The organism is Rhizobium sp. LCM 4573 (assembly GCF_001854865.1).
Taxonomy (GTDB): Bacteria; Pseudomonadota; Alphaproteobacteria; order Rhizobiales; family Rhizobiaceae; genus Neorhizobium.
The window spans coordinates 1-226588 of the sequence record NZ_MDDW01000002.1; the positions used below are offsets into that span (position 1 = coordinate 1).

Below are 226588 nucleotides of genomic sequence, written 5' to 3' on the forward strand. Positions count from 1 at the left end.
CGTATATGTGTAGTCAAGTTTGCGGCTATTGCCCTGGCTATCGTAGGCCACGAGCGACGTGGACTTCGACCAGCCCGTCGCTTCGTTCGACGGAACGTTGACCTTCAATGTTCCTGTCGCGGAAGGCGTTGCGGAAAGACCGCCGGCCGAAAGGTTGATCTCGGTCAGCCCCTCGAACCCGTTGATGACGATCGTCGGGTCTTCCGTGGAGGAATATTCGTAGCCCATCAGCTTGAAGCCGGCAGAATTGAGCAGCGTGCCGTCGTCCATCTTCACGAAGGAGCCCGCGCGGGTGAGGTACTCGACACCATCCGAACCCTGCACGATGAAGAAGCCTTGGCCGTTGATCGCAAGATCGGTCGGGGAGGTCGTGTAGCTGAACGTGCCCTGATCGGAGATCGAGTAGCGCACCGTGGTGTTGACGCCGCCGGAATTGTAGGCGCCTTGCGAGGACGGCAGGACGAGGGAGGAAAACTGGGTAGACGCGCGCTTGTAGCCGGCCGTGCTCGCGTTTGCGATATTGTCGCCGACCGTGCTCAGGCGGTTGGCCTGCGCGTTCATGCCGGAGACACCGGTTCTCATCGTTCCGTAAAGGCTCATGTCCAAATCCTCGTTATGCCCATGTTCAGGAGGGTATGCGGCGGGCCTTGCGTGAGGCTGTCTGATTTCCGCTTCCTTCGGAGGAACCCGAAGAAAAATGCCCTGCTGAAAATCAGCTCCAGTCGATGCAGTAGCCAAGGAAGCGCTTGGAATCGACCGGGTCGAAACCGAGCTTCTTGCGCAGCTTCTTGCGCAGCTTGCTGATATGGCTTTCGACGACGTTCTCTTCGACTTCCTCGTCGAAGATGCCGTAGATCGCATTGAAGATCTGTGACTTGGAAACGCGGCGGCCGCGGTTGGCGACCAGATATTCCAGGATGCGGCGCTCGCGGCGCGGCAAGGGGAAGACATCGCCGTTGATTTCCGGATCGCGGCCGTCGGAGAAGACCCGGACGGGACCGATGTCGGTGTAGTTGGAAATCGCCTTGATGCGCCGGCGGATCGCAGCGGCGCGGGCGAGAATCTCGCGCGGATGGACCGGCTTGCGGACCACGTCGTCCACGCCGCTGTCGAAGAAAGCGAGCGTGGCTTCCAGCGAAGGCTGATCGCTGACGGCGATCACCGGCGCCGTGGAACGGTCGCGGATCGCCCGCGGCAAATCAAGTGACCGATCGCCCTGGCCGATCAGGAACGCTTCGACAGCGGCTATATCCGTATCGGCCGCCGTGTTCACCCATTCGCCGAAATCCTTTGGATCGAAACCCGTCGAGGGAATGCCCTCGCGTCCGAAAAGAGAAGTATATCCGTCTTTAACAAGCTCGCGCTCATCAACCACTACGATCATTCGCCCGCCTCCGAATCACTTGTGGTGCCTTGGTGAGCTATGGGTACGAATCGGAGGAATCCCAGACAAGCTGTGGGAAGTTAACTAAACAAATTAATAGTTGATTAACCATTTGGAAGCGATTTGCACTAGATGTAGTATGCCCTTCCAAAATGGACACAATTATTTCGTGGAAAAATTAATAATCCGCGCAAAAGGGCTTGCGCATCCGAATCTTGCCCCAAACTTGCCTCAATGCCGCATCGCGAGTCTTATGCGCTTCTTCTTCAATTTAAAGTTGCTTAACTGTTACAGAAATGYGACGCGTTCGGCGTCCACTTTCCGTAGCCGGTCGCGACCAGATTGCTGATCACCCGGCACACATATTTCTTCTGGGCGGGGTCATTGTTCGGTCCGGCGTGGTAGCGCGYCACGGCCATGGTCCAGGTTTCATGCCTGTCATGTAGGTTGCGAAGGAACTTCGCCGCATATTCCACATTGCRTCTCGGGTCGAACATCTCCGCGGCGGAAGCGAAATTTTCGCCATGGAAATGGTGGTTGATCTGCATGCAGCCTATGTCGATGAGCTTCCTGCCATCGCGCCGCGCCGTCTCGAACGTCGCCATGGCCTCCTGCCGCGAGGGCGGGAAATAGGCCTTGCCCTCCACGTTCATCGCGAAAGGCGAAAGGCTCCCCTTTCGGCCGGTCTCGGTGAGGCCGACGGAATAGAGAATGCCTTCCGGCACTCCGTATTTCGCCGCAGCGGCCTGGATCTCGCGCTCGCAAGCCCCCGGCGCTGCCAAGGCTTCAGAGGTAAAGCTGGCCAGGGCGAGTGCTGCCAGGGATACCAGCCGCCGCATTCTCCGAGACCATTTCATTCCCATTCCCCGTCGCTTCGCGTGCGCCGCGCTCGTTTGCCGGGCTTTGCCCCCTGCCCTGCGCATCCTGCTGGCGTTCGCCGTTTGCCGTCATCGGCTGGCCCGACTGCCCGCCGCTCTGCTGTCCCTTGTTCGCATCCGTGTCGGCGGTGGACGCTACGCTGACCGTCACCTGGTCGACGGCAAAGCCCTGGGCGCGCAGGGCATCCACGATGCCGCCGCTGTCTTCGCTGAGCTGGCGATAGGCGGCGCGCGTCTCCACCGTCAGATGCACGCTCAGCTCGTCTCCCGCCAGCCGCAGGGTGGCCGTGACAGACCCCAGCTCGTGCGGGTTCATCTGCAGCTTGAGTGTATTCACCACGCCGCCGGTGCTGCCGGCCCCCGTCACGTCGGAGAGGCCCGAACTCGGCTGCATGGCGCTTACCCATTCCGGATTGCCGGAGATGGCCGAGGTCAGCAGCGCACTGTTGGAATTCGGCGCAAGCCCAAGAAAGCGGCGGGAATCGAGAACGGTGATGTTTTCGGCGGAAGCCCCGGTCGAGTTCTTGAATTCTATCGCAGCCTTTTCGCCTCGCCCGCCCGCTACCGACATATCAACGCTCTGCCCGCCGCGCGTATTCGAGAAGCGGAACAGCCGGTCGCGATCGACGCTGGCTCCATCTGAAGGGGGCATGGAAATCAGCTCGGAATCCTMGACCTCATCCTTCGCCCGGCGCGGGCCCACACCACCGGCGGCTCCATCCTCCATAGCAATCGAACCGCGCCGCGTCGCGGTCGCATTCGCCGTTCCACTCGGCTTGGACATGCCGAGGCCCGCTGCTTCGGCCGCCATGGAATGTTCCCCGCCCGCAAGCAGCGAAAGCATGTCGGCGAGAACCGTCGCTGGCCGCAGATCGGCCTGGGGCGCTTCCGGTGCTGCTGTTTCAGCTTCCGCAGTTTCGGCCGCCTCCGCCTTATGCCGCAGCGTCCTGGCGTTCTGCTCTCCTTTGACGCCCGCGGGTAGAGAGAAGCGATTGCCTGCCGATTTCCCGGCGGCTCCGCCCTCTTCGGCACCTTCGCCCGAATTGCCGCGCATCGTATTCTCGCCGGCTGCCGATTGCCGCCGCAGCGTCTCCGGGCCCAGGTCGATCAGCGGCCTCATCCTGCCATCCTCCCCTTGCCGGGCCGCGCCCAACCGCTCCTCGACGGAAACGGGCCTGCCCTCGCCTGTTCCGGCATCGCCCCGTTGCTGCGGGTCCTTGCGCTCGAGATTGGAAAGGGTGAGCGAGAAATCGGAGCCGCCCTCCGTGTTGCGGCCACCCTTTTCAGGCTTCGTACCCGAGGCGGCGTCGAGGGGGCTCGTCCGGCCCGCATTGTCCGTAATCATGGGTCCTCCTCCTTCAGCAAGTCGTCGATAGCGCTCAATTTCGAGCGGCCGCTGTCGACGAATGTCTGAAATTCCGGATCGATTTCTACAGCGCGGCCATCCGGAGAAATCTCTCCTGAGGCGGCGGGCCCGGCCACTTCATCTCCGGGCAGCGCGGCTGGTGTTCCCGCATCATCTGTGCCGTTCAGTTTGACCGGAATGGCTTGCCCGAGGCTTGCCTGCGCGGGCGGGTTCAGCACCTGCTCGGCAATCGCCTGCGCGGCCTCGCGCAATGCCCTGTCGCGCGGCGACAGGGCGTCCTGCGGAATGTCGGTGATGGCACGCATGGCTTCCGCGACATCGCCCGTCGGGATATTCGCCAAGCCGCCGTAAAGACGCGCCAGGGCCTCCGGTCCGCCGGTGGGGGCACCGGCGAGTGCCTCCGCCCTCTCCGAAGCAAGGCGCGCAAGATCGCTTCTGGCCGCAATCGCGGCGGCGCGCGCGATCCGCAGGAAGACCTCGCGGCGGCGATCGGCATCCATGAAGGCAACCGTCGCATCCAGATCCTCCTCATGGATCTGCCCGTAATGCTTGACGACGAGATCGACAAACAGATCGACGAATTGGCTGGCATAAGGCGAATGCACAAAGCGCCGGGCGTATTTCCTGGAATAGGCCACGCCCTGATCGACCAGGCCGGCATCCAGAGAGATCGCCACCGAGCGCCTGAGTGCCGCCTCTTCGACAATAGTTCCGGGCGCTGTCAGCCGCGCCCAGTCATAGAAGGCCAGGGCTTCCTTAGGGTCATGCGCGACCGAGACATTACCGCTGACGAGCGCCAGATAGGGACCGATCTTCTGATCCCGGTATTCCGTGGCCATGGCGCCAATGCTCTTGGCGACGAGGGTTCCCTTGCCGCCCAGATATTTCCTCAGGGCATCCGCCACGCGGCTGTCGAAATTTCCGGCGACGTCGCGCGAGGCGAGATATTCCAGCGTGGCGGGGTTTCCGCCGCTCATGGCATAGATCAGGGCGGCATCCACATTGCGCGGGTCATCAAAGACGGAAGGATCGGCCGTCCTCAGCCGCTCGTCCATCTTGGCCAGCAGGAACCGCTGCATCTCGCCCGCCGAATGATCGCCGAGCACGACGGAATCCTGCACGAACTGCAGCGACCGCAATATCGAATGCGGCGCGAGGTCGCCACGGTCCTGGGCGGGTACCTGGCGTGTCAGAGCCGTGCCCAGAAGCAGGGTCGCGATAGCCAGGACGCGAAGCGGTGATGATGCCATCATCACCCCTCGCCTGCCTGTATGAGTATCTCGATACGCCGGTTGGCGGCGGCAAGCGGATCATCCGTAACCTGCAGCCGCCTGTCGGCAAAGCCGGAGACCTGCTTGACGCGGTCTTCCGTGAGCCCGCCGTTCACGAGCATATAATAGGCGCTGTGGGCGCGCGCCATGGAAAGGCGCCAGTTGTCGTTTTCCGTCCCCTTGAACTGCCGCCCGTCGGTGTGACCACGGACGACGATATCACCCGGGCGGTCCTTCAGGATCTGCCCGATCCTCTCCATCGCCAGCACCATTTCCCTGCGGGGCACCGCCGAGCCGATGTTGAACATGGGCGCATCCGTCTGCTCCGAAATGGAAACCAGAAGGCCGCCCTCGGCCGGCGTCACGATCAGGCTTTCGGCAAGCTTGCCTGCAACGCCGGAAATCTGCCGCTCGATTTCTTCGCGCAATTGGTCGGCCTGCTTTTCCGGGGCTTCGCTTTGCGCCTGATCGCGTTCATCCGGCTTGCGAGCTTCGGCATCCGCCACATTCCGCTTCTCTTCCGCACCTGGCTGCCGTTCCGAGACCTCCGCATCGATACGGACGCCGTCCGGCTGGGCCTGAGGAGCGGCAAAGGCCGTTTGCATTTCGGTGGGTGTCGGCTGCTCGGTCTGCGGAAAAGTCTCCGATTGTTCCGGCCCGGTGGCGCGCGTCACCTGCACCTGCCTTGTCCAGAAGTCCGGATCGAATGGATCGCGATAGGCTTCGCCGCCTTCCGCACCCGTCGCGGGACCGGAATCGGCGGCCCCGCCTTCGCCCTTGGCGCTGACATTTGCCTGCTGGCCGACTTCCTGGGCAATTTCGGCAAGAACCGAATAGGGATTCTCGAAGAAATCCGCCTCCGAATAGTTGGGCTCGTCACCCGAGGTGGATGTCATGTCCTCGCCGGTCGCCGCCGCCGAACCGATGACATCTCCATCGTCCTTGATCCGCGAGCGTTCGTCCGTCTCGCGGCCTTCCGCCCGGTCCACCGGCTTTTCCAACCCCTTTTCGGCGGGCGTTTCATCGGAAAGCTTGATCGGATTGAAATAGCTCGCCATCGAGGCCTTGGTTTCCTCGTTGGCGGCATTGACCAGCCACATGACGAGGAAGAAAGCCATCATGGCGGTCATGAAATCGGCATAGGCGATCTTCCAGGCGCCGCCATGATGCCCCTCGTCACCGCCTTTCTGGCGTTTGACGATGATGACTGCGTTCTTGCCGTGGTGGTGATTTTCGCCTTCGCTCATCCCAGCACTTTCCTCAAGCTCGCTGCCCAGGCCGACATCCGGGTCACGAGAACCGTTTCGCCGATATCGACCGCGATATCGAGATCGGGCGCTTCGACATGGCGCAGGAGCGGCGTTTCGCCGCCGAGCGCCGATTGCAGTTTTTCGTACATGTGCGTCGGTCCCCTGACAGTCAGGGTGCCGACATCGCCTTCGAGAACGGCCGCACGAATAAGGTCCGCCATATCGGCGATCGCCTTGCCGGCCAGCGTCTCCTCGAGAAGCGGCGCCAGGATCTTCGCGGTCTGGTCGCTGACGGCCTCGGCGGTCGCAGCGGCGATCTCTTGGAACCTGGCCTCGATCATCGCGGCAGCCTGAACCTCGTACTGCTCCCGGAGCGCATCCAGTTCCGCGGCATGGCTGGCGAGAAGCTCTCCGCGCTCGTCGGCCCATTGCCGCTGCAATTCCTCCGATGCCGCCGCATGCCCCTTGGCGTAGGCTTCCGTCCGTTCGGCCTCGATATCCATCGGCTCATTGAGCGCCGCCGGAAAGTCTTCGATACCGCCCTGAAAGCCGGCGCCGAAATCGTCGACGAGGACCGGCGGGACGACCGGCTGCGGCTCGCCGAAATCCTTCAAGTAGCGCGCTATCGAAGCCGTCATCGCAAATTCCCTGCCTGCCTCATCCGTCTTGCAGAACTCATTACTGGCCGCCGGAACAATCGGCGGACAGTACCAGACCCTAGGCAGTCAAACTTGTGCGAGGATGATGGAAGCCAGCGCCGGACCGTCAGCTCGCCTGCGACCTTTACTGGCGGAAGAGCTGGAGAATGTTCTCTGCATTGGTATTGGCGATCGAGAGCGACTGGATGCCGAGCTGCTGCTGCGTCTGCAACGCCTTGAGCCTCGTCGATTCCTCGTTCATGTCTGCATCCACAAGACGCCCCACGCCCTTGTCGATAACGTCGATCAGCGAGGCGATGAAGTCTTCCTGCAGGTCGATGCGGCTCTGGATGGAGCCGAGGCTGGAGGCGGCGCTGGTCATTGCAAGGAGCTGACGATCGACAAAGCGCRCCATCATGTCGAGCACGGCTTCGTCGGTCGGCGCGGAACCGGCCTCTATGCCGTTCATCGTCGCCGCGACAGCCGAGAGTTTGGTAATGTCGAGGGTGGAAACGGAGAAGCCCAGACTAGCGGCAGGGCCGGGCGGCGTCGTCGGCGCGAGCGTGGCTTCCTTGTCGAGAATACCGAGCTTCCCGCCGCTCAAATCAAAGAGAACCGTTTTGCTATCCAGGGAGTAATCGACCGTCTGAACCGTGACCTCACCCGATGCCGTCCGCGTAAAAGAGGCGACGACCTGCTTGACCACCGGCGTCTCGACGGGCGGCGTGGCGCCGTTGCCGATTCTATCCTGCAGCCAGTTCTCGCCGGAGAAAGTCGCGGATTCCGCGATGCTCTTCAGCTGCTCCTGGAGCTGTGCGATCTCTTCCTGGATTTTTCCGCGGTTTGCGCCGACGCCATAGGCGGCGACGAGCTTCGTCTTGATCTCGGTGACCGTCTCGATCGCGCTTTCCATCGCGGCATAGGCGGTATCGACCTTGGCTGCGCCTAGGCCCAGCGCATCCTGCACCGTCGAAAGCGCCGAGTTGTCGGACCGCATGGTGGTCGCGATCGACCAATAGGCGGCGTTGTCGGCCGCCGTTTCCACCCGAAGGCCGGAGGAAACCCGCGCCTGGGTGGTTTCCATGTTGCGGTCGATGGAACGCAGCGTCTGCAACGCGGCCATGGCCGCGGCATTGGTAAGGATACTCGTCATGGCAGTCGCCCCTGGTCGGAAACTCGATGAAATCCGGAGTCGGTCACCGGCAACGACGAGGGGCATCATGCTTACCGGCCCTCCCCTCAAGCGGTCGGGCGGCCTGTCGTTCTTAACAAATCGTTAAGAGCGCAGTTAACAAAGGGTAACCGCCAATTGCAAGATGCCAATCGACGGACCGCCACGCCCCCGCAGGTTTCGCGCAAGCCTCGCCGAAACGGAAAAACCGCGCCTCCTGCGAGACGCGGTCTTCTTTCGGGAAAATTCATGTCGTTGCCGAAGCGGGACGAAATCGCCCTAGGCCAAGCCAGCCCTAGCTTTGGACGCCGCTTACTGACGGAAGAGCGACAGAATATTTTCCGAATTGGTATTGGCGATCGAAAGCGACTGGATCGCAAGCTGCTGCTGGGTCTGCAGGGCCTTCAGGCGGGTGGACTCCTCGTTCATGTCCGCATCCACGAGGCGGCCGATGCCGCTGTCGATGGAGTCGGTGAGCTTGGAGACAAAATCCTCCTGCAGGCCGATGCGCATGGCGATGGAGCCGAGCGCGGATGCGGCGCTGCTGAGCGACTGGAATGCGGTTTCCACGTCCGTCAGGAGAGTGGCGGTGGTGACTGGCGGCGTGGCGGTGTCATCGAGTGCATTCAGATCGATTTCATAGATGGAGATGCCCGATGCCACACCATTGCTGCCGATAACGCCCGTCGTGGTGTCGATCGCTCCTGTAGCGTCCAAGCCGAAAAGAACATTGGCAGGCTCAGCCCCAGCCGTGTCCCTAAGCGTATAGGTCGTTTGGGTGACCGAGACGCCGCTTGCAGTCCTGGTAAATCCGGACACGACCGTTTTGTCGCCCTCTCCGAGAAGCCAATTCTCGCCGCTGAAGGAAGCACCTTCAGCGATGCTCTTCAGCTGTTCCTTGAGTTGGTCGATTTCTTCCTGAATCTTGGCCTTATCAACGCCTTCCTCTGTCGCAGCTACGATCTTCGCCTTGATTTCCTTGACGACTTCGATGGAGCTTTCCATCGCCGAATAGGCGACGTCGATCTTTGCGGCGCCTAGGCCGAGGGCATCTTCGACGGCCGAGAGAGCCWGATTGTCGGAACGCATGGTGGTGGCGATCGACCAATAGGCGGCGTTGTCGGACGCCGTGCCGACGCGAAGGCCGGAGGATACCCGGGACTGCGTCTCTTCCATCTTGGAATCGATCGCGCGGAGAGTCTGGAGGGCAGCCATGGCTGCGGTATTCGTCAGGATGCTGGTCATCACGTGCCCCTAGCTTGGCTGGACTGAGGAGGGACATTCCGGAATTCGCCGGAGAGGATGGCGCGGCCTGATACCTGTTAACCTTTGCTTCGTCTTGGTTAACCCATCCTTTCGATGACCCCTTCTAGGATAGGGATGGTTAACAAAGGTTAAACGGCGGTTTACGGAAATTAACAGTGGGTGAACATTTCTCTCGCCTCGCGGAGCCGCATCGGAAACGCAAAAACCGCGCCCGAGGGCGCGGTTCGATTTTCTCCAGAAAAGCTGTTCCGATTAACGGAAGAGCGTGAGAATGCTTTCCGAATTGGAGTTGGCGATCGAGAGAGCCTGGATACCGAGCTGCTGCTGCGTCTGCAGGGCCTTGAGGCGGGTGGACTCCTCGTTCATGTCGGCGTCGACGAGACGGCCGATGCCGCTGTCGATCGAGTCGGAGAGCTTGGAAGCAAAGTCTTCCTGCAGACCGATGCGCATGGAAAGCGAACCGAGTTCCGCGGCAGCGCTCGTCATTGCGGTCAGCGCGTTCTCAACCATTTGCAACGCATCTGCCATCTGGTCGGTGTCGAATGCGTCATCAGCAGTGGTGTCACCATCGCTGTCCATGATGTTCAGGGTGTAGACGGACTGCGTTGCGGCGGTCGTACCGTCTGCATGCGTAAGCGCGCTCGTCGTTCCCAGAATACCGTCGTCAGAAGGAACGCCAGCCGTAATGCTCGCGAACAGCACGTTGCCGGTACCAGCAGTATCGAGTGCATACTTGGTCGTCGTTACGGTAACGCTGCCGCCAGCGCCCCGAACAAAGCCCGATACGACACTCTTGTCCGGAGCCGTACCAGCCGGAGTAGCGCCGACGGTCGCCGCTCCGACCAACCAGTTTTCGCCGTAGAAGGATGCGCCCTGCGCGATCGAAACGAGCTGCTCCTGCAGCTGATCGATTTCTTCCTGGACCTTCTTCTTATCGACACCCTCTTCCGTCGCCGTAACAAGCTTTGCCTTGATTTCCTTGACGACTTCGATGGCGCTTTCCATACCGGCATAGGCGGTATCAACCTTGGCGGCGCCAAGGCCGAGCGCGTCCTGTACGGCGGAGATCGCCATGTTGTCGGAACGCATGGTGGTTGCGATCGACCAGTAGGCGGCGTTGTCGGAGGCTTCGCCTACGCGAAGGCCGGAGGAGACGCGGCCCTGGGTCTGTTCCATGCTCTGGCCGATGCCACGGAGCGTCTGGAGTGCGGACTGCGCTGCGATGTTGGTGAGAATGCTCGTCATGGTAGATTTGCCCCTTAGTGGCTGATTAAGAAGGGACATTCCGGTATTCACCGGCGAACGGCGGTCAGCGTCATGCTTGCCAACCCATTAATAAACAAGGTTAACTCGCCGTTTCGATGGGCTTTACGTAACCTTGTCTTGGTTAATGAAGAGCTAAACGGAACTGAAAATCGGCACACCCCTGAATTTTATTTWGCAGCCATCGCGTGCACGCGCGCGTAACCGAAAAAGCTTAAGAAATGACAAAGCCGCACCCGTTTCCGGATGCGGCTCGATATGTTGAGAAAACGGTTCGCAATCCGTAAGGCCGCGAACCGAGCTTCCTATTAACGGAAGAGCGACAGGATGTTCTGCGAGTCGCTGTTGGCGATCGACAGAGCCTGGATGGCGAGCTGCTGCTGGGTCTGCAGAGCCTTGAGCTTGGTCGACTCTTCGTTCATGTCGGCATCGACGAGACGGCCAACACCCCTTTCGAGGGAGTCGGAGAGCTTCGAGGCGAAATCATCCTGAAGGGAGATGCGCTTGGAGATCGATCCCATCTGCGAAGCCGAAGTCTGCATGGTCTTCAGAGCGGTTTCAACCGTCGTCAGGGCAGCAGCCAGAGCATCGGCGTCAGCGCCATCGGCCCCATTGAGATCAAGGGCAACAACAGCGCCCAGAATGCCACCGGTGCCTACGCCAGTCGCGGCATCCACAGTCGTGAACAGGGGATTGGTGGTGAACGTTGCCGTCGTGGTCTTAACGCCCGTAGCATCGCGCACGAAACCGGAAACCACCGTCTTGTCTTCGGCCGCGCCAACCAGCCAGTTTTCGCCGTTGAAGGATGCACCCTTGGCAACGCTTGCGAGCTGCAGATTGAGCTGGTCCAGTTCTTCCTGAACCTTGGCCTTGTCAACGCCTTCTTCGCTGGCGGTGACCAGCTTGGCCTTGATTTCGTTGACGACCRCAATCGCCGACTCCATGCCTGCATAGGCGGTATCCACTTTGGCGGCGCCGAGGCCGAGAGCGTCCTGAGCGGCGCCGAGCGCCTGGTTGTCCGAACGCATGGTGGTCGCGATCGACCAGTATGCGGCATTGTCCGACGCGGAACCAACGCGCAGGCCGGTGGAGATGCGGTCCTGGGTGGTCGTCATGTCGTTGGAAATGGAGCGCAGCGTCTGGAGTGCTGCCATAGAAGCGGCATTGGTGAGAATGCTTGCCATGATTTTGTTGTCCCTTTGAACGAGATACTGGATGGGGACATACCGGACTGAGAAAAACTTACCGGCACGACAGCCCGGCTTCATGCCATTCGGTGCCGCATCTTTGGCTACCAACCCCGTCGTGTGAGGGAGAAACTGGCAGCCAATTCTTGCCAACTTCTTTAAATCCGAGCGAGGCTCAGGTGATGGCTCTAGCTATGGTGAACGCCCGGTAAGCAGGCATGGTTAACGATCAGCTGAACGACCGCACGAGACTGCCGACGAGCAGGTTCCAGCCGTCGATGAGCACGAAGAAGAGTATCTTGAAGGGAAGCGAAATCGAGGTCGGCGGCAGCATCATCATGCCCATGGCCATGGTGATGGCGGCGACGATCAGATCGATGACGAGAAAGGGCAGGATGATGAGAAAACCTATCTCGAAGCCGCGCCGGATTTCCGAGAGCATGAAGGCCGGAACCAGCACGCGGTAATCGACGGCTTCAGGCGTTCCGACGCTTTGGCCGCGCTCGCGGGCGAGTTCCACGAAGAGCGCGAGATCCTTGTCGCGCGTGTTGGCGCTCATGAAGGCGCGGAAGGGTTCGGCAATCCGCTGCACGGCCTCCGCTTCCTGGATCTGGTTCTGCAGCAGCGGCTGCACGCCTTCGTCCCAGGCCCGATCGAAGGTCGGCGCCATGACGTAGAAGGTCATGAACAGCGCCATCGAGATCAGGATCATGTTGGAAGGGGCGCTCGCCAGCCCCATTCCCGTGCGCAGGATCGAAAAGGCGATCACGAAGCGCGGGAAGCTCGTCACCATCACCAGAATGCCGGGCGCGACGGAAAGCACCGTGAGCAACCCGAAGGTACGGATGATCCAGGCCGCGGCGGACCCGTCGATCGGCAAATTGAGGAGGTCGGCCGGCGATTGCTGCRCAAACGCGAACCCGGGGACCGCCAAAAGGGCGGCAATCAGAGAAATCAGCCGAATCATGCCGTCACGAAGGTCCTGGACACCCTTCCTCGATAGACACCGCCGGGAAGCGCGGTCAACCGAATAAGACCCTCGCACGGAGGTCTTGAACAGGAAGATGCCGGCCTTCTGCCTGCGGTTGAGTGCGAGCCGGTCACTCTATTACGAAGGTCCGGAAAAGAACCTTCGTGATCTTGCCCTGCGAGCGCAGATCGACCCGCTCCTGAATGTCGTCCTTGAGATACTGGAAGCCCCGTGGCCCCTCGATCTGCTGCAGGGAAACGGTTCGGAGATAGGCCAGGATATCCTGGTGAATGACATCGGCGAGTGCGGCGTCCGGCGGCCCCTTGAAGGCCAGCGCCACCTCGAGCCTGATCCAGTTTTCGGAAGGATAGGCCAGGTTGGTGGTGACCGGATCGAGCGCGACGATTCCGTTCGCCTCGGTCGATATCCGCGGAATTCCGGCATTGCCATCGGCAGCCTGCCCGCCGGCTGCGGTCTGGGGAGACGGTGCCGCAGCTTCCGGCAGCGCCGGCGCGATCAGGCCCCCGACCAGCCAGCCGCCGCCCGCGCCGACAAGGGTCAGGACCGCCAGGCCGGCAATCATCATGACGAGCGGGTTCCTGCCCCTCTCGTTCGAACCGCCGGATATCGCTTCTTCCGCCATGGCCTTCAACCTTCAAACCGCTGCGATGCGTCTTCGCTCAGAATGGCGAGAACAGGTCGACGACCTGCTGGCCGACCGGCGGCTGCTGGATCTCCGTCAGACGTCCGCGGCCGCCATAGGAGATGCGGGCCTCGGCGATCTTGTCGTAGGAGATCATGTTGTCCGCATTGACATCCTGCGGCCGCACGATGCCGGCCACATTGAGAATGCGGATTTCGTGGTTGACGCGCACTTCCTGCGAGCCACTGATGAGCAGGTTGCCGTTCTCCAGGATGCCGGTGACGACGGCCGCGACCAGAAGCTTCAGCCGCTCGGAGCGTTCGGTCGAACCCTTGCCGTGGGAATCCGAGCTGGAGTCGGTGCCGAGATCACCCGTCGTACCGGCTTCCGGCGTCCAGCCGAACAGGTTGCTGACATTCGCGCCCCAGCCGAGGCTGGTGGCGTTGGTCCGCTTGCGCTCCGTTTCGTTGTCGAAAGATGCGCGGTCGTTGATCTGGATATCCACCGTCAGAATGTCGCCGACATTCAGCGCGCGGGCATCCTTGAAGAGCGCCGCCTGGCTGTCGCTCCAGAGCGAATAGCCACTCGCGAGCTGACGCGGCTGCTTCGGGTAGGACGCCATCTGCGGCGTCTGGGCATATTGCAGACCACTGCCGATCGGGCTCATCGCGGGAGCATTGCCGATCTCCCGCATGGTCTGGCTCTGGCAGCCGGCAAGCAGGAGGACGGCCATAAGGGCGGGAACGCGCTTCGTCATGAGGGTTCTTTCGAGGTATTGGGGTCTGAAGCGCTGGAGATGATCGTCGCGATCATGCCAGCCTTGTGCGGGTCCATTTCGCTGAGGACGAGCCCGGACTGGCGCGCGGGAAGTTTCATGATGATCGCCGCGGCGACCTCGAGGTTCATCTGCTCCAGCTGCGGCGCTGCGGCGTCGRCCTTCATCGTCTTGTAGATCTCGACAAGACCGGCTTCCGCCTGTTTCAGGAAATCGTTGCGCCGCTTCAGCCAATCCTCGTATTCCGTACGCCGGTTCTCGAGTGTGGCTATGCGGGTGTCGACGTCGGCCTGCAGCTTTTCCAGCTCCTGCTTCTGCATCAAATAGCGTTGATCGCGCGCGGCATCCGCAATGTTGGTACAGAATTTCTGGATCTCGTCGGCGGTCGATAGTTCAGAGACGACCGTAGGCTGCTGCGCGCTGACCTGCGGCACCAGCATCAGCACCGCGCCGAGAAGAAGGAAGCGCTGCGCGGTTTTCCTGGAAACGGAAATGCTCAAGAAAGGCGCGTCGGTCATTGCAGCACGAGCTCCGCATGAAGGGCGCCGGCGGACTTGATGCCTTGCAGGATGGCGATGATGCCGTCCGGCTTGACGCCGATATTGTTGAGGCCGGAGACCAGCGTTCTGAGATCGGGCCCTTCCAGGATCGCGACCTGTCCGCCGTCCTTCATCGCCATGATATCCGTCTGCGGCTGCATGGCCGTCTGCCCGCGCGAGAAGGGCTCAGGCTGGATCACCTGCGGCGTCTCGGTCACCTGAACTGTCAGCGTGCCGTAGCTGACGGCGACGCGGGCGACGCGAACGTCCGCTCCGATGACGATGGTGCCGGTGCGCTCGTTGATGACCACCCTGGCCGGGCTGTCGGTCTCGACCACGAGGTTTTCGATCTCCGCCATCAACCGCGTCAGATCGGCGGTCTTCGGCTTCTGCACGATCACTTCCTGATTGTCGCGCGGCTCGGCAATCGGCCCGCCATAGCGGCGGCCGGCAAAGGCATTGACGGTATCGGCCACCCGAACGGCGGTCGAGAAATCCGGATTGCGGAGCTGCAGGACGAGATTGACCGAATCCTTGAAGCTCGACGGCAGCTCGCGCTCGATAATGGCGCCGTTGGGAACGCGGCCGGCAGTGGTGATCCYTTCCGTCAGCGTCGCGGCATCCCCTTGCGCGGTAAAGCCGGAGACGATGACCGCCCCTTGCGCGACCGCGTAGATCAGCCCGTCCGCGCCGGAAAGAGAGGTCATGATAAGCGTGCCGCCGCGCAGCGACGTGGCATCGCCAAGCGAGCTTACCGTCACGTCGATGCGGCTGCCGGGGCTGGCGAACGGCGGAAGGTTCGCGGTCACCATGACGGCCGCGGTGTTCTTGGCGTTCGATTGGCCGCCCTGGGTGGAGATGCCGAGGTTCTGCAGCATCGCCCGCATGGACTGTTCGGTGAACGGCGAGGACCGCAGGCTATCGCCGGATCCCTGCAGGCCGACGACCAGGCCGTAGCCGATCAACTGATTGTCACGGCCGGACTGCAGCGAAGCAATATCCTTGATGCGAGCCGATTGTGCCTGCACGGGCTCCGCCTGGACGCCGAGAAGCGCTCCCAGAATGACGAGTGCGGCAAGGAAGCGGAAAGATCTCATTTCGCCATCACCTGTATCGTGCCGTCGGCCATTACCGTGCCGCTTACCGTGATGCCGGAATCGGTGTTACGCACCCGGATCACGTCTCCGACCGCGCCATCCTCCAGCGGCGAACCGCCGGCGGAAATCGCGAGATTGCCAATCGCGAAGGTCAGCCGCACGGCGGAGCCGCGGGTTACCGCATAGGGCGCGCGCAGAGCCGAGACGAGGACGATACGGCCGGGCAGCAGCGTACGCTTGCTCACCATGCCTACGACTTCGCCGGTGGAGCGGGCATAATCGCCGGTGAGATTGGGATTGGTGACCTCGACTTCCTCGACCCGCGCGGCGGAGATCACCTCGCCGGGATAGATGGTCTGCGTCGGCACGACCGCGAAACCCATGTCGGCAAGCGCCGGCCGACCGGCGAGAACGAGCAAGGCGGCCAAGAGCGGCAGGGCGAGCCTGCCTCCAATCCTGTTCTTCCGGCGAAACATCATGTCTGCCCGTCTCCTGCTTACTTCAGGTTCTTGCTGACGATCTGCGCCATCTCATCGGCGGTGGTGATGACCTTGGAGTTCATCTCATAGGCGCGCTGGGCCGAGATCAGGTCGGTGATCTCCTTGACCGCATCGACGTTCGAAGCTTCGAGATAACCCTGCTTGACATAACCGAAGCCGGGGTCTTCCGGCACGGCGACGATCGGTTCGCCGGATGCGGCCGTCTGCGCGAAGAGGTTGTCGCCGAGCGGCTGCAGACCGGCTTCGTTGACGAAGTTGGCAATCGTCAGCTGACCGATCTCCTGGAACTCGGTCTCGTTGCCGACACGCACGCTCACCTGCCCGGTGCGGCTGATGACCGTCTCGCTGACATCCGCCGGAAAGACGATGTTGGGGACGACGGTATAGCCATCGATCGTCACGAGCTGGCCGTCGGCGTTCTGGTTGAAGGCGCCGGCGCGGGTATAGACGGTATTGCCGTCGGGCGTCTGGATCTGGAACCAGCCGCGGCCGACGAGCGCGAGGTCGAGGCTGTTTTCCGTATGGGTCAGCTCGCCTTGCGTATGGATGTTGCGCACGGCGGCGGTCTGCACGCCGAGGCCGATATTGGCGCCTTCCGGAACGATCGCCTGGTTGGCGCGGTTGGGTACGCCCTGGGCACGCTCGGTCTGATAGAGCAGATCGGCGAATTCGGCACGGGCGCGCTTGTAGCCGGTCGTGTTGATGTTGGCGATGTTGTTGGCGATGACCTCGAGATTGGTCTGCTGGGCATCCATGCCCGTCGCCGCGACGGAAAGCGCTCTCATGTCTTCGTCCTCAATGCGTTAGATCGGCATCTTCGTGATTTCGAGATAGGCGGAGACGATCTTGTCGCGAAGCGCGATCGCCGTCTGGAGGGACTGCTGCGCTTCCAAAACCGCATCGACCACCTCGCGGGTGTTCGCCTTGCCTTCTATCGCCTTGAACGACATGGCCTCCGCGCCTTTCAGGCTGTTCATGGCGTCCGTCGCCACATTGCCGAGAACGCTTGCGAAGTTGAGACCCGTGTTTTGACCGGGAACCTGCGCGGCGCCGCCGAGACTGGATGTGGTTTCGCTCGCGGCCTCTTCGAGGCCTCGGGTCAGCGAAAGGGAACTGACTTTTTGGATATTGTCGATCATTGTCCGCTCTTCAGAAGGTCGATGGTGGAGGCGACGAGTTCGCGCGTCTGCTTGATCACCTGGAGATTGGCGTCATAGGAGCGGTTGGCTTCCCGCATATCCGCCATCTCGATCAGGAGGTTGACGTTCGGCGTCTTGACCATGCCGCGCTCATCGGCCGCCGGATGGTTGGGATCGAACTCCTCGTGGAATTCCGAATTGTCCACGCCGAGCTTCTTGACGCCAACCAGATCCACCTGCCGGCTGGCATCCATCACCTCGCCGAAAGTGATCGTCTTGCGCCGATAGGGATCGGCTCCGGGCGTATCTCCGGTCGTGYGGGCGTTGGCGATATTTTCGGAGACGATGCGGAGGCGCGTGGACTGCGCCTCAAGTCCCGAGCCGGCAATCTTGGACGCGGCTGAAAGAGGATCCATGATCTTACCTTCTTACAGTCATCAACATCATGTTGTGGAACGACTTCACGAGGCTGGTGCTGAGCTCGTACTGCCGCTTGATCTCGCCGGTCTTCGTCATTTCCTGCGACAGCGAGACCGTGTTGCCGGATTCCTGCATGCCGATCTCGTTATTGAGTTCGCTGTCTTCGATCCGGATGTCGTCGCTCAACGTGCTTTCGGCGAGATGCCCCGCATGCGTGCGCGCCATCGGCACATAGGTCCGGTTCAGCACCGCCTCGAAGGGAGTGACGTCCTTGGCCGTGTATTTCGGGGTGTTGGCGTTGGCGATATTGCCGGCAACAACTTCCTGCCGCACGGAAAGCCATTCGGCCTGGCGCGATGCGAGGGCAAACAGTTGAATCGGTTGCATAGGCTTCTCTCCATCTTTGCGTCGAAGCCTAGGCCGGTAAACTTGCGTCAGACTTACGGGCTTTCCGGCTCCTGAACCATTTCGCCGGCGGAAGTGATGATGGCCCAGCGCCCTTCGCGCTGCTCGAGCTTCGCAAGCTTGCTTTCGTCGGGCAGAGTGGAGCCCACGCGGACCATGTACATGCCCGAACCGTCCTCTATGAGGGCGCGGCCATTGGCGACATGGAGAAGGCGGAAACTGCCCTTGCCGGGAAACGGCTGCTCCTCGTGCAGCGGTTTGGCCTGCCGCTCCTCGCCGATCGAGGAGACGGTGGCCGTGGTCAGCGCATCCAGGGGCTCGCGCGGAGCCGGCAGCGCCTCGTCCGGCGTATTGTCCACCATGGCGAGGGGCGAAACGCTGAAGACGTCGCGGGGAGCCATCGGCGGCAGATCGCGGGTGCGGTCCAGATCGCTCGCGTTGATGCCGAACTTGTCCTGATTGAAGAAGACATACCATGGGAAAAGCGCCGATGCCGTGGCAAGCGCCAGGCCTGTGGCGACCAGCACGCGGTCGCTCAGACGCGACGCTTTCCGGGGGAACTGGGCCGAAGCCATGGGCTCTTCTTTCTGCTTCACGATCTGCTACCTCTGTCTGGCAGGCGGTGCCGGCGGCTGGCCCGCTCCGGCTCGGAGTGCCGACGCGAGATCGGCATAGGCATCGGGCGCGGGCTTTTCTCCCGGCGTCTGTTTCAGTACCTCATAGATCACCGGTACCTGCTTGATCGCCATGTCGAGATCGGGATCGCTGCCGGTGCGATAGCCGCCGATGAGCCGCAGATCGCGCGTCTCCTCATAGCGATGGATGAGCGATTTCAGCCGCGAGACCAGTTTTTCCTGATCCGGTGTCCAGGCCTTCCGGGCGAGACGGGAAATGGACGCCAGCGGATTGATGGGCGGATAGCGCCCTTCTTCCGCGAGGCTGCGGTCGAGCACGATATGGCCGTCGAGAATGCCGCGGGTGGAATCGGCGATCGGATCGTTGTGGTTGTCGCCATCGACGAGAATCGAGATGATCGCCGTCACCGTGCCCGCGCCCTCAATGCCCGGCCCTGCGCGTTCGAGAAGACGCGGAAGCTCAGTGAAGACGGATGCCGGATAGCCGCGCGCCACCGGCGGCTCGCCGGAGGCGACCGCCACTTCGCGGATGGCATGCGCAAAGCGCGTGACGCTGTCGACGATGAAGAGGACGTTCTCGCCCCGGTCGCGGAAATGCTCGGCGATGGTGATGGCGACCAGCGGCGCCATCTTGCGCAGCATCGGGCTTTCGTCGCTCGTCGCGACGACCGCGATCGATTTCGCCATATGCTCGCCGAGCGTATCCTCGATGAATTCGCGCACCTCGCGACCGCGCTCGCCCACCAGCGCGATCACCACCCTGTCGAAAGCCTCGGCGCGCGCCAGCATCGAAAGCAGCGTCGATTTGCCGACGCCCGAGCCCGCGAAAATCCCGAGACGCTGGCCGAGGCAGAGCGGCGAGAAGATGTCGATCGCGCGCACCCCGGTGCGAAAGCCCGTCTCGACGCGGCTGCGCGTCATGGACGGCGGCGCGGTGCTGGAAATCGAGCGCGGATCGAGGCCTTTCGAGAGCGGTCCCTTGCCGTCTATGGGCTCGCAAAGAGCATTGATGGTGCGGCCGCTCCAGCTATGGTCCGGCGCGACGCGGAAGGCGCCCTTGCGGATGACGGTATCGCCGATGCCGATCGGCTCGCCGGGCTCGATCGGGCAGACATAGACGATGTCGGGCTCCACTCGTACCACTTCGCCAAGATGGATGCCGGTGGCGCTGCGATGCGCCACGAACTCGCCGAGCCGCACATGCCGCGAAAGCCCGGCAACGGTATAGTGCCCGGCGGCGATGGTGCGTACATGCCCGCCCGGCGCAACCGAAAATGCCGGATCGGCATAGCGCGCGGTAAGCCCGGCGAGCTGCGCCAGCCTTCCGCCATTCGCCGTTTCGAATACCGCTGCCTGAATGCTCATGATCCGCCGTCTTTCTCAGCCTTAGCGGGCGCCGCCGAGGGTCCTGATCGCCTCGGCGAAGGACGATTCGGAATCCCGCATAAGCGCGGAAATGCTCTCGAAGGCGCGATTGACCTGGATGAGCTCGGTCATCTCGCCGAGACCGTTGACGTTCGACTGCTCGATATAGCCCTGGACCACGCCGTATTCGAAATTGTTGACCACCGGCTGCGGCGCCTGAACGGGGATCACGCCGCTGTTGTCGTAGCGCAGGTAACCCTTCGAGACATCCGCGGTGAAGAGACCGAGATTGGCGACCGGCCGGCCATCCTGCATGATGATGCCGTCGGCGCCGACGCTCGGCGGGCCGCCGTCGCGGTTCAGCTGGATCGGCGCGCCGCCGGCGCCGAGAACGGAAAAGCCGCGGATCGAGCGGAGCTGGCCGGTTTCGTCCATCGTGAAGCGGCCGTCACGGGTCAGCACCTGGCCGGCGGGCGTATCGAGCGCGAACCAGGCATCGCCCTTGACGGCGAAGTCGAGCGGATTTCCGGTCTGCTGCAACTGCCCGGTGCGCGTGGCAAGATAGTCGTTGCCCTGCGTCACGAATGCGATCTTGGCGTTCTGCTCGTTGCGCGTCTTGCTCAGAACCTCGTCGAACTTGATCTCGGTGGCCCGGAACCCGACAGTGTTCATGTTTGCCATGTTGTCGGCGATCGTGTTCAGGCGACGCTCCAGCGCGATCTGCGAAGAAATGCCGACATAAAGTCCGGACTGCATATCATTTGCCTCCGAGTTTCAGGTTATTGATGGAAAGGAGGAGATCGGGTGAAATCCCCTGCGAGGCGGGCGCAAAGAGCGCTGCTGCACTCGTTCCGCTATCCGAGGGATTTTGCAGCTCCCACATGGCCGAGAAGCGTTCCAGGAACTTGTTGACCTTCGTCGTGTCCTGGAAATCTTCGATATTCAGGGCTTCCTCGATGAAGACCGCCTGACGGTCGACATCGAGCGACGCCATCTCGCCGGGCATCTGGAGGACGGTGCGAACAACTTCGGTCAGCGCTTCGTCAGCAAGGATTTCCATGCCCGACTTGATGGAAGGAGCCATGCGCGCGAAATAAAGGGCAAGGCGCACGCCGGGATTTTCCTCGCCCGCCTCCTCTTCCAGGGTCTGGCGCTGGAATTTGTCGACCACGCCCTTCTGCGCCCGTTCGAAGGATGTCGCCGCCGCGCCCTGAGCCTCGAAGTTCAGCGATTCGACCAGTGATGAATAGCGGCTGTCGGCCAGTTGGCGGGCGAAGGCCTTCTCGTCGCGATTACCCTCGGTCAGCACCTTGCGCATGAAGGCCTTGGCATAGGCCATATCCTCCAGGCCATGCGCCTTCAGCGCATAGTTATAGAGGCGGCTGTCAGCCATGAATTCGTCAACGGATTTGATGCTGCCGATCTTGGAAAGATAATATTCCGTCTCGCGCGCCACGTCCGGCTTCTCGGCGACGCGGGCCAGCGACTTCGGAAGGTCGCGGCTGATCAGGGTATAGCTGGCATAGGTGGTGATCATCTTCTTCGCCCAAATTCGCGCAAGCAGGAGAAAATCGCTCGACGGCCGGCAATCCGGTCCGATCCTGCTCAAGCTATGCGCAAAGACTTGTGCGAAACTGTTCCGCTTCCCGATGGCGAAAACGCCTGGCCAATCAGCCTCACGCAAGCCAGACGCCTTATCCCGAGAGCATTGGACAACGACCAAGCGCAGGTATGGGATGAACATTATCATCGGTTTCGTCATCACCTTCGGCTGCATCATCGGCGGCTACATGGCGATGGGCGGCCACATCGACGTACTCGTCCAGCCGTTCGAGCTGGTGATCATCGGCGGTGCGGGCCTCGGCGGCTTCATCATGGCGAACCCGATGAAGGTGGTGAAGGATTCCGGCAAGGCGCTGGGCGAAGCCTTCAGGAATATCGTGCCCAAGGAGCGGGATTATCTCGACGTTCTCGGCGTGCTCTATTCGCTGATGCGCGACCTGCGCACCAAGTCGCGCAATGAGATCGAGGCCCATATCGACAATCCGGAAGAATCCTCGATCTTCCAGTCCGCTCCATCCGTGCTGAAGAACAAGGAACTGACCGCGTTCATCTGCGATTACGTGCGCCTCATCATCATCGGCAATGCTCGCAGCCACGAGATCGAGGCGCTGATGGACGAGGAAATCGAGACCATGCACCACGACAAGATGAAGCCGTATCACGCGATCACCGCGATGGGAGACAGYTTCCCGGCCATCGGCATCGTCGCGGCCGTGCTCGGCGTCATCAAGGCGATGGGCAAGATCAACGAATCGCCGGAAGTTCTCGGCGGCCTGGTCGGCGCGGCCCTCGTCGGCACCATGCTCGGCATCGTGCTTTCCTACTCGGTCTGCAATCCGCTCGCCTCGCAGATCAAGATCGTGCGCAACAAGCAGCACCGCCTCTACATCATCGTCAAGCAGACCCTGCTCGCCTACATGAACGGCTCGGTGCCGCAGGTCGCGCTGGAATACGGCCGCAAGACCATTTCCAACAAGGAGCGCCCGTCGATCGACTCCGTCGAGCAGGAAATGATGAATCCGGGCGGTGAAAAGGCGGCATGACGATGAGCCAGGCGATGCGAAGCACACCACCAGCCATGAACCACGCCCTTCTCGCGAAGCTGACGGGAGGGCTCGGCGACAGGGCTACGGTTGAGAAGATCGGCGGCGAGTTCGCGCAGCTCTACACCGAATTCTTCCCCGACGTGTTCCAGAGCGAAACCGGCATCGATATCGCCGTCTCCTATCAGGGCTGCACATCCGGCCTGATGCCGGATCTCATCGCCGATCTAGGGGACACCTTCGCTCTCGCCGACGGCGCCTTGCGCAACTGGTGTCCGAATTTCGTGTTCGCCTGCGGCAACAGCTTCGTGATCGCGCTGATGGAGCTGATGCTGGGCGCCGGTCCCCATACCGTCGAACAGCCGATCGAGCGGCCGCTTTCCGATATCGAACTCGACCTTGCCTCCATGGTATTCGACCGCATGGCGAATGTGTTGCGCTCCGGCGTCAACGCGCCCGGCGGTTTCGAGGCAAGCCTCGAACGGCCCCACAATGCCGAAGATCGGCCGCGGCCGGACGAGGCCGCTCCGCTTGAATACGGCGTCRCCATCCGCATGGGACTGGAGCTCGGCCCGGTCGTTTCGGAATTCGCTCTCGTCATTCCCCAACGCGCCTTTCTCAAGACCAAGGTGGTAGCGCCGAGATCGAAGGGGCAGGATTCGAAGAGCAGGCAGGAATGGACCGAGCGGATGGAAGAGCAGGTCCGCCGATCCCAGGTGACGCTCGAGGCGACGATCCGCCTGCAGGCTCTGACGCTCGGTACGATTTCCCGCCTCGCGGTGGGTGACGTCATCGCCTTCAAGGATCAGGGAGACGTRCAGGTTCGGGTGAGCGCCAACGGCAAGGACATGTATTCGTGCGAGTTCGGGCGTTCGGGCGAGCGTTATACGGTCCGCGTGAAGGACAATATCAGCAGCGATGACGAGATCCTGAAGCACCTCATGGGATGAGCCTCGCAAGCCGAGCGCATGTCTCATACGCCAAGGGCAGGCTGACGCAAGTTTCAATGGGAATAATGATTGCATGGCTACGAAGAAAACACCTCTCACCGAAGACGACGCATTGATGCCAGTCGGCAATGAAGTCGAACTGGATCAGGCCATCGACGATCTGCGCGGCGTGCTGAAGGCCGATGCCGACGTGCCGGCCACCGATTTCGACATCGGCGGCGGCGATTTTTCCTCCACCGAGGCCCCGGCCTTCGGCGGCGGCTTCGACATGAACGATGCAGGCTTCGGCGGCCAGGATTTCTCCGCTTCCGCGGAGACCATGCCGCAGCCCGGCAGCGCGCTCAACGCCAATCTCGACCTCATCATGGACATTCCGATCGACGTCGAGATCGTGCTGGGCTCCAGCCGCATGCAGGTCTCCGGCCTGATGAACCTCGAGGAAGGCGCGACCATCGCCCTCGACAAGAGGATCGGCGAGCCCGTGGAAATCACCGTCAACGGGCGCCGGATCGGCAAGGGCGAAATCACCGTGCTGGAACATGACGATACGCGCTTCGGCGTGAAGCTGACGGAAGTGCTGAGCACGAGAAGAACCTGATCCCTGTGGGGACAGAGAGGAAAGGCCATGATGGACTTTGACGATTTCGGTGGCGGTGCAGTCGCCGAGAAACCGTTGTCCCAGACTGAAAAGGCGGCGGCTGTTCTCCTCGCTATGGGCAAGGGTGTCGCCGGCAAGCTTCTCAAATATTTCACCCAGAACGAGCTGCAGCGGATCATCGCGTCGGCGCAGACGCTCCGGGCGATTCCACCGGACGAACTTGCCCAGCTCGTCAACGAATTCGAGGACCTCTTCACCGAAGGCACGGGCCTCATGGACAATGCCACGGCGATCGAGGCGATTCTGGAGGAAGGCCTGACGCCGGAAGAGGTCGACGGACTGCTCGGCCGCCGCACCGCCTTCCAGCCCTATGAAGCCTCCATCTGGGATCAGCTGCAGGAAGCCGAGCCGGAATTCGTGGCGAAGTTCGTCTCGCGCGAACACCCGCAGACGATCGCCTACATCCTTTCGATGATGCCCTCCTCCTTCGGCGCCAAGGTTCTGCTCAAGCTTCCCGAAAGCCGTCGCGCCGATGTCATGAACCGTACGGTGAACATGAAGGAAGTGAGCCCGAAGGCCGCGCAGATCATCGAGAACCGGGTGGTCGAACTTACCAAGGCGATCGAGGCGGAACGCAACTCGAACGGCACGAACAAGGTTGCCGAGCTGATGAACGAGCTCGAAAAACCGCAGGTCGATACGCTTCTCACCTCGCTGGAATCGATCAGCAAGGAAGCCGCGACCAAGGTGCGCCCGAAGATCTTCCTTTTCGAGGATCTGCTGTACATGCCGCAGCGCAGCCGCGTTCTTCTGCTCAACGACGTGGCTTCCGACGTGCTGACCATGGCGCTGCGCGGCGCGACGGTCGAGATGAAGGAATGCGTCCTTTCGGCGATCAGCCCCCGCCAGCGCCGCATGATCGAATCCGATCTGGAAGTTCTCGGCGCGCCGCTCAACCCGCGCGAGATCGCGATCGCCCGCCGCGCCATCGCCCAGGAGGCGATCCGGCTTTCCAATTCCGGCCAGATCCTGCTCAAGGAAAAGACCGAGGACGAGAAGGCCGCGGAAGCCGCCTGAGCTGAGTATCATTAGATGGGAGGGTGGAGCCGCCATGCCGGCTCCGCCCTTGTCGTTTCGGCGCTCTCATACACAGGCTTTTTGCCGTCCCGAATGGGATTTGGCCGGCGATGAGATAACGTGAAGCGAGGCAAGGAGCCGATTCGCGTGCAGGGATGAGCCTTGTCGGACGATAAAGACAGCAAAACAGAAAACCCGACAGCCAAGAAGCTGACCGAGGCGGCCGAGAAAGGCAATGTGCCCTTTTCCCGCGAGGTGACGATATTCGCCTCGACGCTCGCCTTCTATCTCTTTCTCGTCTTCTTCCTCCCCTCCAGCGTCTCGCAACTCGGAGAAACGCTGAAGGACCTTTTCGAGCAGCCGGACCAATGGCGCCTGGAGAATACGCAGGACCTCATTTCGCTCGGCGTGCATCTCGCCTGGGCGGCCGCCGCCGTGCTGGCGCCCGCCATGCTGCTCTTCATCGTATTCGGCGTCGTGTCCTCGATCTCGCAGAATATGCCCTCGCTGGTACTCGAGCGAATCAGGCCGCAAGCCTCGCGGCTTTCGCCGGCCAAGGGCTTCAAGCGCATCTACAGCCTGCCGGGGCTCATCGAGTTCGGCAAATCGGTATTCAAGATCGTGATCGTCTCGGTCATCATGTATTTCGCGCTGCGCGGCGAATTCTTCGCCTCGCTGGATGCGATGTTTTCCGATCCGCAGGTGATTCTCGTCAAACTCGATGCGATCACGCGCAAGATGGTCATCGTCATCCTGTTGTCGACCGCCATGCTTTCGGTCATCGATTTTCTCTGGACGCGCCATCACTGGTTCACCGAACTGAAGATGACGAAGCAGGAGGTGAAGGACGAACACAAGCAGTCGCAGGGCGATCCGCTGGTCAAATCCCGTCAGAGGTCCGTGGCGCGCGATCGCGCCCGCCGGCGCATGATCAATAATGTTCCCCGCGCCACGCTGGTGATCGCCAACCCGACCCACTATGCCGTGGCGCTCCGCTATGTGCGGGAAGAAAACGATGCGCCGGTGGTCGTCGCCAAGGGCCAGGATCTCATCGCACTCAAAATCCGCGAGATCGCGGAGGCCAATTCCATCCCGGTCTTCGAGGACCCGCCGCTTGCGCGCTCCATGTTTGCGCAAGTCTCGGTAGATAGTGTCATACCACCAGCCTTCTACAAGGCAGTGGCAGAACTCGTGCACCGGGTCTACGCAACCCGGTCGCTCAAGCAACGGACACGCTAGGCGTCATGAAGAAATGCTCCCATTCCACAGAACGTGAAAAGATCCTCGCCCGTGCGCTCAGCCCCGTGGCGACGGAATTGCGACTTCTCGACGCCGCAGACCTCATTTCCCTGCTGCGCTTCGAATGCTACGGCAATCTCTCCGACCTGGTCGCCTCGGCCGCGGAGCTTTATTTCCACCCCGGAACCGTCAATTTYGGCGCCGGCGGCGAATACAGGCTGGAATGGAGCGGTCCCGCGGAAGTCATCCTCGACCTGGAGATCAAGCCGCCGGGCATAACCGTCTACGCGCGCCTGACGCTCACCGACGCTCAGGCGGGGATCGAAATCGATCATATCGCCTTCGCCGATCCCTCGGAAAGCCCGGAGGAGAACACCATCTTTCTGGAGCGGAGCCTTGCGGAAGCGCAATTCACACGGAGCGAATCCTCCGCGGCGGTATTTTAGCTATCTTCAAATCAATACGAACTGACGTGAGCGGCCAGCCTGCGTCAGTTGATGTAGCCGAGCCGGATGGCCTTGGCGATCGCCTGGATACGGTTGACCGAATCCAGCTTGATGGTCGCCGAGCCGAGATAGGCATTGACGGTGTGGACCGAAAGCCCAAGGATTTCGGCAATCTCCTCGCTGATCCTGCCGTCTCCGGCAAGCTGCAGACAGGCGATCTCGCGCTCGCTGAGCGATTCTGCGGGCACGCTTCGCTTCTCGTCGAGGGCCAGCAGGTCCATCATCACCTGAGAGCTTCGGATGTGCTGCTCGATGATGGCATCACTTCCCAGATCCATCGAATTGCCGAGGAATACGACATAGCCGTTGCCGAGAGCTCCGAGCCRCACCGGAAAGGCGATGCCGGAAACCGGCACGACATCCGGATCGAGCCGGCGGACAAGGGGAGAAATTTCATCTGGATCGATCGGAGCACCGGCTTCCGCGCCGCGCCAGGCCAGCGGCAATAGCGAGAGTTCCATGTGCTCCAGGAAAATCTCGCCATAGGCGTCGATCAGAGCCTTGCCGTTTTCGCCACCGCCGACGCCCCAATTCTCCAGCTCGCAAATCAGCTTGCGCTTGTTCGGCAGACCGGCGCCGGCAATCCGGAAGACCGCGAAATTGCGGGCCTTCAGGTTCGTCTGCATGGCGACCATTTTCGGGAAGATATCCGATCGGCTGGAGGCGCGCTGGAGGCGCAGATACTGGATGCCCCCCTGGCCTTCTGAACTGCCGCGTGTATACGCCATATGCCCGCCTAAACCAGATTGTTCCGCACCGCATAGGCAATCGCCTCGGAGCGGGTTTTCGTCGCCGTCTTGCGCATCACGCTGGTGATGTAGTTGTTGATGGTGTTGCGCGAGATACCGAGAATGACGGCAATCTCGTCGCTGGTCTTACCCTCCGCGATCCAGAACAGGCATTCGAGCTCGCGTTCCGTCAGCTCGAAATCCCGCTCCGAGCGGACATCCCTGCTTTCCGCGAAGCTCGCTCCGTAAGCGGCCAGCAATCCGATCTCGCGCAGGCGCTCCTGGGACAGAATGGCCCCTTCGAGGAACAGCAGTATCAGGGAAAAGCGCGTGCGCCCGACGCAGAAAGTAAGCGAACAGCATCGCTTGCCGAGTTCATCGGGAACCTGCGCATCTTCCGGCAGCATCGAGAAGACCGGCGTCAACAGGGAAAGGCATTTTTCCAGCTCGGTCGAGCGGGAATAACCGCTCGCAAGCTCCGATCCCAGCCTGCGGACGAGATCGAAGGGCCAGTTGGAGGTGACGATGAAATCGAGACCCTGCTCCTGAATGAGGTCGTATCTGGYGAGCAGGAAGTGCGAGGCTCCGACGTAATCGGCCAGGATGCGCATGACGGCCTGGATGCTGTTGGCGCGCCCAGCAACAGTGATCCGCCGGGCCAACTGTTCGCGCGACAAGGCCTTGGTTTCCGTGGGCTCCAAATGTCGCCCTTCCGATGCCGTGTCTGCCCCCAACAATCCCATTCCTATCCGTGTCGCCTTGCCGGTTCGACACCGGCAAGTTCACCTCCAAAAAAATACTCGCTGCCGCATTCCCGCAGGCTCACCATCATGGTTCTGCGCATCTCATCGAATCGAGAGCATTGTAGGAAACGTCCGGGGAATAGCCATGCGAGCTTCCGCCGTTTCCTGTGGCCTGGACGACTGCGTCTACTGATACGCCTGTCCTGGACCGAATGTACACACCCAATAAATGACATGGGCCGGATTTTGTCCGGCCCATGCTGATCATTTTTTTGTGAAGGCTGCTCAGGCCGCTTCGTCGACCGCCCATTTGCGGAGAATCTTGGCGGCACGCTCCTCGCTGATCTCCACCATGCGGGAGAGACGCCGTTCCGGACCTTCCTTGAGGCGGCGGTTGAAGCCGCCCTCGTCGCCTCCGCCCAGAAGGTCGTCGGAGCTGTCGAAGCCGAAGTCCGCGCCGAACCCCTCCATGAGCGACGGGTTGCCGCCGGCCGGAGAGAAGTCGGGCAGTTCCAGGCCGGCTGCATCCGCCGTCGTCTCCGCCGCCACTCCGGTGCCGGTGACGCTGCGCACCAGCGGACGGATGCCGAGCCAGACCACGAGGAAGGCGACCGCGACGAAGGCAAGCGAGTTGACGATGGTGCCGAGATTGCGGCTGAGCGATTCCATGACGCCGGGACCACCCGCGGCCTCATCAAGAAGCTGGGTCTCCAGGAAGTCCATGGCCGTCAGCGTGACCACATCGCCGCGCTCCGTGTTCAAGCCGGAGGCCGAGGTCACGATCTTCTGCATCTCTGCGAGATAGGCATCAATCTTGGCCTGATCGGCGGGCTCGCCGACCATCTTGGCTATCCGGCCGCGGTTGACCACCACCGCCACCGAGAGCTTCTCGATCTGGTAGCTGTTGCGCGTGGTCGCGACCGTCTTCGAGTTGATCTCGTAATTGGTCTGCTCTTCGCGCTTGTTCGACTGGTCGGAGGATTGCGGGCCGGCGGCTCCGCCCGGCTCGGGCGCGGCCTGGGGCACGTTCTGCTCGACGGTCGTGGCGGAATCGTTCTGGGACTGCTGCGAGCGCTGCTCTTCGCGGGTGACGCGCACCGAGCGCTCCACGCGTGATTCCGGATCGAAAACCGTTTCCTGGATCTGCTGGCTGTCGGTGTTGAGCTGCGCCGTAACGCTGGAGCGGAAGTTGTCCATTCCGAGGAAAGGGGCGAGCGCCTTGTCGATGTTCGATTCGACTTCCTGCTGGACGGTCTGGACTATGTTCAGGGAGCGATTGAGTTCGTTGTTGCCGTATTCATCGCCGGCTGCGAGCAGCTGACCGGTGGAATCGAGAATAGTGACGTCATCGACATCGAGGCCCGGCACGGCGGAAGCCACCAGATGCCGGATCGCGGCCGCGGCCTTCCGGCCGGCCGACGTGCTCGCACGGATCATAACGGAGGCGGTCGGCTTCTGCTCCCCGCGTCGGAAGTTGCCGACGTCCGGCATGACGATGTGGACGCGGGCGGCGGACACGCCGTTGATCTGCTGCACGGAGCGGCCGATCTCCCCTTCGAGGGCCCGCACGCGGGTAACTTCCTGCATGAAGGAGGTGAGGCCGAGCGAGCCGACATTGTCGAAGAGTTCGTAACCGGCATTGGCGCTGTTCGGCAGGCCGCGTTCGGCGAGCAGAAGCCGCGCCTTGCTCGTACTGCCCACGGGCACGCGTATGCTGGYTCCGTCTTGACCCACCTCGAAGGGCAGGTTGGCTTCGGCGAGCGCCATGCTCACTTGGTTCAGGTCGGCGGTTTCCAACCCCACATACAAGGTCTCATAGGCGGGTTTGTTCACGAAAATCGCCGCCGCGAGCACGATCGCGATCGAGAGCACGCCGACACCGGCCAACGCAATGAGCCGTGTCTGGCCGAGACCCGCCAGATTCTTGAAAACAGGTGAAAATTGAGCCAACAGATTCATTCTGTCCCACATCGCAAACAAGGAAATAGAGCCTTTTCCAGGCTCACCCTAGGAAGCGAAGCTTGTGCGAGCGTTTCGAACGCGTGCGCTCGACGCTCATGAGACGGTGAAAAGTGGCGGGTGATTTATCGCCGGCCGCGCAGGACGGCCCCGCGATCAGAAGAAATCGAAATCGCCGGCCGCCTTGCCGAGCGGCTGGGAATGCCCGTGACGAAGCCCGTTCGCCAGCGCCTTGCGCATATCGGCAAGCTTGACGAGGCTGAGCGCCGTGGAAACGTCCACGGTCCACTGGTCCGGAATGGTGGCGGTAATGGTGTCGATGAACTCGGCGAGCCCCCGCGTCTTCTGGACGGCGAGGTCGATGCCCTGCAGCACCTTGATGCTCTCCGGCGACTGGAGGATGGCGGTTCCCCCAAGCTCCAGCAGCTGCGGCTCGACGCGCTCGATGAGATAGGCGACATCGTGCAGTTCGGAAACCAGCCGCATCAGGACCTCTGGAAGGGACTCCTCGGTGGAGGCGGCGTGTGTCACGACTTCGTTCATGGTTTCCTCGCCGGAAAAGGCGTTGCTTAAAAGAATTCGATGGAGCTTTCGGCGGGCTTGGGCGCGCGCACCGGGCGCTGCTCCATGTCCACGGTCTTCTGCGTTTCGGCGCCGGTGAGCGGATACTGGCGCGCCCGGCCGCTGACCGGCCAGTATTCGAGCTTGCGGCCGTGCTCGCCCCCGGTGGACGAGCTGACCACCGGAATGCCCTCATCCTTGAGGAACTGCATGGCGAAGGCCGCGTTCTGCTCGCCGACATTCGAAAAGCTCGCAATGGTCTTCGCGCCGCCGAATWTCTTCGCCTCCAGCCGGTCGCGCCGGGCTCCCCGCTTCAGGAGACCGTTGATCAGCAGCTCCATCAGATGCACGCCGTAGCGCGTCGCATCCCCGCCGGAGGCTGCCGCACTTCCGGAACCGGGAAGCAGGAAATGGTTCATGCCGCCGACACCGGCGACCGGATCGCGAAGACAGGCAGCCACGCACGAGCCCAATATCGTCGCGAGGACGACGTTCGGGTCGTTTTCGACCTTGTACTCGCCCTGGATGATATGGACACGCCTGGCCGCGGCGGCGTCTGTCATTTCAGCGCTCCGAACACCGCCTCGATGGCTGCCTTCATCTTCTCGATGGTGAATGGCTTGGCGAGAACGTTGTTGGCGCCGAGCTGGGCGGCCTTCTGCACGAGCGCGCGGTCACCCTGGGCGGTCAGGATGATGAACGCCGCCTTCTTCGTGTTCGGATTGCTGCGGACTGCCTGCAGGAAGCCGATGCCGTCCATCTTCGGCATGTTGAAATCCGAGATGACCAGATGATGCGGTTGCTCGGCCATGATCTTCATGCCCTGCTCGCCATCGCCGGCGGCGGTGATCTGCTTGAAGCCGAGCTGCGTCAAAGCATCGCTGAGCAGCAGGCGGCTGGTCACCTGATCATCGACGATCAGGACTTTGATTTTTTCCGCGAGAGACATTTATTCGGTACCTTCCTTCCGGGCGGCAGTTAATTTCAAAACTTCTTCTCCGATGGAGCCCAGCGGCAATTGGTGCTCGACGGCTCCCATCTCGTAGGCAACCCTCGGCATGCCGTAGACCACACAGGTTTTCTCGTTCTGCCCGATGGTGCGCGCGCCTGCGCTGCGCATCCTCAGCAGTCCGGCCGCTCCATCGCGGCCCATGCCCGTCAAGATCACTCCGACGGCGTTACGGCCGGCGAGTTCCGCGACCGAATCGAACATGACATCCACGGACGGCCTATGGCCGTTGACCGGTTCCCGCTCGACGAGACGGCAGCTCGGCGCAGACGGATTGACCACCTGAAGATGCCGTTCACCACCGGGCGCAATATAGACCTTGCCGATCTCCAGCCGCGCGCCATCGGTCGCTTCCTGCACCACGGGAGCGCAGATACGATTAAGCCGTTCGGCAAAACTTTTGGTAAATGTCGGCGGCATATGTTGAGTGATCATGGTGGGCGGGCAGTTCTTCGGGAACTTCTGCAGCACCGTGATCAGCGCTTCCACGCCCCCGGTCGAAGAGCCGATCGCCACGACCTTGCGACCGACCCTGTAGTCGGCGGCGGGCGTGACTGCGGGAGCGGAAACCGGACTGCGGCCGCGGCGCTGCGAGCGGGCAGCCGCCTTCACCTTCTCGGCGAGATCGATGAACGGCCTGACATCGCCTGGAACCGGCTTGCCGACGCAATCGAAGGCGCCGATCTCGAGGGCAGCGAGCGTCGCGTCCGCACCCCTATGGGTCAGCGTCGAAACCATGATGACCGGCATGGGACGCAGCCGCATGATCTTTTCGAGGAAATCGAGGCCGTTCATGTTCGGCATCTCGATATCCAGCGTCACCACGTCGGGATCGAGCCGCTTGATCGCTTCGCGCGCTTCGAGCGCATCGCCCGCCTGGCCGATCACGTTCACTTCCGGGTCGGAATTCAAGACGGCCGTGATCAGCCCGCGCATGGTGGGGCTGTCGTCGACGACGAGGACGCGTGCAGGCGCGCTCATGCCTTCCTCCCCGCGGCCTTGCCGATATGGCGGTAGGTGGTGATCCCGGTATTGTCGAAGAGATGCTTGGCATCTCCCGAAACGCGCTCGGAATGGCCGATATAGAGATGGCCGCCTTCCGGAAGCAGCGCGGCGAAGCGGGACCAGATCTTCATCTGCGTCGGCTCGTCGAAATAGATGACGACGTTGCGGCAGAAGATGACGTCGAAATTTCCCTTGAACGGCCATTGGGCCATCAGGTTCAGCTCGTTGAAGGTGATGAGCTTCTTGACGCGCTCGTCGACCTGGAACTTGCGGCGGCCGCCCGCCTCCACCTCGCGGAACCACTGCTTGCGCATGGGCGGCGATACCGTCTCCAGCGCGCCCTCGTCATAGACGCCGGCCTTTGCCGCCGCGAGTATCTTCGGATCGATGTCGGTCGCCAGGATGCGGAAATCGTAGTCGGTCGCATTCGGCAGCATGGAAAGGACCGTCAGCGCGATCGAATAGGGTTCCTGCCCGTCAGAGCAGGCCGCCGACCAGATGCGAACGCGGCCGCCGTTCTTCGCCCGGGCGACGAGCCCCGGCAGCACGTGATCGCGCAGGTGCTCGAAATGGTGGTTCTCGCGGAAGAAGCGGGTGAAATTGGTGGTCAGATGCGAAAGCATCTCGCGCCGCGCTGTCGCGCCTTCCGGCGAGGCGACAAGCGCGCAATAATCCCGAAATCCCTTGAGACCGAGCGCGCGGATATGTTTCGACAGGCGCGAATAGACCAGCGAAGCCTTGGATTCGTTGAGATAGATCCCGGCGTCGGAATAGATCATCGCTGCGATATCGGCGAGGTCGCGCCGCGTCAGCGGATATTCTCCGTTCGCCATGATCTCGTCGGGATGCGGCCGGTTTTCGGCAAGGCTCAGCGGCGTCATGCGGCTTCGCTTTCCTTTTCCGGGAAGAGCGCATCCAGCTCGATCATGCAGATCATCCGCTTTTCGATAGCGAGAATGCCCCGCGCATACTGTTTTTCGATATCGGAGGAGATTTCCGGCACCGGCTGCATGTTCTCGTCCGTAATCGTCAGGATGTCGGAAACGGCCTCCACCAGCAGGCCAACCACCCGGCTCCTCACCTGTGCCACGATGATGACGTGGCGGGGCGAAGGCTCAGTCGGCTTCATTCCTAGYCGGGCCGACAGATCGACGATCGGCAGCACGGCGCCGCGCAGGTTGATGATGCCCAGCACATAGGCGGGCGCATGCGGCATGGGCGTCGCGGGCGTCCACCCTCGGATTTCCCGGACCGACATGATGTTGACGCAGAACTCCTGATCGCCGATGCGAAAGGCGATGAGTTCGCGGCTTCCCTGGGCCAGATTTTTTACGGCGTACGACATGGGTTAACCCGCAGCTGCAAGAGACATTTCAGGCTTCAGCGACGTTTCCGGCTTGAGGGCCTGGCCGCGCGAGGCGGCAACGACCGCGTCGACATCAAGAATGAGAGCGACGCGCCCGTCACCGAGAATGGTGGCCGCCGCAATGCCCGGTACGTGCGTGTAGTTCGCTTCGAGCGACTTGATGACGACCTGGCGCTGGCCCTGGATGGCATCGACCATCAGAGCGCGCTGGCCGCCGCCTTCCGATTCCACCAGCAGAGCGACACCCTCGACCGGGTTTGCCTGGATGGCGCGGAAATTGAGGATGCGGCCGACATCGACCAGCGGGCAGAAGGAGTTGCGGATCGAGATCAGCCTATGGTTCGCTCCGAAGGAATGGATGGCGGACGCCTCGGGCTGAAGGGTTTCGACGATCGCCGTCAACGGCACCACCAGCGTCTGGCCCGCGACCGTCACGACCATGCCGTCGAGCACGGCGAGCGTCAGCGGCAGGCTCATGGTGAAGGTGGAGCCCTGCCCCGGCCTGGACGAGATCGAAATACGGCCGCCGAGCGCCTGGATCGAGCGCTTGACCACATCCATGCCGACACCGCGACCGGAAATGTCGGAAATCTTGTCGGCGGTCGAGAAGCCCGGCATGAAGATCAGGTTGTCGATCTCGTCGTCGGAAAGGTTCGCATCGGCGGCGATCAGATCGTTGTCGATCGCCTTCTGACGGACTCGCTCGCGGTTGATGCCGGCGCCGTCGTCCTGCAACTCGATGAGGATGCGGCCCGAACGGTGCTTCGCGGTGAGCTTGATCGTGCCTTCCGCGGACTTGCCGGCTGCCTCGCGCTTTTCRGGCGTCTCGATGCCGTGGTCGACGGCATTGCGGATCATGTGCGTCAGCGGCTCGGCCAGCTTGTCGATGACTGTCTTGTCCACTTCGGTGTTCTCGCCCTCCGTCACGAGGCGGATCGACTTGCCCACCATGTCGGCCACTTCGCGGACGATGCGCGACATGCGCTGGAAGACCGGCTTCACCGGCTGAGCGCGGATCGCCATGACTGAATCCTGAATCTCGCGGGTGAGCTGCTGCAGCTCCTCAAGGCCCATGTTGATGGACGAGGTTCCGGTCGCATCGTTTTCGATGACGCTCTGGGAAAGCATCGCCTGGTTGATGACGAGTTCGCCCACCAGGTTGATGAGCCGGTCCACACGGTCGAGATCGACGCGGATCGTCTGACCGGCACTGGAAGCCGCGGCCGTATTCTGTGCGGCGATCGCCGGTGCGGCGGCGGCTGCAGCCGCCTCCTGCCGCTCGGCCACCCGCGCCGCCACGCTTGCAAGCCGCGTGACGTTCGTGGCGGTCTCCGCAGCCATGACAGCGGCAGCGACGGTTCCGGACGAGGAAGGCTCTTCCCTTTCCTCTTCCGAGGCCGGCGTCTCATCCAGAATCGAGAGGTCGAAGGGAACCGGCACCATCGGCAGCTCCTCGTCCGCGCCGGCCGGTTCGGCAAGCTTCACCTCGAGATCGCAATCCCATTCGGCGAATTCGAAGACTGCCCGGATATCTTCCTCGCTCCTGGTCGTCTTCAGCGAAATCTTCCAGGCGAAATAGGCTTCCTCGGGGTCCATCTGGTCGAAAGCCGGGAGCCCGTCCGTATCGCAATGGATGCTCATCTCGCCGATGCGGGAAAGATCGCGCAGCAGGAGAGCTGCTTCGTTGCCCTTCGAGTAGAGCTCACGGCGAGGTCTGAAACTGATCTCGTAGGTCGAGCCTTCGAGCGCCACTTCCTCTTCGTCTTCATCGTCGAAACCATCGAACGAGAACGGAATGGGCTGGAAACCGCTTTCATCGGTCGGCTGCGGGGCGACTGCAGCCGGCTTGGCAGCGGCTGCCTCGACATGAACGGAGGGAGCCGGCAGCTCGCCATTGGCAAGCGCCTCGAGTTCCTTCACCAGGCCACGGCTGCGCGCCACATCCACGCTGCCGCCATCACGCGAGGCGCTCACGAGATCGGCCAGCACGTCGGCCGATTTCAGCATCACCTTCAGCACGTCCTGGTTCGGCTCCAGTTTGTTGGAGCGGACGCAATCCAGCGTCGTCTCGAAGACATGCGCGAAGGAGACGAGATCATCGAGCCCGAAGGCGCCAGCCCCCCCCTTGATGGAATGAACGGCGCGAAAAACGGCATTCACCGTCTCGGGGTCGCGATCCCCGTCGTTCAGCTTGAGAAGACCGGATTCCAGTTCAGCGAGCTGCTCTTCGCATTCCTGAAAGAAGATCTCTTTGATTTCGTTCATGTCCATCGGAGAAAATCCAGGTTCAGGCGGTTACACGCTCGATTGCATCGATCAGTTTCGCGGGGTCGAAGGGCTTGACGATCCAGCCGGTCGCGCCGGCCTGGCGGGCCCGGTTCTTCTTTTCCTGATCGCTTTCGGTGGTCAGCACGAGGATCGGCACCGCGCGGTACTTCTCGTTGCGGCGCACGCCCTCGATGAAGCCGAAGCCGTCCAGCCGCGGCATGTTGATATCCGTCACGATCACATCCGGATTGGCGCCTTCGAGAACCTCGAGACCTTCCACGCCATCTTCGGCCTGGATGGTTTCGAAGCCCGCATTGTTCAGCGTCACCAGAAGCATGTTCCGGATCGTCCGCGAGTCATCTACCGTCAGCACTTTCTTCTTCATGCTCAAATCTCCTTGGCAGCCAATTGCTTGGCGTCGATTCCGATAAGCCGCATCGTCTTGTCGAAGGCATCCGAGGCGCTCTCGACCAGGAAGAATTTCCCGTCCGTCGCCCATGCCCTGGCGGCCGCGACAAGCACCTGCGCGCACTGTACGCCGGCCCGCTCCACCTCCGACGCGTCGACCACGACGTCGCTTCCGCGCATGGACATCAGCTTGCCGTGCAGGACGGAAGCCTCGTTGAGGTCCAGCACTGGGGACAGTTTCAAGTTTTCCTGTGCAGGCTTTTTGCTCGCCATCAGCTCATTCCCTGTCGCTTGTGCATTTCGAATTCGTCCTCATCGAAGCGAGCGCCGGCCGAAGAGCCGATTGCAACGAGCGACGGCGAGGATTTCACGACCGGCGGCCGAGGCGCATCCGAGCGATAGCGGACCTCTCTTTCGATGCGGAACTCGCGGATCGTGCGGCCGAGCTCGACGATCACGGTATGAAGCTCGTCGGCACCTTCTCCGGCACGGGAAGCGATGCCCGCATTCGAGGCGACGCCTTCGCCGACCGCACCAATCTCCGCCGCCACGTGGTCGAGATTGGCCGCCTGCTCGCCCGTGTCTCGGGCGATGCCCGCAATCGCATCGTTGATTTCAGAGACCTGCCGGACGATGCCGCCGATCGCATCCTGTGTGCGGTGAACCATCTCCACACCGGCATCCACCTGCGTCTTGGTGCCGTTCACCAGCGACTTGATCTCGCGGGCCGCTTCCGCCGAGCGCTGCGCAAGCGCGCGAACTTCCTGGGCGACGACCGCAAAGCCGCGGCCGCTTTCGCCCGCGCGGGCGGCCTCGATGCCGGCGTTCAGAGCCAGCAGATTGGTCTGGAAAGCGATCTCATCGATGGAGCCGATGATCTGGCCGATCTTCTCGGCCGAAGTTTCGATATCCGCCATGGCGCTGATCGCCCGGCCGACGACCTCGCCGCTTTCCTCGACGGAACGGCGCGTCAATGCGGCCGCCTTTTCCGCGGCGGCTATTTCGGTAGCGCTTTCCTTCACCTTGYCGGTGATCGCCATGAGCTGGCGCGCCGCCTCGTCGAGACGGCCCGACTGCTCGACCGAAGCGGCGGCGAAGGCGCGCGCGTCCCGGCCCAGCGTTTCCGAGAGGCCTGCGGCCTCCCTGCCCTGCATTTCCGCCCGCTGGACGGAAGAGCGCATCGTCTCGACCGCCTGCCCGAGAAGACCGGCGAGTTCGCCATAGGCTTCCGGCACGTCCGCAGGGGCGGCCATCGTCAGATCCCGCTCCGCCAGCCCGGCAATCACATCGGAGAATAGCCCGACAACTTCCGCCTGGTCGGCCTCGCGCTGCTCGGCAAGCGCGCGCTGGTGCTTCTGGCGCTGTTCGTTGAAGCGCAGCGAAACGGCGATTTCGACATCCACCATCACCAGGCGGACGATGGCGCCGACCAATTCCATGATCTCGCGCTCGCGGCGGCGCGCGGCCGGCAGCATCGCCTTGCCGCCGATCTCGGAAAGCGCGCCGGAGATCAGGTGCTCCAGCACTACTGCATGGCCTGCCACATGCCAGCGCGGATCAAGCCCCATGCGGCTTTCCGTATCGGAAAGCATCTTCACCCGCTCGGCATAGAGCGCATCGAAGCGGGCGTCCGTCAGCACGCTCCAGTGGGAGGCCTGGAGATCGTGGAGCCGGTCGATCTGGTTCTCGCTCTGGAAATTGCGAGCCGCTTCCGGGGAAGACTGGTAGCGCTGGAAAAGATTGCGCAGCCCCGCTTTCAGATGCGGTTCCAGCATCGGGCGGAAGCGGCGCAGAAGATCGCTGAGATCACCGTCGAGGCCGGCAAACGCCAGCCGCTCGCCCAGGCTGCCCGCCTGAGCCCGCCGCGCCTGATCCAATGCCGTTTCCTGCCCCAAATCCATCCCCAAAGTTACGGCCGACCTCCGGCGGAGGATCGGCAAAGAAGCAGCCCTGCCAGCCAGGCGAATGGATGCAGCCGGGGCGCGCGCCCGGCCCAACGATTGGCGTCGGCGGGTGCGAGACCGCAGTCTTTTCCTGGATTGTCATGAGCGGATACCGGATCGAAACCGGTACGGCAGCGCGGCTTCATGCCTTTGGGAGACCGCAGAGGTCCCATTACGCCGTGGTCCTCCAATTTGTATGGTTAATTCCTTGCCCGAAGGTTAATGGATCGTAGACCGGCCCCGGCTTTTGCGCCGTAATCGCACGGGCGACGCGCCGGAAGCGAGGCAATCCGCTCCCTTGCAAATCTAGGCTGTAAAAGGGTTCAGCCTTTCGCGCGCGCCGTTATGCCGGAGGCGAAGCGCTTGCTCACATGTATCGAGCCGGCAAGGCCGAAACGCCAGGGCAGATCGATCGCCTGGCTGATGCCGATCCGCCTGCCGGTGACGACCAGCGGCGCTTCTTCCGCCGGCTTGAAGCGGAACGGCGGCTCGAACAGGGAAAGCCCGTCATGCTCCCCGGTAATGCCGAGCGCCTGACACACGCGGCCGGGACCGGCTGAGAGCAGAAGCGGATCGGAACGGCCCCGACGTGCCTCCATTTCGGGTATCCCCCAGACCGGCTCCAACGCGCGGATGAGGACCGCGCTGCCCGGACGGCAGACGAAGTTCACGCACCAATGGATGCCATAGGAGCGATAGACATAGACATGCCCCGCCGGGCCGAACATGGTTCTGTTGCGGGGCGTCTGCCCGCGAAAGCTGTGAGAAGCCGGATCGTCCGGCTCATAGGCCTCGGTCTCGACGACAATGCCGCCCACGCCTGCGAATTCGAGCTCGGCCCCGATCAGCTCGCGCGCCACCTCGACGGCGCTCCGCTCGAAGAAATCGCCCTGCCCCGATGCTTTGGCCTTGTCGCTCATGGGCCATGACTTACGGGAAGACCGCGGAACCGGCAAGTTCGGGAGGGCCTATGGTGCAGGCCATGGGCCCGACGCATTCCGCTGCTATGCTTGCCCGATGGAGAAGAAGAACGGCATTCCAGTCCTCCTCGGCGTCGTGCTCGGGGTCGCCATCGGCGCGGCGATGGACAATATCGGCATGGGGATCGGCATCGGCCTGGCACTCGCGATCGCCATGCTGCCGGCGTGGCGAGGGAATGAGGATAGGTAGCTTCGGACTATCCGGCGCCGCGCACGACCTTACGGAAAGTGAGCGAGATACGTCGCTGCCGCTCGATTTTGCGACCTCCGAAGATATCCGCCTTGCGTGCCGGGATCTCGTGCGTCCAGTCGTAGCGGGCTTCTCCCTGCAGCACGATTGCCGATCCGGGCTCAAGGAGGACTCTCCGGCGTTCGCCACCCTCCCGTTGGCGGAAAACCATCTCGCACGAAGAAAGCATGCTGACGGAGACTATCGTATCGTCGAAGCAGGGGACGCAATCCACATGGGCGCTGATCCCCTGGCCGGGCAGGTATTCGTTGRCGATCACCTGATCGGGCATCACGGCGAACAGATTGCGAGCAACAAGCCCAGCCGCAAGCTCCTCAAGTGAGGCAGGCAACGGGCCCAGATAACTGTCCGCCGTGACAAGCCGGGCTTTGTAATCGTAGCGGTAGCCGAAATGCTGAACACGGCGCTTCAGCTCAGTGCTCCACTCGCCTGCATCAAGGAGCGCGGCAAGCGCTCGCTCTTCGTCCGATGATAGGAACTCCCTCATATAAGTTGCACCCAACGGCAGATGTAGCGTGTTTTCACGCGATGCGTGGCCCATTTCACCTTACCTGAGAGCGCCAACAGGAGACAAAACAATCGTATAAGTAGAAAATATGCGCAACCTGAAAGTTCAGACCGACAAACGCTAAACACGGTGTGGCTATTGCACCAACCAAGCGAACTTTAGCGAGATAATGGTGCCCGGAGGCGGATTTGAACCACCGACACGCGGATTTTCAATCCGCTGCTCTACCAACTGAGCTATCCGGGCATCTGGGCTTCAAAAAGCCTTCCGGCAGGGCCGGCGGGGGTCATCTCCCCCGGAAGCGAGCGGGGTTATAGCATCTTGCTCGGCCTTGTCCAGCACCGAAACCGACTTTTTTGACAGGTTTGCAAAAATCGCGAATTCGCCAGCAAAATCAGCCGTCACGACGCTCGTCGTCGGAGGGTTCGGCCTTGGTCTCGTCCTCCGCCACCGGAATGGTGTAGGAGCCCTTCAGCCAGCGCGAGAGATCGAGCGTGCGGCAGCGGTCGGAGCAGAAGGGATAGTGTTCGCGTGCCGAAGGCTTGCCGCATTCCGGGCAGGGTCTCGTCTTGCGCAGCGGCTCCACCTTGCCGCCAGTCCTGATCGGTTGTGCCATGGTTCAGCCCTCCGGCCAGCCCGCCGCCACGTCGAAGCCTTCACCGGCCAGCAGCGCCATCACTTCGTAAAGCGGCAGCCCGACGACGTTCGTATAGGAACCCACGAGCTTCTGGACGAAAGAGCCGGCGATCCCCTGGATCGCATAGGCTCCCGCCTTGCCGCGCCATTGTCCCGACGCGATATAGTTCTCGATCTCGCGGCTGGAAAGCCTCTTGAAGCGAACCTTGGTCTGCACGACGTTCTGCCGGAACTTGCCGCCGGGGGTCACCAGGCAGATGCCGGTATAGACCCAATGGCCGCGCCCGGAGAGCAGGTGCAGCGCCGCGTGCGCCTCGTCGGTATATTCGGTCTTCTCGAGAATACGACGGCCGACGGCCACGACGGTGTCTGCCGACAGGATATAGCTGTGACGCCAGGCCGGGTCGTCCCGCAACGCGGAGAGCGCCGCTTCCGCCTTTTCAGTGGAAAGGCGGCGCGCGAGCGAACGCGGATGCTCGGATCGCTTCGGCGTCTCGTCGATATCCATCGGCATCAGCTTTGCCGGCTTGATGCCCGCCTGATTGAGAAGGTCGAGGCGGCGCGGCGAACCGGAGGCCAGGATAAGCTTTTGTTCCAGCGCCATGAGGAGGCCTTGCCGCTAGCCGGGATTACTTGAAGCGGTAGGTGATGCGGCCCTTGGTCAGGTCGTAGGGCGTCATCTCGACCAAAACCTTGTCGCCGGCGAGAACGCGGATGCGGTTCTTGCGCATTCGGCCGGCGGTATGCGCGATAATCTCGTGTTCGTTTTCGAGCTTCACGCGGAACGTCGCATTGGGCAGCAGTTCCGTCACGACGCCCGGGAATTCGAGGACTTCTTCTTTAGCCATCTATGGGTTTTCTTCCTGTGGTTTTGAAATCGGCCGGCGATCACCGAAAGGTGGCTGGCCGGAAATTTGGGCGGAAACTACACAATCATGTCCGCTTTGTGAACTCGCATATTTGCGATTCCGCTCAGGCCGTCTCCGCGGGGTGCCGATGCGCTCCGCCAAGCCGCTCGTCGACGAGGCGCCAGAGGTGGTCGCGCACCTCCCGGTAGGCCTCCAGCATCTGCTCGCGGCTGCCTGTCGCCGCCGTCGGGTCCATGGTCGGCCAGTAGACGACATCGACGGCGCTGGAACGCGTCAGCTCCAGCGCCGCATGATGGGCTTCCGGTGTCAGCGTCACGATGAGATCGAAGAAATCGTCCTCGAGCTCTTCCAGAGTCTGCGGGTGATGACGGCCGAGCGAAAGGCCGATCTCCTCCAGCACGACATCCACGAAGGCGTCGCGCTCGCCGGATCTAACCCCTGCGGAGCGCACATAGATATCGGGTGGAAGGATCCGTTTTGCAATGACCTCCGCCATCGGCGAACGGATGACGTTCCAGCCGCACAGGAAGAGGATGGCGCCCGGCCTGCCGCTTGTCACTTGCGGGGCGGGAAACTCCTCCACGGCCSCTACCCCCGCCAATAGAGCACGCAGACCAGCGTGAAGAGGCGCCGCGCGGTGTCGAAATCGATGCGGATCTTGCCCTCGAGCCTGTCCATCAGGGTCCGGGAGCCTTCGTTGTGGATGCCGCGCCGGCCCATGTCGATCGCCTCGATGCGGCTCGGGGTCGCCGAGCGGATCGCTTCGTAATAGCTCTCACAGATCATGAAATAGTCCTTGATGATCCGCCGGAAGGGGGTCAGCGAGAGGATATGGGTGGCGACGTCCTCATCCGCCTGCGTGGTGATGCCGAACATCAGCTTGGAATCCACCAGCGAAAGCTTCAGCCGGTAGGGGCCGCCGGAATGGCCGATCGGCTCGAAGGAGTTTTCCTCGACGAGGTCGAAAATGGCAACCGCCCGCTCATGCTCCACATCGGGGGTGGAACGCCCGATGGAATCGTCCAGGACGACCTCGCAGAGACGGAAGTCCGGCCGGCCCATCCGTCAACTCCCGTCGTTCAGCCGGATCGCCACGGAACGTGCATGGGCATCAAGCCCTTCGGAATGGGCAAGCGTGATCGCCGCCGGCGCAAGCTGGCGAAGCTGCTCGGGCCCCAGCCGGAGGATGGAGGTGCGCTTGACGAAATCGAGYACCGAAAGGCCGGAGGAGAACCTGGCCGAGCGGGCGGTCGGCAGCACGTGGTTCGAACCGCCCACATAATCGCCGATCACTTCGGGCGTATGCCGGCCGATGAAGATCGCACCCGCGTTGCGGATGCCCGGCATCAGCGCATCGGGATCTGCCACGGCAAGCTCCAGGTGCTCGGCGGCGATGCGGTTGGCGAGCGGCAGCGCGGCCTTCAGCTCCGGCACGAGGATGACGGCCCCGAAATCCCGCCAGCTCGCGGCCGCCGTCTCGGAGCGCGAAAGCGTTTTCAACTGCCGCTCGACCGCCGCTTCCACGGCTCTGCCGAATTCCRCATCGTCGGTCACGAGGATCGATTGCGCGCCGGCATCATGCTCGGCCTGGGCGAGAAGATCGGCGGCGATCCAATCCGGATCATTTTCCTTGTCCGCGATCACCAGCACTTCGGACGGCCCCGCGATCATGTCGATGCCGACCGTGCCGAAAACCTGACGCTTGGCGGCCGCGACATAGGCATTGCCCGGACCGACGATCTTGGCGACCGGCGCGATAGTTTCGGTGCCATAGGCAAGGGCTGCAACGGCCTGCGCCCCGCCGATGCGGTAGATTTCAGTGACGCCGGCGATCCGGGCTGCCGCCAGCACGGCCGGATTGATACGACCACCGCCGGCCGGCACGACCATGACGACGCGCGGCACGCCGGCGACCCGTGCCGGCACGGCGTTCATCAGCACCGAGCTCGGATAGCTCGCCGTGCCGCCCGGCACGTAGAGCCCGACGGCCTCGATCGCCGTCCAGCGCGAACCGAGGCCGACACCGATCGCATCCTCATAGATATCGTCCTTCGGCATCTGCCGGGCGTGGTGCTTCTCGATGCGCTCGGCGGCGAACTTCAAGGCATCCAGCACCTTCTGGTCCGTCTCGGCCACGGCGGCATCGATCTCCGCATCGCCGACGCGAATGCCGGCATTGCCGAGGTCCATGCCGTCAAATCGGACCGTATAATCGATCAGCGCCTGATCGCCGCGCGCCCGCACATCATCGATGATGGCCCGCACCACGGCGTTCACATCTTCCGAAACCTCGCGCTTCGTCGAAAGAAAAGCGGAAAACCGCGCCTCGAAGTCTTCCGCTACCTGCTCCAGCCAGATCGCCAAGGAGATAATCCTTCCAGTTCGAAAACCTTGATGCCCGCCGGGTCCTTAAGGGTGACGCGGCCTCGAGGCCGTTTCCCATGCGCCGCCGATATCTGCAAGCGCTACTTCGAGACATTCGACATCGAGAGCGATCGTGGCGGTGCCCGCCAGGACCAGTTCCACCGTGCCTTCCGGCCCCTCTCCCTTCTGAACGAAGCGGATGGCGAGAAGGGAAAGCACCTCGTCCCTCTTCTTCGGATCGATGCCCGTCGAGCGTACGGCTTCCACACGCTTGAAAACGAGCGCGGCGCGGCGGCGCTCGTAAGTCTTGCGCCGGGTCCCGGCGTTTTCCCAGACGAAACGGTTGGCCTCGAACGAGAACAGCCGGCTTGCCGGCGACCAGTGCACGTCGCCCACCTTGAAGACGCTGTCCTGCATATGGGCGGAAATGATCTCCAGGTCGTCCTTGTCCAGGGCCAGCAGCTTCAGCTCGGTCATCGTCTCGCTTTCCAGTGATGGCGCTTGTCCCGCGCCGAAAGATTACATGCTGGAAATAGGATGCCGACGGTCAAGAAGCAACAACCGGTTGTTTCCGCTCAACTCGGAAAATCGGCGGAAATGCTGGTTTCCTTCCACGCCTCGATCTGCGCGAGCCTCTCCTTCAGCTTCTGCGTGACGCCATTATAGGCGATCGCGCCGAGCACGAGATGGCGGGGCGGGTTCTCCGCCTGCGCCGCCGCAATGATCGCTTCGCCGGCGCGAACCGGATCGCCGGCTTGTTTACCGCTGATTTCGGCGGTGGATTTCAGCCGGGCGCCGGCGGTTTCGGCATATTCGGCGATCCTGTTGGGCGTCTGCCTCAGCGACCGGCCGGCCCAATCGGTGCGGAACGGCCCCGGCTCCACGCAGGTCACCTTGATGCCGATCGGCGCACCCTCGGCGGAAAGCGCATCGGAAAAGCCTTCGACAGCGTGCTTGCTTGCCGCGTAGTAGCCGGAGCCGGCAAAGCCGATAAAGCCTGCCTGCGAAGTGATGTTGATGACGTGACCGCGCCGGCGCATGCGCATGCCCGGCAGCACGGCGCGGGTCATGGCGAACAGGCCGAAGACATTGGCGTCGAACTGGGCGCGGATCTCATCCTCCTCGCCCTCCTCGAGCGCCGCCTGATAACCATAGCCGGCATTGTTCACCAGCACGTCGATACGGCCGAACTTCTCCTCGGCCGCCTTGACCGCCGCGGCGATCCCGCCGGCATCCGTGACGTCGAGATCGAGCGCCAGCGCATTTTCCCGGCCTTCGGCGAGATCGGCGACGCGGCTTTTGTCGCGCGCGGTCACCACCGTCGGCCAGCCTCTGGCGATCGTGAGCTTCGCCAGCTCACGGCCGAAGCCGGTGGAGCAGCCGGTGATGAACCAGACGGGTGCGGAAACGTCAGTCATGGGAGATTCTCCGTACGAAGGGCGGATCGGGATTGGGAATGGCAGGTGAGACATGGGGAAGATAGGAATGCAAAAAAGGACGGCAAGGCATCGCCTCGCCGTCCTTCGATTTTAAACTTACCTTGGGAAAGGTCAGTCGCTGACGCGCTCGACGACCGCGCCGCAACGGGTGAGCTTCTCTTCCAGGCGCTCGAAACCGCGATCGAGATGGTAGACGCGGTTGACCATGGTTTCGCCTTCCGCGGCAAGGCCGGCGATCACCAGCGATACGGAGGCGCGGAGATCCGTCGCCATGACGGGAGCGCCCTTCAGCCGCGCGACACCCTCGACGCGGGCCGTCTGGCCCGAAAGCGAGATCTTCGCACCGAGGCGGGCAAGCTCCTGCACGTGCATGAAGCGGTTCTCGAAGATCGTTTCCGTGATGTTGGAAACGCCGGAAGAACGGGTCATCAGCGCCATGAACTGCGCCTGCAGGTCCGTCGGGAAGCCCGGGAAAGGCTCGGTGGTGATATCGACCGGCTGGATGCCGTTGCCGTTGCGCACCACGCGAAGGCCGCTTTCCGTCTCGGTGATATGGGCGCCGGCCTGGCGCAGGGTATCGAGCGCGCTGTCGAGGAGTATGGCGTTGGTGCCCTCAAGCGTCACGTCGCCGCCGGCCATCGCGACAGCCATGGYATAGGTGCCGGTCTCGATGCGATCGGGCAGCACGCGGTGGCGCGCGCCGGAAAGCGAAGGTACGCCCTCGATGGTGATCGTGCTCGTGCCGGCGCCTTCGATCTTCGCTCCCATGGAGGTGAGGCAGCGGGCGAGATCGACCACTTCCGGCTCGCGGGCGGCGTTTTCGATCACCGTCGTGCCCTTGGCGAGCGTCGCCGCCATCAGCAGAACATGCGTGGCGCCGACCGACACCTTCGGGAACTTGTAGCGCCCGCCGATGAGGCCACCCTTGGGAGCGGTGGCGTTCACATAGCCGCCGTCGATCTCGATCTCGGCGCCGAGCGCCTGCAGGCCTTCAAGGAAGAGATCGACCGGACGCGTGCCGATGGCGCAGCCGCCGGGCAGCGAAACGCGCGCCCTGCCCTCGCGGGCAAGCAGCGGACCGATCACCCAGAAGCTTGCGCGCATCTTCGAGACCAGCGCATAGGGCGCGGTCGTATCGGCGATGGTGCGGCAGGTGAAGTGGATCGTGCGGGCATAGCTGCCGCTCTGGTTCTCGCGGCGGCCGTTGACCGTGAAATCGACGCCGTGATTGCCGAGGATGCGCAGAAGCAGCTCAACATCGGCAAGATGCGGCACGTTTTCGAGGGTGAGCGTATCGCTCGTCAGAAGCGAGGCGATCATCAAGGGCAGCGCCGCGTTCTTGGCACCCGAGATCGGGATGGTGCCGTTCAATTGGTTGCCGCCGGTAATTCTGATGCGATCCATGGGGGTTCAACGGGCGGGGCCCGCCTCTCTTTCTTGTCGAGCGCGAAAGGAAAGGGCGTCCTTAGACGAATTCCCGCGCGGCATCAATCTTTGATGATCCAGGTTAACAGGAGGTTTGAATGGGCAGTTCTGATGGTGGCCGGCATTGGTCAGGATGATTCGTCCGTTTTTGCGGCAGGAAGCCCGTTTACCATATCGGCCTCGCCGRCACGCCGCGCCCGGGCCTGCCCCTTGCGCCGCTGGAGGTTTTCCCGAAGCTTTGCGGAAGCGCGCGCCTTGCGGGCCTGCTCGCGTTCCTCCGCCGCGCGCCGCCGCGCTTCCCGATCGCCGGAATGACCCCCCTCAGCCTCGGAAATCTTCGTCTCGTCGTCTTTCACCATGCTCCTTTCCTTAGCGAAAAAACCGGATTTCCGAAAGCGCCTCGCGGCTTTTCCCGCGCATTGGCAAAATAACTTCCAATTTGCGGCTTGCGCTCTCCGCCAAGCTATGGCAATAGCCCCCTCGCCTGACGACACGCCCCGATCCGGGCGAGGCCGAAGCTGCTATAGCTCAGGGGTAGAGCACTCCCTTGGTAAGGGAGAGGCCGAGAGTTCAAATCTCTCTAGCAGCACCATTCTTTCCTCCTCCCCTCTTTGATGCTCTCTACAGCAAGCCCTCCGGCTGCGGGACCATTGGGTCTTGCCGTAGAAAAATACACGGCCGCGCGAGGCGGCCGTGGTTTGGTCCAGTCAGGCGTTTGCGCCGCCGTCGATGGTCAGTGAGGCGCCCGAGACGAATTTTCCTTCCGGCCCCGCCAGCCATGCGACCAGGCCTGCAATATCCTCCGGCTCGCCGAAGCTGCCGGTCGCGATACGCTCCCGCTGCGGTTCGGAATGATCGCCGTTTATGGGGTTCATGTCGGTGTTCGTCGAACCGGGGTGAACGACGTTGACGGTGATGCCGCGCGGGCCGAGGTCCCGCGCCAGCCCCTTCGTCAGGCCGATCAGCGCGGCCTTGCTCGCCGAATAGAGGCTGATGCCCGGCCACGGCACCAGTTCGGCCAGATTGCTGCCGATCGAGATGATCCGCCCGCCTTCGCCGAGGTGGCCCGCCGCCGCGCGAACGGCCACGAAAGGCGCACGCAGGTTAACGGACATCACCTCGTCGAAATCCGAAACGCTCGTTTCTGCAAGCGGCGCGGCATGCCAGATGCCGGCGCTGTTCACCAGAATATCCAGCTTGCCGAAGGTCCCGACCGTCTTGCTGACCGCCTGTTCGATAGCTTCCGCCTGGCGGTTGTCCGCCCGGATCGCAAGCGCGCGGCCACCCGCCTTCTCGATCTCGCGAACCACCTGTTCCGCCTTGTCCGCGGCATTCACATAGGTCAGCGCCACCGCAGCACCCTCGGCCGCAAGCTTTTTGGCGATGGCCGCGCCGATGCCCCGGCTGCCGCCGGTCACGAGGGCAACCTTGCCGTCCAATTTGATCGAGGTCATGCAAAACTCCTTTTTTTGTATCAAACGATACATAATTAACTGCCGTGCTTGCCAGATCGCGTCAAGAGATTTATTTATCGCTCATTACAAAAAGAGTTGGAGCCATGTCCGAAAGAGGCCGTCCCCGCAGTTTCGACCGCACCGCCGCGCTGGAGCGTGCGATGCAGGTATTCTGGGAGAAGGGATATGAGGGCTCATCTCTCGCCGATCTCACCTCCGCCATGGGCATCAATCCGCCCAGCCTCTATGCCGCATTCGGGTGCAAGGAAGCGCTCTATCTGGAGGTGATGGAGCTCTATAGCCGCACCATCGGCACGGAAATCTGGTCCGCCCTGGAGACAGTTCCAAACGTAAAGGAAGCCATTGGCAGCTTCCTGCTTGCGACCGCCAGAGCCTATTCGCAGCCGGACCAGCCGCACGGATGTCTGATCGCGCTCGGCGGCCTCCATTCCGGCGAGGTGACGAAGCCGATCTGCGATGCGCTTTGCCGCCATCGGGCCGACAATATCGTGAAACTGCGCCAGCGGCTGGAGCGCGCCGTGGCGGAGGGGGAGTTGCCGGCTTCGATCGACGTAGAAGCGATCGCGACCTTCTATGCGACGGTACAGAACGGGATGTCGATCCTTGCCCGGGATGGCGGAGACCACAGGGCGCTGAAGCATGTGGCCGATGGCGCCACGGCGGCCTTCGATGCCCTGACCGGCGGATGATCCGGTCAGAACCTTGCCGAGGCGAGCCGGTTCTGGAGCGTCCTGAGGTCTTYGGCCTTCTTCGCCGCTAGTCCCCTCTCCCAGGCGATCGCGGTTTCGACGATGAAATCGAGATCGTCGTGACGCGGCGTCCAGTCGAGCAGGCGGCGGGCCAGGGTGGAATTCGCCACCACGCTCGCCGCATCGCCCGGACGGCGCGGCCCGTAGCGGATTTCGAACTTGYGGCCCGCGCCCTTCATCACCGCTTCCAGCACTTCCAGCACGGAATAGCCGCGGCCGTAGCCGCAATTGACGACCAGCGGCTCGCCGCCGCGCCTGAGATAGCTCAGCGCCTTCAGATGCGCGTTCACGAGGTCGGCCACGTGGATATAGTCGCGGATGCCGGTGCCGTCCGGCGTCGGATAATCCGTGCCGTAGACATCCACGCCGCGACGCTTGCCCAGCGCCGCTTCGCAGGCGATCTTGAGGAGATGGGTGGCGCCTTCCGTGGAAAGCCCCGTGCGGCCGAGCGGATCTGCGCCCGCCACGTTGAAGTAGCGTAGCGCCACGAAGCGGAAATCATGGGCGGCGGCCGCATCGCGCAGCATCAGCTCCGACATCAGTTTCGACTGGCCGTAAGGGTTCTTGGGAAGAAGCGGCGCGCTTTCCAAGACCGGCGCATCGTCCTTCTGGTCGCCATAGACGGCGGCGGTCGAGGAGAAGACGAAATGGCGGATACCGGCCTCGACGGCGGCGGCTGCCAGAAGCCGGGTATTGCCGGTATTGTTCTCATAATAGTCGAGCGGCTGGGCGACCGATTGCGGCACGACGATGGAGCCCGCGAAATGCAGGATCGCATCGATCCCGTTCTCCGAAAATATCCGGTTCAGGACCTCATGATCGCCGACATCGCCGAGATAGAAGCGCGCTTCCGCGGGCACCGCCCAGCGAAAGCCGGTGGAGAGCCGGTCGAGCACGACCACTTCCTCGCCGGCATCCAGCAATGCCCAGGCCATGTGACTGCCGATGTAACCCGCGCCTCCGGTAACCAGAACCGCCATTTCGATGCTTCCCCGCCTCTTGTCGTCGAGGCATCGAAGCATGCGGCCCGTGCAGCAATGATTACTCGGGCGGGTGCCGCTCAACTATATCTGAAGGCAGGGCTAACCGCCGATTTCCCGAACTGTTCGGATTTTAGCGATCCGCCTCAAAGCTTCAGGATATAGTCGCGGAGCCGGCCGGCGGCCTCTTCCACCTGGCGCGGATCGCGCAGGAAGCAGGCGCGCAGGAAGAGTTCGCCTCCCTTGCCGAAAGCCGAGCCCGGCGCCAGCACCACGCCCGTCTTGTCGATGATATCGAGCGCGGTTCGGCGGCTGTCCGTCACGCCGTCCACCTTGAGGAAGGCATAGAGCGCGCCATCGGGTTTCAGCGTCTCGACCCGGTTGGTGGCGATCAGCGCATCGCAGAGGATGTCGCGCGAGCGGGTCGCCCGCTCGATATTGCCGCGCACGAAATCGTCGCCCTGATCGAGCGCCACCACCGCGCCGCGCTGCATGAACTGCGCCACGCCCGAATTGGAATATTGAATGAGATTTTCGATTACCTGGCCGAGTTCGGGCGGAGCGACGATCCAGCCGACGCGCCAGCCGGTCATGGACCAGTTCTTGGAGAAGGAGTTGGCGAAGAGAATGCGGTCTCCCTCCTCCATGATATCCATGAAGGAAGGCGCGCGCGGCGCATCGCCATAGTAGTAGAGAGCATAGATCTCGTCGGCGATGATCCAGAGGCCATGCCTGCGGGCGAGCGCCAGGATATTCGCGAGATCTTCCCTCGTGGCCGTCCAGCCGGTCGGGTTGGAGGGCGTATTGATGAACAGCGCCCTGGTGCGCGGCGTTATGAGCGCCTCGAGCTTCGCGAGATCAAGCGACCAGCCCCCGTCCTTGAAGTCGAGCGGCAGGCCGACGGCGCTCGCTCCGGAAATCTCCACGGCGGAAACGATGTTCGGCCAGGCGGGCGAGAGATAGATCAGCTCGTCGCCCGGCGAGGTAACCGCCTGCACGCATAGCATGATCGCATGCATGCCCGATCCGGTGACATAGAAATGCTCGACCGGCAGCGAAACGGAGAAGTGGCGGGCGTAATAGCGCGAAAACGCCTCGCGGAGTTCCGGAATGCCGCGCTGCCAGGTGTAGAAGGTCTCGCCCGCCAGCAGCGCATCGCTTGCGGCGCGGTTGACGAAGTCGGGGCTCGGCAGATCGCCCTCGCCCGCCCAGAGCGGGATCAGCCCTTCCCGGCCGCGGGCATAGGTGATGACCTCGACAATGCCGCTTTCGGGCGCTGCGAGGGCACGGGGGCTGAGGCTGCTGACGATCGACATGAGAATCCCTTCGAGGTTTTCATGTCTTTTAGCGCAGCCGCCTCACGAATTCCCATGAGAATCCGTGAGGCCAATATTGATATATGTGATCATTCCACCCGATCAGCGGGTTTTCAGAAGATCGCGGATTTCAGTGAGGAGCTGAATGTCGGCCGGCGGCGGAGCCTCCGGTTCCGGCTTCTTCTCTTCCATCGCGCGCAGCTTGTTCACCGCCTTGACCATCAGGAAGATGATCCAGGCGAGGATGAGGAAATTGATGAGAACCGTTATGAAGCTGCCATAGGCGAAAACGGCACCCTGCTCGCGTGCCGCGGCAAGGCTCGGTGCGGTCACGTTGCCCGAGAGCGCCAGAAAGTAATTGGAGAAATCGAAACCGCCGCCCGTGATAGCACCGACGATCGGCATCACGATATCGTTCACCAGTGAATTGACGATACCGGTGAAAGCCCCGCCGATGATGATACCGACCGCGAGATCGATGACATTGCCCTTGGCGATGAATGACCTGAATTCGCTGATGACCGACATGCTTGCCCCTTCCTGGATGGTAAAAAGTTCCAAGTCGCAACATAACGCAGTTGTGCGCGGTTGAAAGGCCGCAACCGCACTAAAAACCGGATGTTATAGGACTTTTTACCAAGAAGGCGCCGATTTCCAAGCCTTCGATTTTCCCTTAGAGTCCTCCCGTCAGCCTTTTCTTGGCGGAGGAACCATGCTTCCAGGCTGGGTTATCCTGGTGTCGGCATTCGCCTATATCCTGCTGCTTTTCGCGGTGGCGAGCTATGGCGATGGGCGGAGCCGTCGGCTCGGCGTGCCGGCGAACGGCCGGCCGGTGGTCTATGCGCTCAGCATTGCGATCTACTGCACCTCCTGGACCTATTTCGGCGGCGTGGGCCTTGCTTCCCAGCGGGGTCTCGAATTCCTCGGCATCTATATCGGGCCGATCCTCGCCTTCACGCTCGGCATGCCGCTCATTCGCCGGATCGTGGAACTCGCGAAGGCGGAGAAACTGACTTCGGTGGCGGATTTCGTGGCCGCCCGCTACGGCAAGAACTCGACCGTGGCGATGATCGTCTCCGTCATCGCGCTGGTCGGGGCGATCCCATACATCGCCCTGCAATTGAAGGCGGTATCGAGTTCCGTTGCCGTCATGGTCGATCCGTCCGATTACGGCATCGGCAGCGGCAACCTCTATTTCCTCGATCTGGCGCTCATCATCACGCTGCTGATGGCCTGTTTCGCAGTGATGTTCGGCACCCGCCATACGGATGCGACCGAGCACCAGGACGGGCTGATCCTGGCCGTCGCGATGGAATCCGTCGTCAAGCTGCTCGCCTTCGCAACCGTCGGATATTCGGTCGTCTTCGTCTTTTTCGACGGCCCGGCCGACCTCTTCGCCAAGGCATCGGAAAACCTACTCGTCACCTCCGCACTTTCCTACGAGACGCCGCTCAGCCGCTGGGCGGTGCTGATCGTGCTGTCGGCCTTCGCGATCATCATGCTGCCGCGGCAGTTCCATGTGACGGTGGTGGAGAACCGCACGCCGCAGGAGCGGAAGGTCGCGGGCCTGCTTCTGCCGCTCTACCTCATCRCCATCAATCTCTTCGTGCTGCCGGCCGCGATCGCCGGTCTCATCACCTTCGGCGGCGTGGGAGACGCGGACCTTTACGTGCTGACCCTGCCGCTTGCGGGCGAGCTGCCGGTCGTCACGCTCATCACCTTCATCGGCGGTGTTTCGGCCGCCACCGCCATGGTGATCGTCGAATCGGTGGCACTCTCGATCATGGTCTCCAACGACATCGTGATGCCCGTCTTCCTTCGTCATAAGCTGATGCGGCGTTCCGGGCATCGCGAGGACTTCGCCAAGGTGCTTTTGCGCATCCGGCGCACCGCCATCTTCGTGGTACTGATCCTCGGCTACGGCTATTATCGCGGCGCCGACAGCCAGTCGGGGCTCGCCTCGATCGGGCTACTCGCCTTTGCCGCGATCGCCCAGATCGCGCCGGCGCTGATCGGCGGCCTTTTCTGGCGCAGGGCCAATGCGCGCGGCGCCATCCTCGGCATGTCCTTCGGCTTCTTCGTCTGGGCCTATCTGCTTTTCGTGCCGAGCCTCGGCGGACCGGATAATTCCCCCATCGCCGCCGCCGTGCTGGCCTTCCTCTTCCCCGGAAGCTCGATCTTCTCGGGACCGGAAACCGATCCCTTCGTCAACGTCACGCTCTTCAGCCTGATGCTGAATACGCTTGCCTTCGTGGTCGGCTCGCTATCCCGCAATCCCCGGCCGGTGGAGCGCATCCAGGCCGGCATTTTCGTGAAGCGCCACGCCCGCTCGCAATTCGCCACGCGCGGCTGGAAGACCCGCGTCAGCGTCGGCGACCTGAAAGCCGCGATCGCCCGTTATCTCGGCGAGGAGCGTATGCGGCGTTCCTTCGCCAATTACGAAAGCACCGCCGGTCGCCGTCTGGAAGACGACCAGCCCGCCGACATGGCGCTCGTCCACTTTTCCGAACAGCTCCTCGGCAGCGCGATCGGCTCGTCGTCCGCCAGGCTCGTCCTCTCGCTGATCCTGCAAAAGGCGGAGGATACCAATGCCGATACGGCCTGGCTGCTGGACCAGGCGAGCGAGGCCCTGCAATACAATCAGGACATGCTGCAGACTGCGCTTTCGCAGATGGACCAGGGAATCGCCGTCTTCGACAGYGCCCACCGGCTGACGATCTGGAACCGCCGCTTCCGCAACCTCCTCGACCTGCCGGAACAGGTGGGGCAGGTCGGTTTTCCGCTCTCCGATATCGTCTCCATCCTTTCCGAGCGCGGGGATATCCCCTCGGACGATCAGGCGGAGGTCGTCCGCCATTTCCAGACTCTCGATGCGCCTTTCGCACTGGTGCTTTCCGGTGGCGAGCGGATCATCGAGGTACGGTCGAACGCCATGCCTGACAAGGGGATTGTCGCGACCTTCACCGACATTACAGAGCGCGTCGCGGCCGACCGGGCATTGAAGCAGGCCAACGAAACGCTCGAGCAGCGCGTGGAGGAGCRCACAGCCGAACTCACCCGCGTCAATCGCGAGCTGGGAGAAGCGCGCGCATCGGCGGAGGAGGCCAATATCGGCAAGACACGCTTCTTCGCCGCCGCCGGCCACGACATTCTGCAGCCGCTGAACGCCGCCCGGCTCTATTCGTCGGCACTCGTGGAAAGGCTCGGCGCTTCGGAGAACAGCCCGCTCGTGCGAAACATCGATTCTTCGCTCGAATCGGTCGAAACCATCCTCGGCGCCGTGCTGGACATTTCCCGGCTCGACACCGGCGCCATGAAGCCGCGTTTCACCTCCGTGCCGCTCGACGACCTCATGAAGCGGATAGAGACAGATTTTTCTCCCATGGCGCGCGAGAAGAAGCTGAAATTCACCGTCGTGCCGAGTTCGGTTAAGGTTCGCTCGGATGCCAACCTTCTGCGCCGTCTCATCCAGAACCTCGTCTCCAATGCGATCAAATACACGATCGACGGCAAGGTTCTGATCGGAGCCAGGCGGCGCGGCGACCATGTCATGATCGAGGTGCTCGATTCGGGCATCGGCATACCGCCCTCCAAGTTCCGCACCGTCTTCAAGGAGTTCGCCCGGCTGGACGAAGGCGCGAAAACGGCATCGGGCCTCGGGCTCGGGCTTTCGATCGTCGACCGCATTTCCCGTGTCCTGAACCATCCGGTGCAGCTTTCTTCCAACCCCGGCAAGGGCACGATCTTCCGCGTGCGGGTGCCGGTCGATCTCGCCGCCCCCAAGATGGTTCGCAGCGCGGAAGTGGCGGGAGGCAGGAGCCGTTCGCAGCCGCTCAACGGGCTTCGCGTGCTCTGCATCGACAATGAGCCGAGGATACTCGAAGGCATGGCGCTGCTCGTCTCGGGCTGGGGCTGCACCGTCGGCCAGGCCGAATCGCTTGCGGCCATCGACCAGATCGCAGCCCGGCGAGAACCGCCGCCGGAGGTCATCATCGCCGATTATCACCTGGATGACGGCGACGGCATCGAGGCCATCCTTATGCTCCGCTCGCTTTACCGCGCGGAAATCCCCGCGCTCGTCATCACAGCCGACAGAACGCCGGAGGTGCGGGCAGAGGCGGAAAAGCACGATATCGGGGTTCAGCACAAGCCGGTTCGTCCGGCGGCACTTCGCGCCTACCTCACGCAGGTCGCGAGCGTCAAACGGGTTGCGGCGGAATAACGCAGTCCACAGGCTCGCCTGCCCTGTTCATCCCACAGTCATCACGTACTGTTTACGACCGATATTGCCTAAACCGTCGTAAGGCGGAACCCTCCCGGTTTCGTGACGTTTAGGCGCGTAACCCTGGCCCACAGAGGCCTTACGAACCGAGCGGCGCTCCCAAGCCTTCGGTACGGCAAAAATGGAGACCGCGAAACGATGAAGCGCTTTGATATTATTGATGGTATGCGAGGCTACTTCCTCGTTTTCATGTTGATAAACCATCTCGTCTTCGCCGGCGGCTACTGGCTGGTGAGCATCAATCACAACCAGCTTGCCTTCGTGGAGGATGCCCAGGGCTTCGTCTTCCTGTCCGGCCTGCTGATCGGCATGGTCTACGCCAAGAAAATGGCGAAGAACGGCTATGCCATGGGCAAGCAGCTGATCTATGCGCGCGCCTTCGAACTCTATCGCTATGCGATGGGCATCGTGATCGCCGTCATGGTGGCGCAGATGTTCCTGCCCGGCGCCTATACGATCTGGTTCAACTGGCTCGGCTATACGACCTTCGACGATCCGCTGCGGCTCGCCGCGATCGCGACCTTCCTGTTCCAACCGACCTTCATGGACATCCTGCCGCAATACGTCATCTACATGCTGTTTGCGCCGATGCTGGTGAAGCTCGTGCTCGAGGACAAATGGGCCTATGTGCTCGCCGGCTCGATCATCGTCTGGATGGCGGGGCAGCTCGGGCTGCAGCAGGTCGTCACCGGCCCACTGAATCAGCTCGTCATGGGCGCGGACGACCAGGRCATTCGCGTGTCGTTCAACCTGCTCGGCTGGCAGATCGTCTTCTATTCGGCCCTCGTGCTGGGTGCGATGACCGCGACCGGCAAGATCGACTGGAAGAAGATCCTGACGCCCGAAAACACCTTCATCCCAAAGATGGCGCTGCTGATCGTGCTGTTCTTCCTACCGCTGCGCATCATCACGGCGCATAACCTGATGCCCGGCTTCATGGTCGGCAAGTTCGCCACGATGGAAATCCGTGCCGATTTCGGTCCGGTCTATCTCTTGAACTTCGCCGCCGTGGCAGCGCTCGTCACCTGGCTTCTGGTCGCCGGCCCGAAGCATCCGAGCAACTGGGTGCAGAAAGTGGCCGCGGCGATCACCTGGGTCTTCTCGATCCGGTTCCTGCAGCTTCTCGGCCGCCATTCGCTCTATGTCTATGTCTGGCACGTGGCGATCGTCTATGYGGTCTATTATTTCGATGGCCGCTCGCCGGAACTCAGCCAGGTGACCAAGACAGCCATCGCCCTGGTCGGCGTCGCACTTCTCGCGCTGCCCGCGCTCTGGCGAGAACGCGACAAGCTCTTCGRCATCGGCGTCCAGCAGCCGGCCGAGGCGCGCGCGGAACACGCCAAGCCGCAGCAGATGGTCATCAGGTAAGGTGACTTTGCAGATCGAACGCAAATTCTCAGGGCGACGACTCAGGCCGCCGCTCTTAAAATTTCCAAAGCTAAAGACCTTCTGGACGTTATGCTCTTGCTCGACGTCATCCTCGTCCTCGGGTTAAACCCGAGGACGAGGATGACGTCAATCGAGAGACTTTTCCGCAATCCAGCAGCGTGACCTCACGTCACCGCACCGACCTGCCACGGCACGAATTCGTTGTCGCCATAGTCGTAGATCTCGCTCAGCGTCTTCTTACCCGAAGCCACCGCGATCACATCCTCGAATATCCGCGTCCCCGACTGTTCGATCGTCTCCTCGCCGGTGACGATGCCGCCGCAGTTGATGTCCATGTCCTCCTTCATGTGCTCGTACATTTCGGAGTTGGTGGCGATCTTGATGCAAGGGGCCGGCTTGAAGCCCGAGACGGAGCCGCGGCCGGTGGTGAAACAGATGACGTTGCAGCCGCCCGCCACCTGCCCGGTCACCGCGACCGGATCATAGCCGGGCGTGTCCATGAAGACGAAGCCGGGCTCCGTCACCGTTTCGGCGAACTCGTAGACCGCCTTCAGCGGCATGGAACCTCCCTTGGCGACCGCGCCCAGCGACTTTTCGAGGATCGTGGTCAGCCCGCCGAGCTTGTTGCCGTGCGAGGGGTTGTTGTTCAGCTCGTCGCCGTTGCGGGCGGTATAGTCCCGCCACCATTCGATCCGCTGCAGAAGCTTCTGCGCCACTTCCGGCGTCACGGCGCGGCGCGTCAGAAGGTGCTCGGCCCCGTAGATTTCCGGGGTTTCGGAAAGAACCGTCGTGCCGCCGTGACGGACGATGAGATCGGAAGCGTATCCAAGCGCCGGATTGGCGGAAATGCCGGAATAGCCATCCGAGCCGCCGCATTCGAGCGCCAGCTTGAGCTTGGAGAGAGGCTGCGGAGTGCGCTTTGCGGCATTCACCGCCGGCAGCATTTCCTTGATGATTTCGATCGCCGCGTCGATCGTCTTCTTCGTGCCGCCATATTGCTGGATGGTCATGGTGCGAAGGCGGTCGCCCTCCTCCATCCGGTAATGCTCGAGGATCGGCGCGATCTGGTTGGTCTCGCAGCCGAGCCCGATCATCAGGATGCCGCCGAAATTCGGATGCCGCGCATAGCCCTGGATGGTGCGGATCAGCAGCCTGTAGCCTTCCGACTTGTTGTTGAGCRCGCAGCCGCCGCCATGCGTCAGCGCCACGACGCCATCGACATTGCCGAAGCCTTCCAGCCCGCCCATCCGGTTGAAGTAGTCGGCGATGTAGCGCGAGACGGTGGCGGAACAGTTCACCGAGGAAATGATGCCGATATAGTTGCGCGTGCCGGCGCCGCCGATGCCGCGATCGTATCCCATGAAGGTGCGCCGCTCGCTTTCCGGCAGCATGCCCTTTTCCTCGATATCGACGCTGAACTGGTGCTCATGCTCGGAGGGCAGCATGGCGAGGTTGTGCAGATGCACATGGCTGCCCGGTTCGATATCCTGCGTGGCAAGGCCAATCACCTGCCCGTATTTCTTCACCTCATGACCGGACGGGATGCGCTTGATCGCCACCTTGTGGCCGCGGCCGATCAGCTCGCGCGCGGTGAGGTCGCCGTAGCCGACCGGCTGGCCCGGCTGCACGGAGCGGCGCACGACACCGACGTCGTCGGCTGCGTTGAGAATGATGATCGGCGATGTCATTACGTCCATGTTCGCTCCCTCCTCCCCGGAGGATTTTTTGTCTGTCGCTTCGAAATGCGCGCTGAGAATTCAACGCGGCTCGTTTTCCATCCAGCGGCGCTTCGATTCCTCCAGATGCGCATGCATCATCGCCTGGGCGAGAAGCGGATCGTGCGCCTCCAGCGCCGCATAGATCGCCTCATGCTCCTCCAGCGCCCGATGCCAGGTGTCCGGCGTCTCGAAACGCGTCCTGATCTGCGCCGAGATCGGGCTGTGCCGCTCGTCGAACAGATCCCCGACGATATGCGCCAGCACCGAATTGCCGCTCTGGGTGGCGACCGTCAGATGGAAGAGCCGGTCCTGATCGAGCGGCTTGCGGCCCGCCTCGATCTCGACGCGCATGGTATCGAGGATCTGGCGAAGCGACTTCAGCCCCTCGGGCGTGACCCTCGCCGCTGCAGCCAAAATCACGGCTCCCTCGACGGCCGCGCGCGCCTCCATCAGCTCCACCGGGCTTTCGCCCATGGAGCCGGTCTGCCAGGTGCGGCGCTCGGGCTCGGCCGTCACGTAGATGCCCGATCCCATGCGGATTTCGACGCTGCCGTCGATTTCGAGCGCGATCAGCGCCTCGCGCAGCGAAGGCCTCGAAACGCCGAGTTGCTGGGCAAGCTCGCGCTCCGCCGGCAGCCGCGCCCCGGCCGGAAAATGCCCGCCATTGATGAGCGTGCGGATCTGGTCCGCGATCTGCTGATACAGCCTTCGCGGCTCCGCCGCCTTGATCGATCCGTTCATCTTTTTGCCGCGCTGGATAACGTGGCCTTACCATAGCCATTGTGTCGGGCGAGAGCAAGGATGAAAACATATGGTTGATTTACAAGGATATTTATCCAGATACCCAACCATCTGAGGTCTGCGCCGCAGCACTCACCCTCCTCTCTAAGATAATTGGCTTGACCAGTTCAGTCATCGGGTTTAACCAATAGGCAAAAGCCGGCGGGTGGAGCTAGTCCGGCTGTTCAAGGCCATAGCCGCACGGGAGGGAGTTCATGGGAGGATCAGCCGGTCACGGCATGCACGCGCCAGCCCATTCGCCTGCGCCCAGCCACGGCGCAACAGGCGAGCCGCTGCTGAGGCTCGACGGCATTACCAAGGAATTTCCGGGCGTGCGCGCGCTTTCCGACGTGCATTTCGACCTGCGGCGCGGCGAGGTGCATGCGGTCTGCGGCGAAAACGGCGCCGGCAAGTCGACCCTGATGAAAATCATCAGCGGCGTCTATCAGGCCAATGCAGGCAGGATCGTCTACAAGGGCGAGGAACGCAGCTTCTCCTCACCGCTGGAATCGGAAGCCGCCGGCATCGCCATCATCCATCAGGAACTGAACCTCGTTCCGCATCTCTCGGTCGCGGAAAACATCTATCTCGCCCGCGAGCCAAGGCGGGGCTTCCTCGTCGACCGCAAGAAGCTGAAGGCCGATGCGAAGCGCTGTCTCGACAGGCTCGAGGTCGATATCGATCCCGATGCGCCGGTCCGCAGCCTTTCCGTCGCCCAGTGCCAGATGGTGGAGATCGCCAAGGCGCTCTCGCTCGATGCCGAAGTGCTCATCATGGACGAGCCGACGTCCTCGCTCACCGAGCAGGAAACTCGGCTGCTCTTCAAGGTCATCCGCGATCTGAAAGCCGCCGGCGTCGGCATCGTCTACATCTCCCACCGGCTGGACGAGATGGCGGAAATCGTCGATCGCGTTACGGTGCTGCGTGACGGCCGCTATATCGCGACGGACGACTTTGCCGCCACGACAGTGGACGCCATCGTCGCGCGCATGGTCGGCCGCTCGCTCGAAGACAAATTTCCGGACCGTACCTCCACGCCCTCCGAGGACGTCATCTTCAAGGCGGAGGGGCTCAGCCGCGCCGGGCTGTTCCGCGATGTTTCCTTCACGCTCCGCCGTGGCGAGATCCTCGGTTTTGCCGGGTTGATGGGTGCAGGCCGCACGGAAGTCGCCCGCGCTATCTTCGGCGCCGATCCGCTCGATACCGGGACGGTGACCCTGCATGGCGAGACGCTTTCGATCAGTTCGCCGCGCGATGCGATCGCCGCCGGCATCGCCTATCTCTCCGAGGACCGCAAGGCGCAAGGCCTGGCGGTGAAGATGCCGGTCGACGCCAATATGACGCTCGCCAACATGGACGAGGTCTCGAACGGTTTCGGCCTCATCGATTTCGCCAAGCACGAGAAGGTCACGAAGGATTATGTGAACCTTCTCAACATCCGCACGCCCTCGATCAAGCAGCCGGTGCGGCTGCTTTCCGGCGGCAACCAGCAGAAGATCATCATCGGCAAGTGGCTGTTCCGCAAATCCAGGGTGCTGTTCTTCGACGAACCCACCCGCGGCATCGACGTGGGCGCCAAATTCGCGATCTACAAGATCATGGACGAGCTCGCGGCCGAAGGCATCGGCGTCGTCCTCATCAGTTCTGAATTGCCGGAAATCCTCGGGATGACCGACCGGGTGGCGGTTTTTCATAACGGGCGCATCACCGGCATTCTCGAGACCCGCAAGACCGACCAGGAAGAAATCATGCGATACGCGTCCGGCTACGCGCGTTCGAATTGAGGCAGAGCATGGCTGAGATTACCGAAACTCCGAAGCAGAAGAGCGTTTCGCTGAACGACCGGCAGAAGGACATCATCCAGAAGTTTGCCGCGCTCGGCAGCCTTTTCGTGCTGATCGCCGTCTTCTCGTTCACGAGCAGCGCCTTCTTCACCGTCAACAACGGCATGACGGTGGCTCTGCAAGTCACCTCGATCGCCCTTCTCGGCATCGGCGCCACCTGCGTCATCATTACCGGCGGCATCGATCTTTCCGTGGGCTCGGTGCTGGCGCTTTCCGGCGTGGTCGCCGCGCTCGCCGTCAAGGAATGGAGCATGCCGGTTCCCGTCGGCATGCTGCTCGGCATCCTGACAGGCTCGCTCTGCGGATGGATCAACGGCTTCGTCGTCACCCGGCTGAAACTGCCGCCCTTCATCGCCACCCTCGGCATGATGCTGATCGCCCGCGGCGTGGCGCTCGAAATCACCGGCGCCCGTGCCGTCTCCGGCCTCGGGGAGTCCTTCGGCGTGCTCGGCAACGGCTCTTTCCTGCGCATCGTCAACATCGGCGACGACGGCTTTCCGACCGTAGTATTCCCCGGCATCCCCTACCCGGTCATCCTGATGGTGGTGATCGCGATCGCCGTCTCCTTCATGCTGAACCGTTCCGTGCTYGGCCGGCACATCTATGCGGTCGGCTCGAATGCCGATGCCGCGCGCCTTTCCGGCGTCAATGTCAGCCGGGTGGTCAGCTTCACCTATATCCTGTCGGGCACGCTGGCGGGTCTCACGGGCTGCGTGCTGATGTCACGCCTCGTCACCGCCCAGCCGAACGAAGGCGTGATGTACGAGCTCGACGCGATCGCCAGCGCCGTCATCGGCGGTACCTCGCTGATCGGCGGCGTCGGCACGATTTCCGGCACGGCGATCGGCGCCTTCGTCATCGGCATTCTTCGAAACGGCCTCAACATGAACGGCGTCTCCGCCTTCACACAGCAGATCATCATCGGTCTCGTCATCCTGGTCACCGTCTGGATCGACCAGCTGCGCAACCGCCGGTGAAGAGAGGGCAACGCGGACCTTTTTCCGCGGCATACAGAAAGAGTGACAGGGAGTGAGGAGCTCCCGAAAACCGGCCGGTCAGGCCAATCGAAGCAGGAGGAAGAAATGAAGAAACTTGCAGCCGCGCTGCTGACATCCGCGATCGCCTTTGCCGCGATCCCGGCTCAGGCCGGCGAAATCGCCGTCATCGTCAAGACCGTGAATTCCACCTTCTGGCAGAACGTCCAGAAGGGAGCCGATGCCGCCATGAAGGAGGCCGGCGGCTCGGATACGATGACCTTCCAGGGACCGGCCGCCGAATCCGCGATCGCCGACCAGGTGAACATGGTCGAAAATGCCGTCAACCGCGGTGTTTCCGGCATCGTGCTCGCCCCGTCCGATCCGGATGCTCTCGTCCCGGCCGTGAAGAAGGCATGGGAAGCCCGCATTCCGGTCGTCATCATCGACTCCATGCTGGCCGAAGGCTCCGAGCAGTATTACCAGTCGTTCCTCGCCACCGATAACAAGAAAGCCGGCGAGCTCGCGGCCCAGGCGCTGATCGAAAAAGTCGGCACCGAAGGCAAGATCGCCGTCATGTCCTACGTGGCGGGTGCCGGTTCCGAAATCGGCCGCGTCGGCGGCTTCACGGACTACATCAAGGCCAATTCGAAGCTCGAGATCGTCGGCCCGTTCTACTCGCAGTCCCAGATGGCGACCGCGCTCAACCAGACGACCGACGTTCTGGCTGCCAATTCCGACCTCAAGGGCATCTTCGGTGCCAATGAGCCGACCGCGATCGGCATGGGCCGCGCGCTGAAACAGTCCGGCAAGGCCGGCCAGGTGGTCGCGATCGGCTTCGACGGCAACCAGGACCTTCAGGAATTCGTCAAGGACGGCACGCTGGCCGGCATCGCAGTCCAGGGCTCGTTCCAGATGGGCGAACTCGGCATCCAGACCGTCAAGAAGGTCATGAACAAGGAAAAAGTCGAGAAGTTCGTCGATACCGGCGTGGTCGTCGTCACCAAGGACAATATCGACAAGCCGGAAGCCAAGAACGTCCTTTACTGATCCTCCCAGCTGGGCACGCGTCGCGAATGGCGCGTGCCCCTTTTCAATCCCAAGGATTTGCAGATGAACGTCGCCGAAAAACGCGCCCTGCCCCGCCGCCCGGTCGAAGTCACCCTCATGGGCCTCGGCTGCGCGCAGATGGGAAACCTCTATCGCAAGACGAGCTATGAGGAGTCTGCCGGCGCGTTCAAGGCGTCCTGGGATGCCGGCATCCGCTATTTCGACACCGCGCCCTTCTATGGCTTCACGCGCTCGGAACGGCGGCTCGGCACCATGCTGACAGACCTGCCGCGCGAGAGCTACACGCTCAGCACCAAGGTCGGCCGGGTGATGACGCCGGACGAGACGGTCGGCCCCGAGGAGGACGGCTATGTCGAGCCGCTGCCGTTCCGGCCGGTCTACGACTACAGCCATGACGGCATCATGCGCTCCTTCGAGGCGAGCCAGCAGCGCCTCGGCATTTTGAAACCGGATATCCTCTATATCCATGATATCGGTCGGATGACCCATGGCGACCGCCACGAGCACTACTGGGACCAGTTGACGGCGGGCGGCGGCTTCCGCGCGCTCGGCAAGCTGCGCGATGAGGGTTCGGCGAAGGCCATCGGCCTCGGCGTCAACGAATGGGAGATCATCCGCGACGCTATGCAGGTCTTCGACATCGACGTCTCGATGCTCGCCGGCCGCTATACGCTGCTCGAGCAGCAGAGCCTCGCCTTCATGGACGACTGCGCCGAAAAGGGCGTGGCGATCGTCGTGGCGGGCCCCTTCAATTCCGGCATTCTCGCCGGCAACAAGAAGTTCAACTATGCCGACGCGCCGGCCGAAATGATCGCCCGCGTCGATGCGCTGCACGCGGCCTGCGAGGCGGAAGGCGTCAGCATGCAGGCAGCCGCCCTGCAATTCCCGCTCGCCCATCCCGCCGTCGTCACCGTGGTTTCCGGCGCCCGCACCGCCGAGCAGATCAAGTCGAATGTCGACTGGTTCTCCGAAACCATTCCAGCCTCCTTCTGGACACGGCTCAAGGAACGCGGGCTGATCGCGGAAGGCGCGCCGGTTCCGGGCGACGGAGCCTGACCTCATGCGGATCGACGCGCACCAGCATTTCTGGCGGATCGCCGACCGGGTGGGCCAATGGCCGCCGGCGGAGCTTGCCGCCATCCATCGCGATTTCATGCCGGAGGATCTCGAACCGATCCTTGCCGAGGCAAAAGTCGATGGAACCGTGCTGGTGCAGACCATGGAGAATGAAGCCGATACGGCCTTCATGCTCGAGCTTGCCGATCGCCATCCCTTCATCCTCGGCGTCGTCGGCTGGACGGACCTCAAGGCAGCCGGCGCACCGGCCAATATCGCCCGGCTGGCGCGGCATCCGAAGCTGAAAGGTTTCCGGCCGATGCTGCAGGACATAGCCGAGGATGGCTGGATCGACGATCCGTCACTTGATCCGGCCATCGCCGCCATGCTCGATCATGGGCTGGTCTTCGATGCGCTGGTGCTGCCCCGCCACCTTGCGCTCCTATTGTCCTTTGCCCGGCGTCATCCGGAGCTTCCGATCGTGATCGACCACGGCGCCAAGCCGCTGATCGCGGAGGGCCTCTTTGTCGACTGGCATTCGCGGATGAAGGCGCTCGCGGCGCTGCCGAACATTCGCTGCAAGCTCTCCGGCCTTTTGACCGAAGCCGGAGACCAGAAGCCGCAGGCGATCCGGCCCTATGCCGAAACCATCCTCGATCTCTTCGGCCCGGATCGGGTGATCTGGGGCAGCGACTGGCCGGTGCTCCGGCTCGCCGGCGATTACCAGAGCTGGCTCGCGCAATGCCTCGATATCGTGCCGGCCGAACATCACGACGCCGTCTTCGGCGGCAATGCCAAATCCTTTTATCGGCTGGGCGCCTCCCACCCATCCGCTTCCTGACAGGTTGAAATCATGCTGACCATCATCTGCGATTCCCCCGGCAAGCTTTCCGCCATCGACCGCCCGAAACCGGCTCGCGGCGACGGCGAAGTTCTGGTCAAACTCCGCCGGATCGGCGTCTGCGGCACCGATCTCCACATCTTCACCGGCAACCAGCCCTATCTCTCCTATCCTCGGGTGATGGGCCACGAGCTCGCCGCAACCGTCGAGGAAGCGCCGGCCGGCAGCCGCCTCAAGGCGGGCGACACGGTTTCGATCATTCCCTACATCTCCTGCGGCCGTTGCAGCGCCTGCCTCAAGGGCAAGACCAATTGCTGCCGCAATATCGGCGTGCTCGGCGTCCACCGCGATGGCGGCATGACGGAATATCTCTCCCTGCCCGAGCAGTTCGTGCTGAAGGCGGAAGGCCTATCCGTCGATCAGGCCGCTATGGTGGAATTCCTGGCGATCGGCGCCCATGCGGTCGCCCGCGCCGGGGTCGAGCCGGGCCAGAAGGTGCTGATCGTCGGCGCCGGCCCGATCGGCATGGCGGTGGCGATCTTCGCACGCCTCAACGGCGGCGAGGTGACGCTCATCGATGGCCGCGCCGACCGGCTGGAATTCGGCAAGACGCATCTCGGCGCGGCGCATGCCGTGCAGCTCGGCTCCGGCGATGTGGAGGAGCTTTCCGAGATCACCAACGGCGATTTCTTCGACGTGGTGTTCGATGCGACCGGCAATCCGAAGGCCATCGAGCGCGGCTTCTCGCTCGTCGGCCATGGCGGCACCTATGTGCTGGTCTCGATCGTCGCGAGCGACATCACATTCTCCGATCCCGAATTCCACAAGCGGGAAACGACCCTGCTCGGCAGCCGCAACGCGACACCCGCCGATTTCGAGCGGGTGATGGAGGCGATGCGCGCCGGCGAGGTGCCCGAGGCGCTGATCACCCACCGCATGAAGCTTGCCGACGTGCCGGAGCGCTTCGCGGGCCTTACCGATCCCGCCGCCGGCGTCGTCAAGGCGCTGGTGGAAGTCTGAGGAGACGAGCGATGCAGCGCATGGGCATGGTGATCGGCGTGCGGCCGGACATGATCGCCGAATACAAGCGGCTGCACGCCGCCGTCTGGCCGGAGGTGCTCGACCTCATCAGCCGCGCCAACATCAAGAACTACACGATCTTCCTGCGTGAGCCGGAAAACCTGCTCTTCGGCACCTGGGAATATCACGGCACGGATTTCGAGGCCGACATGGCGAAGATCGCCGCCGATCCGAAAAATCAGGAATGGTGGTCCTTCACCATCCCCTGCCAAAAGCCGCTGGAAAGCCGTAAGGAAGGGGAATGGTGGGCGATGATGGAAGAGGTCTTCCATCACGACTGACCGCCGGACCGACTGGACAAGATCGAGGATAGAATGACCAAGACGCTTGAAGGAAAGACCGTACTCATCACCGCCGCCGCGCAAGGGATCGGCGGCGCCAGCGCCATCGCCTTCGCCAAGGCCGGCGCCACGGTTCATGCGACCGATATCAACGAAAAGGCACTCGCCGAACTGCCGAAGCTCCCCAATCTCACGGCGACGAGGCTCGACGTGCTGGACGAGGCGGCGGTCAAGGCGGCGGTCGAGAAGATCGGCAAGGTCGATATCCTCTTCAATTGCGCCGGCGTCGTGCATGGCGGCTCGATCCTCGAAATGAAGGATAGCGACCTCGAATTCGCCTTCGACCTCAACGTGAAAGCGATGATCCGCACCATCCGCGCCGTGCTGCCGGGCATGCTGGAGCAGAAGGACGGCTCGATCATCAACATGTCCTCGGTCGCCTCCAGCGTGAAGGGCGTTCCGAACCGCTTCGCCTACGGCGTCACCAAGGCCGCCGTGATCGGCCTCACCAAGGCCGTCGCCGCCGATTACGTCACGCAGGGCATCCGCTGCAATTGCATCTGCCCCGGGACGGTCGAAAGCCCCTCGCTTCAGGACCGCATGCGCGCCCAGGGCAATTACGAGGAAGCCCGCGCCGCCTTCATCGCCCGCCAGCCCATGGGCCGGCTCGGCACGCCGGAGGAGATCGCCGATCTCGCGGTCTATATCGCCGGCGCAACCTACACTTCCGGCCAGGCCTTCGCCATCGACGGCGGCTGGACCATTTGACCCCACCATAAAGAGAGACCTATGACCCGCATCACCGATCTCCGCGTCTTCGACCTGCGCTTTCCCACTTCGCAGAGCCTCGACGGTTCGGACGCGATGAACCCGGACCCGGACTATTCGGCGGCTTACGTCATCCTCGATACCGATAGCGAGGGACTGGCGGGCCATGGGCTCACCTTCACCATCGGCCGTGGCAACGACATCTGCTGCATGGCGATCAAGGCCATGCGCCACCTGGTCGTCGGGCAGGAACTCGAAGCCTTCCGCGCCAGCCCCGGCAAGTTCTGGCGGCACCTGACCAGCGACAGCCAGCTCCGCTGGATCGGCCCGGACAAGGGCGCCATGCATCTTGCGACCGGCGCGGTAGTCAACGCCTTCTGGGACCTTCTGGCCAAACAGCAGGGCAAGCCCGTCTGGCAGCTCGTCTCGGAGCTTTCGGCCGAGGAAATCGCCGATATCGTCGATTTCCGCTATCTCACCGATGTTCTGACCCGCGAGGAAGCCGTCGCCATCCTGAAAAAGGCCGAGGCCGGCAAGGCGGAGCGGACCGAGACGCTGAAGCGCGAGGGTTATGCCTGCTACACGACCTCGGCAGGCTGGCTCGGCTATCCGGAAGAGAAGCTGCGCCGCCTTTGCAAGGAAGCTGTCGATGCAGGCTTCAACCACGTCAAGATGAAGGTCGGCCGCGACCTTGAGGACGATATCCGGCGGCTCACCATCGCCCGCGAGGTGATCGGCCCCGACCGCTACCTGATGATCGATGCCAATCAGGTCTGGGAGGTCGATCAGGCGATCGACTGGGTGAAGAAGCTTGCCTTCGCCAAGCCCTTCTTCATCGAGGAGCCGACCAGCCCCGACGATGTCGCCGGCCACCGCAAGATCCGTCAGGCGATCGGCCCCGTGAAGGTCGCGACCGGCGAGATGTGCCAGAACCGTATCATGTTCAAGCAGTTCATCGCCGAGGGCGCGATCGATATCGTGCAGATCGATTCATGCCGCATGGGCGGGCTGAACGAGGTGCTGGCGGTGCTGCTGATCGCCGCGAAATACAATCTGCCCGTCTGGCCGCATGCCGGCGGTGTCGGTCTCTGCGAATATGTCCAGCATCTTTCGATGATCGACTATGTCGCCGTGTCCGGCACAAAGGAAGGCCGGGTGATCGAGTATGTCGATCATCTGCACGAGCATTTCGTCGATCCCTGCGTCATCCGCAACGCCGCCTACATGCCGCCGTTACGGCCGGGGTTCTCGATCGAGATGAAGCCGCAGTCGATCGCGGACTACACGTTCAGGGGGTAATTTCAGGGTCTGCCCTCATCGACTGCCGGCGCCTTTTCCCCGTTCTGACGGGGARAAGGACACGCGTGACACTCGCCCAAACCCTTCTCAAGTGTCGAGGATGGCTAACTTCTTCCAGTCGAACGCGGGAGAAGGGATATGCCGCACCGTTTCCGCAATCTCAAACACAGCATGAGCCTCGTCCCCTCTCCCCGCAGGCGGGGAGAGGGTTAGGGTGAGGGGCAAAGTGCGTAGCTGTCAGATGCGACCCGCCTCGATCTCCGCAAGCTCCGCATTCACCAGATCCCGCCATCCGCGGTTCCCGATCAGCGCCTGCGGAAACAATCCGGGCAGAGCAAAGAACGGTGCGGAAGGATCATCCGGCGAGACTTGCGCGGCAGCCGCCCGAACCTGCTCGCGGCGGGGGTCGTCGATATCCGGGGTCCGCTTCGCGTAGGCGATCCAGAGCGCCGTCGCGAAGGCGAAGGAGGCGGCATCGCGGCCCGCCGCGAGATCGTCCACCGTGCCAGCGAAGATGCGCTGCGGCAGTTTCTGCGTGCCGTCCATGGCGATCTGGCGCGTCCGGTGCGCGATGGTCGGATTGGCGAAGCGCTCGATCAACTCATCGATGTAATGCTTGAGGTCGATGCCGGGCACCGGGTCGAGCGTCTTCACCGCCGCCTGCATATGCCGCCGCGCCAATTGCGCATATTCCGGCACGGCCATGACGTCGCGCACGAATTCCAGACCCTTCAGCTGGCCGAGATAGGCGATCATCGAGTGCGCGCCGTTGAGGAGCCGAAGCTTCATTTTCTCGTAAGGCTCGACGTCATCCACGAAGAGCGCGCCGCCAGCCTCCCATTTCGGGCGGCCGGAAATGAAGTGATCCTCGATCACCCATTGCATGAAGGGCTCGGTTTCCAGCGACTGCCGATCCTCGACGCCGAGCATTGCGGTTGCGCGGGCGCGGCTTTCCCCGGTCGCGGCCGGCACGATTCGGTCCACCATGCTCGACGGGAACGCTCCCTTTTCCGATATCCAGGTGGCGAGCGCCGGATCGTTGGCGCCCGCCATCTCGATCACCAGACGCCGCACGATACGGCCATTGGTCGGCAGGTTGTCGCAGCAGAGCACGGTGAAAGGCGGCAGGCCGGCAGCCTTGCGGCTTGCGAGCCCCGCCACGAGATAGCCGAGAATGCCGATCGGCGCGGATGGATTTTCGAGATCGGCTTTCACCGAAGGATGGTTCCGGTCGAGCCCGCCGCTCACCGGATCGAGGCCATAGGCCTTCTCCGTCACCGTGATGGTGACGATCTTGATCTGCGGATCGGCAAGCAAGCCGAGCAATTCGTCCCGCTGCTCGGCCGCCGCCAGACCCCTGACGATCGAGCCGACAACCTGCACGCTTTCGCCAGCGCCGCTGCGGGTGACGACAGAATAGAGCCCGTCCTGCTCGTTGAGTTCGCGGACGATATCGGCTGAGCGGAGGCTGACGCCGACGATGCCCCACGGGCCGAAATCCTCGGCCAGCGCGGCATCCGTGTAGACCGCCTGATGGGCGCGATGGAACGCGCCGAGGCCGATATGCAGAATGYCGGGCTGAAGCGCCTTGCGGTCATAGGCCGGCGAGATGACCGGGCCGGCGAACTCTGTGGAGGCGGAAAGACGGTCCATGTTCAAAGCCCGTATTCGCTGTGGGAGAGCGTGCGCTCGATGCCGCGAAGTTCAGCAAGTCCCTTCAGGCGACCGATGGCCGGATAGCCGGGTTGGGCACCGCGCTTCAGGTCATCAAGGATTTCCTGTCCGTGGTCCGGCCGCATCGGGATTTCGTGATCGGCGCGGCCTTCCGCCCGCCGCCGCTTCTCTTCCTTCAGCAGCTCGGCGATGACGGCGACCATGTCGGTATGGCCTTCCAGATGCTCGTCCTCATAGAAGGAGCAGGGCGTGCCCTCCTCTTCCCGGTGGACGTTGCGCAGATGGACGAAGTGAATGCGCGGCGCGAGACGCTCGACCATGCCCGGCAGATCGTTTTCGGCGCGAGCTCCGAGCGAGCCGGTGCAGAAGGTCACGCCATTGGCGGGGCTATCCACCTGCCGCAGCATGTGTGCATAGTCTTCCTCAGTCGACAGAATGCGCGGCAGACCGAGCAGCGCCCACGGCGGATCGTCCGGATGGGCGCAGATATTGATGCCGACCTGTTCCGCCACCGGCGTCACCTCCGAGAGGAAATCGACGAGATGCTGCTGGAGTTTCTCGCGGCTGATGCCGGAATAGGTCGCCAGATGCTCCCGCAACTGCGGCAGGGTGTAGCCGTCCGCCGAGCCCGGCAGACCGGCGCCGATGTTCTTCGACAGCGCCGAGCGCCGCTCCTCCGGCATTTCAGCAAAACGCTTCGCCGCCTTTTCCAGCGTCGCCTCGTCATAATCCTCTTTCGCACCGGGGCGCTGGAGGAGATGGATGTCAAAGGCCACGAAATCGATGAGATCGAAACGCATGGCCTTGGCGCCGTGGCGAGCCGTCCAGCGCAGGTCCGTGCGGGTCCAGTCGAGCACCGGCATGAAATTGTAGCAGACGGTGCGGATGTCCGAGGCCGAAAGGCGGCGCAGCGACTCCTGCCAGTTGGCGATGTGGCTCCGCCATTCGCCGGTCTGCGTCTTTATGCTTTCGGAGACGGGCACGCTTTCCACGACATCCCAGAAGAGGCCGCCCGCCTTGATCTCTTCATGGCGTTTCGCGATCTCCTCGACCGGCCAGACATCTCCCGTGGGAATGTGATGCAGCGCGCTGACGATGCCTCTCGCACCGGCCTGCGCCGCATCCTCGACGGTTACCTTGTCGACCGGGCCGAACCAACGCCATGTATGTCTCATCGGATTATCCTTGAAATGCTTTTCAGGCCAGGAATGTGAGTTGCACCTTGCAGGCGGCGGAGCGATCCCCCGCCTGCTCGAAGGCGGCAACCGCCTCGGTGATCGGAAATGTGTGGGAAATGATCGGCCGCACGTCGATTTCCCGTCGTCCGATCAGGTCGACAGCCATCGCGAACTCCCTGTCGAAACGTTGCGATCCGATCCAGCGGAGTTCCTTGCCGACCAGCGCATTGAGCGGAACCTGCATATCGCCGGTGACGCCCACCTGCACGATCAGCCCGCGCGGCCTGACGGTCGCGATCGCGCTGCGGATCGCAGGGCCAGCCGCCGAGCATTCGAAGGCCATATCGAACTGGCCCTTGTCCTTCTCGAACCCGGCCAACTCTTCCGGGTTCTTCGCGACATTGATGGCGCGGCTCGCACCCATGGCAACCGCACGCTCCAGCGCGGCATCCATGAGATCGGTGACGATGATTTCGGAAGCTCCCGCATGGCTCGCCGCCGCCACTACCAGGGCGCCGATCGGCCCCGCGCCGGTGACGAGCACCTTCTTGCCTGACAGATTGCCCGCCTGTGCCACCGCATGCAGGCAGACCGCCAGCGGCTCGGCGCAGGCCGCCTCACCGGCGCTGACCGTCTCGCCGGCCGGATGGCACTGGATCACTGGCACCACGAGCCAGTCGCGGAACATGCCCTGCGCGTGGGGAAGGCGCATGGCGCTTCCCATGAATTGCATGTTCAGGCAGTGGATCGCCAGACCCTCACCGCAGAAGCGGCAATGGCCGCAGGGCTGGCTCGGATTGACCGAGACCAGATCGCCGACCTTGAGGCCGGAAACGCCCGGCCCCAGAGCCTCCACATAGCCCGCCGCCTCATGGCCCGGAATGATCGGCTCCCGCACCCGGACGGGACCGAAGCCGCCGTYCTGATAGTAATGCAGGTCCGAGCCGCAAATGCCGCCCGCCGCCATTTTCAGCAGCACCTCGCCTTCGCGAGGCGCCACAACCGGCGCCTCCTCTATCTTGAGGTCCCGCTGGCCGTGAAGACGTGCCAGTCGCGTGCGCATCTCTTCAATCCTTACTTGATCAGCCCGAGCTGCGTCGGCAGCCAGAGCGTGATCGCCGGGATGAAGGTTATCAGGATCAGTGCGATGAACAGCGGCGTCATCCAGGGCAGGATTGCGAGCGCCGTCCGCTCCACCGAAAGCTTCGAGATGCGCGACAGCACGAAGAGCACCATGCCGATCGGCGGGGTCAGCAGGCCGATCATCAGGTTCAGCGTGAAGATCAGGCCCATATGCACCGGATCGATCCCGTATCGCGCGGCAATCGGCATCAGGATCGGAACCAGGATGCTGATCGCAGCGATCRTATCGAGGAAGGCCCCGACGATCAGCAGCAGGATGTTGACGATGATCAGGAAAGTCCACCAATTATCCGTCAGCGAGAACATGAAATCGGAGAACAGCTGGGCCGCCTGGCTGACCGTCAGAAGCCATGCGAAGATCGACGCGGTGGTGACGATGAACAGCACCGATGCCGTGGTCTCGATCGTATCGAAACTGGCCTTGGCCAAGGTCTTCAGGGTCATGGTACGGTATCGCACCAGCCCCAGGAAGAGCGACCAGATGACGGCCGCGACCGCCGCTTCCGTCGGGGTGAACCAGCCCATGGTCATGCCGCCGATCAGGAGCACCGGCGCCATCAGCGCCATCACCGCCGAGAAGTCGTAGTACCAGTCGAGCGCGATGAGGGCGACGAGCGCGATCAGCACCGCGATATTGATGGACAGACCGGCCAGGACGAGGAGATAGACCGCCACCGGGAAGCAGAGAACGATGACGATTTCCAGGGAGGCCGACATGAGCTTCTTCAGCTCGAACGGCGTGTCCGACCCCCAGCCCTTGCGATAGGCGAAGATGAAGACGGTCAGCATCATCAGGAGCGTCATGACGATGCCCGGCAGGATGCCCGCCATGAACAGCGCGCCGATCGAGACATTGGCCATCATGCCGTAGATGACGAAAGGCAGAGACGGCGGAAAGATCGGGCCGAGAGTGGCCGATGCGGCAGTCACGCCGACGGCGGCTTCCACCGGATAGCCGTGATCCTTCATCGCCTTGATCTCGATCGTGCCGATGCCGGCGGCATCCGCAAGCGCCGTGCCGGACATGCCTGAGAAAACGACCGAACCGATGATGTTGACCTGGGCGAGACCGCCCTTCATCCAGCCGACGAGGGACAGCGCGAACTTGTAGATGCGGCCCGTGACGCCGGCGATGTTCATCAGGTTGCCGACGAGGATGAAGAAGGGAACCGCGATCAGCGGAAAGCTTTCGACGCCGGCGATCATGCGCTGGGCGGCGATGATATCGGGCGCGACGCCGTAGATCACCAGATAGAGCAGCGACGAGACGCCGAGCGAGACGGCGACAGGCGCGCCGATGATCATGAGAGCCAGGAAGGATCCGATGAGAAGCAGCATGTGGTCAGATCCCCTGTACGCCGGTTTCGCTCGCCTTTTCGCGAACGGTTTTTTCGTTGATCATGTCTTTGACGAAGTTCTGGACGGAGCGCGCCAGCATGAGCGCGAAGGCTGCGAACACGGTGTAGAAGACGTAGCCGCGCGGCAGGTTTACCGTGACCATGCGCTCGTTGCCGACGATGGCGATATAGCGCCACATCAGCCAGGTCGTGTAGGCGAAGAAGCCGATGACGATGAAATCGACCAGGAGCTCAAGGATGCGCCCGACCCTGTGCGGCAGGAAATTGTAGAGAAGGTCCACCTGGATGTGCCGGGCCATGCGCACGCACATCACCGAACCCAGAAAGACGAGGATGACGAGGCAGTTCGCCGCCATTTCTTCCGTCCACGCCAGACTGTTGTTGAGCGCGTAACGGGTGAAGAACTGCAGGAAGACGCAGGCCGCCATGCCCCAGAAGACCGCCATGTTGATCCAGTCTTCCACCGCATAGGGAGAAAGATCGACCGGGCCGACTTCTTCCTCGAAGGAATGCGCCATCTCTTCGACGCTGATCGGAGCGTGTTGCTGTTCATTCATTCGGAAAACTCCGCCAAATTCGGAAAGGTGGGCGGACGCCCGGCGGGATGGCGCCGGGCGTCGCATGGCGTTACTTGACGGCGCGGATGGCTTCCCAGTCTTCCTTCTTGTAACCGAAGTCCTCCAGGGCGACCTTTTCCATGACGGTCTTCTCGAAATCGGACTTGTCGACCTCGGTGACGGTCAGGCCATCCTGCTTGAACTTGGCGACCAGGGCGTTTTCACGCTCCTCGACGATCTTGGTGGCCCGCTCGGCCGCTTCCTGCATGACCTCCGTAAAGATCTTTTTGTCCTCGTCCGAGAGCTTCGACCACAGCATGTTGGAAACAACCGTGTTCAGGTGGTCGACGATATGGCCCGTGAGTACGATGTTCTTCTGGACTTCGTAGAACTTCTTCGCCTCGATGGTGGTCAGCGGGTTTTCCTGGGCCTCGACCGTACCGTTCTGCAGCGCGAGATAGACTTCGGCAAACGCGATCGGCGTAGTGTTGGCACCACAGGCGCGCGGCATGGCGAGATAGGCCGGAACGTCCGGAACGCGGATCTTCAGGCCGGCCATGTCGGCACATTTTGCGATCGGCTTGTTCGAGGTGGTGTGGCGCGTGCCATAATAGGTGACGGCGGTGATGTGGTTGCCGCCCGAGGCTTCCTCATACCCTTCGGCGAGGCGCTTGAAGACGTCGCTCTTGGTATAGGCGATCAGATGGCTCGGATCGCGGAAGATATAGGGGAAATAGGTGACGCCGATCGGCGGATATTCGCGCGATGCGAAGCTCGAGCCGGAGATGATGATATCGACGGTACCGAGCTTGAGGCCCTGGTTGATATCCGCTTCCTTGCCGAGCTGAGAGGCCGGGAAGACGTCGATCTTGTAGCGGCCTTCGGTGCGCTTGGCGATCTCCCCGGCGGCCCAGACGGATTCAGTGTGGAACGGCTCGGATGTTTCATAGACATGCGCCCATTTCAGCGTTGTCTGAGCGTGGGCGCCAAGCGCCGAGGTCAGGACAACGGCGGCGGCGCCGAGGATGCTGGTCAATCTGTACTTCATTTTCATTCCTCCCGGGTTTGAAGTCAGTTTCTCATGCGGGTTACTGCCGGCCGGCCAGTTTTGGCTGTCCGGCCGATTTGATGTTGTCCGCCGGCTCCTCGCCGAAGCTTTCGGACAGTCTCGATTGCGATTTGTCGAGATGGATGCGCATGGCCTTTCGCGCGGTCTCCGGATCGCCGGCGGCGATCGCATCGCGCACCGCCCGGTGCTCCTCCATGGCCTCGCGCCAGGTTTCCGGGTTCTCGAAATGGCTGGCAAGGCGCTCGAAATAGGCGGTCAGCCTCAGATCGTGGATCTCGCCGACGAAACGGTTCAGCGTCGCATTGGCGATGATGCCGGAAACGGCGACATGAAAGGCCCGGTCGAGCGCTAGCGCTGCCGGACGGTCATGCAGCGAAGCGGCCATGCGGGCGAGGTTTTCATCGAGAGCGGCAATGTGGTCAGGCCGCGCGACGCGGGCGGCCTCCTCCGCGATCGCACACTCGACGATAGCGCGGGCACGCAGAAGCTCGAAGGGACCTTCGACATCTTCCGGCTGGAAAAGGGCAACGGACTCGGCCCGGCGCAGCACATAGACGCCGGAGCCCATGCGGATCTGCACGAAGCCCTCGACTTCCAGCACGATCAGGGCTTCCCGGACGGTGGGGCGGGAGACGGACAGCATTTCGGCAAGGTCGCGCTCGGCCGGAAGCTTTTCGCCGACGGCGAACTCCCCCCGCTCGATCAGGCTGCGCATCTGGTCCGCGACGTGCCGGTAAAGGCGGCGCGATTCCACCACAGTGAACATGAACCCTCCTCGCGACGCCGCTCTCCTTCGGCGCGCAACTGGTAAGCTGGCCTTACCAGTTCATAGGATTTCTATAAAGGTTACGGCTTGATGTCAATGGTATGCAATGGACATTCCCGGCTCCCGGCGAGCGTGGCGCAGCGCGGACTGCCGAAGACGTGACCCGGAACCCATCTTGGCAGGCGCCGCCGAGCGCTTATCTCACTTTCATGGCAGCTTCTCACCGCAGGAGAGAGATCATGACGGCGCCGCATCCCTCCAAGACGCATATCGGCAACCACAAGCTCCACCCCGAAACCCAGATGCTGAACTACGGCTACGACCCGGAGCTTTCGGAAGGCGCGGTCAAGCCGCCTGTCTTTCTCACCTCCACCTTCGTCTTCCATTCGGCGGAAGAGGGCCGCGACTTCTTCGACTTCGTTTCCGGCCGCAAGGAGCCGCCGCCCGGCAGGGGAGCGGGGCTCGTCTATTCCCGCTTCAACCACCCGAACAGCGAGATCGTCGAGGACCGCATGGCCGTCTACGAGCAGACGGAGAGCTGCGCGCTCTTTTCCTCCGGCATGTCGGCGATCGCCACCACGCTTCTGGCCTTCGCGAGGCCCGGCGACAGCATCCTTCATTCCCAGCCGCTCTATGGCGGCACCGAAACGCTGCTGGCAAAGACCTTCCACAATCTCGGCGTCGAGGCGGTGGGCTTTTCGGACGGGGTGAACGAGGAGACGGTTTCCGCCGCCGCCGAGGAGGCGATGGCCAGGGGCCGCGTCTCGGTGATCCTGATCGAGACGCCCGCCAACCCCACAAACAGCCTGGTGGACGTGGCGATGATGCGCCGGGTGGCCGATGCGATCGGCAGGAAGCAGGGCCACACGCCGGTCATCGCCTGCGACAACACGCTGCTCGGCCCGGTCTTCCAGCGGCCGATCGAGCACGGGGCGGATATCTCGCTCTATTCGCTGACAAAATATGTCGGCGGCCATTCGGACCTGATCGCCGGTGCCGCGCTCGGCTCCAAGGCCATTATAAAGCAGGCGAAGGCGCTGCGCGGGGCGATCGGCACGCAGCTCGACCCGCATTCCTGCTGGATGCTCGGCCGCTCGCTTGAGACGCTTTCGCTGCGCATGGAAAAGGCGAACGCCAACGCCCAGGCGGTGGCGGAATTCCTGTGGAGCCACCCGAAGGTCGAGAAGCTGCATTACCTGCCCTTCGACGACCCGGCCTCGCCGACCGGCGCGGTTTTCGCCCGGCAATGCACCGGCGGCGGCTCGACCTTCTCTTTCGATATCCTGGGCGACATCGCAGGCGGGCAGCCGGCCTCCTTCCGCTTCCTGAACGCGCTTGCGATCTTCAAGCTGGCGGTGAGCCTCGGCGGCACGGAATCGCTTGCCAGCCATCCGGCGACCACGACCCATTCCGGCGTGCCGGCGGAGGTGCGCGAGCGGATCGGCGTGCTGGACAGCACCATCCGGCTTTCGATCGGCATCGAGCATCCGGACGACCTGATCGCCGATCTGACGATGGCGCTGGATGGGGCGTGAGGGCGAAGGCATAAGGGCTCAGGTGGCACGGCGCTCCACGGGCCTCTCCTCGGGTTGAACCCGAGGACTGCTCGCAGGAGAACAAGGGCTTTAGTCATCCCCGGGTGGTCCTCCGGTTTAGCCCAAGGTTGAGCGAACAGACTCCTCCCTTGGCGATCTCGATATTTTCAAGTCGGACGGGGCGCTGAAAGCTGCCTCGTAAGTTTTAGTTTTAGGTGACACCTCTCAGCGCCCCGTTCGGCGGTTTATGCCCGCGACTTCGGTCTCTCTGCCGTGGCCTTTCCGGACGGTGTTCGTCTGACCATCCGGACCACGGGCGAACCGACTTATCGCCAACAATCCAGACGGCCGCCGCCGGTTTTCCGATGTTCTCGGCGGACTTATGAAAATTCGGCGAAACCATCCATCGGGCCACCATGTGTGCCGCACAGGCACGCCCGGCGCGCTCTTTCGGGCATCAGAAGCGGTTGGCCGGTCCGTAACCAATCCGCTTCCCCCGTGTCGCCGGAGGGAGACCATTTTCCGCGGACCCGGATCATGAGGTTTTGCGTCTGACCCTCATGACCCGCGCCGGTTCCGCCTCGCCGGCACGCCTGCCGGTGTATCCGCGACGGAACGGGGTAATTGTAGGCATAGGTTTGAAGAGCGGGGATGAGAAAGGGGGTAAGTAGTTGATGGGATTGAGGCGTACTCTCATATCTTCCACTAGTAGGTCCAACTCCCCTCGCTTTAACGCAGCAATTATGAGCTTAGCATTTTTTAATGGAGAAACCGGACAAAAACCTTAAAGTTGCAGACGGGGAAGGGGAATAACTTGAAATGGATGAAAAGCATTTTTTCGGAAGCTCTGAGACGGAGCGTAAACTTAGCTGTCTCCGCGCATATCTCTCCGCATACTCTACGGCGCTAAAAACTCAGCGTTTCTGTCGAATTTATATTGATGCATTTGCTGGTACGGGGAGCCGGACGGAAACAAGGCCGGCATTACCTTTTTTTGGCCAAACGCCGGAAACTACCGAGGAGGTTACTACTCCTGGATCAGCGAGAATCGCTTTGGAGGTTGATCCTCCTTTCCATTCAGTAGTGCTAATCGAACAAGACCCCAAAAAAATCTCAACTCTCAAAAATGCGGTTTGCGAATATCCTGGCAACCGGGCTCACGTCAGGGAAGGAGATGCGAATGAAATCGTGCAACACATATGTGCGCGATATGATTGGCATCGGGAGAAAATGCGGGGTGTAATTTTTCTCGACCCGTATGGAATGGAAGTAAGCTGGAAAACGGTTGAAGCTATCGCCAATACTAAAGCGCTGGATTGCTGGTACTTTTTTCCTTTATCCGGTTTGTACAGAAATGCACCTCGTGACTCGTTAAAATTCGATCAGTTTAAAACCGACGCCTTAACGCGTGTTTTTGGTACGGAGAGCTGGCGACAAGAATGGTACGAGGCAAAAGACGAGCAATATGATCTGCTTGGAAAACTGGCAGCTGGCAGAACCCGTATCGCCGACGTCGATCGTATCGAAGAATGGGTTCATAATCGGCTAAAATCTGTCTTCAAAGGTACTGTGTTAAAACCGCTTCGGTTAAAGCACTCAAACGGTGCACCGATGGCATCGCTATTCTTTGCCGTGAGCAACCCGAAACCTGCTGCCGTCAGAGTGGCTAGTGATATAGCCAATTACATACTCAAAGCGGGCATTTCGTCCCAAGTACGCTCTCGATAGATACGGCCAGTCGCCTTCTTGTTTTTTCCACCCCATTGCTTGAAAAAGAAGGCGGCTCCCGCATCGACGCACATTTCAAAAATCTCATCAATCCACTGAGGACGAATTGGCCGAGCATTGGGGCCAGACTCCCCACCTACGATTGCCCAATGAATATTTGTGAGGTTTCCACTCCCTACCGAACCAATCAGGGGCTCGAAAGACACGAAACGTACCGCCGCACGTACATCTCTCAGATCATCCAACCGATTGAGTACGCGGCTATCTTCAACGGTTGTACCAAGCCAAACATTTGGGAGAACAGGAAAAWTTCTCGCCAATATATCGGCCATACGATCAGGGCGCTTGGTGAGAATTTGGTATGTGTGGCGCGGAGTTTTGGCCATCGACGCCCATACCTTCTCAACGAACGTCTCAGGCACATTCGGATGAAAAAGGTCAGACATTGAATTTACGAAAACGTTTCTTGGCTTAGTCCAAGTTTCCGGAATCCTTAAGGCAGCCTCGTCGAGATATATCTCACCAGTCCACTTGGCACGTCCGCCGCTTTTCCGGGTCAGCCCCCGATACTTGTCGAGTCCCATGGCCTCGAGCCGTGCGGCCATACGCATTGCGTAACAATTTGTGCAGCCCGCGCTCATGATTGAGCAGCCGGCTACCGGATTCCACGTAGCATCAGTCCATTCGATAGATGTATCTGCCATGTGAGTTCTCCGGCGTGCGCCTATAGGTAACTCACGCCCCTTTAAGGAGAAGTTGAGGGCGGCTCACGCCGCCTTCTTCCCCTCACCATACGGATCGAAACGGCCGTAGAAGGTCTCGCCCTTCGCCGCCATGTCCTTCAACAGTTCCGTCGGCTTGAAGTGGTCGCCGTATTTCGCGGCCAGCTTTTCGCAAAGCTCCACGAATTTCTTCACGCCCATGCCGTCGATGTAGGAGAGCGTGCCGCCGGTATAGGGGGCGAAGCCGAAGCCGAGGATGGAGCCGACATCGGCCTCGCGCGGGTCGGTGACGATGCCCTCTTCCATGGTGCGGGCGGCTTCGAGCGCGATCGTCACCAGCAGGCGCTGCTTGAGCGTGTTGACGTCTACATCTTCCGCCTTCTTCTGCGGGTAGAGGGTCTTCAGCTCCGGCCAGAGGAACTTCTTGGCGGGCTTCGGCGGGTATTCGTAGAAGCCCTTGGCGTTCTTGCGGCCGCGGCGGTCGAAGACATCGACCATCTGATCGATGAGCGCCATGTGCTCCACCTTGACGGCATTGGGGCCGAGGTCGGCGATCGAAGCCTTCATGATCTTCTGGGAGAGATCGACGGCGACCTCGTCATTCAGCGACAGCGGGCCGACCGGCATGCCGGCCATCTTGGCGGCGTTCTCGATCATCGCCGCCGGCACGCCCTCGATCAGCATGTCATAGGCTTCGTTGATATACCGGAAGACGCAGCGGTTGACATAGAAGCCGCGCGTATCGTTGACGACGATCGGCGTCTTCTTGATGGCCGCGACATAATCCAGCGCCGTGGCAAGTGCCTTGTCGCCGGACTTTTCACCAAGGATCACCTCGGTCAGCATCATCTTCTCGACCGGCGAGAAGAAATGCACGCCGATGAACTGGTCGGGACGCTTGGAATTTCCGGCAAGCCCGGTGATCGGCAGCGTCGAGGTGTTGGATGCGAAGATGGTGGTTTCCGGGATGACAGCCTCCACCTGCTGGATGACCGCCTTCTTGACGGCACGGTCCTCGAAGACGGCTTCGACCACGAGAGAGGCATCGGAAAGGGCGGAATAATCCGGCGTCGGGGTGATGAGCGCGAGGAGCTTTTCGCCTTCCTCCTTCGTCATCCTCCCCTTGCCGATCGAATCGGCCACCAGCTTTTCGGAAACGGCCTTGCCCTTGTCGGCTGCTTCCTGGTCGCGGTCGATGAGAGTGACGGGGATGCCGGCGGCCGCCGTGACATAGGCGATCGAGGCGCCCATGAAGCCGGCGCCGACGACGCCCACCTTCTTGAACTCCGTCTTCGGGACGCCGGCCGGGCGGCGGGCGCCCTTGCCGAGCTCCTGCATGGAGACGAAAAGCGAGCGGATCATCGAGAAGGCTTCGGTGGTCTGCAGGATTTCCGTGAAATAGCGCTGCTCGACCTTCAAGGCCGTATCGAAGGGAAGCTGCAGGCCCTCATAGACGCATTTGAGGATGGCGAGCGCGCCCGGATAATTGCCGCCGGTCTCGCGGCGGAGGATGGCGGGGGCGGCGGGGAAGAGCTGCGCCGCGGCGGGGGTCCAGACACCGCCGCCCGGCACCTTGAAGCCCTTCTCGTCCCAAGGGGCGACGGGCTTCAGGCCGTCCTTGATCATCTGCTTCGCCGCGTTGACGAGTTCGGCGGGCTCGACCACCTGATGCACGAGGCCCATGGCCTTGGCGCGCTGGGCGGTGAGGGACTGGCCGGTGGTCATCATCTGCAGGGCATCCTGCGCGTTTGCCAGCCGCGGCACGCGCTGGGTGCCGCCAGCGCCAGGGAAGATGCCGACCTTCACTTCCGGAAGCGCGATCTTGACCGACTTGGAATTGGCGGCGACGCGGCCATGGCAGGCCAGCGACAGCTCGAAGGCGCCACCCATGCAGGTGCCGTTGATGGCCGAGACCCAGGGCTTGCCGTTGGTCTCGATCTTGCGCCACAGCCAGCTCATGCGGCCGGCGGCATCGAAGAGCTTCTTTGCGGCGCTGGCGGGGTCCTTCGCCTTCTCCTCCTCCAGCATGGAGAACATGGACTTGATCATGGTGAGATCGGCGCCGCCCGAGAAGGAGGACTTGCCGGAGGTGAAGACGACGCCCTTGACGGCGCTGTCCGCGACCGTGGCATCGACGATCTGCTCGATCTCGTCCATCACCTCCATGGTGAAGACGTTCATCGACTTTTCCGGCATGTCCCAGGTGACGAGTGCAATGCCGTCCGCATCGGTTTCGACGGTGAAGTTCTTGTAGGTGCTCATGTCGGGATTTCCTCTTCCCTTGAAATCTTATGGCTCTGAACTGCCCCTCATCCGCCTGCCGGCACCTTCTCCCCGCCTGCGGGGAGAAGGGACATGCCGCGACGCTTCCGTTCCCCCTCGCCCCGTTTACGGGGAGAGGGTGCGCCGAGCGAAGCGGAGGCGGGGTGAGGGGCTTTCATGGCCTTCCTCAAACTCTCTCGATCACCGTCGCCGTGCCCATGCCGGCGCCGATGCAGAGAGTGACGAGCGCGATGTTGAGATCGCGGCGTTCCAGCTCGTCCAGGACGGTGCCGAGGATCATCGCGCCGGTGGCGCCGAGCGGATGGCCCATGGCGATCGCGCCGCCGTTGACGTTGATCCTGTCATGCGGGATGTCGAAAGCCTGCATATAGCGCAGAACCACGGCGGCGAAGGCTTCGTTCAGCTCGAAGAGATCGATATCCGAGAGCTTCATGCCGGAGCGTTTCAAGAGCTTTTCGGTGACATCGACCGGGCCGGTCAGCATCAGCGCCGGGTCCGAGCCGATATTGGCGAAGGCCTTGATGCGGGCACGCGGTTTCAAGTTCATCGACTGACCGCCGGCTTTCGAGCCGATCAGGACGGCGGCAGCGCCATCGACGATGCCCGACGAATTGCCGGCGTGGTGGACGTAATTGATACGCTCGATTTCCGGATGGGCCTGGATGCCGACGGCTTCGAAGCCGCCCATTTCGCCCGGCATCTGGAAGGAGGGATTGAGTTGGCCGAGCGCCTGCATGTCCGTTTCCGGGCGCATGTGCTCGTCGCGGTCGAGGATGGTCAGCCCGTTCTGGTCCTTCACCGGAATGACGGAGTTCCTGAAATAACCTTCCGCCCAGGCCTTGCCGGCGCGCTTCTGGCTTTCGACCGCATAGGCATCGACATCATCGCGGGAGAAGCCGTATTTGGTGGCGATGAGATCGGCCGAGACGCCCTGCGGCATGAAATAGGCCGGGAAGTTGACGGAGGGATCCATGTACCAGGCGCCGCCGGACATACCCATGCCGACGCGCGACATCGATTCCACGCCGCCGGCGATGACGATGTCGTCGGAACCGGCCGCGACCTTGCCGGCCGCGAAGTTCACCGCATCGAGACCGGAGGCGCAGAAGCGGGAGATCTGCATGCCGGGCGCCCTGGTGGAGTAACCGGCCTCGAAGGCGGCGGCCTTGGGGATAACGGCACCGGCATCCATGACCGGATCAACGCAGCCCATGATGATGTCATCGACGGTTTCGGTATCGAGGCCGTTCCTGTCGCGGATCGCTTCCAGCGTCCTGGCGGCGAGGCGGACGGAGGGCACCTCGTGCAGGCTGCCGTCCTTCTTGCCGCGACCGCGCGGGGTGCGCACATGGTCGTAAATGAAGACTTCGGTCATGGTGTCATCTCCCTACAGCCGTTAACCAGCAGCTAAATCTTATTTCAGAGTCCATTTGCCACGTAGATCATCGTCCGCAGCGATCAATAGACCCYTTTTTCTAAGGTTGGTGGCAGCCCACCGCATGTCGTATTGCCATGAATAAAACAGATCATGACCTTTCAGATCTTTCTCGTGATGATCCCAGATATAACGCGCGACATACAGGATTGAGCCCGCTCCGCCATTGGCCTTCAAGGCCTCGATTACCCAGTCGGTCAAATCAGCTTTCGCAACCATTTAAGCCCCCCTCCCCAGCCCTCCCCACAAGGGGAGGGAGCGCGTCGGCGCAAATCAAAACGCTTCCGCAGCCAGTTCCATCATCGTATCGGCGCCAGTCTCGATACGGGCCTTGCGGAGCGCCGTTTCCGGCATGATGCGCTCCATGAAGAACTTCGCGGTGATGAGCTTGTTCTTCAGATAATCCTCCCGGGCATCGCCCGCTGCAAGCTTCTCCTGCGCGGCCTTGGCGATCTTCGCCCACATATAGCCGAGCGTCACCAGGCCGAAGAGGTGCATATAATCGGTCGAGCCGGCGCCGGCATTGTCGGGCTTGGCCATGGCGTTCTGCATGAACCACATCGTCGCGGCCTGCAGGTCGTTCAAGCCTTTCTTGAGGCCCTTGGTGAAGAGGACCATGTTCTCGTCGGCACGGTTTTCCTCGCAGAAATCGCCGATCTCCTTGAACATGGCCATAACGGCGCGGCCACCGTTCAGCGCCAGCTTGCGGCCGACGAGATCGAGCGCCTGGATGCCGTTGGCGCCTTCGTAGATCATGGTGATGCGCGCATCGCGCACATACTGGCTCATGCCGTGCTCTTCGATATAGCCGTGGCCGCCGAAGACCTGCTGGGCCATGACGGCATGGTCGAAGCCCTTGTCGGTCATGACGCCCTTGAGGATCGGGGTGGCGAGACCGAGAAGATCGTCGGCGTTCTGCCGCTCGGCCGCATCTTCCGAGCGGTGGGCGATATCGGATTTCAGCGCGGTCCAGAGGAGAAAGGCGCGGCCGGCCTCGTTGAAGGCGCGGATGGTCATCAGCGTGCGGCGGATATCCGGATGGACGATGATCGGATCGGCCTTGCCGCTCGGGTTCTTCGGACCGGAAAGCGAGCGGCCCTGAACGCGCTCGCGGGCATACATGACGGCGTTCTGATAGGCGGTTTCGGYGATCGACAGGCCCTGCAGGCCGACGCCGAGGCGCGCCTCGTTCATCATCACGAACATGGCCGCAAGACCCTTGTTCTCGGCGCCGATAAGATAGCCGGTCGCCTCGTCGTAATTCATGACGCAGGTTGCGTTGCCGTGAATGCCCATCTTGTGCTCGATCGCGCCGCAGGAAACGCCGTTGCGTTCGCCCAGCGAGCCGTCTTCCTTGACCATGAACTTCGGCACGATGAAGAGGGAAATGCCCTTGGTGCCTTCCGGCGCGCCCTCGATGCGGGCCAGCACGAGGTGGATGATGTTGTCCGTCATGCCGTGCTCGCCGGCGGAGATGAAGATCTTCTGGCCGGAGATCCTGTAGCTGCCGTCGCCGTTCGGCACGGCGCGGGTGCGCAGGAGGCCGAGATCGGTGCCGCAATGGGGCTCGGTCAGGTTCATGGTGCCCGACCAGGTGCCCTCCACCATCTTCGGCAGATAGGTCTTTTTCTGCTCGTCCGAACCGTGGACGAGGATCGCGGCGATGGCGCCTTGGGTAAGGCCCGGATACATCATCAGCGACATGTTGGCCGACGACATGTATTCGCCGACGGCGGCGTGCAGAGTGTAGGGAAGCCCCTGCCCGCCGAACTCCTCCGGCACGGCAAGCCCGATCCAGCCGCCCTGGCAATACTGGTCATAGGCTTCCTTGAAACCCTTCGGGACGGAGACCGAGCCGTCATCGTTTCGGGTGCAGCCTTCCTGATCTCCGGATAGATTGAGCGGGAAAAGCGCCTCTTCCGCCACCTTGGCGGCCTCGCCGACGATCGCTTCGAGCATATCCGGCGTGGCATCGGCAAAGCCGGGCAGATTGCCGTAGCGCTCAAGCCCCAGCACGTCGTTCAGAATGAAAAGCGTATCTTCTACGGGCGCCTTGTAAACGGGCATATCCGAGTTTCCTCCGTAATCCTCACCGGACGTAATCGTCCACTCTTGAACAACATGAATAATTGACGTTTGCGTAAACGTCAAACAAAGGATGATGCCGCTCTCACATTTTTGCGTGAGCTATCCGGATGTCGGCTCCAGGTTGCAGGCGCTTGCCTGCAACAAGGCGGGTGTTTGTGGCCGGGCACCCTCGCTTCAACCATAGCGCACGCATGTGAAACAGTCGTGGTCCGAGACGAAAATCACTGAAAAAGTCAGAATTTAGAACTCGCGTTAACCACTTGTTGACCATGTTTCTGAAAATAGTGGTGCGTTGGAGGGGCGACCCGCGTTGCATCGGTTTCGGCATCACAGCGTCACCCGAACGTGCAAGGCTTGCTCAGGACGCCTCCAAACCACGTCTGCAATGCTGGAAAGGCCGCATCGGCCGGTTCAGCGGAAATCGAGCAGCCGGCCGATACGACGTCGAAGCGAGCAAAGAAGATGAACGGATCACGACCAAATCCTTCCCGCCCCGGCGATCGGTCGTCACTGGACGCRCTCAGCCGCACGATCGAAGGGCTGGAGGCGCGCATCGAAGGCCTGATGAGCGCGGCATCGCGCGATGCACGGCATCGAAGCGCCGAGGCACAGCCCTCCGCGACCGCCCGGCCGTCTGCCACGACTTCCGCCAACCCGCTTCAGGAAATCCGCGAACGGCAGCGCATGCTGGATGCCGCACGCGACCACGCCGCCCGTACCGAGCGTCCAGTTGCGGCAGCCGAACCGGCACGCCCTCAGCCTCGTTTTGCAGAACCAAGCCGTACCGAGCCCGGCTATGCCGGCAGCCGGCATGAAGCGCTGCGCCCCAGGGTTCAGTCCCCGGAAGCTTACCGCCTCGCTCCCGCCCCGACCCAGACCGCACGGACGGCCTTCGACACCGCCGCCGGACCGGCGGCTTCGGCACCGGCGCTTCAGGCCTCCGCTCCCAGGGAGCAGGCTGCCGCCCAGCAGACCGACGCGGCGATGCGCGACATCGCCCAAGCGCTCGTCAGCCTGCGCCAGGAGCTGAAACGCGACATCTCCGAAGGTGTCGCCCGCGAAATGAACACGCTCAGGGCGGAGATCCGCAGCATCCGCTCCATGGCCGAAGATCAGCACTTCACCGAGGACCTGCGCGGCGATCTCGCCCGCCTCGCCCAGAGCATCAGCCAACTCAACAGCCAGGCAACGCCGGAGGCCGAGGGCCTGCGCGCCGAATTCGAGGAACTGCGCGCCGTCATGGACGGGCTTGCGCGCGAGGAATCCGTGCAGCGGATGATCGAGCTCGATTCCGCCGCCGTGCGCGAGGAACTCGTGGCGCTCGCCTACCGGATCGACGAGATCAAGAGCCAACTCGGCGCGATGAGCGACAACCCGGTCATCCGCGCACTGGAACAGAAGCTGATTGCTCTCGCGGGAACGATGGAGCAGTTCGGCTCCCGCATGCAGCCGGCCGATACAGGGTTTACCGAACAATTCGCCACGCTGGACGAGCGGCTGGACGAAATCAGCCGGGCGATTGCCGTGAGCGGCCGGGCTTCCTCCGCTTCGGGCATCGATCAATCGGCGCTGCAGCATCTGGAAGGCCGCCTCGGAACGATGGCGGACCAGATCGAGGCCATGGGCCGCGCCGCCAACCAGGCGGACGCCGCCGACGGGCTCACCACCCGGATCGAGGCATTGACCGCCCGGATCGAAGAATTCTCCGAAGAGCGGGCGGCGCTGCGGCTGGAGGAACGGCTCGACCAGCTCTCGCAGGTTCTCGACCGGGCACAGAAGGCCGCGCTGCAGCCGGAGCTTACCGGCTATCTTGCCGACATTTCCCGCAAGATCGACGGCCTGGCGCAGGGAACGATCAACGATACGCTCGCCGAGCGGCTCGACCTGCTCTCCCGGCGGATCGAGGAGATGGAATTCCACCCGAACCGCCAGCCTGCCGACCAGGCGGCCTTCGGCCGGATCGAGGAGCGGCTGAGCGACATCGCCCTGAAGCTCGACGAGGCGACCATCGCACCACAGGGCGACAGCGAGGCTCTGCGCGGCCTTGAAGCCCAGATCGCCCATCTTTCCACGCTGATGAGCGAACCGCGCAACGCGGCAATGCTGCCGAGCCATGTCGAGGATCGCCTGACGACGCTCGAAAGCTATGTGGCGACCAGCGACGAATATATTCTGGAAGCGGCGCGGCAGGCGGCGGAAGCGGTCGTCGAAGCCTATTCCCGCAACGCTGCGGCAGGTGCACCGCTTGCCGCAAGCGACATAGCCGCTCTCACCGCTCTCGCCGACGACCTTAGGCACCTGCAGGACCTGACGCGCGGTTCCGAGGAGCGGACGCAGCACACTTTCGAGGCGCTGCACAGCACGCTGGTGCAGATCGCCGACCGGCTGGACAGCATGGAAGACCGGCTGGCATCGCCCGGCCAGCGGGCGGAGCCACGCCCGCCCGAGGCCGCCCCGCCCCCCCAGGCAGCACCGTCCAGGCCTCTGACCTCGCAAGCCAGCCTCATGGCGAGCACCGCCACCGCCGTGCGGAGCGATCCGATGCCGGTCGAAGGTGAAGCCGCACCGCTGCGGCCGAACGCGGAGACCGCTTTTGCCGACGATGCGGCAACGGAATCCAAGTCGAGCCTGCTCGCCGGATTCTCCCGCCTGCTGCCCGGCAATAAAAGCGAGCCTCCCAAGCAGGGCCGCACGCTGGTGGAGCCGGCGCCTTCCATCGATCCCGTAGACATGCTGCCGCCCGAGCGGGAGAACGATCTGCTGGAACCAGGCTCCGGCGTTCCGGACGTGAAGAAGATCCTCGAGCGCGTGCGGGCCAGCCAGGCCGCCGGCGATTTCGAGAGCGACCGGGYGGCAACCGCCGAACGGGCGGACTATATCGCCGCCGCGCGCCGGGCCGCCAAGGCCGCCGCACAGGAGACCGATCCTTCCCAGAGCGAGCCGATGGCCAGGCTCATGGGCAAGGGAGTAAAGCCTTCGAGCGAAGCCGGGCGCGCAGGTGCCTTCTCCCGGCACAAGCGGCCGATCCTGATGGCGGTCGGCGCCGTGCTGCTGGCGGTGATGGCCATGCCGCTGGTCAAGACCCTGACACATGGAGAACCGGCACCGCCGGCAATCGAGGCTCCCGCCGAGAACAGCGCGCCCGCCCCCGCCAGCGGCGAGCTTCTGCCTTCGGACCCGGCCGCACCCGCCATGGACGGCAGCGACACGACGGGCGAGGCCGCGCCTGCCGTCCCGCAGCCGGAGGAAAGCACGGCGAACCACCTGACCGATCCCGTCCCCGCCGAAGACATGCCGGCTTCGATCGAGCCGCCTGTCGAGGCCGATCTGGCCGCGGCCGGTTTCACGCCGCCGGAAAACATGCCTCCGGCCGCCGAGAGCCCGGCTCCCGATGCTACCGCCGCGCAGCAGCCCGCYGCGATCGTCGTTCCGACCGGCCTCGAGCCGAAGTCGCTTGCCGACGCCGCCGCTGCCGGCGATCCGGCCGCGCTCTTCGAGATCGGCGCACGCTATACGGAAGGCCGCGGCGTCGGCACCGATCTTTCCGAGGCCGCCAACTGGTACAAGCTTGCCGCCGACCGCGGCCTCGCACCGGCGCAATACCGTCTCGCCAATCTTTTCGAGAAGGGCACCGGCGTTTCGCGCGACCTCGACAAGGCGGTGACCTACTACAAGCAGGCAGCCGAAGCCGGCAATGCCAGCGCAATGCACAATCTGGCCGTGCTCCATGCCTCAGGCGCTCAGGGCGAGCCGGACTATGCCTCCGCTGTCGAATGGTTCAGCAAGGCTGCCGAACTGGGCGTCGCCGACAGCCAGTTCAACCTCGCAATCCTCTATGCGCGCGGCAACGGGGTTCAGCAGAACCTGGAAGAATCCTACAAGTGGTTCTCGATCGCCGCCAAGGGCGGCGACAAGGATGCCGCCGACAAGCGCGACGAAGTGGCCAAGGCCATGCGCAAGGAACAGCTCGACAGCGCCCGCGCCAAGGTGGAGGCCTGGAAGGTGCAGCCGCTGGACGCCAATGCCAATTCCATCAACGCGCCCGAGGAATGGGCCGGCGCAAAGCCGCTCACCACGGCATCGGTCGACATGGAAAAGGCGGTCCGCAACATCCAGGCGATCCTGAACAAGAACGGCTTCGACGCCGGCGCGGCGGATGGCAAGATCGGCGCCAAGACCACGGCCGCCATCAAGGCCTTCCAGACCTCCGTCGGCCAGAAGCCAACCGGCAGGATCGACGACGCGCTGGTGAAGGAACTGCTCGCCCGCAATGCCTAAAACGCTCTAAGTCTACTTACCCGACCGGGTATGCGGCGTTGCGTGATATTAATCACGCCCGGACAAAAACGGCGAAATTGCCGGATTATCCGGCACTTGCGGATTGACTGGACCGGCACCGGGGCGCATGACCGATCCTATCTTCATGCCTTGTTCACCTCACGTGTGGCATGTTTTGAAAGAGATCGCCGCAGCGGACGGGACGCGGTCGCCAACCGCCCGCAAGGGTGAGGATTCCTGCCTTTTCGAGGTTCGGCCGTGACTGTCTATCTGCCGATCGCAGAGCTATCGGTGAACATCTTCATCATTCTCGGCATGGGTGCGGCCGTGGGCTTCCTCTCCGGCATGTTCGGGGTGGGCGGCGGCTTCCTCATCACGCCGCTCCTGATCTTCTACAACATTCCGCCGGTGGTGGCGGTGGCAACCRGCGCGAACCAGGTGGTCGCCTCCTCGATCTCGGGCGCGATAACGCATTTCCGGCGCGGCACGCTGGACGTGAAGCTCGGCTCGGTGCTTCTGGTAGGAGGCCTCGTGGGCGCCACCGTGGGCGTGTGGATATTCTCCTGGCTGAGGCGGGTCGGCCAGCTCGATCTCTTCATTTCGCTGCTCTACGTGGTGCTGCTCGGCACGATCGGCACGCTGATGCTGATGGAAAGCCTGCGCGCCATGCGCCGGGCAAAGCAGAACCAGCCGCTGCCGCTGAAGCGCCCCGGCCAGCACAACTGGGTGCACCGCCTGCCGCTGAAGATGCGGTTCAAGAAATCGCGGATCTATCTCAGCGCCATTCCGGTCGTGGTGCTCGGTTTCGTGATCGGCGTTCTGACCTCGATCATGGGTGTGGGCGGCGGCTTCATCATGGTGCCGGCGATGATCTACCTCCTACGCATCCCGACCAATGTGGTCGTGGGCACCTCGCTCTTCCAGATCATCTTCGTGACCGCCTACACGACCATGGTGCAGGCGGCGACCAACTATGCGGTCGATATCGTGCTTGCCACCATCCTGATGATCGCCGGCGTGATCGGCGCCCAGTATGGCGTGCGCGTCGGGCAGAAGCTGCGCGGCGAACAGTTGCGCGCGCTGCTTGCGCTGCTGGTTCTCGCCGTCGGCATCCGCCTTGCGATCGCACTGGTCGTCAGGCCCCAGGACGTCTATTCGATCGCGGTGGGAGGGCTTTCCTACTGATGGCCCGCCTGCTTCCGCCGTTCCTTCTCGCTCTCATCCTCGCGCTCGGTTCGCCAGCCGCCGCGCAGGTGCCCTTTGGCGAGGCCTCGACCGTGAAGGAAGGGCTGGAGATCGGCACTTCGACCAGCGAAATCGCCATCACCTCCGATTTCCGGGGCGCGGACTTGACCGTCTTCGGCGCGGTGACCAATGCGGACGAGCTGTTCCTGGCGATCGGCCAATACGATATCGTGGTGACGCTCGAAGGCCCGAAGGATTATGCGACGGTGCGCCGGAAGGAACGCGTGCTCGGCATATGGATGAACACGGAATCCATGACCTTCGAGCAGGTGCCGGAAAGCTATTCGATCGCCAGCACGCGGCAGATCGACAGCATCGATTCCGCGCCCGCGCTCAACAATATCGGCATCGRCATCAACCACATGACGCTCTCGCCGATCGGCTATGTGGGGAATGCGGCGAGCCTCAATGAATTCCGCGAGGCCTACCGGCGTCTCAAGCTTTCGGGCGGGCTCTACCAGAACGATACGAGCGGGGTGCGCTTCCTCTCCTCCAACCTGTTCCGCGCCTCGCTGAGACTGCCGGCCAACATTCCGGACGGAGTGCATATGGTGCGCGCCTATCTCTTTAAGGGCGGGGAACTGCTTCTGGAACGGGAGCAGCCGCTGCGCGTCGTCAAGACCGGCCTCGAACAGGCGATCACCGACGCGGCGCATAACCGGCCGATCGTCTACGGCATGTTCTGCGTGCTGATCGCCGTCGTCACCGGCTGGGGCGCCAGCCTGCTCTTCCGGAGAGATTGATCACTCCGCCGCCGCGGCCTGCTTTCTGGCGAGCACTTCCTGGTATGCCGCGGTCAGCCGCTCGAAGACGGAAGGCTTCGACGGATCGGGAGCCACATGCAGGTGCTGGACGCGCAATTCCTGCATGAAATCTTCCCAGAGCGGCCGGCCGCCCTTTTCCAGAAGCTCGGCCCGGATGGCGAGTTCCTCCGAAACGGGGAGGAAGCGCCGGCCCCAGGCGCCCATTTCCGCGAGCAGCGGCACGAGCTCAATCGCCATCTCCGTCAGGCTGTAGATCGCCTTCTGCTTATGGCTCGGATCGTCCTCGCGGTAGAGCAGGCCCTTTTCGACGAGCCGCTTCAGCCGGTCGGCCAGGATGTTCGAGGCGATCTTCTCATCCGACTTCTGCAGGAGCTCGCGGAAGTGGCGGCGATTGCCGAACATGATGTCGCGGATGACGATGAGGCTCCAGCGATCCCCCAGAACCTCCAGTGTCAGATTGATCGGGCAGCCCGAGCGATGTGCTTCGTCCATTCTATTCTCCAAAACCGCTTGCATTATAAAATCAGTTGACGTAACTATCAACCGCTTTCATTTTGCAACTGGTTAATGGAGGGATGAGGACATGAGAAAGCTGATCGTATGGAACCTGATGACGCTGGACGGCTATTTCGAAGGCGAGAAACCCTGGGATATCGATTTCCACAGTCTCGCCTGGGGGCCGGAACTGGAGGCCATTTCGGAATCGTTCGACCAGGAAGGAGACCTGCTGGTCTTCGGCCGCAGGACCTATGAGGGCATGGCGGCCTACTGGCCGACGGCGGAGGAGAGCGGCAAAACCAAGGACAGCATGAACAGTATCGCGAAGATCGCCGTCTCGCGCACGATGAAGGAGGCGGAATGGAACAATACCCGCGTCGTCTCCGATCCGGTTTCCGAGCTCAGGAAGCTCAAGCAGGAGAAGGGCAAGACGATCTTCATCTTCGGCAGCGCGGAGCTCGCGGCCTCGCTGATGAAGGAAGGGCTGATCGACGAAATCCGGCTCTGCATCGTGCCTGTCCTGCTCGGCAAGGGCAATCCGCTGTTCAAGACGGCCGATGAGCAGACGGAATTGAGGCTTATCGATTCCACCACGACAGCCAAGGGCGCGGTGATCCTGCGCTATGAGCCCCGCAACCTCTCGTGAACGGGTTGGCGGCCTTGACGCAGATCAAGGCTGCACAATCATTCTCCCTAGAAACTGGCGGCGATAACGAGGAAGACGAACATGCCCAAGCATATTCTGATTGCCACGGACGGCTCCCCACTTTCGACGGGAGCCCTGGAGAAAGCGCTCGACTTTGCCCATGACATCGGCGCTGAAACAACGGTGCTGACCGTGATGGAGCCGCTGCAGGTCTTCACGGTCAACCCCTCCGGCATGGAAACCGCCTATGCCGAATATGACAAGACCAACAATCTCGTTGCCGACGAAACCCTGAAAAAGGCACGGGAAGCCGCAGAGAAGCGGTCGGTTCCCTGCAAGGGCCTCAAGATCACTCATACCGACCCGGCAAGCGCAATTATCGAGGTGGCGGAAAAGGCGGGCTGCGACATGATCGCCATGGCTTCGCACGGACGCTCCGGCTTCAAGGCCTTCATGCTCGGCAGCGTTGCCATGAGGGTGCTCGCCAATTCCAAGACACCCGTTTTGATCTACCGGTAATCAGCCCATCAGGCTGGCATATCTGACGGAATAGATGCGGTCGCGCCCGAGCAGGTGCGCGACCAGCGCCGCACGGTCGAAGAGGCCGTGCATGGCCTTGTGGCGCAGATCGAGCCCGCCGGAGAGCACGCCGAAGGCGGGCATCAGGAGACGATTGCCGTCGGTCGCGAAACAGGCGCGGCGGACGGACTTTTCCCGCCGGCGGACGGTGGCGGCGGGATGCAGGTGACCGGCGATCTCTCCCTTTCCTGAAATCAGGCTCGGCTCGTGCCGGAGGACGAGTCCGCCGTGGACAAGCTCGTCGGCGCAGGTGCCGGGGAGATCCACCGTTCCATCCGGATCGTGGTTGCCGTTGATCCAGATCCAGTCACGGCCGCGCGCCATGGCCGCAATTAGCGAACGCAGCTCTTGCGGCAGATGCGCCGACCCCTTGCGGTCGTGGAAATTGTCGCCGAGCGAAACCACGATCTTCGGATCGTAACGGGTGATGACGGCTGACAGGATGTTGAGGGTCGCGACCGTATCGTAGGGCGGCAGCAGCATGCCCCGGCGCGCAAAGGCCGCGCCCTTTTCCAGATGCAGATCGGAAACGACGAGCATGCCGGTTTCGGGCAGGTAGAGACCGCCCAGCGGATCGCAAACGGCGACCACGCCGTTTACCACGATCTCCTCCGTGCCGATGGCTGCTCCCATTGTCTGTGTCCGGGCCGCGAGGCCGAGGCGGTGCATCAATTTCGTTTCTTCCCAATGCCCTAACGTCGTCATCCCTGTGCTTGTCACAGGGATCCAGCCACGCGAAGTCTTTCGCGTGAAAGGAGTCTCTTGCGCCGCAGACGCGGCGCTGCTGGATTCCTGTGACAAGCACAGGAATGACGGAGGACACTTGGTCACGCCAGCGCCTCCGCGATCAGCTCTTCGGCGGCTTCTTCCAGCACCGCTTCCTGCGCCTCGCCGCCCGGCACCGGCTCCTTGCCGATCTCCAGCATGATGGGGATCGCAAGCGGCGAGACGTGATCGAGATCGCGGTGGGTGATGTGCCCCCTGATTCRCCTGAGCATATCGCCTAAGCGGCCGATATCCAAAAGGCCCGACGCCGCATCCCGCCGCGTCGCCTCCAGCAGGATGTGATCCGGCTCGTGGGTACGCAGCACGTCGTAGATCAGGTCGGTCGAGACCGTCACCTGCCGGCCGGTCTTTTCCTTCCCCGGATGACGGCGCTCGATCAAGCCGGAAATCACGGCGCAATTGCGGAAGGTGCGCTTGAGCATGTAGCTTTCGGCGAGCCAGGCCTCCAGATCATCGCCCAACATGTCCTCATCGAAGAGATCGGAGAGTTTCARCCGCCCGGACTTCACCATTCCGCCGATATCGTTCAGCCCCCAGACGGCGAGCGAATAATCGGTGGCGACGAAGCCGAGCGGATGGGCGCCTGCCCGCTCCAGCCGGCGGGTAAGCAGCATGCCGAGCGTCTGATGCGCCAGCCTTCCCTCGAAGCAATAGGCGATCATGAAGAACCGCTTGCCGCGCGGGAAGGTCTCGATCAGCAGCTCGTCCTTTTGCGGCAGCAGGGAGCGATCCTTCTGGATCGCCAGCCAGTCGCGCACCTGATCCGGCAATGCCTGCCAGCGGTCCGGATCCGCCAGCATGCCGCGCACCTGATCCGCCAGATAGGTGGAGAGCGGGAACTTGCCGCCCGCATAGGCCGGGATTTTCGGATCGAGCGAGAAGGCGTTGGAAACGAGGCATTCGTTCTCGCGGATGCCTTCGAAGCGCAGAACCTTGCCGGCGAAGAGGAAGGTATCGCCCTGCACGAGCTGTTCGAGGAAGTATTCCTCGACCTTACCTAGGGAAAGCCCCCCTCGCCCGAGCGTGYCCCGCGCGTTTCGTTTCACCAGACGCACGTTCAGCTCGGTCGCCTCGACGATGGTGCCGAGGTTGAGGCGGTATTGCTGGGCGACCTGCGGATTGGAGACGCGCCAGAGCCCTTCCTTCGTCTTCCTGATCTTGGCGTAGCGCTCGTAGGAGCGAAGCGCATAGCCGCCGGTCGCGACGAAATCGACGATGCGCTCGAAGGTTTCCCAAGGGAGAGCGGCGTAGGGCGAGGCGGAAGTAATCTCGTCATAGAGCTGGAGCGCATCGAAGGGTTCGGCGCAGGCCATGCCGAGCACATGCTGGGCAAGCACATCCAGCGCACCCTCGCCGACCGGCGGCGTATCCTGCGCACCGAGATAGTTGGCATCGAGCGCCGCCTGGCACTCCATCACCTCGAAACGATTGGCGGGCACGAGGATCGCCTTCGAGGGCTCATCCATGCGGTGATTGGCGCGGCCGATGCGCTGGGCAAGCCGCGAGGCGCCCTTCGGCGCGCCGACATGCACGACGAGATCGACATCGCCCCAATCCATGCCGAGATCGAGCGTCGAGGTGGCGACCACGGCCCGCAACCGGTTGGCGGCCATGGCGGCCTCCACCTTGCGCCGCTGGCCGGCATCGAGCGAGCCGTGATGCAGGGCGATCGGCAGGTTGTCTTCGTTGACGGTCCAGAGTGTCTGGAAGAGCAACTCCGCCTGGAAGCGCGTGTTGACGAAGATCAGCGTCGTCTTGTGACGCCTGATCTCCTCGTAGATTTCCGGGATGGCGTAGGTGGAGACATGGCCGGACCAGGGAATATGGGCCTCGGTGCGCAGGATCGAAATATTCGGTGCCGCCCCACCCGTGACATGCACGAGGCCGGCGGGCTGCGCGGGAATTTCACCTTGCGGCACCAGCCATTTCTGCAGGTCCATGGGGTCGGCCACCGTCGCGGAAAGCCCTATGGTGCGCATATGCGGCGCGTGCTTTCGGATACGGGCAAGGCCAAGCGACAGGAGATGGCCGCGCTTCGAGGTGACGAGCGAATGCAGCTCGTCCAGCACCACATATTTGAGGTCCTTGAAGAAGCGTTCCGCCTCCTTGTTGGCAAGCAGCAACGCCACCTGTTCCGGCGTGGTGAGGAGGATATCGGGCGGATTGAGCTTCTGGCGCTGGCGCTTGGACTGCGGCGTATCGCCGGTGCGGTTCTCCATCGTGACCGGCAGTCCCATTTCGGAAACCGGTTTGGTGAGGTTGCGCTCGATATCGACGGCAAGCGCCTTCAGGGGCGAAATGTAGAGCGTGTGGACGCCGGTAAAGGCCGAGCCCGGCGGGATTTTTCCGCGCCGCGTCAGGTCGGTGAGCGAGGGCAGGAAACCGGCGAGCGTCTTGCCGGCGCCGGTCGGCGCGATCAGCAGCATGTTCTCGCCGGCCGTAGCGCGAGAAAGCAATTCAAGCTGATGCGCACGCGGCTGCCAGCCCTTCTCCGCGAACCATTTCTGGAACGGCCGGGGCAGAAGCGCGGCATCACGGCCGGAAGCATGGGTTTCGACGATATCCACGAGGGCCAAGATAAGCAGAAGCGCGGGAAAAAGAAGCCCGATTGACATCACCGCCGAATCGTGGATAAAAACTATCCATGATCAGGAGGGAACGATGAAACTCGGCGAYGGCGTCGAACAGGCGATCCACAGCGTCACCATGCTTTCCACGCTTTCGGAAGACGGCGTGCTTTCGGCAGCGGCCCTGGCGGAATTCCACGGCCTTTCGACGAGCTATCTGCTGAAGCACCTGCAGGCGCTTTCGGGAGCGGGCCTGCTCGATACGGTGCCGGGGCCGAAGGGCGGCTACCGGCTGGCAAAACCGCCGGAGAAGATCACGCTGCTCGATATCGTGCTGGCGGTGGAAGGCCCCGCCCCCGCCTTTCGTTGCGCGGAGATACGCCGGCGCGGGCCGAACCCGCTGCCGGGGCGGTATACGGCAAAACCATGCGGCATCAATGTCGCGATGCTGAGGGCCGAAAAGGCCTATCGCGCCGAACTCGCCAAGGTGTCGATCGCCGATATCATGGCGGATCTGAGCGCATATGACGACGGCGCCATCGCCGCGCGCGGATGCGCCTTCCTCGAAATCCATGAACGCAAAACCGCCCGATAACCGGGCCAACCCAGGAGAAGACCGTGCAGCAGCGTCTGAATTTCTTCACAGCTTCGCAGGAAGCCTATAACGCCGTCAAAAATCTCGAAATCTATGTTCAGCAGTGCGGTCTCGAGCGCCGCCACATCCATCTCATCAAGCTGCGTGCCTCGATCCTCAACCACTGCGCCTATTGCATCGACATGCATGTCAAGGAAAGCCGCCATGACGGGCTCTCGGAACAATGGATCAACCTGATCAGCGCCTGGGAAGAATCGCCGATCTACGACGAGAAGGAACGCGCCCTGCTGGCCTGGGTGGATGCGGTAACCCTGGTTGCCGACAGCCACGTTCCGGCGAACGTCTATGAAGGGCTGAAGGCCCATTTCACCGAAGAGGAGATGGTGAAGATCACGGTGGCGATCGGCGTCATCAATGTCTGGAACCGGCTCTGCGTCGGCTTCCGCGCGCTGCATCCGGTCGACCAGCCGGCCAAGGCCGCCTGACGTGTCAGCCGTCGATCACCGCACGACGATGTAACGGTCGGAGCGGTGATTGATGGCGAGGAACAGGTTGAGCACGACGGCGCCTGCCACGGACCAGAGAACCGTGGCGGGCGAAACCACGGCGAAGGCCGAGATCATCACGAAGAGATCGAAGGCGAGCTGGATGAGGCCTGCCGGAATGCCGAAACGATCCTGGATGTAGATGGCCAGGATGCCGACGCCGCCGAGGCTTGCCCGGTGACGATAAAGCGCCAGCAGGCCATAACCGAGCAGCAGACCGCCGAGCAGCGCCGCCCACAGAGGATGCAGGTAGTCGATGAGGAATAGCCGCCCTTCCACCTCGGTCACCACCGAAACGAGCGCGATGGCAATGAAGGTCTTCAGCGAAAAGGCCCAGCCGAGCCGGCGGAAGGAGAGATAGTAGAACGGCAGGTTGACGATGAAGAAGAGCAGGCCGAAGGAAATGCCGAAGGCATAATGCAGCAGGAAGGCGACACCCGCCGTGCCGCCCGTCAGCAGGCCGACATGGTTCAGGAAATAGAAGCCGAGCGCGCAGACCATGGCGCCGGTGAGCAGCCCCTGGCTATCTTCCAGATAGGTGTGCTGCGAAGGATCGGCGCTATAGAACCCAAAGCTTCGCTTCTGCACCTCAGCCTGCTGTTGCAATCCCGTCTTCCCTTGTCGCGTCGATGAATATTGCACCGCAATATAATCTTCATCAAGCGAGTTCAACGGCCTTGAAGGATCGATGCCACAGGCGGCGTGCTTTTTCGGCGGCGGCTCAGCTAGGCGTCAGGATATCGGCCATCGGATTGTGCTGCATCATATCGCTTTGCAGCCGGTCATGCGCGGCGTTCACGAGATCGATGCCATCCTTGTAGGGGCCTATGGTGAGACGACCCGGCCGCTCGCCGAAGGGCAGCGAGGCAAGCCCGATCACGGCTTCCGAAATTTCCCGAGGATCGAGGCTGCGATCTGGCTCGAGACCTCCAAGCATGGCTTTAATGTGCCTCGCATAGAGATCGCGCTTCGCCTGTCCGGCCGGACCGAGACCTGACAGCATCTCTTCCCAATAGCGTATCGCATTTTCCTGAAGCCGCGTCGGATAAGCTCCCGCCGGCTGAACGATCGAAACCTCGATGTTCGAGGCCGCCACTTCGTAAGCAAGCGCATCGGCAGCCGCCTCCACGGCCAGCTTGGAGGCACAGTAGCCGCCCAGCATCGGATCGATCGCGCGTCCGAGCGCGCTCGACATCTGGATGATGGCTCCCCGTCCCCGTTCGCGCATATGCGGCACGACGGCGCGGTACATCCTGAGCGCGCCACCAAGGTTCGTTTCGATGTTCGAGGCAAAGTCGGCCTGCCTTTGCAGTTCGACGGGGCCGGGCACGACGATGCCGGCATTGCTCACCAGAATGTCGATGCGCCCGGCGTTTGCGACCGCCCGCGCCACGCCTTCCTCGACCGATCGCTCATCCAGAACATCGATCTCCAGCACGTCGATGGCCATGTCATCGCCCGCAAGCGCCCGCAACTCACCGGCGGCCGGAGCATTCCGCTCCTCCATTTCGCGCATGGTGGCGATCACATATGCGCCTTTCCGCGCAAAGCCTTCCGCCATAAGCCTGCCGAAGYCGGAGCTGGTGCCGGTGATGAGCACGACGGGCCGCTCACCGGCGGGTGCCTGAGCCCATCCTTTGCCGGTCACGGCGAAGGCTGCGACGGCGGCGCCGCCGGCAAGCACCGACCGGCGCGAAATGTTCATCCTGTCCAGCATGGTCTCGCTCCTCTGTCCTGAAAAGTCTCTTCGGAACCAGAATGGCGTTTGCTTGCCTGTTGTGGTAGTCAGGACAATTGCAAATAACTGTCTCGATCAAAGCAACAATGACGCTCGACCTGAACCACATCGCGCTCTTCGCCAAAGTGGTGGAGACGGGCAGTTTTTCCGCCGCCGCCCGCGCGCTCGCCATGCCGAAGGCTACGCTCAGCCGCAAGATCGCGCAGCTCGAGACCGAGCTTGACGCACGGCTTCTGCAACGAACGACACGGCGCGTCACGCTGACCGCCCTTGGCCACGCCTATTACGAGGATGCGATTGCCGGACTATCCAGCATGGAAAGGGGCCGGGAAAGAATCGCCGCTGCGCAGGCCGAGCCCGCCGGCAGGTTGCGAATCGCCGCGCCCGTGGGTTTCGGCACGCGCAAGCTGATGCGGTGGATCTCGGAATTCCTCCAGAACCACGAGAAGGTGACGATCGAGCTGAAGCTGACCGATGATCCCGTGGATTTGATCGGCGGCGGCTTCGATCTCGCCTTTCGCACCGGTCGGCTGCCCGATTCAAGCCTGATTGCGCGCCGGCTAGGCACCAGCCGTCTGGTGCTCGTCGCCAGTCCCGGCTATCTCGCACGGCGGGGCCGTCCGCGCCGCATCGAAGACCTGGAAAACCACGATTGCGTGGCCTTCGGTCCCTCGCTCGACAACGAAGTATGGCGCCTTAAAGGGCCGCGCGGCTGGCGCGAGGTAAAGGTGCGGGCGCGCATTGCCGTCGACGGCTCCTACGCCGAGGTCCAGGCGGCGCTCGCGGGGCTTGGCATTGCATTGCTGCCGCTGGCGCTCATCCGCCACGATCTGGAGGCCGGCACCCTCGAACAGGTCCTGCCCGACCACGGCGTCGACGGCGGCTCAATGAACATCATCTATCCGAGCAACCGGCACATGCCGGCGACGCTTCGAACCTTTCTGGATTTCGTTATCGCCCGAGCCGATTCGCCTTCGGAACAGGTTCCGGCGGATGCCGAGTAGGCGAACCCGTTCAGGCTGGCCGGCGCGACAGAAACAGAATGCCGCGAATGGGCTTTCCAGCATCGGTGCGAATGACGGTCTTTTCCATCGCCAAAAGCGGGAAGCCATAGCGATCGAGGAGATCGCGGATATAGGTTTCCGAGTGCGCGTAGCGCAGCGAGTCCCGCAGGGTGAAACCTTCCCCTGCTTCTTCCACCGAGAAGGCGAAGAGCCCTCCGGGCGCCAGCAGCTCGGTCACGAGCGGAAACACCGTCTCGAGCGAGCCGAGATACATCAGCACGTCTGCGGCCGAGACGAGATCGGCGCGATGGGCGGAAAGTCCTTCCGCAAACAATCCCGATCCTTCCGCGGACAGGCTCAGGTCCGCCTGGCCGAGGTGGTCGTAGAGCCCCTTCGCCTCCGCCTTGGCCAGCATGTTGGCGGAAAGATCGAAACCTTCGAGCCACTCGGTCGATGCGCGGATTTCCTCCCCGAAGAGCCCGGTTCCGCAGCCGAGATCCACCGTCAGGCGGAACGGGTGGTGGGGGCTCACGAGCGCGGCGAGCTTCGGCGGAACGCTGTAGTCGAGCTTTTCGACAAGCGCCGTATCGAAGCGATCGGCATAGCCGTCGAAGAGACCCTCCACATAGCGGCTCGGGGGCGTATCCGGAACCTCCTCCGCACCGAGGAGCGCGAGCTTCAGCGTGGCGCCGAAAACATCTTCGGGATCGAGAAAGAGCGCTTGGCGGAAAGCCGCCACGGCGCCAGTCTTCAGTTTCGCCTTTTCCCGGTATTCGCCGAGCCGGAACCAGCCGGCCGCCCAGCCGGGCACGAGTTCGAGGGCCTGTTCCATCAGCTCCGCCGCTGCCGGCGCATCGCCGCCCTCATCGAGCATGCGGGCATAATCGGCGCGGCGATCGGCGATGACATCGCCGGAGGAAAACTGATTGGGCGTCATGCGCGTTCCAGAAGAAGGGTGCGGGTTCTTGGCCGAAGCCACAAAAAAACTCAAGTTCTATCTGAGGTGGGGCCTCGAAATGCTTGCGGCGCGGGAAAGCCGTGATTATCTGGCTTTCAGGCAATTCGGAGAAGGAAGAGCATGTCGGACCCGGTAAACAGGTTCCTCGGTGATACTCTGGGACGGACCATCATCAAGCTGATCGTGGTGTGCCTGATCGTGGGTTTCGTGCTGGCATTTTTCGGCTTCACGCCGGACAACATCGTCGACAGCATCCGCTACTGGTTCCTCGACCTGTGGTATAACGGCTTCAGGGCGCTGGGACGGGTCGGCAACTATCTGGTGCTGGGCGCGATCATCGTCATCCCCATCTTCCTGATCCTGCGCCTTCTCAGCTACCGCCGCTAGCCATGAGCCATTTCCTGACACCTTCGCGGCGGGGCTTCCTCGTGCTTTCCGGCATGGGTCTGCTGCTTTCCGGCTGCTCCGCCACCAGGGTCCTGACGCCGACGCCCGGCGCCGAGGACGAAACGGCGGCGGCCCTTCCCATGGTCAACAGGGTTCGCCAGGGAAGCGGGCTCGCAAGCCTTTCTCCCGATACTCCGGCCCGAAAGGCCGCGGTCCAGCAGGCCATGCGCATGGCCAAGGCCAATGAGATGAAGCACCTGATCGGCTTCGGCGACGATTTCGGCGGACGAATGAAACGCAACGGCGTGGCGCTGCCGGCGGCCGAGAACATCGCGGCCGGCCAGACGAGCGTGGAAGCCGCCGTGCAGGCCTGGATCGACTCGCCGAGTCATTTGAAGAACATGCTCGGCGGCTATCGGGGTCTCGGCGTCGCGGTCGCCCGCGCCTCGCCGGCGTCGGAGCCCTATTGGGCCATGGTGCTTTCGGCTTAAAGCTTGATATCGGCCCAGCGATCCGCGGCGGTGTCCCGCAGATCGCGGATGGAAGAGACCTTTTCCGCATCAAGAAGACTGGATAGCCCACGCAGGATTTTTGCAGGCAGGCCCGGCCCTTCATAGACCATGCAGGAATAGAGCTGCACGAGATCGGCGCCCGCCCGGATCTTCTCCAGCACATCCCTGGCGCTTGCCACCCCGCCGACGCCGATGATCGGCAGGGCGGGGCCTACCCGCTTGCGCATCTTCGCCAGAACGGCCGTCGAGCGTTTGAAGAGCGGCGCGCCGGACATGCCTCCCGCCTCGCCAGCCTGAGCGCGGTCGGTCAGCCCATCCCGGGAAAGGGTCGTATTGGAAACGATGAGTCCATCCAGAGGATGAWCCAGCGCCTCCGCCGCCACATCGTCCAGCCCCTCCTCGGCCAGATCCGGGGCGATCTTCAGGAAGACGGGCACGGAGCGGCCGTGGCGAACGGCCTCCTCGGCGCGGGCGGCAAGCACGGCCTCCAGCAGGCTGCGGAGGCTTTCCCGCGCCTGCAGGTCGCGCAGGCCCGGGGTATTGGGCGAGGAGATGTTGACGGTGAAATAGGTAGCGACCGCATAGAACTTGCGGATGCCCAGGACATAATCGGCAATACGATCGGCGCTGTCCTTGTTGGCGCCGATATTAACGCCGACCACACCGAGCGCATTGCGCCGGGCGGACAGCCGGGCCAAGGCCGCCTCATGGCCCTCATTGTTGAAGCCGAGCCGGTTGATGACGGCGCGATCGGCCGCCAGCCGGAAAATCCGCGGCTTGTCGTTACCCGCCTGCGGTTTCGGCGTCACGGTTCCGATTTCGGCAAAGCCGAAGCCGAGCTTCAGGAGCGCATCCGGCACCTCGGCGTTCTTGTCGTAGCCGGCGGCCATGCCGAGCGGGTTTTCGAAGCGAATGCCGGCAATCGTCTGGGCGAGACGGGGATCGTGCGGCACCCGGCAGGCGGGCACGACCCCGGATTTCAGCGCGGCGATGGAAAGGCCGTGCGCCGTTTCTGGATCGAAGAGGAAGAGGCCCTGCCGGGCAAGATCGGAGAAGCGGCCGATCATGGCATGATCTCCGGAAAGGCGTGCTGGCCATCGACGCCGAGACGCAGCGGCATTTCCCATAGCACAGCCGAAAGCGGCAGGTTTCCATAAAGATGCGGGAAGAGATCGCCGCCGCGCGAGGGTTCGAATTTCAGCGCGTCTCCGAGGCGGTCTCCTTCGATCGCGACGAGGAGAAGACCGGTGGCGCCGGCAAAATGCAGCCTTGCCGTCTCTTTTGCCTGCGAGGAGGTCGAGAAGTGGATATAGCCGTCGCGCAGATCGATTTCCGCGCCTTCGAACACGCCTTTTTGCCGGGCTTCCTGCCAGAGGATTTCCGGCACGATCTTATACACTATATTCGTCATATCAGGCTCTCGGAGCGGGAGTAGACTGGTGGGGCTTTCGGCAGCGGTTTGCCGCAAAGACCGGCGCTTGTCCACCGGGGTCAAGAGGATCACGACATGAAAAGACCGGCATTCACGACAAAGGCGCTTCTCATCGGGGCCCTCCTTCTACCAGGCACAGGCCTCGCCCAGGAGCCGCAGGAAACGCGTTTCCGGCTGGAGAAAACGGAAAACGGCGGGTTCGTGCGGCTCGATACCCAGACCGGCGCGATGACACTCTGCCGCGACGAAGGCGGAAACCTCACCTGCCGGATGGCGGCGGACGAGCGGGCGGCCTATGAGCGGGAACTGGAGCTTCTCGAAAAGCGGGTTGCGGCGCTGGAGCAGAAGAGCGCCAATCCACCCGCAAGCCGCGTGCCCGGCGAAGAAGAGATCGAGCAGACGCTTTCCATCATGGAACGGTTCATGCGGCGCTTCATGGCGATCGTCCAGGACTTCACCAGCGAGCGGAACACTGACGAGCCGCAGCCGAACCGGACCTGATTTCCCGCTCTTGTCTCCGTGGGCGGAGAGGTTTACAAATTTGTGACGCGGCCAGACCGCAAGGAAAAGGCACGACTATGCTCTTGGGAGGGGGCGTGGGAATGCAGACACTCACCATCATCATAGCAGACGACCACCCTCTTTTTCGCGGCGCGCTGAGTCAGGCGGTGCAGGGCATTGCCGAACGTCAGGTCATTATCGAGGCGGGAGACTTCGAGGCRGCACGACAGGCGGCGGCGGAAAACCCGGATGCCGACCTGATGCTGCTCGATCTGGCAATGCCCGGCGTCAGCGGCTTTTCCGGCCTGATGTCGCTCCGGGCGGWGTTTTCCAGCCTGCCGATCGTGATCGTTTCGGCAAGCGACGACGGCAGCACGATCCGCCGGGCGCTGGAACTCGGCGCTTCGGGCTTCATTTCCAAATCCTCCGGCCTCGACGATATCCGTGCCGGCATGCAGGCGGTGYTGGAGGGCGATATCTGGGCGCCGAAATGCGATCTCTCCGCGCCGGAAGAAGATGCGGGGCTCACGGAGATCATCGACCGRCTGAAGACGCTGACGCCTCAGCAGAGTCGCGTGCTCACCATGCTGGGCGAAGGGCTGCTCAACAAGCAGATCGCCTATGAGCTCGGGGTATCGGAAGCCACCATCAAGGCCCATGTCTCGGCGATCCTGCTGAAGCTCAATGTCGACAGCCGCACGCAGGCCGTCATCAAGCTCGGCAAGATCAACATGGCGCTGGTGGCGTAGGATCAAACAACCTTCAGAGCCTCGATCGGAAAGGATTTTATTCCTCTCCCGTCTTTACGCGCAATTCCGGTTTGGATAATATCCAGGGTAAACAAAGAATGACCGAGGCATCCCCGCACCAAGCTGCGGGTACATGACCGACGGACAAAGTCCCGACCGCGGTTTCGGCCGTGAACAGGCGCGCGGGAAGGTCCCCGCACCGGAGCGCGATGATGATGCTGAAACATGAGGATATCTGGAAGACGATCGACATTCTTGCCGAACGCCATCAGCTCACTCCCTCGGGCTTGGCGCGGCGTGCCGGTCTCGACCCGACCTCGTTCAACAAATCGAAGCGGTTCGGCACGGATGGCCGGCTGCGCTGGCCGTCGACCGAGTCCATCTCCAAAGTGCTGGACGCCACCGGCACCACGATGGAGCAGTTCACCGGCTATCTCACTTCCGCATCCGGCCGTTCGCAAATACCGGAAGGCGCCTTCCCGCCACAGGGAAGCGCAATCCCCCTGCTCGGGTTCGCCCAGGCGGGAGCCGGCGGCTTTTTCGACGATGGCGGCTTTCCGGCCGGACAGGGGTGGGACGTGGTTGAATTTCCCGCGGCTCCTTCCCACAAGGCAGGCGTCTACGCGCTGGAGGTACAGGGGGATTCGATGATGCCGCTCTACCGGGACGGCGACGTACTCATCATCGATCCGGGCGCACAGGTGCGGCGAGGCGACCGCGTCGTCGTCAAGACGCGCGAGGGCGAGGTGATGGCGAAAATCCTCATGCGCCAGAGCGCGCGCGCGATCGAACTCACATCGCTCAATCCCGAGCATCCGAACCGCAGCTTCGATATGACCGAGGTGGAGTGGGTGGCCCGGATCATATGGGCGAGCCAGTGACGTGAGTAGTGAGTAGTGAGTAGTGAGTAGTGAGTAGTGAGTAGGACTAATTTCCTGCTTCGACTTGGTTAATAAAGTCCGTAAGGGAAATAGCGCAGGTAAATCTCCTGCAATCGGCCATTGCGCGACAAGGTTGCAAGGGCATGATCGAAGGCCAGCACGAGATCGGGCTCGTTGCCGCGCAGCATGACCGAAAGCCCCTCGCCCAGGAACTTCTCCGACATATAGGGTCCATCGAACAGGGCACARCAGTTTTCAGAGGCTTCGCCGACCACCCAGAAGGGCAATCTCAGGCCATCGGAAAAGACCGCATCGACCTTGCCCGCCTTCAGGGCGGCAAGCATGGCCTCGTTGGTCTCGAAAGGCGTCGCGGTGATCTTCGGGAAGAAGGCTTTCAGCATCAGCTCATGAGCTGTATCCTTCACGACCCCGACCGGCCGGCCCGCAAGGGCGGCGGCGGTCTCGCCCTCGATCCGGGCCGAGCGATTGCGGGCAAAGCGCGCCGGAACCGTGATATAGGGCCGGGAAAAGGCAAAGCGGCCGCGCCGCTCCGGGGTAATGGCGATGCCCGCCATCACCGCCTCTCCGCCGCCCTCCTCGAGCGTCTTTTCCAGCTCCTCGAAAGGCAAAGCCTGGATCTGGCACTTGGCTTCTATCTTCAGCTCCGCACAGATTTCGCGGGCGAGATCTACATGAAAGCCGGAAAGCCTGCCGTTCTGATCGGCAAAATTGAAGGGCGGGAAATCGACGGTGGTCAGTATCCGCACCCGCATCACGGTCGAGAGGTCCGGTCGGGCCAGCCGCTCCCGCGCATCGAACAGGACAGGCAGTTTGCCGGCTTCCTGGCCAAGGGCAGAAACAGGCAAAATCGCCAGCACCGAAAGGCACAGTAAAAACTTCAATAACCCCCGTTTTCCCAGGGGTGAAACCATAACGTGCATCTCTATGATCCGAAACGGGACAGGCGGCCTCTATGGCCAGGGGTTTATCAGAGTCATGCGTATTGGGGAATATTCTCAGGCCTTTCGGCCGTCGAACCGCTATGAATTCAGCATCCCCTTTCAAAAAAAGAACATCGGAACCGCGCTTGCCTCCGATGAAGGCGCCGTGCTTGCGGCGCTCGGCTTCTCCAAACCTTTGATCGCAACCTTGAGCGAGAGGGCCCGGCGCAATGGAACGACACTCGAGACCGAGCTTCTAAGCGACGGCCAGGTGCACGAGGAGGCCTATTACGGCGCGGTGGCGCGGCTGCTTCGCCTGCCCTTCCTGCCGGAGCTCGACCCCGACTGCGTCCGCGACATGCCCTGGCAGGATTCGCAATTGCGCGAGCCCCGGCAAATCCGGCTCGAGCACGCATCCCGTTCGCCGGAGATCGCGATCGTTCCCGAAGCGGCGAAGCTCGCCACCCTTGCCGGGATGCTGGATGCCATGCCCGACCTGCGGTCAGGCATGGTGGTGACGGGACGGCGGGCGGTAAGGGAGGCGGTTTGGGCAGCCGGCGCAAAGCGCCGCGTGCGGGCTGTGGTTTCAGGTCTTTTCGACGATGCTCCCGGTCTCTCTGCGCGGATCGTGATCTCCGGCCGGCAGGGTTTCTGGTGCGGCGTGGTGCTCTTCACCCTGCTTGCGGCGCTCGCCATCATTCCTTCCCCCACCCTGCTTGCGCTGCATCTGACCGCCACGTTTCTCTATTTCGCGCTACTCCTGCTTCGGCTGGGCACGTTCCTGCTCCATTTCGGCCTGAAGGCGCCGAAGGAGGAGCCGGCCCCGGAAGGCCCTGTGCCAGTTTACACGGTAATGGTGGCGCTCTATCGCGAGGCGGCGGTCGCCGAACAACTGGCCGGAGTTCTCAAACGGCTCGATTGGCCAGTATCCAAACTCGATATCAAGCTTGTCTGCGAGGCGGACGACCGCGAAACGATCGAGGCGCTGAAGGCTCAGGCGCTCGGCCCGCAATTCGAAATCGTCGAAGTGCCGGATTTCGGACCCCGCACCAAGCCCAAGGCACTTTCCTATGCGCTGAGCGGCGCCCGCGGCGAATTCCTGGCGATCTACGATGCGGAGGACAGGCCGCATCCCAAACAGCTGCGGGAGGCTTATGCCCGCTTCCGCAATGCTCCCGACAAGGTGGCCTGCCTGCAATCGCCGCTCATCATCAGCAATATCGATCAATCGCCGATCTCCGCCCTGTTCGCGATGGAATATGCCTCGCATTTCCGCGCGACATTGCCCGTCCTTGCGAATTTCAGCCTGCCGCTTCCCCTTGGCGGCACATCCAACCATTTCCGGACCCGCATCCTCAAGGCGGCGGGCGGCTGGGACCCATTCAACGTCACGGAAGACGCCGATCTCGGCATGCGGCTCTACCGCCTCGGATACCGGACCGAAACACTGAAACGGCAGACGCTCGAAGACGCGCCGACGAGCTGGCGCGTCTGGATCGGCCAGAGAACCCGCTGGTACAAGGGCTGGCTGCAGACCTGGCTGGTGATGATGCGCGATCCGCGCCGCTCGGCACGCGAAATGGGCCTTGCGGCCTTCATGACCTTCCACATGCTCATCGGCGGCATGCTGCTTTCTGCGCTGATCCATCCCTCGATCGTGCTGCTCGTGACGAGCGGGATCATACATGTCCTCCAGGCGGAGGAGCCTCTATCCCCTCTCCGGCTCACGCTTCTCGCCATGGACTTCACGAACATCGTCGGCAGCTATTTCGTCTTTCTGGGGCTCGGCTATTTCCCGATGATCGCGCACGAGAGACAGCTTCTGGGGCGGCGCTGGCTTGCCATGCCGCTTTACTGGCTGATGGTGTCCTATGCGGCATGGCGCGCCGTGGCGGAGCTGCGGTCCAAGCCCTTCTTCTGGAACAAGACGCCGCATGCGCCCGTGGCTTCCACGCGAAACGGTGCGAAGGCGGAACATTTTCATACCTCCGAGGTCAGGTAAGGCGGGCCGACCACGGAGGAGAAGATGCATACCTATTATCGCTACAGGGAGGGTGCGCCGGAGCCCGGCTCGCTCATCATCAAGCTCTATCATTCGGGCGACGAAATCCGCGGCTTCATCCGCAAGGTCGCCGATCCCGCCGAGGACGATACGATCTTTCCGGGCGAGGAAATGGATCCGGAGACCGCTCTTCGCATGGCGGAGAACAAAAACCGCGAACCGGACAGACACCGGATCTTCATCGAGCTTTCGGAAGGCGTGGAGTGGAACCCCGCCTGGGGAAGGCTCGCGTGAAAGACAGGCATGTCCCTGTAAAACAGGCTGCAAAGCCGTAGCTGGTCCTGCCGATGGAAACTGGCTCAAATGCCTGAAAATCAAACTGGAGCGGGTGAAGGGAATCGAACCCTCGTCGTAAGCTTGGGAAGCTTCTGCTCTACCATTGAGCTACACCCGCCTCTCAGGGCCAGACTTCCAACAGTTGGCGCCCGCTGTCAAGGGCCAGGGAGCCCACGGATCAGGCCAGAGATCAGACGCGAAAATGTTTCGAGAGTTTCAGGCCCTGCGCCTGATAGTTGGAGCCTAGACCCGCGCCGTAAAGCCCTTCGGGCTTTTCCAGCATATGCTCGTAGACTAGGCGCCCGACGATCTGGCCATCCTCCAGGATGAACGGAACTTCGTGGCTGCGGACTTCCAGCACGGCGCGGCTGCCGCGTCCGCCGGCGGCCTCGTGGCCGAAGCCGGGATCGAAAAAGCCGGCATAATGCACGCGGAATTCGCCCACCAGCGGATCGAACGGGGTCATCTCTGCCGCATAGAGCGGCGGGACGTGCACGGCTTCCCGCGAGACGAGGATGTAGAACTCGTCCGGATCGAGGATCAGCTCGTTGCGGCCGCGGCTATAGAGCGGCTCCCAGAAATCGAAGATATCGTGCTCACCCTTCTTGTCGACATCGACGACGGCCGTGTGGTGCTTGCCGCGATAGCCGATCAGGCCTTCCCGGTCGCCGGTGAGATCGATCGACAGCGCGATCCCCCCGCCGCTGACGTTCGGCTGCTTGGCGGCGACCAGCGTCTCTTCCCGATGGAGCTTGAGGAGCTCCGGTTCGCCGAGCAGCGCGTTGCCGACGCGGAAGCGGATCTGCGACAGGCGCGAGCCGCGACGCACGACGATCGGAAAGGTGCGCGGGCTGATCTCGAGGTAGAGCGGGCCGGAATAGCCGGCGGGAATCTTGTCGAATTCCTGGGCGTAATCGGTGATCACGCGGGTGAAGATATCGAGCCGGCCGGTGGAGCTCTTCGGGTTCGCGGAAGCCGACATGTCCTGCGGCAGGTCGAGTCGCTCCATCAGCGGCACGATGTAGACGCAGCCCGTCTCCAGCACCGCGCCTTCCGAAAGATCGACCACATGCAGTTTCAGCCGGTCGAGCTTGTCGGCCACCAGATGGTCCGGGCCGGGCATGAAGCTCGCACGCACGCGGAAGGCCTTTGCGCCCAGGCGCAGGTCGAGGCTCGCCGGCTGGATCTGGTCGCGATCCAGTTCCTTTTCCGACGTGAGGCGTCCCGTTTCGAACAGCGCCGCGATCGCGCGGTCGGCCAGAATTCCCGTGGTTCTCGTCATGCCTTCTTCCCTATGTTGCCGGACAAAACCAAATAGATGCCATTGACGCAAGCCAAGAGCAGGCGTATGGCAGCTTTATCCCGTGGTGATTTGGYCGGTCGGCTTGCAGCCACGTAAAACAAGTGGCTAAAGAGACCGGGTTGATGGAAACCGGTCTGCTTTCGCGGCCGGTTTTTTTGTTGTTTGAAGGTGGGAAAAAGCATGAGCAAGCCGTCCAATTCCTGGCGCCCCGCAACTCAACTCGTTCACGGTGGCACGCTGCGCTCGCAATATGGCGAGATGTCGGAAGCGATCTATCTCACGCAGGGCTTCGTCTACGAGAATTCCGAAGCGGCGGAAGCCCGCTTCAAGGGAGAGACCGACGGCTTCATCTACGCCCGCTATGGCAGCCCCACCAACGACATGTTCGAGAAGCGCATGTGCATGCTGGAAGGCGCGGAAGATGCCCGCGCCACCGCCTCCGGCATGGCCGCCGTCTCGGCCGCCATCCTCTGCCAGCTGAAAGCCGGCGACCACATCGTGGCTGCGCGGGCGCTCTTCGGTTCCTGCCGCTGGGTGGTCGAGACGCTCGCCCCCAAATACGGTATCGAATGCACGCTGGTCGACGGCCGCGATCTCGGAAACTGGGAAAGGGCGATCCAGAAAAACACCAAGGTCTTCTTCCTCGAAAGCCCGACCAACCCCACGCTGGAAGTCATCGACATCGCAGGCGTGGCCAAGCTCGCCAACCAGATCGGCGCGAAGGTGGTGGTGGACAACGTCTTCGCAACTCCTCTCTTCCAGAGGCCGCTGGAACTCGGCGCCCATGTTGTCGTCTATTCGGCAACCAAGCATATCGACGGCCAGGGCCGCTGCCTCGGCGGCGTCGTGCTCTCCGACAAGGCCTGGATCGACGAACACCTGCACGATTATTTCCGCCATACCGGCCCGGCCATGTCGCCGTTCAACGCCTGGACGCTTCTGAAGGGCGTCGAGACGCTGCCGCTTCGCGTCAAGCAGCAGACGGAGAACGCCGCCAAGATCGCCGATTTCCTGGCCGAGCAGAAGCAAATCGCCAAGGTCGTCTATCCCGGCCGCAAGGACCATCCGCAGGCCGATATCATCGCCAGGCAGATGACGGGCGGTTCCACGCTCATCTGCTTCGAACTCAAGGGCGGCAAGGAGGCGGCCTTCGCGCTGCAGAACGCGCTGAAGGTGGCGACGATCTCCAACAATCTCGGCGACACGCGCAGCCTGATCACCCATCCGGCCACCACGACGCACAAGAACCTCTCCGACGAGGCGCGCGCCGAACTCGGCATTTCGGCGGGCACGGTTCGCCTTTCGRCCGGCATCGAGGACACGCAGGACCTGATCGAGGACTTCGCCCAGGCGCTTGCCAGGATTCCGGCCTGACCGGGACAATGATATCGGGAGAGTAAACGCATCGGCCGCGTTAACTCTCCCGGTTAGTATTAACGGCGGAAATCTCGCCGGAAGCCGGCAGCCAGGGCGCACGATTTCCACGACTTCCTTGACGCTGCCGGTATCCTGATAGATATCCAATGCGTGGGCATTCGAGGTTTCGCATGTATCGCGCCCGGACAAGAGACATCGAAGTGGCGGTCGAGCCTTATTATCTGGAGGAGCAATCCAATCCGGAGGAAAGCCGTTATGTCTGGGGTTACCGCATCGTCATTGAAAACCACTCGGCCGTCGCCGTGCGGCTGACGCATCGCTACTGGCACATCACCGACCAGAATGGCCAGGTGGACGAGGTGGACGGACCAGGCGTCGTGGGCGAGCAGCCGAGGCTCAAGCCCGGCGATTCCTATGAATATTCCTCCGGCTGCCCGCTCGACACACCCTCCGGCATGATGTTCGGCCATTATGAAATGGTGACGGACAGCGGAGAGACCTTCGACGTTGAGATCCCCGCCTTCTCCCTCGACAGCCCCGGCCTGCTGCGGGTCCTGAACTGAGCGCCCATCGATAACCGTCCCCTTATGGACGGCTTCCTTCTTATTATTTGTCGCCGCGCGGACTCACCGGCATCTTGAAGACCTCACGCACGGTCTTTGGGAGGAGCCCTGATGAGACGATCCCTTCTGCTGATATCCTGCACTCTTCTCGCACTTTCCGCCGCCGCGCCTTCATCGGCGCAGAACAGAAGCAGCTTCATCGATCAGAAGGATCGGCCGGAGTTTTCCGCCGCGCCGGTGGAGCCGCGCATTGCCTGTGCGATGCTCAACAGTGCCGCATTCCCCGACATTTCGACAATCAAGGCCGTGCATGTGGAAGAGACGCCCGATATTCCCGGCCATTGCCAGGTGACGGGCTATATCCGCCCGCAGATCCGTTTCGAGGTGACCCTGCCCGACCACTGGAACCGCAGGCTCTATATGTTCGGCAATGGCGGCTATGCCGGCGAGGACCTTGCCGCCCCCTCGCGCATCGCCACCCGCAATGCCGCGCTCTCCCGCGGCTTCCTTACCGTGCAGCAGAATACCGGACATGATGCCGTGGCCTACAGGCTCGGCGAGTTCGCCGGGGACATGAGCCTCTTGATCGACTACGCCTCCCGCGCGGTGCACGTCACCGTGCTGACGGCGAAGGCGATGGCCGCGCGCTACTATGACCGCAGTCCGGCCTTTTCCTATTGGGACGGCTGTTCGACAGGCGGTCGACAGGGCCTGATGTCGGCACAGCGCCATCCGGGCGATTTCGACGGCATTCTCGCCGGCGCGCCGGTGCTCGATTTCACCAATACCCAGGTATGGGGCGTGTGGAACGCCCGTGCGCTGGAAAAGGCGCCGATCAGCAGGGCGCAGCTCCCGACACTCGCCAAGGCGGTGATGGACAAATGCGATGCGATCGATGGAGCCATGGACGGGCTGATTGCCGATCCCCGCCAATGCAATTTCGATCCGCGGAAGGACCTGAATATCTGCGAGGCCGGCGGAAACGACTGCTTCACGCCGGCGCAGGCCGAGACGATCAAAACGCTTGCCGAAGGCGTCAAGATAGGCGGGAAGACGGTCTTTCCCGGCATTCCATGGGGCACGGAAGGACTGGATGGGGCAGGCGCAAGCGGCTGGGACCTGTGGGTCGTTTCCGAGGAAGGCGCGAGCCGGCAGCTCGCCTATGGCGAGACCTTTCTCAAGAACATGGCGATGCTGCCGGCTTCCGGGAAGGAAATCGACTGGAAGACTTTCGACTTCGACAAGGAATATCCGAAGATCGGCATGATCCGGGACATTCTGAATGCGACCGATCCGGACCTCAGCGAGTTCCAGAAGCGCGGCGGAAAGATGATCAGCTATTTCGGCTGGGCCGACCCGGCGTTGAACCCGATGATGGGCGTCAATTACTACGAGGCTGTGCGCAAGGAGATGGGCGAGGAGAAAGCCGCCGAATTCTACCGACTCTTCATGGTGCCCGGCATGTTCCATTGCCGCGAAGGCTACGGCACCGACACATTCGACGCCTTCACGCCGCTGATGGATTGGGTGGAGAACGGCAAGGCGCCGGAGGCAATCCAGGCCCGCCAGATGAAGGACGGTAGGCCGGTTCGCAGCCGCCCGTTATGCCCCTATCCCCAAGTGGCGAAATATTCCGGCAGCGGGGATGTGAACGACGGCACGAATTTCGCGTGCAGGATGCCGTGAGAGTTCTTCTCTCCGCTCGGCCAACGGTAATTGTATAATGAAGAATGCCCCTCATCCGGCTGCCGCCACCTTCTCCCCGTTTTGACGGGGAGAAGGGATATGCCGCAATGCTCTCCTACCTCTTGACGCTCGGTATGGCACGTTCCCTCTCCCCGTCAAAGCGGGGAGAGGGTTAAGGGTGAGGGGCAATCACCTGTTCATCGCCATTATTGGAAATCACGCGGCGGCGAATTCCGCCGCGTCGTAGCGGTAGGTGGTCGAGCAGAATTCGCAGGTGACGGCGATCTGACCGTCTTCCTGGCTCGCCTGGATCTCTTCCGCCGTAAAGCCGTCGAGCACGCTCTTGATCTTCTCGCGCGAGCAGCTGCAGCGGTCATGGACCGTCTGCGGCTCGTAGACCCTTACTCCGCGCTCATGGAACAGGCGGAAGAGCAAGCGTTCGATCGCGACCTGCGGATCGGTCAGTTCATCCGTATCGATGGTTTCCACCAGCGTGCTGGCTTCCGTCCAGGCGTCGTCGGCCGCATGATCGCTATCGCGCTCGTCGCCGTCCCCGCCGTGCAGGTCCGGCTGGCGCATCCGCTCCGGAGCCTGCGGCAGGAATTGCGCGACCAGGCCGCCGGCGCGCCAGTTGTGGCGGGCCCTGCCCTCTTCATCGCGATCGAAAAGCTCGGCGACGCCCAGGCGCACCTTGGTCGGGATCTGTTCCGACTGGCGGAAATAGACGCCGGCGATCTCTTCCAGCGAGGAACCGTCGAGCGGCACGATGCCCTGATAGGGCTGCATGCCCCGTCCCTGATCGATGGTGAAGGCGAGCACGCCACGGCCGAGCAGCTCCGGCGGTGAGACCCTGCCCTCCTTGATGGCGACGCCAAGCGCTTCCTCGTCATAGCGGGCATAGGCGCGCAGAGCGTCGGGCGTGGAAAAATCGGCGACCAGCAGATCGACAGGGCCATCGCCCTTGGTCTGCACCGTGAACTTGCCGTCGAACTTCAGGGATGTACCGAGAAGCGCGGTCAGCACCACGGCTTCAGCCAGCAGGCGCGCAACCGGCGGCGGATAATCATGGCGGCCCAGGATCGCGTTCAGCAGCGGCCCGAGCTGCACCGCGCGGCCGCGCACATCGAGTCCCTCCACCTGGAATGGAACGACACGGTCATCTCCGGCGAAGTTCAGATCATTCAGTTCCACAGTCGCTTCCGCCATGACTTACTCCTTGCCGCCGACTCCGAGTTTTACACATGCGCAAAGCCGAGCGGAACCCGCCAAGCGGCACGAAAAGGAGTCGACGATGTCGATTGATGAAACGCCATGCGCGTTACAGCGCTGCGTTCGGAAAGCCGTCAAATGGGGCCTTCCCCAAGAAAATTCAAGGTGCCGACGGAAACCAATCAGACGAGACCGAAGCACCATGCGAGAATGGATTTCTGCGCATGCAGCCGGTTTTCCGCCTCATCGAAGACCACCGACTGCGGACCATCGATCACCTCGTCGGTGACCTCCTCGCCGCGGTGGGCGGGCAGGCAGTGCATGAAGAGCGCATCCTTGTCCGCGTGCTTCATCAGGGCGCCGTTCACCTGATAGGGCTGGAAGATGTTGTGACCCCGCGCCCGGTGCTCCTGGTTCATCGACACCCAGGTATCGGTGACCACGCAATGAGCACCCTCGACGGCGCGTTCGGCATCGTGGCAGAGCATGATATCGCCGCCATTATCGCGCGCCCAGTTCAGGAACTTGTCATGCGGCTCGGAGCCCATCGGCACGGCCATGTTCATGCGGTAACCGAAGCGGGCGGAACCTTCCACCAGGGAATGCAGCACGTTGTTGCCGTCGCCGGTCCAGGCGATCGTCTTGCCGGCGATCGGACCGCGATGTTCCTCGAAGGTCATGATATCGGCCATAATCTGGCAGGGATGCGTATCGTCGGTCAGCGCGTTGATGACCGGCACCGTGGCGTGCTCTGCCATTTCCAAGAGGCGGGAATGATCGGTGGTGCGGATCATGATCGCATCGACATAGCGCGAAAGCACTTTCGCCGTATCGCCGATCGTCTCGGCCCGGCCGAGCTGCATTTCCGTGCCGGACAGGAAGAGGGTTTCGCCGCCGAGCTGGCGCATGCCGACATCGAAGGAGACGCGGGTGCGGGTGGAGGGCTTTTCGAAGATCATCGCCAGCATCTTGCCGGCCAGCGGCTTTTCAGCCGTACCCGCCTTGGTCGCCTGCTTGCGGCTCTTGGCATCCTCGAGGATGGAGCGCAGGTCCGGCGAGGACATGGCGGAAAGATCGATAAAGTGCTTCGGTGCTGCCATTTCCAATTGTTCCCTTGGAGAGGGAACAGAAAATGCTCCCCTCCGAATGCCCTCAGGCCGATTTCTTCATGCGGGCGGCGGAGAGTTTTTCCGCCGCTTTTTCGATACGGGCAAGACCCTCGCGGGCCTCTTCAGCCGTCACCACGAGCGGCGGCAGGAGCCGGACGACATTATCGCCCGCCGGTACGCCGAGGATGTGCTCGTCGCGCATCGCCAACAAGAGCTCGGAGGACGGCACCTTGGCCTTGATGCCGAGCATCAGCCCCTCGCCGCGGATTTCCTCGACGATTTCCGGGTAGCGGTCCTTGAGGCTTGCCAGACCCTGACGGAAGATAAGCGCCACATCGCGAACATGCTCGAGGAAACCGTCTTCCAGCACGACATCCAGGACCGCATTGCCGACCGCCATGGCGAGCGGGTTGCCGCCATAGGTGGTGCCGTGCGTGCCGGCGACCATGCCGGAGGCGGCATCCGCCGTCGCAAGGCAGGCACCGAGCGGGAAGCCGCCGCCGATACCCTTGGCGACCGCCATGATATCCGGCGTCACRCCCGCCCATTCATGGGCGAATAGCTTGCCGGTACGGCCCACGCCGCACTGTACCTCATCGAAGATCAAGAGAAGGCCGTTATCGTCGCAGAGCGCCCGCAGCGCCCGCAGGAAATCCTTGGAAACCGTGCGCAGACCGCCCTCGCCCTGCACCGGCTCGATGAGGATGGCGGCGGTCGCCTCGGTGACGGCCGCCTTCAAGGCCGGAAGATCGTCGAAGGGAACCTGGTCGAAGCCCTGGACCTTCGGACCGAAGCCTTCGAGATATTTCGCCTGACCGCCGGCGGCGATGGTGGCCAGCGTGCGGCCGTGGAAGGCGCCCTCGAAGGTGACGATATGGAACTTTTCCGGATGGCCCTTGGAATACTGGTAGCGGCGCGCGGTCTTGATCGCGCACTCCAATGCTTCCGCACCCGAATTGGTGAAGAAGACCTTGTCCGCGAAGGTCGCGGCGGTCAGCCGGCGGGAGAGCGTTTCCTGGCCCGGAACCTCGTAGAGGTTCGACAGATGCCAGACCTTCTCCGCCTGGCTCTTCAAGGTCTCCACCAGATGAGGATGCGCATGACCCAGCGAATTGACGGCGACACCCGCCGCGAAATCGAGATAGCGCTCGCCGGTTTCCGTGAACAGCCAGACCCCTTCGCCTCGCTCGAAGCGCAGGGGCGCCCGTGCATAGGTGTCGTAGAGCGAGGCTTCGGCCATGGCGACATTCCTCCTTCGGCAATCGCGTTTCTTAGTCGGGCGATCTCGGTGGCAAAAAATCAAAAATGCCGCCCGGAGGGCGGCGCGGGCACTATCCCCATTTCGGGGATTGATGTCAACAAAAGCTCGGCATTTTCGGGCCATCGGCGGCACGTGCCGCAACCGGCACCTGTGACAAAAAAGACTCTACCCGAAAGCAAGTTGGGGAAAACCCGGAAATCGATTCCCGCAGATTCTTCCGACTCTTGCCACGGAGTCAGCCTCACACTAGGTTAAACATCAATTACTAGACTGCATGCGGCGGAACTAGTCACCCAACGTATAGATGTAGTGGCTGGCTCGAATGACTTCGAGCCAAGGGTGAGGGATTCTGCCTGCCGGCAACGTTCAAAGGCGGAGAACGGGCATGAACTGGACAGACGAACGTGTCGAGAAACTCAAGAGACTGTGGTCGGAAGGCCTGAGCGCGAGCCAGATCGCGGCACAGCTCGGTGGTGTCAGCCGCAATGCGGTGATCGRCAAGGTTCACCGGCTCAGCCTGCCCGGCCGCGCAAAGGCCGGCGGCACCGTCGCAACGAGCCGCGCCACCAAGCGCACCACATCCGCTCCGCGCGCTCCGAACTATGCGTCCCGGGTGGCCACCCGGACCGTGGCTCGCRCAGTCGGCGCGACCGTCCTCAAGGAAGAGATCGAAGTCGAAGCCTTCGAGGAGATGGAATACGTACCCGCCGCCAACGTGGTGGTGCCGATCTCCCGCAGGCTTTCGCTGACAGAACTGACGGAACGCACCTGCAAATGGCCGGTGGGCGACCCGCTCAAGGAAGGCTTCCACTTCTGCGGCTGCGACAGCCCGGATTCCTCGCCTTACTGCACCTATCATGCCCGCCTTGCCTACCAGCCGGTGCATGATCGCCGCAAGGCATCCGTCCGCCTCTGAGGCGACGCGCAACGAGCTGAATTGCGATATAGAAGCCGTCCAAACTCGTTTGGACGGCTTTTTCTTTCGAAGGGTTTGCAGCGAGCCTGAAAGACGGAAATGACCGACCTCGACACCTATCGCGCCGCCATTATCGCCACCTTTCCCGAGCTGGCCGGCTCCACATTTCGGCTCGCCACGGCCGGGTGGGATTCCGTGGCGGTGGATGCCGACAACCGCTGGATATTCAAGTTTCCCCGGCACGAGGCCGGCAAAGAAGGATTGCTGCGGGAAGCGGGACTACTGGCGGTGATCCGGCCCGCCGTTTCGCTGCCCGTGCCGGATCTGCGCATCCATCCCGGCCCGCCGCTTTTCTCGAGGCATGAGAAGCTTTCGGGCGAGCATCTGGTGACGGCGGAGTATGAGGCGCTTCCGGAAGCAGCAAGGCAGAAACTCGGCCAGGCGCTCGGGCGCTTCTATGCCGAGATCCATGGGATCGACGACCGGCAGATGGCCGACGCCGGCGCAAGGCCCATCAAACCCTGGCTGTCACCTGACGAGATCCGCGCGAAGGCCCTGCCTGCCCTGCCGGAGGAATTGTGTGCGCTTGCCGCATCGACCATAGACGCATTCGAGACCCTGGGGCCGGACCCCTATGGCGAGACCTACGGCTTTTTCGACGGCCACGGCTGGAACATGGCCTTCGACCATGAATGCCAGCAACTCAACGGCATCTACGACTTCGCCGATTCCGGCTTCGGGCCGCTGCACCAGGAGTTCATCTATTCCAATCTCGTCTCATCGGACCTGACGGCGCGGATCATCGCGGCCTACGAGGCGGAGACGGGACGGCAGATCGACCGGAAGCGGGTCGCRATCCTCTCCGGCATGCACCGGCTTTCCGAGCTCGCCGAACTTGCCGACGATCCCGAGCACGCTCCGGCAATGATCCGGAGCGTGGAATTCTGGGCCGAAACCGTCATGGGCTTCAAGTCAAACGCCCGGCCGCAATAACCGGCCGGGTGAGATCAGGCTTCCATGGAATAGCCCGCGCCGCGGACGGTGCGGATGACATCCTGCATGTTGGAGAAATTGAGCGCCTTGCGCAGGCGTCCGACATGCACGTCGACAGTCCGCTCGTCCACGTAGATATCATGCCCCCAGACGCCATCGAGGAGCTGGGATCGCGAGAAGACGCGGCCGGGCGATGCCATCAGGAATTCCAGGAGGCGGAATTCGGTCGGACCGAGGCGGACTTCGCGGCTCTTGCGGTGGACGCGATGGGTCTCCCGGTCGAGTTCGATATCGCCGCAGCGCAGGACGCTGGAAAGCACTTCCGGACGGGCGCGGCGCAGCATCGCCTTCACACGCGCCATTAGTTCCGGCGTCGAGAAGGGCTTCACGACATAATCGTCCGCTCCCGTCGCAAGGCCGCGCACGCGCTCGCTTTCCTCGCCGCGTGCCGTCAGCATGATGATCGGAAGCCGCTCCGTTTCCGGCCGCATGCGCAGCCGGCGGCAAAGCTCGATGCCGGAAACGCCCGGCAGCATCCAATCGAGGACCAGGAGGTCGGGCACGCGTTCCTGAAGCCGTATCTCGGCTTCGTCGCCGCGCAGGATGGTATCGACCTCGTAGCCCTCGGCTTCGAGATTGTAGCGAAGAAGCACGCTCAGCGCTTCTTCGTCTTCCACGACCACGATCTTGGGCTGCATTCTCACCTCTACTCCGTCAGCATTCACTCACTGGTCAGGACTGCGCCGACGGTATTCGACGTGTCATCCTTCGGACGTTCTCCCTCCGGCTGGGCGCCGGTGGCCATGTAGTAGATGGTCTCGGCGATATTGGTCGCATGGTCGCCGATGCGCTCGATGTTCTTGGCGCAGAACAGAAGGTGGGTGCAGGTGGTGATGTTGCGCGGGTCTTCCATCATGTAGGTGAGGAGTTCGCGGAACAGCGACGTGTACATCGCGTCGATCTCCTCGTCGCGCTGGCGGATGGCCTCGGCCTTCTGCACGGAGCGATTGGAGAAGACGTCGAGCACTTCCTTCAACTGGACGAGCGCGAGTTCGGAAAGATGCTCGATGCCGCGGGCGAGCTTGCGCGGGACGCCGGTGCCCTGCACCGCGATGACGCGCTTGGCGGTGTTCTTGCCGAGGTCGCCGACGCGTTCCAGGTCGGCGGCGATGCGCAGCGTGCCGACGATTTCGCGCAGGTCCGCGGCCATCGGCTGGCGCTTGGCGATCGTGACGATCGCCTTGTCCTGGATCTCCCGCTCCGCGTGATCGAGGATCACGTCGTCCGAGATGACCTTCTGGGCGAGCGCCGTATCGGAATTGACGAGCGCACGGACGGCATCCGCGCACATCTGCTCCGCAAGCCCGCCCATTTCGGAAATGCGGCGCGTCAGGTATTTCAGCTCTTCGTCATAAGCCGACAGGATATGTGTCGAAGCCATGGTCTTATCCTCAAAATTCGGGGGTCACCACCAGAGCCCGATCAGCCGAAGCGGCCCATGATGTAATCCTGGGTGCGCTGGTCATCCGGATTGGTGAACATCTTGTCGGTATCATTCTCCTCGACGAGCTGGCCGAGATGGAACATGGCGGTGCGCTGCGAAACGCGGGCGGCCTGCTGCATGGAGTGCGTCACGATGACGATCGTGTAGTTGGCGCGAAGCTCGTGGATCAGCTCCTCGACCTTGGCGGTCGCGATCGGATCGAGCGCCGAGCAGGGCTCGTCCATGAGGATGACTTCCGGCGAGACGGCAACGGCGCGGGCGATGCAAAGACGCTGCTGCTGGCCGCCCGAAAGGCCCGTGCCGGATTCGTGCAGGCGGTCCTTCACCTCCGACCAGAGGCCTGCCTTCTGCAGGCTCGACTCCACGACCTGGTCCATATCCGCCTTGCTTCTGGCAAGTCCGTGGATACGCGGGCCGTAGGAGACGTTCTCGTAGATCGACTTCGGGAACGGGTTGGGCTTCTGGAAGACCATGCCGACGCGCGCGCGCAGCTCGACGACATCGATTTCCTTGTCGTAGATGTCATCATCATCGAGCGTGATCTTGCCCGTCACCCGGCAGTTCTCGATCGTATCGTTCATGCGGTTGAGGCAGCGCAGGAAGGTGGACTTGCCGCAACCGGAAGGGCCGATCAGCGCCGTCACCGTATTTTCCCGGACGTTCAGGTTCACGTCGAAAAGCGCGCGCTTCTCGCCGTAATAGACCGAAACATCCTTGCCGATCATCTTGTGGGAAACATCACTCATCTTCTGTTCCAACGCCTTCTCAACTGCGGCTTCCGACATCATGTTCATCGTGTCTACTCCTTCTACCAACGCCGCTCAAACCGGCGCCGCAAGAGAATTGCGCCGACATTCATAACCAGGAGGAACAGGAGCAGGATGATGATCGCTCCGGAGGTCCGTTCCACGAAGGCACGTTCCGCCTCGTTCGCCCACATGTAGATCTGCACCGGCAGCGCCGTCGAAGGATCGAGCGGCGTGGTCGGATAGTTTGCCACGAATGCCACCATGCCGATCAAGAGCAGCGGCGCGGTTTCGCCCAGCGCATGGGCCAGACCGATGATCGTGCCGGTCAGGATGCCCGGCATGGCGAGCGGCAGGACGTGATGGAAGATCGTCTGCATCTTCGATGCGCCGAGGCCGAGCGCTGCCGAGCGGATCGACGGCGGCACCGCCTTCAGCGCCGCGCGGGTCGCGATGATGATGGTCGGCAGCGTCATCAGCGTCAGGACGAGGCCGCCGACTAGCGAAGCCGAGCGTGGCAGGCCCATGAAGTTGATGAAGACGGCGAGGCCGAGAAGACCGTAGACGATCGAGGGAACGGCCGCGAGATTGTTGATGTTCACCTCGATCAGATCGGTGAACCTGTTCTTCGGCGCGAACTCCTCGAGATAGATCGAGGCGGCAACCCCGATCGGCAGCGAGAGCACCAGCACGATCAGCATCATGTAGAAGGAGCCGATCAGCGCCACACCGACGCCGGCGGCTTCCGGACGGCTGGAGGCGCCGTTCACGAAGATGCCCGCGTTGAACTGCTTGGCGAGCGCGCCGCTTGCCGAAAGCTCGTTCATCCAGGCGACCTGGCGGTCGCTGATGCGGCGGTTCTGCTCCCCTACCGTCAGATCGACCTGCCCCTTGAAGGCCGAGTCGATATTGCCGTGCGCAAGCAGGGAGACGGTCTGGGTGGTGCCGATGATGGCCGGATTGGCGACGACCATGTCACGGAGCTGCGTGCGGATGCTGTCGGAGATCAGGCCGTTCACCTCGCGGAGCGCCGTGYGGTCGTCGGTCGAAACGCCAAGCACCTTGGCCAGCGCATTGCGCGCCACGTTCGGATAGTTGGCGGTCATCAGCTTGTTGGGATTGCTCTGCCGCTCGTTATCCGGATCGATGATCTGTCCGGAGAACTCCACCGGAATGGTGATCATCGTCTGCTGGAAGGCCGTATAGCCTTTCGAGAAGACCGACCACAGGAGCAGGAAGAGGAAGAGCAGGCCGAAGGAGATGGYGGCAATTCCATAGGCTCGGAAACGGCGCTCGGCGGCGTAGCGGCGCTTGATGCCGATATCGCGCCGCGCGGGCTTCACGCTGGCCGGTATCGCTGCGGGAGTGATTGCGTCGGTCATTCGTACTGCTCCCGGTATTTGCGGACGATATAGAGCGCGTAGATGTTGAGGCAGAGCGTGATGGTGAAGAGCGTGATGCCCAGTGCGAAGGCAACCAGCGTCTGCGGCGAGGTGAATTCGAGGTCGCCCGTCAGCTGGCTGACGATCTTGACCGTCACGGTCGTCATCGGCTCGAAGGGATCGAACTGCATGCGCGCTGCAACGCCGGCGGCAAGAACCACGATCATGGTTTCGCCGATGGCGCGCGACGCGGTCATCAGGATGGCGCCGACGATGCCCGGCAGAGCCGCCGGAAGCACGACGCGCTTGATGGTTTCCGACCTGGTGGCGCCGAGCCCCAGCGAACCGTCGCGGAGCGCGCGGGGGACCGCCGTGATGATGTCGTCCGAAAGAGAGGACACGTAGGGGATCAGCATGATGCCCATCACGAAGCCCGCCGTGATCACGCTCTGGGCCTGGATGAAGTTCTGGTAGTTGCCGGTCGCAAGCTCGTTGATCTGCGCGGAGATATCGCGCAGGAACGGCCCGACCGTGGTGAGCGCGAAAAAGCCGTAGACGATGGTCGGGATGCCGGCGAGCACTTCAAGCAGCGGCTTCGCCACCGAACGGAACCGCGGAGACGCGTATTCCGACATGTAGATCGCCGAGAAGAGGCCGACCGGAACGGCGACCGCCATGGCCACGGCGCCGATATAGAGCGTGCCGGCCAAAAGCGGGATCAGGCCGAACTGGCCTGCGGAGTCGGTCGCGCCGGCGGCCGCGAAACGCGGGTCCCAGACGGTGCCGAAGAAGAATTCGGACGCCGGCACCATGGTGAAGAACTGGATCGCCTCGGTCAGCATCGAGAAGACGATGCCGACGGTTGTCAGGATGGCGATCGAGGACGCGACCACCAGCGCGCCGAGAATGACCTTTTCAACCTGATTGCGGGCGCGGAAGCGGGGCGCGATCCTTCTATAGGCAAGCAGCAACCCGCCGATCGCAACGGCCAGCACGGTAGCGATCATGCCGATGCGGCTCGTGCTGGTCATGCTGTTGAGGGTCTGCGCAGCCTCTATCATATACGGCTCGGGATCGCCGGCGATCGCCACGCCCCTGCTTGCCAGAAGCGGCCGGACATCCGCCGTACCCGCCGTCACCTGCTCCCGCTCTTCCGGCGTCAGCACCTGCAGGCCGCGCGCGATCGTGCTGACCATGCCATAGGCGAGGCTCTGGGCCGCCTGCGGCTGCGCGCGCACCTCTTCGGGGAACTCACAGCGGACGGCCGAGTTGACGACCAGCGGACTGACGGCCAGCCACAGAGCAAGAATAAGAGCCGCCGGAAGGAGCGCCCAAATCAGGACATAGGAGCCGTAATAGCCCGGCCGCGAATGCATGCCGGACGAACGGCCTCCGGCAAGCGCAACCGCCCGGCGCGTGCCTGCGAGATAACTGGCTATGCCGATCAGCGCCAGGATCAGCAAAAGGATCGAAGTATTCATAAGAGGCTTCCTCGGCATGCCATGCGCCGACATTCACGATGCCATGGCGCGTCAATAGCTGTTTCCGGAGCACAGCCGGCGATGACAATACTTGAGATCTTATCTATCCGCCGCAGGCGGCAAAACCCGGCGGGCACCCAATGAGGCGCCCGCCGGTTGTCGATTACATCGTGGTGCCGGCTTCGAAAGYCTTGCGAGCAGCTTCGCGCTGATCATCGGGAGCGGCAACCAGAYCGTATTCCGCCAGCGGAGAGTCGGGGCCTACCATGTCGTCGGACAGGAAGAACTCGACATATTCCTTGAGGCCCGGAATGACGCCCAGGTGAGCCTTCTTCACGTAGAAGTACAGTGGACGGGAAACCGGATACTCGCCGTTGGAGATGGTTTCGGTCGACGGAACGACTTCCGAAACGGTCGCGACCTTCAGCTTGTCCTTGTTGTTTTCATAGAAGGCCAGGCCGAATACGCCGAGGCCGGTCTTGTTGGCGGCGATACGAGCCAGCGTTTCGGTGTAGTCGCCGTCGATGTCGACAGCAGCGCCATCCTTGCGGACTGCAACGCACTTGGCGGCAGCCTGCTTGGCATCGGTGATGGCAGCCTTGATGACTTCCGGTGCGCCGGCTTCCTTGCAGCCTTCAGCCATGATCTTCTCTTCGAAGACTTCACGGGTGCCGTGCTTGGAACCAGGGATGTAGGCTGCGATCGGACCGTTCGGCAGGGTCGGGTTGATCTCGGACCAGTTCTTGTAGGGGTTGGCGACGAGCTTGCCATCGACGACCACTTCAGCGGCGAGAGCCTTGTAGAGATCCTTCGGCTCGATCTTCATGTCGCCATTGCTGGAATCGGTCGCGAAGACGATGCCGTCATAGCCGATCTTGACTTCCTGAACGTCGTTCACGCCAGCTGCCTTGCAGGCGGCCAGCTCGTCTTCCTTGATGGCGCGCGAGGCGTTGGCGATGTCGATCGTGCCTTCGCCCACGCCCGAGCAGAAGGACTTCAGGCCGCCGCCGGTGCCACCGGACTCGACGACCGGAGCCTTGAAGTCCGGGAAGGTCTCGGCAAAGGTTTCAGCGACGATCTTTGCATAGGGAAGAACGGTGGAGGAGCCAGCGATCTGGACCTGATCGCGCGCGGCGGCAGCGCCGGCAAACGCGACGGAGGCCACGAGGGCTGCTGCAGAAAGTTTCACGATGTTCATCAGAAATCTCCCATTATGGGCTTGTGTGAATGCGGCCGTTACCGGCTCTCGCTCTCGCCGACGTTCGGCTCGCCTCTCTTAGCCGCTGTTGCATCTCCCTTTTATGTCAGTTCGATGAAACATTTGTGACAGCTCAATTTATTGGAACCATTGCATAAATTTCAATTATCTCAGGAACCTTCGCGGTTTTATGTCAAAAGCGTACCGTGAAGTCGGTCCCCCTGCCGATTTCGGACCTGACGAGCAGCCTGGCGCGGTGGCGGGTAAGGATATGCTTGACGATCGCAAGGCCCAATCCCGTACCTTTTTTGGACCGGCTGTCGGCCACGCTGACCCTGTAAAACCGCTCCGTGAGACGCGGCACGTGTTCGGCGGGAATGCCGGGTCCCTGGTCGACGACGCTTACCTCGACCGGCTGCGAAGAGCCGTTGCGCAGGTACACGTCGACGGCCTTTCCCTCCTGTCCGTATTTGCAGGCGTTCTCGATAAGGTTTTCAAAGACCTGCACGAGTTCGTCGCGGTCTCCGAGCACTTCTACCTTGCCTTCGGGCAGATGCATGCGGATCTCTACCCCGAGATCGTCGGCCAAGGGCACGAGCGAATCCCTCACATGACCGAGCAGCGGCACGAGATCGACGCTTTCATCCGGGGCGATGTGCGATTTCAACTCCAGCCGCGAGAGCGAGAGCAGATCGTCCACGAGCCTGCTCATGCGGGTRGCCTGATCGAGCATGATGCCGAGAAAGCGGTCCTGCGCTGCGGGATCGGCGCGCGCCGGCCCCTGCAGGGTTTCGATGAAGCCGCGCAATGAGGCGAGCGGCGTGCGCAGTTCATGGCTGGCATTGGYGACGAAATCCGAACGCATGCGGTCGATGCGGCGCAATTCCGATACGTCGCGGAAGGACAGGAGATAGAGCTTCCCCGTCGCCGGATGCGGTTCGGCAAGCTCGATGGGGGCGATCCGCAGGATGAAGACCCGCTCGGAGGGCAAGCGCTCGGAATGTTCGATCTGGTTGGGTTCGCCTGTCGCCATGGTCTCCCGCACCATGTCGAGAATTCCCGGCGAACGGAGGCGGGCGGAGATATGCGAGCCGGGCGGCAGGATGCCGAACGCCTTTTCGGCCGCCCGGTTCTGGAACAGAACGGTCGCGTCGCGGCCGAGCACGAAAGCGGGCGCATCGATTGCACCGAGCGTTGCGACGACCCCCGGCAGCGGATCGGAAACCCGCCGTGGCTCGAAGGGCTCCGCGGCCGGCGCGTCGTCGGGCTCGGCGGTAGGCGCGCGAGCGAGAATGGCCGCCCCTAGCAGGAGCCAGCCGAGCGCGGCCTCGATACCCCCCAACCCCAGGACGAAAGCCAGCAATGCCAGGAGCGAGACGAGGAGGAGCAGAATCCGCTCCCTCTCCACCCTTTCGCCCACAAGGAGGAAAAACGCCCTCCCCGTTTGCCGCCATCTCGTCAGCACTCTTTCCAAAGCCGCAATCCCACATCTCGACCGATGAACGGGCGCTCATATAGCCCTATCATGACAGATATACATTGTCCGAGTGGGGATAGAGTATAAATTGCATTCGCGAACGCCGGCGATGCCGGGTTCACGACACGCCCGCCATCGAGGAAAAAGGGAGAGGACGATCATGGATGCAAGCGGCCAGAGCCGAACGGTGGAACTGGAGATCGGCGGCAAGAAACGCCTCTTCGACATCGACGACCCGAAGCTTCCCGGCTGGATAGAGGACAAGGCGCTCGCCTCGGGCGACTACCCCTATGACGACAAGATGGACAAGGACAAATACAACAAGGAGCTGGAAAAGCTCCAGATCGAGCTCGTCAAGGTCCAGTTCTGGCTGAAGGCCACCGGCAAGCGGCTCATGGCGCTCTTCGAGGGCCGCGATGCGGCCGGCAAGGGCGGCACGATCTTTTCGATCCATGCCTATCTCAACCCTCGTTCGGCACGGGTGGTCGCACTCAACAAGCCGACCGAGAAAGAAGCTGGCGAGTGGTACTTCCAGCGATATATCGCGCATTTCCCGACAGCCGGCGAAATCGTGCTCTTCGACCGCTCCTGGTACAATCGCGCGGGCGTCGAGCCGGTCATGGGCTTCTGTACGCCCCAGCAGTACAAGGATTTCCTGAAGGCAACGCCCCGCTTCGAAGACACGATCGTGGACGAGGGCATTCTCTTCCACAAGTTCTATCTGAGCATCGGCCGCGAGATGCAGCTGAAGCGTTTCCACGACCGCCRGCACGATCCGCTGAAGGTGTGGAAGCTTTCGCCCATGGACATCGCCGCGCTGAACAAGTGGGACGACTACACCGAAAAGCGCGACGTGATGCTGGAAAAAACCCACAAGGAGCAGGCTCCCTGGGTGGTGGTGCGGGCGAACGACAAGCGCCGGGCCCGCATCAACGTCATCCGTCACATTCTCCGCTCGCTGGATTACGAAGGGAAGGACAAGCAGGCGATCGGCGAGATCGACGGCAAGATCCTCGGCACGGGTCCGGGCTTCCTCAAATAGCCAGGTTTATTGGCCGGGCAGAATGCGAACGGAATAGAGGAGGAGCGGCTGATCCGGGCCGTCCAGCCCCGTATTGATGAGGATGCGGCCGGGGCTGTTGGGCGCAAGCGAGCGATCGAAGCTCACCTGGAAGAGAGCGTCGGTCTTCTCCTGCGTTGCGGTGAAGCGGTGGCGCGAGCAATCTCCCAGGCTTCCAAAATCGCAGCGCACCGCCAGATGCACCGAACGGTTGGCGCCGGACTGAAGCGTCAATGCGACGGTCGAGCTCTTGCCGGCCATTTCCCTCAGGAGCTCCACCGGCACCTGGACCGCTACATCGCCGGCCTCGTTCGGCGTAGCGGAAAGGAGACGCACCGCCGGCCCTTCCGAAGCGGCGACGGCTTCCAGCCTCGCCTGGGCGGCCGGCTGAAGCGCCGCCATATTCTGCGGCACGAAGACCTCCGCCCAATCGGCGGAAAAACCCTGCTGCGGATCGAGTTCCGGCGCGCCAATTCCGGCCGCCGGCCGGCTGCCGGCATTGGATGCCTGCCGGATCACTCCCTGCACGATCTCGGAACTGTAGACCCACCAGGCAGCACCACCGAGAACGGCAAGGCAAAGGCCCCAGACGGCAAGCCGCGAGACCCAGCCACGGCGGCGGCGCGGCTTGGCGGCCCGTTCGGGCGGAACGTCGAGGACGCGGTCATCGGGTCCGCCTTTCCTGCGGTCGGCAGGCTTCGGTTCGGATATCGGTTTAGGCGCCGGGTTCGCCCGTTCGGGACGTGCGGCACCAAGGCTGCCGAGATCGCCGGCGAGTGCGGGTGCGGAGGTGGGGCCGGCCGGCTTCGGGCCTGCATCGCGGGTCTGCCCGCCGAGAAGCACGCCTCCGTGCGGCTCCGGTATCCTGGTGGCCGGCGCCACGGGCGGATCGACCGAGAATTGAGCCGAGGGCTGCTGTTGAACAGGCTGCTGCGAAACAGGCGGCGGTGCCTCAGCCCGCGCCACGCGGCCTCGCTCCTCCATCTCGATCTCGCGAATCTTTCCTTCCARCCGCTGCCGCTGGGCCGCCACGACCTGGACATCGGTCACGCCCTGCTTACGCAGCCCCGCATCCAGCGCCTCGCGCGCGGACTGATAGATGCGAGCGCGGATCTCCGCGTCCGTCCGGTCCGAACGCTCCAGCGCATTTCTGATGGCCGTTTCCAAACCGCTCACTGCCGGTCCTTCATTCTTCTTCGTGTTCCGCAGGATCACGGACATTCACGATTGGTTAGTCTTTCCTCCACGGAACTGMAAGCGCGAGGCATTTTCCGCAAGCTTTTCCGTACCCTCCATGGCTCCGCCTTGAAAGCACAAAGCCGGCGATGTTGTTGGCAATACGGCGCATCAGAATTTTTTCCACCGGCTTTTCGCGGGGCGGCGCATCTGCTAGTCATTCTTACGTTTGCGTAAACGTAATTCGGGAGGGTTCATTCCGTCATGCTTCCGCCGGTACTGAAAGACAGGCTACGCCTGCCGGTCGTCGCCTCGCCGCTCTTCATCATTTCGCACCCCGCGCTGACACTCGCGCAGTGCAAGGCGGGTGTCGTCGGCTCCTTCCCCGCGCTCAACGCCCGGCCGGAAAGCCAGCTCGACGAATGGCTGGCGATGATCACGGAAGAACTTGCCGCCCATGATGCAAGGCATCCCGAGCGGCCGGCCGCGCCGTTTGCCGTCAACCAGATCGTCCATACCTCCAACAGGAGGCTGGAACATGATCTGATGCTGTGCGTGAAATACAAGGTGCCGATCGTCATCTCCTCGCTCGGCGCCGTGCCGGAGGTGAACGCGGCGGTGCATTCCTATGGCGGCATCGTCCTGCACGACGTCATCAACAACCGGCACGCCAATTCGGCGATCCGCAAGGGCGCCGATGGGCTTATCGCGGTGGCGGCCGGCGCGGGCGGCCATGCCGGCACGCTTTCGCCCTTCGCGCTGGTGCAGGAAATCCGCCAATGGTTCGACGGGCCGGTGCTGCTTGCCGGAGCGATCGCCACGGGCGGGGCAATCCTTGCCGCGGAAGCCATGGGGGCGGACATGGCCTATATCGGCTCGCCCTTCATCGCCACCGAGGAGGCGCGCGCCACCGACGGCTACAAGCAGATGATCGTCGACAGCAGTGCGGCCGACATCGTCTACTCGAACTATTTCACCGGCATCCACGGCAACTATCTGAAAGGCTCGATCCGGGCGATGGGCATGGACCCGGATGCGCTCCCCGTCGCCGACCCTTCCAAGATGGATTTCGACAAGGCCACGACCGGTGCCAAGGCCTGGAAGGAAATCTGGGGCGCGGGCCAGGGCGTGGGCGCGGTAAACGAGATCGTTCCGGTTTCGGCTCTCGTAGACCGGCTGGAACGGGAATATCTCGCGGCGCGCAAGCGGCTTGCCGCCTGAAGCGACAGGCGGTTGGCCAGGCCGCCACTGCCTTTCTCCAGGAAAATCCATAATCCCGGCAAATCCCGTCTTGAAATCGCGAGACATTGCCTGTATCAGCCGCATCACATTGCAGCCCGGCCTCCGGCGCTGCCCGTGCCGCTTTAGCTCAGTCGGTAGAGCACATCATTCGTAATGATGGGGTCACGTGTTCGAGTCACGTAAGCGGCACCACTTCCTTCCATTTGAAATGGTTGAAGAAATCGCGAAATCCGCGACGCCTCCCGGAATCCACGTCTCCCGAAATGTCTCCCGATTGAGAATTGGTCTGCGGATTTAGTGGAGATGGCGATGATCTGTAAGCTTCCATCGTTGACGCAAGAAACCTTGTAGAATCCAACAATAGACACCGAGCACCAGATCCGGGATATCTCTGGGATCAGCAAGGAGGCCGTTATGGGCATCACCGTTTACGCTTATGCAGTCGATCCCTCCACCAGCACCGTCACCGGATTCGGCAACTCCATCGAGAGCGTCACCGAAGAGCTTCGCGAGGTCCGTGCTGAGATCGCGCTCGAGGACGGCTACGAAGCCCCGACATCGGAGGTCTATGCCTTCGATCTATATCGCCCGGATCTCGATCAGATCCTGTCCGTTCTCAGCGGTGATGCCGAACTCGGCGACCTAATTCTCCGGAACAAACGCATCGTCGCGACGGTCTCTGCAGACACCGCTTGACTCTCCGGCGCGCGAGAACAAAATAGGAACAAAATCCGTTGACTTCGGAAAGCATTCCTAGGAGGTTCTCATGCCACAGCAGCTCGTCCTCGATATTCCTGTCGACGAAACTTACACCCCGCCACCTGTCGAAGTCGATCTCGCCGAATCAGTACTGCGCGCCCACAATGGCGATGCGGTCGCCGCGATTTGGTCTCTGCTCCTCGACGCCGACTTTCTGCGGGACCAGCTCTGGATCGCCAGCAACCTGATGAGCAAAGGCATCTCCCGGGGATGGAAGCCGCAATACGAGCGAGTCCCATGAAGCACCGCCGCGGCATCGACCTGGTCAGGGACGGCACCGACACGGGCTACACCGTCGGTGAAGGAAGCGGACGTGGATCCTCAGGATCGGACTCGAGGGAGCACTATCGTATCGAGGTCTGGAGCGACCCGCCGGAGGCCGAAGGCGAGCTATTGGAGACGATATCCAGATCAACGGACTTCGCGGTGTCGTGCGCGGCGCTTAGAGCAGCCATCCGACAGCGGCCCGGCAAGGTCCTGATCCATCTCAATGGCCGGCATCAGATGTCAGCCGATAAGGCGCCGGATCCTCCTGTCCCGGAGTTCCTGCGGCCGTTAGGGCGGAGACGGCCGCAGTCTTCAAATCATATGATGCAGACAGGATGACGCTGGCGCAGCTCGAGGAATGGTATGTGCTCGGTGGCAAGTGCAGCGCATGTGTCCATAAAGGATTCATCGATCGCTGGGAGCTTGCGCGGCGCGTCGGCAGGCACGCCGTCATCGCGGCTCTCATACCTCGGCTGCGGTGCACAGCGTGTGGCAACAAAGGCAACAACACGTGGATGACGGGTAGGATCAAACGGTAGCGATCGCACTCTCTTAACCTCGCCGGCATTTTAGGGGCTCCAAAGGACTGTGGGTCCGTATAGCGTCGGCATCCCGATCAACAGGAGTGCTGCGTATGACGATCTTCACGAGCCGAGACCCCGCCGGACGAGCCGCTCTCGAACTCGGCCTCCTGACTGCAGGCATCGTCAGTACGCTTGCTGATGCCCACGCTGCCGGAAAGCAGGCTGCCGAAGAGCGCCGTGAGAAGCGCGCGGCATATAAGTATGCGACGGAACTCGCCGAAGCACGTGGTCGTGCTGACGATCTCGGGCGTGTCGCTATGCGAGCTGTCCGCCACGTGGCCGCGCTCGAGGCCGAAGTCCGCCGTCTGCGCACCGCTCTCGAGCAGCGGCAGGCATTCATCGATCGTCAGCGAGGTGCGGCATGAGCATGATCCCTGATATGTCTGATGCTGGTATCGCGGCACAGTTCGGTGACATCGTGAACGAGCTGCCGGAGCTTTTCGAGGCACTGCGACGCTTTGAAATGCAAAACCGCCCGAAGTCGGTTCCGGGCGGTTTCAATGTCAGGGGCAACTCAATCTCAGTGGAGCGTGGCCGGGGTATGCTTCGGATTCAGGTTGGGAACCCCCGGAGCATGAAATAGCTCCCTTTGCACCTGCCTGAACAAGGCCGCGATCTGCTGTCTCTTCATCTCCTCAATCTCTTCCTCGGTCGGGGTCTTCAGGATCTCGACCGCTTCCATTTCCGCGACCGCCTTCGGATACGCTGGTTTCACCGTCTTCGCTTCCAGGCTCCGCGCGCATGCCGCCGTCGTCGACATCCCGAGCTTGCTGAGATCCTCGTCTGACAGCCTCATCAGCCAGTCCTGTTGCGCGAGGTCGAGCGCGGAAAGATCCATCTCAGCGCGAGTTGCGGCATCAGCACGAGCGTATGCGCGGACGACTTCCCCAGGCGACATCTCACGAACGATCGCGTCGACGGCAGCTTCCTGCTCCTCAGCGAGCTTCCTCGCATCCTCGACGTCGGCAACCTGAGTGTTTTGGAATCCTTCCGTGCTCGGAGGCGTGAGCATCCCCATCCAGCGGAGCAGCGGCCCGAAGACGGCTGCCAGCACCTGAAAGAACCCGGCAATCCACTCCAGCGGATTCAGAAACGCCCGCATCGACCTCTTCTTCTTTTCCATGACGACACCTCCTTGTCTTGTCGAGTTTAGGATCCTGTCGGCGGCCGAAAGCGACAAACGCCTGAACTCGCCGGCGGATTTTGAAAAAAGTTAGTTGACGGAGGCCGATATATCCGGGAGCATTTTTGTAAGCCCCGGATGAGATTAGATTTTTTCTTGTCTACGTCAGGGTAGACACACATCATTAATTCAACGGCAGCGAGGAGCTGTTGGAACAAGGAGAAACAAATGTACTACGGAGCATACAACACCCACGCCGACCTCAATCGCGGCAACCACGGCTTCATCAACACGTGGGCGGTGGTCCGGTTCGAGTCGAAGAAGGATCGTGAGGACTTCCTCAGTGCGTTCGAACACAAGGAGGCCAAAGTGGTCACCCGCAAGGAGGCTGAATGGATCCACGAGCGGAACTTTACGTCTATCGGTAAGGAGGTTCCTGTTGGTGGACTCTTTAAAGCGAACACCTACTGGAGCGGCCCCGGTTTCCAGGGGATCGAGTGGGAGGAACTGAGATTCGCGCAGGACTTCTCAACGCGCGCCGCCTGACGATGGYCTCTTGGCTRAGGCCGAAACCTCCTTCCGGGAGGTCGCGGTAGCCAAACTCACAACAGATGACGACGCATCGCAGGGAACACGCATCAACACTAGGAGGTCATATGTATATCGAGAAGACGGCGTCGCCGGAGGCGATCGTCGAACACTACAAAGAGGTCAACATCCTCCTGACTGAGGTGGGATTTAGCACCCGCCGCCGCGCCTCGTTGCTTGGCAAGAGTGCGCAGACGCTCAAGCAATATTCCGTGAGCCCTGAAAGCGCCCAGCATCGTTTGATCCCATCAGCCGATCTCGACAAGCTGCGCGCCACCGCCGTCGACACATTCTGGCACTCGATGACGGTCTTCCTCTCGAAATGGTCTGCGGCAGAAGGCGTTGACGGTCCTCGCGCTCTTCCGCTCGCATACGACGTTGTCGAGCGTGACCACGTCTACGCCGACAGCAGGCACTTCTTCCTCCCGCGGGCGCAAGAACTCGCGGACGAGGCCGGCGGCATGATCTCGGGCCCGCGCGTCATCGATCGCAATCTGCTTCCGAGGCTGACTGGCCGGGCGCTGCTGCGCAGCCRCTGGCGCAAGGCCGTCTTTGCTCTCCGGAAGAAAGTGAAGCCCGAGGAGATCAAGCCGATCCTCATGGGTCTGTCCGGGTACTGCGAATACAGCGTCCTGCGCATTGGCATCGAATACGTGCCGTTCCGGATCCCGCCGCAGGAGTCCTGGATCGCCGCCCTTGAGGAAAGGATCGCGGCATGATGCGCGTCCTCTCGACCTTCAGCGGCATCAGCGCCGCATCGGCCGCCTGGAAGCCGCTCGGTTTCAAGTTTGTAGGATACTGCGAACCCTCCGCCTTCCCGTGCCACGTGCTCAACAAGCGTGTAGAGGCAACGGCTCCGAAGTACCTGCCTCGAGGAAGCGACTTCAACCCGAGGAAATACAGGACGATAGTGGACGGATCCGTCATTAATTTTGGCGACATCACGCAGATCTCGGACGACGATCTCCGCGCGCTGGGTCAAGTCGACGTGCTCGAAGGCGGGTCGCCGTGCCAGGCATTCTCGATCTCGGGGCTGCGAAGGGGACTGAACGACAACCGCGGAAATCTGGCACTGGCATTCGCACGGCTCGCTCTGAGGATGCGTGAAATCAATGGCCTACGCTTCATCGTGTGGGAAAATGTCAAAGGAGTTCTGTCTGATGAAACCAACGGATTCGGCTGTCTCTTGGCAGCCCTTGCCGGAGGAGAAGATCCTCTGGTCGCGCCAGGGAAGAGCTGGCCAAATTCAGGTCACGTGCTGGCCGGGGCAACGGACGACGTTGACGACGTCACCGTCGCCTGGCGAGTGCTTGATTCTCAACGTTTCGGCCTCGCCCAACGACGAGAGCGAGTGTTCCTTGTCGCAAGTTTTGATCCAGCCCTTGATGCCGGATCAGTACTCTTTGAGTACGACGGCCAGACTTGGAATCCTGAAGCGGGCGACCAAACGCAAAAAGAAGATCCCGGAAATCGTGAGACAGGTGCTTCTGGAACCCGGCCCACGGCCCTGATCCGTGGCGACAGTCAGGCATCGCTCTCGCTGGATCCGGATGTAGCGTTCTGTCTGACCGCGCACGAGGCAAAGGAACCGACGACGGTAATTCACCCGAAGACGGTCGGTACACTGTGTGCTAGCGGCGCGGGGCTTGCGAGACCAGCGGGGCAGGCAAACGAACTTGACTTCGTCGTAGTGCACCCACGCATCGTAGGAACCCTACAAGCGCTAAAGCCGAAGGGGTCGTCCGGTAGCGATCTCGACTTCACGATCGTGCATACGGCAGATGGGGGTGGGGAATACGTCTGCCGCCGCCTGATGCCGATTGAATGTGAGAGACTGCAGGGTTTCGAAGAGGGATGGACCGATGTGCCGATGGGCAACAAACCTGCGACTGATGGCAATCGATACAAGGCGCTCGGCAACTCGATGAGCGTGCCTGTAATGAACTACATCGGCTACCGGCTGCTTCGTGCGGTCACCCGCGTCGCYGAAGAAGAAAGGATTGCCGCATGACCAGAGGATCCAAGAAGTCCGCCGCAAAGCAGGTCGCGTACGCGGAGGTCATAAAGGGGCAGCGGACGACGGCGAAGAGGTCGAAAGCACGGTGGATCAAGCATTCGTGGGACGAAAAGACCGACAGCTTGGTTACTCAATGGACGCCCGGGTTCTTTCCGCGAGCCAGTTCGCACTGGCACCGCGAGGGCAGCATCGACGAGATCGAGGCAAGAGAAAATGCAGGGCAGCGGTCGATGTTCTGAAACATAAAAGGYCCCGGAACGCAACAACCGGGGCCTTTGTCCATCCTCAGATGGTACTGAGGCTGTGCGTCTCACCATATCCCATATAGACCCGGTACCGGGTGCGCTAATCGCGGGACTTCGAAAGAAGCCGCCTCATCCGCGACACATGAAGATAGTGTGTGCCGGCGGAGGAGAACGCAAGGGCCTCAGTTGTCCTCGTCCGCCAGGCGGCGAACTTCTGCATCAGTCTGCTGAGTCATATACTGCCCGATGATTTCAGGTAGTCGAGGACGAATGCTCTCGATATCTTCTGGCGAAAATCCTTCCGCTTCGGCATTCGCAGCGAACTGCTCCGCATACTGCTGCGGACGGTTATCATCGCCTTCCTCATCAAGGTAAGACTGCAGCTCGACGTTCTCACCAAGCCATTCGTAGACGTATTCAAAGATGTCGCGGTCGGCCATATGGGCTCCTCTCCGGTTGTAACGCCATAGAGATAAGCACCGTTCGGTCACGTCGCAATGACGAGCTATCGGGCTTCGACAATCCGCTTGACGGTAGCCARCTTCGTGCGGCAATCCTCGCYGGCCGCAGCGAGCTTGACCAAGTACTGCGCGACATCCCGCTGCGACATCCAGGTGGATCCGGCTACGGGCTCTGCTGAGCATGTCAGCAGAGAGTTCGGCACCTCGACCTTCCGCTCGACGACCTTCTCGACAAGGACTTCTTTCGGAGTGGACTGGCAGCCAGTCATCAGGACGGCCGCGACAGGGAGCATCCACACCCTCATGTCCGACCTCCGAAACGCTTGGCGCGCAGCTTCTCGAGCAGCGGCGACACCGGGCCATTTTCCTCGTCCGGGGCCCTAAGTATCTCCCTGACCGTCTCCATATCCCGCGCTGCCGCGGCGGCGATTTCGGCATGCGCGATCTCGAGTTCGGCGACGACACGCAGCCGATCGGCATCTGCCTTGGCGGCTGCTTGGGCATTGGAGTTGGCGGCCGAGATTGCGGCGTCGCGCTGGCTTGTCAGCAGGACATTGGCGGCCTCGGCTTCCTGGAGGTCGGCGACGACGCTTCGATAATGCCAGTATCCGCCGCCGATGAGGGCCAGAACGGCGACGACGAGCGCGATCTTGAATCCATCGAACAATGAGATCATTCGGCGCCTCCCTTCTTCCTGAGATCGAGCAGGCCGGAGGCGACCCAGCTCCGAAGATCTAGGTGGCCGACGCCGATGTAGAGAGCGAGATGTGCGATGGCCGCGCTGCCAACGACGGTGATGACATCGGCGGTCGCGCCCCAAAACGCGAGCGCGAAGATCCCGGCGAGCGACCACGCGGTCAGCTTCTTCGAGTACGAGCGGGACTTCTGCTTGGTCATGCTGCCAACTCCAGATTCCAGCGCATCCCAGTGGCTTCCGAGATCGCCCCGAGCATCTTGATGCAGAGCGGCTCTCCGCGGAGGAGCTTGGCGATGTGGCCAGCGCGGATGCTTGGATATCGCTCTTTGATCTCGACTGCTGTCAGGCCGTGGGCCTGAATGTGTTCGGCGACGGCGACCGAAAGCTGGCTCTCCAGTTCGGAGATTGTGAAGCACTTGTACTTTTCGGGGATGTAGCAGACGCCCATGTTACGCCACCTTCTTCAGGATGTCGGCATATTCGGGGATCGCGTCGAAGCAAGGACATGCCTTGAGCCACTCGCGCTGCGTGATCTTGCCGTCGCCGTCCTTGTCCGGTGAGAAGTCGCGGTGGCCCTTCACGGCTCTGATCGATGGATACTGCCGGACGAGATCGCCGATGAGCTTCCGAAGCGCAGCCTTCTGCGCGCTCGTCCTGGTGTCCTTGGCCGTCGTGCCGTCCGTAGCGCAGCCGCCGATGTACGAAATCCCGATGGATCCAGAGTTGTGACCCGCGACGTGAGCCCCGACTTTATCCAGTGGTCGTCCGGGCGACACCTTGCCGTCTAGGTGGACAATGAAGTGATAGCCGATATCGCTCCAGCCGAGCTTCTTGTGCCAGCCGCGGATCGTGTCGACGGAGTATTCCTTGCCTTCCGGCGTGGCTGTGCAGTGCACTGCGATGGTGTCTAGTGGCCGCATGTCTCGCTCCCGATCATTCATGTAATGTTCTAACATTACGAAGCGACAGGCGGAAGCGCCGACGGCTGAAAAAATCTGTTGACGGGATCAAAATAATCCTGTTTTAGGATTAATATGATTTTCAAACAGGAGTTTTCATATGATCTATATGTCTGCCGAAGACGCTGCCCTTCTGATTGCCGCCATGCTTCATCGCAGCGGAAAAACACGCGCTCGTATCAGCGATCAAACGCTGAAGGTGATTTCGAAGAGGAAACGACTGAAGACAGCCTTCCGGACGGAAGTCGTCGAGTGGGCCGAGGAGTTCGGGGTTGTCATGTACCCGCTGGATCGTGGCGGATACGGCCTTCTCTCGGCTTCATCGCTGGAAGGAGCCACGCCGCTCCGCAGTGGTCAGTATATCGCTTCTGAACTGCGCGATTTCCGACGTAATGGAGCCATCGATCGCGATGCGATTTATGCGGAACTTGGATTCGAAGCCGAAGAAGACGAGGATTGACATCGATGGAAGGGGGCGGCCGCATGCCGCCCCCTTCCACATCACGCCCGGTACTTGTCACCGGCGAGGAGTCCGATCTGGCGATTGCCATCGGAGTGCCCGAGACCCCATGCGTTGCCCCACGATGACGGACCAGTCGCGTAGTCGGCTTTGTAGATGAGATTGCCTATATCCATGCAGTCGTCATGGATGCCTGGAGAGTGGCTGTGGGCCTTGGTGACCTTCAGACCCATCTTAGACAGACCTACCGTGGATCCGCGAGCTCCGTTCGCTCCCTTGTCACCATGGAACTCGTAATGAACTCCATAGTGGATAAGGGGGGTGTCGGCGTYGACCAGTTCGAAGTCGGCATGCGGACAAGCTTCCYGGAGGAGCCACTCGTAGACATCGAACTCCTCGCCGCGGTCGATCGCGTCTCGCCATTTCCAGTTGGCAAGATGCCATAGCTTGGAGTTTTCGGGGCTGATCTCGGTGGAAGGTCTCTGAAGCCACCTAGCGACGAAATCGTCGTGGTTGCTGTAGACAACATAGGATTTGCACCACGGCCGCGAGGTCTCAGCGATGAAGCGCGCTGCTTCTTCGAGTTCAGGCTCCAAAAGATGGTTCTTCTTGGCGTGCCGTTTGTACAGGGCGATTGGATTCTTATCCTCATGGTGATTTATCGAGACGCCGTCGGTGAGGTCGTTGACGGCTTGGCCCTTGGCGCGGACGACATCAATGAGAGGGAGGTCACTCTCGGGATTCCCGCCGTAGCCCCAAATCGCCCGCGCGAACGGAGCATGCAGGCCTTTGCGATGGGTGCAGCCGACAGGCATGAAGGGACGATCGACAAGGCCGCCGGAGATCTCGATGGCCTCGTTGAGCGTGTAGACGCTGCCAGCGGTCACGAAAAGATCGAGATCGTGGAAATTTCCGGTCTCTGGATCTGCATCTACAATTCGAGGGAATACGCGACCCTCGGTGTCGATCTCAACGATCAGGAACCCTATCGTGTGTCGCGGGATCGCCTTCAATCCGGCCTCCATCTCGACGTAGTTCGGCACGGTGCAAGCCCCTGTCGTCCACATCGTCACAGGATCTGATGACTGCGGCCGCGGAACCGAGATCATGGCGCGCTTGGGGTGAGCGAACACGGATGTCTTGCCGCGGATGTAGGTGTTCAATCCTGTTAAAGGATTGGCCTTGGTCGGGCGCATGTTCATCTCGAAGCATGCCTGGATCGTCGGCGACAAATGTCGGCGGCTGCGGGTGATATGGTCGGAAATTATGCTCGACCACGGCGCCACCTCGACGATGTCCCGTTTCTTTTTCGCGGTGAAAAGCGACTTGCCGTAGGTGAATGGCCCGATCTCGATGCAATCGTAGCCACGCGCGGTGGCGAGCRCATGCATGTTGACGACAAGGGGGCCATGCGCTGGAGTCATGTTCTGAGCGCCGGACAGAATGAACCCCTGCTTGAGCGTGCGCCGCGGTGCCGGCACATTCGGGGAGATCCAGATATCGTCAACGGAACGAGGACCGTCCCATTCTTCAGGCCAAAGGACACCTGGATCGAGCTTCACGCCCACAAGTTTCTGCTCGCCGTTTTCGTCGGTCTCGTAAATGTCCTGCGGCTCTCCGGCCTCTCGGATCCATCCGTTCCCGAGCCAGTTAGAGAACGGAACCGTGAGTTCGTCAGTCGCGATACGCTCCCGGATGTGTTCCTCGGACGGTTGCGGCTTCGAAATCTTGATCTGGGAGGTGACTGGTGCCGGAGCTGACTGCTCAACGGCGGGGACCTGGGTGCGAAGTCGACGGAATTTTCGGCCGCTGATGCCAAGGGCCTCCGTGATTTCCTTGGGCTTCCTGCCCTCGGACAGGAGCGATGCGATAGCTGCTGTGATGTCTGAAAGAGACTGGCCCGACCTGGCCGACGCGGTGGATTCATTCATTTCAATTCCCCTTCGTTCGCCGCCTCTTTTCGGGCGGTCTGAAAGGATGGTTGTCGTCGGCGGACTCCCTCGCAAGTCGTCAACGCCTTGTTCCGGCCTGCGTTTTCGACACTTTGTTGACCACACCAACTGCCGCCTCGCTTTAAAAGCCGAAGATTTTTTTGATTTTTTCGCCGACCAGTATCCACGCCACGCCGGCGGCCGTGGTGAGTGCCGAAATGTAGGCGATGGCGGCGCTGCGCTGGGACTTTATCTCGGCGACATCGGCTTTGACCGCGCCGATGTCTGCCTTCAATCCGTCGATCTCGGTTTTCATGGCAGTCCGGGCAGAGAAGAACTGGTCGAGCTTGGTCTCGAGCCTGGCTTGTCCTTTAATCAGCTCAAGGATTTCGCCGGACGGCAACATGCTATCGGTCATATGCGGGCGCTCATGTCTACGGATTAGTCGATGACATGAGTGCAGCCTGGATATCTGCAAGATTCGAGGCCGAGTCCTTGCGAAAAGTTGGGGTGCAGTGTCATCTGATCACAATCTAAGAGGAAGTGAGTCGGGGGATCGTATGGCCGATCAGGTGGCTGCAGCAGAGGCAAAGCAAAGCCGTTATGAACGGTATATCGAGGAGATCACCGAAGACATCACGAACACAGTCGACGAGTTCGGGTGCCAGCCGATCCTCTTCGTCGGATCCGGGCTGACCAAGCGCTATATGGACGCACCGAATTGGGAGGAATTGCTCGGCCATCTAGCCGACAAATGCTCAACGATCGACAAGGGCTTGGGCTTCTACAAGCAGTCGCTTGGGTCCGCGATCAAGATCGGACAAGAGTTTGCGAAGCTCTATCACGAATGGGCTTGGGGTGCGGGGAACAACGAATTCCCAAAGGAGATGTTCGGCGACAATGTCCATGCTCAGTCGTACATCAAGTTCAAGATTGCGGAAWACCTCACCAGCCTCAACCCCGGCGACGCCAAGGGACTGAAGGCGGAATACCAAGCCGAGATCGATGTCCTCTCGAAGGTGAAGCCCCATGCGATCATAACCACGAACTACGACCAGATGCTCGAACTGATCTTCCCGGATCACGAACCGATTATCGGTCAGCAGATATTGAAAGGTCAGCAGGTCTGCATCGGCGAGATCTACAAGATCCACGGCTGCGTCACTGACCACGACAGCATCGTCTTTACCGAGGACGACTACGACGAGTTCATGAAGCGCAAGAAGTTCTTGAGCGCCAAGCTTCTGACGTTCTTCAACGAGCATCCGCTCGTCTTCGTGGGATACAATGCGGGCGACCCGAACATCCGAGCCATCTTGTCGGACATTGATGAGGCACTTCCGGAAAAGGGCGGCATCATACCGAATGTTTACATCTTGCAGTGGGACGATTCCATCACTAAGGATAGCTGGCCGCAGCGCGAGAAGGTCATCCCGACCGAAGAGGATCGTAGCGTCCGCGTGAAGATGATCGTCGCCAAGGATTTCTCATGGGTGTTCGACGCCTTCGCAGCCAACCCTGCTCTGGCCCACGTCAACACCCGCGTTCTGCGCTCGCTKATCGCACGTTCCTATGAGCTTGTGCGGCACGACATTCCGAAGATGACCGTTGAAGCAGACTTCAAGATGCTCAATGACGCTGTTGAAACACCAGAGACGTTCGCGAAGCTATTCGGCATCGCCAACATCCACGACTACAGTGCTGCAGGCGCGTACCACCGCTTCAGCCTGACGCAGGTTGGACAGGCGCTCGGCCACAAGAACTGGCACCCGGCCGATCATCTGATCACTCGGGTGGTCAACGAGAAGGGTGTGAACATCAAGAAGTCGGACAATCGGTATCACCGTGCCGACAAGGTCAACAACACCGTGTTCCACAAGTACTCGCAGGATGCCGTCGACCTGCTGAAAAAGGTGCAGAACAACGAAGAGTATGCGGTCGACCTTGGCATACCCGAGGTAAAAAAGGCAGAGTGATCAGCTAGGCGCCACGAAATCGATCTTCGTCCCGATCTGGCAGCTCGAGGCATCGATCGTCCCCTCGGAGCCGATCACCAACCCGCTGTCGTTGTCGACATCCCAGCGCGCCATGACATCGACGGTAACCGTCCGCGGCCGGCCATCGACCTCGCTGCGGATCCGTTTCTGCACGAATCCTGAAAACATCGTCATCGTCCGCTGCGACATCACGGACCTCCCATAGGACGTAGATTGAGTTGCTTCGGCAGCGCGGGTGCGAGGCACGACACCGACATGCGCCTCGTCAGGAGGTCTTCCTCCCGGAGCGGCGTGAAGGCGATGCGGAGCCTCGTCGGCATGGTGCCGATGGTCCCGACCGGATCCGAAGATGCCACAGCGGCGGCGTGCTGCGACGACCATGCGTTTTCGAACTCATAGATCCTCGGCGACTGCGCCTGCAGAGAGAAGGCGTCGACAGGCTCGCGGACGCCGCGATACGAGGTCGAATAGACGATGTCTCCAGTCTGCTGCTGATCCGGCCCCGGAGTTGGTACGACCGACCCCGTTCCAGGTATTGATGCGAGCGTGATCCGTGCAGCGCGGCGGCCGCCTTCTTCGATGAGCAGTTCGATGCCTACGACCTTGCCCGTCAGTTCGCCTCCGGGGAGCCGCCTGTGGGCGATGCGGCAGGAGTGCTCGGTCGTGATCCCGCGGCCAATCAGCCACGGCACCTCGAATGTCGTTTCGGCGCACTGGCTGCGCTCGAGGACAGCTCGGTATAGGCGGAGGACTCCGTGACGAACCGTGCGGATCCCGCGGTTGATGTCGAGGAAGCGCGAATTCCTGCTGTCCCGCATGGGCGCACGCTTCTCGCGCTGCACCCACAATGTCGGGCCGCCATCGTAGTCCCGCACCATGAACGTTTCAGTCGCGTCGTGCTCGGTGGCGCAGATCCACGCACGGCCGGCAGCGAGAACCTCGTCGCCGACGACGTAGTGCATGACCTCAAGCGTGTCCGGGTCCTCGTAGAGCCATTCCGACGTCGAGGAGTCGATGTTGAGCGGCCCGAGTGTGACGGTCTCGATGAGCTCGCTCTGATCGTCCTCATCCGGCAGCTCCTGCAGGCCGCTCGGCATAACGATGTCCAGAATCTCCTCGCGCTGCTGGCTGTAGTCGTATGCCGCGCGGAGGCGGAAGTTGATGGTCTTCGGCTGCAGGCGCACTTGGCCACCGGAAGCGCTCCCAAACTTAGAGCCAGAGATGTTGATCCATGTCGGCGTGTCGTCGAGGACAGACTCGACCTCGGCTTCCGCGAGCGTCCATCCTGTCGCCGCGCCGATGGCCGTGCCAGGTTGCGGAAACGAGCTGAGGAAGTCATCCCAAGTGTACGTGGACACCGAATCCGGCTCGCTGACGGACTGCTTGCCTTTCGCGACCTGCGTCCACGAGGCGACGATGCGCAGCTTGCTGATCGGCTTCGGTGGGTGTGTGACGGACAGCGACGGCGGCTCGCCGATGCCCTGATATCCGACGTCGTGGACGATATCGCTGTCGACGAGGTGCGTGCGGCCGAGCGCGAGCGTTGCGCGATCCCACCGCCATACCTCCGGCCGAGCAACGAGTACGCTCTCGGGATCGTCTTTAGCGCCAGCGCCAAAGCAGAGGGGGTCGTAATATTCGGCGTCGACACGGTCCGCGATCGGTGCGTCGGGATCGTAGTCAAAGTCCTCGCCGATGCGCAGCGCGTCCGCGGCGGCCGTCAGGATGTCGTCAGAGGACGGCGGCAGGCAGCGGAATGCAAGCTCGATGGTCTTGCCCGCCATCCCCGTCGGGAGCGGCACCAGACGGCCGCGCGCAAGAACGATAGGTTCTTCGTCTTCGGCGCGCTGCTCCCAGAGGATCGCATAGCGGAGCGCGGTCGGCATCCATCCGCCAACACCCGGATTGGCGATGGTGACCTTGAAATACGGCTCGATCTTGCGGCCCACGCGCTGCTCGACGATGGTTCCGGCAAGCACGAAATAGACATCATCTGCCGCCGTCTCCGGCTCGAAAGGGGTGTCATGAGCGGCGATGAACTGAAGGCCAAGCATCAGGACAGCCCTCCGACTTCTTCCATCTCGATCCACCAGGAAACGTCTGCTGACGAGTCCATGCTGGTCAGGCTCCAGTCCTTTGCGAATACGGTGAGAACGCAACGAGCGTAGACGCGCACTGGCAAGGCTGCCGGGGCATCGAGGGTCACTGTTCTGCCAGAGACTGTGAAGGCCACATCCTCGAATCCAAGGTCGAGGCAGCGCACGGAACCGGGATGGAGGTCGCGGGCGAACACGGTGGTCGTCGATCCAACAGGAATGACGCGGCTGAAGAGTTTGATCGGCACGATGTCGAAGAACTCTAGTTCATCGACCGAGTCGATGGCTGGTGGGCGAAGCTCGCCGTCTCCAGAAGAGATCCGGATCGACATCAAATTGAATTCGGGATCCGCGAGATCCTTCGGAACCGCGTTCCAGTTCCTTTCCCACTGTCGCGCACCTTGGATCAGACGGCAGTCCTCGGAAAGGTTGTTTCCGGTTTGCCAGCCGATACCAAGGGCAGGACAGATCAGCGAAGTGGGTGACTCGTACATCATGAGTATCCCTTATTGAGTTCGTCCAGGGCACGCTTCAGGGAGATGTCGCCTTCCCCGGAGCCGCGCACACCATTGACCGTGATGTCGTATTCAAAACGTGCAGTCGTCTTGGGCGGGGCGTTCCGCCTGCGGATGCTGTCGCCGATGACATCGCCGCCATAAACGCGACCGCCTTCATACAGTGACGGGTCATTGACGAAGCCGTTTTGCCGGAACTTCTCGCGGCCGGCAGCGATCTGCTCGGCCGTTGTCATGCCGTGCCAGCCGATGTCGACGCCTTCCGCCGACCAATAGCGCCCCTGAAATGCGCGGGATCGGTCGGTTCCACGCTCGCGCAGTAGGGTGTTTACCTGCCCGAGATCCTGCGCCCGGATCAACGCCGCCTGCTGCTTCCAGACTTTATCATACGCCTTCTGAGAATCCTGGTAGAAATACTCCGCTGCTTTCTGCCCGAGCGCGAATGCCGCAGCCAAGGTGGTGCCGAGGACAATAGCCGCCGATGTCAGGCTACCAATAGCCGCGCCCACGCCCGCGAGCGCAACACGCAGACCTCCTGCTGTGGCTGCCGCTTTACCTGCAGCTCCAGCGGCCCCGCCAGCAGCCGCACCAGCAGCTCCTGCGGCAGCTTCAGCGCCGACAGCGAGCGAGAATACCTTACCAAGTGCCTTAAAGAGCAGCCCGGCTCCGGTGGCCAGCACAGGAAACAAGCCAACCATGCGCGTCAACCCGACGAACAGACCAAGGGTCGCGATGTCAGTGTTGAAATAATCTAGGATCGGCTTGAAGAACTCGCCGAGGCTTTTAACCACGCCCTTCAGCATGTCGAATGCATCGGCGAACCTCTTCGCGAATGCCACGACCTGATCTCTCGCGGTGTTCATCCAGGTGAAGTCGACAGCGTTTCCGCCGGACACGACTGCCCAGGCATCGACGGCGAACTTCTTCACCTCAGCGAAGGCGTCGCGCATGGAGTTTACCCAGCCGTAATCTGAATCCTTGCCTTCCCAGAGCAGCGAGACCTGCCGACGGACGTCCGCCCACACATCGCGCAGGATCACTGTCTTTTTGACTACAGAATCTAGCCACGCAGTCTGGATGTTGCTCGTGTCGCCGCGGAAGATCGAAAATGCATCCTCCGCGAAGACGCGCGTGTCCTTGAAGGCTTCCACGGCAGCTTTGGCGATCTCYTCGCGGGATTTGATGAGCCATGTCGTCAATTCCCGCGAAACCTTGGTCAGATCAGGCGTCAACGCGCGGCCGATCGTGAGCTGAACGCCCGACGTCGCTGTTTTCAAATTCAGAATTGCGCGCGAATATGCCTCAGCATTCGCAATATCCTGCTTGGTCGCAATGGCACCCGATTCTTCCAGAGTTTTGCGATACTCATCAATTGCTCTGCGACCACCGTTCAACAGCGGGATGAGTTTGACGCCCGAATCCTCACCAAAAAGCCGCATCGCGACACGAGCCTTTTGGCTGGGGTTCTCAATTTTCTGGAATGCGTCCGAAATCTCAAGCAGACCTTCGACGCCGCCCTTGGAAGCGCGATCAATGTCGATCCCATACTGCTGCAGTTCGCGGAGCGCCTGTGCTTGCGGTGACTGTCTGCTCCAGAAATCGTCGCGTGCTTGCATCAGCTCGCGGCGCTCTTTCTCAAGCTTGAAACGTCCTTCGACTGCATCCGTGCCCTTGTTGCCGTATGTCGGCGCAGAGACACCGATAGTATCGATATTGTCGTAGGCAGTCGTCAGATCGAGCCCGCCATACAAGACATTCTTGCTCGCTTCGATGGTGTTGAGCGCGCCGCCGATACGAGCAAGGCGTTCTTCGATGTCAGTGATGGAAGCCTTGCGTGCTTCGAGTTCCGCACCGGAGAAACCGGAAATGAGTTCGTTCAGGTCATCGCGCCGTCCTAGACGAGCTGCCACAGCGGCTTCCTTCGCCGCCATGCTGTAGAAGTCGCGATACTGCCCCTGCGCTTTCTTGATATTCTCGCGCAACGTCAACAACTCGTTGCTGATGGTCGCGATCTGCGTGATTACCTCGTCGCGGTCGGTTCCAGTGAGGTCGGCAGCGTATCCGAGAACGGCGACATCAGAGGTGGACCCGCCGATCCGCTGCGCGTCAATGCTGATGGACTTGAGGGCCGCAGCCGAATCCTTGGCGGCCTTGAGGGATGCGGCCGATAGCGACGACATCTTGGTCGCAAGCCCGCCGACGGCAACAGACGCACCGAGCGCCCCAACGCGAATCCCGCGGAAGGAGCCGACAGCGCCGAGTTTCGTCAGTTCCTTGGAAACGACCTTGGTCTTGCGTCCTACGGCATCTAGCCCACGTCCGATGGGATCGAAGACATGACCTCCGCGGCGCCGCGCGTCTCCAAGCGCGTCTGAGACCGACCGAGCAAACCCGCGCAGCCCCGTCGCGGCCTGTTTCAGGCCGGCCAGGGTAAAGCGGGTTTTGATCTCGTGTGTCGTTGCCATCTATTGTCTCATTCGGTCAGTGCAGCCAATGCCTTCTCATTGCCGGACAGTGCCGTAGCCATCGCGCACGCGGTTCTCAGTGCCTCCAGCTTGTCGCGCTCCTTCAGGATTTCGGTGCGCCAGATCAGCTCCGACGGCGTGAGATCTATTCCGGGGCGGCCGGTCTCGACTTCGTATTGCAGCGCCATCTTCACGAGGGTGACGATGCGGCCATCGACCGGGAGACCGTCTGCGCAGTGCGTCACGCGGCCAGCAGCTCGTTCTCGTCCTCCGGATCCTTTGGAATGATCCCCTCCGCCTGCAGCCGACGGAGGAACTTGAGAAAAAAAACTTCAACGGGCTCATCGCGGAAGGTGACCTTGATGGCGAAGATCGCGATATCTTCGAGAAGGTCGTCCGGCGCAGACTTCAGCCACGCTTCGAACTCAGCATCCCCCTCTGCATCGCAAGCGAACGCGATGAAGGCGGCGACCGCATCATCGCCCGCGGCGAGCAGCGCAGCGCGGAGATCTTTACCCTCGATCACCTGGATGAGGCTGGGGAAGCGGCGACACAGGCGGAGCATCTGCAGGATCGTCACTGCGCGCATCGGGACGGTGACATCGCCGTAGACGAAGTCCTCGAACTTATGGCCGGCTGCTGCCATGAGAGCCGCGATGCCGGACATGGGGACTGTCGAAGCCTTGAGATTCTGCTTGGTGTTCTGGGCCATGTTTCCTCCTTGAAATGGCACGGATGGAAGGAGGAGCCGGAAGAGATCCGGCCCCGATCGGAATTAGCTTTTGAGGACGGTCATGCGGCCGTAACGGAAGCGGGAAGGCTTGGTGCCGTCGGCGTACACGCGACCCGTGAACTGCATCTGGGTGTAGTCATCACCACCCTGCAGCGCGACTTCGCCACTCGGAGTCAGCTTCACGTCCCAGAATTCCACATGGACAGGATCGCCGATCTCGTTGGATCCCCAGAGCGTCAGTTTTCCACGGAGACCGCTGTTCGCCATGAGTCCGAGCTGCTGGCGACCTTCGGCTGCGGTGATAGCCGCACCGGAGACCTCCATCTCGCCGCCGTCGGCTCCGGCGGTCTTGGACAGCCATTCGAAGTCGCCAGTCTCGCCCACCCAACGGTAGTGCGTCCCTTCGACGAACTCGATCGCGTCCGTGACTGCTCCGTCGTCGAATGTCGTGACCGTGGCGTCGCGGAGCCCCGTCGAATAGATGCGGCCGGCGACGAACTTCGTGAAGGTCACAGTCTTCGTGGTAGCTGCCTGCTCAAGGAACTGGTCAACGTCGTCCATCACGAAGGCTGCGCGGACTAGGTCGGAGATTGACAGAGCTGTCAGGCTGATGGTTGCGCCCTTCTGCAGAGGATCGGTGCGCACCAGCGTTTTTTCTGCGAACTCGCGCGACCAACGTTCCATCTCCTGGACTTCCGGTGTGTATCCGAGGGCCTCGAGGTCGCCGAGCTTGTAGGCGCCTTCCTCGCCATGAGGCTGGAACGAGCCCTGAAGCGAGTATTTCGTGTAGTCTTCCGTTAGCGGCAGGAACTTGTTCGCCATATGTTCTCTCCAAAATTAGTGGATGTTTGTGGAAGGCGAACCTTCCTTGGTTGTGACTATGCCTCGGAAGGTGACCCGCAAGGACGAGGTGCCTTGCTCTTCGGCTTCCAGCTCGGTGGGTTCGGACGTGCCGACGTATGTCCAGTCGAGGACTTTTCCGAAATCGAGGGTCGCCGGATCCGTCAGGGTCTCCTCGACCTTCGCAGCCAGCGCGTCGAGCTTCTCGTCCAACTCCTCCACGTCGGCGATCTGCAGAACCTGCACGTTGACGACGATCTGCCGCTGCAGTGGGCGCTGACCCGGGGGATTCTTGCCTACAGGGATCGCGGAGTCAGAGACGGACACGAACGCAAGCGGAAATAGGTCAGACTGGACGCCACGGAGCATGCGAAGCCGTGGCTCAACGAGGCCGAAATCGCCGCCAGCGCGCAGTCGGGCCACGACTGCGTCTCTAAGTTGCGTGCGGATGTGGCTCATGTGCGTTTCCTAAAAAGGTCGACCTCGCACATACCGTAACCATCGGCCGTGCAAGATTCGACTTCGTAGGTCACGCCTCCGATGACGAGCTGATCCCGGCCGGATCCAAGGAAAAGAAGCGTCAGGTCGCCGCCGCGCGTCGGCTCGAGCTTGAGGGCATCGGCAACGGCGCAGCGCATGATGGGGACATTGAAGTCCGTACCGAGGCCGTCTGCAGAGACCCTCGTCGACGACGCGTTGAAGATGACCTGCAGATTATCGGATGCGGTCGTGCCATCCTCGCGATGCCGGATCCATGTAGCAGCGGACGGCACCGCGAAGGTGCGGAGGAAGATCCGGGGGAGTGGGGCGAAGATGCGGGCTACCATCAGTGCAGATCCACCCACGATGTGCCGTTGTAGACGCGCAGCTTGCTTGTGCTAGAATCGTAGTAGATAAGCCCGGCGACCCACGTCTCAGTAGGCGTGCCGCTGCGAGGCAGGACTTGCACAGTCTGCTTGTTGACCGCCAGTGCGCCGAACGCGTGCAGATAGTCGGTTGCGCCTGCACCGTTGCCGCGCTCTGCGTAGCGCAGCGTTGTATTCGCCGAGCGCGTGCCACTGAAATTCGCCGTCGATGTCGGTGAATTCACAGTGATATCGAGGTCATTCCCAGCATCGTTCGCGAAATCGACCGCAACCGTCGGCGTTGCGGTCAGGATCATAGAGATCCTGTTTCCGCGAACAGCGTATCCTGTGCCTCCGACTTGGACGCCTTTGATACCGTCTGTGCCATACTGCAGGCCTCGTCCGACGATGTGACATTCTGAGCCGAGCTGCATCAGCAGTCCGCCGCCCGGCCGCGCGTCGTCGACAACCAGATCGGTGAGCGAGATGCCGGTAGCTTTGTTGATGAGAGCCCATTCGGGGCTATCTCCCCACACGTGCAGCCCCATGAACTGKCAGCCTCCGGCTCTGGTGCCGATCTCGAAAGTCGCGCTACCGGCGAGTGCCGCTTGATTGTGACGGCTCATCGACACGATCATTTTTGATACTTGCGTGTCATGCGGGCCGTCGAAAACGGGCCATTCCCGGGAGAATTGAACGTAAAAGCCGTCAATCGTGGATTCCATGATGGAATCCGTGTTGTCGTTGTCCCATGCGGCCGCTGTTGCGCCCCAACGGCTGTAAAAGCCGCCGGCGGCGCAGTATTCGGACTCAACATCTTTGATGCTATAGGCGCGACCGTAGATACGGATGTTCCATCCCGTGGCCGAGGCAACCTGGTCTTTCTGTCCGTTAATTGTGAGGCGCTCGAGACCAAAACGATGGGGCCCCCCGGCAGTGTCCCCGGTGTACAGGCTCTCGAAATCCTGAGTCTTGAAGATGTCGCCGATGTACCCGGCGAGGCGCTTGAACCAGGTGATACGACGACCGGATCCGCGGTGGATGACCTTGCTCTTCAGCGCCACTTCGCCACCGACCCAGTATTCGCCAGGCGAATATTCGATGACACCGCCGCCTTTAGCGACGACGAAGTCTGTCGCTGCATTCACGCTGGTGGCGTTGTTGTATCCGGCTTCTGGCTTCGCGCCGAAGCAAGCTGCATGAATGCGTCCATCGAACTGCAGCTCCCACCACCTCGAATCTGCCGTTTGGAACTTACCCGCATGCGCAGGTTGGGCACCAACGACCTTGTATAGAGCAGCTCCGCCGTCGCCGGGGGTGTAATAGCCGCCGACTCGAATAGCCGTGACAGTCGACGGAAGCGTGACCGTCGACATCGTGGATGTCGTGTACTGAGCCCCGTCGATACCGTCTCGGCCCGCCGCCCCTACGTCTCCGGTATCGCCCTTTGCACCCTGGTCTCCAGGATCCCCCTTTGGCCCTTGCTGTCCGGTATCTCCGGCTGGCCCCTGTGGTCCAGTGATCTCGGAAAGGGCGATGAGATCCGCCCAAGCTCCATCCGTCTGCCGCCACTGAATTGCGGAGCCAGCTTTCTGTAGTTCGACCGACTTGCCGTTCTCACCGTCGACACCATTGACGCCGTCTTGCCCGTCGGCACCAGCCGGCGCAGAGAATTCGACCCAGTTTGTGGCATCGTCCTTCGGCTCGGCCGCAGACACAAACGGAGCGGCTGCCTGAGAAATGAACATTGAGGACGCTGCGGCCGACCCGGCCGCGAAGACATAGTCTGACGGATTGTAGGTCGCACCGAGGACGAAGGCTCCGCGGTTCGTCAGGCCTGTGCCAGCGTCACCCTTATCGCCTTTCGGCCCCTGCAGGCCTTGTGGACCGTCCGCGCCAGCAGGGCCCTCAGGCCCCTCGAGCGACTCCAGCCACTCGGTCTCGGTGCCGGTGAATCCATTGTCGACGGCGATCTGATAGGCCGACTTCCCGGGAGCGCCGGGAGTACCGCCGCCTGATCCGCCGATTGCGAGAGATGGTCCCATCATGGATCAGTTCTCCAGGATCTTGGTCGTGGTCGCGGTATCGACCGCGCGGAAGCGCAATGTTCGAGAACCGCCGGCGACGTTGAAGGGATGGTCGCCGGGACGCAGATGCCAGCTCTTGGCACCGTTGAAGACGTCGCCGCGGTAGACGAGCACGCCGGATCCTTCGGTGCCGACGGAGACCATCATCAGGGTCGTGGTCTCGCCAAGCTCATGGACGGTGTCGGCGGATGTCGACGCGACGGAAAGCGTGGAGACCCTCGCGGAATCGAGAACGATGCACTCAAAGCTGTCGCCGAGCGAGCTGACGGCGGTGGGGATCGTGTTGGCCATGGTCGGCTCCGGTAATGAAAGGGAATGGTGCGCAGCCGGGTAAAGGAGGAAACCCCGGCTGCGCTGTGCCTCTTCAGGATCAGATGAAGAGGATTCTGACGATGGCGCGGGGCTTCTCGGCGTAGGCCAAGAAGTTCGTCTCAGCCTGCAGCTCGACACCCTTGCCGAAAGGCATCGGCTCGGAAGCCATGTAGTAAGGCAGACCGATGGTGTTCGCGGCCTCGAGCGTGTCGGCTGGGCTGTAGTTGACCTTCAGCAGACCGTTCGCGTTCGGAACCATGAAACCTTCGTCGTCGGGGATGGTCTTCAGGCCGTTGCCAAGGTCAGTGATGTCGACGGACTTCACCTCGATGTTGTCCGCGATCATGAAGCCCGAGCGGTTGTCGGCACGGAGGAACGCGCCGTCCTGCCAACGATCGTAAGCTTCCTTGTTCGACACGTGCGACACGAATTCGTCGAAGACGGCAGCCGGAAGTGCGACGGTGAACTTGGTGAAGGTGTAGCCACCGAGTTCCTTCTCAGCGAGACGCTTGGCGGCGATCATCTTGTCGCGCAGGTTGATCGTCGCATCCGAGAGATCGATCGTGATCTCGTTGCGGGCAACACCGAACTCGTCGAACCAGTCGTAGAGGACGGATCCGTCTGCGTCGTAGAGCACGCCCTGGATTGCTCCCCACTTGCCAGCGTCAATCGTGAGATTGAGCTTGCCGAGCAGGTCAGCACGCTTTTCGGCGAGCTTGGCTTCTACACTCTCCATCGTGTTGTCGGAGCCGAACTGACGCACGCCCTGGACCTCGCTGGCCATGATGGAATCAAACTCCGGATAGTGCGGCACGTCGAACTTGCGCAGGCGGCGCTTGGTGGACGACTGACCGCGACCGATGAAGCCACGGGGCTGCGACTTCACGACACCGATCTTCCCGTCCTTCTCCTCGACCGAGACGGTCGTCGTGTTGATGCCGGACTCGACGAAGGTCGCGAAACCATCGACCGAGGTTGGCTGCGGAGGCAGCAGGTTGATAGCCGCCGTGAGCGACATGAACGAAAAGACATCGCTCTTGAATACGTTTGCCAGATTCATTTTTTGAACTCCTGTTCGTGTTTTGTTCCGAGAGCGATCAGACGGTTTCGCGGACGATGATGAAGGTCTTGGCGAGCAGCGGCGTGGCTTCGGCAACCGTCAGGCCTGCGCCTGTGACCAGCTCGCTCGACTTCACGGATGCTTCACGGACGATGGCGGCGGCCTTGAAGGCGACTGCTCCGGCGACGTTGCGACAGACGATGGCGTACTTCGCATCCCCATCGACATCTGCATCGACGAGAGCCTGGGTAGCGAGAGCGTAGTTCCCGGCTTCATCCGAGATCACGACGGATCCGGACACGTAGGTGCCGGCTGCGAGCGTGATGACTTCACGGCTGCGGCCGGATGTCTCCTCGCCGTGCAGGAAGGCTTCGTCGGCTGTGCCTTGCGTAAGGACTGTGGGCATGGGTGTTTCTCCTGGTTGGCGCTTAGCGCTTGTTTCTGGCCGCAAAGACGGCGGAGGGATCGAATGCGGCGACGGCCGACCGAGCTGCGGGCTTCACTGCGACGGCGACGTCTGCTGTCGGAGCGCCGCGCTCGGCAATCGTCTTCGCGACGGCGGACTTGATGTCGGCTGCACGAGCGCCGAGAGCGCGCATGTCGGTGACAACCTTCTCAAGGCCATAGCCCTTTGCGATGCTGCGGACGGCTTCGACTTCCTGCTTCTCTTCGTCAGTCGGGTCGTCGCCTTCGGCACGCTCGCCGTCGGTCGTCTCCTCTTCGGCGGCTGCAGTGGTGTCGTCTTCGGCGCGTGCTCCACGCAGTGCGCGGATCCGCTCAACGAGGTCTTCGGGGATTGCGTCCTCGGCAGCGCCGATTGCCTCTTCGGCCGATGCGACAGCGTCTTCGGCAGCCTTTACGAGGGCTTCGATGTCCATTTTCTTCTCCTCAGGTTTGTTGGAATCCGCACTCCGGACGGTCGGCGAAGGCACGAATCCATGGAGGCTGCGGATGAAGGAATTCGGATCGGCTCCGACAGGCACGAGACTGCCTTCGGTCAGGAGCCATCTCTTGACGAGCAGCAGCGGAACGTCGCCTTCGCGCTCGACCAGCTCGGTGTCGCGGCGCAGGTCATAGTCGTAACCGGCGCTGATCTGACCGAAATAGCCGTCGATGATGTCCGGCAGCAGTTCGGCGTGCTTGCGAGCGAGGGAGGCGCGGCCGACGACTGCGGTGCCTTCGACGCGAACGTCATCGATCTTGCCGAGGATCTTTTCGATGCCGGAATACGTGTCGTGGCAGTCGATCAGCGGCATGCGAGGGGCGCGGGATAGGTCAACGCCCGCTGCGACCAGAACCTCGTCCATCTCGATGTAGGAGCAATCCATGCCGTCGGGGATCGGCTGCGGCTGGCGAGGATCCGGGAGGAAGCGTCTGACGGGATGTTCCGTCGTGATCACGACGTCGAAAGACCGCGTAGTTTCGTCGACAGAGGTCGGTGCACCAGCGAACGCGCGAACGGATCCAGGACGCGGCGCGCGCTGGTCAGTTGTCGGCGATGTCGAAGGTTTTGCGGGCATTCGCTCTCGTCTCAGAGGTATCTGACGAGGAGCGTCACCTGGCGCGCTGCAAGATTCGAGACGGAGGAAGCAGAAAAATGGAAGCTCCCGATTTCGGGGGCTTCAGGTAGCTAGTCGACATCATCCTCCACGGGAAGCGGATTGCCGTGTTCATCAACACCGGCGACCCAGCGCAGGAACCACTTCCACTCGTCGGAACCCATGTATGCGATGAGATCGCCGCGCGTCTTCACGCCCTGTTCCGCGAGGTCAACCCACTCTTTGACTTCGTCGTCGGCGCGGTCGAGCGGTAGGCATACCGACCACTTGCCACGGCCGTCCTGGCAGACTGCCAAAGCAAAATTCGGGAGGCGGTCGAACGGCAGAGRCTCGTCCATGCGATCGCGGTAGTGGTCGACAAGGTAGCCGAGGAACACCTCATTGGCGTCGCAGAGCTCCTTATATTCGGGGACGCTGGGGGTCTCGAATCCGTACTTCTCAAACACCTGACTTGCTCCTTCGCTGGTTGATCAGATGCGGCAGAACTACCGGACCCTCATCTCCTCCGTCAACACATATTGGCACGATAACGATCAGAAATAGCCGTTTCTTGGCAAGAACTTAGTGTATCAGCGTTTCCATAACTCAAGGATTTCTCCGTGATATTTTCGGAGCTTGTAAACCCGTTTTGCCGTCACCCCGCAGACATAATCGAACCCGGATCTGACGCACCGCTCCCATCCAGATTCTCCAGCTCGTCCTCGACCATGGTCGACTGCAGGATGGCGTTGAAATCCAGTCCGTCGAGGCCGGCATAGACATCGTACTTGAGACCGAGACGCATGGCGCGCTGCTGGTCGAGAGCGTTCTCCTCGTCGATATCTTCGACATCGTCGCCGAACATGGAGGCTACGCGTTTGCGGCTGATAACGCCGATACGGATCGCTTCCTTGAGAGCGGCGACTTCCTGGACCGGGTGGATATGGCCACGCGCCGGCGGCATAAACTCCACGTCGTAGTAGTCGTCGAGGGTCTTGCCCGGCTCCGGCTTCCAAAGGTCGGCGAGGTAGCAAGCGTCCACAAACCGCTTCCAAACAGGGCGGTAGAACTGGCTGATTGCGAGTTCCTGATTTGCCTCGATCGCTCTGGTGACTTCGAGGTTGTTGGCGCGCCACTGTCTGTCATTCAATTTCTCAAAATTGAGGGTGACGTGCTCGACGGACAATCCGAAGCAGACGGCGACCTCCGTCATGCCCTCGCGGCGGAACACGGGGTAGTTCTGGTCGTTGCCCTGCGGCTGCGAGAAGGTGATCTCATATCCGGGATCCGTAATGGTCCAGGTGCCGGGGGTCATGCCAGCGAAGTCGATGCCGTTGTTGTCGACACCGTCTACGCCGAGCGTGGCCTTGCCGTCCTCGCCGAGAGGCGGTGTGATGAAACCGCCATGCATCGCCTGGCCCTTCTTTCGCTCCAGCTCGGCTTCGTCGTATGTCTTGAGGTTCTCGGCCTTGTTGAGCGCTGGGGCACCCCACGGGACACCGCGCATGGATTCGAAGCGATCTGGCCGATACAGGTGCAGCACCTCCGATGCCGGTACGCGCTTCGGCAGCAACGACCGCTTGTCGAGTCGGGCGAAATCCTTCGGGTGGTGATCGTACATCCAGACCGCATCGACACGGTCGATGGGGTTCTTCTCGATCCCGTTGACGATTAGGTTGCCGTTCGGAGCTAGCTCGTTCTTCTCGGTCGGCACGTAGTCCGCTTCCAGGACTTGGAGCTGGAATGGCACGCCGGAGCGCATATCTTCCTTCCGGCGTGGGCGGAACCGCACGAAGGATTCACCGTCGCGGGGTTTGGCCACATAGATTCCGTGAGCGAGAAGATGCAGCGGCAGCACACCGCGGGYATCGGCCTCCCGTTCCCAGCGTCTCCAAAGCTTTCGAAGGATAGGAWCCTTGATGCGCGGCTTGATGCCGTATCCGATCACATTGTTCGCAACCTGACGGCAAGCATTGGCATAGAAACCATCGTTGGCGAATGTCCAGCGGCTGCGTCTGCGGATCTTGTCTAGTTCGCTGTTGGCGGAATTCGGCCCATAGTCAGGAGCGAATTCGATAGAAGGCGAATTACTGGCAGCCTCGTAGAACGAGCGGGATGCGCCGAACCCGAAGCTAGAACCAAGGTCGGTCTGGAACTGGCGGACGATGCCATGTCGTGCAAGGAACTTGGTGTTCGCGGCAATGACGGCAGCCGGCGACGTGGTGGTCTTCGCCTTGGATGTACGGGAGGTCGTGGTGCGAGCCGCCATGTTACCAGCCTCTCTTCGAGATCTGGCGAATCCTGCGAAGCGCGGGCTGCGCGGCCGGGACTTCGGGCGAATTCATGCGATCCCACGCAGCATAGAGGTCGGCGAGGATGGCTTTGTAGTTGTCGCGGGAGGTCCATGTGACGGATCCGCCTCCTGGGCCTGAGGTCGTCACCGACGCGGCTCCCGTGGAAATGCCCTGTTCGAGAGCGACAATCGCTTCCCGGATCTCGAGGGCGGACCAAAATTCGCCAAACCTATTCATGCTACCTCACCGTCGCGGCCATCCCGCCTTGATCTGCTTCATAACCCGCCGCGGCTGCTGCACCTCGACGAGCGTGGACTTTGTCGGCTTCTGCGCGACCTGAGCCACTGGAGGAGCAGCCGTCTGCTCCGGGGCTTGCGCTTTCGCCGTGGATCTACGCTTCGGCTGCTCGGGTACGACTAGACGCGGACTTTCCGCTGCACGACGCTCCTGTGCGTGTGCCGACATGTCGAGGCCGCGGTAGCCGATCTCTCCCGTTTCCGGATCATGGATCGTCTCCGGTATCCCGAGGGTTCCCGCTGCAAGATTCAAGTTTGACCAGACGGTTGGCTTGGCGAGCTGCAGGCCCTTCAAAGCCGCATAGGCGTACGCCAGACAGATCCATTCTTCCTCGGTTCGGCGACCGCGCTTCTTCTGCCAGTAGTAGCCAGCTTTGACCTTCACCCGTTCCTCGCACATGAGCTTGTCGAGGTAGTCGGGGCGCATGGAAGGCGGGATCATGGTGCCGTCTTCATCCGTACGCTGCAGGAGTCGGTAGATGTGATCCTTCGCCAGACCGGAGTCGATCCTGTAGTACTGGGTTCTAGTTTTCTTGTGCCCTGTCGGCTTTGTCGGCCAGACGTAGGTCTCGCGCTCGCCCCTTGTTTTGTTGTTACCGATGATGGCCCAGACGGAGCGGGAAACGGGGAAAGACGCTGCGAATAGGCGCACCTCGTCCGTGAAACCGCCATTCGAGTCCATCGCCGTCGCCATGATCTGCATGGTGCGGCCGTCTCGGCGCTTCCAGTGACGGTTAAGGAAGGCGCGCACTTCCTCATCAGAAGATGGGTCGCCCGGCTGTCCCTGGAATACCCAGTGTCCGATGACGCGCATGCCGCCGTATCGTGTCCACCCGACGACAGAGAACTCGCGGCTGTTGATCTCGTAGGCGGTTCGCTTGCCCTCCTTGTTCTTCTGCGTGTCCCCACCGCAGGTCAGCAGCACTACGTCGTCAGGAACCTCTTCCGGATACGGCCGGATAAGTTGCGAGACAGTGCTCTCGTCGAGGCCGACGCCGAGATCGTCCCAAGGCTCCGCCATCTTGAAGGTGATGAACTCTTTGAGCTTCTGAGGGTCGCCCTGCGCCTCGAGCCACTGCTGCGCGAGGATCTTCCACGCGGCACCAGGCGACATGGAGATCCACGATGGCGCATGGATGCCGACGTTGCCTGGCTGCGTGGGAATGGCGGTCGGGCGATACTCGCCGGCTTCGATAATGGTTTCCTTCTCGTCCTCGTAAATGAAGCAATCGCGGTCGGTGTCGCACTTGTAGTAGGCGCGGGCGACATGGCCGTGCTCGTCGAGATCCCAGCGGAAGCCGTAGCGCGTCTTGTCGCTTCCCCAGCGCAGCTCCTGCGTCGTCTGGCAGTTCGGGCAAGTGATGAAGAGCTTCCGTTTGTCCGAGGTCTGCCACTCGCGCCACACGACAGAGACGTCACGAATGCCTGGCGTGCTGCCGATAATCAGCTTCGAATCCACGAAATCGGTACCGCGGTTTCTGAGCTGCGAGACCTTGTCGCCAGCAGAATGGCCACGCGGCTGCCATCCGTCGCGGTCGGCTTCGTCGGCGAGCTGGAGCCACGACGTGAAGGATTGAAGACTGTCTTCGTTGAAGGCCGCGCGGAAGTAGGCGATGGCACCATTGCGATATCGTTGCTCGGCCATGGTGTCGGCGGGCTCACCGCGCTTGATCTCGCGGATGATATCGRCGACGGCCTGGACACGGCCGTAGAGCGTGGCGATCTCGTCCTTGAAGAACCGCTCGGTGTCTCCGTCGGTCGGGAAGACGACGGAGATGCGCTTGGCGAGGACGGCCACGCAATATGCGAAGATGACACGAAGGAGCTTCGAATAGCCGATCTGGACTCCCTTGAGGACGGTGACCTGTCGGCAGTTCGGATCGTGGAAGACGGCATTGCCGATGGCGCGCTGGTAGACGGACAGGCGCATGGGACCGGCACGCGAGGATTCCTGCGCCGTCAGGTTGACGTTGTCATAGACCCATTCAACGAAAGGCGGCTTCTCCGGCCACCCAAGATAGGTTGCGCGATATTCCGCGAGGAGCTGCTTGAACTCCTCCAGACCCTCGGCGAAGTCGGACTCCGCCAGAAGCTCGGTCGCCTCCGCCCGGATGTCATGGAGATTCAGGGTCATGGTCAGCCCTTCCGCAGCGCGTCGGCCTCGGTGTCGGCAACCAGCGCCTTCAGCGCTCCCTTAATCTGCTCCTCGGCGACATCGCGGATCTTCGACGAGATCTTGGCGTCCACCTTGCCTGCAAGAGTGTCAGGGATCGCGATGAGACGGAGGCGAAGCTCCGCATAATCGCGGCGCACGAGGTCGAGCATGTCCTGGATCTTCGCCACCATGCGGATGTCTTCGGCAGCGGCGACGGACGCGGAGATCATCTTCATGACGGCCGTCTGGGCCTTGGCCTCGTCCTCCGACATGCCACGCACATCGCCGATCTTCTCAGCAACCTTGGTGGCAGCTCGTTCTTCAAGCCATCGGACGGCTTCGGCACTGTCGATCACCCACGAGATGCCGCGCTCACGATCAGCCTTTTCGACGACCGGCATGCCCTGATCAATGTACTTCTGGACGGTGTTGCGGTCTCTGTTAAGGAAAGCGGCGAGCTTCTGAAGCGACATGTGCCGCGCCTTAGCTTCCGATCGCGTGGATGCGAGGGGTGCTGAATCCTCTGTCTCCGACGCGGGAGGCTGCGGGGTGGAATTTTTCGATTTCAGCACCCGGGAGGATGCGGTCTTGCGAGGAGCCATGCGTGAAAGTCCCAGTGTTTTCTGGGACTAGGAGGCGGCCAGCGTCTGCAAGATTCAATTCATGGACGGGAGGGTGCTGATGCTGAATGCAATTTCAAAAATTTTGGCGGAGCGACGACGTGGGGTCGCGAATTACCCGCACTAGACCCGCCCCCTCAGGAGCCTCCGGCGGTCACCGAAGGCTTTTGGCCACGAGCTGAACGAAGCCTAAGAACCACAGCAGCGACAGCAGCCCAACGAAGATCTTCCATTCCCGTGCCAAGCGACGCTCTTCGGCTGCTTCCGCCTCCTGCTTCGCCTTCTCGTCGGCTTCGCGCTTGGCGATCTCGGCCAAGAGACGCGCTTCCTGCTCCGGAGACATCGCGAACGGATCCGGTTCAGAGCCGTCGGCATCTGCCTTCCAGAACCCGCGATCAAGTTTCGATGCGATGGTCATGCCGCTTCTCCCATCTCCCTCAACCCAGCCACGACCGCACGCTCGATCTCCTCGAGCGACGGCACATACCTAGTGTCGAACTCCTTGATGACGTGCAGAGCGAACGCCCGGAGGTCTTCGTCTGGCATCTCTGTCCAGGTCGCATCCTCGTTGTCGAAGTGGACGACGAGACTGGCCCCTGAGTTTTCTACCGAGATGTCGTTTGTTCCCAGCCCCTCAGCGAACTTCTGCCGGGTCTCGAGGTAGATGGCTATGGCTAGAGCTTCGGTGTTGATATGGCGAAAGCTCTCGAAAGCGGCGCAGAAGCCGTTGGCCTGAACCCACAGCTTCTCGAGAGCGGGGTCGAACGACACTCGGACGGTCGACTTCGAATAGTCGGTCTCGAAGGTGAGCCTGGCAACAAGCGGGTCGGTGGAAACGACGTCGACACGGCTGGTGTAGTCATAGATCTTGCTCATGCCTCATCTCCCACCGGCAGCCTCTCCTCAACGTACGCCCACGCGGCATCACCTGCCTTCGCCATACGCTTCTCAATAGAAGCCCATGCGGCTGCTTTCTCGTCATCGGTCATGATCTYCCTGAAGACGATCTCGGTATCGAATGAGGGTGCCGAGGTCAGGCTGCCGTACTCGTAGCCTTGCCGCTTCATCTCGGCATGGTATGCCTGCATCCACCTGAAGGGCGGCAGCGCGGCTGCATCGTCGGCCGAGAATCGCGCACGGATGATTGCCGCGAACTGCTCGGCGTGAACACTCCCCGGCTTACCGGCAGCGATGTCGATCTGAGCGTGGCGCTCTGGTGCCCAAGGAGTCGTGCTCATGCCGCACCCCCATCCCTGAAGGTGACGTACCCGTTCGCATCGATATCGGCGTTGCGGAAATCGGCCTCGGTGCGCGGCTTCGCCGTCGTATCCTTCGCCCACTCATGGGCATCAATCACGATCTTCATCAGCCTGCCGTAGATATCCCGGTTGGCTTCTCGATCAATCTCGCGACGGATCTTCTTGAGAACGCGCTTGAGGCGATCGTTATCTGCCTGTGCCCAGCGCAGATCCTTGGCTATCTCCAGCGACTGATCGATGCGAGAAAGGTACTCCGCGTGGAGGCTGCTGTATGCTTCATTTGCGTAGTCCAGATCCGCCTTCGGCACGAAACCGATCTCGTCCATCCACGACTTCAGGATTGTTTCAGCAATCAGATGCGCGCCCTCTTGGGTAGAGGAGGGGATGTCAAAGTCGCGGTGAGTATCCGCAGCCTTTCCTGGAAAGGCCTTCAGGATGTTGAGAATACAGGAGGTCGTTTGACCCCCAACTGTGTTCTTGTAAATCACACAAATCAGCGAGCGACCGAAATATCCGTACTCATCGCCGCCACCCATATCTTCCCACTTGATCACGCCCATCGCCGCACCTCCTTCGCATTCGACAGGATAATGGTGTGCGCCCGATCAGCCTGACGCAAACGCCGGCGGAAATCGGATCAGTCGTCATCCGCCCACGCGACGTCACGATAAGCCTTCCATTTATCGATGAGCGGCTGCCAGAGATCGGAGTGTTCCGGCCATCCTCCACGAGGAGAAGTGCCGTAGTTGATAAGGTCATGCCCGGCGAGTACGTAGAGCATGAACTCGGCGATGAAGCCTCTGCGCTCGATGAGATCGAATGTGGTGCGATCCCGCACCGCTTCGAGAACCTCGATCATGATGTCGTCGGACTCGCTGCAGTATGAGCCAGAAATTCCCTGGATGACATGATTCCACGGATTGAACGTATCGAGGCCGATCTCGTCGGTGGTCTTCGGAAGAGGAAGCGCGAGAGCTGCCTCCAGCTTTCTCCGGTTTTCCATCCGAAAGGTCGTAAWCGAGTTCTCCGTCATCTCCAGTCTCCTGTTATCCAGAAAATGGTGCGCGCCCGCCGTGCCTCGCGCAAACGCCGGCGGAAATCGTATGATCACGGTCTCGATGATTCGACGGGGCAATAATGGACGCGATCAACATCAAGAAGTGCACCAAATGCGGAGGCACGCGCTTCAACACCTGGGATCGCTGCATGGACTGCAGGAACGCCCGGGGACGCGTCCGGCAGGAAAGGATGAAGGCGAACGGCGGGAAACATACCGCAGCCGAATGGAAGGCGCTCCTTGCCGCCAGTCCCGTATGTGCCGAGTGCAAGCGACCGTGGGATGCGATCCCGAAACGTCCGGACCCCCGCTATAAGCACGTCTGGACGAAAGGTCACAAAATCCCGATCTACCACGGCGGCACCGACGACATCTCGAACATCCAGGCCGAATGCTACGAATGCAATTTCGAGAAGAATGCAGGCCCGCTGAAGCGGAATCCCTAAAGTTGTACCTAGTCCTGTGAGGGATCCATAAGTTTCGCGGCGTAGACACCCGGCCAGTCATTCAGGCAGGCCGGGGATTTCATGCCTAAAACTCTCTACCACTGGTCCAGGAAGTCRCTGGACGTCTTCTCACATAATGATCCGAGGTTTGAAGTCAGAACTCAGGGGCATGCATACGCCCTCGATGACATCGACAACAAGTCGGGTGCGACATCTCGCTTCGAAGCGAAGTCGCTGATCGTCTTCACTGAACAGGCCGCTGAGTTGTTCGAGAAGCACCCTTTACCGACGATGATGGGGTGGAAACGGCTGTTCGGGCAATACTGGACGAAAAAGTTCCTGCACGACCTGCGTTGGAACGCTTCAGACGCATTCCGCTGTGGCGAAGTCCTCGTGATCCGAAAAGGTGAACTCGTGCCGGTGACCTTAAAGGAGCGTATCCGCGATCAATGGGCTCGGAGAGCGGTCGTTCTTGTCATGGATCTTCTGATGCTGCTTTTCCTCGCTGATGCCGCGGTCTCGATCACTACTGAATGGGGCGTGCTGAATTGGCTGTCGCCAGAGATGAGTACCACGATAGGCATCGCGATCATGGTCGTGGGTGCGGCTGTGGTCGTGACTGTGATGTGCCTGATGCGGGTAGGGAAGAGCCGCAACACTGACGGGACCGAGTGGGATTATCGTTCAGAGCTTGAGTGTGCCATGAAGGCTGCCGAGGAGGCGCGCATCCGGGAAGAGAAACAAAGGGAGCGCGGGTAGCGTTCTATGCCCACCTTCGAATTCGAGTTCGACAACCATGAGGATAGCGTCGCCGGCCACGCTGCCGCCAAGGCTCATGATACGACAGCGGCCTGGATGGGAAATCTAAGGGGCACCGGGTATGTCGTCACTTGCGACAACGCGGTGGCGGCGATGGCTTGTAAAATGATCAAAGGCGCGAGAACCATCCGGCAGCCTTGATCGGTAGCGCGCAAATCAAATCCGCCGCCGAGGATGAGCCGGACGGCGGATCGGGGTCTTATGAGACGGATACGGACATTTTCGGCAGTTACGAGACGACTACGGACGTTTTGTCGTGCCCCTGATCTGCTTTACTGCTGCGTCGACGACGTGCGCCTCGATTTCCCGGGCGAATTCAATGAGGCCGGCGTGCGAGATCACCTCGTATGCGATGCCAGTCGACGACCGCTCTTTGTGTGCACTGTTGCTCACCGCGATGTCGATGATGGCCTCGTCAGATAGCGGAGTCTCGAAGATCTCGGCGGAGGCGAGCGCCGCCAGTCCGGCAGGGGTGATTTCGATTGCCGGGGTTTCGTTTGTCTCCTTCCAAGGCTCGCCGAGATCGACGGTATAGAACGCCGCCATAGTACCGTCAGACTGCGTGTCAGCACCAGCGATGACGATCTGCTCCTCCGAATCCGTGGCCTCGTACGGCCAGTCCGTGACGACATCGTATCCAAAATCAGGCGGGAGCGTCGTCCAGGTGCCGGGCTGCAGGCGCTCAAAGTCGCGCTCGTTCTCGGCATCGGAACGCTCGCAATACTTCGACATCCGCTTCTCGGCTGCGTCCTGCAATGCGTTGACCAGATAGCTGATCGTGCGCTCACCGATCTCTGGGCGCTCAACGAGGAGCGTCTGTAGGTTCCTCCAATCGCGGTCGCAGGTTTTGCTGAGATCCATGTCGACCTGCGCACGCAGCACCTTCCCATACGAATCCAGTAGCGTCGCCAGGCTCGCTTCTTCAGCCCTCTCGGCGGCGTTCCATCCTGCCATATCTCTCGAAACCCAGCCCAACTCGTGGTGCCAGACCTGTCCTTTTCCGTCCTTCTCGCGACGGTCTCCCTTTTTCGGCATCACATCCTCCTCGTTTCGGTGCCTACAAGGATGGTGTGCGCAGCCGCCGCTCGGCGCAAACGCCGGCGGAAATCAGGATCGCCCGATGATGGTGCCAGCGGTGTAGGTTCTGTTCTCGCGGTAGAGGATAATGCGCCCAGGAAGGGCAGTCGATTGCCAGCCCGCTGGGAGCACTGACAAGACGGCAAGGATGACCTCCCGCGTCGTCGCCGGCTTAACGGCGAATGGCGGCACGATGCTATTCACGAGATCCGGATGAGGTTTCCTGACTTTACCGGGTTCTCCTTCCGCTCGAAGCGTGTACGGAAGCTCGGCTCGTAGYGCGTCCAGCACCCGTGCAGCCGGAACGCCGCCGTCGGTCTTGATATCGACGGGATGATCGAGGTCGATGGGATATTGGGCGTCGAATCCTGCGGCCTTGAGCTCCGTGGTATCGCGATTGCGGCCGGGATCATTGGAGCCGAAGCCGCTGAAGTTCCACCAGACATCCGCCGTCTGCGCGTAGTGCCGGATTAGCAACTTTTCCAAATCCATGGCCGTGAAGACAAAGACGCGAGCGCACTTGAACTGCACGTCCTCGGGCTTCAGGTTCTGGCGATGCTGGATCGTCCACGCGTGTTTCGAGAGGCGACCGCGTAGCCCTGAATCTGCATCGGTCTTGCCGACGTAGACGACCTGGCCGCCGACGAGAAGCTGATAGACACCTTGTTCGTCCGGCACCTGCATGGTGTGCTCGTGGGTGAGCGACGCCGAATCCATCTCTGCGAACTTGTCGACCAAGCTCTTCAACAAGGCCGACGGCAGATCGAATTCGAACTCAACGAAGCCCTCCGCCAATCTCAGACTCCGATCTGAGCGGCGACGCTGCGGCCGACAACGGCTGCCAAGTCGACCGGCACGGCGTTGCCGAGCTGGCGCATCGTCTCCGTCCACGATCCGTGAAAGACGTAATCGTCCGGGAAAGTYTGCAGGCGCGCGCTTTCGCGAACGGTGAAGTACCTGACAGATCCATCAGGACGACGAAGCATGTTCTCGCCGCCCGGAACACCGTGAACGCCAGCCTTCAAGGTCTTGGCGGGCTCGTGCAGAGGGCTGCCAGTGTGCCCGGGGTATGAACGAGCACCCGGTTGGTAGCGATGGTTATGGACGATGATGTCGCCCGGGATCTTTTTGGTGGGATCCGGAAGCCCTACAAGCGCGTCGGCAACGGTGCGCCACGGCAGCTCGTCCGGCATCGACATCCTGCTGATGCGGTCGCTTCCAACGATCTCTGGCCGATCCTTCTTTGCAACGCGATGGCGATCCCAGTATTCGCCCATTRCCTGATCCCAGATCAAGGATTCACGCGAATGCGTCTCGTGAGGGAAGTGGAATGCCTTCCCGAGATCCTCGCGGATGCCGACGAAGAAGACACGCTCGCGCTTCTGCGGGATCCCGTAGTTCGCGGCATTCAGAAGCTGTGTAACGACGCGATAGTTGAGTCCTTCACGGCTGCCGCTCGTATGATGCTGCTCGAGACGAGAAAGGTGATCTCCCCAGGACTCGTCATCGCCCTTGATGATCTCCGGGTGCTCGAGCTGCAGGCGGATGTATTCGAAGTAGTTGCGAAACGAAGCGCGGGTGAGTCCTTTGACGTTCTCGAATATAAATGCCTTCGGACGAGCCTGACGGACAGCACGGATTGCCTGAGGGAACATATCGCGGTGGTCATCGTAGGCCGCATGCTTGCCTCCCATGGAAAAAGGCTGACATGGAGGCCCTCCTGAAACGAGGACTATCTTGTCTTCGAAAGGGCGGAAATCGACATCGCGCACATCGCCGTGGCGGACTTTCCAGCCCTTGACGGCTTTCATTCCGCGCTGCTGGTTTTCCCTCACGGTATCGACGCAGTAATCGTCCCACTCGTAAACGCTGACCGGCCGGAATCCGGCATCATGTAAGCCGAGGCCCAACCCCCCGGCACCGGCGAACAGCTCAATCGACTTCATCGCAAAGGAACTTTCGTATTCTATCGCCAAGGACTGGGAGGTTCGACTTGCTCACCTCGCACTCCCACACGACCATCTCATCCCACCCCAGCGCCTCTAAACGGGCACTGTTTTCGGCATCACGTTGCGCGTTCCGTTCGAGCTTCGGCAACCAGAAGTCAAGTCTGGACTTCGGTAGACGCGCGAGTTTGCACGACGAATCAGCGTGGCGATGCCAGAAGCAACCATGAATGAAAATTACTTTTTTTCGACTACCAAAAACGAGGTCGGGAGTGCCGGGCACATCTTTTCGATGGAGACGATACCGAAATCCCATACCGTGGACCAGCCGGCGGACCACCAGTTCCGGCTTTGAATCCTTGCTCCGGATCCGGGACATYCGTTCCGAGCGGGATTTTGGGTCTAGTGTGTCAGCCATGGCTAGCGAAAAGGTTGCAACAGGATAATGTCGATGCTCTCAGATAGGGCTTGAGGGGACATGAAGCAAAGATTGGAATCGAACGCACGCAAAGTTGCCGCAGCAGCCAAAGCTCGTCCGGAAGAGACACGGTGGTCGCTGATCGGGGCTGCGGCTGGCGCTGCTCTCGGATTGCTGGTCGGTGGCGTAGGGATCGCGGCCATGGGTGGAGCAGCGGGTGTGCCGGCAGCCATCATCCTGGCACTCGTAGGCGGCGTGATTGGCAACAGGTACGGCATCAGCAAGGACAGACCTATTCGATGACGGCAYTCTTCGACACGGAAGCGGGTCAGTTCGCCAGTCTTGCGAAGCAGTACATGGAGGGAGCGCGTGTCCTGAGCGAGGCTCAGGCGGAACGCGGGAAGATCCTGTTCAGACCGACGCTCGGCCTAGCCGGGCACGGACTGGAACTGATGCTTAAGGCATGTGTCCTGTGGAACGGTGAGCGACCAATTACAAGCGGCCGCGCGGGGCATGCGGTCATATCCATGTGGGAGTCCGACACCTGCGCACCTCTCCGCGGACACCTGTTCGCCAACGCGATCATCGTCGCCATGGAAGCTCGTGAGCGTGGAAGCTACCCGGATGTCCCGACGGAAGAGGACGTTCTACCAGCGATCGACGCGTACGTCCGAGCACTGGGCGAACTGCACGCCGGCGGAGGCTATCCTCTCAGATATCCTGCGGATCCAGATACGATGGCGCCGCGGACACCGTTTCTCGTGGAGTCGCTCTGGAATACTGCTGACGGATTCGTAAAACGGCCTGATGCCTTCAAGATCTGAAGCCTGAACACGCACAAGAAAAGCCTCCCGCTGAGGCGACTTGCCTCTTGCTACCCGCCCAATTTGTAGCAACGCTACCCTGCGCGCTCGACAATCTGAGCATCATACGATGCCCGGATCCTCCCGTCCTCGACGCGATATCCGAACAGGATCGGCAGCTCGAGGGCATAGAGCTGATCGATCTCGGCGGGGGTGAACCCCTCCCGGAGCTTCTCATCTACAAATGCCATGATCGCATTCTCGATGACCGCCAACCGAGCGCGGACGGCATCACGGATTGCAATGTCGTCGCGGGTCTTCGGTGTCGCATGAGCGACAGTGACAGGATCCGCCAGATAGTGGATGGCYGGCTGCTCGGGAGCGGGATCCGGGGCGGCGGCCGCGGGGGTGGGCTTGGGCTTGCGAGGTGCCATTACGCTTCGCCCCGAAGGAAGACGACGTTGTCGGCAGCCAAGCCGTTGATGCGATCGATGTGAGCATACATTGATCTCGCTTCCCGGCGATCTACGACTGGCGGCGGCGCATCGACCCTGCGGACGTAGTCCCAGGCCTCCTCGTCCCACACGTGCAGATGCGGAGGGTGGTCGTCTTCGAGAAATTCGGCGAGCAGAGCGAAACCTTCCCGGAGATCTCCGAGGTGCCGCTTGTCGATGGAGACATAGCCATCACGGACGCGGACGAGGTCCTGACGAAGCTCGCTGGCGACGAGACGGCGATAGAGCTGCCACATGACCCCGTTGTCGTCCGGCAACGCAAGCAGATCGCATTGCGTCGTCACCTGCTTGAACAGATACCGCTGCCAAAGGTCGACCATCTTGCGGATGTCGTGCTCGAGGCCGAGCTGGATCCAGTCAATCCGCGGTGCTGATTGAGCGTTGGCGCGGATCGCCCAAGCGGGGAAGCGTTCGATGTTGTAAGCGGCTGCATGCATGACAATCCTCCTTGTCGTGTAGGAAGATTGTTTGTGCCGGCGAGGACTGAATCAAGATTCGTCGACGTATCCTTCGAGCAGCAGCTCGAGCACATCATCAGGAATACCTGACGACCTCTCGAACTCGTCTCCGCCCGCGTTGAGATTCAGCGCTGACACAGGGCCAAGGATCTTACGGGCTGTCGTCGGCAGCAGCGCATCGCCTTTCTTCTTCCGCTTGAGACGAAGCTTCTTCGGCTTTCTCTGATCAGTGCGTCCGAAAACGGGCACAGGCTGAGGTGGCGGAGCGTAACGAGACGGCGGAAGCGTGGCGCAATATTCATGGTGCAGCCGCAGAGCAGCGCGGAGATCCGATTGCTCTCTGGTCTCGAGATCGGCGAAGCCATCGCTACTTTCCAGAGCTTGGATCTCGAGTGCGATGTTCGCCAAAATCCGCCCATTGAGCATTCGCCGAGCCGTGTTGAGCCACGTGCGGATGTTGTAGACGGAGCCTTTGGATCGGACCTTGCCAGTTTCTGGATCTGGCCGCTTCAAGAACGCGGTGAAACCTTTGTCCAGCTTCGGAATCGAGTCGCCATGGTGCCGATCAGAGATGCACTTGCCGAGAGCCTGAGCGAGCGTCACAGGGACGGCGTTGGCGATCATGATGTTGATGGTCTCTTCAGACCATCCGCTACCAGGGCCGCGTGCGTTTTTCTTCTTTTTTCGCTGGAAGTCGTAATCGAATGGGAAGCCTTGTATCCGCGCGACCTGTGAAGATGTCAGGAAGTGGGTGTCTTTAATTTCTGCCGCATCGTCCGGATGCGGAATATAGGCATCGCCAACGGGTTGATGAGTATGTCGTGCGATGGTCGCGCAAGGCTCGTCTATCGACCTCACGCCGCGGCCATTCGGTTCGCCGCTCTTGCCCATCCATGGGCGGGCGAAGAATGCGCCCTTTTCTAGCAGTTCCTTGTCCTCGGGGAATTCGCGAGGATTGAGCATGTCCCGGACGACCATCTGTTTCTTAGATGCCGCTTCCAGAATTGCCGACCTCAGGAAATCGTCCCGCTCATCCAGCCGGCCAATGCAGAAGAATCGGTTACGGTCTTGCGGAACTCCATAATACGAGGCGTTGACGACGATCTCCGTCAAACCGTATCCATGTCGCTTCCATAGGCCCCGCGCGTATCGGTATTCACTGCTCTTTGCAGCTTCTGGAACGTTCTCAAACAGAAGCCACTGTGGACGTAGGATACAGATGATTTGCGCGAACACCTTTGTCAGCTCCGCGCGCTCCCCCGGAACACGCAAACCTRCTCTCGAGAAGTCCTGGCACGGTGGGCCGCCGACGATGACGTCTGGCTGCTCGTTCATCGCGAAGCACGCTTCCGCGACGTCGTTCAGATCCATGCGAATGGCATCCTTGCCCGCGTGACACAAGATCGAGTGCTGGRCTTCCTCCCACTCGAAGCTCAGCATGTGATCCAAACCGGCAGCCTCTAAGCCGATGCCCATGCCACCTGCGCCCGCGAAGAGCTCAATGAATCCCATCCCATTTCGCGGCCCAGCCATTTCTCACCCTCATTACATGGATATCTCCATTGAATAGTGTGGGACCGTTGAGCCCAGGTAAACGCGGCCGTCTACAAGCCCCCGTTGAGCTTGCGGAGGGCGCGGGTGATTTCGGCAGCGTAGAGCTTCTGCGGATCCGAATCCTTCACGCTCGCCGAGATCGTCGCATCCCAACGGAATGTCGGCTTGTAGACAGCCTCGTCGGACATGCGGGCTAGCAGCCTGATCTTGTAGTCGCCGTCACGCTTCGCGGCGCGCTGCCAGTAGCCCTTCTGATCGCCGATCTTGCCGAAGAAGATGCCGGGCTTTCCGGATGGATTGTTGGCAGCCCATCTTGCGGGGCCTGTGGATTTGCCAGCGGCGCGGAGCTTGTCACGCTTCGCTGCCAGCCGGGCGCGCTTCGTCTTCTCGGATTTGGCCTGCCGTGCGAGCTTCTTCAGGTAACCGCGCCTGAGATTGCCAAAGGCATTCTTCTCAGAATCGGGCGCGTCGGTCAGGACATCGTACGGTGTCGCACCGACATCGCCCTTTTTGCGGACGCCGCCGTTGATCAGGTAGGTCATGTAGCCAGCCTGCTGCGGCTGTATCCTGACGACGGCCTCCAGAGTGCCCTGCGTGGCCTTGTCGACAACGAATCCTTTTCGTGTCCATGCCGTCGGCTTGCCTTGGATAGTAGCGTCGGCGTGCTTCAGGAGACTCTTGCGGGCGTCGAATGCGAGGCCGCTTAGGAATCCTGCCTGAGCCTGCGGCAACACCTGCTTCTCGAGCCGCGTCATGTATCTTTCGAAGTTCCGGGTATCGAACTGGAAGACATCGTCCTTCGCCATGTCCCACCTCACAAGAAAAGAAGCCCCGGCGCGCGGGACAGGCGCAGCCAGGGGCCAAGTCGAAGGAACCGAAGAGAGAATTCTGCGGTACGATGATGATTTGTGYCGGCCACCATCGGCGCAAGCGGATTCATGACGCGCTCCGCACGGTGGCGCGGCGGCTGCGGACGAGATCTGGCAGCACGGTCGCGGCTTGGGTGAGCACCAAGTATTCCTCGAGTAGCGTCTGCTGCATGAGGATCTCGGAGGCGAGGTCGTCCATCGAGGAATGACAATCGGGATCATCGACTGCATCGCTAGCAAGGTCGACGATGGTGTCGTATGCGCAGACGTATTGGGCCACCGCCGCGCGCAGAACCTGCGGTTCGACGGGTTCGCCGCCGAGGTATGCGTAGATGGCTTGGCGAGGCGTGAGATCGGTCATCAGAGACCCCCGGCGGCGAGACGAGCACGGATGTCGTCGAGCTGCGGCGTTATCCAATGATCCTTCAGAAATGGGATCACGACATTCTCGATCCGATTGATCTCGAATTCCATGTCGTCGCGCAACTGCTGTATCTGCTCGACGAACTCCTCGAGTTTCGCCAAGATTTCATCAGCTAGGGACGCGTTAGTGCTGATTAGCTCATCTGCCGAGAGACCGGACGCGGGCGCGCCGAAGATGTAGTCGGACATAGCGGCGGGGCCCRCATTCTCGTAGCTCCAGGTGATGTCGTTTTCGCGAAAGACCCGGCCGTAGAATCCCTTTCCGTCCTGACAGGCGATGGCTCCCGCGGAGTTGGTTCCGAAGATCGTCTGGTGCATCGAGAGGTTGCTCGGACTTCCGGGTCCGTAGATGAGGTCGGTCACCGTCCATGGATCGTCCGAGAAGCTGAAACCAGGCTGTGCTCCCGTGACCGTGACGCGCCAGAGACGCTGGTCAAGCGTGCCACCGCCGGAGCCGCCGTTGTCTTTGAGCCAATTCGCGAGATCTTCCACATAGCTGAGCCGTGGAGCGAGTGTGTGGATGTCAGCGGATTTTTCGGCCATGTGGATTCTCCGGATGTCGAGATCCATGATCGCTGCGACTGACTGAAAGATTCAATGGCCGGCGAATTCGCAGATCGGATGCCCGCAATTTGTTCCGACTTAGAGCAACGTGCCTTGGGATATGCGGGATGCCTGCCGGCGATATCGGCCGGCGAACTTCGTCACTTCTTGAAAGGTTGCGTTGCTGCTAAGGACGGACACGACGCTGAGGCGGGCAAGAGCATGCCCCTTCGTTGAGTCAGACTTCGAGAATCCGACTCCGTTCTGCTGTTTGGCATAGTCGGAGTCTTCGGCTGCCACCGCGCCGATGACGAGCAGAGCTTCTCGGGCTTTGCCCCAGCGCGGATCGCGAGACGACGCTGGGGGACGGAAATGTCTCATTCACCACCTCCGTCACTACGGAAATGCTTGGAATGGCGATTCCAAATCATGAAGTAATGGGGGGAGCCGACAACGAGGACTCTGGTCATAGTGACTTGCTCCTCGACGCCTTCTCTGCGGACTTCCGCAGCGCGGCTCGGTCTCGGCGGTATAGCAGACGACCCATGGTCTTCCTCTTCGAAGCTGCCGCATCGTAGCCCCGCGCTTCCAGGATCCTCAGAGCGTCCGCAAGAACCGACTTGATCGGCGCGGGGAGATCCGCTCCCGACTCCTGGAGCTTCGCCAATGCAACGGAGACCGCCGCGGCGATGGCTGTATCGACGTGACACGCCTCAGGCACTGCGGCTGTTCGCAGTCCTGCTCTCCACCGCTCCGTCGCGCGGCGACCCAACTCGTTCCTCGGATCGGCTTGCCGTGGCATGCCCGTCACTCCCTCCCATCACTACGGGAAATGTCACGCTCGGCGTTGCAAGCGACAAAGGCTATCAGCCCGTCACTACGAAAATAAGGGATTGGCGGAGCTGGTCGAGCGGAGCGGGAGCGTAGCGTCTACGGGAGACTAAAAGTCTCACCCGGCCAGGGCAGATTCACTTTCATAGCGAGGAACGAGCTATATTCTCTTAGTCTTCCCCGGCAATTCCGTTTACCGCCATTTGCCCCTAGCGGTCTCCCAGAATCGTTCAATCTACAACTTGACCCGAAAAGCGGCTCTTCTGTCTACAACTTGACCTGCCGAACCCATCACTACGGGATCCATTATTCCGTCTCATCGCAGAATAATTTGTAGATGGACTATTGTGCTGTTCACCGCCGGCAAGAACCATAGTCATGTCAGCATGACAGATGAGGAGGACGACATGACCAGGCTATGGACTCGGAAAAAGACGATCGGAGCTGATCGGAAAGGCGTTCGAGGCGACATCCGCCTCGTGCATTCCAAGGAACGCGCCAGCCTGGACAAGGAGCCGACATCAGAGCGGGGAGAGGCCATGGTGAACTCCATCCGCTTCTACGGCGCTCGCGAGGGCAACTCTCCGGCCGAAGCAATGACTGCGATGTCCGCCGCACTCTACGAGTACCTGATGGCCCGGGCGAGGCCGAAGCTCAAGGACAACGAAACCTGCCGCGTCCCGTTCGCCGATGCCAAGGCATACCTCCAGATCGAAAAGACCTCTCGTCTGAGGGAATACATGTCCGCGCTGTCATCGACGTGGGTCTCCTACGATTTCCTGGAATCCACCGAAGGGTTTCAGAAGATTGGCCGCCGCGTCCAACTCATGAATTGCTCGGAAGTGATCTCGCCGACCCAAGAGCGCTTTATCGAGATCGAGATGTTTCCTAGCGTCCGGAAGGCCATCCTCGCCGCCGAGATCTATACGCACCTCGAACTCGGTGCCTTTCCTCGATTTTCATCGAAGTACACGCAGCGCCTTTACCCCAAGCTCGCGCTTATGTCCGGGCGCGACCAACGTCCCCCGATGCGCTGGACTCCTGAGGAACTGGCAGAGCAGCTCGGATGGCGGCCGGACACATGGAAGTTCGGCAATTTCGAAGCCCGTGTACTGAAGCCGGTCATCGCCGACATTCAGGAGCATGTTCGCCGCTTTGAGATCACCTGCGAATACGTGAGGGGATCCGGACGTGGCCATCCCGTGAGTGAGATCGTTATCACGGTCGGCAAGGCAATCTCGACGGAAGACGAGATGAGGCTGGCCGACATGACCAAGAGCACCCGCACCATCGTCCGCCGCATCGCCAGCGAGGCCGCCGTCGACTTCGCGACTCAGATGCCGAACGAGACCGTCCTGCGACGCGCAGCCACCCGTCTCGGAAAGCCGGTCACCGAGATCGCGACGATGTGGACTGAAGCGTTCGCGGACGAAGCGATCATGGCGAAGCTCGAACGAGAAGGTCTGATCGCTGCCTTCGAGTCCTGGGTTAGGGCGCAGGAAATTGCCGCCGACGAGGATGAGGACGATGCCGAGGTCGACTTCGATGCCGCCAACACGATCCTCGTGACACTTGCCGACGGATACGGTCTCGACACCGCAGCGTCCGCCATCGAGGAGCACCTCTGGACAGGATCCTCGACGATGACGATCCGGATACTCTGGAGCGTCGACGGCGAGGATCACCAGCACGACATCAAGGTCACCCCCACTGAACGCGACCTGGCGCTGCTTCTGCACGCCAACCAGGACGTCATCGAAGAGATGGAGTACGCAGCATGAGCACGAAGAAATTGGGGAAGAAGACACTGAAGGCGAACCTGCTGGCAATGGCGGCCGAAGAGGCAGCGCAGGAGCATGAACATCGGGCGAGCTTTGAACGCCAAATCRAATCCATCCGCGAGCAGCTCGAGTCTATGACGGAGTCGGAAGACTTCACCCGGTCGAGCGTGAGCGACCAGTTCGGGCATGCGCTCGATATCGCGAAGCGCGTGTTGAGGATGCCCAAGCATGAGTTCGAAGCTGCGGTCGCCGGCCTGAACACCTTGCACAGCCGTGTCGTCGATCGCTGCCCTAGTGGGAAGGATCCTCGGGATGTTCCTGAATGGATGCAGATGACGGCTGAGGAACTGCGTCTGTCGTATACTCTTATGACACCGTGGGCGGCGGCCGACTGGATCGCTCGTCATGGAGCGAAGGTTGGCTATACCGCTGCGCAGATCGCCGAGGCCAAGAGAGAATACAAGCCGCTAGAGATCGCGCGTTGCATCAAGCGCGATGAGGAAGACGATGCCCGTGCGGCCGCGAGGCGTGTTGAAATCGAATCCTCGTTGCGTACCGCCCATCATCAGCGCCTTCAGCACCAAGCGTCACGGACCCATCTCTGACTCGATCGCGCAATCTTAACCCTGCCGGCGCCTTTCTTCCCGGTAGGGGCTCACAACTTTTCCGGGTCCTGCTATGACTCCGGAAATCGAAGGAAACGACATGATCGCAGGACTGAAGATAGCCCGAATAGCCTGACCCCGCCGCCGCGCGGAGCCGCATTCGTTTGCTCATCTTCTGGAGTCCAGCATGTCCTTCGTCCGCAAGTTCTACGTCGCAGACACCCACTTCGGCCACACCAACATTTTGGCCATGCAGCCTCGTCCGTTCTCTACGATCGAGCAACACGACGAGGCGATCGTCGCACGCTGGAACGGGGTCGTCGGAGAAAATGATGTCGTCTACCACCTCGGCGACTTCGGGATGGGTCTCAATAATTCGGACCGCATCCGCTGGATTTTCGCGCGTCTCAACGGCCGCAAGTTTCTCGTCTACGGCAACCACGATGTTCGCCGCGACGGCGAGCTTCATCCGACTATCGCCGGCCTTGGCTGGGAAGCGCGGCCGGAAGCTCTGATGTTCGCCCGCGACGAAGGTCACCACATCGTCCTCAGCCATTACGCGCAGCGGTGCTGGCAGGGGCGCGGCAAGGGCGCGTGGCATTTCTACGGTCACGCGCATGGTCGCCTGCCTGCCGAGGGCCGGTCTCGCGATGTCGGGGTCGACTTGCCTGACGTGGACTTCACGCCGCGGACATTCAAGGAGCTGACGAAAGGGATGCGCGATGACAGACGATGAATACGCCTACCTCGTCGCTAGCCATGGCGCCGCCGTCCCTGTGCGAGATCGGCTGCGGCTGCACGATTGTCAGCTTCCTGCGCTCGACAGTCTCCTACGCGTGATGCGCGAGGAAGGCCTCGACGCCGAAGTCCGCATCACTGGGATCGTCGCAACCGCCTCAGGCCGCACTCAGATCGAGAAGGAGCTGGCGGCTGCCGTCGATCCGCGCAGCGCGCAAGCTCTGTGTCTCGAGATTTCGTTCTGGGCCATCGAACGCCGCTTTGAAGAAATTGTTTGTGAGGAGTTCGCAGATGACTGACCCCATCCGCCCCGACCTTTATCAGGCGCTTCTGGCGAAGCACGGCGACCGCATGCCTCCCGAATCCGAAGTTTTCCTTCGCCGCGGCTGGATCTCGCTCGTCGACCGTCTGCTGACAGATATCGCAAGCGAGTATCCCGACGCACGCATCGTCGGCCTCTGCGGCTGCGGTTGGCTGCATATCGACACTTCGCTGCCGGCCGACGGACGCGACTGGACTCGTCATGTGGCGCTGGATCGTTGGCTTCAGCGATACGTCACTGAATCCTTATCCACGTGCGAATGTTGCGGATCCCGTCACGGCCGAGACCGCGGCGAGCGCCGTGTTGTGATGTGCGACGAATGCGAGGATCAGAAGGAGCGTTGCGATGCCCATGGATGATTTCCCGCGTGTCAAGCTTGACGACCTCCAGAGCGACTACCCGGGCGTTTTCGACAGCGCGCGCTGGGTCGACGTTGGCATCGGATGGCTCGGCTTGATCCAGACATTCGTGACGGAGGCGCTGCCGCACGATCCCGCTCTTTGCGTTCACGAAATCAAAGAGAAATTCGGGACGATGCGCATCTGGTGCGACACGCCCGTGCTCGGCGCGCGCTTGGCGAAGGGCAAGGCCGAATTCAAGAGCAGCCTGACGTGTGAAGTCTGCGGCTCCGAAGGATTCGTCCGTCGGCCGCCTGCCGACCGCTTTGCCTGGTGGCGGTGTCTTTGCGACGAGCATGCTTCCGAAGACCAGCGCTCGTGGCCTCGTCGTGATCCGGGCAGGATGACTGGCATGATGCAGACCCGCGGCGGCCAATGGTACCGCTACGACCGCGACAAAGACGAGATGGTACCGAGCGATCCGCCCGAAGGATGGAGCCGATGATAGCACTTGCACTTCGCCGTCGCCGCAGCAGCCTTGGCGTGCCGCGCCGCGTCAGCATCGAATCCATGGATCGCGAATCCTTGCTCTGCGAAGCCATCATGCGCGACCAGGAAGTCGAGCGCGCTCTGTCGGTATATTGGGAGTCTGACGACGAGACCTGCCGCCGCGTCGGATGGCACCTCGTGAAGCATACCGGTAGCCTTTTTCATCTCGGTCGGCGCTTGCTCGAGCTGACGTTCCCGGGCCGCGCGCTCGTGCCGCCGCCTGAGTTCCGGATGTGCCGCGAGACGGAGCCGACCGAGGAAGAGCTGTTCGCGGCGCCCATATTGCAGCCATGGTCATTGATCCTTTTCCAGACTGGCTCGTCGCCGGCGTTCTGGAAGTTGGGCGGGACCGTCTATCATCGTGATCACGAACGCTGCTGGGTCTGGACGCGGCTCCTGTACCTCAACAGGGACAAGGCGATGGCGCGCACGGACGAGGGCTGGGTGAAGCTAGGGCGGAGGATGAGTGCATGATCGATGACAAAAGGAAGGCTTGGCTCCGCGGAGCGTATCAGGACCGCATCATCGAGGCGACGCAGCACTTTGCGCGCGGCCGGACGCATTTCGTCGATGCAGAGTGGTTCGAACACGGCGACGATTTCCGATACCTGTCGGAGCTGTCGGCGGWGGATCATGCGTATCTGCGCGAGCAGGCAGGACTGGAGGCGTGGAAGCGTATTCGCGACAACGCCGTTGCTACGCGTGCCGCGGCCTTTGAAAAGCTTCGCACAGACAACGCGGACGTGATCAATGCCGATGCCCGTTTTGCGATGGACATCGGATGGATCCCTCTGCTGCAGTACGCGGCCGACCGCGTCCGCACATACCCCTCGACCTGGAAGGTTTCGCTCGACGGCGGCAAGGAGAAGTTCGGGTGCTGCGTACTATTCGYCGTGTGCGACTATTCGGCTCGTGGCTGCCGCAGCGAGGTCGAACGGCTCCTCGCGGAGATCCGGTTGCGGTCGTTGGCAACCTGCGAGATCTGCGGATCGTCTGGCCGRCTGCGTTTGTCGGGTTTTGCGAAGACGGTTTGCGATGCCCATGTCGGCGTACTGGGCGAGCTGCGCGAAGACGATGGCCGCTGGGCGGATCCGTGGCGCTGGAATGAGGATCGACCGCTCGAGAACTACATTGACGACGTCCTGAGCAAAGGCAGAGCACTCATGGGAGATGTCCAGTACCGCAATCGGCAGAGCGGCGACGAATATCCTGCTGAGTCCGCCGAGCTGCTGAAAGGCATGGATCCCGTGCGGCCACGTCCCAAGGAGCACGTCACCGATCCACTTCGCTCGATGCCCATTGGGAGGCGCATCGATGACGACACATGGTCGAAGTCTGGCCGCGAGCAGGAGCTCCTGATTGAATTCGGGTGGCATCTGCAAGACGCGGTCAACGGAGCGGCCGTCAAAGAGGAATACCTCGAGGGCTACGTCCGCGACGAAGTTGCGTCTTGGCGGGAGTATGCAGTGCAGCCGCTGACGGAATCAGACGAGGAATTCCTCCGCGAATATCTCCATGGACTTATCCTTGAAGAATACGAGAGCGTCAGGCTCAAACAGGAAGCCGAGCGCAACAACGAGTGATGTCGGGTATTTCCGACCAAGGAGTTTACAATGTCGGTTATTCCCGTCGCTAACGGATGGAAGCACATCCTCGCCGAGGTCGTCGAAGAAGCCAGTAAGCTGCCGGCTGAATGGTGCTTCGAGATCTCAATGGCCGAGCGCGTCGACGGCGCTCTCAAGTTGTCGGCCACTTATGTCAGCGGTGACGTGCCGCTGGACGACCACCTGCCGCCGGAGCGCAAGCTGCCGCATCCGTGGCGCTCTCTCCAGCGGATCCGGGAAACTGCGCGCGAGAAATCCTTAGCGACCTGCGAGTGCTGCGGTCGTCCGGGCAAGCTTGTCGATGCCGGCGAGCACGCGCGGGTGCGGTGCGTGCGGCACGAGTATGTCGTCGATGCCGTGGAGTGGTCGCGGGATCCGGTTGGGTTCATGTTCGAGTCCGCCGAGGAAGCCATGGCGCATTTCCTTGCCGATTACGGTGACGGTATCGACATGATGAAGGAGCTGCAGGAGACGCAGGCTAGTGCCAACGAGGATGTGGATGATGCCGATGAGACGCGGCATTAACGGTCTCTTCACCCGATCTCCCGAAATCCCCCGGACAAAATGTTCGGACTGGACTATGGCTGAATTCGCAGCGCTTGCGCCTCTTCGGGAATGATCTCCATGAGAAATCGCTTTGCGCTCTCGTGAGTTAGCAGTGAGTATCCTGGAGGACTCCATGAAGTTTACAGAAGCCGTTCAGCACGATGTCGTCGATGATCTCATGGAGGAATTCGAAGCGACRGTCGAACGGCAACGTCACGAGTACGTTGAAGCGATGGAGTGTATCGGAATCCTTCGTGGCATCCAGTCGCTGGATCCTGTGCCCGCACCTGCAGTCTCAGATCATCTCGAAGATGAACTCCTAACAATAGCAGCCGCGAGCAAGCTGCCCGAGCTTGGCGGCATCGTCAGTCGAAAGCGCCTCTATGAGGAAGTGGGTGCCGGTCGACTCCGACTGGCCGCAAACAGYGGCCCTGGAAAATTCTTCGTAACTCGTAAACTCATCAAGGAATGGATTGAATGGCGCGACGACGGCAGCCTCCCCATCTCATCTGGGTCAAACCCAAATTCACCAAGGACGGGCGGATCCGGGCTAACGGCTACTGGGCGATCGCAGACGGCACGACCAGAATTAGCACGGGATTCGGCCTTGAGTTTCGTGAACAGGCTGAGGCAGCYCGGCTCCAGTACGAAGTAGAGCAGCACGCCAAGAAATCGGTCCACGAGATTGTCGAGGAACGCGGGCGAGGCGTTCGGGACGTTCTGGTCGTGGATCTCATCCGATTCTTCATGGAACGCCACGAAGCGAAGATCCAGGCGAAGTCGAAAACGAAGCTGCGCGACTATCTCAACATGATGGAGCGCCTGATCAAGTTCTGGCACGGCAAGACCGTCTACCAGATCAATGAGAAGACGATCGCCGAATATCAGAAGAAAGCCCGTCCCGGAAAACCTCTTGCGGCGACGACGACACTCCGCGAACTCGCAGAACTGAAATCCATCATCAACTTCGGGATCCAGAAGGGTCTGTGCGAACTCCGTGGCCACATCATCGACTGGGAGCTACCGCCTCCCCCCGAACCGCGCATGACCTTCTACACCCGGTCGGAGGTGGCGAAACTCGTGTGGACGGCCTATCGCCGCAAGAACATGGCAATGGGCAGACCGGGTGTCGGGATCTACACCTCGAAGCATATCGCCCGCTTCCTGCTAATCGCCGTGAAGACTGGCACCCGCTCCGAGCGCATCGAAACCGCGTCGTTCAAGAACCTTCCGGATCGACCCTGGATCGACCTGGAGAACGGAATCTTCTACCGTGCAGGGGTTGCCAACAAATCCCCCGTGAACAAGCGCGCCGATCCGGTCCGCATTTCGGACGACCTCCTATCGCATCTCCGCCGCTGGGCTAAGGAAGGTGACGATGTGGTGCGGTCTCCCCGCGGGGTGGGTTCAACCCGCAAGGGATTCTTCAACCTGAAACACGAGGTCTTCACGAAGGACAGGGCGAAAGTCGTCAACCGACATACCTGCAAGCACACCTGCGCGTCCTGGCTGATGCAGAAGCGTGTACCTCTGTCGATCATCGCCAGCTACCTGTCGACGACCGAGGAAGTGATCCTGAAGCACTATGGCCACTTCTCGCCCGACTTCCACCAGGAGATCAACGATGCTAGGAAAGAGGCCCGCAGCGAGATCATGAAGAAGGCCGCCGCCGCCAAAAAGAAGGCTATCGGCAAAGGTCCAGCGCTCGAAGCAGCGGAATAGACGTCTCCGGTTATGTCTCCCGATATCTCCGGAAACAACGGGAAACAGGTGGATTCTGCGGGAATCAACGGCAACGAAAAGCCCGAAAAACCGGGAGTTCTAGCTTAAAACCCCGCCGTTCGTAATGATGGGGTCACGTGTTCGAGTCACGTAAGCGGCACCATTTTCCAATTCCATCTCCCTCTTCCGCCAGGCAAGGCCGCAAAGCCGTTATCCTATTTCCCGTCTCTTCGGGATGATCTACAGATCGTCCGCACGAGATGGCGATGCGGGGTGGAGAATGCTGAAAATCGTATTTCTGGATCGGGACACGATCGGGCCGTCGGTTTCGATCGACCGGCCGGGCTTTCCCCATGAGTGGATCGAATACGGCAAGACGGCTCCCGAAGACGTGGCCGCACGCATAGCGGATGCCGATATCGCGGTCACCAACAAGGCGCCGATCCGGGCCGATGCGATCGCCAGGGYGAGCCGCCTGAAGATGATCGCGGTGACGGCGACGGGCTATGACGTGATCGACGTTGCCGCCGCCAAGGAGCGCGGCATCACCGTTTCGAACGTCCGCGGCTATGCGGTCAACACCGTGCCGGAACATACTTTCGCGCTGATCTTCGCTCTGAGGCGCTCGATCGCGGGCTACCGGCAGGACGTGATCGCCGGCGAGTGGCAGCGCGCCAACCAGTTCTGCTTCTTCAATCATCCGATCCGCGACCTTTCCGGCTCGGTGCTCGGCATTTTCGGGCGCGGCGCGCTCGGCAAATCGGTGGCGCGGATCGGCGAGGCCTTCGGCATGAAACCGGTCTTCGCGGCCCGCAAGGATGCCGCCTCGATGGAGCCCGGCTACACGCCCTTCGACGAGGTTCTCGAAACGGCCGATATCATCACCCTGCACATGCCTCTGACGCCCGCGACGCGCGACCTGATCGGCATGCCGGAATTCCGCAGAATGAAACGAAAGCCACTCGTCATCAACACGGCGCGCGGCGGGCTGGTAAACGAGGCGGCTCTGGTGCAGGCGCTCGACGAAGGTCTGATCGCCGGAGCAGGTTTCGACGTGCTGACGAAGGAGCCGCCGGAATCGGACAATCCTTTGCTGACGGTGCTGGAGCGTCCGAACGTGATCGTCACCCCGCATGTCGCCTGGGCAAGCGACGAGGCCATGCAGGCGCTTTGGGCGCAGGTCGTCGGAAACGTCGAGAATTTCGAGAAAGGCAGTCCCTCCAACGTCCTGTGAGAGGAGCACGGACATGGAACAGACTTCGAATACGAGCCGCCGCCTTCTTTCCGACTGTAGCCTGGAGGAAGCCGCCGCCGGTTTTACCGAGGGTTTCGCCGGCTATGTGGTGCCGGTGAACGTAAGGCCGGAAGCGCTCCGCCTGCGCATCCAGCGAGAGGACATCGACCCGGATGCCAGCGAAGTCTTCTTCGACGGCGAAAAAGCCGCCGGCATCCTGCTCGTGGCAAGACGCGGCGACATCTCCCGCATCAGCGCGCTTGGTGTCGGTCCGTCGATCCGCGGCAGGGGGTTCGGGCGACAGGTGATGCTGGAAGCGATCGACGCGGCACGAAAACGTGGAGAGCGGAAGCTCGTGCTGGAAGTCATCAATTCCAACGAGCGCGCCGCGGCACTTTACAGGACCCTCGGCTTCGAAGTGACGCGGAAGCTGGTGGGCTTCGGCCGCAGCGGCAAGCTTGCCGCACCCGAGGCGGGACGAACCGTCGAGTGCGATATCGAGACGGCGGTGGACATGCTCCAGCGTTTCGCGGATGCAAATCCAACCTGGCAGACCGATCCCCGCTGCTTCCGTGAAGAGAGGCCGCCGCTGAAGGGCTTCACCTTCGGCGGGAAGGCTGTGGCGCTGCTGGACGACAGCGGCAAGGACGTGCGGCTTTACGGCCTCGCCGTCGATCCCGCGCATCGCCGGCAAGGCATGGGGCGGACACTGGCGGACGGGCTTGCCGGGCTCTATTCCGGCCGCAAGCTCTATATCATCGAGAACCTGCCGGAAGGCCTCTTCGATCGCTTCATGCGCCGCACCGGCTGGCGCAAGAGCAGGCTGACCCAATCGGAAATGGCGCTCAACCTCGTTTAGACGCCGTCAATCTCGATCCAGACCGGCGCGTGATCGCTGGCACGATCCCGCCCGCGTATATGCCGATCGACGCCCGCGCTCCGCAGGTTCGGCGCGATCGACGGGCTGAGAAGCAGGTGATCGAGCCTCAGGCCCGCATTGCGGCCCCAGGCATTCCGGAAATAATCCCAGAACGTGTAGATGCGTTCATCCGGATGAAGCGTACGGATGGCATCGGTCCATCCCTGCGCAAGAAGCGTTGCGAAGACCGCGCGGACCTCCGGCCGGAACAACCCGTCATCCCGCCAGCGCTCCGGCGCATAGACATCGAGATCGGTCGGCATGATGTTGAAATCGCCGGCAAGCACCACAGGCGCGCCGGTTTCCAGAAGTCCGGCCGCATGGAGGCGAAAGCGTTCGAACCAGCGCAGCTTGTAATCGAACTTCGGACCCGGTGCCGGATTGCCGTTCGGCGCATAGAGGCAGGCGACGAGAACGCCGCGCACCGCCGCCTCGATATAACGGCTGTGGCTGTCTTCGGGATCGCCGGCAAGCCCCCGGCGAGTTTCAATCGGATCGGCATCGCGGGCAAGGATCGCAACACCGTTCCAGCTTTTCTGTCCATGCCAGACAGCGCCGTAGCCCGCCTTGTCGATCGCCGCGGCGGGAAACTTCTCCCGCGGCGCCTTCAATTCCTGCAAACAGACGACATCCGGCCTTGCCTCCTCCAGCCATTCGAGCAGGAGACCGAGGCGGCCGTTGACGCCGTTCACGTTGAAGGTCGCGATCTTCATGCCTCGCCCCGGTTGCCTAAATCCGCGAAACAACGCGCGGGAGCGGTTTTGGATGCAAAATCGGGATTCCCTCAAAACAAACGGGATGGATTAGCGAAAGATTCAGGAGTGTCGCCGAAGATGCACACAGTAAAAAGCCGCGCATGTATTCGCCGCTTCACCGGCATGAGCATGCGCGGACGATTTCTTCTGGAGAGGACTGTTCGATGACCGAACGCTTTGAAGCCGCCGTGCGCGAATTCATCGCCGAGAATTTCCTGTTTCGCGCCGATGCGGAGGTTTCCAACAGCCAGTCGCTGCTGGAAAGCGGCGTGATCGACTCCACCGGCGTCCTCGAACTCATCGCCTTCCTGGAAACGACCTATGGCATCACGATCGCCGATGAGGAGATCATTCCGGAAAATCTCGACAGCATCGACAGCATGACCGGCTATCTGGCGTCCAAGCTGCCCGCCGCAGCCTGACCTTCGAAAACGGTGGCCGGGCGATGCGCATAGAGGCAAGGCTCAGGGACAGTGCCCGGCGCTTCGGCGGCAAGACCGCGCTGGTGGCTGGCGGCAGACGGCTGACCTATGCCGAACTGGACCAGGTTTCCGACCGCTTCGCCCGCAGCCTCATCGATCTCGGCATCCGTCCGGGTGAGCGCATCCTCATGCTGCTGGAAAACGGGCACGAGGCGGTGGTGACCTTCTTCGCCGCCTGGAAAGCCGGTGCGGTCCCCTGCCCGCTTCATCCGACGATCAAGGCCGAGAAGCTCGCCGCAATCCTCGACAGTACCGAAGCATCGGTAATCATCACGCAGACGCGTGTCGTTGCCACGACAGAGGCGGCGCTTGACCTCGCCAGGACGAGGCCCGTCGTCATCGTTGCCGGTGCTGAGGTGCTGCCGGATGGCGTGTTGCGTTACGAAGCCCTGCTGGCGGAAAGCGCATCGGCAGACCTGCCGCCCCTGGAGGACGAGGAAGCGCTGGCGCTCCTGATCCATACGTCCGGCTCGACGGGGCAGCCCAAAGGGGTGATGCTGACCCATGCCAACGTGGAGGCCGCCTGCCTTTCGATCTGCGGCTATCTAGGCAATACCGCCGACGATATCGTCTTGAGCGTGCTGCCGCTTTCTTTCGGCTACGGCATCACGCAGATCGTGACCATGGCCATGGCGGGCGGCACGCTGGTCTTGGAAAAGAGCTTCGCCTTCCCCATGAAGATCCTGGAGCGCTTGACCGAGGAACAGGCGACCGGCTTTCCGCTGGTGCCGTCGATGGCGGCGCTGATCACCGGCATCAAGGACCTGGAACCCGGTTTCCTGCCGCATCTGCGTTATATCACCAGCGCGGCCGCCGCCATGCCGCCGGCCTTTAGCGAACGGCTGCGACACCTGCTTCCGGATGCGCAGCTTTTCCTGATGTACGGCCAGACGGAATGCCTGCGCGGCACCTACCTGCCGCCGGAGGAAATCGCCCGCCGGCCGCTTTCGGTGGGCAAGGCCATTCCCGGCACGCGGGCCTTCGTGGTGGACGAGGACGGGCTTCCCGTACCTCCGGGCACGATCGGCGAGCTCGTCATCGAGGGGCCGCATGTGATGCCCGGCTATTGGGGCGACGAGCTTTCGAGCATCCTCAATCTTTCGCCGGCGGCGAATGGACGGCGGCTCCATACCGGCGATCTCTTCCGCGAGGACAGCGACGGCTTTCTATATTTCGTCAGCCGCCGCGACGACATCATCAAGACACGCGGCGAAAAGGTGAGTCCGCAGGAGGTGGAGCGCGCGCTTTACACCCTGCCGGGTATTCGCGAGGCGGCGGTCGGCGGCATCGAGGACCCGTTCCTCGGCCAGGCGATCCGCGCCTATGTAGTGCTCGAAGACGATGCCTTGCTCAGCGAACGCGAGATCATCCGCCACTGTGCCCGCCAGCTTGAAGATTACATGGTACCGAAGAGCGTCGAATTCCGCGACGCCCTGCCGAGGACCACGACCGGGAAAATCCGCCTCAACGCCCAAGACGCCAACGGAACGACATTACGGGGGAATGCCGCATGATGGGAAATGTGAAGCTTGCCGTGAAGGCGGAAGATTTTTCGGCCGATACGCTGAAGCTCGATGCGGAAGCGGAGATCGAGCGCATCTGCGGCTGGATCCGGGAAACCGTGCTGAAAGGGCTCCGCAAGCGCGGCGTCGTGCTCGGCCTTTCCGGCGGCATCGATTCCAGCGTCACGGCGGCGCTTTGCGCCCGCGCGCTCGGCCCCGGCAAGGTGACCGGCATCTTCATGCCGGAGCATGATTCCGATCCGGAGAGCCTTCGGCTCGGCCGTGCGCTTGCCGAAGCCGTCGGCATCGAGACCGTGCTGGAGGATATCGGCCCCGCGCTCGCCGCCGCCGGCTGCTATGCCCGCCGTGACGGCTTCATCCGACAGGTGGTGCCGGAATTCGGCGAAGGCTGGGGCTGCAAGGTCGTTCTGGAGGACGCGCTCGCGGGCCGCGGCTACAACATCTCCTGGCTGGTGGTCGCCAATCCGGCCGGCGAACAGAGCCGCCACCGCATGCCGCTCGATGTCTATCTCGGCATGATCGCGGCCGCCAACATGAAGCAGCGGAGCCGCAAGCAGATCGAATACTATCACGCCGACCGGCTGAACTTCGCCGTCGCCGGCACGCCGAACCGGCTGGAATACGACCAGGGCTTCTTCGTCAAGAACGGCGACGGTGCGGCTGATTTCAAGCCGATCGCGCATCTCTACAAGAGCCAGGTCTACCAGCTTGCCGAGGCGCTGGGCGTGCCCGCCGAGATCCGCAGCCGCCCTCCGACGACCGATACCTGGTCTCTGCCGCAGGGTCAGGACGAGTATTATTTCTCGCTTTCCTACGACCGCATGGATCTCTGCCTTTACGGCCTCGATAATGGCGTTTCCCGCGAAGCGGTCGGCCTCGCCGCCGGGCTTACGCCCGAGCAGGTGGATGCCGTGTGGCGCAACATCGCTTCGAAGCGCAAGGTCGCCGAGTACCTGCACAGCCCGGCGGTGACCATGCTCGGCTGAGATCAGTCGAAGGTATCGCCGATCAGGCGGGTCCAGTTTTCGCCCGCAAGGCCGCAGATCAGGCCCTGCCCGCTGCGGACCGGCTCCAGCAACGCATGATCCTTGGCATGGGCGACGAAGAAGGCCCTGCCATAGAACATGGTCTTACGGCTGATGAGTTCCGGCGTCAGCCAGGGATGGCCGGCGCCGCGGATCGCCACGCAGCCTTCGGCATCCGCGTGGGCGAACATGTCCTCGACGAGATCACCGGCGACGGCCGGCGAACACAGCGCCTGAAGCAGCCATGCGATGYCGCCGGGCCTGCCGAAATAGGCATAGCAGCCGACGAGCTCGCCACTTCGGGATTCGGCGATGCGCCAGACCGGCTTGCCGTATTGACGCTTCTGTTCGGCCTGGTCCATGAACCATTGCAGCGACTGGCCGTCCCAACGGGGCTTCAGCGGAAAGGTATCCGCGAGCTTCAGCACCGCGTCCGCGAATTCCTGGCGCGACGCATCCCAGAAATTCGCCCGGCGTGCGCCGTGGATTTCCGGAGCCCGAAAAGCAGACAAGCCGGTCTTTTCCATGAAACCATCCGCAAGCCTGCCGATGGGCCTGAGGAGACGGGCGGGCCTGGCCGAAAGCTCCATGACCTGGACGGCGGTTGCCGCGGGACGCAGGACGCGCAACCAGTTCAGGCTGTAGGCGATGTCGAGCGGCAAGGCGAGCTTCTGCCACATGCCGAGGGCGAGCGAATTGGCGGTTTCCGTCAATGAGAGGTCCTGCGGACCGGCAAGAAAGGCGCGCAGGAGGCGCGCTCCGGCAAGCGGGTTCTGCTCCGGCCTTTCGACCATCATCGAGCCCGCGAAAGCGGCGCGGATCGGCCTGCCGTTCCATTCGAGCCGAGAGGGAAAGACACCGATGAAGCCTTCGATTTCCCCCGTGGCATTGACGAAGACTTTCGATCTTATCTCCTCGTCGTACCAGGGGTGCTCGAAGAAGACCTCCCGAAAATACTGGATCATGGAAGGCCGCGGAGGCTCTGAATTTCGAAAGGTCTTCTGGAAAAGCCGGGCGACGGAGGGCAGATCCTCCCGCTCCAGATCTCGGACGCCGCCGCCACGGTCGCTCATCATGCCCATTTCCCGCTCTCCGGCCCCAGGTCGTGCGGGACCGAGCTTGCCAGAATAGGCTTAAGCAAACGAAAAGAGGCTCCGCATTCGCGAAGCCTCCGAAATCCGGTTCGTACAGGCTACATCCAGTAAGGAGGCACGCCGTAGTAATCGTAGATCGTCCGATCGTTTTCGCGATACCAACTCTCGTCATCCCGATCACGATAGCGCGGCGCACCGGTGATCTGTTCCTTGGTCAGGTCGATGCGATAGCCGTCTAGCTCTTCGTCATAGTGGAGCTTTTCCCAGGGCAGCGGATAGTAGTCATCGCCGATCCCGAGGAAGCCCCCGAAGCTCAGCACCGCATAGCCGACGCGGCCGCCGCGCTTTTCGAGAAGGATGCGCTCGATCGAGCCGATCCGGCGGCCATCGGCGCCGTAGACAGCCGTGCCTTCGACCTTGTCGCTGGCGATAAGCATCGGCGTATCCTTGACATAAGGGTCCTGCCCGGCTCGCGGTTCATGATGTACCATGGTGTTCCTCCTTTGTGATTTGCTTGTGATCGCTATCGTCGGGAAACGTCCTCCTCTGGTGATGGTTCCGATCTCGATAGCCTCTGGCGCACCACCGTATTGACGTTTACGTCAAGGTTATATAGCTCTTGAAATCATCTCCCCTGCTATTGGAAGCAGAAGGGGCATGGCATAATCTGTTTTTCGCGGCAAAGTGGAGGACTTCACCGCGAGAGGCTCGCCGAAAGGCCGAAAAACAAGGAGGAGGAACACTATGACAGAACTGCCCGCGCGCGTGGACGGCAGCGCATCCGACAAGCCTTGGCTCGCCTCCTACCCGCCCAGCGTGCCGGCCGAGATTCCGCCGCTTGCCCACCAGTCCCTCGGCGCTCTTTTCGAAGACAGCTGCGCAAAATTTGCCGAGCGCCCCRCCTTTTCGAGCATGGGGAAAGTCCTCACCTTCCGTGAGCTTGAAGTCGAGAGCCGCAAGATCGGCGCCTGGCTGCAGGCGCAGGGACTTGCAAAGGGCGACCGCGTGGCGGTGATGATGCCCAACATCCTGCAGAACCCGGTGACCGTCTATGGCATCCTGCGCGCCGGTTTCGCGGTGGTGAATGTCAATCCACTCTACACGCCGCGCGAACTCGAGCATCAGTTGAAGGATTCCGGCGCCAAGGTCATCTTCGTGCTCGAAAACTTCGCTCATACCGTGCAGCAGGCGCTGCCTCGGACCGATATCCGGCATGTGGTCGTCGCGACCATGGGCGACATGCTCGGTCTCAAGGGCCACCTGGTCAATCTCGTTGTCCGCAAGGTCAAGAAGCTCGTTCCGGTATGGTCCATTCCCTCGGCCAGGAGTTTCAGGCAGGTCATGGCCGAAGGCGCGCCGCAAACGCTGAAGCCCGTCGAGGTTTCGAGCTCGGACGCGGCCTTCCTGCAATATACCGGCGGGACGACCGGCGTCTCCAAGGGCGCGGTGCTGACTCACCGAAACCTGCTCGCCAACAAGGAGCAGATGGCTATCTGGCTGGCGACCGCCTTCCTGAACAAGCCGCGGCCGGAGGCTCTGACCTTCCTCTGCGCGCTGCCGCTCTACCACATCTTCGCGCTGACGGTGAACTCGCTGATGGGGGTTGCGACCGGCAGCCATAATATCCTGATCGCCAATCCGCGCGACATCCCGGCGCTGGTCAAGGAAATCCAGAAATACAAGATTCATGTATTTCCGGGCCTGAACACCCTGTTCAACGCGCTGATGAACAACGCCGATTTCCAGAAGCTGGATTTCTCCTCGATGATCCTCGTCTTCGGCGGCGGTATGTCGGTGCAGCGGCCGGTGGCCGAGCGCTGGTACAAGATGACCGGCTGCCCGATCACCGAGGGCTACGGTCTTTCCGAAACCTCGCCGGTCGCCACCGCGAACCGGCTGGATACGACCGAATTCACCGGCATGATCGGCCTGCYGATCTCCTCCACCGAGATTTCCATCCGCGATGACGATGGCAACGAGGTGTCGCTGGGCGATATCGGCGAAATCTGCATCCGTGGTCCGCAGGTAATGGCCGGCTACTGGAACCGCCCGGACGAGACTGCCCGGGCGATAACCGCGGACGGCTTCTTCCGCACCGGCGATATGGGCTACATGGATCGCCAGGGCTATACCAAGATCGTCGACCGCAAGAAGGACATGATCATCGTCTCCGGCTTTAACGTCTATCCGAACGAAGTGGAGGAAGTGGCCGCGATGCATCCCGGCGTGTTGGAATGCGCCGCAATCGGCATTGCCGACGAGCATTCCGGCGAGGCCGTGAAGCTGTTCGTGGTGAGGAAGGATCCGAATTTGACGGAGGCCGATCTCAAGGCCCATTGCGCCGCCAACCTCACCAATTACAAGCGGCCGCGCTTCATCGAATTCCGCACCGAACTGCCGAAATCGAATGTCGGCAAGATCCTGCGGCGCGAGCTGCGCGGGTAGTTCATCCGGCAATTGCCAACAACCATGAAGTGTGCCGCTATCGCTTCCGTTTTCGGGGGCGAAAGCAGCATGCGCCGCGACCAGCCGGCGCGTCGGTAAGGATGGGCCGCACCGACCTTGGCAGAGGCCTTGCCTTCGAAAATGGAGGTGATGTGATGTGGTTTCGGCCGCTTAGCATCGCGCTTGTCTTGAAGAGAACCCGGACGGGCTGGTCTATAGCCGTCCGGGTAACACTAAGCAGATAAGCAAACGGCGGGCGGATCGCGAACTCCGCTCGCCACTCCTGGAATATACCTTTCCGGACTTCTCTCTTCAAGCCTCGCCAGGAAACGCTCCTCGTGCCTTCTTGCGCCTTGATTTGACCCAGAAAGCGAATAGGTTCCCCAGCATCCCTCCCAGGAATGCAAGGAGTAGCCATGCAGGCCCTCGTTCAAGAGCTGAAATCCACCGCCGCCGCCACCAAGGCCACGGACATCCGCGCCGCCTTCGCGGCCGATTCCACCCGCTTCGATAAGTTCAGCGCATCCTTCGACGACCTGCTGATGGACTATTCCAAGACCGCGGTGAACGCCGATATCCTTGCTCTTCTCGAAAAGCTCGCGGAAGCCGGCGGCGTCGCCAAGAAGCGCGACGAGATGTTCTCCGGCGCACCGATCAACTTCACCGAGGGGCGCTCGGTTCTCCACACGGCGCTGCGCAATCGTTCCAACACGCCCGTTCTGGTGGACGGCAAGGATGTGATGCCGGATGTCAACGCGGTTCTGGCGGCCATGGGCAAGTTCGCTGACGGCATCCGTTCCGGGAGCTTGAAGGGTGCAACCGGCAAAGCGATCACCGACGTTGTCAATATCGGTATCGGCGGCTCCGATCTCGGTCCGGTGATGGCGACGCTGGCGCTCGCTCCCTTCCACGACGGCCCGCGCGCGCATTTCGTTTCGAATGTCGACGGAGCCCATATCGCCGACACGCTGAAGCTGCTCGATGCAGAAACGACGCTCTTCATCATCGCGTCGAAGACCTTCACGACCATCGAAACGATGACCAATGCCGCCTCCGCCCGGGCATTCGTGGCAGACAAGCTCGGGGAGGCTGCCGTCAAGCATCATTTCGCGGCCGTTTCTACCGCACTCGACAAGGTCGCAGCCTTCGGCATCGATCAAGAACGCGTCTTCGGCTTCTGGGACTGGGTCGGCGGGCGCTATTCCATCTGGTCGGCCATCGGCCTGCCGCTGATGATCGCCGTCGGGCCGGAGAACTTCGGCAAGTTCCTGGACGGCGCGCATGCCATGGACAATCACTTCCGTACCGCGCCCGTGCGTGAAAACCTGCCGATGCTGCTTGGCCTCATCGGCTTCTACCATCGCAACGTTCTGGGTTACCCGACCCGCGCCATCCTTCCCTATGACCAGCGCCTGCTGCGTTTCCCTGCGTACCTGCAGCAGCTCGACATGGAATCGAACGGCAAGGGCGTGACGATCGACGGCACGCCGGTGGAAGGCAATTCCGGGCCGGTCGTCTGGGGCGAGCCCGGCACCAACGGCCAGCACGCCTTCTACCAGCTCATCCACCAGGGCACGAGCATCATCCCCGCCGAGTTCATGATCGCCGCAAACGGCTTCGAGTCCAATCTGCGCCACCAGCACGAACTTCTTATCGCCAACTGCCTGGCGCAATCCGAAGCACTGATGAAGGGCCGCACGCTGGCAGAGGCGAAAGCGCAGCTCACCTCCAAGGGCATGGACGACAAACAGGCCGATTTCATCGCGCCCCACCGCGTCTTCACCGGCAACCGGCCATCGATCACCTTCGTCTACGACAAGCTGACGCCGTTTGCGCTCGGTCGCCTGATCGCGCTCTACGAGCACCGCGTCTTCGTCGAAGGCGTGCTCTTCCGCATCAATTCCTTCGACCAGTGGGGCGTGGAGCTCGGCAAGGAGCTTGCGACGGGGCTGCTGCCGGTCGTTCAGGGCAAGGAAAGCGCCAAGGGACATGACAGCTCCACCCAGGGGCTTGTGGCAGCGCTCGCCGGGCTTGCCCGGTAATCTCAGCGACTTCGAGCATCGAAGCCCGTCCGAGGCGATGCGGACGGGCTTTTTTGTTTGACGCCGTCGGAAACCGGCACATCTGATCGTCTTTATCCGAAGGATGGAAGGAGAGGCCGATGCAGACGACGGATGACGACCTGGTGAATTTCGAGGCGAACGGCGCGCCACCGCTGCCGGCATCCGCAAAAGAGGGGCTCGTGGAAAATGACGGCGCGCGCATCTGGCATGCCGTTTATGGTTCCGGCCCGGCCGTTGTCCTGCTGCATGGCGGGCTCGGCAATGCGGGAAACTGGGGCTATCAGGTACCGGCTTTTGTCCGGGCCGGCTGGACGGTCGTGGTGATCGACAGCCGTGGGCATGGCCGCAGCACGCGCGACGCCTGGCCCTTCGGCTATGAAAGGATGGCTGGCGACGTGCTGGCCGTGATGGATCACCTCAGCCTCGAAAAAGCGGCGCTGGTCGGCTGGAGCGATGGCGCCTGCACGGCGCTCATCCTGGCGGACAAGCATCCGGAGCGCGTCTCGGGCGTCTTCTTCTTCGCCTGCAACATGGACCCGAGCGGCACTCGCGAGTTCAAGCCGACACCGGTGATCGATCGCTGTTTCAGCCGCCACAGGAAAGATTACGAGACGCTATCCGCGAGGCCTGCCGAATTCGATGGATTCGTGAAGGACGTCTCGAGCATGATGCAGAGCGAGCCGAACTACACTCTCGAACAGCTTGAAGGCATCAAGGTGCCGGTCGCCATCGTCATCGGCGAGAACGATGAATTCATCCGGCCGGAGCATGCCGATTATCTGGCACGCAGCATTCCCGACGCCGAGCTGATCATCCTTCCCGATGTCAGCCATTTCGCGCCGCTGCAGCGGCCGGAGCTCTTCAATCGCGAAGTGCTCGGGTTTCTCGACCGGATCGGATGAGACTCAAAGCCCGATCTCGTGCGCGAAGGGCGGATTGGCACCGGCGCGGGAAACCGTTACCGCCGCGRCCTTGGCACCGAGCGCAAGGGTGCTGGCGATCTGATCCTCGGTGAGGCTTGCGATCTGCGCCTTGGTGAGCAGGTTCTGCATCTTGAGCGAGGCCARCACGCCGGCATCGAAGGTATCGCCGGCGCCGACGGTATCGACCACCGTCACGCGCTCGCTCGGCACAACCACCTTGTGGTTTGCGGTGTATCCAATGGCGCCGTCTGCCCCACGGGTGACCACCACCAGCTTGGCGCCATGATGCAGCCAATGGCGGGCAAGCGTATCCTCGTCGCCCTCAAGGCCGAACCAGGCGAGATCCTCATCGGAGAACTTGATGATGTCTGACATGGCGGCCATGCGGCGGATGCGGGCAAGATGCGAAGCCTTGTCCTTGATGAAACCCGGCCGGATGTTCGGATCGAGCGAGATCACGCGGGTGGCGTGTTCGCGCTTCATCAGCGCCTCGTAGGTAGAGCCGCAGGGTTCGGGGATCAGGCTGATCGCGCCGAAATGCAGAGCCTCGCAATCGTCGCCCAGCGTCGGCAGATCAGCCTCGGTAATCATGCGGCCGGCGGTGTTCTCATCATAGAAAGCGTAGGACGCGTGGCCATTCGTGAGCTTGACGAAGGCGATCGTCGTCGGCCGCGACAGCGTTGCGCAATAGCTGAAGTCGACATTGCTGCTGCGGAGCGTGTCGCGCAGGATATCGCCCATCATGTCGTCGGAAAGGCCGGTGAAGAAGCCCGTGGGAACGCCCAGCCGCCCAAGCGCGATCGCCGTGTTGAACACCGCGCCGCCGGCATAGGGGGCAAAGCCCTTCTCGCCCGCGGTCGTTTCGCGCGGAAGCATGTCGATAAGAGCTTCGCCACAACACAAGATCATCAGAAGTCCTCCCGCCATGCTCGCTCGCCGGCTTCAATCGATTAAACGAGCTTTTGTAAAATATCTAGAGCGAAAGCTCGCTTATGCCGCCATTGCGACCCGACCAGGCAAGCGGCGTATCCAGGAAGGATTCGACCTCGGAAAGCGTCCTGTCATCGAAAAGCTTCTGCTCCTTGGCCACGTCAAGCACGTTCCGCCAAGTGGCGATGTAGTGCAGCTTCACCTTGCCGTCGGCGAAGCGGAGCGCGCCTTCATCGAAGATATCGTAGTAGAAGAGCGCGATGCCGTGATCGACGACGCCGCCCGCGGCGCGGACCGCATCGATGAACTTGAACATGCTGCCGCCGGCCGTCGTCAGATCCTCGATCACCAGCACGCGCGCGCCTTCCGGCATGTGCCCCTCGATCTGGGCATTGCGGYCATGTCCCTTCGGAGCCTTGCGGACATAGATCATCGGCAGGCTGAGCCGTTCCGCCAAAAGTGCCGCAAAGGGTATGCCCGCCGTTTCGCCGCCGGCAATGCAATCGAATTTTTCGAAGCCCGCATTGCGCATAATGGTAGCGGCCGCGAAATCCATGATCGCCGAGCGAACGCGCGGATAGGAAAGCAGCTTGCGGCAATCGATATAGACCGGGCTCATCATGCCGGAGGCAAATTTGTAGGGTTTTTCCGCGCTGAAATGGACGGCTCCGATCTCCCAGAGCATCCTTGCCATCAGTTCTGCCATAACGCCGCGTTCGGGAAATGTCGTCTGGATCATGCGCCCGCTCCTTGCTACTCGCCTACTGAGCGCGAATAGCAGCAAGCGGCGGCGGACGCCAGACCCTAGGGGACTTACGCGGAGGTGCGGGTTTCCACCGTTTCGACCGACCGCAGGAAGCCGGCGATCTCGACGCGGTTGCGGCCGGCGCGCTTGGCCTCGTAGAGCGCGCTATCGGCAAGGTTGAGAACCGCTTCGAAATTCCGCCTTTCCGGCGTGCCGAAGGCGATGCCGGCGCTGACGGTGCAGCGGAAGCAGGCTTCGCCCGACGCGATCTGCCGCTCCGCGAACCTGAGGGCGATATCGCCGGTGACCCGCTCGGCCCGGCCGGGCATCGTGCTGGCGAGGATCATGGCGAACTCCTCGCCCCCCAGCCGCGCCACGGTCTCCCTGCCCTCCGTGCCGGCAATCAGCTCCTCGGCAAAGACCTTGAGAACGGCGTCTCCAGCGGCATGACCATATTGATCGTTGATGGATTTGAAGCGGTCGATATCGAAGACGATCACGGCGGTGGATGGCCCGATCGTGCGGCTGCCATGCTGGTCGAAAAGCGCCCGGCGGTTCAAAAGCCCGGTCAAAGGGTCGGTATTCGCCTCACGGCGATGATGGGCGGCCAGCCGCCACTGATGCATCGCGAGYGAAAGAGCGCCGATGCCGGACATGCCGGCGATGCAGATGCCGATGTTCAGGTTTTCCGCCCAATTGTCCGGCGCATGGCCGAGCACCATTTGCCCCTCGGCGATCAGCACGGCGGCGCAGAGGGCGAAGGACGACCCGCTTACGGTATAGAGCACCGCCATCCAGCTGAGCGGCCCTGGCGCTTCCTCCCGCGCAAGCCAGTACTGGCGGGCCGTGCCGACAAGCAGCAGGGCCGTGGCGACGTTCATGAAGATGAAGCCCAACCCGTCGAGGCCGCCCGCCATCAGGGGAAGGCCCGGCACGACCGTGGCGATCGAGAAGATCRCCGCCAGCCTCCACGGTTTCACACCGGTACGAAACTGGACCGAAGCCGCATAGATCGTGCTGAAGCCGACCATGAGGAAGACATAGGCGATCGAGACCGTGAGGGGATTGGCCCGGACGGTATAGGAACTATAGATGAAGATGCCTGAAACGACGAGGCAGAGCGCTACGACCAATGTCAGCAGGAATGAATCCGTCCGGCGCGATACCCAGGTCCCCAAAAGGGTAACCATCATGCAGGTCGCTGAAAAGCCCAGGGCGAGCAGAAGAGAATTGTAGTCAAGCATCCCGCCAATCTTTCTCTTCGGGCAAGAACTCGCCGCGAATTAGGACATCAAGCTAACCGTGCTTCCTCTCCAAACCGTTACTATCTTTGCGCGAACTTGAAGGGTTTGTTCCTTAGTCGGCAACCCGCCAGTGGAGAGGGAACATCGGGTCGAAAACCGTGATCGGGCCGGCCGCCGTCTCCCGCTTCGCGGGATATTCCACCGGCGCCTCATCCCGCGTCAGCGTAATCGTCTCCTCGTTCGGCGCAAGACCATACCAGGCGGGGCCGTTCAGCGAAGCGAAGGCCTCGAGCCTGTCGAGCGCGCCTTCCTCCTCGAACACATGCGCCAGGCAGCTCATGGTGTTGAGCGAGGTGTAGATGCCGGCGCAGCCGCAGGCGCATTCCTTCAACGGATCGACATGCGGAGCGGAATCGGTGCCCAAGAAGAAACGGGCGTCACCGGAGGTCGCCGCCGCGCGAAGCGCCAGCCGGTGGTTCTCGCGCTTTGCGACCGGAAGGCAGTAGTAATGCGGGCGGATGCCGCCCACCAGAATGGCATTGCGGTTGATGATCAGGTGATGGGTGGTGATCGTGCCGGCGAGATTGCCCGAGGAAGACTTGATGTAGTCGATACCGTCCGCTGTCGTCACATGCTCCATGGTGATCTTGAGCTCCGGTAGCCGCTTGCGGAGCGGATCGAGTACCGTCTCGATGAAGACCGCCTCACGGTCGAAAATATCGACCTCCGGCGTCGTCACTTCCCCATGCACGCAGAGCGGCAGGCCGATCTTCGCCATACGCTCCAGCACCGGCATCGCCTTTTCGATATCGCGTACGCCGCCATGGGAATTGGTGGTCGCGCCGGCCGGATAGAGCTTGACCGCCGAAATGAGACCGCTGCGCTTTCCCGCCTCGACATCGTCCGGATCGCTGCGCTCCGTCAGATAGAGCGTCATCAGCGGTTCGAAGCGATGGCCGGCCGGCAGCGCCGTCAGGATGCGCTGGCGATAGGCCTCCGCATCAACCGTGGTCACCACCGGCGGCACCAGGTTGGGCATGATGATGGCGCGTGCGAAATGCCGGCTCGTATCGCCGATGACCCCTTTCAGCACCTCGTCGTCACGCAGGTGCAGATGCCAATCGTCGGGGCGGCGGATGGTGAGCGTCTTCATGGGCGGCTTCCGTATTCAATCGTTCCGCTCCGCATATCATCGTTCCGCCGCGCAAAACAATGATGACGAACAGCATCGCGAAAGAAAGACCGGACGCGGCGCTACAACCCGACATTCACCGGAGCGTGAAAAATGTTGACCGAAAGATGATCGCGGATGGGTTGTGGCGCGGAACCGCCGAATGATTCCCGCGTTCAATATGGCAATCCGGCGAATCAAAGGAGCGAAGGATGAAATCCCGCTTCCTAAATGTCAATAAAGTTTTCGCCGTGGCCGCCGGTGCTGCGACCGCGCTCTGCACGCTCACCACCCTGCCCGCCGTGGGAGAGAGCGCCAGTCCTTCCGTTGTCATGACAGCCGCAAACGACTGCGACCGGCTCGCCGGCAGCCCCACCGACAACCAGCGGAACGGCGTCCACAGCCCGGTGGATGCCGAGAAGGTCGACGCGGCCGCGATCGATGCCTGCCGCACGGCCCATGATGCGACCGGCAATCCCCGCTTCGCCTTCCAGCTTGGCCGGGCGCTCAACACCGCCCAGCGCATGGGCGAGTCGGTTGCCGCCTTCGATATAGCCGTCCAGGCCGGCTATCCCGCCGCCAAGGTGCATCTCGGCATGCTGATGGGGCGCCTCGGAGACGAGCCTTCCGAATTCCGGCTCTACAGGGAAGCCGCCGAAAGCGGCAATATGCTGGCCGCTTACAATCTCGGCGTCGCCTATCGTGACGGTCTCGGGACAAGGCAGGATGTCGGCCAGGCGCTACGCTGGTTCGAGACGGCTGCCGGCGCCGGCGACGACACCGCAGCCTTCAACATCGGCGTCATCTATGACGAGGGCAATCTCCTGCCGCAGGACGACCAGACGGCGATCGCCTGGTACGATATTGCCGCGCAGCGCGGCAATGCCGATGCCATGATCAATCTCGGCATCATGTACGAGACCGGCGAAGGCATTGCCGCCAATCCCACGAAAGCCGCCGAAATGTATGCCTCGGCAGCGGAGCGGGGCGACGTCTTCGGAGCCTACAAGCTCATGCAGATGCAGCAGGCAGGCACTTTTCCTCCTCCTTCCGGCCAGGCTTTGAACGACGAGCTGGAAGGGCTGGTGCTGAAGGAAGGGGATATGGAAATACCTTCCTCCATGGCGAAGGGCATCTGAGGGCTCAGATATCCCCCGCCGATGGTCCCCACACATCCGTCATCGCGAAACCCTCGGACAGCGGATCGAAGGGATCGAGGGCGACCTGCGTCAGGCCGAAGGTGAAGCCGCGTCCGGCAATGRTCGGTACGATCGCCTGCCTTCCGGCAATCTGCGTTTCCCGCAGCAGACCGACCTCGAATTCCGTGCCGATGATGGAGCGCGACTTGAAGATGTCCCCCACCTTCACCTTGCCGCGCACATGGAGAGCTGCGAGGTTGGCGGAATTGCCTGTGCCGCAGGGTGAGCGGTCCGCCCTTCCAGGCCACATGGTGGTGCAGGTCCTGACCGTGCCATCAGCCTCGGTATCGCGGAACATCACATAGGCGACGCCGGAAATCGCCGGAATTTCCGGATGTACGACCGGGATCTTGGCGTTCACCAGTTCCTTCAGGATCATTCCCGCCTGTACGAGCGAGGCCGCATTGCCCTTCTCGATCGTCAGATTGATCTGGCCGACATCCACCAGCGCGTAGAAGACCCCGCCATAGCAGAGATCGAGCGTCACCGTGCCCCAATGAGGCGTCTCGAGCTTTACATCCAGCTCGTGCACGAAGGAGGGAACCATGGTGAGCCTCACCTTCTCGCAGCGGCCGTCGCGGCAGGTGGCGACCGCCTTCACGAGCCCGGCCGCCGTTTCGAGCGTCACCACCGTCTCCGGTTCCCGCATTTCCACGATTCCCGCCTCGAGCAGAGCCGTGGTCACGCAGATCGAGTTGGAACCCGAGCTTGCATGTGCCTGATCCGGCTGGAGGATGATGAAGGCCGCATCGGCATCGGGATGCTTGGGCGGCAGCAGGAGGTTGACCGAACCGATCGGCGCGCCGCGCGGTTCCAGGCAGAGAAAGCGGCGAAGTTCCTGTCCCTTCGGATCGCTGTTCAGCCAGTGAAGCTGTTCGGCGACGCTATTGCCGGGAATCTTCGGCACGCCGCCGATCGCCACCCGACCGATTTCGCCCTCGGCATGGACATCCAGAAGCTGGATCGTACGTTTCCATCTCATCTCTGCAACTCCGCTCAGACGTGCCTGGTTATGCCGCCATCGACGCGGATGTTCTGGCCGGTGATGTAGCCCGCACCATCGGACAGCAGGAAAGCCGCGGTCTTGGCGATCTCCTCCACATGGCCTATGCGCTTCATCGGCACCTTTTCCGCCGTTTCCGGCTTGTGGTTCAGGCTGTCGATATAACCGGGCAGGATACAGTTCATGCGGATATTGCTCGCGGCATAGCGGTCGGCATAGAGCTTGGTGAAGGCGCCGGCCGCCGCCCGGTATGTGCAGGAGACCGGGAAGACGAGCGAGGGCTCATAGGCCGCGAAGGTGGTGATATTGACGAAGGCGCCCCTGCCCTGTCTCAGCATGACCGGCGTGACGAGCCTTGCCATGCGCACCAGCGACAGGATCATCATGTCCGAGCCGAGCGTCCAATCCTCGTCCTTGATGTCGAGAAGATCTCCCTTCGGCGGATGGCCGGTATGGTTCACGACTGCGTCGATTCGGCCATAGGTCTTCATGGCAAGGTCGAAGATCGCCTGGATATCCTCCGCCTTCTCCGCCACGCCGCGCGAGGCGACCCCGCCGAGTTCGGCCGCGAGCTTTTCACAGCTGTCCGAGGGCGACATCAGCGCCAGGCGATAACCCTCCTCGTGGAGTTCGCGGGCGATCGCCTCGCCCATGCCGCGCCCGCCGCCGGTAATCAATGCCACCGGTCGTTCCGCTGTCTCCGTCATGATCTTCTCCGTTCCCTGTCACCCGCCGCACGAACGCGGTTCTTATGGAGAGATATAACGGAGCGCGGCTTTTGCCTATCGGCAAAAGCCGCCGAACGGAGAAGTGGGGCCGCGCTGCTTCAGCGTCGAGACGGCCTACATCCGAGAAAACACGACGAGGACATCTCCACCCTTGTCGAGAAGCGTGAGCTTTCCGCGAGAAGGGTCGGCTCGCCAGGTCCGAACGTCCGAGAGAGCCGCGAAGAATTTCGTCTCCTGATCCATGACGGCGGGGGCGCAGGCCATCTTGGTGGAAGCGATCGGCCCGAAGGCAATATCATCCCCGGCAATGGTAGCCATGCCGCTCATCCGGTTGCAGCCGCCCGAGCCCGAGACCTTTCCGTCTTCGGCGATTTCCAGAACCGTCTGGAGGTTATCGATGACGCCCCTGCCGCGAATGTCCTCCGCAAGCCAGCGTCCCGCCGGGGAGGCCGGAGCCGCCACCACCCGTTCGACCATGATGTTCGTCTCCCCTGCTTCTCCCGTAAACACCGCGTGGCGCGTCGTGGTGATGAACATCAGGCGGTCGCCGAGAGTGATCCGCGCCTGCAGGGCATAGCTCCGGCCGGGCTGGATTTCGGCATCGTCATATTCCAGACGATACGGCAGCGGGACCTGGCCCTCGGGCGTGAAGGTGATTTCAGCGAGCGTCTTGGAAGGAGAATCCGCCAACGAGACGTCGACAAGCTTGATCTCGACGGAGGCGCCGGGCGGGAGCGCCATGCGCTCCCTATAGGCTACCGTACCCTCCAGCGCCTTGATCGCGGCCATCGCAGGGGCGGCGGCGATCGTCGCCCCCAGCAGGGCAAGGCCGGCCGAGAGAGACTTCACAAACGCAGGTGTCATCGGTCCGCTCCAATCGGTTGCCGTTTCCGTGATGGAACCTTCTATCACACGCGGAAGCGGCTCTTCAAACGAGCGGGATTTCCGACCCCACGGGACGGTTAATGCAGGTGCCGCAGCTTGTCGGGATTACGGACCACGTAGATGGCGGCGATCTTTCCGTCCTCGATATCGAGCGCGGTCGTCTGGAGTTCGCCATCCGCCTCCAGCGTGATGAAGCCGGGCAGACCATTGATGAAACCCGCGCGCACGAGCTGCGAACCGTGTTTCCGGAACAATGCCGCCAGGTTCTCATGCACCTTCATCACCGCATCGAAGCCCAGGATCGGCTCCATAACCGCGGGACGTTTGCCGCCGCCGTCGGCATGAACGCTGACATCGGCCGCGAGCATGGCGCCGAGCGCATTCATATCCCCGCTGCGCGAAGCGGCGAAGAAGGCTTCCGCAAACTCGACGCCGCGCTGTCTGTCCACCTGAAACCGGGTTCTCGCCTCACGGACATGGGTGCGCGCGCGGGCGGCGAGCTGACGGCACGCGGCCGGATCTCGCTCGATCGTGGACGCGACTTCCTCGAAGCCGAGACCGAACACATCATGCAGCAGGAAGGCCGCCCGCTCGAGCGGCGAAAGCCGCTCCAACGCCAGCATCAAGGGCAGAGTAACGTCCTCCTCCTCTTCCTCCTCGACGACGGGATCGGGAAGCCAGGGACCAACATAGGTTTCACGCTGGCGCCGCGCCGACTTCAGCTGATCGAGGCAGAGGCGGGTCACCGTGCGGCGCAAAAAAGCCTCGGGCTCGCGTATTTGCGCGCGATCGGCCTTCATCCAGCGGATGAAGGCCTCCTGCACCATGTCCTCCGCATCGGCCACCGAACCGAGCATTCGGTAGGCGACGCGCATGAGTTTCGGACGCAGCGGATCGAAACTCGCCGCTGCATCCTCATGGCCGATCTCCGCCATCACGCGGCGACGTCCGCCTGGATGGCCTTTGCGGCCGCCGGTTCGACCCAAAGGCCGAAGCCGACCGCGAGGCGGTTCCACCCGTTGATGACATTGATCATCAATGTGAGCTTCACCTGTTCCTCCGCCGTAAAGTTCCCCCAAAGGGTTTCATAGGCGCTGTCACGCGCATGGCCTTCCGACAGCCTGGTCAGCGCCTCAGTCCAGCCAAGTGCTGCCCGTTCGCGATCGGAATAGCAAGGGGCCTCGCGCCAGGCGGACAGGAGATAGATGCGCTGCTCCGTCTCGCCCTTCGCGCGGGCTTCGGCCGTATGCATGTTGATGCAGTTGGCGCAGCCATTGATCTGCGAGGCGCGGATCTTGACGAGTTCGATGAGGCTCGGCTCGAGGCTCCCGGCAACATCGATCGATACGCTCATCCACTTCTTCATCAGCGCGGGGGCGGCAGAGAAAATATCAACTTTGGCAGTCATGGTTCGCTTCCTTCTGTTGGTTACGACACCATGACGAGACAGGAACTGCCAGTGTGACATGCGGGTTGGATTTTTTTTGAGAAGACTACTCCGCCAAGCCTACTGCGGGCTGCCCGGACTTTTGATCACCGGCCAAATAGCTTCTAGCGATGACCACCGAAACATACACGGTGCCGATGAGGTTGATGGAAATTGTAAGCAGGTAGAAAAGGAGGAGGCGAACAACGACCGGATCAGTCATCCCGACATTATCGCCGACCGCGCCTGGGTGCAGCGGGACTATTAAAAGAAGGGAAAGAAAGGCGGGAACCACGTAGCCTGCGACCAAGCGAAAAAACCGAACCCAAAAGCCGGTTGCACCGCGACGCCACGCGGCCGCAAGAGAAGTGTCCCCCCGAGCCGCGTTTGACACAGGCCACGTACCGAGGATCGCGAAAGCGCCAGCCATAAATAAAATGGCCACCAAGATGATGAAAATCAAGTTATAAAAACCTAACAAAATAGGCAATATTACTGGCAAAATCATGCTGGAGAAAATCAATACGAGGTTCTTCCAAAGAAAAGACCACAACCCGTGAGGCCTCCCAGCATCACCGGAGATTTTCTCTTTTCCTGATATGACTGCGTTTTGCATCCAAAATGATAAAAATATCCACGTGACGTAAGTCCCCTTACTAGGTTCACTTCCGCTAACATCTTCGAACACGAAAAACCCAGCCATGATTGAGACTATCACGGCGAACAACCAAAAATTTCTGGTAATCAACGAAAGCGATTGAGCGAACATCAGATGCCCTCTGGTCTCCACGGTTTCACGGATGCGTGGGAGATAAGAAAGCTGAAGGCACGATTGTCTGACGCCCGGCACAGGTAGCCGACGCCATGACGAATAGCTGGATATTCATCCTGCCCCCGAATTAAATTCCCCCGCCCGAAATTGTACGCGAAGCTGGGCAAAGTCAATGTGCGGGTTGCATCTGTCGACGCAATACAATCGAAATTTTACGCCCTTATTTTAACTTCTTCGCCTTCGACATCGGGTTCCATGCCGTTAATGAACTTCGCTCTGGGCCGCATTGCCGAGTGCGGTATTCGTGTTGCGCCTGCATCCAAGCATGACGGAGGGCTGGAATCGTTAGGAAGAGGGCAGCATGCCTGCCTCAAAGGCAACATAGTGGCCAAAAAGGCAAATTATTGTGTCATTCGGCTGTCGATGAGTTTCGCGGCTAATTGGTAGTCACCTGGGAAACGGCAACGCCCGTGACATTGCTGCCGTCCAACTTGTAATGAATCGTTCTGGTAACCTCGAACCCGGTAGCATCGCTCGATATGCTACTAAAACTCACAAACGACGACCCTTTCGGCGTTACCCCGTAGCTTTTGGCCAGATCCGTGATGGTATTGTTCAGACCTGGCACGCCGAGTTTGAGAGGCGCGATAGCCTGCGTTGATGTGCAGCCTTGCTGCGCCTCGCTCCCATCCACGCCGTCTTGGAGGTAGAGGTCGTCTAGAAGATCAGTCCTTTAGCCGGGGTCATCGGGATTATCGACCAGGCATCCTACCCCGTGGCACCCTTGGTAGTTGCCTTGAGTGTCGAAGTTCGGATTGCCATCCTTGTCGAATTGGGGAGTAGTGTCGACATTGTCGTTGCCACCGGAGTCGGGATTATCCACCGTGCAACCAATTCCGTGACAGCCGTTAAAGCCGTCATCATCAATGAAATTGCTGGTGGTATGGTGGTGCTTGTGTTTGCTGTCTTCGGCAATTCCCTCAATGATCGATCCAAGCACTGCGCCCGCGACGACGCCACCGATATCGTGACCACGATGATCGTACATGCGCGCACCCGGATCGAAGCCATCACCGCGGCCATAGTGATAGCCGCCAACGTCAGCAAACACGCCCGCGCATCCCTGAGCGACCCAGACATATTGGCTATTTGGATTGTATCCCCAGGTGCGGTTCAAAATGCAGGGAGCGCTTGAGGTCTGATGGATGAGCTGCGGTCGGGAAAGTGGCCCCGCATAGCATTCATCGTATTGGTAATGTCGCGACCGGCATTCAACGGTCGCCTGTGCCTGCGCTTCCGCGACAAGGTGAGGAGCATTGAGCGCGATGGCGGCGATCGCTAGATATCTGAGCATCGAAAATCCCCTCTATTCCCCCGGCACTACTCCGGGTTTCATCAGCCAATAGACAAGCAGTCCCAGGACTGCGAGGTAAATCAAGCCGACTACGGCCGCTCCTACAGTGCCGATCAAGGCTGCGGGTCCATAAAGGGCGGACGGATCGCTTACAACGCGCTCGAGCATCGTAAAGCCGAACACTCCGCCAAGCATACCCAGAATGGTGAAAACGGTGACGGCAAGTGGCAGCACGAGATACCATCCCGACTTGCCTGCGTCGTGCAGTCGCCGCCACGTCGCGGCAACCAGGGGAACTATGGTTATAAGGCGAAACAGAATACCAAATATCCCAAGCTGGCGATCAGCTCCCTGCGGCCAGCCGAAGATCAAGCCATCCAGCAGATCGAACAGCACGTAGCCTGCGAAAACGAAAATGGCGAACCACCAGAACTCGGAACGTCCGGCTTTCCCTGAAAAGACAGCGAACTTCCTGAAACCAGTCGTGACCGCGTCCGTGAACGTCATATGGCTGAGCCTTTAATCTGACGCCATCTGGCAATTTGGACCTACCCACTTGCCCGTTTCAAAGTCCAGCTCGGCATCCATGTTTGAAGCGCTGCATACGGGATAGCGATCGTCACCCTGTCGGGCCATGCTGCGGCTTCTGTATTGATTGACAAGTGTATCGCGATCAGGTGGTTGTTGATCACCCTGCCGTATTGAAAGCTGCATCATGCAATTGGCAAAGGCATCCGTGCCTTCCTCAAAACCGAAGCCCGCACATCTGGCCTCGTTTTTCGAGCTTTGCCCTGCATCTCCATTGCTTGTCGTACAGCCCACCAGAAAACCGGTAAGCACCGAAAATGCAACAAAGGCTGATGCGCGCATGCCGTGCTTCCTTCGTTGGTTTGCTCTTTTTAGAACTAACAATTTTCAAGTTAACTGACAAATCATGAATGAGCGTTTGCCGCGAAGCCATGAGACCGGTTCTGCTCAAGGCGAATGAGTCCTTAAGCGAATGCCTCTTTGGCCAGAGACATTCGCCGGCCTGATCTATTCTGGCCCGCCATCCGCCGAAGGCAGCTTTGCGCCGATATCGTTGAAGAAGGCGCCAGGCCGAAACATCCGAAACCGCGACCGGGGCTTTCTGGCGGATGCGGCTGGAATCGTAAGGGAAGAGGGCGGCTTGCCTGCCTCAAAGGCAACATAGTGGCCAAAAAGGCAAATTATCGTGTCATTCGACATCAAAGTGTCGAATGACACGATAAATTGCCTTTAAACCTAACGTAACCCATTGAAAATCAAGAGGTAAAACTTTGAGGTAAGCAGATAAATTACCATTTTTGCCAAGATAATTTATCTTTACCGAATTCGATGCTCAGGGATYACCGTCGCAGATGATGAGGGCGTTCTTCGGCAACGTGGCGCACTGCAAGCTCATGCCCATAGCCATGCTTTCTTTGGCGCTCCGAGAGCCTTGGTGAGGCCTCTCTTGCTGTTGATCTGACTGACGAACTCAGTGAAGCTACCGGCGATAGTCTCAACCTGGTCCCAACCATATCCATCGCTTCCGAAGGGCTTGGTCTTTACCTGGAGATACCGGATCTTGCCGAAATTGTCCTTCGACAGGTCGAGCATGGCGTGGCCGTAGCCGCTATCGTACGTCAGCGGCGCAAGATTCTCCGGAATGCGCGCCCTGCCTCCAGCACCAAGATAGGATTGCCATGACTCCAGCATCCCCGCCGGTCCCAAGATTTTGCTGATTTCGACGTTTGCGCTTTTTCCCGATTCCCATATCGCCCGGGCATAGAGCTTTTCGAAATCGTCGGTCCAGATGGTGAACTCGCCAAAATTTTCGACGAACTCCAGATAGTCGGCCGGCAGATCCGAGCCTATCTCAGACTTGAATTGCTCTGCCTGTTCGGCGCCGACTTCGTTCCAGCGCGCGCCGAATTCATCAGGCGGATAAGCCTTTGCCTGTTTGTAGCTTGCGAAAAGAATAGGATTGAGCGACTTCATCCATTTTCTATCCTTCGCTTTACGGGAAAGTACGACGACGGGCATTAAGCCTTCAGCAGATGTGCCTTCAGCCCTGTCGGGTAGAGTTGAGGCCGGTTACTGGGTGCCATCGTCGGGGTTATCCACCTCGCAGCCGATGCCATGGCAACCTTGATAGTTGCCCTGAGCATCGAAGTTCGGATTGCCGTCCTTGTCGAATTGCGGCGTTGTGTCGATGCTGCTGTCTTGGCGTTTATAGAACATATCCTGCCCCTCCTGCCAATTTCTGTCAGTCCTTCTCTGGTCTCTTCGTTCCTGCCTTTCGAGATCATCCATTGTACGGCGCTGGTCATCCTGGCGCTGCCAGTCCTGATCCCTCATGCAATCAGCAAAGCGATTAGTTCCCGGCTGGTATCCGTAAGAAGCGCACTTGTCCTGATCCGCCGCTCGCTGGTCTTTCGCGCTTACGCAACCAGCAGCCGCCAGCGGTATGAGCGCGATAAACAAATATGTTGTTTTGAAATTCGGCATCCTGTCGCTCCTGTCGCCCTACAAGCCACATGAGAAAATCAAAGATTACACGTGGCGGCAAGCGAGAAGGAGAGCGACACGGCCCTATATTAGGCGGTGCATGGCACAGAAGGACAGGGATGACCGGTTTAGGGCCGGAAACGGACATGGCGTCAGGCCGAAACATCCGAAAACCGCGACCGTAGCTTTTGGGGGTGGCATCGTAGGGAAGAGGGCAGCTTGCCTGCCTCAAAGGCAACATAGTGGCCAAAAAGGCAAATTATCGTGTTATTCGACACAGGGAGAAAAATGGCGCACCCGAAGAGATTCGAACTCCTGACCCCCAGATTCGTAGTCTGGTGCTCTATCCAGCTGAGCTACGGGTGCGTACCAGAGCGGCGCGGTGCCGCTTGCGTGGCGATCCTCTAAAACGTCCTTCTCGCGATTGCAAGCGATTTTACCGCAAGAAGCGTCATTTTACTGTAAACTTGTCATCAACGCATTGAAACAACACGCTTTTTGGATCACGCGCGGGCGCGGTAATCCTCCAGGGAGACGGGTCGATCGGGAATTTCGATGCGGAACTGCGTTCCGGGGCCCGGTTTCTCCACCAGCGCGATGGTGCCGCTATGGGCAAGCACGAGCTCGCGGGCGATGAYGAGGCCGAGACCCGTACCGCCCGAGCGCGCGGAACCGCGAAAGGCGGAGAACAGGTTCTCGCGTGCCTTGCGGGGCATGCCGGGGCCGGTATCGTCGATCGTGATGCTGACGACGCTGCCGATGCGCTGCGCCGAGATCGTCATGCGGCGCACCACGGTCGCATCCTCCGGATCGAGATTGGCGAGCGCCTGAACCGCGTTGCGGCAGAGATTGTGGATCACCCGGAACAGCTGCTCGCTGTCGGCCTCGACCTCGAGATCGGCGGCGATCTGCTCCACGAACTCTATTCCGGCATCCGGGTCGATCGCCAGGATATCGCGCACTTCCTGGCAGAGATCCGCAAGGCGGATGCGCCGCCGCCTGGGCGCGGCTTCCGAAGCCTGCCCATAGGCCAGAACCTCGCTGGTATAGCCGACGGCTCGGTCGATCGTGCGCAACAGCTTCGGAGCGAAGCTGCGGACCATCGGGTCCTCCACATCGACAAGGCGGTCCGACATGAGCTGCGCCGAGGCCAGGATGTTGCGCATGTCGTGATTGATCTTGGAAACCGCGAGCCCGAGATCGGCCAGATTCTTCTGCTGCCTCAGCGTCCGCTGCAGTTCCACCTGCATATTGGTCAGAAACCGGCCCGCGACCGCAAGCTCGCCCCTCGACTTGTCTGCCGTGAATACCCGCGAGGGATCCTCCGGCTGTTCGGAGAACTGCCGCATGGAAAGGGTGAGACGGCGGATCGGCAGGATCATCATGCGGTTGATGGCCAGGAAGATCAGTATGGCGGTGATCAGCGAGATGACCAGCGACAGCACGAACATCATCTTGGAATAGCGCAGCATGTCCTTGCGCAGCGCGTCGTCGGTCATCACCAGCTCGATGATCATCTCGCTTTCGCCGATCGGGCCATAGACGCGCATCACCCGCCCCCCGCCGAAGAAGAGCGTGTTCAACGCATCCTTCATCGAAGTGGGCATAGAGGTGTCGGCAAGATCGTACTGGTCGTCCACCTGGGGCGGCACGTCGACGGCGGCAAGCAGCCGGGAGGTGCCGTCCTTCTTCAGCGCGATAAGCTTGGTGCCGGTCGCAAGAAGCGTGTCGTCCTGGACCGCGCGCGGCAGCTCGGCCGGCTGGAGCCCGTCGATGACGATGCCCGCGGCGGCAGCCGTATCCAGCCGGTCCCGCAGCCAATTCATGCGCATGCCCGCCACGGAAGGCATGAAGATCAGGATTTCGGCGAGCATGACGAAGACGACGGTGAGCCAGAGCAACCTGCCGGAGAGGCCGCTGAAAAGCCGCGGCATCGGCTCAGGGCCGGTACCTTCCGTCTTCTCAACTGCGGCTTGCCCCGAGGTCTCCGCCTCGTCCTTCATGCGGATCTCCGTTTCAAGGCTCGAGCACGCCACGGGAGGAATCGTGGCGGCCATGGATCGTGGCCGATATTTTAGAACATTATGGCAGTTTTACCAGTGCGTGCCGCAGCGGCAAAAAAGCAGCGGGAAGAGGCCTGCCTCTCCCCGCTTTCCAATGCGATAGCAGCTTCAGATCAAAACTCTTCCCAGTCGCCCGCGGCCTGAGGCGCGGCAGCGGCGGCGCCACCGCCGAAGGCCCTTGAAAGAGCGCCCGTCATCGTCCGCACCGGCGATGGTTTGGGACGGTGGTTGGGCGTCGCGGCCGCTATGCGAGGAGCGGCATTTGCAGGCACCGCCTGCCGCGGCCTCTGCGGGACGACCGATTGAGCCCCCTCCCCGATCCTGAAACCGGAAACGAGAGCGAACAACTCGTCGGCATCGGAGGAGAGCTTCTGGGTCGCTGCGGAGGTCTCCTCCACCATGGCAGCATTCTTCTGGGTCACCTGGTCCATTTCATTGACGGCGGTGTTGACCTCGGCAAGCCCGGTCGCCTGCTCGCGGGATGCGACCGCGATCGAATGAATATGGTCGTTGATGCGCAGGACGCGGGCTTCGATTTCCGAAAGCGCCTCGCCGGTCTTCTGCACCAGCTTGACGCCGCCGGCGACTTCCCCGCCGGATTTGCTGATCAGCGCCTTGATATCCTTGGCGGCACTTGCGGAACGCTGCGCGAGTTCGCGCACTTCCTGGGCAACGACGGCAAAGCCCTTGCCTGCCTCGCCGGCGCGGGCCGCCTCGACGCCTGCATTCAGCGCCAGGAGGTTGGTCTGGAAGGCGATCTCATCGATCACATTGGTGATCTGGGCGATCTCCCGGGATGCCTGTTCGATGCGTCCCATGGCTTCCACCGCGCTGCGCACGACATCGCCCGATTGCACCGCCGCCTCCTTGGCTTCGCCGACCATAACGGTGGCCTCCTGCGCCCGTTCGGTGGAATTGCGCACGACGGAGGTGATCTCCTCAAGCGCCGCGGAGGTTTCCTCGAGTGCTGCCGCCTGCTGCTCGGTGCGCCTTGAAAGGTCGTTGGTGGCGTTGCTCAACTCGGCGGCGCTGCCGTTGATGGAACCGGTCGCGGCGCGCACGTTCTGCATGGTGCCGCGCAACGTCTCCATCGTGCCGTTGACGTTCTCCTGGAGTTCCGCGAACGCGCCCTTGAAATCGCCCTCCATCGTATCGGTGAGGTCACCTTCGGCCAGGCTTTTCACCACGCGACGCGTCTCCGAAATGCCGGCATCGACRCTCGCCATGAGCTGGTCCACGTCGCGGGCGAAGAGATCGAGGCTTTCGTCATCGAACTGCTTGTCGATGCGCCGGGTGAAATCGCCCATGGCCGCTGCAGCGACGACCGCTCCCATTCGGGTCCTGAGTTCGTCGCTCCTGGCGCGCGTGCCCGCCTCCTGAGCGTTCATGCGGGCGACCTCTATACCGTTCCTGCGGAAGACCTCGATCGCGGCCGCCATGTCGCCGATTTCATCCGCGCGGCCGGCTGAACCCACCGGTGCATCGAAATCGCCCGAAGCGATCCGCTTCATGATCGCGGTGAGCTCCGTGATCGGCTGGCTGARCTGGCGGCGGCCGAGATAGAGGCCGAAACCCGCGCCGGCAGCGACACCAATCAGAGTCGTTGCCAGAACCGCATAAAAGACAGTGTTGTTGAAGGCATCCATTCCGTCCCTCAACTTGGCAAGCTGGTCCTGATCCGCCTTCACGATGGCATCGATTTCAGCCTGATAGGCCTTGCGGTTGGCGCGGTTGGCCTCGTTGTTACCCTGAAGATTGGCCGCTTGCGGCCCTTCCGCCTGGCCGAGCCGTGCCGTCTCGCTTCTGAAGTTCTTGAACTCCGCGGAGCGGGCAACGAGCTTCTCGAAGGCATCCTTCTGCTCCGCCGGCACTTTCGGCCGCCATTCGGCGACAAGTCGATCCATCTTGTCGAGCGATTTCAGCATGCCCTCGCCGAACTGCTTGGCGGCTTCCTTATCCTTGGCCGCATAGATGCCGCGGGCGTCCATTACCACCGCGGTCACCAGCCGGTTCAGGTGCTCGCCCTTGTAGACGCGGTCGGCCACGTCCGAATATTCCTGCATCTGCTGTCGATATTCGCCGATCGCGAAGAGCGAAATGCCGCCGATCAAGAAGGCGACGAGGCTCATCAGCCCGACGAGAAGATTGATCTTTGCCCTGATTTTCAATGCCGGCTCCTATGCCCACGAAATGTTGAACGTGGAGAACGGCATCGATACCGGTACTCCCCCATCCCCTGATGCGAAAACTAACAATTAGAAATTAATAAAGCTTGAGCAGCTAAAAGAACGCGGCAAAGAGAAAATTTACTTAAGGACAACATCTCCTAGCAAGTAACTGCGCCACAACTCCCGGCAAGAGCGTATAGATTCTGAAATTATTTTCCACATTTCAGGAGCGAGGCAAATTGCCCGACAAATTACAATCGTTAATAGGCTGCTTCAAATTTTACTATTTCCGGATGTTCCCTAAAGTGCCGGCGTTTCGAACACAGGCCGCAGGCGCGCCGGCTGGGCGATTGACTTTCGCAGCGGAGTCCTCTTATAAGCCGCGCACGTTCAGCTCCAGCAGGCTCGCGCGTACGCGGCCTATTGCGCCGGACGTTTCCGAAACGCTCTTGCTTTTTAAGCAAACTCAAGAAGGGCCGCACACCGCGGTATCAAATAAATGAAGCGTACCTATCAACCGTCCAAGCTTGTTCGCAAGCGTCGTCACGGCTTCCGTGCCCGCATGGCTACCGCCGGCGGCCGCAAGGTTCTTTCCGCCCGCCGTGCACGTGGCCGCAAGCGTCTCTCGGCCTAAGGCCGGGCAAGCCCGACAAGTATCCGGGCGATGACGAACGAGAAAAATGCGAAAAAGGCTGTCGGGCGGCTGAAAAGCCGGCCGCAGTTTCTTGCTGTCCGGGAGGGAGAAAGCCGCAGGGGCCGCACCTTCCTTCTGGAGGTTCTTGACCGCAAGGCGCCCGAAGAGGCGCCGCGTGTCGGGTTCACGGTTACGAAGAAACACGGCAACGCGGTGGAACGCAACCGCATGCGGCGGCGCCTCAAGGAGGCGGTAAGGCAATCTGCCGGGTTTGCAATGAAGGCCGGACACGACTATGTCATTGTCGCGCGCCGCGAGGTGCTGAAGACACCCTTCGCCGAACTGACGGCCCAGCTTGCCGAGCGCATCGAAGCACGGCCGAAACCGAAGCGGTCCGAGGAGACCCGTTCCAGGAAAGCATGATGGAAAAAAACCGCAACTACTTCATCGCGATCGCGCTTTCGGTGGCGATCGTCCTTGCCTGGCAGTTCTTCTATATGGGCCCGCGGTTGGAAGCCCAGCGGCGCGCCGAAGAGGCAGCGCGCGCCCAACAGCAGCAGACGCAGACGATCACGCCGGAGAGCCCCGGCGCCACGGTCAGCGGCGCGCTTCCGGGCCAGGCGCAGGCCCAGGCCAACGCCACCCGCGAGCAGGCTCTCGCCAAGACGCCGCGCATCGAAATCGATACCCCGGCCCTTTCCGGCTCCATCAATCTCGCCGGCGCCCGTTTCGACGACCTGAAGCTGCGCGAATATCATGAGACGGTCGACGACTCGAGCCCGATCATCACCCTCTTCTCTCCGGCCGACACCCGCGACGGCTATTTCACCGAAATCGGCTATATTCAGAGCGAGGCTTCCGGCGCCGTGCCTGGTCCGGCCACCCAGTGGACGCTCACCAGCGGCGAGAAGCTGACGCAGGAAACGCCGGTGACGCTGACCTTCACCAACGAGAAGGGCATCACGTTCACCCGTACCATCTCGGTCGACGACCATTATATGATCACCGTCGCCGACAAGGTCGACAACGTCACCGGCGAGCCGGTATCGCTTGCGACCTACGGCCGCGTCATCCGCTACAACAAGCCGGCGACGCCTTCCGTCTACGTCATCCACGAAGGCTTCCTCGGCGTGATCGGCCAGGATACCGGCCTTGTGGAAGAGAGCTATCACGATATCGAGGAAGCCGCCGTCACCAACCCGAAGGCGACCACCGGCTGGCTCGGCATTACCGACAAGTACTGGGCTGCCGCGATCGTTCCGCCGCAGGCGCTTGCGTATGAATCGCGCTTCTCGCATTTCACCGACGGCCAGCCGCGCTATCAGGCCGACTACAAGACCGATGCGCTGACCATTCAGCCCGGCCAGTCCGCCGAACTCAAGAACCTCATCTTCGCCGGCGCCAAGGAAGTGCCCCTCGTCGATCGCTACGAGACGGAGTATTCCATTCCGCGCTTCGACCTCCTGATCGACTGGGGCTGGTTCTACTTCATCACCAAGCCGATGTTCAAACTGATGGACTTCTTCTTCCGTCATGTCGGCAATTTCGGCCTCGCGATCCTGCTCACCACCATCGTCGTGAAGGCGATCTTCTTCCCGCTCGCCAGCAAGCAGTATGCCTCCATGGCCAACATGAAGCGCGTGCAGCCGAAGATGGAAGAGCTGAAGGCCAAGCATGGCGACGACCGCATGGCCATGCAGCAGGCGATGATGCAGCTCTACAAGGAAGAGAAGATCAACCCGATCGCAGGCTGCTGGCCGGTGCTGCTGCAGATCCCGGTCTTCTTCGCACTCTACAAGGTCATCTACGTCACCATCGAGATGCGGCACGCGCCCTTCTTCGGCTGGATCCAGGACCTTTCCGCGCCCGATCCGACCTCGCTCTTCAACCTGTTCGGCCTGCTTCCCTACGACGTGCCGCACTTCCTGATGATCGGCGTTTGGCCGATCATCATGGGCATCACCATGTTCCTGCAGATGCGCATGAACCCGACGCCGCCGGACCCGACCCAGGCGATGATCTTCAACTGGATGCCGCTGATCTTCACCTTCATGCTGGCGACCTTCCCGGCTGGTCTCGTCATCTACTGGGCCTGGAACAACACGCTGTCGATCATGCAGCAGGCGGTCATCATGAAGCGCCACGGCGCCAAGATCGAGCTCTTCGACAATCTGAAGGGCGTCTTCCGACGAAAACCGGAACCGACGAAATAAGCACGGAAAGCCCCGCCTCGGCGGGGTTTTTCATTTGCACGACCTGTCGCGAGCTTGACTTTGTCGGCCAAAATACGGAAGCCGTCCTACACGGACAGACAAGCGATAGACAGGTGGCACCGATGCCGGCAGAGGACATGAATAACGACAGGCCGCTTTTCGGACGCCCCTGGATCTTCATCCGCGGCGTGCCGTCGATGAAGTTCCTGCCGCCGGAAGGACCGCTGGAAGTGGCCTTCGCCGGGCGTTCGAATGTCGGCAAGTCCTCGCTCATCAACGCGCTGGTCGGCAAGAAAGGGCTTGCCCGCACCTCCAACACGCCCGGCCGCACCCAGGAATTGAACTATTTCGTGCCGGACGGCTATTCCGGCGAAGGCGGCGACCTGCCGCCGATGGCGATTGTCGACATGCCCGGCTACGGCTATGCGCAGGCGCCGAAGGAACAGGTCGACAACTGGACGAAGCTGGTCTTCGATTATCTGCGCGGCCGCGCGACCCTGAAGCGCGTCTATGTGCTGATCGACAGCCGTCACGGCGTCAAGAAGAACGACGAAGAGGTGCTGGACCTGCTCGACAAGGCTGCCGTCTCCTATCAGATCGTGCTCACCAAGACCGACAAGATCAAGGAGGCGGGAATCGCCAGGCTGATTTCCGAAACGACGGAGAAGATCCGCAAGCGGCCGGCGGCCTATCCTTTCGTGCTCGCCACCTCTTCCGAAAAGAGCAAGGGCCTCGACGATCTCAGGCAGGCGATCTCCGAGACCGTGGGACAGCCCGTCTAAGGGGTCTGGGCTCAGGCGGAGAGCGTGGTCAGCAGCGCGGCAAGCGAGATGAGCGCCACCGAACGCCACAGGAAAAGCGATCCCCAGACCTGAGCCGCCAACTGGCGCAGGGAACCTCTATAAAGGCGTCGCGAAGGCGGCCGCAGGAAAGACTGCGAAATCGCGGGCGGCAGGCGCTCCAGCGGGTAGTCTTCCTCCAGCGTGGCGAGGTTCCGCTGCCACTGGATCACCATTTGCGCAAAGCTGCGATCGCGGCCGATGCGCTCCTCCACGAGCCTTCGGGCCTCCGGCGAAAGAACGCCGAGCACATATTCCCCCGCCAATAGCTGATCGCGCGAGCGGTCTCCCCTGCTTTGCTTCGGTATCGTCATCTCCGGGTCTTCTCCTCTCAACCCTTCGCTTCTATCGGACCACGCTTTTTCTCCGATGTCACTTCAAAATGAACTTTACAGCCCGAGAGGCCGAAAGTTGAAGCAAGCATTGTTTCCTCCGTCAAAAACATGCGTTACAAGGCCCCACTTACTCTTGAGGGGTCTTCGATGAGCGGTACCGACGGCGAGCTTCAGGCAAAACTTCTGGCGCAGGCGCTGCCCTATATGCAGCGGTATGAAAACAAGACGATCGTCGTGAAATATGGCGGCCATGCCATGGGCGATGCCGAGCTCGGCAAAGCTTTCGCCGCCGATATCGCGCTTTTGAAGCAATCGGGCGTCAACCCCATCGTCGTGCATGGCGGCGGACCGCAGATCGGCGCGATGCTGACCAAAATGGGCATAGAATCCAAGTTCGAGGGCGGCCTGCGCGTCACCGACCGCAAGACGGTCGAGATCGTCGAAATGGTGCTCGCCGGTTCGATCAACAAGGAGATCGTCGCACTCATCAATCAGACCGGCGAATGGGCGATCGGCCTTTGCGGCAAGGACGGCAACATGGTTTTCGCCGAAAAGGCGAAGAAGACCGTGATCGATCCCGACAGCAATATCGAGCGGGTCCTCGACCTCGGCTATGTCGGCGAAGTGGTCGAAGTCGACCGCACCCTGCTCGACCTTCTCGCGAAATCCGAGATGATCCCTGTCATCGCTCCCGTGGCTCCCGGCCGCGACGGCGCGACCTACAACATCAATGCCGATACCTTTGCCGGTGCCATCGCCGGCGCGCTCAACGCCACCCGCCTCCTCTTCCTGACCGACGTTCCGGGCGTTCTCGACAAGAACAAGGAACTCATCAAGGAACTGACGGTGGCGCAGGCGCAGGCGCTCATCAAGGATGGCACGATTTCCGGCGGCATGATCCCCAAGGTCGAGACCTGCATCGACGCTATCAAGGCCGGCGTTCAGGGCGTTGTCATCCTGAACGGCAAGACCGCCCATTCCGTGCTGCTCGAAATCTTCACCGAGCGCGGCGCCGGCACGCTGATCGTTCCCTGATACCGACCGGGATCAGCCCGCGGCGGCATAGACCGCCGCGGCATCCTCCTTCAGCCTGGCCATCATCGCCCGGTAAGGGCCGGGACCGTAGCTCACCCGCGCGACGCCCAGCTCACCCAACCGCTTCGGAGCGGGAACGCCTGGCATCATCATGATATTCACCGGCAGCGAAGAAGCCTCGCAAAGCCTGCGGATCAGCTCCTCATCCGCAAGCGCCGGCGCGAAGAAACCGCTGGCGCCCGCGTCTGCGAAGGCTTTCGCCCGTTCGATCGCCTCGTCCAGCAGGGCCGCATGCCTGCCGCGATCGCTTTCCTTCAGGAAAAGATCGGTGCGGGCGTTGATGAAGAACGAAATGCCTCGCCGATCCGCAAGCGCCCGGATAGCGCGGATGCGTTCAGCCTGCTTTTCGACAGGGTAGATGCCGCTTCCGCCGACCACCTGGTCCTCCAAATTGATGCCGACCGCGCCAGCCTCGACGACCTTCGCAACATTATCCGCGAGTGCGGCCGGATCTTCCGTGTAGCCACCCTCGAAATCCACGGAGAGAGGGAGATCAACCGCCGCCGTGATCTCGCGAACCGTGGCGAGCAGGGCATCGAGCGGAAGGTTCTCGCCATCGGCATAGCCATGGGCGGCGGCGACCGACCAGCTTCCGGTCGCAAGCGCGCTCGCGCCCGCCTCCGCCACGGCCTTTGCCGTGCCCGCATCCCAGATATTATAGAGAATGACGGGATTTCCCTTCCGGTGAAGTGCGCCGAAAGCTCCCGCCTTGCCGTTCTGGTCCATTGCCTCTTCCTCCCTGGCCGATGCCGCTGCTGTAGCTCATCCCGAAAACCGTTGCCGCCGCAAATCGGGCGCCGATCTTCTAAATGGCTACACCCGCGCGGCTACCASAACAACAGGCCCAAAATGCCGCAGACGATCAGCAGGCAGCCGAGCACCTCCATGCGGTTCACCCGCTCGTGGAAAAGAAAGAAGGACGCCATGAAGGTGAAGACGAGTTCGATCTGGCCGAGCGCCCGCACATAGGCGACCTGCTGCAGCGTCATGGCCGTGAACCAGCAGGCCGAGCCCAGCACCCCGGCAAGTCCCACCAGCGCCGAAGAGCGCCAGGAGCGGACCACTTGCACGATCTCGTTTCCATCCTTCGATATCATCCAGATCAGCATGAAGACCGTCTGGAAAGTGGTGACGCAGGCGAGCGTCACGGCGGCCTCCATGACCGGTCCCGGCCCGCCGAGTGAGAGGGCGGCAGTCCGGTATGAGACCGCCGAAATCCCGAAGACCGCRCCGGAAGCGATACCGATCAGCGCCGTGCGGCTGGTCAGCGCCGATACGGTGTTGCGCATCGAGAGCGRCATGCGCGCCATCGAAATCATCATCACGCCGATGACACCAACGATGATCGCGGCGATCGAGCCGGGCGTCAGCCGCTCCCCGAGAAGGATGAAGCCGAAGAGCGCGGCTTGTACCGGTTCGGTCTTGGAATAGGCTGTCCCGACCGCGAAATTCCGAAGTGAGAAGAGATGCACCAGCATGATGGTGGCATAGATCTGCGAGAGACCGCCGATCACGCACCAGAAGGCGAAGGTCCAGTTGAATGCGGGAAACGGATAGCCGAAGCCGTAGCGCAGCAGGAGAACATAGAGGATCGCCACCGGGAAGCCGTAGCCGAAGCGAACGAAGCTCGCGCCGCGCGTGCCGAGCGAGCCCTGCAGATGCTTCTGCAGCGCCGAGCGCAGGTTCTGCAAGAAGGCGGCCGCGATGGTGATGGGGATCCAGAGTTCCATATTGCGGCGATATCACCGCGCCCGGCATACCGCCAAGGCCGGTTTCGGGCAAAATCGACCTGCCCTTTTCTTTGCCGTCGGCGCGGTGCATAACCGCCTCATGGAAAAGAGCCCCAGGACCGCACCCGACACCCGAGACTTCGCCCATATCAGGGACTGGGTCTTCGATCTCGACAACACGCTTTACCCGCACCGGGTCAACCTGTTCGCCCAGATCGACAAGAACATGACGGCTTACGTCTCGGAACTGCTGCAGCTCGATCCGGTCGAGGCCAGGGCGCTGCAGAAGCGCTATTACCATGAGCATGGCACGACGCTGCAGGGCCTGATGCTCCATTACGGCATAGATCCGAACGTCTTCCTCGAACGGGCCCATGCGATCGATTATTCCGCGCTCCTGCCGCACCCGGAGCTCGGCGAGGCGATCAAGGCGCTCCCCGGCCGCAAGTTCATCTTCACCAACGGCAGCGTGAAACATGCGGAAGCCGCGGCGGGCGCGCTCGGCATCCTCGACAATTTCGACGACATCTTCGATATCGTGGCGGCCGATTACGTGCCGAAACCCGCGGGCGCGACCTATGACAAGTTCGCAAGCCTCCATCGGGTCGATACGAAAAACGCCGCCATGTTCGAGGATCTGCCGCGCAATCTCGAAGTCCCGAAGGCGCTCGGCATGCGCACCATCCTTCTGGTACCCCGCAATCTCGACGAGGTGCTGATGGAGCGCTGGGAAGTGCTTTCCGACGAGGACGATCACATCGACTACGTGACCGACGATCTCGCCGGCTTTCTTTCCGGCCTCCAGTTCGATTGAGCCAACCTTACGGAAAATTCATCCACATTACGGATGTTTAAGTGGTCCCGACCGCCGGCCGGCCATAGCTTCTAGCTATCGAAGGCAAACGGAAAAGGACCCTCTCCATGACCTCCAAGAAGATCGTCCTGGCCACTCTCGCGACGGCCCTGGTCGCGACGGCCGCCGTGCCCGCCCTTGCCGCACCCGGTTTCCACCGCCCGGGAGAGCGCGGCGTCATGCGCGAGCTGATGTTCGTGCGGCTTCTCAAGACAGCCGACACGAACAAGGACGGCAAGGTATCCAAGGAAGAGGTAACGGCGCGCCAGGATGCGCTCTTTACCCAGATCGACGCCAACAAGGACGATATTCTGACTCCCGGCGAGCTGCGCACCTTCCGCAAGGCCAGTATCGAGGAATTCCGCAAGAACAACCCGCGCCCGGAGCGCGCCGAAAACCGCGAGGAACGCCGCGAACAGCGCATGGCCGAGCGGGACGGTGACCATCGCGACGACCGCCGGGATCGTGGCTGGCGCCGCCATGAAATGCGCCACGGCGGCCCGATGATGGGCCTCCGCCTCGTGCGCATGGCCGATACCGATGAGAACGGCCAGTTCAGCAAGGCCGAGGTATCCGCCGCCGTGGACAAGCTCTTCGCGCGGATGGATCGCAACAAGGATGGCATCATCACGATCGACGACATGCCGGACCGCCCCCTCTAGTCTCCGCCCCCGCAGGACTAGCTCTGGCTTCGTCGAAAGAAACCCGCCTCCCAACGAGGCGGGTTTCTTGATTCTCGGGCCCTGTTCAGCGCTCGTAGAACTCGGAAATGATCTTCCAGGCCTCGTCGGCCGTTTCCACGAAGCTTATGAGATCGAGATCGGCGGGCGCGATCGTGCCGAATTCGGCAAGCGCCTCGAAATTGATGATCCCGCGCCAGAACTTTTCGCTGAAGAGGATCAGCGGTATGCGCTCCATGCGCTTGGTCTGGATCAGGGTCAGCGCCTCGAACATCTCGTCCAGCGTCCCGAACCCGCCGGGGAAGACCGCGACCGCCTTCGCGCGCATCATGAAGTGCATCTTGCGGATCGCGAAATAGTGGAAATTGAAGCTCAGTTCCGGCGTCACGAACGGGTTCGGCGCCTGCTCGTGCGGCAGCATGATGTTGAGGCCGATCGTCGGGGCGCCGACCTCGGTGGCGCCGCGATTGCCCGCTTCCATGACCCCCGGCCCGCCGCCGGTGACGACGACATATTCCTGATGGTTGTAGCGCGCCGACTGCTCGCCGCAGAGAGCTGCGAATTTCCGTGCTTCCTCGTAATAGACCGAGGCCGCCTGCAGGTTGTTGCGCTGGACCTCGTTATGCGCCGCCCAGGGAGCCTGGYCGGGTGCCGGAATGCGTGCGCCGCCGAACAGCACGACCGTCGACTTGATGCCGCGCTCGGCCAGAATCGTCTCGGCCTTCAGGAGCTCGAGCTGCAGCCGCACGGGCCGCAATTCCTCGCTGCACAGGAAATCATCGTCGGTATAGGCGAGCCGGTAGGAGGGCGATTCCGTCTGCGGTGTCTTCGGCTGCACAGCCGCCGCCCGCTTGTCGGCGGTGCTGTCCTTCAGCGGGTCCCAGATGCCGTCCTTGCGCCGCGGTCCGTTGTTCTTGACCTTTACCATTCGTTGATTCCTCGCATTCGCTTGCCGTCAAATCACATTGACGCCCGAGTGAGGGTCGCTTAGAGCAAATGATGCCATTTGGCCAGTTGGCGAGTCCCCTCCCACAATCACGATAACGAGTGACGTTTAAGGATTTCCCATGAGCAGCACGGATCTCTCCTCCCTCGAAAAGACGATCGAGGCAGCCTTCGAAAACCGAGACAGCGTGACCGTCTCCACGAAAGGCGAGGTCCGCGACGCGGTTGAAACCGCACTCAAGCTTCTCGACGGAGGCGAGGTTCGCGTTGCCAGCCGCGGCGATGACGGCAACTGGACCGTGCATCAGTGGCTGAAGAAGGCCGTGCTCCTCTCCTTCCGCCTCAACGACATGGAAGTCGTCAAGGGCGGCCCCGGCAACRCAACCTGGTGGGACAAGGTGCCCTCGAAGTTCGAGAATTGGGGCGAGAACCAGTTCCGCGCCGCCGGCTTCCGGGCCGTGCCGAACGCCGTCGTCCGCCACTCCGCCTATATCGCGCCGAACGCCATCCTGATGCCCTCCTTCGTCAACCTCGGCGCCTATGTAGGCGAAGGCACGATGGTGGATACCTGGGCGACCGTCGGCTCCTGCGCGCAGATTGGCAAGCACGTGCATCTTTCCGGCGGCGTCGGCATCGGCGGCGTTCTGGAGCCCATGCAGGCCGGCCCGACCATCATCGAGGACAATTGCTTTATCGGCGCCCGTTCGGAAGTGGTGGAAGGCTGCATCGTCCGCGAGGGCTCGGTGCTCGGCATGGGCGTCTTCATCGGCAAGTCGACCAAGATCGTCGATCGCGCCACCGGTGAGATCACCTATGGCGAAGTGCCGCCCTATTCGGTCGTGGTCRCTGGCTCGCTGCCGGGCAAGCCGTTCCCCAACGGCGAACCGGGCCCCAGCCTCTACTGCGCCGTGATCGTCAAGCGCGTCGACGAGAAGACCCGCTCCAAGACCGGCATCAACGAACTGCTTCGCGATTAAGCTCCAGAATCATTCCATGTCCGCTTCCGATCCCGTCGCCAACCTGCAAACCCTCATTCGCTGCCCGTCGGTGACGCCGGCGGAGGGCGGCGCGCTGACCGCGCTCCAGGCAATGCTGGAACCGCTCGGCTTCCGGGTCGAGCGCATGGTGGCAAGCGAGCCGGGCATGGCGGACGTGGAAAACCTCTATGCCCGGATCGGCACGGAGGGCCCGCATCTAATGTTCGCCGGACACACGGATGTGGTGCCGCCGGGCGACGAGGCCTCCTGGAGCCATCCTCCCTTCGCCGCCGAGATCGCCGGCGGCGAAATTTTCGGACGCGGCGCCGTGGACATGAAGGGCGGTATCGCCTGCTTCGCCRCCGCCGTCGCAAGGCATATCGAAAAACACGGCCCGCCGAAGGGCTCCATCTCCTTCCTCATCACCGGCGACGAGGAAGGCCCCTCGGTCAACGGCACGGAAAAGCTCCTGAAATGGGCGGCCGAAAAGGGCGAGACCTGGGATGCCTGCCTGGTCGGCGAGCCCACCAATCCGGACCAGCTCGGCGACATGGTCAAGATCGGGCGGCGCGGCTCGCTTTCCGGCAAGGTCACTGTTTCCGGCGTGCAGGGTCATGCGGCCTATCCGCATCTGGCCGACAACCCGCTGCGCGGCCTTCTGCCGCTCGCCCATGCCCTGATGGACCCGCCCTTCGACGCGGGCACGGCCGATTTTCCGCCGTCCAATCTCGAGGTAACCTCGATCGACACCGGCAATCCGGCCACCAACATCATTCCGGAAAAGGCAAGTTTCGCCTTCAACATCCGCTTCAACGACACGTGGAGCGCCGAGACGCTGCAGGCGGAAATCATCCGCCGCCTCAATGCCGCGGCCGCCGACGTAACACTCAGGCCTGGCCGCGAGCCGATCAAATACCAGACCGCCTGGGGCGAGCGCCCGAGCCATGTCTTCCTGACGCGCAACAACGCGCTGATCGCCTCGCTTTCGGAGGCCGTCGAGACCGTGACTGGGCGCACGCCCAAGCTTTCGACCACCGGCGGCACCTCTGACGCACGGTTCATCAAGGACTTCTGCCCCGTCGTCGAATTCGGACTCGTCGGGCAGACGATGCACATGGTCGACGAACGCGTGGCGGTTGCCGATCTCGAAACGCTGACCCAGATTTACGGCACCTTCATCACCCGCTGGTTCGAGAATGCCCACCTATAGCGAAGTCAGGCTCTATCTCGACGGATTGTGGCTGCTCGTACGCGGAGACCCGCAGGGCTTCCGCTTCCTCGATATCTCGGATCGCGGCGTCATGCGGTCCTTCTGGGCGATCCTCTGGTGCCTGCCCGCCAGCGCCCTTTCCTGGTTCTGGTGGCGGTCGCTCTATCTCGACGGCATGCCGACGGGCACGCGCCTCGGCGGCGTGTTCTTTTTCCGGCTAGCCATGCTGGAGGTCTTCAACTGGTTCGTGCCGCTGATCCTGGCCGCGGTCCTCTGCCTGATGCTCGGCATCCAGCGCCGTTTCCCGGCGATCGTCGTCACCGTGAACTGGCTCTCCGTCCCCTTCTCCTACGCCTACGGTCTGCTCAGCCTCTGCGTGATGCTGCTTCCAGGCTTGAGGGGCGGCCTCGCTGTCATCTGGCTCGCGCTGATGCTGGCGCTGATCGTCTCGATCTCGCGAATTCTCCGGATGATCTGCGGCCCGCAGCCGCTGATGGTGGCCGCCCTCGCAACGGCGCTCATCGTGCCCGCCATGCTGATCTCGGATATCCTGGAGCGCTTCCTGGGCGTCTATCCCTTCTAG

241 protein-coding genes, 5 tRNA genes and 1 riboswitch are annotated in these 226588 nt (G+C 61.7%); of the genes, 88 read left to right on the forward strand and 158 right to left on the reverse strand.

Going from position 1 to position 226588, the window contains the following annotated elements; all coding sequences use genetic code 11:
• From LCM4573_RS05165 to LCM4573_RS05285, 25 genes are all read right to left on the reverse strand, one after another.
• A partial coding sequence (locus tag LCM4573_RS05165) for a flagellar hook-basal body complex protein (RefSeq protein ID WP_116285339.1) occupies window positions 1–600 on the reverse strand: 600 nt, incomplete at its 3' end.
• A gap of 112 nt (window positions 601–712) precedes the next feature.
• Entirely contained in the window at window positions 713–1384 is a 672-nt protein-coding gene (rem, locus tag LCM4573_RS05170) for a transcriptional activator Rem (protein WP_071005204.1), read from the reverse strand.
• A gap of 281 nt (window positions 1385–1665) precedes the next feature.
• Window positions 1666–2223 carry a transglycosylase SLT domain-containing protein gene (locus tag LCM4573_RS05175; RefSeq protein ID WP_071005205.1) on the reverse strand — a complete coding sequence of 186 codons (558 nt, stop codon included), beginning with the start codon at window positions 2221–2223 and terminating at the stop codon, window positions 1666–1668.
• Window positions 2171–3607 (reverse strand): flagellar hook-length control protein FliK, encoded by a 1437-nt coding sequence (locus LCM4573_RS05180; RefSeq protein ID WP_071005206.1) that lies wholly within the window; start codon window positions 3605–3607, stop codon window positions 2171–2173. Before LCM4573_RS05180 ends, LCM4573_RS05175 begins: the two co-directional genes overlap by 53 nt.
• Entirely contained in the window at window positions 3604–4878 is a 1275-nt protein-coding gene (gene motC, locus LCM4573_RS05185; RefSeq protein WP_083347324.1) for a chemotaxis protein MotC, read from the reverse strand. The genes LCM4573_RS05180 and motC overlap by 4 nt, the downstream gene beginning before the upstream one ends.
• Before the next feature lie 2 nt (window positions 4879–4880).
• Complete coding sequence (locus LCM4573_RS05190) at window positions 4881–6146, reverse strand: MotB family protein (protein ID WP_071005208.1); 1266 nt, start codon at window positions 6144–6146, stop codon at window positions 4881–4883.
• The gene (locus LCM4573_RS05195) at window positions 6143–6787 is read right to left on the reverse strand and encodes a hypothetical protein (protein ID WP_071005209.1); all 645 of its coding nucleotides are present in this window, start codon (window positions 6785–6787) and stop codon (window positions 6143–6145) included. The genes LCM4573_RS05190 and LCM4573_RS05195 overlap by 4 nt, the downstream gene beginning before the upstream one ends.
• 145 nt (window positions 6788–6932) lie before the next feature.
• Complete coding sequence (locus LCM4573_RS05200; RefSeq protein WP_071005210.1) at window positions 6933–7940, reverse strand: flagellin; 1008 nt, start codon at window positions 7938–7940, stop codon at window positions 6933–6935.
• Window positions 7941–8270: 330 nt separating this feature from the next.
• Window positions 8271–9203 (reverse strand): flagellin, encoded by a 933-nt coding sequence (locus LCM4573_RS05205; RefSeq protein ID WP_071005211.1) that lies wholly within the window; start codon window positions 9201–9203, stop codon window positions 8271–8273.
• Between the two features lie 273 nt (window positions 9204–9476).
• Window positions 9477–10469, reverse strand: a complete 993-nt coding sequence (locus LCM4573_RS05210; protein WP_071005212.1) for a flagellin — start codon at window positions 10467–10469, stop codon at window positions 9477–9479.
• A 326-nt stretch (window positions 10470–10795) separates the two neighbouring features.
• Window positions 10796–11671: a flagellin gene (locus tag LCM4573_RS05215; protein ID WP_071005213.1), complete on the reverse strand. Its 876-nt coding sequence runs from the start codon at window positions 11669–11671 to the stop codon at window positions 10796–10798.
• A 232-nt stretch (window positions 11672–11903) separates the two neighbouring features.
• The gene (gene fliP, locus LCM4573_RS05220) at window positions 11904–12641 is read right to left on the reverse strand and encodes a flagellar type III secretion system pore protein FliP (protein WP_071005214.1); all 738 of its coding nucleotides are present in this window, start codon (window positions 12639–12641) and stop codon (window positions 11904–11906) included.
• 133 nt (window positions 12642–12774) lie between these two features.
• Window positions 12775–13287 (reverse strand): flagellar basal body-associated FliL family protein, encoded by a 513-nt coding sequence (locus LCM4573_RS05225; protein WP_071005215.1) that lies wholly within the window; start codon window positions 13285–13287, stop codon window positions 12775–12777.
• Window positions 13288–13324: 37 nt separating this feature from the next.
• Entirely contained in the window at window positions 13325–14044 is a 720-nt protein-coding gene (flgH, locus tag LCM4573_RS05230; protein ID WP_071005216.1) for a flagellar basal body L-ring protein FlgH, read from the reverse strand.
• Window positions 14041–14502: a MotE family protein gene (locus LCM4573_RS05235; RefSeq protein WP_244505249.1), complete on the reverse strand. Its 462-nt coding sequence runs from the start codon at window positions 14500–14502 to the stop codon at window positions 14041–14043. Before LCM4573_RS05235 ends, flgH begins: the two co-directional genes overlap by 4 nt.
• Window positions 14503–14576: 74 nt before the next feature.
• A complete protein-coding gene (locus LCM4573_RS05240) occupies window positions 14577–15698 on the reverse strand; it encodes a flagellar basal body P-ring protein FlgI (protein ID WP_071005218.1) in 1122 nt (373 codons plus the stop codon).
• Window positions 15695–16177 (reverse strand): flagellar basal body P-ring formation chaperone FlgA, encoded by a 483-nt coding sequence (gene flgA / locus LCM4573_RS05245; RefSeq protein WP_071005219.1) that lies wholly within the window; start codon window positions 16175–16177, stop codon window positions 15695–15697. Before flgA ends, LCM4573_RS05240 begins: the two co-directional genes overlap by 4 nt.
• A gap of 17 nt (window positions 16178–16194) precedes the next feature.
• Entirely contained in the window at window positions 16195–16983 is a 789-nt protein-coding gene (gene flgG / locus LCM4573_RS05250) for a flagellar basal-body rod protein FlgG (protein ID WP_071005220.1), read from the reverse strand.
• A gap of 18 nt (window positions 16984–17001) precedes the next feature.
• Window positions 17002–17337: a flagellar hook-basal body complex protein FliE gene (locus LCM4573_RS05255; RefSeq protein WP_071005221.1), complete on the reverse strand. Its 336-nt coding sequence runs from the start codon at window positions 17335–17337 to the stop codon at window positions 17002–17004.
• Entirely contained in the window at window positions 17334–17753 is a 420-nt protein-coding gene (gene flgC / locus LCM4573_RS05260) for a flagellar basal body rod protein FlgC (RefSeq protein WP_071005222.1), read from the reverse strand. Before flgC ends, LCM4573_RS05255 begins: the two co-directional genes overlap by 4 nt.
• Before the next feature lie 4 nt (window positions 17754–17757).
• The gene (gene flgB, locus LCM4573_RS05265) at window positions 17758–18144 is read right to left on the reverse strand and encodes a flagellar basal body rod protein FlgB (RefSeq protein ID WP_071005223.1); all 387 of its coding nucleotides are present in this window, start codon (window positions 18142–18144) and stop codon (window positions 17758–17760) included.
• 53 nt (window positions 18145–18197) lie between these two features.
• Window positions 18198–18737 carry a flagellar protein gene (locus LCM4573_RS05270; RefSeq protein ID WP_407071714.1) on the reverse strand — a complete coding sequence of 180 codons (540 nt, stop codon included), beginning with the start codon at window positions 18735–18737 and terminating at the stop codon, window positions 18198–18200.
• Window positions 18738–18764: 27 nt separating this feature from the next.
• A complete protein-coding gene (gene fliI, locus LCM4573_RS05275) occupies window positions 18765–20162 on the reverse strand; it encodes a flagellar protein export ATPase FliI (protein WP_071005225.1) in 1398 nt (465 codons plus the stop codon).
• Between the two features lie 21 nt (window positions 20163–20183).
• Window positions 20184–20918, reverse strand: coding sequence for a flagellar basal-body rod protein FlgF (gene flgF, locus LCM4573_RS05280; protein ID WP_071005226.1), 735 nt, complete (start codon window positions 20916–20918; stop codon window positions 20184–20186).
• Window position 20919: 1 nt separating this feature from the next.
• Window positions 20920–21699, reverse strand: coding sequence for a DUF1217 domain-containing protein (locus LCM4573_RS05285; protein ID WP_071005227.1), 780 nt, complete (start codon window positions 21697–21699; stop codon window positions 20920–20922).
• A 199-nt stretch (window positions 21700–21898) separates the two neighbouring features.
• Between LCM4573_RS05285 and motA the strand changes: the two genes are divergently transcribed.
• The 6 genes from motA (at window position 21899) to LCM4573_RS05315 (ending at window position 27078) form a co-directional block, all read left to right on the forward strand.
• A complete protein-coding gene (gene motA, locus LCM4573_RS05290; RefSeq protein WP_071005228.1) occupies window positions 21899–22768 on the forward strand; it encodes a flagellar motor stator protein MotA in 870 nt (289 codons plus the stop codon).
• Window positions 22765–23718: a FliM/FliN family flagellar motor switch protein gene (locus LCM4573_RS05295; protein WP_071005229.1), complete on the forward strand. Its 954-nt coding sequence runs from the start codon at window positions 22765–22767 to the stop codon at window positions 23716–23718. The genes motA and LCM4573_RS05295 overlap by 4 nt, the downstream gene beginning before the upstream one ends.
• Window positions 23719–23791: 73 nt before the next feature.
• Complete coding sequence (gene fliN, locus LCM4573_RS05300) at window positions 23792–24316, forward strand: flagellar motor switch protein FliN (protein WP_071005230.1); 525 nt, start codon at window positions 23792–23794, stop codon at window positions 24314–24316.
• 27 nt (window positions 24317–24343) lie between these two features.
• Window positions 24344–25393, forward strand: a complete 1050-nt coding sequence (gene fliG, locus LCM4573_RS05305) for a flagellar motor switch protein FliG (protein ID WP_071005231.1) — start codon at window positions 24344–24346, stop codon at window positions 25391–25393.
• A gap of 162 nt (window positions 25394–25555) precedes the next feature.
• Window positions 25556–26632, forward strand: coding sequence for a flagellar biosynthesis protein FlhB (gene flhB, locus LCM4573_RS05310; RefSeq protein ID WP_071005232.1), 1077 nt, complete (start codon window positions 25556–25558; stop codon window positions 26630–26632).
• A gap of 5 nt (window positions 26633–26637) precedes the next feature.
• Window positions 26638–27078, forward strand: coding sequence for a hypothetical protein (locus tag LCM4573_RS05315; RefSeq protein WP_071005233.1), 441 nt, complete (start codon window positions 26638–26640; stop codon window positions 27076–27078).
• A 44-nt stretch (window positions 27079–27122) separates the two neighbouring features.
• Here LCM4573_RS05315 and visR read toward each other — a convergent pair whose 3' ends face one another.
• The 14 genes from visR to LCM4573_RS05385 form a co-directional block, all read right to left on the reverse strand.
• Window positions 27123–27866 (reverse strand): transcriptional regulator VisR, encoded by a 744-nt coding sequence (gene visR, locus LCM4573_RS05320; protein WP_071005234.1) that lies wholly within the window; start codon window positions 27864–27866, stop codon window positions 27123–27125.
• Between the two features lie 8 nt (window positions 27867–27874).
• Window positions 27875–28609 carry a transcriptional regulator VisN gene (gene visN / locus LCM4573_RS05325; protein ID WP_071005235.1) on the reverse strand — a complete coding sequence of 245 codons (735 nt, stop codon included), beginning with the start codon at window positions 28607–28609 and terminating at the stop codon, window positions 27875–27877.
• Window positions 28610–28894: 285 nt separating this feature from the next.
• The gene (fliF, locus tag LCM4573_RS05330; RefSeq protein ID WP_071005236.1) at window positions 28895–30568 is read right to left on the reverse strand and encodes a flagellar basal-body MS-ring/collar protein FliF; all 1674 of its coding nucleotides are present in this window, start codon (window positions 30566–30568) and stop codon (window positions 28895–28897) included.
• A 156-nt stretch (window positions 30569–30724) separates the two neighbouring features.
• On the reverse strand, window positions 30725–31111 hold the full coding sequence (locus LCM4573_RS05335) for a hypothetical protein (RefSeq protein ID WP_071005237.1): 387 nt from the start codon (window positions 31109–31111) through the stop codon (window positions 30725–30727).
• 26 nt (window positions 31112–31137) lie between these two features.
• Window positions 31138–31692, reverse strand: coding sequence for a chemoreceptor glutamine deamidase CheD (cheD, locus tag LCM4573_RS05340; RefSeq protein WP_071005238.1), 555 nt, complete (start codon window positions 31690–31692; stop codon window positions 31138–31140).
• Window positions 31689–32078 carry a response regulator gene (locus LCM4573_RS05345; protein WP_037158816.1) on the reverse strand — a complete coding sequence of 130 codons (390 nt, stop codon included), beginning with the start codon at window positions 32076–32078 and terminating at the stop codon, window positions 31689–31691. Before LCM4573_RS05345 ends, cheD begins: the two co-directional genes overlap by 4 nt.
• The gene (gene cheB / locus LCM4573_RS05350; protein WP_071005239.1) at window positions 32079–33119 is read right to left on the reverse strand and encodes a protein-glutamate O-methylesterase CheB; all 1041 of its coding nucleotides are present in this window, start codon (window positions 33117–33119) and stop codon (window positions 32079–32081) included.
• Window positions 33116–34024, reverse strand: coding sequence for a protein-glutamate O-methyltransferase CheR (cheR, locus tag LCM4573_RS05355; protein WP_071005240.1), 909 nt, complete (start codon window positions 34022–34024; stop codon window positions 33116–33118). The genes cheB and cheR overlap by 4 nt, the downstream gene beginning before the upstream one ends.
• On the reverse strand, window positions 34021–34488 hold the full coding sequence (locus LCM4573_RS05360; RefSeq protein ID WP_071005241.1) for a chemotaxis protein CheW: 468 nt from the start codon (window positions 34486–34488) through the stop codon (window positions 34021–34023). Before LCM4573_RS05360 ends, cheR begins: the two co-directional genes overlap by 4 nt.
• 3 nt (window positions 34489–34491) lie before the next feature.
• Window positions 34492–36780 (reverse strand): chemotaxis protein CheA, encoded by a 2289-nt coding sequence (locus LCM4573_RS05365; protein WP_071005242.1) that lies wholly within the window; start codon window positions 36778–36780, stop codon window positions 34492–34494.
• Between the two features lie 16 nt (window positions 36781–36796).
• Window positions 36797–37162 (reverse strand): chemotaxis response regulator CheY1, encoded by a 366-nt coding sequence (gene cheY1 / locus LCM4573_RS05370; protein ID WP_046794221.1) that lies wholly within the window; start codon window positions 37160–37162, stop codon window positions 36797–36799.
• Window positions 37163–37164: 2 nt separating this feature from the next.
• The gene (locus LCM4573_RS05375; protein WP_071005243.1) at window positions 37165–37458 is read right to left on the reverse strand and encodes an STAS domain-containing protein; all 294 of its coding nucleotides are present in this window, start codon (window positions 37456–37458) and stop codon (window positions 37165–37167) included.
• On the reverse strand, window positions 37458–39086 hold the full coding sequence (locus tag LCM4573_RS05380) for a globin-coupled sensor protein (RefSeq protein WP_116285341.1): 1629 nt from the start codon (window positions 39084–39086) through the stop codon (window positions 37458–37460). The genes LCM4573_RS05375 and LCM4573_RS05380 overlap by 1 nt, the downstream gene beginning before the upstream one ends.
• Before the next feature lie 365 nt (window positions 39087–39451).
• The gene (locus tag LCM4573_RS05385) at window positions 39452–40048 is read right to left on the reverse strand and encodes a DNA-3-methyladenine glycosylase (RefSeq protein WP_071005244.1); all 597 of its coding nucleotides are present in this window, start codon (window positions 40046–40048) and stop codon (window positions 39452–39454) included.
• Window positions 40049–40145: 97 nt separating this feature from the next.
• Here LCM4573_RS05385 and LCM4573_RS28235 point away from each other — a divergent pair, with 97 nt between their 5' ends.
• On the forward strand, window positions 40146–40298 hold the full coding sequence (locus LCM4573_RS28235; protein WP_198539687.1) for a hypothetical protein: 153 nt from the start codon (window positions 40146–40148) through the stop codon (window positions 40296–40298).
• A gap of 7 nt (window positions 40299–40305) precedes the next feature.
• Here the strand turns inward: LCM4573_RS28235 and LCM4573_RS05395 are convergent, their stop codons facing one another.
• From LCM4573_RS05395 to LCM4573_RS05450, 12 genes are all read right to left on the reverse strand, one after another.
• Window positions 40306–40899, reverse strand: coding sequence for an alpha-ketoglutarate-dependent dioxygenase AlkB (locus LCM4573_RS05395; protein ID WP_071005246.1), 594 nt, complete (start codon window positions 40897–40899; stop codon window positions 40306–40308).
• Window positions 40900–41036: 137 nt separating this feature from the next.
• Window positions 41037–41112, reverse strand: a tRNA-Phe gene (locus LCM4573_RS05400).
• A gap of 148 nt (window positions 41113–41260) precedes the next feature.
• Window positions 41261–41482, reverse strand: a complete 222-nt coding sequence (gene yacG, locus LCM4573_RS05405) for a DNA gyrase inhibitor YacG (protein WP_071005247.1) — start codon at window positions 41480–41482, stop codon at window positions 41261–41263.
• 3 nt (window positions 41483–41485) lie between these two features.
• Entirely contained in the window at window positions 41486–42106 is a 621-nt protein-coding gene (locus LCM4573_RS05410) for a Maf-like protein (RefSeq protein WP_071005248.1), read from the reverse strand.
• A 25-nt stretch (window positions 42107–42131) separates the two neighbouring features.
• A complete protein-coding gene (gene infA, locus LCM4573_RS05415) occupies window positions 42132–42350 on the reverse strand; it encodes a translation initiation factor IF-1 (protein ID WP_004435948.1) in 219 nt (72 codons plus the stop codon).
• A gap of 124 nt (window positions 42351–42474) precedes the next feature.
• Window positions 42475–42954 carry a low molecular weight phosphatase family protein gene (locus LCM4573_RS05420; RefSeq protein WP_083347325.1) on the reverse strand — a complete coding sequence of 160 codons (480 nt, stop codon included), beginning with the start codon at window positions 42952–42954 and terminating at the stop codon, window positions 42475–42477.
• Between the two features lie 5 nt (window positions 42955–42959).
• A complete protein-coding gene (locus tag LCM4573_RS05425) occupies window positions 42960–43433 on the reverse strand; it encodes a UPF0262 family protein (RefSeq protein WP_071005250.1) in 474 nt (157 codons plus the stop codon).
• A 3-nt stretch (window positions 43434–43436) separates the two neighbouring features.
• Window positions 43437–44735, reverse strand: a complete 1299-nt coding sequence (gene hisD, locus LCM4573_RS05430) for a histidinol dehydrogenase (RefSeq protein ID WP_071005251.1) — start codon at window positions 44733–44735, stop codon at window positions 43437–43439.
• 45 nt (window positions 44736–44780) lie between these two features.
• Window positions 44781–45212, reverse strand: coding sequence for a DUF2948 family protein (locus LCM4573_RS05435; RefSeq protein ID WP_071005252.1), 432 nt, complete (start codon window positions 45210–45212; stop codon window positions 44781–44783).
• A 98-nt stretch (window positions 45213–45310) separates the two neighbouring features.
• On the reverse strand, window positions 45311–46153 hold the full coding sequence (locus tag LCM4573_RS05440; protein WP_071005253.1) for an oxidoreductase: 843 nt from the start codon (window positions 46151–46153) through the stop codon (window positions 45311–45313).
• A gap of 132 nt (window positions 46154–46285) precedes the next feature.
• Window positions 46286–47578 (reverse strand): UDP-N-acetylglucosamine 1-carboxyvinyltransferase, encoded by a 1293-nt coding sequence (gene murA / locus LCM4573_RS05445; RefSeq protein WP_071005254.1) that lies wholly within the window; start codon window positions 47576–47578, stop codon window positions 46286–46288.
• Between the two features lie 149 nt (window positions 47579–47727).
• Window positions 47728–47958, reverse strand: a complete 231-nt coding sequence (locus tag LCM4573_RS05450; protein ID WP_071005255.1) for a hypothetical protein — start codon at window positions 47956–47958, stop codon at window positions 47728–47730.
• A gap of 158 nt (window positions 47959–48116) precedes the next feature.
• On the opposite strand from LCM4573_RS05450, the gene LCM4573_RS05455 reads away from it, so the two are divergent.
• Window positions 48117–48191: transfer RNA gene (locus LCM4573_RS05455), tRNA-Thr, on the forward strand.
• Between the two features lie 115 nt (window positions 48192–48306).
• Here LCM4573_RS05455 and LCM4573_RS05460 read toward each other — a convergent pair.
• Window positions 48307–49053 (reverse strand): SDR family NAD(P)-dependent oxidoreductase, encoded by a 747-nt coding sequence (locus LCM4573_RS05460; RefSeq protein ID WP_071005256.1) that lies wholly within the window; start codon window positions 49051–49053, stop codon window positions 48307–48309.
• Window positions 49054–49157: 104 nt separating this feature from the next.
• Here LCM4573_RS05460 and LCM4573_RS05465 point away from each other — a divergent pair, with 104 nt between their 5' ends.
• A complete protein-coding gene (locus tag LCM4573_RS05465) occupies window positions 49158–49763 on the forward strand; it encodes a TetR/AcrR family transcriptional regulator (RefSeq protein WP_071005257.1) in 606 nt (201 codons plus the stop codon).
• A gap of 5 nt (window positions 49764–49768) precedes the next feature.
• On the opposite strand, the gene galE is transcribed toward LCM4573_RS05465, so the two are convergent.
• From galE to mscL, 3 genes are all read right to left on the reverse strand, one after another.
• Window positions 49769–50803: a UDP-glucose 4-epimerase GalE gene (galE, locus tag LCM4573_RS05470; protein WP_071005258.1), complete on the reverse strand. Its 1035-nt coding sequence runs from the start codon at window positions 50801–50803 to the stop codon at window positions 49769–49771.
• A 146-nt stretch (window positions 50804–50949) separates the two neighbouring features.
• On the reverse strand, window positions 50950–52119 hold the full coding sequence (locus tag LCM4573_RS05475) for a pyridoxal phosphate-dependent aminotransferase (protein WP_071005259.1): 1170 nt from the start codon (window positions 52117–52119) through the stop codon (window positions 50950–50952).
• Window positions 52120–52221: 102 nt separating this feature from the next.
• Entirely contained in the window at window positions 52222–52647 is a 426-nt protein-coding gene (gene mscL, locus LCM4573_RS05480) for a large conductance mechanosensitive channel protein MscL (RefSeq protein WP_071005260.1), read from the reverse strand.
• A gap of 184 nt (window positions 52648–52831) precedes the next feature.
• Here mscL and LCM4573_RS05485 point away from each other — a divergent pair, with 184 nt between their 5' ends.
• Together LCM4573_RS05485 and LCM4573_RS05490 are read left to right on the forward strand one after the other, a co-directional pair.
• On the forward strand, window positions 52832–56341 hold the full coding sequence (locus LCM4573_RS05485; RefSeq protein WP_071005261.1) for a PAS domain-containing hybrid sensor histidine kinase/response regulator: 3510 nt from the start codon (window positions 52832–52834) through the stop codon (window positions 56339–56341).
• Between the two features lie 198 nt (window positions 56342–56539).
• On the forward strand, window positions 56540–57769 hold the full coding sequence (locus LCM4573_RS05490; RefSeq protein ID WP_071005262.1) for an OpgC family protein: 1230 nt from the start codon (window positions 56540–56542) through the stop codon (window positions 57767–57769).
• A 185-nt stretch (window positions 57770–57954) separates the two neighbouring features.
• Here the strand turns inward: LCM4573_RS05490 and LCM4573_RS05495 are convergent, their stop codons facing one another.
• A complete protein-coding gene (locus LCM4573_RS05495; protein WP_071005263.1) occupies window positions 57955–59487 on the reverse strand; it encodes a UxaA family hydrolase in 1533 nt (510 codons plus the stop codon).
• Between the two features lie 60 nt (window positions 59488–59547).
• Window positions 59548–60249 (reverse strand): FadR/GntR family transcriptional regulator, encoded by a 702-nt coding sequence (locus LCM4573_RS05500; protein WP_071005264.1) that lies wholly within the window; start codon window positions 60247–60249, stop codon window positions 59548–59550.
• A gap of 278 nt (window positions 60250–60527) precedes the next feature.
• Between LCM4573_RS05500 and LCM4573_RS05505 the strand changes: the two genes are divergently transcribed.
• The 9 genes from LCM4573_RS05505 to LCM4573_RS05545 all read left to right on the forward strand — a co-directional run bounded on the left by LCM4573_RS05505 (window position 60528) and on the right by LCM4573_RS05545 (window position 69502).
• Window positions 60528–62072, forward strand: coding sequence for a sugar ABC transporter ATP-binding protein (locus tag LCM4573_RS05505; protein WP_071005265.1), 1545 nt, complete (start codon window positions 60528–60530; stop codon window positions 62070–62072).
• Between the two features lie 8 nt (window positions 62073–62080).
• Entirely contained in the window at window positions 62081–63109 is a 1029-nt protein-coding gene (locus LCM4573_RS05510) for an ABC transporter permease (RefSeq protein WP_046794200.1), read from the forward strand.
• Window positions 63110–63214: 105 nt separating this feature from the next.
• On the forward strand, window positions 63215–64156 hold the full coding sequence (locus LCM4573_RS05515) for an ABC transporter substrate-binding protein (RefSeq protein WP_071005266.1): 942 nt from the start codon (window positions 63215–63217) through the stop codon (window positions 64154–64156).
• A gap of 63 nt (window positions 64157–64219) precedes the next feature.
• Complete coding sequence (locus tag LCM4573_RS05520) at window positions 64220–65233, forward strand: aldo/keto reductase (RefSeq protein ID WP_071005506.1); 1014 nt, start codon at window positions 64220–64222, stop codon at window positions 65231–65233.
• A gap of 4 nt (window positions 65234–65237) precedes the next feature.
• A complete protein-coding gene (locus LCM4573_RS05525; RefSeq protein ID WP_071005267.1) occupies window positions 65238–66074 on the forward strand; it encodes an amidohydrolase in 837 nt (278 codons plus the stop codon).
• Between the two features lie 12 nt (window positions 66075–66086).
• Window positions 66087–67094 (forward strand): zinc-binding alcohol dehydrogenase family protein, encoded by a 1008-nt coding sequence (locus LCM4573_RS05530; protein ID WP_071005268.1) that lies wholly within the window; start codon window positions 66087–66089, stop codon window positions 67092–67094.
• 11 nt (window positions 67095–67105) lie between these two features.
• Window positions 67106–67435: an L-rhamnose mutarotase gene (locus LCM4573_RS05535; RefSeq protein ID WP_071005269.1), complete on the forward strand. Its 330-nt coding sequence runs from the start codon at window positions 67106–67108 to the stop codon at window positions 67433–67435.
• Between the two features lie 33 nt (window positions 67436–67468).
• Window positions 67469–68203: an SDR family oxidoreductase gene (locus tag LCM4573_RS05540; RefSeq protein ID WP_071005270.1), complete on the forward strand. Its 735-nt coding sequence runs from the start codon at window positions 67469–67471 to the stop codon at window positions 68201–68203.
• 21 nt (window positions 68204–68224) lie between these two features.
• Window positions 68225–69502 (forward strand): L-fuconate dehydratase, encoded by a 1278-nt coding sequence (locus tag LCM4573_RS05545; RefSeq protein WP_071005271.1) that lies wholly within the window; start codon window positions 68225–68227, stop codon window positions 69500–69502.
• A 237-nt stretch (window positions 69503–69739) separates the two neighbouring features.
• Here LCM4573_RS05545 and LCM4573_RS05550 read toward each other — a convergent pair whose 3' ends face one another.
• The 7 genes from LCM4573_RS05550 to LCM4573_RS05580 all read right to left on the reverse strand — a co-directional run bounded on the left by LCM4573_RS05550 (window position 69740) and on the right by LCM4573_RS05580 (window position 77247).
• Window positions 69740–71155: a mannitol dehydrogenase family protein gene (locus LCM4573_RS05550; protein WP_071005272.1), complete on the reverse strand. Its 1416-nt coding sequence runs from the start codon at window positions 71153–71155 to the stop codon at window positions 69740–69742.
• A gap of 2 nt (window positions 71156–71157) precedes the next feature.
• Entirely contained in the window at window positions 71158–72351 is a 1194-nt protein-coding gene (gene uxuA, locus LCM4573_RS05555; RefSeq protein ID WP_071005273.1) for a mannonate dehydratase, read from the reverse strand.
• Between the two features lie 22 nt (window positions 72352–72373).
• Entirely contained in the window at window positions 72374–73417 is a 1044-nt protein-coding gene (locus tag LCM4573_RS05560) for an L-idonate 5-dehydrogenase (RefSeq protein ID WP_071005274.1), read from the reverse strand.
• Between the two features lie 11 nt (window positions 73418–73428).
• Complete coding sequence (locus LCM4573_RS05565; protein ID WP_071005275.1) at window positions 73429–74835, reverse strand: TRAP transporter large permease; 1407 nt, start codon at window positions 74833–74835, stop codon at window positions 73429–73431.
• A gap of 4 nt (window positions 74836–74839) precedes the next feature.
• Window positions 74840–75412: a TRAP transporter small permease gene (locus LCM4573_RS05570; protein ID WP_071005276.1), complete on the reverse strand. Its 573-nt coding sequence runs from the start codon at window positions 75410–75412 to the stop codon at window positions 74840–74842.
• Between the two features lie 70 nt (window positions 75413–75482).
• Window positions 75483–76460, reverse strand: a complete 978-nt coding sequence (locus LCM4573_RS05575; RefSeq protein ID WP_071005277.1) for a sialic acid TRAP transporter substrate-binding protein SiaP — start codon at window positions 76458–76460, stop codon at window positions 75483–75485.
• A gap of 40 nt (window positions 76461–76500) precedes the next feature.
• Window positions 76501–77247: a FadR/GntR family transcriptional regulator gene (locus LCM4573_RS05580; RefSeq protein ID WP_071005278.1), complete on the reverse strand. Its 747-nt coding sequence runs from the start codon at window positions 77245–77247 to the stop codon at window positions 76501–76503.
• A 239-nt stretch (window positions 77248–77486) separates the two neighbouring features.
• On the opposite strand from LCM4573_RS05580, the gene LCM4573_RS05585 reads away from it, so the two are divergent.
• Window positions 77487–78782 (forward strand): cystathionine gamma-synthase family protein, encoded by a 1296-nt coding sequence (locus LCM4573_RS05585; RefSeq protein ID WP_071005279.1) that lies wholly within the window; start codon window positions 77487–77489, stop codon window positions 78780–78782.
• An 819-nt stretch (window positions 78783–79601) separates the two neighbouring features.
• The gene (locus LCM4573_RS27120; RefSeq protein ID WP_083347326.1) at window positions 79602–80510 is read left to right on the forward strand and encodes a three-Cys-motif partner protein TcmP; all 909 of its coding nucleotides are present in this window, start codon (window positions 79602–79604) and stop codon (window positions 80508–80510) included.
• Here LCM4573_RS27120 and LCM4573_RS05590 read toward each other — a convergent pair.
• The 5 genes from LCM4573_RS05590 to LCM4573_RS05610 form a co-directional block, all read right to left on the reverse strand.
• The gene (locus LCM4573_RS05590) at window positions 80465–81214 is read right to left on the reverse strand and encodes a DUF5131 family protein (RefSeq protein ID WP_071005280.1); all 750 of its coding nucleotides are present in this window, start codon (window positions 81212–81214) and stop codon (window positions 80465–80467) included. The two genes, LCM4573_RS27120 and LCM4573_RS05590, sit on opposite strands and share 46 nt — an antisense overlap.
• Window positions 81215–81277: 63 nt before the next feature.
• Window positions 81278–83494, reverse strand: a complete 2217-nt coding sequence (locus tag LCM4573_RS05595; RefSeq protein ID WP_071005281.1) for an FAD-dependent oxidoreductase — start codon at window positions 83492–83494, stop codon at window positions 81278–81280.
• Between the two features lie 187 nt (window positions 83495–83681).
• Window positions 83682–84890: an acetyl-CoA C-acetyltransferase gene (locus LCM4573_RS05600; protein ID WP_071005282.1), complete on the reverse strand. Its 1209-nt coding sequence runs from the start codon at window positions 84888–84890 to the stop codon at window positions 83682–83684.
• A 39-nt stretch (window positions 84891–84929) separates the two neighbouring features.
• Window positions 84930–85169, reverse strand: a complete 240-nt coding sequence (locus tag LCM4573_RS05605) for a hypothetical protein (protein WP_071005283.1) — start codon at window positions 85167–85169, stop codon at window positions 84930–84932.
• Between the two features lie 54 nt (window positions 85170–85223).
• On the reverse strand, window positions 85224–87017 hold the full coding sequence (locus LCM4573_RS05610; RefSeq protein WP_071005284.1) for an acyl-CoA dehydrogenase C-terminal domain-containing protein: 1794 nt from the start codon (window positions 87015–87017) through the stop codon (window positions 85224–85226).
• Between the two features lie 483 nt (window positions 87018–87500).
• Between LCM4573_RS05610 and LCM4573_RS05615 the strand changes: the two genes are divergently transcribed.
• From LCM4573_RS05615 to LCM4573_RS05625, 3 genes are all read left to right on the forward strand, one after another.
• The gene (locus LCM4573_RS05615; protein WP_071005507.1) at window positions 87501–91316 is read left to right on the forward strand and encodes a peptidoglycan-binding protein; all 3816 of its coding nucleotides are present in this window, start codon (window positions 87501–87503) and stop codon (window positions 91314–91316) included.
• Window positions 91317–91574: 258 nt separating this feature from the next.
• Window positions 91575–92501 (forward strand): sulfite exporter TauE/SafE family protein, encoded by a 927-nt coding sequence (locus tag LCM4573_RS05620; RefSeq protein ID WP_071005285.1) that lies wholly within the window; start codon window positions 91575–91577, stop codon window positions 92499–92501.
• The gene (locus tag LCM4573_RS05625) at window positions 92501–93304 is read left to right on the forward strand and encodes a TIGR02186 family protein (RefSeq protein ID WP_071005286.1); all 804 of its coding nucleotides are present in this window, start codon (window positions 92501–92503) and stop codon (window positions 93302–93304) included. Before LCM4573_RS05620 ends, LCM4573_RS05625 begins: the two co-directional genes overlap by 1 nt.
• On the opposite strand, the gene LCM4573_RS05630 is transcribed toward LCM4573_RS05625, so the two are convergent.
• The gene (locus LCM4573_RS05630; protein WP_071005287.1) at window positions 93305–93817 is read right to left on the reverse strand and encodes a helix-turn-helix domain-containing protein; all 513 of its coding nucleotides are present in this window, start codon (window positions 93815–93817) and stop codon (window positions 93305–93307) included.
• A 91-nt stretch (window positions 93818–93908) separates the two neighbouring features.
• On the opposite strand from LCM4573_RS05630, the gene LCM4573_RS05635 reads away from it, so the two are divergent.
• Both LCM4573_RS05635 and LCM4573_RS05640 read left to right on the forward strand, forming a co-directional pair.
• Window positions 93909–94469, forward strand: a complete 561-nt coding sequence (locus tag LCM4573_RS05635; protein ID WP_071005288.1) for a dihydrofolate reductase family protein — start codon at window positions 93909–93911, stop codon at window positions 94467–94469.
• Window positions 94470–94550: 81 nt separating this feature from the next.
• Complete coding sequence (locus tag LCM4573_RS05640; protein WP_071005289.1) at window positions 94551–94988, forward strand: universal stress protein; 438 nt, start codon at window positions 94551–94553, stop codon at window positions 94986–94988.
• Here the strand turns inward: LCM4573_RS05640 and pdeM are convergent, their stop codons facing one another.
• Window positions 94989–95717, reverse strand: coding sequence for a ligase-associated DNA damage response endonuclease PdeM (pdeM, locus tag LCM4573_RS05645; RefSeq protein ID WP_071005290.1), 729 nt, complete (start codon window positions 95715–95717; stop codon window positions 94989–94991).
• Between the two features lie 158 nt (window positions 95718–95875).
• Complete coding sequence (locus LCM4573_RS05650) at window positions 95876–98449, reverse strand: ligase-associated DNA damage response DEXH box helicase (RefSeq protein ID WP_083347327.1); 2574 nt, start codon at window positions 98447–98449, stop codon at window positions 95876–95878.
• Window positions 98450–98495: 46 nt separating this feature from the next.
• Here LCM4573_RS05650 and LCM4573_RS05655 point away from each other — a divergent pair, with 46 nt between their 5' ends.
• On the forward strand, window positions 98496–98996 hold the full coding sequence (locus LCM4573_RS05655) for an Rrf2 family transcriptional regulator (RefSeq protein WP_071005291.1): 501 nt from the start codon (window positions 98496–98498) through the stop codon (window positions 98994–98996).
• A gap of 23 nt (window positions 98997–99019) precedes the next feature.
• Window positions 99020–99481, forward strand: coding sequence for a carboxymuconolactone decarboxylase family protein (locus LCM4573_RS05660; protein ID WP_071005292.1), 462 nt, complete (start codon window positions 99020–99022; stop codon window positions 99479–99481).
• Between the two features lie 15 nt (window positions 99482–99496).
• On the opposite strand, the gene LCM4573_RS05665 is transcribed toward LCM4573_RS05660, so the two are convergent.
• On the reverse strand, window positions 99497–100147 hold the full coding sequence (locus tag LCM4573_RS05665) for a YitT family protein (RefSeq protein ID WP_244505245.1): 651 nt from the start codon (window positions 100145–100147) through the stop codon (window positions 99497–99499).
• Between the two features lie 115 nt (window positions 100148–100262).
• Window positions 100263–101258, reverse strand: coding sequence for an SDR family NAD(P)-dependent oxidoreductase (locus LCM4573_RS05670; protein ID WP_071005294.1), 996 nt, complete (start codon window positions 101256–101258; stop codon window positions 100263–100265).
• Between the two features lie 107 nt (window positions 101259–101365).
• Here LCM4573_RS05670 and LCM4573_RS05675 point away from each other — a divergent pair, with 107 nt between their 5' ends.
• Entirely contained in the window at window positions 101366–102283 is a 918-nt protein-coding gene (locus tag LCM4573_RS05675; RefSeq protein ID WP_071005296.1) for a LysR family transcriptional regulator, read from the forward strand.
• A 10-nt stretch (window positions 102284–102293) separates the two neighbouring features.
• On the opposite strand, the gene LCM4573_RS05680 is transcribed toward LCM4573_RS05675, so the two are convergent.
• Window positions 102294–103220, reverse strand: coding sequence for a methyltransferase (locus tag LCM4573_RS05680; RefSeq protein ID WP_071005297.1), 927 nt, complete (start codon window positions 103218–103220; stop codon window positions 102294–102296).
• A gap of 141 nt (window positions 103221–103361) precedes the next feature.
• Between LCM4573_RS05680 and LCM4573_RS05685 the strand changes: the two genes are divergently transcribed.
• Together LCM4573_RS05685 and LCM4573_RS05690 are read left to right on the forward strand one after the other, a co-directional pair.
• Window positions 103362–103628 (forward strand): DUF6460 domain-containing protein, encoded by a 267-nt coding sequence (locus tag LCM4573_RS05685; protein ID WP_071005299.1) that lies wholly within the window; start codon window positions 103362–103364, stop codon window positions 103626–103628.
• Between the two features lie 2 nt (window positions 103629–103630).
• Window positions 103631–104119, forward strand: coding sequence for a CAP domain-containing protein (locus LCM4573_RS05690; RefSeq protein WP_071005300.1), 489 nt, complete (start codon window positions 103631–103633; stop codon window positions 104117–104119).
• Here the strand turns inward: LCM4573_RS05690 and LCM4573_RS05695 are convergent.
• Both LCM4573_RS05695 and LCM4573_RS05700 read right to left on the reverse strand, forming a co-directional pair.
• Window positions 104116–105207, reverse strand: a complete 1092-nt coding sequence (locus LCM4573_RS05695; protein WP_071005301.1) for a quinone-dependent dihydroorotate dehydrogenase — start codon at window positions 105205–105207, stop codon at window positions 104116–104118. The genes LCM4573_RS05690 and LCM4573_RS05695 overlap by 4 nt on opposite strands.
• Window positions 105204–105551, reverse strand: a complete 348-nt coding sequence (locus LCM4573_RS05700) for a DUF952 domain-containing protein (protein WP_071005302.1) — start codon at window positions 105549–105551, stop codon at window positions 105204–105206. The genes LCM4573_RS05695 and LCM4573_RS05700 overlap by 4 nt, the downstream gene beginning before the upstream one ends.
• Window positions 105552–105647: 96 nt before the next feature.
• Between LCM4573_RS05700 and LCM4573_RS05705 the strand changes: the two genes are divergently transcribed.
• From LCM4573_RS05705 to LCM4573_RS05715, 3 genes are all read left to right on the forward strand, one after another.
• Window positions 105648–106073 (forward strand): hypothetical protein, encoded by a 426-nt coding sequence (locus LCM4573_RS05705; RefSeq protein ID WP_071005303.1) that lies wholly within the window; start codon window positions 105648–105650, stop codon window positions 106071–106073.
• Between the two features lie 101 nt (window positions 106074–106174).
• Complete coding sequence (locus LCM4573_RS05710) at window positions 106175–106822, forward strand: response regulator transcription factor (RefSeq protein ID WP_071005305.1); 648 nt, start codon at window positions 106175–106177, stop codon at window positions 106820–106822.
• A 215-nt stretch (window positions 106823–107037) separates the two neighbouring features.
• Window positions 107038–107703, forward strand: a complete 666-nt coding sequence (locus tag LCM4573_RS05715) for a helix-turn-helix transcriptional regulator (RefSeq protein WP_071005510.1) — start codon at window positions 107038–107040, stop codon at window positions 107701–107703.
• Window positions 107704–107771: 68 nt separating this feature from the next.
• Here LCM4573_RS05715 and LCM4573_RS05720 read toward each other — a convergent pair whose 3' ends face one another.
• On the reverse strand, window positions 107772–108644 hold the full coding sequence (locus LCM4573_RS05720; RefSeq protein WP_071005306.1) for a transporter substrate-binding domain-containing protein: 873 nt from the start codon (window positions 108642–108644) through the stop codon (window positions 107772–107774).
• Between the two features lie 55 nt (window positions 108645–108699).
• Between LCM4573_RS05720 and LCM4573_RS05725 the strand changes: the two genes are divergently transcribed.
• Both LCM4573_RS05725 and LCM4573_RS05730 read left to right on the forward strand, forming a co-directional pair.
• Entirely contained in the window at window positions 108700–110646 is a 1947-nt protein-coding gene (locus LCM4573_RS05725; RefSeq protein ID WP_071005511.1) for a glycosyltransferase, read from the forward strand.
• 24 nt (window positions 110647–110670) lie between these two features.
• Complete coding sequence (locus LCM4573_RS05730) at window positions 110671–110940, forward strand: hypothetical protein (RefSeq protein ID WP_071005307.1); 270 nt, start codon at window positions 110671–110673, stop codon at window positions 110938–110940.
• Window positions 110941–111026: 86 nt separating this feature from the next.
• On the opposite strand, the gene LCM4573_RS05735 is transcribed toward LCM4573_RS05730, so the two are convergent.
• Both LCM4573_RS05735 and LCM4573_RS05740 read right to left on the reverse strand, forming a co-directional pair.
• Window positions 111027–111100 (reverse strand) — tRNA-Gly (locus tag LCM4573_RS05735).
• Window positions 111101–111172: 72 nt separating this feature from the next.
• Window positions 111173–112264: a 2'-deoxycytidine 5'-triphosphate deaminase gene (locus LCM4573_RS05740; protein WP_071005308.1), complete on the reverse strand. Its 1092-nt coding sequence runs from the start codon at window positions 112262–112264 to the stop codon at window positions 111173–111175.
• 72 nt (window positions 112265–112336) lie between these two features.
• A riboswitch (SAM riboswitch) is annotated at window positions 112337–112415 on the forward strand.
• Window positions 112416–112465: 50 nt separating this feature from the next.
• On the opposite strand from LCM4573_RS05740, the gene LCM4573_RS05745 reads away from it, so the two are divergent.
• The 3 genes from LCM4573_RS05745 to LCM4573_RS05755 all read left to right on the forward strand — a co-directional run bounded on the left by LCM4573_RS05745 (window position 112466) and on the right by LCM4573_RS05755 (window position 115911).
• On the forward strand, window positions 112466–113659 hold the full coding sequence (locus LCM4573_RS05745) for an O-succinylhomoserine sulfhydrylase (protein WP_071005310.1): 1194 nt from the start codon (window positions 112466–112468) through the stop codon (window positions 113657–113659).
• Window positions 113660–113832: 173 nt separating this feature from the next.
• Window positions 113833–114225, forward strand: a complete 393-nt coding sequence (gene apaG / locus LCM4573_RS05750; RefSeq protein WP_071005311.1) for a Co2+/Mg2+ efflux protein ApaG — start codon at window positions 113833–113835, stop codon at window positions 114223–114225.
• A 111-nt stretch (window positions 114226–114336) separates the two neighbouring features.
• The gene (locus tag LCM4573_RS05755) at window positions 114337–115911 is read left to right on the forward strand and encodes a tannase/feruloyl esterase family alpha/beta hydrolase (protein WP_071005312.1); all 1575 of its coding nucleotides are present in this window, start codon (window positions 114337–114339) and stop codon (window positions 115909–115911) included.
• A 216-nt stretch (window positions 115912–116127) separates the two neighbouring features.
• On the opposite strand, the gene LCM4573_RS05760 is transcribed toward LCM4573_RS05755, so the two are convergent.
• From LCM4573_RS05760 to LCM4573_RS05770, 3 genes are all read right to left on the reverse strand, one after another.
• A complete protein-coding gene (locus LCM4573_RS05760) occupies window positions 116128–117117 on the reverse strand; it encodes an Hsp33 family molecular chaperone (RefSeq protein WP_071005313.1) in 990 nt (329 codons plus the stop codon).
• A 185-nt stretch (window positions 117118–117302) separates the two neighbouring features.
• Complete coding sequence (gene argF / locus LCM4573_RS05765; protein ID WP_071005314.1) at window positions 117303–118220, reverse strand: ornithine carbamoyltransferase; 918 nt, start codon at window positions 118218–118220, stop codon at window positions 117303–117305.
• A gap of 52 nt (window positions 118221–118272) precedes the next feature.
• Complete coding sequence (locus LCM4573_RS05770) at window positions 118273–119469, reverse strand: aspartate aminotransferase family protein (RefSeq protein ID WP_071005315.1); 1197 nt, start codon at window positions 119467–119469, stop codon at window positions 118273–118275.
• A gap of 406 nt (window positions 119470–119875) precedes the next feature.
• On the opposite strand from LCM4573_RS05770, the gene LCM4573_RS05775 reads away from it, so the two are divergent.
• Together LCM4573_RS05775 and LCM4573_RS05780 are read left to right on the forward strand one after the other, a co-directional pair.
• Window positions 119876–120406 (forward strand): GcrA family cell cycle regulator, encoded by a 531-nt coding sequence (locus tag LCM4573_RS05775; RefSeq protein ID WP_071005316.1) that lies wholly within the window; start codon window positions 119876–119878, stop codon window positions 120404–120406.
• Between the two features lie 99 nt (window positions 120407–120505).
• Window positions 120506–121399, forward strand: a complete 894-nt coding sequence (locus LCM4573_RS05780) for a phosphotransferase family protein (RefSeq protein ID WP_071005318.1) — start codon at window positions 120506–120508, stop codon at window positions 121397–121399.
• Window positions 121400–121413: 14 nt separating this feature from the next.
• Here the strand turns inward: LCM4573_RS05780 and phoB are convergent, their stop codons facing one another.
• From phoB to phoR, 7 genes are all read right to left on the reverse strand, one after another.
• A complete protein-coding gene (gene phoB, locus LCM4573_RS05785) occupies window positions 121414–122097 on the reverse strand; it encodes a phosphate regulon transcriptional regulator PhoB (RefSeq protein ID WP_071005319.1) in 684 nt (227 codons plus the stop codon).
• A 23-nt stretch (window positions 122098–122120) separates the two neighbouring features.
• Window positions 122121–122840: a phosphate signaling complex protein PhoU gene (gene phoU, locus LCM4573_RS05790; RefSeq protein ID WP_071005320.1), complete on the reverse strand. Its 720-nt coding sequence runs from the start codon at window positions 122838–122840 to the stop codon at window positions 122121–122123.
• A 41-nt stretch (window positions 122841–122881) separates the two neighbouring features.
• A complete protein-coding gene (gene pstB, locus LCM4573_RS05795; RefSeq protein WP_071005321.1) occupies window positions 122882–123697 on the reverse strand; it encodes a phosphate ABC transporter ATP-binding protein PstB in 816 nt (271 codons plus the stop codon).
• A gap of 14 nt (window positions 123698–123711) precedes the next feature.
• Entirely contained in the window at window positions 123712–125031 is a 1320-nt protein-coding gene (gene pstA / locus LCM4573_RS05800; protein WP_071005322.1) for a phosphate ABC transporter permease PstA, read from the reverse strand.
• A complete protein-coding gene (gene pstC, locus LCM4573_RS05805; protein WP_071005323.1) occupies window positions 125028–126512 on the reverse strand; it encodes a phosphate ABC transporter permease subunit PstC in 1485 nt (494 codons plus the stop codon). Before pstC ends, pstA begins: the two co-directional genes overlap by 4 nt.
• Window positions 126513–126675: 163 nt before the next feature.
• The gene (locus LCM4573_RS05810; protein WP_071005324.1) at window positions 126676–127710 is read right to left on the reverse strand and encodes a substrate-binding domain-containing protein; all 1035 of its coding nucleotides are present in this window, start codon (window positions 127708–127710) and stop codon (window positions 126676–126678) included.
• 193 nt (window positions 127711–127903) lie between these two features.
• On the reverse strand, window positions 127904–129130 hold the full coding sequence (phoR, locus tag LCM4573_RS05815; RefSeq protein WP_071005325.1) for a phosphate regulon sensor histidine kinase PhoR: 1227 nt from the start codon (window positions 129128–129130) through the stop codon (window positions 127904–127906).
• Between the two features lie 217 nt (window positions 129131–129347).
• Between phoR and ppk2 the strand changes: the two genes are divergently transcribed.
• Window positions 129348–130229 carry a polyphosphate kinase 2 gene (ppk2, locus tag LCM4573_RS05820; protein ID WP_071005326.1) on the forward strand — a complete coding sequence of 294 codons (882 nt, stop codon included), beginning with the start codon at window positions 129348–129350 and terminating at the stop codon, window positions 130227–130229.
• A gap of 6 nt (window positions 130230–130235) precedes the next feature.
• Here ppk2 and LCM4573_RS05825 read toward each other — a convergent pair whose 3' ends face one another.
• A complete protein-coding gene (locus LCM4573_RS05825) occupies window positions 130236–131423 on the reverse strand; it encodes a hypothetical protein (RefSeq protein WP_071005512.1) in 1188 nt (395 codons plus the stop codon).
• A gap of 264 nt (window positions 131424–131687) precedes the next feature.
• On the opposite strand from LCM4573_RS05825, the gene LCM4573_RS05830 reads away from it, so the two are divergent.
• The 5 genes from LCM4573_RS05830 (at window position 131688) to LCM4573_RS27890 (ending at window position 134640) form a co-directional block, all read left to right on the forward strand.
• Window positions 131688–132644 (forward strand): nitronate monooxygenase family protein, encoded by a 957-nt coding sequence (locus tag LCM4573_RS05830; RefSeq protein WP_071005327.1) that lies wholly within the window; start codon window positions 131688–131690, stop codon window positions 132642–132644.
• A gap of 137 nt (window positions 132645–132781) precedes the next feature.
• Window positions 132782–132857: transfer RNA gene (locus tag LCM4573_RS05835), tRNA-Thr, on the forward strand.
• 222 nt (window positions 132858–133079) lie between these two features.
• Window positions 133080–133361, forward strand: coding sequence for a hypothetical protein (locus LCM4573_RS05840; RefSeq protein WP_071005328.1), 282 nt, complete (start codon window positions 133080–133082; stop codon window positions 133359–133361).
• Window positions 133362–133431: 70 nt separating this feature from the next.
• Complete coding sequence (locus LCM4573_RS05845) at window positions 133432–133665, forward strand: hypothetical protein (protein WP_071005329.1); 234 nt, start codon at window positions 133432–133434, stop codon at window positions 133663–133665.
• A 660-nt stretch (window positions 133666–134325) separates the two neighbouring features.
• Window positions 134326–134640 carry a hypothetical protein gene (locus LCM4573_RS27890; RefSeq protein ID WP_131818935.1) on the forward strand — a complete coding sequence of 105 codons (315 nt, stop codon included), beginning with the start codon at window positions 134326–134328 and terminating at the stop codon, window positions 134638–134640.
• A 155-nt stretch (window positions 134641–134795) separates the two neighbouring features.
• On the opposite strand, the gene LCM4573_RS05865 is transcribed toward LCM4573_RS27890, so the two are convergent.
• The gene (locus tag LCM4573_RS05865; protein ID WP_071005333.1) at window positions 134796–135398 is read right to left on the reverse strand and encodes a hypothetical protein; all 603 of its coding nucleotides are present in this window, start codon (window positions 135396–135398) and stop codon (window positions 134796–134798) included.
• Between the two features lie 228 nt (window positions 135399–135626).
• Here LCM4573_RS05865 and LCM4573_RS05870 point away from each other — a divergent pair, with 228 nt between their 5' ends.
• From LCM4573_RS05870 to LCM4573_RS05885, 4 genes are all read left to right on the forward strand, one after another.
• Window positions 135627–135944, forward strand: coding sequence for a hypothetical protein (locus LCM4573_RS05870; protein ID WP_071005334.1), 318 nt, complete (start codon window positions 135627–135629; stop codon window positions 135942–135944).
• 110 nt (window positions 135945–136054) lie between these two features.
• The gene (locus LCM4573_RS05875) at window positions 136055–136705 is read left to right on the forward strand and encodes a hypothetical protein (RefSeq protein WP_071005335.1); all 651 of its coding nucleotides are present in this window, start codon (window positions 136055–136057) and stop codon (window positions 136703–136705) included.
• On the forward strand, window positions 136702–137997 hold the full coding sequence (locus tag LCM4573_RS05880; RefSeq protein ID WP_071005336.1) for a DNA cytosine methyltransferase: 1296 nt from the start codon (window positions 136702–136704) through the stop codon (window positions 137995–137997). The genes LCM4573_RS05875 and LCM4573_RS05880 overlap by 4 nt, the downstream gene beginning before the upstream one ends.
• Window positions 137994–138242 (forward strand): hypothetical protein, encoded by a 249-nt coding sequence (locus LCM4573_RS05885; RefSeq protein ID WP_071005337.1) that lies wholly within the window; start codon window positions 137994–137996, stop codon window positions 138240–138242. The genes LCM4573_RS05880 and LCM4573_RS05885 overlap by 4 nt, the downstream gene beginning before the upstream one ends.
• 188 nt (window positions 138243–138430) lie before the next feature.
• Here the strand turns inward: LCM4573_RS05885 and LCM4573_RS05890 are convergent, their stop codons facing one another.
• The 6 genes from LCM4573_RS05890 to LCM4573_RS05915 all read right to left on the reverse strand — a co-directional run bounded on the left by LCM4573_RS05890 (window position 138431) and on the right by LCM4573_RS05915 (window position 140326).
• Entirely contained in the window at window positions 138431–138688 is a 258-nt protein-coding gene (locus tag LCM4573_RS05890) for a hypothetical protein (RefSeq protein ID WP_071005338.1), read from the reverse strand.
• Window positions 138689–138753: 65 nt separating this feature from the next.
• A complete protein-coding gene (locus LCM4573_RS05895; protein ID WP_071005339.1) occupies window positions 138754–139014 on the reverse strand; it encodes a hypothetical protein in 261 nt (86 codons plus the stop codon).
• Window positions 139011–139385: a hypothetical protein gene (locus LCM4573_RS05900; protein WP_071005340.1), complete on the reverse strand. Its 375-nt coding sequence runs from the start codon at window positions 139383–139385 to the stop codon at window positions 139011–139013. The genes LCM4573_RS05895 and LCM4573_RS05900 overlap by 4 nt, the downstream gene beginning before the upstream one ends.
• Entirely contained in the window at window positions 139382–139606 is a 225-nt protein-coding gene (locus LCM4573_RS05905) for a hypothetical protein (RefSeq protein WP_071005341.1), read from the reverse strand. The genes LCM4573_RS05900 and LCM4573_RS05905 overlap by 4 nt, the downstream gene beginning before the upstream one ends.
• Entirely contained in the window at window positions 139603–139854 is a 252-nt protein-coding gene (locus tag LCM4573_RS05910) for a hypothetical protein (RefSeq protein ID WP_071005342.1), read from the reverse strand. The genes LCM4573_RS05905 and LCM4573_RS05910 overlap by 4 nt, the downstream gene beginning before the upstream one ends.
• 1 nt (window position 139855) lies before the next feature.
• Entirely contained in the window at window positions 139856–140326 is a 471-nt protein-coding gene (locus LCM4573_RS05915; protein ID WP_071005343.1) for an N-acetylmuramoyl-L-alanine amidase, read from the reverse strand.
• Window positions 140327–140465: 139 nt separating this feature from the next.
• Between LCM4573_RS05915 and LCM4573_RS05920 the strand changes: the two genes are divergently transcribed.
• Complete coding sequence (locus tag LCM4573_RS05920) at window positions 140466–140825, forward strand: hypothetical protein (RefSeq protein ID WP_071005344.1); 360 nt, start codon at window positions 140466–140468, stop codon at window positions 140823–140825.
• A gap of 41 nt (window positions 140826–140866) precedes the next feature.
• On the opposite strand, the gene LCM4573_RS05925 is transcribed toward LCM4573_RS05920, so the two are convergent.
• Together LCM4573_RS05925 and LCM4573_RS05930 are read right to left on the reverse strand one after the other, a co-directional pair.
• Window positions 140867–142756, reverse strand: a complete 1890-nt coding sequence (locus tag LCM4573_RS05925) for a hypothetical protein (RefSeq protein WP_071005345.1) — start codon at window positions 142754–142756, stop codon at window positions 140867–140869.
• A gap of 142 nt (window positions 142757–142898) precedes the next feature.
• The gene (locus LCM4573_RS05930; protein WP_071005346.1) at window positions 142899–143174 is read right to left on the reverse strand and encodes a hypothetical protein; all 276 of its coding nucleotides are present in this window, start codon (window positions 143172–143174) and stop codon (window positions 142899–142901) included.
• Between the two features lie 97 nt (window positions 143175–143271).
• Between LCM4573_RS05930 and LCM4573_RS05935 the strand changes: the two genes are divergently transcribed.
• On the forward strand, window positions 143272–144732 hold the full coding sequence (locus LCM4573_RS05935) for an SIR2 family protein (RefSeq protein WP_157895485.1): 1461 nt from the start codon (window positions 143272–143274) through the stop codon (window positions 144730–144732).
• Here the strand turns inward: LCM4573_RS05935 and LCM4573_RS05940 are convergent, their stop codons facing one another.
• The 23 genes from LCM4573_RS05940 to LCM4573_RS06055 form a co-directional block, all read right to left on the reverse strand.
• On the reverse strand, window positions 144733–144942 hold the full coding sequence (locus tag LCM4573_RS05940; RefSeq protein ID WP_071005348.1) for a hypothetical protein: 210 nt from the start codon (window positions 144940–144942) through the stop codon (window positions 144733–144735). It abuts the gene before it with no gap.
• Window positions 144942–146807: a hypothetical protein gene (locus LCM4573_RS05945; protein WP_071005349.1), complete on the reverse strand. Its 1866-nt coding sequence runs from the start codon at window positions 146805–146807 to the stop codon at window positions 144942–144944. The genes LCM4573_RS05940 and LCM4573_RS05945 overlap by 1 nt, the downstream gene beginning before the upstream one ends.
• Window positions 146807–147346 (reverse strand): hypothetical protein, encoded by a 540-nt coding sequence (locus LCM4573_RS05950; RefSeq protein ID WP_157895486.1) that lies wholly within the window; start codon window positions 147344–147346, stop codon window positions 146807–146809. Before LCM4573_RS05950 ends, LCM4573_RS05945 begins: the two co-directional genes overlap by 1 nt.
• On the reverse strand, window positions 147343–149829 hold the full coding sequence (locus LCM4573_RS28030) for a hypothetical protein (protein ID WP_071005351.1): 2487 nt from the start codon (window positions 149827–149829) through the stop codon (window positions 147343–147345). Before LCM4573_RS28030 ends, LCM4573_RS05950 begins: the two co-directional genes overlap by 4 nt.
• A gap of 8 nt (window positions 149830–149837) precedes the next feature.
• Window positions 149838–150074 carry a hypothetical protein gene (locus LCM4573_RS05960; RefSeq protein WP_071005352.1) on the reverse strand — a complete coding sequence of 79 codons (237 nt, stop codon included), beginning with the start codon at window positions 150072–150074 and terminating at the stop codon, window positions 149838–149840.
• Window positions 150071–150541 carry a hypothetical protein gene (locus LCM4573_RS05965; protein WP_071005353.1) on the reverse strand — a complete coding sequence of 157 codons (471 nt, stop codon included), beginning with the start codon at window positions 150539–150541 and terminating at the stop codon, window positions 150071–150073. Before LCM4573_RS05965 ends, LCM4573_RS05960 begins: the two co-directional genes overlap by 4 nt.
• A gap of 63 nt (window positions 150542–150604) precedes the next feature.
• Entirely contained in the window at window positions 150605–151384 is a 780-nt protein-coding gene (locus LCM4573_RS05970) for a hypothetical protein (protein ID WP_071005354.1), read from the reverse strand.
• 15 nt (window positions 151385–151399) lie between these two features.
• Window positions 151400–151861, reverse strand: coding sequence for a hypothetical protein (locus LCM4573_RS05975; RefSeq protein ID WP_071005355.1), 462 nt, complete (start codon window positions 151859–151861; stop codon window positions 151400–151402).
• Complete coding sequence (locus tag LCM4573_RS05980; protein WP_071005356.1) at window positions 151858–152229, reverse strand: hypothetical protein; 372 nt, start codon at window positions 152227–152229, stop codon at window positions 151858–151860. Before LCM4573_RS05980 ends, LCM4573_RS05975 begins: the two co-directional genes overlap by 4 nt.
• Complete coding sequence (locus LCM4573_RS05985) at window positions 152229–154295, reverse strand: collagen-like protein (protein ID WP_071005357.1); 2067 nt, start codon at window positions 154293–154295, stop codon at window positions 152229–152231. The genes LCM4573_RS05980 and LCM4573_RS05985 overlap by 1 nt, the downstream gene beginning before the upstream one ends.
• 3 nt (window positions 154296–154298) lie before the next feature.
• On the reverse strand, window positions 154299–154625 hold the full coding sequence (locus LCM4573_RS05990; RefSeq protein ID WP_071005358.1) for a hypothetical protein: 327 nt from the start codon (window positions 154623–154625) through the stop codon (window positions 154299–154301).
• 79 nt (window positions 154626–154704) lie between these two features.
• Window positions 154705–155706, reverse strand: a complete 1002-nt coding sequence (locus LCM4573_RS05995) for a major capsid protein (protein ID WP_071005359.1) — start codon at window positions 155704–155706, stop codon at window positions 154705–154707.
• Window positions 155707–155743: 37 nt separating this feature from the next.
• Window positions 155744–156112, reverse strand: coding sequence for a head decoration protein (locus LCM4573_RS06000; protein WP_071005360.1), 369 nt, complete (start codon window positions 156110–156112; stop codon window positions 155744–155746).
• A gap of 22 nt (window positions 156113–156134) precedes the next feature.
• A complete protein-coding gene (locus tag LCM4573_RS06005; RefSeq protein WP_131818936.1) occupies window positions 156135–157106 on the reverse strand; it encodes a hypothetical protein in 972 nt (323 codons plus the stop codon).
• Window positions 157107–157336: 230 nt separating this feature from the next.
• A complete protein-coding gene (locus tag LCM4573_RS06010) occupies window positions 157337–157711 on the reverse strand; it encodes a hypothetical protein (RefSeq protein WP_071005362.1) in 375 nt (124 codons plus the stop codon).
• Window positions 157712–157899: 188 nt separating this feature from the next.
• The gene (locus LCM4573_RS06015) at window positions 157900–159513 is read right to left on the reverse strand and encodes a phage portal protein (protein ID WP_071005363.1); all 1614 of its coding nucleotides are present in this window, start codon (window positions 159511–159513) and stop codon (window positions 157900–157902) included.
• Between the two features lie 268 nt (window positions 159514–159781).
• Window positions 159782–161968 carry a terminase gpA endonuclease subunit gene (locus tag LCM4573_RS06025; RefSeq protein ID WP_071005365.1) on the reverse strand — a complete coding sequence of 729 codons (2187 nt, stop codon included), beginning with the start codon at window positions 161966–161968 and terminating at the stop codon, window positions 159782–159784.
• A 2-nt stretch (window positions 161969–161970) separates the two neighbouring features.
• A complete protein-coding gene (locus LCM4573_RS06030) occupies window positions 161971–162462 on the reverse strand; it encodes a terminase small subunit (RefSeq protein WP_071005366.1) in 492 nt (163 codons plus the stop codon).
• 301 nt (window positions 162463–162763) lie between these two features.
• Entirely contained in the window at window positions 162764–163027 is a 264-nt protein-coding gene (locus tag LCM4573_RS06035) for a hypothetical protein (protein WP_071005367.1), read from the reverse strand.
• Window positions 163024–163485 (reverse strand): hypothetical protein, encoded by a 462-nt coding sequence (locus LCM4573_RS06040; RefSeq protein WP_071005368.1) that lies wholly within the window; start codon window positions 163483–163485, stop codon window positions 163024–163026. Before LCM4573_RS06040 ends, LCM4573_RS06035 begins: the two co-directional genes overlap by 4 nt.
• Window positions 163482–163847: a hypothetical protein gene (locus LCM4573_RS06045; RefSeq protein WP_071005369.1), complete on the reverse strand. Its 366-nt coding sequence runs from the start codon at window positions 163845–163847 to the stop codon at window positions 163482–163484. The genes LCM4573_RS06040 and LCM4573_RS06045 overlap by 4 nt, the downstream gene beginning before the upstream one ends.
• Entirely contained in the window at window positions 163844–164428 is a 585-nt protein-coding gene (locus LCM4573_RS06050; RefSeq protein WP_071005370.1) for a hypothetical protein, read from the reverse strand. The genes LCM4573_RS06045 and LCM4573_RS06050 overlap by 4 nt, the downstream gene beginning before the upstream one ends.
• Before the next feature lie 77 nt (window positions 164429–164505).
• Window positions 164506–164901 (reverse strand): hypothetical protein, encoded by a 396-nt coding sequence (locus LCM4573_RS06055; RefSeq protein WP_071005371.1) that lies wholly within the window; start codon window positions 164899–164901, stop codon window positions 164506–164508.
• Window positions 164902–165005: 104 nt separating this feature from the next.
• Between LCM4573_RS06055 and LCM4573_RS06060 the strand changes: the two genes are divergently transcribed.
• The 3 genes from LCM4573_RS06060 (at window position 165006) to LCM4573_RS06070 (ending at window position 166331) form a co-directional block, all read left to right on the forward strand.
• Window positions 165006–165371: an HNH endonuclease signature motif containing protein gene (locus tag LCM4573_RS06060; protein WP_071005372.1), complete on the forward strand. Its 366-nt coding sequence runs from the start codon at window positions 165006–165008 to the stop codon at window positions 165369–165371.
• Between the two features lie 81 nt (window positions 165372–165452).
• Window positions 165453–166130 carry a hypothetical protein gene (locus LCM4573_RS06065; RefSeq protein WP_071005373.1) on the forward strand — a complete coding sequence of 226 codons (678 nt, stop codon included), beginning with the start codon at window positions 165453–165455 and terminating at the stop codon, window positions 166128–166130.
• A gap of 6 nt (window positions 166131–166136) precedes the next feature.
• On the forward strand, window positions 166137–166331 hold the full coding sequence (locus LCM4573_RS06070) for a hypothetical protein (protein WP_071005374.1): 195 nt from the start codon (window positions 166137–166139) through the stop codon (window positions 166329–166331).
• 99 nt (window positions 166332–166430) lie between these two features.
• Here the strand turns inward: LCM4573_RS06070 and LCM4573_RS06075 are convergent, their stop codons facing one another.
• From LCM4573_RS06075 to LCM4573_RS27130, 4 genes are all read right to left on the reverse strand, one after another.
• A complete protein-coding gene (locus tag LCM4573_RS06075) occupies window positions 166431–167225 on the reverse strand; it encodes a hypothetical protein (protein WP_071005375.1) in 795 nt (264 codons plus the stop codon).
• Between the two features lie 72 nt (window positions 167226–167297).
• A complete protein-coding gene (locus tag LCM4573_RS06080; RefSeq protein ID WP_071005376.1) occupies window positions 167298–168062 on the reverse strand; it encodes a GIY-YIG nuclease family protein in 765 nt (254 codons plus the stop codon).
• Between the two features lie 2 nt (window positions 168063–168064).
• Window positions 168065–169213, reverse strand: a complete 1149-nt coding sequence (locus tag LCM4573_RS06085) for a DNA cytosine methyltransferase (RefSeq protein ID WP_071005377.1) — start codon at window positions 169211–169213, stop codon at window positions 168065–168067.
• Window positions 169200–169631 carry a very short patch repair endonuclease gene (locus tag LCM4573_RS27130; RefSeq protein ID WP_083347328.1) on the reverse strand — a complete coding sequence of 144 codons (432 nt, stop codon included), beginning with the start codon at window positions 169629–169631 and terminating at the stop codon, window positions 169200–169202. The genes LCM4573_RS06085 and LCM4573_RS27130 overlap by 14 nt, the downstream gene beginning before the upstream one ends.
• A gap of 60 nt (window positions 169632–169691) precedes the next feature.
• Between LCM4573_RS27130 and LCM4573_RS28035 the strand changes: the two genes are divergently transcribed.
• Together LCM4573_RS28035 and LCM4573_RS06095 are read left to right on the forward strand one after the other, a co-directional pair.
• Complete coding sequence (locus LCM4573_RS28035; protein WP_071005378.1) at window positions 169692–169934, forward strand: hypothetical protein; 243 nt, start codon at window positions 169692–169694, stop codon at window positions 169932–169934.
• Window positions 169931–170455, forward strand: coding sequence for a hypothetical protein (locus tag LCM4573_RS06095; RefSeq protein ID WP_071005379.1), 525 nt, complete (start codon window positions 169931–169933; stop codon window positions 170453–170455). The genes LCM4573_RS28035 and LCM4573_RS06095 overlap by 4 nt, the downstream gene beginning before the upstream one ends.
• A gap of 74 nt (window positions 170456–170529) precedes the next feature.
• Here LCM4573_RS06095 and LCM4573_RS06100 read toward each other — a convergent pair whose 3' ends face one another.
• From LCM4573_RS06100 to LCM4573_RS06125, 6 genes are all read right to left on the reverse strand, one after another.
• The gene (locus LCM4573_RS06100; RefSeq protein ID WP_071005380.1) at window positions 170530–170868 is read right to left on the reverse strand and encodes a hypothetical protein; all 339 of its coding nucleotides are present in this window, start codon (window positions 170866–170868) and stop codon (window positions 170530–170532) included.
• Window positions 170868–171386: a hypothetical protein gene (locus LCM4573_RS06105; protein WP_071005381.1), complete on the reverse strand. Its 519-nt coding sequence runs from the start codon at window positions 171384–171386 to the stop codon at window positions 170868–170870. Before LCM4573_RS06105 ends, LCM4573_RS06100 begins: the two co-directional genes overlap by 1 nt.
• 51 nt (window positions 171387–171437) lie before the next feature.
• Window positions 171438–172919 (reverse strand): DNA cytosine methyltransferase, encoded by a 1482-nt coding sequence (locus LCM4573_RS06110; RefSeq protein WP_071005382.1) that lies wholly within the window; start codon window positions 172917–172919, stop codon window positions 171438–171440.
• A 92-nt stretch (window positions 172920–173011) separates the two neighbouring features.
• Window positions 173012–173767 carry a hypothetical protein gene (locus LCM4573_RS06115; RefSeq protein WP_071005383.1) on the reverse strand — a complete coding sequence of 252 codons (756 nt, stop codon included), beginning with the start codon at window positions 173765–173767 and terminating at the stop codon, window positions 173012–173014.
• Between the two features lie 130 nt (window positions 173768–173897).
• Window positions 173898–174191, reverse strand: coding sequence for a hypothetical protein (locus LCM4573_RS06120; RefSeq protein WP_071005384.1), 294 nt, complete (start codon window positions 174189–174191; stop codon window positions 173898–173900).
• Window positions 174191–174796, reverse strand: a complete 606-nt coding sequence (locus LCM4573_RS06125) for a hypothetical protein (protein ID WP_071005385.1) — start codon at window positions 174794–174796, stop codon at window positions 174191–174193. The genes LCM4573_RS06120 and LCM4573_RS06125 overlap by 1 nt, the downstream gene beginning before the upstream one ends.
• A gap of 1238 nt (window positions 174797–176034) precedes the next feature.
• On the opposite strand from LCM4573_RS06125, the gene LCM4573_RS06140 reads away from it, so the two are divergent.
• From LCM4573_RS06140 to LCM4573_RS06200, 12 genes are all read left to right on the forward strand, one after another.
• Window positions 176035–177408: a replication initiation protein gene (locus tag LCM4573_RS06140; RefSeq protein WP_071005388.1), complete on the forward strand. Its 1374-nt coding sequence runs from the start codon at window positions 176035–176037 to the stop codon at window positions 177406–177408.
• Window positions 177405–178013, forward strand: a complete 609-nt coding sequence (locus LCM4573_RS06145; RefSeq protein WP_071005389.1) for a hypothetical protein — start codon at window positions 177405–177407, stop codon at window positions 178011–178013. Before LCM4573_RS06140 ends, LCM4573_RS06145 begins: the two co-directional genes overlap by 4 nt.
• 187 nt (window positions 178014–178200) lie before the next feature.
• On the forward strand, window positions 178201–178749 hold the full coding sequence (locus tag LCM4573_RS06150) for a metallophosphoesterase (RefSeq protein WP_071005390.1): 549 nt from the start codon (window positions 178201–178203) through the stop codon (window positions 178747–178749).
• Window positions 178736–179050, forward strand: a complete 315-nt coding sequence (locus tag LCM4573_RS06155) for a hypothetical protein (RefSeq protein WP_071005391.1) — start codon at window positions 178736–178738, stop codon at window positions 179048–179050. The genes LCM4573_RS06150 and LCM4573_RS06155 overlap by 14 nt, the downstream gene beginning before the upstream one ends.
• Window positions 179043–179432, forward strand: coding sequence for a hypothetical protein (locus LCM4573_RS06160; RefSeq protein WP_071005392.1), 390 nt, complete (start codon window positions 179043–179045; stop codon window positions 179430–179432). Before LCM4573_RS06155 ends, LCM4573_RS06160 begins: the two co-directional genes overlap by 8 nt.
• Window positions 179425–179916 carry a hypothetical protein gene (locus LCM4573_RS06165; RefSeq protein ID WP_071005393.1) on the forward strand — a complete coding sequence of 164 codons (492 nt, stop codon included), beginning with the start codon at window positions 179425–179427 and terminating at the stop codon, window positions 179914–179916. Before LCM4573_RS06160 ends, LCM4573_RS06165 begins: the two co-directional genes overlap by 8 nt.
• Window positions 179913–180434, forward strand: coding sequence for a hypothetical protein (locus LCM4573_RS06170; protein ID WP_131818939.1), 522 nt, complete (start codon window positions 179913–179915; stop codon window positions 180432–180434). Before LCM4573_RS06165 ends, LCM4573_RS06170 begins: the two co-directional genes overlap by 4 nt.
• Entirely contained in the window at window positions 180431–181543 is a 1113-nt protein-coding gene (locus LCM4573_RS06175) for a hypothetical protein (protein WP_071005395.1), read from the forward strand. The genes LCM4573_RS06170 and LCM4573_RS06175 overlap by 4 nt, the downstream gene beginning before the upstream one ends.
• Before the next feature lie 30 nt (window positions 181544–181573).
• Window positions 181574–182089, forward strand: coding sequence for a hypothetical protein (locus LCM4573_RS06180; protein ID WP_071005396.1), 516 nt, complete (start codon window positions 181574–181576; stop codon window positions 182087–182089).
• Between the two features lie 498 nt (window positions 182090–182587).
• A complete protein-coding gene (locus LCM4573_RS06190) occupies window positions 182588–183832 on the forward strand; it encodes a hypothetical protein (RefSeq protein ID WP_131818940.1) in 1245 nt (414 codons plus the stop codon).
• A 280-nt stretch (window positions 183833–184112) separates the two neighbouring features.
• Complete coding sequence (locus LCM4573_RS06195; RefSeq protein ID WP_071005399.1) at window positions 184113–185066, forward strand: D-2-hydroxyacid dehydrogenase; 954 nt, start codon at window positions 184113–184115, stop codon at window positions 185064–185066.
• Window positions 185067–185079: 13 nt separating this feature from the next.
• Window positions 185080–185925, forward strand: a complete 846-nt coding sequence (locus tag LCM4573_RS06200; protein WP_071005400.1) for a GNAT family N-acetyltransferase — start codon at window positions 185080–185082, stop codon at window positions 185923–185925.
• Here LCM4573_RS06200 and xth read toward each other — a convergent pair.
• Window positions 185922–186698, reverse strand: a complete 777-nt coding sequence (xth, locus tag LCM4573_RS06205) for an exodeoxyribonuclease III (RefSeq protein ID WP_071005401.1) — start codon at window positions 186696–186698, stop codon at window positions 185922–185924. The two genes, LCM4573_RS06200 and xth, sit on opposite strands and share 4 nt — an antisense overlap.
• 206 nt (window positions 186699–186904) lie before the next feature.
• Here xth and LCM4573_RS06210 point away from each other — a divergent pair, with 206 nt between their 5' ends.
• The 3 genes from LCM4573_RS06210 to nadE are packed head-to-tail and all read left to right on the forward strand — an operon-like array spanning window position 186905 to window position 189731.
• Window positions 186905–187162 (forward strand): acyl carrier protein, encoded by a 258-nt coding sequence (locus LCM4573_RS06210; protein ID WP_083347336.1) that lies wholly within the window; start codon window positions 186905–186907, stop codon window positions 187160–187162.
• Between the two features lie 23 nt (window positions 187163–187185).
• On the forward strand, window positions 187186–188736 hold the full coding sequence (locus LCM4573_RS06215) for a class I adenylate-forming enzyme family protein (protein ID WP_071005402.1): 1551 nt from the start codon (window positions 187186–187188) through the stop codon (window positions 188734–188736).
• Entirely contained in the window at window positions 188733–189731 is a 999-nt protein-coding gene (nadE, locus tag LCM4573_RS06220; RefSeq protein ID WP_407071713.1) for an NAD(+) synthase, read from the forward strand. Before LCM4573_RS06215 ends, nadE begins: the two co-directional genes overlap by 4 nt.
• 2 nt (window positions 189732–189733) lie before the next feature.
• Here nadE and LCM4573_RS06225 read toward each other — a convergent pair whose 3' ends face one another.
• Window positions 189734–190846, reverse strand: a complete 1113-nt coding sequence (locus LCM4573_RS06225; RefSeq protein ID WP_157895487.1) for a hypothetical protein — start codon at window positions 190844–190846, stop codon at window positions 189734–189736.
• Between the two features lie 116 nt (window positions 190847–190962).
• Entirely contained in the window at window positions 190963–191355 is a 393-nt protein-coding gene (locus LCM4573_RS06230) for a PRC-barrel domain-containing protein (protein ID WP_046794142.1), read from the reverse strand.
• 253 nt (window positions 191356–191608) lie between these two features.
• Between LCM4573_RS06230 and LCM4573_RS06235 the strand changes: the two genes are divergently transcribed.
• From LCM4573_RS06235 to LCM4573_RS06245, 3 genes are all read left to right on the forward strand, one after another.
• A complete protein-coding gene (locus LCM4573_RS06235) occupies window positions 191609–193309 on the forward strand; it encodes a long-chain fatty acid--CoA ligase (protein ID WP_071005403.1) in 1701 nt (566 codons plus the stop codon).
• 416 nt (window positions 193310–193725) lie between these two features.
• The gene (gene pgi / locus LCM4573_RS06240; protein ID WP_071005404.1) at window positions 193726–195351 is read left to right on the forward strand and encodes a glucose-6-phosphate isomerase; all 1626 of its coding nucleotides are present in this window, start codon (window positions 193726–193728) and stop codon (window positions 195349–195351) included.
• Between the two features lie 119 nt (window positions 195352–195470).
• Window positions 195471–196274 (forward strand): alpha/beta fold hydrolase, encoded by an 804-nt coding sequence (locus LCM4573_RS06245; RefSeq protein WP_071005405.1) that lies wholly within the window; start codon window positions 195471–195473, stop codon window positions 196272–196274.
• Window positions 196275–196277: 3 nt separating this feature from the next.
• Here the strand turns inward: LCM4573_RS06245 and LCM4573_RS06250 are convergent, their stop codons facing one another.
• The 4 genes from LCM4573_RS06250 to pyrC form a co-directional block, all read right to left on the reverse strand.
• Entirely contained in the window at window positions 196278–197204 is a 927-nt protein-coding gene (locus LCM4573_RS06250) for a carbohydrate kinase (RefSeq protein WP_071005406.1), read from the reverse strand.
• A gap of 64 nt (window positions 197205–197268) precedes the next feature.
• A complete protein-coding gene (locus LCM4573_RS06255) occupies window positions 197269–197964 on the reverse strand; it encodes an orotate phosphoribosyltransferase (protein ID WP_071005407.1) in 696 nt (231 codons plus the stop codon).
• A gap of 74 nt (window positions 197965–198038) precedes the next feature.
• Window positions 198039–199214 (reverse strand): GGDEF domain-containing protein, encoded by a 1176-nt coding sequence (locus LCM4573_RS06260; RefSeq protein ID WP_071005408.1) that lies wholly within the window; start codon window positions 199212–199214, stop codon window positions 198039–198041.
• Between the two features lie 112 nt (window positions 199215–199326).
• Window positions 199327–200367 (reverse strand): dihydroorotase, encoded by a 1041-nt coding sequence (pyrC, locus tag LCM4573_RS06265; RefSeq protein WP_071005409.1) that lies wholly within the window; start codon window positions 200365–200367, stop codon window positions 199327–199329.
• A gap of 230 nt (window positions 200368–200597) precedes the next feature.
• On the opposite strand from pyrC, the gene LCM4573_RS06270 reads away from it, so the two are divergent.
• A complete protein-coding gene (locus LCM4573_RS06270; RefSeq protein WP_071005410.1) occupies window positions 200598–201524 on the forward strand; it encodes a tetratricopeptide repeat protein in 927 nt (308 codons plus the stop codon).
• Window positions 201525–201528: 4 nt separating this feature from the next.
• Here LCM4573_RS06270 and LCM4573_RS06275 read toward each other — a convergent pair whose 3' ends face one another.
• From LCM4573_RS06275 to LCM4573_RS28765, 14 genes are all read right to left on the reverse strand, one after another.
• A complete protein-coding gene (locus LCM4573_RS06275; protein ID WP_071005411.1) occupies window positions 201529–202566 on the reverse strand; it encodes a proline racemase family protein in 1038 nt (345 codons plus the stop codon).
• A gap of 14 nt (window positions 202567–202580) precedes the next feature.
• Window positions 202581–203294 (reverse strand): SDR family oxidoreductase, encoded by a 714-nt coding sequence (locus LCM4573_RS06280; RefSeq protein ID WP_071005412.1) that lies wholly within the window; start codon window positions 203292–203294, stop codon window positions 202581–202583.
• A 135-nt stretch (window positions 203295–203429) separates the two neighbouring features.
• Entirely contained in the window at window positions 203430–204179 is a 750-nt protein-coding gene (locus LCM4573_RS06285; RefSeq protein WP_071005516.1) for a YbaY family lipoprotein, read from the reverse strand.
• A gap of 98 nt (window positions 204180–204277) precedes the next feature.
• Entirely contained in the window at window positions 204278–205135 is an 858-nt protein-coding gene (locus LCM4573_RS06290) for a sigma-70 family RNA polymerase sigma factor (RefSeq protein WP_071005413.1), read from the reverse strand.
• A complete protein-coding gene (locus LCM4573_RS06295; RefSeq protein ID WP_071005414.1) occupies window positions 205135–205608 on the reverse strand; it encodes a carboxymuconolactone decarboxylase family protein in 474 nt (157 codons plus the stop codon). The genes LCM4573_RS06290 and LCM4573_RS06295 overlap by 1 nt, the downstream gene beginning before the upstream one ends.
• Window positions 205609–205693: 85 nt before the next feature.
• Window positions 205694–206395, reverse strand: coding sequence for a hypothetical protein (locus tag LCM4573_RS06300; protein ID WP_071005415.1), 702 nt, complete (start codon window positions 206393–206395; stop codon window positions 205694–205696).
• A 736-nt stretch (window positions 206396–207131) separates the two neighbouring features.
• Window positions 207132–207752 carry a DUF3011 domain-containing protein gene (locus LCM4573_RS27135; protein WP_083347333.1) on the reverse strand — a complete coding sequence of 207 codons (621 nt, stop codon included), beginning with the start codon at window positions 207750–207752 and terminating at the stop codon, window positions 207132–207134.
• A gap of 12 nt (window positions 207753–207764) precedes the next feature.
• Window positions 207765–208259 (reverse strand): DUF805 domain-containing protein, encoded by a 495-nt coding sequence (locus LCM4573_RS06310; protein WP_071005417.1) that lies wholly within the window; start codon window positions 208257–208259, stop codon window positions 207765–207767.
• A 12-nt stretch (window positions 208260–208271) separates the two neighbouring features.
• On the reverse strand, window positions 208272–208622 hold the full coding sequence (locus LCM4573_RS27895) for a hypothetical protein (RefSeq protein WP_131818941.1): 351 nt from the start codon (window positions 208620–208622) through the stop codon (window positions 208272–208274).
• 549 nt (window positions 208623–209171) lie between these two features.
• Window positions 209172–209753, reverse strand: a complete 582-nt coding sequence (locus LCM4573_RS06320) for an SMI1/KNR4 family protein (RefSeq protein WP_157895488.1) — start codon at window positions 209751–209753, stop codon at window positions 209172–209174.
• Between the two features lie 96 nt (window positions 209754–209849).
• Window positions 209850–210263, reverse strand: coding sequence for a hypothetical protein (locus LCM4573_RS06325; RefSeq protein WP_071005420.1), 414 nt, complete (start codon window positions 210261–210263; stop codon window positions 209850–209852).
• Window positions 210264–210552: 289 nt separating this feature from the next.
• A tRNA-Arg gene (locus tag LCM4573_RS06330) sits at window positions 210553–210629 on the reverse strand.
• A 137-nt stretch (window positions 210630–210766) separates the two neighbouring features.
• On the reverse strand, window positions 210767–212197 hold the full coding sequence (locus LCM4573_RS06335) for an ATP-binding protein (protein ID WP_244505251.1): 1431 nt from the start codon (window positions 212195–212197) through the stop codon (window positions 210767–210769).
• 242 nt (window positions 212198–212439) lie between these two features.
• Window positions 212440–214494 (reverse strand): methyl-accepting chemotaxis protein, encoded by a 2055-nt coding sequence (locus LCM4573_RS28765; RefSeq protein WP_071005422.1) that lies wholly within the window; start codon window positions 214492–214494, stop codon window positions 212440–212442.
• A 499-nt stretch (window positions 214495–214993) separates the two neighbouring features.
• Here LCM4573_RS28765 and rpmH point away from each other — a divergent pair, with 499 nt between their 5' ends.
• The 4 genes from rpmH to yihA all read left to right on the forward strand — a co-directional run bounded on the left by rpmH (window position 214994) and on the right by yihA (window position 218123).
• Window positions 214994–215128, forward strand: coding sequence for a 50S ribosomal protein L34 (rpmH, locus tag LCM4573_RS06345; RefSeq protein ID WP_046794124.1), 135 nt, complete (start codon window positions 214994–214996; stop codon window positions 215126–215128).
• Between the two features lie 30 nt (window positions 215129–215158).
• Window positions 215159–215551 carry a ribonuclease P protein component gene (gene rnpA, locus LCM4573_RS06350; RefSeq protein ID WP_046794123.1) on the forward strand — a complete coding sequence of 131 codons (393 nt, stop codon included), beginning with the start codon at window positions 215159–215161 and terminating at the stop codon, window positions 215549–215551.
• Window positions 215551–217341, forward strand: coding sequence for a membrane protein insertase YidC (yidC, locus tag LCM4573_RS06355; RefSeq protein WP_071005423.1), 1791 nt, complete (start codon window positions 215551–215553; stop codon window positions 217339–217341). Before rnpA ends, yidC begins: the two co-directional genes overlap by 1 nt.
• A gap of 122 nt (window positions 217342–217463) precedes the next feature.
• Window positions 217464–218123, forward strand: a complete 660-nt coding sequence (gene yihA / locus LCM4573_RS06360; RefSeq protein WP_071005517.1) for a ribosome biogenesis GTP-binding protein YihA/YsxC — start codon at window positions 217464–217466, stop codon at window positions 218121–218123.
• Between the two features lie 11 nt (window positions 218124–218134).
• Here the strand turns inward: yihA and LCM4573_RS06365 are convergent, their stop codons facing one another.
• The gene (locus LCM4573_RS06365; protein WP_071005424.1) at window positions 218135–218494 is read right to left on the reverse strand and encodes a hypothetical protein; all 360 of its coding nucleotides are present in this window, start codon (window positions 218492–218494) and stop codon (window positions 218135–218137) included.
• A 168-nt stretch (window positions 218495–218662) separates the two neighbouring features.
• Between LCM4573_RS06365 and argB the strand changes: the two genes are divergently transcribed.
• Window positions 218663–219550, forward strand: a complete 888-nt coding sequence (gene argB / locus LCM4573_RS06370; protein ID WP_071005425.1) for an acetylglutamate kinase — start codon at window positions 218663–218665, stop codon at window positions 219548–219550.
• A gap of 12 nt (window positions 219551–219562) precedes the next feature.
• Here the strand turns inward: argB and LCM4573_RS06375 are convergent, their stop codons facing one another.
• Together LCM4573_RS06375 and LCM4573_RS06380 are read right to left on the reverse strand one after the other, a co-directional pair.
• Window positions 219563–220336 (reverse strand): isocitrate lyase/phosphoenolpyruvate mutase family protein, encoded by a 774-nt coding sequence (locus tag LCM4573_RS06375; protein WP_071005426.1) that lies wholly within the window; start codon window positions 220334–220336, stop codon window positions 219563–219565.
• A 101-nt stretch (window positions 220337–220437) separates the two neighbouring features.
• Window positions 220438–221340 carry a DMT family transporter gene (locus LCM4573_RS06380; protein ID WP_071005427.1) on the reverse strand — a complete coding sequence of 301 codons (903 nt, stop codon included), beginning with the start codon at window positions 221338–221340 and terminating at the stop codon, window positions 220438–220440.
• 100 nt (window positions 221341–221440) lie between these two features.
• Here LCM4573_RS06380 and LCM4573_RS06385 point away from each other — a divergent pair, with 100 nt between their 5' ends.
• Both LCM4573_RS06385 and LCM4573_RS06390 read left to right on the forward strand, forming a co-directional pair.
• Window positions 221441–222154, forward strand: coding sequence for a pyrimidine 5'-nucleotidase (locus LCM4573_RS06385; RefSeq protein WP_071005518.1), 714 nt, complete (start codon window positions 221441–221443; stop codon window positions 222152–222154).
• 107 nt (window positions 222155–222261) lie between these two features.
• Window positions 222262–222855 (forward strand): hypothetical protein, encoded by a 594-nt coding sequence (locus LCM4573_RS06390; protein WP_071005428.1) that lies wholly within the window; start codon window positions 222262–222264, stop codon window positions 222853–222855.
• A gap of 85 nt (window positions 222856–222940) precedes the next feature.
• On the opposite strand, the gene LCM4573_RS06395 is transcribed toward LCM4573_RS06390, so the two are convergent.
• Window positions 222941–223801 (reverse strand): LOG family protein, encoded by an 861-nt coding sequence (locus LCM4573_RS06395; protein WP_071005429.1) that lies wholly within the window; start codon window positions 223799–223801, stop codon window positions 222941–222943.
• A gap of 139 nt (window positions 223802–223940) precedes the next feature.
• Between LCM4573_RS06395 and dapD the strand changes: the two genes are divergently transcribed.
• The 3 genes from dapD to LCM4573_RS06410 are packed head-to-tail and all read left to right on the forward strand — an operon-like array spanning window position 223941 to window position 226588.
• On the forward strand, window positions 223941–224795 hold the full coding sequence (gene dapD / locus LCM4573_RS06400) for a 2,3,4,5-tetrahydropyridine-2,6-dicarboxylate N-succinyltransferase (RefSeq protein WP_071005430.1): 855 nt from the start codon (window positions 223941–223943) through the stop codon (window positions 224793–224795).
• 16 nt (window positions 224796–224811) lie between these two features.
• Window positions 224812–226005, forward strand: a complete 1194-nt coding sequence (gene dapE / locus LCM4573_RS06405; protein ID WP_071005431.1) for a succinyl-diaminopimelate desuccinylase — start codon at window positions 224812–224814, stop codon at window positions 226003–226005.
• Window positions 225992–226588 (forward strand): hypothetical protein, encoded by a 597-nt coding sequence (locus LCM4573_RS06410; RefSeq protein WP_071005432.1) that lies wholly within the window; start codon window positions 225992–225994, stop codon window positions 226586–226588. Before dapE ends, LCM4573_RS06410 begins: the two co-directional genes overlap by 14 nt.

Bases quoted from the DNA above. Each gene is read 5' to 3' on its own strand.
- rem (WP_071005204.1), bottom strand. From the start codon at position 1,384: ATGATCGTAGTGGTTGATGAGCGCGAGCTTGTTAAAGACGGATATACT.
- motC (WP_083347324.1), bottom strand. From the start codon at position 4,878: ATGGCATCATCACCGCTTCGCGTCCTGGCTATCGCGACCCTGCTTCTG.
- LCM4573_RS05190 (WP_071005208.1), bottom strand. From the start codon at position 6,146: ATGAGCGAAGGCGAAAATCACCACCACGGCAAGAACGCAGTCATCATC.
- LCM4573_RS05195 (WP_071005209.1), bottom strand. From the start codon at position 6,787: ATGACGGCTTCGATAGCGCGCTACTTGAAGGATTTCGGCGAGCCGCAG.
- LCM4573_RS05210 (WP_071005212.1), bottom strand. From the start codon at position 10,469: ATGACGAGCATTCTCACCAACATCGCAGCGCAGTCCGCACTCCAGACG.
- LCM4573_RS05225 (WP_071005215.1), bottom strand. From the start codon at position 13,287: ATGGCGGAAGAAGCGATATCCGGCGGTTCGAACGAGAGGGGCAGGAAC.
- flgH (WP_071005216.1), bottom strand. From the start codon at position 14,044: ATGACGAAGCGCGTTCCCGCCCTTATGGCCGTCCTCCTGCTTGCCGGC.
- flgA (WP_071005219.1), bottom strand. From the start codon at position 16,177: ATGATGTTTCGCCGGAAGAACAGGATTGGAGGCAGGCTCGCCCTGCCG.
- flgG (WP_071005220.1), bottom strand. From the start codon at position 16,983: ATGAGAGCGCTTTCCGTCGCGGCGACGGGCATGGATGCCCAGCAGACC.
- LCM4573_RS05255 (WP_071005221.1), bottom strand. From the start codon at position 17,337: ATGATCGACAATATCCAAAAAGTCAGTTCCCTTTCGCTGACCCGAGGC.
- flgB (WP_071005223.1), bottom strand. From the start codon at position 18,144: ATGCAACCGATTCAACTGTTTGCCCTCGCATCGCGCCAGGCCGAATGG.
- LCM4573_RS05270 (WP_407071714.1), bottom strand. From the start codon at position 18,737: ATGGCTTCGGCCCAGTTCCCCCGGAAAGCGTCGCGTCTGAGCGACCGC.
- fliI (WP_071005225.1), bottom strand. From the start codon at position 20,162: ATGAGCATTCAGGCAGCGGTATTCGAAACGGCGAATGGCGGAAGGCTG.
- flgF (WP_071005226.1), bottom strand. From the start codon at position 20,918: ATGCAGTCCGGACTTTATGTCGGCATTTCTTCGCAGATCGCGCTGGAG.
- LCM4573_RS05285 (WP_071005227.1), bottom strand. From the start codon at position 21,699: ATGATCACCACCTATGCCAGCTATACCCTGATCAGCCGCGACCTTCCG.
- fliN (WP_071005230.1), top strand. From the start codon at position 23,792: ATGGCTACGAAGAAAACACCTCTCACCGAAGACGACGCATTGATGCCA.
- fliG (WP_071005231.1), top strand. From the start codon at position 24,344: ATGATGGACTTTGACGATTTCGGTGGCGGTGCAGTCGCCGAGAAACCG.
- LCM4573_RS05335 (WP_071005237.1), bottom strand. From the start codon at position 31,111: ATGAACGAAGTCGTGACACACGCCGCCTCCACCGAGGAGTCCCTTCCA.
- LCM4573_RS05345 (WP_037158816.1), bottom strand. From the start codon at position 32,078: ATGTCTCTCGCGGAAAAAATCAAAGTCCTGATCGTCGATGATCAGGTG.
- cheB (WP_071005239.1), bottom strand. From the start codon at position 33,119: ATGAGCGCGCCTGCACGCGTCCTCGTCGTCGACGACAGCCCCACCATG.
- cheR (WP_071005240.1), bottom strand. From the start codon at position 34,024: ATGACGCCGCTGAGCCTTGCCGAAAACCGGCCGCATCCCGACGAGATC.
- cheY1 (WP_046794221.1), bottom strand. From the start codon at position 37,162: ATGAAGAAGAAAGTGCTGACGGTAGATGACTCGCGGACGATCCGGAAC.
- LCM4573_RS05375 (WP_071005243.1), bottom strand. From the start codon at position 37,458: ATGGCGAGCAAAAAGCCTGCACAGGAAAACTTGAAACTGTCCCCAGTG.
- LCM4573_RS05385 (WP_071005244.1), bottom strand. From the start codon at position 40,048: ATGAGCGACAAGGCCAAAGCATCGGGGCAGGGCGATTTCTTCGAGCGG.
- LCM4573_RS28235 (WP_198539687.1), top strand. From the start codon at position 40,146: ATGGAGAAGAAGAACGGCATTCCAGTCCTCCTCGGCGTCGTGCTCGGG.
- yacG (WP_071005247.1), bottom strand. From the start codon at position 41,482: ATGGCACAACCGATCAGGACTGGCGGCAAGGTGGAGCCGCTGCGCAAG.
- LCM4573_RS05410 (WP_071005248.1), bottom strand. From the start codon at position 42,106: ATGGCGCTGGAACAAAAGCTTATCCTGGCCTCCGGTTCGCCGCGCCGC.
- infA (WP_004435948.1), bottom strand. From the start codon at position 42,350: ATGGCTAAAGAAGAAGTCCTCGAATTCCCGGGCGTCGTGACGGAACTG.
- LCM4573_RS05425 (WP_071005250.1), bottom strand. From the start codon at position 43,433: ATGGGCCGGCCGGACTTCCGTCTCTGCGAGGTCGTCCTGGACGATTCC.
- LCM4573_RS05435 (WP_071005252.1), bottom strand. From the start codon at position 45,212: ATGACCGAGCTGAAGCTGCTGGCCCTGGACAAGGACGACCTGGAGATC.
- LCM4573_RS05440 (WP_071005253.1), bottom strand. From the start codon at position 46,153: ATGACTGACGTTTCCGCACCCGTCTGGTTCATCACCGGCTGCTCCACC.
- LCM4573_RS05460 (WP_071005256.1), bottom strand. From the start codon at position 49,053: ATGACCTCGATCAAATTGGACGGCAAGGTTGCCCTCGTGACCGGCGGC.
- LCM4573_RS05465 (WP_071005257.1), top strand. From the start codon at position 49,158: ATGTCCGAAAGAGGCCGTCCCCGCAGTTTCGACCGCACCGCCGCGCTG.
- LCM4573_RS05475 (WP_071005259.1), bottom strand. From the start codon at position 52,119: ATGTCGATCGTCAGCAGCCTCAGCCCCCGTGCCCTCGCAGCGCCCGAA.
- mscL (WP_071005260.1), bottom strand. From the start codon at position 52,647: ATGTCGGTCATCAGCGAATTCAGGTCATTCATCGCCAAGGGCAATGTC.
- LCM4573_RS05500 (WP_071005264.1), bottom strand. From the start codon at position 60,249: ATGAACGGATCGATCAAGGCGGCGGAGCCGCGAAGGCTGTATCAGCAG.
- LCM4573_RS05505 (WP_071005265.1), top strand. From the start codon at position 60,528: ATGCACGCGCCAGCCCATTCGCCTGCGCCCAGCCACGGCGCAACAGGC.
- LCM4573_RS05515 (WP_071005266.1), top strand. From the start codon at position 63,215: ATGAAGAAACTTGCAGCCGCGCTGCTGACATCCGCGATCGCCTTTGCC.
- LCM4573_RS05520 (WP_071005506.1), top strand. From the start codon at position 64,220: ATGAACGTCGCCGAAAAACGCGCCCTGCCCCGCCGCCCGGTCGAAGTC.
- LCM4573_RS05525 (WP_071005267.1), top strand. From the start codon at position 65,238: ATGCGGATCGACGCGCACCAGCATTTCTGGCGGATCGCCGACCGGGTG.
- LCM4573_RS05530 (WP_071005268.1), top strand. From the start codon at position 66,087: ATGCTGACCATCATCTGCGATTCCCCCGGCAAGCTTTCCGCCATCGAC.
- LCM4573_RS05535 (WP_071005269.1), top strand. From the start codon at position 67,106: ATGCAGCGCATGGGCATGGTGATCGGCGTGCGGCCGGACATGATCGCC.
- LCM4573_RS05540 (WP_071005270.1), top strand. From the start codon at position 67,469: ATGACCAAGACGCTTGAAGGAAAGACCGTACTCATCACCGCCGCCGCG.
- LCM4573_RS05545 (WP_071005271.1), top strand. From the start codon at position 68,225: ATGACCCGCATCACCGATCTCCGCGTCTTCGACCTGCGCTTTCCCACT.
- uxuA (WP_071005273.1), bottom strand. From the start codon at position 72,351: ATGAGACATACATGGCGTTGGTTCGGCCCGGTCGACAAGGTAACCGTC.
- LCM4573_RS05570 (WP_071005276.1), bottom strand. From the start codon at position 75,412: ATGAATGAACAGCAACACGCTCCGATCAGCGTCGAAGAGATGGCGCAT.
- LCM4573_RS05575 (WP_071005277.1), bottom strand. From the start codon at position 76,460: ATGAAGTACAGATTGACCAGCATCCTCGGCGCCGCCGCCGTTGTCCTG.
- LCM4573_RS05580 (WP_071005278.1), bottom strand. From the start codon at position 77,247: ATGTTCACTGTGGTGGAATCGCGCCGCCTTTACCGGCACGTCGCGGAC.
- LCM4573_RS05585 (WP_071005279.1), top strand. From the start codon at position 77,487: ATGACGGCGCCGCATCCCTCCAAGACGCATATCGGCAACCACAAGCTC.
- LCM4573_RS27120 (WP_083347326.1), top strand. From the start codon at position 79,602: ATGGATGAAAAGCATTTTTTCGGAAGCTCTGAGACGGAGCGTAAACTT.
- LCM4573_RS05595 (WP_071005281.1), bottom strand. From the start codon at position 83,494: ATGAGCACCTACAAGAACTTCACCGTCGAAACCGATGCGGACGGCATT.
- LCM4573_RS05600 (WP_071005282.1), bottom strand. From the start codon at position 84,890: ATGACCGAAGTCTTCATTTACGACCATGTGCGCACCCCGCGCGGTCGC.
- LCM4573_RS05630 (WP_071005287.1), bottom strand. From the start codon at position 93,817: ATGGACGAAGCACATCGCTCGGGCTGCCCGATCAATCTGACACTGGAG.
- LCM4573_RS05635 (WP_071005288.1), top strand. From the start codon at position 93,909: ATGAGAAAGCTGATCGTATGGAACCTGATGACGCTGGACGGCTATTTC.
- LCM4573_RS05640 (WP_071005289.1), top strand. From the start codon at position 94,551: ATGCCCAAGCATATTCTGATTGCCACGGACGGCTCCCCACTTTCGACG.
- pdeM (WP_071005290.1), bottom strand. From the start codon at position 95,717: ATGCACCGCCTCGGCCTCGCGGCCCGGACACAGACAATGGGAGCAGCC.
- LCM4573_RS05675 (WP_071005296.1), top strand. From the start codon at position 101,366: ATGACGCTCGACCTGAACCACATCGCGCTCTTCGCCAAAGTGGTGGAG.
- LCM4573_RS05680 (WP_071005297.1), bottom strand. From the start codon at position 103,220: ATGACGCCCAATCAGTTTTCCTCCGGCGATGTCATCGCCGATCGCCGC.
- LCM4573_RS05685 (WP_071005299.1), top strand. From the start codon at position 103,362: ATGTCGGACCCGGTAAACAGGTTCCTCGGTGATACTCTGGGACGGACC.
- LCM4573_RS05690 (WP_071005300.1), top strand. From the start codon at position 103,631: ATGAGCCATTTCCTGACACCTTCGCGGCGGGGCTTCCTCGTGCTTTCC.
- LCM4573_RS05700 (WP_071005302.1), bottom strand. From the start codon at position 105,551: ATGACGAATATAGTGTATAAGATCGTGCCGGAAATCCTCTGGCAGGAA.
- LCM4573_RS05705 (WP_071005303.1), top strand. From the start codon at position 105,648: ATGAAAAGACCGGCATTCACGACAAAGGCGCTTCTCATCGGGGCCCTC.
- LCM4573_RS05715 (WP_071005510.1), top strand. From the start codon at position 107,038: ATGCTGAAACATGAGGATATCTGGAAGACGATCGACATTCTTGCCGAA.
- LCM4573_RS05725 (WP_071005511.1), top strand. From the start codon at position 108,700: ATGCGTATTGGGGAATATTCTCAGGCCTTTCGGCCGTCGAACCGCTAT.
- LCM4573_RS05730 (WP_071005307.1), top strand. From the start codon at position 110,671: ATGCATACCTATTATCGCTACAGGGAGGGTGCGCCGGAGCCCGGCTCG.
- LCM4573_RS05740 (WP_071005308.1), bottom strand. From the start codon at position 112,264: ATGACGAGAACCACGGGAATTCTGGCCGACCGCGCGATCGCGGCGCTG.
- apaG (WP_071005311.1), top strand. From the start codon at position 113,833: ATGTATCGCGCCCGGACAAGAGACATCGAAGTGGCGGTCGAGCCTTAT.
- LCM4573_RS05755 (WP_071005312.1), top strand. From the start codon at position 114,337: ATGAGACGATCCCTTCTGCTGATATCCTGCACTCTTCTCGCACTTTCC.
- LCM4573_RS05760 (WP_071005313.1), bottom strand. From the start codon at position 117,117: ATGGCGGAAGCGACTGTGGAACTGAATGATCTGAACTTCGCCGGAGAT.
- argF (WP_071005314.1), bottom strand. From the start codon at position 118,220: ATGGCAGCACCGAAGCACTTTATCGATCTTTCCGCCATGTCCTCGCCG.
- phoB (WP_071005319.1), bottom strand. From the start codon at position 122,097: ATGCAGCCCAAGATCGTGGTCGTGGAAGACGAAGAAGCGCTGAGCGTG.
- phoU (WP_071005320.1), bottom strand. From the start codon at position 122,840: ATGGCTTCGACACATATCCTGTCGGCTTATGACGAAGAGCTGAAATAC.
- pstB (WP_071005321.1), bottom strand. From the start codon at position 123,697: ATGAACATGATGTCGGAAGCCGCAGTTGAGAAGGCGTTGGAACAGAAG.
- pstC (WP_071005323.1), bottom strand. From the start codon at position 126,512: ATGAATACTTCGATCCTTTTGCTGATCCTGGCGCTGATCGGCATAGCC.
- LCM4573_RS05830 (WP_071005327.1), top strand. From the start codon at position 131,688: ATGCTTCCGCCGGTACTGAAAGACAGGCTACGCCTGCCGGTCGTCGCC.
- LCM4573_RS05840 (WP_071005328.1), top strand. From the start codon at position 133,080: ATGGGCATCACCGTTTACGCTTATGCAGTCGATCCCTCCACCAGCACC.
- LCM4573_RS05845 (WP_071005329.1), top strand. From the start codon at position 133,432: ATGCCACAGCAGCTCGTCCTCGATATTCCTGTCGACGAAACTTACACC.
- LCM4573_RS27890 (WP_131818935.1), top strand. From the start codon at position 134,326: ATGACGATCTTCACGAGCCGAGACCCCGCCGGACGAGCCGCTCTCGAA.
- LCM4573_RS05865 (WP_071005333.1), bottom strand. From the start codon at position 135,398: ATGGAAAAGAAGAAGAGGTCGATGCGGGCGTTTCTGAATCCGCTGGAG.
- LCM4573_RS05870 (WP_071005334.1), top strand. From the start codon at position 135,627: ATGTACTACGGAGCATACAACACCCACGCCGACCTCAATCGCGGCAAC.
- LCM4573_RS05885 (WP_071005337.1), top strand. From the start codon at position 137,994: ATGACCAGAGGATCCAAGAAGTCCGCCGCAAAGCAGGTCGCGTACGCG.
- LCM4573_RS05890 (WP_071005338.1), bottom strand. From the start codon at position 138,688: ATGGCCGACCGCGACATCTTTGAATACGTCTACGAATGGCTTGGTGAG.
- LCM4573_RS05900 (WP_071005340.1), bottom strand. From the start codon at position 139,385: ATGATCTCATTGTTCGATGGATTCAAGATCGCGCTCGTCGTCGCCGTT.
- LCM4573_RS05905 (WP_071005341.1), bottom strand. From the start codon at position 139,606: ATGACCAAGCAGAAGTCCCGCTCGTACTCGAAGAAGCTGACCGCGTGG.
- LCM4573_RS05910 (WP_071005342.1), bottom strand. From the start codon at position 139,854: ATGGGCGTCTGCTACATCCCCGAAAAGTACAAGTGCTTCACAATCTCC.
- LCM4573_RS05915 (WP_071005343.1), bottom strand. From the start codon at position 140,326: ATGCGGCCACTAGACACCATCGCAGTGCACTGCACAGCCACGCCGGAA.
- LCM4573_RS05920 (WP_071005344.1), top strand. From the start codon at position 140,466: ATGATCTATATGTCTGCCGAAGACGCTGCCCTTCTGATTGCCGCCATG.
- LCM4573_RS05930 (WP_071005346.1), bottom strand. From the start codon at position 143,174: ATGACCGATAGCATGTTGCCGTCCGGCGAAATCCTTGAGCTGATTAAA.
- LCM4573_RS05940 (WP_071005348.1), bottom strand. From the start codon at position 144,942: ATGTCGCAGCGGACGATGACGATGTTTTCAGGATTCGTGCAGAAACGG.
- LCM4573_RS05945 (WP_071005349.1), bottom strand. From the start codon at position 146,807: ATGCTTGGCCTTCAGTTCATCGCCGCTCATGACACCCCTTTCGAGCCG.
- LCM4573_RS05950 (WP_157895486.1), bottom strand. From the start codon at position 147,346: ATGATGTACGAGTCACCCACTTCGCTGATCTGTCCTGCCCTTGGTATC.
- LCM4573_RS05965 (WP_071005353.1), bottom strand. From the start codon at position 150,541: ATGGCCCAGAACACCAAGCAGAATCTCAAGGCTTCGACAGTCCCCATG.
- LCM4573_RS05970 (WP_071005354.1), bottom strand. From the start codon at position 151,384: ATGGCGAACAAGTTCCTGCCGCTAACGGAAGACTACACGAAATACTCG.
- LCM4573_RS05975 (WP_071005355.1), bottom strand. From the start codon at position 151,861: ATGAGCCACATCCGCACGCAACTTAGAGACGCAGTCGTGGCCCGACTG.
- LCM4573_RS05980 (WP_071005356.1), bottom strand. From the start codon at position 152,229: ATGGTAGCCCGCATCTTCGCCCCACTCCCCCGGATCTTCCTCCGCACC.
- LCM4573_RS05990 (WP_071005358.1), bottom strand. From the start codon at position 154,625: ATGGCCAACACGATCCCCACCGCCGTCAGCTCGCTCGGCGACAGCTTT.
- LCM4573_RS05995 (WP_071005359.1), bottom strand. From the start codon at position 155,706: ATGAATCTGGCAAACGTATTCAAGAGCGATGTCTTTTCGTTCATGTCG.
- LCM4573_RS06000 (WP_071005360.1), bottom strand. From the start codon at position 156,112: ATGCCCACAGTCCTTACGCAAGGCACAGCCGACGAAGCCTTCCTGCAC.
- LCM4573_RS06030 (WP_071005366.1), bottom strand. From the start codon at position 162,462: ATGTCGCTTCAGAAGCTCGCCGCTTTCCTTAACAGAGACCGCAACACC.
- LCM4573_RS06035 (WP_071005367.1), bottom strand. From the start codon at position 163,027: ATGACCATCGCATCGAAACTTGATCGCGGGTTCTGGAAGGCAGATGCC.
- LCM4573_RS06040 (WP_071005368.1), bottom strand. From the start codon at position 163,485: ATGAGCAAGATCTATGACTACACCAGCCGTGTCGACGTCGTTTCCACC.
- LCM4573_RS06050 (WP_071005370.1), bottom strand. From the start codon at position 164,428: ATGGGCGTGATCAAGTGGGAAGATATGGGTGGCGGCGATGAGTACGGA.
- LCM4573_RS06060 (WP_071005372.1), top strand. From the start codon at position 165,006: ATGGACGCGATCAACATCAAGAAGTGCACCAAATGCGGAGGCACGCGC.
- LCM4573_RS06070 (WP_071005374.1), top strand. From the start codon at position 166,137: ATGCCCACCTTCGAATTCGAGTTCGACAACCATGAGGATAGCGTCGCC.
- LCM4573_RS06075 (WP_071005375.1), bottom strand. From the start codon at position 167,225: ATGCCGAAAAAGGGAGACCGTCGCGAGAAGGACGGAAAAGGACAGGTC.
- LCM4573_RS28035 (WP_071005378.1), top strand. From the start codon at position 169,692: ATGAAGCAAAGATTGGAATCGAACGCACGCAAAGTTGCCGCAGCAGCC.
- LCM4573_RS06105 (WP_071005381.1), bottom strand. From the start codon at position 171,386: ATGCATGCAGCCGCTTACAACATCGAACGCTTCCCCGCTTGGGCGATC.
- LCM4573_RS06115 (WP_071005383.1), bottom strand. From the start codon at position 173,767: ATGGCGAAGGACGATGTCTTCCAGTTCGATACCCGGAACTTCGAAAGA.
- LCM4573_RS06120 (WP_071005384.1), bottom strand. From the start codon at position 174,191: ATGACCGATCTCACGCCTCGCCAAGCCATCTACGCATACCTCGGCGGC.
- LCM4573_RS06140 (WP_071005388.1), top strand. From the start codon at position 176,035: ATGACCAGGCTATGGACTCGGAAAAAGACGATCGGAGCTGATCGGAAA.
- LCM4573_RS06150 (WP_071005390.1), top strand. From the start codon at position 178,201: ATGTCCTTCGTCCGCAAGTTCTACGTCGCAGACACCCACTTCGGCCAC.
- LCM4573_RS06155 (WP_071005391.1), top strand. From the start codon at position 178,736: ATGACAGACGATGAATACGCCTACCTCGTCGCTAGCCATGGCGCCGCC.
- LCM4573_RS06160 (WP_071005392.1), top strand. From the start codon at position 179,043: ATGACTGACCCCATCCGCCCCGACCTTTATCAGGCGCTTCTGGCGAAG.
- LCM4573_RS06165 (WP_071005393.1), top strand. From the start codon at position 179,425: ATGGATGATTTCCCGCGTGTCAAGCTTGACGACCTCCAGAGCGACTAC.
- LCM4573_RS06170 (WP_131818939.1), top strand. From the start codon at position 179,913: ATGATAGCACTTGCACTTCGCCGTCGCCGCAGCAGCCTTGGCGTGCCG.
- LCM4573_RS06180 (WP_071005396.1), top strand. From the start codon at position 181,574: ATGTCGGTTATTCCCGTCGCTAACGGATGGAAGCACATCCTCGCCGAG.
- LCM4573_RS06200 (WP_071005400.1), top strand. From the start codon at position 185,080: ATGGAACAGACTTCGAATACGAGCCGCCGCCTTCTTTCCGACTGTAGC.
- xth (WP_071005401.1), bottom strand. From the start codon at position 186,698: ATGAAGATCGCGACCTTCAACGTGAACGGCGTCAACGGCCGCCTCGGT.
- LCM4573_RS06210 (WP_083347336.1), top strand. From the start codon at position 186,905: ATGACCGAACGCTTTGAAGCCGCCGTGCGCGAATTCATCGCCGAGAAT.
- LCM4573_RS06215 (WP_071005402.1), top strand. From the start codon at position 187,186: ATGCGCATAGAGGCAAGGCTCAGGGACAGTGCCCGGCGCTTCGGCGGC.
- nadE (WP_407071713.1), top strand. From the start codon at position 188,733: ATGATGGGAAATGTGAAGCTTGCCGTGAAGGCGGAAGATTTTTCGGCC.
- LCM4573_RS06230 (WP_046794142.1), bottom strand. From the start codon at position 191,355: ATGGTACATCATGAACCGCGAGCCGGGCAGGACCCTTATGTCAAGGAT.
- pgi (WP_071005404.1), top strand. From the start codon at position 193,726: ATGCAGGCCCTCGTTCAAGAGCTGAAATCCACCGCCGCCGCCACCAAG.
- LCM4573_RS06245 (WP_071005405.1), top strand. From the start codon at position 195,471: ATGCAGACGACGGATGACGACCTGGTGAATTTCGAGGCGAACGGCGCG.
- pyrC (WP_071005409.1), bottom strand. From the start codon at position 200,367: ATGAAGACGCTCACCATCCGCCGCCCCGACGATTGGCATCTGCACCTG.
- LCM4573_RS06270 (WP_071005410.1), top strand. From the start codon at position 200,598: ATGAAATCCCGCTTCCTAAATGTCAATAAAGTTTTCGCCGTGGCCGCC.
- LCM4573_RS06280 (WP_071005412.1), bottom strand. From the start codon at position 203,294: ATGACGGAGACAGCGGAACGACCGGTGGCATTGATTACCGGCGGCGGG.
- LCM4573_RS06285 (WP_071005516.1), bottom strand. From the start codon at position 204,179: ATGACACCTGCGTTTGTGAAGTCTCTCTCGGCCGGCCTTGCCCTGCTG.
- LCM4573_RS06290 (WP_071005413.1), bottom strand. From the start codon at position 205,135: ATGGCGGAGATCGGCCATGAGGATGCAGCGGCGAGTTTCGATCCGCTG.
- LCM4573_RS06295 (WP_071005414.1), bottom strand. From the start codon at position 205,608: ATGACTGCCAAAGTTGATATTTTCTCTGCCGCCCCCGCGCTGATGAAG.
- LCM4573_RS06300 (WP_071005415.1), bottom strand. From the start codon at position 206,395: ATGTTCGCTCAATCGCTTTCGTTGATTACCAGAAATTTTTGGTTGTTC.
- LCM4573_RS27135 (WP_083347333.1), bottom strand. From the start codon at position 207,752: ATGCTCAGATATCTAGCGATCGCCGCCATCGCGCTCAATGCTCCTCAC.
- LCM4573_RS06310 (WP_071005417.1), bottom strand. From the start codon at position 208,259: ATGACGTTCACGGACGCGGTCACGACTGGTTTCAGGAAGTTCGCTGTC.
- LCM4573_RS27895 (WP_131818941.1), bottom strand. From the start codon at position 208,622: ATGCGCGCATCAGCCTTTGTTGCATTTTCGGTGCTTACCGGTTTTCTG.
- LCM4573_RS06320 (WP_157895488.1), bottom strand. From the start codon at position 209,753: ATGAAGTCGCTCAATCCTATTCTTTTCGCAAGCTACAAACAGGCAAAG.
- LCM4573_RS06325 (WP_071005420.1), bottom strand. From the start codon at position 210,263: ATGCCGAATTTCAAAACAACATATTTGTTTATCGCGCTCATACCGCTG.
- rpmH (WP_046794124.1), top strand. From the start codon at position 214,994: ATGAAGCGTACCTATCAACCGTCCAAGCTTGTTCGCAAGCGTCGTCAC.
- rnpA (WP_046794123.1), top strand. From the start codon at position 215,159: ATGACGAACGAGAAAAATGCGAAAAAGGCTGTCGGGCGGCTGAAAAGC.
- yidC (WP_071005423.1), top strand. From the start codon at position 215,551: ATGGAAAAAAACCGCAACTACTTCATCGCGATCGCGCTTTCGGTGGCG.
- yihA (WP_071005517.1), top strand. From the start codon at position 217,464: ATGCCGGCAGAGGACATGAATAACGACAGGCCGCTTTTCGGACGCCCC.
- LCM4573_RS06365 (WP_071005424.1), bottom strand. From the start codon at position 218,494: ATGACGATACCGAAGCAAAGCAGGGGAGACCGCTCGCGCGATCAGCTA.
- argB (WP_071005425.1), top strand. From the start codon at position 218,663: ATGAGCGGTACCGACGGCGAGCTTCAGGCAAAACTTCTGGCGCAGGCG.
- LCM4573_RS06375 (WP_071005426.1), bottom strand. From the start codon at position 220,336: ATGGACCAGAACGGCAAGGCGGGAGCTTTCGGCGCACTTCACCGGAAG.
- LCM4573_RS06385 (WP_071005518.1), top strand. From the start codon at position 221,441: ATGGAAAAGAGCCCCAGGACCGCACCCGACACCCGAGACTTCGCCCAT.
- LCM4573_RS06390 (WP_071005428.1), top strand. From the start codon at position 222,262: ATGACCTCCAAGAAGATCGTCCTGGCCACTCTCGCGACGGCCCTGGTC.
- LCM4573_RS06410 (WP_071005432.1), top strand. From the start codon at position 225,992: ATGCCCACCTATAGCGAAGTCAGGCTCTATCTCGACGGATTGTGGCTG.